A 177,911-nucleotide genomic window follows, 5' to 3' on the forward strand; every position below is an offset into this window, starting at 1 on the left:
TCAACACACAATAAAACAATATTTGAACTGATGATTTCAATGCTGTTCGCGTTCACTATGCGGTTACGAGACAACAACCTCTAACCAGCAAATACAAGATGAGTTACAAGACTTTGTAGCACCGGAAAACATTGACCAGGAAACGTTTTGGTTTGTGTGCTTCGTGATTGTTACGGCGGTCATAGCGTGGGGGAAACGCCCGGTCCCATACCGAACCCGGAAGCTAAGGCCCACTGCGCCGATGGTACTGCACTCGTGAGGGTGTGGGAGAGTAGGTCACCGCCGGACTTAACTTGAGTAGATGGTTTGAGGCCCTGGTACCGTTTGGTGCCGGGGCCTCACCTGTTTAACGGGAAGGGGAGGGGGAATTGGGCAGCTGGTGCAGCCTGGTTCCCCCTCCCCTCCTGCTCTAACCTCGATAGCTGCTAAGCGACTAAGGCAACCACAAACACTTGACTTAGGCATCATTGTTCAAGGGGCCACTCGAAATGGGCATAGTGTGGGATATGAGCGAGGCTGCGACTGACTCATCGACGGTGACTCGACTCGTCTTCCAATTGCGAAAGAGGGAAACCGAACGTGAGAACTTATGTCGTTACTGGCGCTGCTTCCGGTATTGGCGCGGCCACTGCAGGATTGCTTCGAGAACGTGGGCACAAGGTCATTGGAGTTGATCTACGCGATGCTGAGGTCACTGCTGACCTATCGACGCAGGCGGGCCGGCTAAGCGCCATCAGCCAGACCCTAGAGCATTCCGAAGGCAAGATTGACGCGGTCATCGCGGCCGCAGGCATCTCGGCTCCTAAGGCGATTACCGTCTCGGTAAACTACTTCGGCGTAACCAGGTATCTGGAAGGCCTGCTGCCTGCATTGGGACTCTCGCAGTCACCACGCGTGGCCGTGGTTTCCTCGATGGCCTCGATCCAGCAGAATTCCGCTGAACTCGTTGATGCATTGCTTGCAGGCGACGAGGAAGCAGCTCTGGCCATTGGTGCAGCCTTGGAAGCCGCTGGCCCGCAATCCGGTTACCTGAATTACCCGTCCTCCAAGCGTGCGCTGAGCCGCTGGGTTCGCCGCGAGTGCATCTCGGAGAAGTGGGCCGGCGCAGGGATCCCATTGAACGCTGTGGCTCCTGGCACCGTGATCACCAACATGACTCGGGACCTATTGGCGACAGAAGAAGGCAAATCGATGGTTGACCAGAATGTGCCGATGCCATTGAACTACCACTCTGAAGCCGTGGTAATTGCCAAGCTACTGCTGTGGCTAACGAGTGCAGAAAATACTCACGTCACCGGGCAAACGATTTACTGCGATGGCGGTGCCGAGGCTACGCTCCGCGGGGACGATATCTGGAGCTAGCCCAATTAGCCGGGTATGGCGAAGGACACTATTGGTAACGCGTTCTGAAGTGGCGCATCCACTGCGTGCTTGATATAGTTATGGAGTTGTCGCAATCGCGAATGACACCGTAGTTTTCCCATGGCTAGCCATGAGGTATAGAGTTACGGCGATCATAGCGTGGGGGAAACGCCCAGATCCATACCGAACCTGGAAGCTAAGACCCACAGCGCCGATGGTACTGCACTCGGGAGGGTGTGGGAGAGTAGGTCATCGCCGGGCATAATTTGCCGAAGGCCCCGAACTTATGTTCGGGGCCTTCGATGTTTAACCGGACTCTCGCGCAGCGGACTTAAAGCCAATGGCGGCTTGGAGTTCAATTTCCAAGCCGCCATTGGCGCTAGCCAGTATTAGGCGTTGTCCAAGCGCAGACCGCTTTCCGTATCAAACAGGTGCGCGTGCTGCAGATTTGGTGCAATATTGATGCGCTGTCCACGTGCGGGAGGCGTACGGCCGTCAACACGAACCACGACTATCTGAGTTTCGCCGCCTAGCTCTGCCGAACCGTAGATGTAGGCATCTGCGCCGAGCTCTTCAACAACGTCGACAACAATCTCCACGCCTTCGCCGGCACCGACAATCTCGATGTCCTCTGGACGGAAGCCCAATGTGACTCCACCCTGTGCTCCAGGCGCATCGATAACAGCTGAACCGAAAGCAACCTGTCCATTGGCAGACTGCAACTGCACCAGGTTCATGGCAGGGGACCCGATGAAGCCTGCGACGAAGATATTGCGTGGGCGATCGTAGAGCTCACGAGGAGTGCCTACCTGCTGCAACTCGCCGTCCTTGAGTACAGCAACGCGGTCACCCATAGTCAAGGCTTCCACCTGGTCGTGGGTCACGTACACGGTCGTGACACCGAGCCGGCGGGTCAGCGACGCAATCTGGGTACGGGTCTGCACGCGCAGCTTTGCATCGAGGTTGGACAGCGGTTCGTCCATCAAGAACACCTGGGGCGAACGAACGATGGCGCGACCCATGGCCACACGCTGACGTTGGCCGCCAGACAAGGCCTTGGGCTTGCGGTCCAAGTACTTCTCCAGATCGAGAAGCTTGGCTGCTTCCAGCACGCGCTTCTTGCGTTCCTCCTTGTCGACGCCGGCGATCTTCAAGGCAAAGCCCATATTCTCGGCAACGGTCATGTGGGGGTACAGCGCGTAGTTCTGGAAGACCATGGCGATGTCGCGGTCCTTAGGCGGAACGTTGGTCACATCCTTATCGCCAATGAGAATACGACCGGAGTTTACTTCTTCCAAACCAGCGAGCATGCGCAGGGTGGTGGACTTGCCGCAACCCGAGGGGCCGACCAGGACAAGGAATTCTCCATCTTGGATTTCCAAGTCGATAGCGTCGACGGAAGGCACAAGTGCGCCCGGGTAAATGCGGGTGGCCTTTTCAAAGGTCACAGTTGCCATGATGACAATCCTTTCACGGGCAGGTACGTGCCCGACGATCCGTAGTGAAAGTGAGTTGGGACACTTCAGTGTCGCATGGAAATCAGACTTTTCAAAAGGTGTGGTAATTCACTTGGCGAAAGGATATTATGCGCGGCCGCAGTTGGTCCAGGTCCCACCTTGATGCCCAGATCCGCTGCGCCAAGAACCTTGAATCCGTTCTCGTCGGTCACGTCATCACCGACAAAAAGGACCGCTTGGACGTCGAGTACTTCACGCAACCACTGCAGGCTCTGGCCCTTATCGCCATGATGCACGGTGGCCTCTAGCACCGCTTTGCCTTCAAGCAATTTGATGCCGTCCAAATCACCTAGCGCCTGCCGCGCCTGTGCCAGGGCCTTGGCGGCAACATCAGGTGCTGCCTGGCGGACGTGCAGGACCGTGGCCGACGGTTTGTACTCCACGCTGGCGTTCGCGTGCATCGCAGCAACGCGTTCCAGGCGCTGGGTAATTTGCCCGAGCAGCTCGGACTGCCTAGCGGTCAGCGGCTCATCGTGCCAGATCGCGCCCAGCTGTGGCGGAACCAAGCGCTCGGCACCGTGCGAACCAATGCGAATCTCTGGACGAGGCTCAGGATAGACCTCGCTCAAGGACTGCAGGTTACGCCCCGACACCACCGCGGTGTATACCCCGGGACTGGAAGCCAGCTGCTCGAAGGCAGCAGCAGACTCTTCCAGCGGCCGGGCCTCTCGCGGCCGGTCAACCAGCGGGGACATCGTTCCATCAAAGTCCAAAGCAACTAGTACCCGCTGATGGGCAGCAAATTCAGCCAGCGCGGCCTGCAGGGCAGGGTCAAGGTCAGGCAATGGTATTCCTCATCGGAGATCAGGATTCCTGTCGGAATCTTCTAGCGAACGATTTCGTGCACGGAGGTGGCCGCGTTGATCTCGGCCAGCTCGGCTAGGAAATCCTCGGACCACTTCGAGACGTCGTTGAGTGCCAAGTGGCGGTTCATGCGTTTCATCCGGCGTTCCTGCTCTGCCTCATTCATCTGAACCGCTTCAACGATCCTGGCCTTCATCCCGTCGATGTCGTGCGGGTTGACCAGGACAGCCTGGGTCAGCTGATCGGCAGCGCCGGTGTACTCCGAGAGCACCAGTACACCGCGACCATCCTGGTGCGCAGCGACGAACTCCTTGGCCACCAGATTCATCCCATCGCGCAGGGCCGTGACCAGCAGGACATCGGCTGCCAGATACATGGCGATCATTTCGCGCAGCGGATAGGACTGGTGCAGGTAGCGCAGGGTGGTGTGGCTCAGGGTGTCATGCTGGCCGGTGATCTGCCCGACCATGAGCTCCACCTGGTCACGCAGCTCGATGTAGCTGTCCACGTTTTCCCGGCTGGGGCTGGCTACCTGGATCAGGCAGACATCACCGGCGCGCAGAGTCTGGTCGGAGAGCAGCTCGCCATAGGCCTTCAGGCGGTGGCGAATGCCCTTGGTGTAGTCCAAGCGGTCCACGCCCAGCATGATGGTTTTCGGATTGCCCAGCTCATGGCGGATCTGGGCGGCACGGGCAATGATTTGCGGATCGCGTGCGAGCTTGGCGATTTGCTCGGTATCGATGGAAATCGGATGCGCATTGGCACGGCAGAGATTCTGCATGTCGTTACCGGCTGGGGGCGAAGCCACATCGCCCTTGGTGGAGTAGTCGGTGAAACGGCGCAAGCAGCGCAGGAAATTGCTCGCATCGGTTTCGCGCTGGAACCCGACCAAGTCCGCGCCGGCCAGTCCCTGCAAGATCTGGGTGCGCCAGGGCAGCTGCGAAAACAGGCTGGCCGCCGGGAACGGTATGTGCAGGAAGAAGCCGATTTTCAGATCGGGTCGCGCCAGCCGCAGCATCTGCGGAACCAGCTGCAGCTGGTAGTCGTGGACCCACACGGTAGCGTTCGGAGCAGCGATTTCCAGTACGGCATCGGCGAATCGCTGGTTGATCCTCTTGTAGCGGTCCCACCAGGTGCGGTGGTACTCCGGTGGCACGATGACGTCGTGGTAGAGCGGCCAAAGCGTCGAGTTGGAGAAGCCCTCGTAGTAGAGGGTCAGGTCATCCTCATCCAGGGGGACCGGAACCAGATGGATGTCATCCTTGTCGAAGCTCTCCAGCTTCTCGCCGATACCGCCATGCCAACCCACCCAGGCACCTTCGGACGCAGCCATGACCGGTTCCAAGGCGGTAACCAAACCACCGGGCGAACGCTGGAATCCTTGCGATCCGTCAGGATTGGTGATGCGATCCACCGGAAGGCGGTTGGCTACAACCACAAAATCGTAGGAATTTTCGGTCTTTGTACTCGGCGCTGGGTTACCCACTGCAAACCTCCTGGTTTGTTCAATCTGGTTCACCGGCGTGGTGCAGATTCGTCGGTTCTGAGTGAATGACTTCTCGTCAAATTTCCTCGCTCTTGCTATTTAGCCTAGTGAAAACTGACTGCTAAGGGAACGAAGGGACGGATTTCTCCGTCATATGGGCTACTTCTGCGCATGTGCCGCGTGGTCAGCTAAGGACCGGCAGCAAAGAAACGATATCCGCCGATGACTTGGTTTAACGCTCAACTTAAGGTTTTCGAAGCACTTTGGGTGCTGTATGCGAAAGATATGTGAGTCCTGTGAAGGTGGGGGAATCTTGAGTTTTCAAGGATATTGGCGCTCGGAGTTGGCTAAGCTTGACTCCAGATGATAGTTGTCCGCTGACCAAGGAACCGCCAAATTTATGTCTACAAATAACCCGCGCCCATCGAAGGCAGAGCGAACCGCGAGTGCCCGAGAGAAGGCGGCGCAGATGCGTGCCGCTCAAGATACCGCTCAGAAGCGCAAGTCGCTTTTCGTGAAGCTGGGCGTATTGGCCGCAGTCATTGTGGTCATCGCACTGGTAGTTACCTTGATCGTGCAGAACAACAACGCAAAGGTGGCAGACTCCGGCGCCGTGCCGCAGGGCGCTACCGCAGCCGGTGGCATCATGGTCACCTCGCCGGACACTGTCGCAGAGAAGTCCATCGAGAATGTGGATATCAAGACGCTCGAAGCACCTGCCGAGGCGCCATCGCCTGCTACCCCACGCGACCTGACGGTGGCTGAAAAGGGCGAACCGATCAACATCGCCATGTACGTTGACGCCAACTGCGTTCACTGTGCAGACTTCGAGGCTACCTACGGGGACCAGATCGAGGAATGGCTGGCCAACGGCGACGTCACCGTTGAATACCGCAACGTCGGCTACCTTGACCGTGGTTCAGCAACCAACTTCTCCTCGCGCGGCGCCAACGCATTGGCTTGCGTCGCCGACGAAAGCCCAGAAGCCTACATGGGCTTCGTCAAGGCACTGTGGGGCCACTACCCAGAGGGCGAGATGAAGAACGCCGAGCTGGCCGATCTGGCGATCCAGAATGGCGCTGCGCAGTCCGTTGAAAGCTGCATCGCAGATGACAAGTTCCGTCCATTCGTCCAGTACACCACTACTGCCGGCCAGTACGATGGCGTGGCTGGCACCCCATCGATCTTCGTCCAGGGCAAGGTAGTCGATCTGGCAAAGGAAGACTTCCCAACCGCAGTGAAGGAAGCAATCGCTGCCAACAAGTAAGTCGAACCGGTAGACTCTGGACAATTGTTCGGGATCCGGTAGTATCCTTATTGATCTCGCACCCCGACCGATGGGAAGGAAGCCAATGATGGCTTCCTTCCCATCGGCATTTAACTCGGAGCATCGCCAATTCGCAGTGCCGCAGGGTTTTCGGATATTCTTATTCGGTACGCCCCCTTAGCTCAGCTGGCCAGAGCGTCTGTCTTGTAAACTGAAGGTCACCGGTTCGAATCCGGTAGGGGGCTCTGACCTGGTCCTGGACCAGCAACGGGAACCGTGTCCATGAATCTTCGTGGCGCGGTTTCTTTTTTTAGCCCCAGGTCTTGCCCGAGCCAGCGTCGCGCCTATGGCAGGCTCAAAGATCCCGCCGGTAGAATTTTGCGCAGAACCTATATTTGAGGAGCCGACCATGGCCGGAGGCCTTGCAGCACTATTGGACGACGTGGCGGCGCTGGTGAAAGTCACCGCGGCATCGCTTGATGACATCGCGCTGGGCGCTGGCAAGGCCAGCACCAAATCGCTAGGCGTCGTCATCGACGATGCGGCAGTCACCCCGCAGTACGTGGCCGGACTCTCGCCCAAGCGCGAGCTTCCAATCATCTGGAAGATCGCCGTTGGGTCTATCCGGAACAAAATGCTGTTCATCCTTCCGGTGGCGCTGATCCTATCGCAGTTCGCTCCATGGGCGCTGACCCCGATCCTGATGATCGGTGGCGCCTATCTGGTTTTCGAAGGCGCCGAGAAGCTGCTTGAGGCGATGGGCGCGATCAAGCACCACACTCCGGGCGGCAAGGAGGGAGTGCGCGACGAGAAAGCGATCATCGGATCGGCAGTGCGCACAGACCTCGTGCTTTCCGCGGAGATCATGGTCATCTCGCTGAACGAGGTGTCCCACGAGCCATTCTTGAATCGCGCGCTGATCCTGATTGTGATCGCCATCCTGATGACCGTCGTGGTCTATGGCGCCGTGGGCTTGATCGTCAAAATGGACGACATCGGACTGCACATGGCCGCCAAGCCGCGCCAGCTCACGCAGAAGATCGGGCGCGGCCTGGTCAAGGCGATGCCCATCGTGATGTCCATCCTGAGCAAGGTCGGCGTGATCGCGATGCTCTGGGTCGGCGGGCACCTGCTGCTGGTCGGCATGGACGAACTGGGCTGGCACGCACCGTACGGCTTCGTGCACCACGTTGAACTGCTGGTCCACGACGCGACCGGTCAGGCCGGCGCCGTGCTGGGCTGGCTGGTGAACACCGCCTTCTCCTGCCTTGCCGGTTTTATCATGGGTACCGTGATTACCGTCATCATCCTGGGCATCCAGAAGCTGCGCCACAAGGGCAAAGCCGAAGCAGACCACTAGGAACAGGAATCAGCCAGATGCCCGCGCACGTAGAATAGAGAAGTTGCCGCCCGGACTCGGTCTACCGGTCCAGCCCAACTGTCTGGCCTACGTGGAAAGATCGATGCGTGTTGAGTAGAGAATTGACAGATCAGGCCACCGCCCGCCATGCGCGCGGAGCCTACTTCACCCCGGAACCCGTTGCCAGCTTCATGGCGCAGTGGGCGCTGGGGGAGCAAGGATCCAAGGTCCTGGAACCCTCCTGCGGTGAAGCGCAATTCCTTGCCGCTGCCCATCCGGTGCTTGCAGATGGCCGAGACCGGGTCGAGCTGGTGGGCCTGGAACTGCACGAACCATCGGTGCAGGCCGCCCGTGAGCGGATGAGCGCCGCCGGGATCGACGCGCGCATCAAGCACGCCAACTTCTTCGAGGTCACCGGCTACGCCGAGTACGACGCTGTCATCGGCAACCCTCCCTACGTGCGCTACCAGCTGCACCGCGGGGCTGACCGGCAGCTCTCGCGCGCCGCGGCCAAAGCCTCGGGCGTGGAACTGAATGAACTTGCCAGCATCTGGGCCGCTTTCGTCGTGCATGCCACCAGCTTCCTTGCCGTCGGCGGGCGCCTGGCCCTGGTGCTTCCGGCAGAGCTGATGTTCGTGAACTATGCCGGGCCTGTCCGCCAGATGCTGCTTGAACGCTTCGCCAGCGTGCACCTGGCCGTCTTCGAAGAGCGCTTGTTCGCCGACGCGCAGGAAGAAGTGGTGCTGCTGCTGGCCGAGGGCTACCGCGAAGGGGCTAGCGGTTCCTTCAACCTGCACCAATTCCGCAATGCGCTGGATCTGCAAGCCCTGGGCGAAGGCACCCGCCACACCCCGGTGCGCATGAACGAGCGCTGGACCGGTTCCCTGGTCGGCCTTGAAGCCCAGGGGATCTTGTCGGCGGCACTGGCCGCCGGCCGGATGGCGCCGCTGCAGTCCTGGGGCGAAACCTCGCTGGGCGCGGTCACCGGCAATAATAAGTGGTTCACCCTCTCGGCCCAGCAGATCCAGGACCTGGGGCTGGCCCGCGAGGACCTGATCCGGATCTCGCCTCCGGGCTCGCGCCACCTGCGCGGGCTGGAATTGAGCGAGGACGGCTGGGAAAAGCTCGCCGAGCACGGGGCAGCTGCCTACATGTTCCGCCCCGGCGCGGAACCCAGCGGTGCTGGTGCGCGCTTTGTGGCCAGCGGTGAACTGCAGAACGTCGACCAGGCCTACAAGTGCAAGGTGCGCTCGCCATGGTGGCGGGTGCCGGTGCTCTCGGTGCCGGACCTGTTCATGACCTACATGAACGCCGACACCCCGCGGTTGACCGCCAACGAGGCCGCGGTGCACCACATCAACTCGATCCATGGGGTGTACCTCGGCGCCGATGCGCGCGAGCTGGGCCGCGAGCTGCTCCCGGTGGCATCGCTCAATACCCTGACCATGCTCGGAGCCGAAATGGTGGGCCGCTCCTACGGCGGCGGCATCCTGAAGCTGGAACCGCGTGAAGCCGACCAGCTGCCGGTCCCGGCGATCGGCATGGTGCAGCGCTATGCCCGGCAATTGCGTGCCATCAAGCCGGCGGTGCGTGAACTGCTGGTGCAGGGGCGCAAGCAAGAGGCCACCGACCTGGTGGACCGCGTGGTGCTCGAGCAGCTGCTCGGCTTGGAGCCGGATGCGCTGGAGGCGGTCCGCACTGCGCGAATGAATATGCTCGAACGCCGCAAGGCCAGAAGCAAAGCCGTGAGGGGATGAACGTGGCCAATCCTGCGATCGAAAAGACCTTGGCCTTTGCCGAATTCGATACCACGTTGATGTCAGCGGCGAAGGATTCGCCCTGGCTGGGCAATGGCGCGGTAACCGAGGAATTCAACCCGTCCTTCCCGGTGCTCGAACGCCTGCTGAGCATCCCGGTCCGCAACAAGGCGGTCACCCGATCGGGCCGCTTTGCCCAGGGCGTGGACGCATGGCTGGCCCATGAATTGCGCCGTGCCGGATTCGATGCGGATCTGGTGTGGCCGCGTCCCGAGGCGCCCCGGGTCTTGTCCAGCGACATCCTGGAACTGCTGCGCAAGCTGCCGGAGCGGCTGGCCGACGAGGTGCACGAGTCCATCATGGCGGGCAAGGCGGGCAGCATCGACGCGCGCATCCTGGGCCGCGCCTACATGAAGCAAACCGACGTGGTGATGACCCATTGGTCCACCGGTCCCGAGCTGCTGCTCAGCACCAAGGCGATGACCTCATCCTTCGGCAAGAACCTGGCCAACCGCTATGAAGAGGCCTATGGGGATGCGGCTAACCTGCGGGCCCGCTACCCGCTGGCAGCCGTCGGGTTCTTCTTCGTGCAGCGTGCCACGATCCTGGAATCCGAGCCGGCCGCCTTCCGCCGCACCGTGGACATGATCCGCAAGCTGCGCGACTTCGGCGACGGCTTCGGGTACACCGCCACCGGCCTGCTGCTGGTGGATTGGGATGAGAGCGCAGAGGATCCCGAAGTGAAATGCGTCCACGCTCCGGTGCCCGCGGATATTGCCGCGCCGCAGTTCCTCAACGCCATGGTCGATGCGGTCCTGAAGGTCACCCCGATTGACCTGCACGAGGCCGCTCGCGCTCGCCGGGCCGGAGAAGTTGCCCCGCTGCCGGGCCACGGCTCCGTGGACGAACAGCAGGACGCCCTGTTCTAGGCGGTCACATCACCGGCACGGCGGAGGCCGGATCATCGGATCCGAACTGCGCGGCGAATCCCTGGACCGGGGCCGGGCCGGCCATGAGGCTCGGGGCTGGCATCGCACTTTCGGGAAGGTGGATGGCCACGTGGTCCTCGGAGGCCTGCGGCAATTGCGCGGCCCACTGCCATGCGGCCTCGGTGGCCCGGTAGATGAACTTCAGCTGCCCATCGTGCTCGAAGCTGCGCTCGCGCTGCCACAGTTCCGAGCGCTCGTAGAAGGCCCAGGATGCCGGGTTCTGCGAATCGATGACGCTGATCGGAGTTTTGCCCGAACGCAGCGCGTGGGCAAGGCGCAGCGACGTCGCATGCTGGCGGATGCCCAGGCGGCGGTAGTCCGGGCGCACGGCCATGCAACCGAGCTCCACGGCGTTCATCGAAGAAGTCGGGGCAATGATGGAATCATGCACGAGGCCTGCGGCAACCAAGGTGCCCTGGTCGCGCACGGTCACAAGCAGCGAGAGCCGGTCGAACTTCTGGTTCCAACGCTGGTCGACCAGGGGGTAAAGGGTCGCTAATTCGGCGCGCTGGGCCGGCTGAACGCATAGGGATGACAAGGAAAAGTTCAGGTTTTCAAACACTGGGTACGGTCCTAAATTCTAAGAACGAACGAAAGATGAGGCTTTTGCGCGGTGGAAAAATCCACTGCGCGGTTTCGTTGGCCTTGAGGGGACCGATGCCGGCGGCTTCCGGCAACTTCCTTGTAGGGTCCAGTTTGAGCTCGATGAGCTAGAAAAATTATGGAGTCTAAAGTCCCTTTTTGACAAGTGGAAATGGGTACTTTTAGGTGAATCGCAAATAAACTATTCGGCGCTGTTTTTCTGCTCTACTCATTGCCTGAACCGCGACTGTTCGAACCTGCGCTGGAAGCGGCATTTCGGCGTGTTCCGGGGACGGATTCCGGGCGCTGGAACCGGTGGCCGATTTGGAGTGAGGTCCACGGCCCGGTAGGATTGCTTATGCGCTTGGCTTGCAAGTCAGGGCGCAGATGGATCTTTAGCTCAGTTGGTTAGAGCGTTCGCCTCACACGCGAAAGGTCGCTGGTTCGAGTCCAGTAAGATCCACCAAGAACGAAAGCCACCGCAATGCGGTGGCTTTCGCTGTTTCCGGGACAGCCGGGATCCTAGGCGCCAAGCAGCTGGTGCACCATGGGCTTGACCTCTTCTCCGAGCAACTTGATGCTGTTCATCATCGCCTCGTGCGGCAAGGAACCGGCAGAGTACTTGATGTCAACGCGCGACAAGCCCAGCTGCTGGGCCACCTTGGCCATCTTCCGTGCCACAGTTTCCGGGCTGCCGGCCATCATGGCTCCCTCGGGCCCCATGGAAGCCTGCAAGCGCATCTTGCTGGCCGGCGGCCAGCCTCGTTCGGCGCCCAGCCGATTCATGGTGCGCTGGTAATGCGGCCAGAGGGTTTCCAGGGCCTCCTGGTCGGTGGAAGCCACCAAGCCATGGAAGTGCGCCGAGACCGGCAATTCTCCATGGCCGAACTCCTTCAGCGCACGGCGGTAGAGGGTTGCCAAGCCTTCGAAGGCCGAGGGCTGGCCGCCGATAATGGCCAAGCACAACGGCAAGCCATGCCGGGCCGCGCGGGTGACCGACTGCGGGCTGCCACCCACGCCCACCCAGGTGGTCAAGGGCTGGTCTTCCAGCAGCGGGTAGATCTGCTGGTTGCGCAAGGCGGCGCGGTGCTTTCCCTGCCAGGAAACCGGGGTGCCGTGGCGGAGCTTGGCCAGCAGATGCAGCTTCTCTTCGAACAGGTCCTCGTAGTCTTCAAGATCCAGGCCGAAGAGCGGGAAGGATTCGATGAAGGAGCCGCGGCCTGCGATGATCTCGACTCGCCCGTTGGAGATCGCGTCCAAGGTGGCAAAGCGTTCGTAGACGCGCACCGGGTCGTCGCTGGAGAGCACGGTCACCGCGGTGCCGAGCTTGATGCGCTGGGTAGTGCTGGCCAGGGCGGCCAGAACCATTTCGGGGGAGGAGATGGCATAGTCATCGCGGTGGTGCTCGCCGACACCGAAGAAATCAAGACCCGAGGCTTCGGCCTGCTGCCCCTCGGCGATGACATTGCGGATCACCTGGGCATGGCTCAGCGGGTTGCCCTGGGCATCCTCGGTGATGTCGCCGAAGGTCTCGGCTCCGATTTCTGGCAATGGGAACTGCGTATTCATTGGATCCTCCGGATTATATGCAAACACATCTAACTTCTGCATGGTGCAACCAACTGCCGAGCGCCGGTATTCCAGTGGCCGAAAATACCCTTAAATGTGTTCGGCGATACCTCCCGAATTCGCCACGTTCCCGACAACTTTTCATGCACGGGTTGTATGGTGAATCCCATGGGAAAAACTTTGGATGAGGGGGCATGATTCGTGGCGCATCGATCTAGCGAGGAACAGGCCGCCTCGTCGAATGCCGTAGGCGAGGATCCGGCTCCGCTAGCTGGCGTCTTGCCCCGCATTGCCACTAGTGAGATCAACATGGGCTTCCATCCGGCAGAGCCCGCCGAAGAGCCGGCAACGGCATCTGAACTACCGCTCAATACGGCGGTCAGCGCCAACGTGGCGGCTGCCGATGTCTCGGATATCGAGTGGCGCACCGGCCAGGTCCACACCACCGATGAGGGCATTACCCTCATGCCTACCCGCGCCAACCCGGTGGCCCGTCGGCTGCTGGCGAAAATGTGGATCTCGGATACCCCTCCCACCGAGGCGCTGAACATCGTTGAGCGCCTGCAGGGCACCCCCTACGCCAACCCCAAGGTCAATGTGGACCAGGACGCGTCCAACCGGCGCACCATGGAGTTCGCGCTGGATTTGGGCGAGACCTTGATCCGCTACGGCGCAGGCGCCTTGGAAGTGGAAACCAGCGTGATCGCGGTGACCGCGGCACTGGGCTTGAGCCACTTGGATGTGGACATCACCAACCAGTCCCTGCATTTGAACTACAGCCCGCCGGACGCCGAAAGCTACTCGGTGCTGCGTGTGGTCCGCTCCTACACCTCGAACTACGCCGGCATGGTGCTGGTGCACGAACTCGTCTCGGATATCATTGCCGGCGGCGTATCGCGATCCGTTTCAGCGAAGCGGCTGAAGGACATCACGCGGCAGCCCAAGCCGTTCCCGCGCTGGATCGTCGCCTGCGGCCGGGCCGTGTTCGCGGCCGCGTTCGTGCTCTTCATTGGCGGCTCGTGGGCTGGTGCGCTGGTGGCGATGCTGTCCTCGAGCCTCGTGACGCAGATCGGCCGATACGGCTCGCGCTGGAGAGTGCCCGAGTTCTTCACCATCGCGGCCTCGACATTGGTGGTCACCGGCATTGCCTTGCTGGGGCATCAATTCCACGCTCCGCTGGATCCGGCGCTGGTGGTCTCTGGCGGCATCTTGCTGCTGCTTCCGTCGGGCAGATTCGTTTCGGCATTGCAGGATGCCATCAACGGCTTCCCGGTGACAGCGGTAGGCCGGTTGTTCTCGGCCAGCCTGATCTACGGGGCGATCCTCTGCGGAATTGCTACGGCCCTGGTGATCTCGGATCTGCTCGGGGGAGAGAAGGTCGACGTTCACCAGATCGTCCAAACCGACTATCCGGCCTGGCTGCTGGTGGTCTTGGTGGGCGTGGCCATTGTCGCCGGTGCGGTCACCGAGCAGAGCGCGCTGCGCCTGCTGCTGCCTACCGCCGGCATTGCGGTCGGCGGCTACCTGGTGCAGCTGCTGGCCGAAAGCATTGGACTCGGAGACCGGGCTACCCCGGCGCTGGTCGCCACGGTGATCGGTTTCGCCGCGCGGCTGGCGGCGGACAAACTCCGCTCCCCGCAGCTGGTGCTAGCGGCTCCTGCGGTCATGTTCCTGCTTCCGGGCCTGATGATCTTCCGCGCAATGTACGGCATCGTCATCAACGTCAATGACACCGCCACGGGACTGGTGGAGATGTTCAACGCCATGGCGATCATGCTCTCCATCGCTGGCGGCGTCGTCTTCGGCGATACGCTGTGCCGTCCATTGACCTCCAGCGCCCGGCGTGAGCGCCGGCGGATCCGCCGACGCTAGGCTTTCGGCAACGACCAGTCAATCGGCTTCTGTCCGCTGTCGGACAGGAGCCGATTGATGCTTGAGAAGGGCTTGGAGCCGAAGAACCCGCGCGAGGCTGAGAGCGGCGAGGGGTGGGCGCTTTGCAGCTGCACGGCGTTGGACAGGGACTCGGAGAGTTTCTGCGCATGCTTGCCCCAGAGCAAAGCCGCCGGAGGCCGCGGACGGTCATTGAGCGCGGTGAGGATGGCATGCAGAATTGGCGCCCAACCCAGCTTCTGATGCGAGCCGGCATTGCCAGCGGCTACGGAGAGCACCTGGTTCAGCAGCAAGACGCCTTCGGAAAGCCATGGACTGAGGTCTGGATGCGCGACCGGCTCCAGTCCCAGATCGGAGTGCAATTCCTTGTAGATATTGGCCAAGGAGCGCGGCAGCGGACGCACCTGCTTGTTGGCCGCGAAGGCCAAACCGTTTGCGTGGCCGGGTGTCGGATATGGGTCTTGGCCAACAATTAGGACCTTGACTTCGGACAATGGCAGGCTCAGTGCGCGGAACATCACCTCCGGTGCCGGCAGGATCTGTTCACCGGCCGCCGAACGGGCCGCCAAATCGGTGGCCAGGGAACGCAGCAGCGAGTCCTGCTCGCAGAGTGCCGGTACCCAGTCTGCAGCGATAAACCCGTGGTCGGCCATGGATTGGGCACCATGGTAGAACGGGAAATCAGCCGCTTCGTACACTGGTGTCCGAGCTGGCTGGGGTGCATCGAAAAGTGCTGGCTGCAAATCGTCCATAGGGGTAATTGTGCCGTTTTTCTGGCGTGCCTGTGCTCGGCCACACGGTGTTAGGCAAGCAGATTGGTTAGAATATCGGTGGTATGTCTACCGATGGTGGATTACATGCATAGCCGAAACCCGAGAAAACTGGTCCAAGGACAGAGGTGAGAACGTATGGCTGAGAATGAATTGCTGGTGGATTTCGTCATGAACCCGGATTCGGAATTGGATGAGCGTTCGCAACAGATCCTCAACCTGGAAAAGTTGTGGTGGAAGTATGCCGGGGCCAAGGAACAAGCCATTACCAAGCAGTTTTCGATGTCGCCGACGAATTACTACCAGCTGCTGAACCAGCTGATTGAAACCGACGCGGCACTGGCCTACGACCCGATGTTGGTCAAGCGCCTGCGCAGAGCACGTTCCACAAAACGTCGCGTGGGCGGTAAGGTCGGCACGGGACGATAACCCTGCCTGCCGTGACCAATCAGACCTCGAGCAAGGACAAGAATGACCAACTACCCGCGTGACGAATTTGATCGCGTTCCGGAGTTCAGCACCCGTGTGGGTTCGCACCACGCCCACGGATGGGCGCAGTCCGCCGCGTCGAAGTCAACCGGTGGGAAATTGCGCTGGGTAGTGCTGACCGCTGTACTCGTGCTGGTGATCGGTGCCTTGTCCTTCATCTTCGGCCCTCAGCTCAAGGAGACCCTCGCGACTTCCACGGGAAGCGACACCTCGCAAACCCAGGAAGTCACCGCCGAGCCCTCCGTGGAACCCACACCTAGTGAATCCGCATCGCCAACGAGCACCATCGATGACGAAGACGTGCTCTACGGCCAGCTGATTGGCGTGTACAACGCGGCAAGTGTTGCCGGTCTGGCTAATGAAGGCGAAGACGCCATGGCCGAAGCCGGGTTCACCAGCATTGTGGCCGACAACTGGACCAGGCCCGCAGAAGTCTCCACGGTTTATTACATGTCCGAGTCCTACCGCACTACCGCTGAAAAAGCTGCAGAAATCCTGAATATCGACGAAGTTCTGCAGACCAGCAACATTCCGAACCGGGTCACCGTGGTTCTGGGCTCCGATGACACCCTGGGGCTAAACGAATAATTCGTTCATAATTCCATTCGCTCAGAGCCGATCGGCTTGCACTCGCCATGCGAGAGTGCCAATATTTGTATTAGCACTCATGCGTTGCGACTGCTAACGCCGGTCGGCTTTTGCGTTCTCCAAGAACTTCATGAAGCACCGGACAGCGGATGCAGGGCGTGGGAGTGGAAAATACCTCAGATAGCGAGAGCTGAAACGGTTGCTGGCCCGATGCCGCACCGGTCCACTCGTCCGTCGCGGGCGCTGTCTGTCGGTTGCATTTTCGCAAAATCGTCCCGAAAGGACCGTACGCCACAATGGCTAAGATGATTGCATTTGACGAGGAAGCACGCCGCGGACTTGAGCGCGGCCTGAACACCCTTGCTGACGCGGTGAAGGTCACCCTGGGCCCACGCGGCCGCAACGTTGTTCTGGAAAAGAAGTGGGGCGCTCCTACTATCACCAACGACGGCGTGTCCATCGCTAAGGAAATCGACCTCGAAGAGCCTTACGAGAAGATCGGCGCAGAGCTGGTCAAGGAAGTTGCAAAGAAGACCGACGACGTCGCTGGAGACGGTACCACCACCGCAACCGTGCTGGCACAGGCACTGGTCAAGGAAGGCCTGCGCAACGTTGCCGCAGGTGCTGACCCAATCGCACTGCGCCGCGGTATCGACAAGGCCGTAGAAGCTGTTACCGCTGAACTGTTCGCCGCTGCGAAGAAGGTCGAATCCAAGGAGCAGATCGCTGCTACCGCTTCGATCTCTGCTGGCGATCCGGAAATCGGCGCACTGATTGCTGAAGCTCTCGACAAGGTCGGCGAGCAGGGCGTTATCACCGTTGAAGAATCCAACACCTTCGGCCTGGAGCTGGAGCTGGCAGAGGGCATGCGCTTCGACAAGGGCTACATCTCCGCTTACTTCGTCACCGACGCTGAGCGCCAGGAAACCGTTCTCGAGGACCCTTACGTCCTCATCGTGAACTCGAAGATCTCCTCGGTCAAGGACATGGTGACCTTGCTGGAGAAGGTCATGCAGTCGAACAAGTCGCTGCTGATCATCGCCGAAGATGTCGAGGGCGAAGCCCTGGCTACCCTGATCCTGAACAAGATCCGCGGCCTGTTCAAGTCCGTTGCTGTCAAGGCTCCGGGCTTCGGCGACCGTCGCAAGGCCATGCTGACCGACATCGCTATCCTCACCGGCGGCCAGGTTGTTTCCGAGGAAATCGGCCTGTCCCTGGACAACGTAGGCCTGGAAGTCCTCGGTACCGCCCGCAAGGTCGTTATCACCAAGGACGAGACCACCATCGTTGAAGGTGGCGGCGAAGCCGACGCCATCGAGGGACGCAAGGCCCAGATCGCAGCCGAGATCAAGAACACCGACTCGGACTACGACCGCGAGAAGCTGCAGGAGCGCCACGCAAAGCTCTCCGGCGGTGTCGCTGTGCTGAAGGCCGGCGCTGCTACCGAGGTAGAGCTCAAGGAGCGCAAGCACCGCATCGAAGATGCCGTGCGCAACGCCAAGGCAGCTGTTGAAGAAGGCATCGTCGCCGGTGGTGGCGTTGCACTGATCCAGGCTGGCGCTGCAGCATTCGAGAAGCTGGTTCTGGAAGGCGACGAAGCTACCGGTGCGAACATCGTCCGCGTTGGCATCGAAGCCCCGCTGAAGCAGATTGCCCTGAACGCTGGCATGGAGCCAGGCGTTGTCGCTGACAAGGTCAAGGGCCTGCCAGCAGGCCACGGCCTGAACGCTGCAACCGGCGAATACGTCAACCTGCTTGAAGCTGGTGTCAACGACCCAGTGAAGGTGACCCGTTCGGCACTGCAGAACGCGGCATCGATCGCTGGCCTGTTCCTGACCACCGAAGCTGTTGTCGCAGATAAGCCAGCTCCTGCTGGCGCTGCCCCAGCCGGTGGCGATGACATGGGTGGCATGGGCGGAATGGGCGGCTTCTAAGCTTCCCGCACGCACTAAGCACGCAGTAATCGCGCCGATGGCCCGGATCCTTTCGAGGGATCCGGGCCATCGGCCGTTTAACGTGGGCCAAGCGTTGCACTATAGCCAGCTGTGCAGCAGCTCCAGCTCGGTGCCCAAATTGTTCCGCGCGCGCTGCTCCCAGCGCCGGGATCCGGCTTGGGTGCCGTAGATCATTTCTTTCTCCAACAGGCCGCTGAGGATCTTGCTGCGCCCGGAAGCAAGCACATGGCGGGGAAGATGCCCGTACTCCTTGTAGATCGCCTCGGCATAGCGCTGGTAGGCCGAAGCGGGGCGGGCCAGGACCTCCAGATCGGCATCGCAGAGGATATGGCCCAGGCGATCGGTTTCTGCCGGGGCATGCTTGGCGGTGAGCATGACCAGCCCGCTGACCTTCGAGACGGCGCCAGGGGAGAGGACTCCCCACAGCCGTTCACGGGCCAAGGTGGCCGATTTGAACTCGTCTTCGCTGGTTCCTGCGTAGACGGCGTCGTGGAACCACGCAGCGAGTTGGAGCAGCATGAGCTCTTCGGGATCGGCCTGGCCTTCAGCCAGCCAGTCGATGGCTTCGAGCACCGAGAGCAGATGCACCCGGTCGTGGTAGTGGCGATGGCTCTCGGACCAATAGCCCAACAGCTCGGTTCCGAGCTGAGGCTCGGTGGGCAAGGTGCGGGACCACCGCCGGGTGAGGACGGTTCCCAGCTTCTCCGGACGGTATTTGGCTGGTATCCGAATCCCGGACTTGACCAGTGCGCGGACCAGCTCGGATCCGGAGACTTCAAGGGCGCCAGCTGCCACGAGCCGATCGTAGCGTTCGCGAGGCACATCGTAGTGATCCCGGTCGAAAGCTCGGCGGGAGATTTCTTGCTGCCCGGCGAACTCATGGAGTTCAGCCAATGAAGTATCCGACACCAAGTGGGCAAAGAGCGTGCCGTGGGCAGGCCAGCGCGGCGGGTCGATCAGAATGCTCATAAGGCTAAGCCTACTGATCAACCGGCCGTCGCGTCTGCGGTTTTCAGTAACGGAACAGCGAGGTGTTGACCTGCTCGACCTCTTCGTACTGCATGGAGGCATGGTTCAAGGCCGTGGCAATGCTGCTCAGCGCCTCTTCGATCTGCACATGGGTTGAGCGCCATTCGGCCACGATCGACTGGAAGGAGGCCGCGGCGGAACCCTGCCAGGTGCTTTGCAACTGGTCCAGGTTCATTTGCATGGTCGAGACCTCATTGCGTAGCCGGTCAATGGTGTTCATGACGGCCTGGGATTTAACCTGCATCTCGCCGGTGTTGGTGGAGAACGTACTCACTGGAATCGTCCTTTCTGGAATGAGCGGTTTGATCACTGATGCACTCACCTTAGAAACACCACACCCCGTACCGGGCAAAACCGGCACGGGGTGTGGAGAAAGCCATCGGCGCTAGTCTTCCGTATCGTCGACTTCCGGTGCTTTCGGTTCGCGCAGCGGCACGTAGGGCATGGAGATGGACATCGTGGCGCCACCGCCAGGGGTATCTGCCAACGCCACCGAGCCTCCGTGCTGCTGGACGATGGCCGCAACAATGGCCAAGCCCAGGCCGGAACCGCCGGTCTCGCGTTGGCGCGAGCTATCGGAGCGGTAGAAGCGTTCAAAAATGCGCTTGGAATCCTCGGCCGGGATGCCCGGGCCGTGGTCGCGGATTTCAACGACCGCGTCCAGCGTTCCAGCCACCAATGAGCGCACGCCGACGGCAATTTCCAAGGGGGAACCTTCCGGGGTGTAACGCAGCGCGTTGGTGAGCAGGTTGGCGATGATCTGCCGGATGCGGGCATCATCACCGACGGTGCTCGCTGGGCTGGGGCGTTCGGACACGAGCCCCACAAGTTTGACGGTACGGTCCGGTGCACGGACCTTGGTGTCTTCCACCGCGTCCTGGCCCAGGACCAGCAAATCCACTGGCTGCTTTTCCATGGGGCGCTGCTCGTCCAGGCGGGCGAGCATCAAGAGGTCCTCAACCAGGCGGGCCATGCGCTTGGATTCGCTTTCGATGCGGCCCATCGCCGAGTCCATGGCCTCCGGATCCGCCAGCCCGCCGTAGCGGTAGAACTCCGAATAGCCCTGGATGGTGACCAGCGGGGTACGCAGCTCATGCGAGGCGTCCTGGATAAAGCGGCGCATCTTCTGCTCGGAAGCCTCGCGGTCGTTGAACGCCTTTTCAATTTGGGCCAGCATGGCGTTGAGCGAGCGCGAGAGCCTGCCCACTTCGGTCTCAGCGGGATAGTCCTTCACGCGCTGGGACAGATCGCCATCGGCGATCATCGACGCGGTGCGCTCCACATTGATCAGCGGCTTGAGCGAACGCCCGGTGAGCCCGTAGGCGATCATCGACATCAGCAGGGCCGCAAGCGTGCCGGTGGAGAGCACCAGCACCGCAGTTTGGCTGACGGTACGGTTCACATTATCCAGCGGCATGGACAAGAACAGGTTCAGCTCGCTGCTCTTCAACGGGATCATCACCGTACGCCAACCAGCGGAGGTGGGGAAGGCGCCGGGGACCGTGGCAGGGGAGTTCGGGTGGGCTGCCAGCTGCTGGATCTGTTCCATATTAAGCAGCGGCAGATCCGTGCCGTTGGAAGGACCGACCCGCGAACGCGGCATCACGTAGACGATCTCGCCGTCCTGGTCGCGAATGTCAGCGTAGGCGCTGCTGAGCCCGAGCAGCGTGGCATCGACATCCAAGGCGTCATGGCTGCCGTTGTCCTCGTTCAAGGAGTAGAGGTAGGCCTTGTTCAGCCCGTAGGCCATCGTCGACTTGGACACGTTCAGCTGCTTGTCGATCTGGCTGGTCATCGCGATCCTCAGCGTATGCGCTGAACCGATAGCGGTAGCGAAGATCGCGACGATCATCAGTCCAAACATGACCGCGACCAGTTTGGTCCGCAACGAGGTGCGACGCCACTGGGCTCGAAATGACTTCATATGCTGACTTTACAAGGCCTTCAATTATTGGCGCGGACCGTTACGTGTGCCGTTAGCGGCGGTCTGGGGTGCGCATCAGGTAGCCCACGCCACGCTTGGTCTGGATCAGTGCAGGCCACTCCGGGCGGTCGACCTTGCGACGCAGGTAGGAAATGTAGGATTCCACGATCGAGGCATCGCCGTTGAAGTCGTATTCCCAGACATGGTCCAAGATCTGCGACTTGGACAGTACGCGGTTCGGGTTCATCATCAGGTAGCGCAGCAGCTTGAACTCGGTGGGGGACAGGTCAATGATCTCCCCGGCACGGCGCACCTCGTGGGCGTCGTCATCCAGCTCAAGGTCGGCCACGATGATGGTCGCGTTCTCGTCCTCGCCATTGGCGGTACGGCGCAGGACGGCACGGATGCGGGCGACGACTTCATCCAGGCTGAATGGCTTGGTGACGTAGTCGTCGCCGCCGACGGTCAAGCCGGTGACCTTGTCGCTGGTGTCGTCGCGCGCGGTCAGGAACAGCACCGGGAAGTGGCGGCCAGCGGCGCGCAGTTTACGGGTGATGGTGAAACCGTCCATGTCCGGAAGCATGACGTCCAGAACGGCCAGGTCCGGTTCTTCGGCTTCAACGGCTGCGAGGGCTTCGCGTCCGTTGGCAGCAGCGACAACTTCGAAGCCTGCAAAGCGCAGGGAAGTGGAGAGCAGTTCGCGGATATTCGGCTCGTCATCGACAACGAGAAGTTTTGCCTCAGCAGTTTTTGGACTCATGAATTACAGTGTGCCGAAGAAGTCTGGGAGTCCGCTGAGTGAATGCTGAAGCGAGTGGCTAGCTTTTTCGGCGCCTGGCGACGTTTCCGAAGACCACGATGGCGGCCAGGATGAATGCCGTTGGCAAGCCCAAGCGCGCAAAGAGCATCAGCAGCGGCGGGATGGCGATCTCCTGGAAGTAGAAGACGAGGGTTCCGACCAGCGCCAAGGCGGAAAGGATGGCGATGATGATCGCCAATCGGGAAAGTGCAGTCATGGTTTTGGATGAATCGCTCACGCTACCAAGTTTAGCCCCGGAGCCATGGGCGACAGGCGGAATGCGAAGATTGCCGGGCAAAGATGAATTCACCGCACGAGAGATGACATAATCTTAGATAAAGGACTTGAAGCGATCCAGCAGATTGAGCACCCGGCAAGAAGCAGAGAAGAATTCCGGCAGTGGCTCCGCTGGATCGCACATATGAATATGCATGGCGCTGAGCAGGCCTCGGCCATGCAGCTTAGCTACAAGAACGAACGAGGTAAATGATCATGCCTAGCGGCAAGGTTAAGTGGTACGAAAAGGCCAAGGGCTTCGGCTTCATCACCGCCGAAGATGGCAAAGAGATCTACGTCAATGCCGCGGCATTGCCCGAAGGCGTGCATGACCTGCGCCCCGGAACCCGCCTGGAATTCGGCGTTGCCGAAGGCCGCCGCGGTCCACAGGCACTGAGCCTGCGCTTGCTCGAAGCCGCTCCATCGGTCGCACGTGCCAAGCGCAAGAAGCCCGAAGACGAGGCAGTGCTGATCGAAGATCTTATTAAGCTGCTCGACAACGTTTCCAATAGCTTGCGCAATGGGCGTTATCCTGAACAGGCATATGGCAAGAAGGTTGCTACCGTACTTCGTGCGGTAGCCGACGATCTGGACGCATAAATAATGGCCCGTAAACCCAAGTTGGACACCATCCTCGCCGAGGCAGTGGATACTGCTCGCGGCGCGCTCGCAGAAATTGCCGGTGCGTCAGAAATCGGCGAACACCTAGGCGTCACGGCGGAAGGTGAGCGACTTGTCACCCATCGTTTTGTCTCCCATAAGTCGGGATATCAAGGATGGACCTGGTTCGCCACTCTTGCGCGGGTCTCACGGGCAAAATCCAAGGACCTGACGGTTTGCGAAGTAGGCATTATTGCAGGGGAGCAGTCATTGCTCGCTCCGGCATGGGTGCCATGGGCCGACCGCCTGGCAAAGGAAGAGATTGAAGCGGCCAAGGCCGCCGAAGCCGCAGAGGACTTGGCCGGGACCGGCGGGGAAGCCGACGGTCCTGAAGCCACGGAGCCAGCGAAGGAGCCGGATCCATCGGATCCAGGCGCCGAGGCCCAGGATCCGCAGACCGAAGCCGAAGCGGACGGCGCCGAAAATGACGATGACGCTGTGCAGCAGCATAAGTCGCCGGCACGTCGCCAGGTACGCCGCCGTCGCACGGCGCAGCGCACCGCAGCCCGTCGCCGGGCAGCGCAGCGTAATCGCACGCGCAAGGAAAACTAGGCAATAGCGGCAAAGACCTTCGCACAACGATGATGAATCGTTGTGCGAAGGTCTTTGGCTTTAATCGAGGGTTCTTAGAGCTGCTCGATCACGTAGTCGATGCACTTGAGCAGTGCTTCGACGTCGCTTGGCTCGATCGCAACGAAGGTGGCGATCCGCAGCTGGTTGCGGCCCAGCTTGCGGTATGGTTCCACGTCGACAACGCCGTTAGCGCGCAGTGCCTTGGCAATTGCCGAGGCATCGACCGAGTCATCGAAGTCAATGGTGGAGATGACGTTCGAGCGGTGCGCTGGGTCGGCCACATAAGGGGAAGCGATTTCGGAAGCCTCGGCCCAAGCCCGGATCATCCCTGCGGACTGTGCCGTGCGCTCTGCCGCCCACTTCAGGCCGCCGTTGGCATTGATCCACTTGATCTGCGCATCCAGGCCCACAAGAGTGGTCAGCGATGGCGTGTTGTAGGTCTGGTTCTTCAAGGAGTTATCCAGCGCGGTCGCCAGGTTCAAGAAGTCGGGGATCCAGCGGTCGGTTGCTGCAATTTCCTCGATGCGGGCAATCGCGGCGGGAGAAACGAAGGCCAGCCACAGGCCGCCGTCGGAAGCGAAGTTCTTCTGCGGAGCGAAGTAGTACACGTCGGTCTCGGACAGATCCACGTCCAGGCCTCCGGCGGCGCTGGTGGCGTCAATGACTACCAGTGCATCGTCGTTGGCGCCAGCAACGCGCTTGATCGGCGCCGCGGCACCGGTTGAGGTCTCATTGTGCGGCCACGCGTAGAGGTCTACGCCGGCTTCGGCTACGGGTTCAGGTACGGTGCCCGGCTCGCCGACAATGATGGAGGAAGGTTCCAGGAATGGAGCCTTGTCGGTGGCTTTGGCGAACTTCGAGCCGAATTCGCCGAAGGACAGGTGCTGCGCCTTGGAACGGACCAGGCTGAATGCAGCGGCATCCCAGAACGCGGTGGATCCACCCACGCCGAGAAGAACTTCGTAACCCTCTGGTGCGCTGAACATTTCCTTCAGGCCGTCCTGAACCGAAGCTACGAGGTTCTTGACCGGAGCCTGGCGGTGGGAGGTGCCCAGCAGTTCGGCGCCGGCATCGACGATGGCCTGGATCTGTTCTGCGCGAACCTTGGAAGGTCCTGCACCGAATCGACCATCGGCGGGCAGAAGGTTTTCTGGAATGTTGATATCCGTGCTCATCGCGCTCCTCTTGTAGCGATAGATTGAAGTGCCATAACGGCCACCATTACCCATGGTTTGGAATATTGTCAGATAGCCTTGGCGTTTCAATAGATATCTTCGCAAATAGCGGGGTGTCGTGAGAAAAGCGCGTCGGTCGGTTACGCCGAGGGCTTGGCGGGTTACAGGGCTTTCTGCAGCTCCGACCAAGTAGAGTGGGATATCGACGCCACGTAAATTTCGAGCGAACTTAATTGTTGTGACTTCCAGGAGCGACTGCCGTGTCTGATCTTATCGATACAACCGAGATGTATCTGCGTACCATTCTTGAGCTTCAAGAAGAGGAAATCGTGGCATTGCGCGCCCGAATTGCAGAGCGTCTTGGCCACTCGGGCCCAACCGTGTCGCAGACGGTTGCTCGCATGGAACGAGACGGCCTGGTTATCGTATCGACCGATCGCCACCTTGCTTTGACCGAAAAAGGTCACGAGCTGGCTACGGGCGTGATGCGCAAGCACCGCTTGGCGGAGCGCCTGTTGTCGGACATCATCGGGTTGGACTGGGAGTACGTGCACGATGAAGCGTGCCGCTGGGAACACGTGATGAGCGAACGCGTCGAGCGTCGGCTCTTTGATCTTCTGGGCAAGCCAACAGTGTCGCCCTACGGCAACCCAATTCCGGGCCTGGAAGTCCTCGGTGGCCCCAATGTGGGCGAAATCTCACATGAAGTAGAGAACTTGGATGATGCTCTGCTGTCCGGAAACATCGGCCCGGTGGCAATTGAGCGCCTGGCCGAACCTATCCAAACGGACCCAATCCTGCTCGGACAACTGAACGAAGGTGGAATCCGCCCAGGTGCGATTGTCACCTTGGAGCGCGCCGACGACTACGTTGTAGTGCGCGTGGACGGCATCGAAGGCGCCCTGGAGCTGCCGGTCGAGGTCAGCGCACACGTATTTGTAAAGTCTCAGAAAAGATAACGAAATTGTAACTTTCGGCGTTGACAGGTAGCGTTAAGCCTTGGAGCTAGCGATCTAGTTAGCTCTATCCATTTTTGGTGCGACCGCCTAGTGTTGCCCTGCGCCAGAAACGGTCACCAAATCTTGAGGGCAATAACGGGGGACCCACTTTCCGGCGTGCAAACGCCTTGGGGTGAAGTTCTGCGACAAGCAGGCCGGCTGATTCTCAATAGCCGAACCCGACAGCTAACTTCGTAGGCGCAACAGTGAGAGGAATGTTTTGGTAGAAACCAAGACTGCGGGACGTCGCCGCGCTGCCGGCGTCGAAGTAGATGTGATTGCAGAAGTCACCGCTTCGACTGCTGAGCGTAACGGCGGGCGCCGAGCAGCACGTGCCGCTGCCACCGTCCCGATGATTGCACCGGTCAAGCCGGTACATGAAGATTTCGTTGGTCGACGATTCGACTCCATGCAGCGCTACGGTGTTGCTCCTAACCAGACCCTGCTGGCCGGCAAGGATACCGCGAGCAACGTCGTTGCATTGCCAGGAGCTGTTCAAGCCCCTGCCAGCAAGCCTGCCCCGATCGAAGCAGCAGGCAATGTCGAGTTCATTTCTAGCCTCAAGTCCAAGGTTCAGAAATCCACCCACCGTGGATTCGCCCACAAGGTGGCAGCCGTAGCCGCCGTTTCGGGTTTGGCGCTTGCCGCCGTAACTCCACAGCTCTCCGGCAGCGCGGAGGAGAACAAGGCCGTTGAGGTCGCAGCTCAGCGCACCGCCACTTCCGCAGTTGTAGATGTAACTGCACCTACCGGCAATGCGGAACTGTCCGTGGAGCGTGCAGCTTTGACCTCCGAGCTGAACACCGAAGTTGCCAAGGAAGAGAAGTTCGCCGAGATCATGACCGCTTCGGGCGGTAGCGTCACGGCCATCAAGGACACCTCGGGATTGCTCGGCGCACCGGTCACCACGAAGCGCATCACCTCCACGTTCGGGCACCGCAAGAATCCAACCGGTCCAGGTTTCATGATCCACAGCGGCACCGACTACGGTGTGCCAAGCGGTACCAAGGTCTACGCGGCAGCTGACGGTGTTGTGACTGTCTCGGGTTGGGCTGGGCACTCCGGCAACCGCATCACCCTTGACCACGGCAACGGCCTGGAGACCGGTTACAGCCACAACAGCCAGCTGGTTGTGAAGGTTGGCCAGAAAGTTAAGCGCGGTGACGTTGTTGCGTTGGCCGGCAGCACTGGCAACTCAACCGGTCCTCACGTGCACTTCGAAGTGATCGTTGACGGTCAGTTCAAAGACCCAGCAGGTTGGTTATAACGACGTTCGTCACCATTCCGTGATCAAAACGTGACATTTCAAAAAACTTCCTATAGTCTTGTATGCGTGCCATGGGGATCCCTGGGCATCATTGCGTGAGAACCGAGCACTGCCAACACGCAATGAGTAGTTATACACAACTCGTACGGCAGTGGCGGGGGAACCAATATCGGGTCGTTAGTTTTGGCTAACAACCCTAGGGGTGAAGTGGATAGAGAAGGCAACTTCGAATCCACCGAGGTAACTCCACTTCGAACCCGACAGCTTACCTCGTAGGTATCAAGGAGAGGCAATATTTTGACCAAGAGTCATGCACGCGGACGTCGCCGCGCCGACGTTCCACGCACCAACTCGCTACAGGCGATTTCGCAGGCCGTAGCATCCAACGCTGGCTCGGTAGGCCGCCAGGCCGCCGTTGTAGCTGCAGCATCCGGCTTGATCGTCACTCTGGGCGTGCCTGGCCAGGCAACTGCACCACGTGACGTTTCTGCATCGCCTGTTGACACCATCAATCCAGAGCGTGTTGCAGTCAAGGCAGTAAAGGTAGCTGCTGACAAGAAGGCTGATGTCGCAATCGAGCGCGCCAGCTTCACCGCTGAAGAGAAGCCAGAGCCTGTTGTCATTGCAGTTTCGAATGACATCACCCCAACTACCCGCAGCAGCAACTCGGGTAACTCTGATTCGATGGCCCCGATGACTCGTCAGAGCCGTTCGGGTGGACAGGAATCGGCTCCGCAGCAGAAGGCTCAGCCAAAGGCTGAAACTCCTGTTCAGACCTCCAACCTTTCCGGCATCGCAGGCACCGCTGCCAAGTACGTGGGCGTTCCATACGTATGGGGTGGCAACGGTCCAAGCGGCTGGGATTGCTCCGGCTTCGTCAAGTACGTCTACGCGCAGCACGGCATCAACATTGCTCGAGGCACCTCGGCCATCCTCGGATCCGGCCAGTTCGTCCGCACCAGCAACCCTAAGCCAGGCGACTTGGTATTCCAGAACGGTGGCGGCCACGTCGGCATCTACCTGGGCGGCGGCCAGATGATCGGCGCGCAGAACCCAACCGTGGACACCATGATCCACTCGGTTTCGCGCAACCCGCTGTACGGCTACTACACCCTAGCTGGCTAAGCTTCAAAGCTTTTCATAGGCCATCGGATGAGAAAGACATCCGATGGCCTATGTTCGTTTAACCAGTTGAACTCCGGGCAACAGAACGATGAAAAGAAGACAATTTCTTGGTTAGGTACCCACCAATAATCCGAAGCATCGCATAGGCTAGCGCTTAGAGACACTCCGAGCAGAACGCGAGCTCCATCAATGCCAGATGGTGGCCATCGGTTCATGAAGGTAGTACGAGCAATGCGAACTTTGGTATTAAACGCAGGATACGAACCACTAGCAGTTGTGACGTTCCGTCGAGCACTAATGCTAGTCATGACCGAAAAAGCGAGCATCGTTCTCCAAGATGATCTCGCCCCCATCCGCAGTTCTCATGGAGATCTACCTCGGCCAACTGTCATCGTTCTGAAACGCTATGTACGACGCCCCTACAGGGACATGCAACATGTCACTCGTAGGGGCGTTCTGCGTAGAGACGCTTTTACCTGCGCGTATTGCGGCAAAGCTGCCAATACGATTGACCACGTGATTCCCCGCAGCAGGGGAGGCCAGAACACCTGGGAGAACCTCGTGGCCGCTTGCCTGCTATGCAATAGCCGCAAAGCGGACAAGATGCTCTCGCAACTGGGCTGGCAACTGCGTATTACACCTCATCGTCCACGCGTTGCTGGCCATCTGGTTTCGGGACTGCAGCACGTTGATGCGGCATGGGACGAATACTTGCACGCAAGCTAGCCGCTGGCCTGATGCTGCTGGGAGGAACCCAGCGGCGCCTATTTCTTGCTGCGTTCAATGGCTAGCGGCAGGACGCGGTCGCGAAGCAACGGAGCTAGATCGTCGCGTTCCAGGGCCACCTGCGGGTCGATCCACAGCAGCTCCTCCAATTCCGCTAACGGGACGAGTTCGCCATCGAAGGCTGCGCTGTATAAAGAGGCGCGGATCATCGTCTCCGCCTCGTTGGCAGCCGGTCCGATCCATTCGCCGTCGTATTGCAGCTCGTCAGCGGTGAAGCTGAGGCCCAATTCTTCACGAATTTCTCGAATGATAGTTTGTAACGCTGTTTCCCCGGCTTCGGGTTTGCCGCCAGGTTGCATGAACTTCGTCGTTCCACGCTTGCGAACCAGGAGAATTTCTCCTTGGTTGTTGATTAAACACGCCGCTGAGATCGTCAAATTTTTCTTCACTAAAACACAATATCGCGTGTTTACAGGAGTTAGAGATGGTAACGTGCTTAATTGGATCTCCAACGGTTTTAGTTCTAGTTCACCATGGTTACTTTACTCGCAGTATCTAACCGAAGTATTGATGACTACCGAAAACGTTGGAATTGAAAGATCGATCCATCAACTTTACAGATCTATGGAGCAATAAATGCGACGGGGTACAAATCTAGGACGCTTGGGAGACTTCAACCAAGCCGTAATTCTTGAGTCAATTCGACGGGCACCAGAGGGAATTAGCCGCGTTGAACTGGCCGGTTCGACTGGTCTGTCGCCACAGACCATTTCCAACGTTGTCCGCCGTTTGCTGGACGACGGAATCGTCCGAGAAGACCGCACGATCGTCTCCGGACCAGGCAAGCCTCGCACCGTTCTGGAGCTCGAAGGCAACCGTCTTGTTTCCATTGGCATCCACCTAGACCCCAGCGTGCTGACCTTCGTCGCAATGAACCTGCGCGGCGAGGTCCTGCGCGAACGCCGCATCGAAGTTCCCAACCTCGAAGTAGCTACCGAAACTGTCCAGCTCATGGCAACTACCGTTAAGGAACTCATTGCCGAGATCCGCGTGCCGAAGAAGCACATCGTCGGTGTCGGCATTGCTGTTCCGGGTCCAGTAAACGTCGAAGAAGGAGTGGTGCTGAACCCGCCACTGCTCGATGGCTGGGCAGATGTTGAACTGGTGAACCCGCTGCGCAAGCTCTTGCGCCTGCAAGTCATCATCGAAAAGGACACCATCGCTTCAGCAGTTGGCGAACTGTGGCAGTCCAAGGAAGAGAAGAACAACGACTTCGTCTTCATTTACTGCGGTCACGGCTTCGGCGCTGGCCTGGTATTCAACGGCGATGTCCACCACGGTGCAAGCAACAACGCTGGCGAAATCGGCCACTACTCAACCGGTTACAAATCTGTGGCCTGCGAACAATGCGGTGCGGAGGATTGCCTCGCTTCCGGCACCTCCTACGAATTCATCGCTGCGCAGGCCAAGGAACGCGGGCTGGAACTGCCAAGCTACGAAATCGTTGGCCCGGAACAGCGGGCTGCCGGAATGAACCGCCTCTACGAGCTGGCTCACGAAGGAAACAAGGTCGCCAAGGAACTGGTCACCGAAGCCATGATCAAGGTTGGCGAAGTTGCCGGCCAGCTTGCCAACTCGCTGGACGTTCGCGAAGTCGTCTTCGGCGGTCCACAGTGGGAAAAGGTATCCGAACTGGTCGACGATCAAGTCCGCGACGCCATTGGCCGCCGCTTCGCTCTGCGCGGAGTGCATGAAATCGAAACCCGCACCTCCGAGCTCGGCTCCAACGTCGGCGCCATCGGTGGCGCTTGCGTGGTCATGGACGCTTCGCTGTCGCCAAAGGCGACCGCATTGCTGCTGCGTTAAGCGAGACTCATACTAAGCACTGCGGGTACGTTCCAGATGGAACGTACCCGCAGTGCTTAACGCCGTAGTAACGACAAGAGCCTTGTTTCCCGTCCGAGGACTGGAAACAAGGCTCTAGTTGTGCCCCTGGCCGGAATCGAACCGACGGCCTACCCTTTAGGAGAGGGTCGCTCTATCCTACTGAGCTACAGGGGCATGGGCGTGAAAACACCAACAACACTATCTTACTAGGATGTCCCGGGTGTAATTCCCACGCACTGGCTTAGGCAGTACCCTCGCGAATTGCGAGCATCTTTGCCTTGAGCGCACGATTGGCACGGATAGCGCCAAGACCCACAACAAGACCCGCAGTGATGATCAGCAGTGCCCAGCGGATGGTCGTGAGGATCGATGCCAAAACGACAGCTCCTTCACTGAGGTCTCCAGTGAACAGGGCATCAATTGCGAAGTTCTCCCAGATATCGATTGCTGCGAAGCCCAGCGGGGCAACCCAAGCCAGCCAACGCGTCTGGCGGTTAGGAATCCAGCGGATGAACAACAGCATGGAGAAGACCGCCGTAAACATCGGGAAGAGGAAACCAGCGGTCTTGTGCAAGTAGTTGAGCTGGCCAACAGCATCTTCATCCATGGCGCCACGCAATGCTTCTATGTCGCTTACGGTGTAGCCGAAAATACGCTGATCGGGCATCGCCAGGGAATCGCTGAGGTCCTGCATCTGCACCATCGTGAGCAGATGGTAGTACGCGAATAGCGCAGCGCATATGATCAAGCCCGCCGAGATCAGCAGCATCGGGTTCGAACTGTTCTCGTGGGAGGTGCTTTGCACCTTGCCTGGCCCCATGTTCATGCCGCGCGGCGCGTTCGGCGCCTGGGCGAACTGCTGGGGCTTGCGGTATTCCTTGGTTTTCCTGACCTTCTTTGCCATATCTCCTATTATGCCCGGCCAATAGCGTGGGCTTTCCCGCTCACACTGAAAGTGTCCGGCGCTCCACGTAGACTGGCTACATCATGGATTTCCTTTTTGACGATTTCGCCCCGGATACCGCACAGCAGGTCATGCCCACTGCTGAGGAGCTTTTGGTCGGCATGAACCCGCAGCAGGAAGAAGCAGTTCGTTATGCTGGGGGCCCGTTGCTGATCGTGGCCGGCGCTGGTTCAGGAAAGACCCGTGTGCTTACGCACCGCATTGCCTACCTCCTGGCGACCGGCCGTGCTCGGCCGCACGAAATCCTGGCGATCACCTTCACCAACAAGGCCGCTGCCGAAATGCGCGAACGAGCCGCTGAGCTTATTGGCGACGAGCAAGCGAAGAAGATGTGGATCTCTACTTTCCACTCCTCATGCGTGCGTATTTTGCGTCGCGAGGCGGCCACCATTGGAATGAAATCCAACTTCTCAATCTACGACTCCACGGATTCCTTGCGCCTGATCACCTTAGTCGCCAAATCTTTGGAGATCGACCCGAAGCGTTTCACGCCCAAGGCGATTGCCCACAAGATCTCCTCGTTGAAAAATGAGCTGATAGATGATGAAGACTACGCGGCGACGATCAATACCAATGATCCGTTCTCGCGAGCCGTTTCCGAGGTCTACCGCGGTTACACGCGCCGCCTGCGCGCTGCCAACGCCATGGACTTCGACGACCTGATTGGACAGGTCGTCTACATGTTCCGTGCGTTCCCGCGAGTGGCCGATAACTACCGCCGCCGGTTCCGCCATGTGCTCATTGACGAATACCAGGATACTAACCACGCCCAGTACTCGCTGGTGCGTGAACTCACCGGTGCCGAAGGTGATACCGTCCCAGGCGAACTGACCGTTGTCGGCGACTCCGACCAGTCGATTTACGCTTTCCGCGGTGCCGATATCCGCAACATCGTCGACTTCGAAAAGGACTATCCGAACGCGGCAACCATCAAGCTGGAACAGAACTATCGTTCCACCCAGACGATTCTGTCCGCGGCCAACGAGGTCATCAAGCGAAACCCCGACCGCAATGACAAGAAGCTGTGGACTGCCAGCGGCGACGGCGAGAAGATCACCGGTTATGTTGGGGAGTCAGAATCCGACGAAGCACGCTGGATTGCCGAAGAAATACTTCGCTTGAATGATGACGAGGATGTCCGCCCGGGCGACGTGGCGATCTTCTACCGCACTAACGCCCAATCGCGTGCACTGGAAGAACAGCTGATGCGCGTGGACCTGAAGTACCGCGTAGTCGGCGGCACCAGGTTCTACGACCGCAAGGAAATCAAGGACGCACTGGCCTACCTGCGCGCCTTGGTGAACCCGGATGATGACATCAACGTCCGCCGAATCCTCAACGAGCCCAAGCGCGGCATCGGCGACCGTGCCGAAGGCGCCGTGGCAGCGTTGGCTGAACGGGATCGCGTTTCCTTCATGGACGCATTGCGCCGTTCGGATGAAGCACCAGGCTTGGGAACCCGCGGAATCAAGATGACTGCTGCGTTTGTCTCCATGATGGATGACTTGAAGACCGTGGCGGAAGGCTCAGGGCCGGCAGAGGCCCTTGAAGCAGTGCTGGAGCAGACCGGATACCTGGAGACCCTTCGGCTCTCCTCGGATCCGCAGGATGAGTCGCGGGTGGAGAACCTCGCCGAATTGGTCGCCGTGGTCCGGGACTACGTGAACGAAGAACCGGAAGGCGGTCTCGAAGGGTTCCTGGAGCGCGTGGCGCTCGTAGCCGATGCCGACCAGATTCCAGAGGCTCCCAGCGATGATGAGGGAGCAGCAATGGCCGTGCAGGAAGGCGTGGTCACCTTGATGACCCTGCATACTGCCAAGGGCTTGGAATTCCCGGTGGTCTTCCTGACGGGCATGGAGCACGGTGTCTTCCCGCACCAGCGTTCCATGACCGACGAAAAGGAACTGGCCGAGGAACGCCGCCTGGCCTATGTCGGACTGACCCGTGCCCGTGAACGCCTGTACCTGACCCGTGCCGAACAGCGCAGCCTCTGGGGGCAGGCCCAGTACAACCCTGCGAGCCAGTTCCTGGAAGAGGTTCCGGGCGAGCTGATCGACTGGAAGAGCGAGGGCTCTGGCGGTGGAATGGGCTTCGGTTTCGGTAACGCAGCGGTGAATTTCGCCACGAGCAGATATGAACGTGGCAGCCACTGGGGTGCAGGTTCGGCATCGGCGCAACCGGTGCGAGGGCACAACGCCGCCCCTATTTCCAAGACGCGAGTTGTGCAGAATAAGGACATTACCATCCCTGAAGTCGGGCAGAATGTTAAGCATTCCTCGTTTGGCTTGGGCACTGTTATTGCTTTAGAAGGCGCAGGCGACAAGACGGTGGCCAAGGTGCAGTTCCCGGACTCTGAGAAGAGGCTATTGCTGCGCTATGCACCGCTAGAAATCGTGGACTAGCCAACCGGCCCTCCGTGTTTCCTGCGTCACATTCGGCTGCTTTGATGCAGGACCCGCGAGTTTCTCTACGTGTTGTAAAAGTGGGAAGTTTGCGAAAGTCGGGATAGTCTGAGAGGTGCGCACGGGCTACGGCGCCTAACGACGTCCCGGTAGTTGCGGTGCGCTCTCTTTGGCATGGCATGGATTTCGGTCTGTGGCCGTGCCGCGAGTCAGCATGAACTTCGAACGAAGGACACAAACCCGTGGACCTGTATGAGTACCAGGCGCGCGATCTATTCGAGGCACACGGCGTTCCCGTGCTTGCCGGTATCGTCGCTTACACCCCGGAAGAAGCAAAAGCCGCAGCTGAGAAGATCGGCGGCGTTGTTGTAGTAAAGGCACAGGTCAAGGTTGGTGGCCGTGGCAAGGCTGGCGGCGTCAAGGTCGCTAAGACCGCCGACGAAGCTTTTGAGCACGCTTCCAACATCCTCGGTATGGACATCAAGGGCCACACCGTAAACAAGGTCATGATCGCTCAGGGCGCCGACATTGCTGAGGAATTCTACTTCTCCGTACTGCTGGACCGTGCAAACCGCAACTACCTGGCCATGTGCTCGGTAGAAGGTGGCATGGAGATCGAGGTGCTCGCAGTTGAGCGCCCGGATGCTCTGGCGAAGGTTGCCGTTGACCCAATCGTCGGCATTGATGCCGCGAAGGCCGCTGAAATCGTTGAGGCAGCTAACTTCCCTGAAGAGCTGCGCGCAAAGGTTGCAGACACCATCCAGAAGCTCTGGGTTGTATTCAAGGAAGAAGACGCCACCCTCGTAGAGGTAAACCCACTGGTGAAGACCGGTGCCGGTGACATCGTTGCACTGGATGGCAAGGTTTCCCTGGACGACAACGCATCTGAGGTTCGCCACCCGGCTCACGAAGAGCTCGAGGACAAGGGCGCAGCCGATCCGCTGGAAGCCAAGGCAAAGGCCGCTGGCCTGAACTACGTCAAGCTGGACGGCGAAGTAGGCATCATCGGCAACGGTGCTGGCCTGGTCATGTCGACCCTGGACGTTGTTGCCTACGCTGGCGAGAACCACGGTTCGGTCAAGCCTGCTAACTTCCTTGACATTGGCGGTGGCGCATCGGCTGAGGTCATGGCTAACGGCCTTGACGTCATCCTGAATGACCCACAGGTCAAGTCCGTCTTCGTCAACGTCTTCGGTGGCATCACCGCATGTGACGCTGTCGCAAACGGCATCGTTGGTGCGCTGAACACCCTGGGTGACGCAGCGAACAAGCCACTGGTTGTCCGCCTGGACGGCAACAACGTTGAAGAGGGTCGCGCCATCTTGGCCGAGGCCAACCACCCGTTGGTCACCCTGGCAGCAACCATGGATGAGGGCGCCGACAAGGCTGCCGAGCTCGCCAACGCAGCGAAGTAAGAGGGATAAGCGAACAATGAGCATTTACCTGAACAAGGACTCCAAGGTCATCGTCCAGGGCATCACCGGCGGCGAAGGCACCAAGCACACCGCCCTGATGCTCAAGGCTGGCACCAACATTGTTGGCGGCGTTAACGCCCGCAAGGCCGGCACCACCGTGACCCACGGTGACCAGGACATCAAGGTGTACGGCACCGTGGCTGAGGCCAAGGCCGAGACCGGCGCAGACGTATCGATCGTCTTCGTCCCACCTAAGTTCACCAAGGACGCAGTCGTTGAGGCTATCGAGGCCGAAGTTGGCCTCGTTGTAGTCATCACCGAAGGTGTTCCAGTACAGGACTCCGCTGAGTTCTGGGCTCTGGCACAGTCGAAGGTTGACGCCGACGGCAACCAGATCACCCGCATCATCGGCCCTAACTGCCCAGGCATCATCACCCCAGGTGAAGCACTGGTTGGTATCACCCCGAACAACATCACCGGCAAGGGCCCAATCGGCTTGGTTTCCAAGTCAGGTACCCTGACCTACCAGATGATGTACGAACTGCGCGACTTGGGCTTCTCGACCGCAATCGGCATCGGCGGCGACCCAGTCATCGGCACCACCCACATCGATGCCCTGGCTGCTTTCGAAGCTGATCCAGAAACCAAAGCCATCGTCATGATCGGTGAAATCGGTGGCGACGCTGAAGAGCGCGCTGCTGATTACATCAAGGCCAACGTCACCAAGCCAGTTGTTGGCTACGTGGCTGGCTTCACCGCTCCTGAGGGCAAGACCATGGGCCACGCAGGCGCCATCGTTTCCGGTTCGGCTGGCACCGCCCAGGCGAAGAAGGAAGCACTGGAAGCTGCAGGCGTCAAGGTCGGCAAGACTCCTTCGGAGACTGCTGTGCTGCTGCGCGAAGTTTACGCAGCTCTCTAAGCTGACGCTGAACCAGGGCTGACGCCCTGGAGCATACGCCGGAAACGAACGGTCGCCGTTTCTCCTGAATCTTCAGGAAAAGCGGCGACCGTTTCGCATTTAATTGAAATCTTCTAGTCAAACCGCTGATGCACTCATAAGCTGATTAGAATATATGGTTCCAGGGTCAAATGAAAAAGGATTGCCGATGATGCGGAGAAGCTACTGGGCAACACTAGCGTGCTTATCCCTGGCATTGGCATCATGCACGAGCCCGGAGGTCGGCGAAAGTACGGGGCCGATGCCTTTGAGCCCCGAAACGGCAAGTTCCTGCGATCGACCGTACATTGCCAGTGGCGGTCAGTTGCGTGGCGCACCGCAGCTGATCCGGGTCGACCGGTTCCACGATCAGCAGATGCGCCAAACTCTGATCGACGCACCCACCGGCTCGACTATCAGCTTCAGCCCTCGTCCCAAGTGGGACAACGTCAATGAAGTGCTCATGGCAGCCAGCGCCGTCTCCGAAACCACTGTCGCCGAAGAGCCCTACGATGCCAGTGACGGGCTGGAATCGTTGATCAGAAGCTCCGACCAGTCTGCGGGGCTTCTGGGCTACTGGGCAGCGCGTCCCGTGACCTACACATATAGCGTTCAATGCCTCAACGAGCAGCAGAGCCGCTACACGCTGGTCTTCGATACCTGGTCCGACTCCGAATTCGGAATCCTTGACTGCAAGCTGAGGCTGGATGCGATGGCTCAATGGGCTGCGCAAGCAGCCTATGAATCCTACTGCCAATCCTCCTAGCCGTTGAGCCGGATACAACAATGGCGGGGCTGGTTCCGCTTGGAACCGGCTCCGCCATCGCTTAACCCTATTGCGAGGCTATCTAGCCTCGGACTGCTCCGCCTCGGCGTCTGCAATCTCCTGCTGGTAGTTCATTTCCAATTCAGGAACCTGCTCGAAGAGCGCTTCGACATCGAGGTCAGGGTTCTCGTCCTGGGTTTCAACTAGCTCAATGGCTTCCGCTTCCGACGCGACCGAAGGCAGCGAGCCGGGCAATGGCTTGCGAGCGGATTCGCGCAGGTAGCAGACCGCAATGAAACCCGCGACCGAGGTGCCCATAACCCAGAAGGCCGGAGCCAGGGAGGATTTGGTCAGGGTCACCAACGCCTGCATGATGAACGGCGCGAAGCCACCAAAGATGGCTACGGCGAAGTTGTACGAGATGCCCATGCCACCGTAACGCGAGGCGGTTGGGAACAGCGCTGGCAACGACGAAGCCAGATTGGCAACGTAGAAGACTACCGGGACAGCCAGCAGCGCAAGGCCAAGCAGGGTGGACCAGATCTGGCCATGCATCATGAACAGGAAGGCCGGGATAGCCAGGACGATGGCCGAAACCGAACCAATGAACAGGACCTTGCGACGGCCCACGCTATCGGAAAGCTTGCCCGCCAACGGGATGCACAAGGACATGCCCACCAGGATCGGCAGGGTCAGCAGATTGCCGTGCACCGGATCGTATTCCAGCGTCTCGGTGAGGTACGTAGGCATGTAGCTGGTCAGTGCGTAACCGGCGGTGTTGGCAGCCGATACCAGTACGAAGCCGGTGAGCAATTCGCGCCAGTAGGCCTTCACCAGGTCGATGACGCCCTTCGGGGCATCGGCAGCGCTCCGTGCGTCCTCGCTCGCGCGGTTAGCGGCTTCCTGGGCTTCCTTGAAGGCTGGAGTGTCTTCGATCTTGGCGCGGAACCACAGTGCGATAACACCCAGTGGAAGGGCCACCAGGAATGGAATGCGCCATGCGAAGCCTTCCATGACATCGTCGCTCAGGGTCAGCTGGAGGATGGAGACGAAGGCGGCACCCAGGGCGAAGCCCATGTAGGAACCTAGATCCAGCAGCGAGGCGAAGAATCCACGACGCTTGTCCGGGGCGTATTCGGTAATGAACGTAGTAGCACCGGCGTACTCGCCGCCAGTGGAGAAGCCCTGGGCAAGCTTCAACACGACCAGGAGAATTGGTGCTGCTACACCCCATACCGAGTAATCCGGGAGGATTCCGATGCCAAACGTGGCCGTTGCCATCATGAGCAGGGTGAAGACCAGAATCTTCTGGCGTCCTACTCGGTCACCCAGCTGGCCCAAAATCACGCCACCAAGCGGGCGCGCGACGAAGGTGACAGCGAATACGCCTAGGCTGAACAGGGTTTGGATTGCAGGCTCGACGGTGTCGGGCATGAAGAGCTTGCCGATAATTACTGCAAGATAGCCGTAGACACCTACGTCGTACCATTCCATCAAATTGCCAACGACGGTACCGCCGATGGCTTTCTTGAGCATCGAATTATCGACGACGTTGACGTCTTCTACCTTCAGGCGGCGTTTCCTCAGGAATCGTTGCTTCCGTGTGTTTTTTGCTTCCATAGTTTCACTCCTCATATCTTTCTTGATCTTGTCCCGGTGCCGGCGACCATATTCATCCACAAGAATGAGGAGCGAAATAGCTGCTCCTTGAGCTGGTTGCGGTCGCCGTGTGACTCGTCGAAATCGATAGATTTCTACTCAAAAATCCGGCGAAAAACCGGCATTGAGCGATGAAACGCTTAAGCGGACAATCATTAAGTTTACCAAAAATTGGATTAATTCCCTGATCGAGGGGCTCTCCAGGGGCGTATGCGTGCCCATGGGAGCAGTCGAATCCTGCGTGGACCTACCGCCGAATACCCACGGAAGCATGGGGCAAACGAGCCATTGGCCAAGTTGTGGATCGAGGTGCGCGAAAAGCCGAAATTGTGTCGAAGGACTCGGAGCGCCAGGGGTTGGAAATCAGCGAAACAACGCGAAAACGGTGCACTTGAAGGTCCTGAATCCGGTGGCAAATGGGGGCTTCCGACGGTAAAAAACGCACGCTGTTCAGCAGCGGTTGGCGCTCAGTCCACAGGGCACAAAAATGCCCCAAGATTGCTGGTGGGCAGCTTGGGGCATGTAGTCGAAGCAGGCTAGCCGCGGAGGCCGGCAGCAGCTTCAGTATCAACTCTCAGGAATGAAGAGCCGATGGCAGCGAACGCGCCCGGAATCAGGAGCATCCGGTGCTTCGGGTTATAGAAAATCTCTTCGAGCGGAGACGCCAGAACTCTGCGAATCTTTTCCAGGAGCCGGTCGTTTTCCAGGGACAGGCGTTCCTGTTCGGTTTCAATCACCACACGATCGTTGTTGATACTCACCGATGCACTCATCCAGTCATCATCGGGGGTACTGAGAGTCTCCGATTTAATCAGGGACACGGTTATTACCGCCTTTGTCGTTCGTATCGCCCGGACGAGGATCCGTCTGGGCGCTTGCCCGATGAACGCACTATGTGTGGCGTAGCGCACATCATCGGTCACTTCGAATATACAGGGTTTTACTGAGCGCCGCCTGCTAATACGGCGGATTTAATCAACCTGTTACTCAAGCAGTCCTCGGATATCTTGGGCGGTCAAGGCCTTGGAGAATCCATCGGCTTCATCCATCACTGTCGAGATCAGCTTGCGTTTGCTTTCCTGCAGCGCCACAACCTTCTCTTCGATGGTGCCCTGCGAAATCATTCGGTACACCATCACCTGTCGCGTCTGGCCGATGCGGTGCGTACGGTCGATAGCCTGGGCTTCCACGGCTGGGTTCCACCATGGATCCAGCAAGAAGCAGTAGTCCGCTTCGGTCAGGTTCAAGCCGAATCCGCCGGCTTTCAAGGAGATCAAGAACAGCGGAGCTTCGCCTTCCTTGAACTGCTCGATGACCTTGGCGCGGTTGCGGGTATTGCCGTCCAGGTAAACGAACTTCACGCCACGCTCGGTCAGCTTGTCGGCAAGCACCTTCAGATACGAGGTGAACTGGCTGAAGATCAGCGCACGGTGGCCTTCGCCCACCACATCATCGAGCTGGTCGAAGAGTGCTTCCAGCTTTGAACCAGGTACGTCCGACAGCGCTGGATCCACTAATGAAGGCTCCAGGGCCAGCATGCGCAGATGGGTCAGCGACTGGAAAATGGTGAAGCGGTTGCGATCCAGATCTTCAACCAGGTGCAAGATTTTCTGGCGTTCGCGGTTCAGATGGGTGTCGTAGACATGCTGGTGCTCTTCGGAAAGGCGCACCAGAAGCTGTTGCTCCTGCTTGGCCGGAAGATCCAGCACCACGGATTCCTTGGTGCGGCGCAGCATGAATGGCTTGATGCGACGCTGCAGCAATGCAAGGGTGTCCTTGTCGCCCAGCACTTCGATGGGGCGGGCGAATTGGCGATTAAAGCGTGTTGTGTTCAGGAACAATGCCGGAGCAACCAGCGACAGCAAAGCACCGAGCTCGGAAAGGTTGTTTTCCATCGGGGTGCCAGTGACGGCCAATTTGAAATTGGTCTGCAGGTTCACCGCGGTGCGGTGGGCCTTGGTGGATTTGTTCTTCACGAACTGCGCCTCATCGAGGATCAAGCCGGCAAAGCGCTGCGCCTCGTAAATCTCGTCGTTCAGACGCAACAGGGTATAGGTCGTGAGAATGACATCGTAATTCTCGGCCAGTTCCCTCAGCTGCCGTGGCGAAGGCAAGGTGCCCTCGACGCTGACTACCCGCAAGGATGGGGCGAACTTGTTGATTTCCATTTCCCAGTTGGAAACCACCGAGCTCGGGGCGACAACCAAGAACGGCAGACGGGTGCGCTGGGTTGCGGGCAGCTGAGCACATGCCTGCGGATCGGCCCAGAGCTTGTGGGCATGGAGAATCAGGGCAATCGTTTGCAAGGTCTTGCCCAAGCCCATGTCATCGGCGAGGATTCCGCCGAATCCGCCTTCGTACAGGCGAGAGAGCCAGTGGAACCCTTCAACCTGGTAAGGGCGCAATTGGGCGTTCAGCGTGTTCGGCACCTGCGCGTGGTGGGCTTCAGCGACCTTGAGCAGTGAACGCATGCGTGCGATAAACAAGTCCGCGCCGTCAATGCCTTCAGCCATCTCATCAAGTTCTTCGAACAATGAGATTTGGAAGACCGTAAGCTTCAGGTCTCCCTCCTTCGGCTTGTCATTCATTGCCTGCGCCTCGTCAACGAGCGCCTTGAGCTTGGCGAACATGGGGTGGTTCAACGAGAACCAAGTGTTATCCGGCAGGCGCAGCTTCATCTGGCCATTGCTCATGGCCTCGACGATCTGCGAGAAAGGAACCTCGTGGTTGCCCACGGTGATCAGCAAGCCAAGGTCCAGCCAGTCGGTCCGTTCATGATTCACGGCATTGATCTTCAGCTGAGGAAGTTCACGCAGCTGACGGAATTTCGGCCGGGTGCCCTTCTCAACCAGCTTGACTTCAGGAATGCGTTCCAGCGCGGGGAGGATCTCGGTGACGAAATCGATGGTGTCATCGCGGGCGTAGAACTTCGGCGACAAGTTGGGATTGCCGCTTTCTTCATGGACCAGGAAAACTTCATGCACTGCGGCCTGAAGCAGTTCCTCGGCCTCAAGGTCATACACTTCCTGGTCGCCAGGGATCCCCGGGTAGAGGATCTGGAAGTCCAGCGCGGCGGTGTCGTTCGGTTCGTTATTCTCGTTGAATTCGCGCTTGTAGACCACGGTCGCCTGCACATAGGGCGGTTTCAAAGCAGGCAATTCCAGCTCGTCGCTAACGCTACGCAGCTCGAAACGGCGGGCCAAACGCGGGTAGGAGGATTCAAAGAAATCGTTGATCTCCGGCCTAGGCACGGTGACCGGACGGCGGTCAACATACCAGCGGCGGTGCGCGTCAGGAATCGGCTCAACACTTGGCGCGAGCCAAATCTCATCAGGCTGAGCCAACTGGGCATAGAAACCATGCTCGGCGATGACACCGCTTGGTGCCTCCGGATCGAGAATGAGATCCTGGTTTGCAATGTGCAGGACACCGTCCAATTGCAGCCGTTGCTCATCCAGGGAGGCCTGCATGCTGAAGCTGGCTGGAGCAACGATGCGCACGCGCTGCTCGGATCGGGTCGTGATCAGCGGAATTCCCAGCTCATCAGCTTGGTCAAGCAGTGGCCAGAGCAGCTCGGAAGCGTACTCGTCCAGGAACAGCCAGTCTTCATCCACCTTGAACTGCAGCTGGCTGTCGCTGCGCGCCATGGAGGCAAAGCGGGTAAACCAGTGGTGCTGCGCCCGCAGCAGGTTCCAGCCGTAGGTCTTGAAGCCCAGGGTGGTCCAGCGAAGCTGGCCACGAACCCAACGGCCTTCGGTGTTGCGAACCATTGGGCGCACTCCCAAGCGGAAGCGCTTATTGCGGGTCGGGTGCGGGATGGTTCCGGTCGGCATCCATTGTTGCTGCTGGGTGGCGTCCTTCGAATCGAAGAGCAGGAACTGAAGCGCCATCGGCACTACCGGATCGTGCTGCGAACCAAGCAGGCCATCGGCCGGGCCCGGCTCGGACTCTTCAAACCATGAATCGATTTGCTGCGACCAAACTGTGTTCGGCTTCTCTTCCCGGGCAGGCACGGGGCGTGGCTGGGAAGCGATCTTGTTGGAGACAATAGCCAGTGCCGCGATGTGCGAGCAGATGCCCGGTGCGTCGCAGGTGCACTCGCACGATTCGATCTTCCACTCTCCACCGTCCATGAGGACCTGGATCATCGGGGAGTATTCTTCGCCAGAATCGGTGACGGTGCCTTCGATCTGGTGGGTGCTTTCGTCGAATTCCACGTCAACCACGGAATTTGCTTCTGCAGCCAGGTTCTTTCCATAGAAGAAAGGAACGTTGCCCAGAAAAGCCAATAAGTGGCGGGCATCAATGGTTGGTGGAACAGATTCAATCATCCTCTCATCGTTTCACGTTCCGGGCCTTCGCGAAAGTTGAAGGGCCTTTCTGTGAATAATCACTATCTATGACGTAGCGTTGACGCATGTCCCAAGTGTGGCCCTACCTTCCAGCACGCGCAGTGAACATAACGACGCTCGTTGAATTCGACCGTCTCGCAGCCGAAGCGCTGGCTTCCCACCGCGCACGCGGAAAAGGCTGGCGAGTGCACCGTGTTGATCTGCGCGAACGGGATACCGTGCTGGAATCCTTGGATCTTTCCGAAGCGCTATTCATCGATTGCCAGTATTCCGCGCAAGGAGCGCAGATCGTGCAAGCCACTGGCGGGCTGTGCATGAGCTCGGGGGAGGAGCTTCCCTTCGAGACGGTGGCTCGCGGCTTGTATTCGCCGCATGAGTTGTACTCGGGGATCCGGACGCAGACCTACGAGCAAGTGCCTGATGCGAAGATCTACGCGTACTCCCAGCAGCATGCAGCGGTGAATTCCGATAGCGATAGCAATGCGCTGGCAAGAACCCTGCATGATCACCACATTGGCCAGGCGCTGGTCTCGGCGGTGTACGAGGGCACGTTCAAGGAAACCCCGATTATCGGGGTGATGGGCGGGCATGCGATGAGCCGGGGCACTGCGCAGTATGCGCAAGCTTTGGAGCTTGGGCGCATGATTACCCGGGCCGGCTACGCGGTCGCCACCGGTGGAGGCCCCGGCGCAATGGAAGCCGCCAACGCCGGTGCGTGGCTGGCCGATTACGGGCAAGAAGATGTCGCTACGGCATTGCAGATGCTGGCCGAAGCGCCAGATGCGATCCATCAGCGCACCGGCTGGGCGAGAACTGCGCTGATGGTCAAGGAGCGTTTCCCGAGCCAGCGGCAGTCCCTGGGCGTGCCAACCTGGTTCTACGGCCACGAGCCGCCGAATCTGTTTGCCACCCAGATTGCCAAGTTCTTCACCAATTCCATTCGTGAAGCGATTTTGCTGGAGCAGTCCAACGGCGGGCTGGTAGTTCTGCCCGGGGCCGCCGGCACGGTGCAGGAAATCTTCCAGGATGCCTGCGAAAACTACTACGCTACCGGTGCTCGCGTGGTGCCGATGGTGCTGATCGGCAAGGACTATTGGACGAGGGATCTGCCTGCTTGGCCGCTGCTTCAGGCCCTGGCCAAGGACCGTGTCATGGAACAGAAGATTGCTCTGGTGGATACCGCCGAAGAAGCGATGGAGTTCATCCAGAGCATGCAAACCCTGCGCCGGCGTACCCGGCGGCCGGAGAACAGCTAGAGCACGGCATGGAAAATGCCGGTACAGCCAAAGCTGTACCGGCATTCGAATCGCAGCAGGCTGCTATCCGATGCTGACGTCGAAGATCAGGCCCAAGCAGTAGGTGATGGCCGCTGCGCCCCAGCCGATGGCTAGCTGGCGCAGGCCGCGCTTGAGCGGGGAGGCACCGGAAAGCAGTCCCACGATCCCTCCGGTGATCATCAGGGCCACGCCTACCAGGACTACCGAGACGAGGATCGCGGTCATGCCGGAGAGCCCAAGGATATAAGGCAGGATCGGCACGACCGCGCCGGAAGCGAAAAGGATGAACGAGGTGGCCGCCGCGCCGGTGGCCGACCCCAGTTCCTGGTGCTCCTTCTCGAGTTCTTCGCCGCGGCCTTCCGGGTTCAACGAGAAGTCGGGGTTGCAATCGCAGGTGAACAGGCCCATGCGTTCTGCGGCCCGGTGCGCTGCATCTTCATCGCTCATTCCGCGGGCCTTGTAGATCAGCACCAGCTCGTTGGCGTCCAGATCGAGGTTCGGGGCGGCGGTTAGCGTGACCTGGGTTGGTCGCGAGGCGGTCAGCAGCTCGCGCTGGGAACGCACCGAGACGTATTCGCCAGCTGCCATGGACAGTGCGCCGGCCAGCAAACCGGCAACACCGGAGAACAGCACGAAGGTCGCTGAAACACCGGTCGCACCGATACCCATGATCAACGCCAGGTTGGAAACCAGCCCGTCGTTGGCGCCGAAGACCGCAGCGCGGAAGTTGCCCGAAAGGCGCGCACGGCCTGCTGTAGCCAGCGCCCGGACGACCTCTTCGTGGACCTGTTCGTCGGCCGCCATCTGCGCGGTGGCGTCCTTGTCGTCGCGGTAGGGCGAACTGCTTTCGGAGCGCTGGGCCATGGCCAGCACGAAGACCGAACCGAAATGCAATGCCAGGAAACGCAGCATGGTGCGTCGCAGCGACGGGCGGACTTCCTTGAAATGCTCGCCGAGCAGGACGCGCCAGTGGGATTCGTGGCGGGCTTCCGCCTCTGCAAGGCCCAGCAGGATTTGCCGTTCTTGACCGGTTTTCTTTTCCGCGAGGGCCCTGTAGATGGAGCCTTCGGCGACTTCATCAGCGAGATACTTGCGCCATCGCTGGATCTGCGCTTTGGTAGGTTCGGTTTCTGGGTGCTGTGGCATCGCGACGATGACTCTCCTGGAACATGGATTTTCCAATGAAACCCGTGGATCGGATCAACCACCCAGTTTAGTCAGGGCTCCTGCACTTGGGAATTTGGCAAGGCTAAAAGCAATTCTCTTGCCCGCGGGATTTCCGGCTACCGGCAGCACCAGCTGCAATTCAGAAGTGGCCGGATCATAGGTCGGCCTGCGGGCGCAACGGGCAATGAGCCGTTCAAGCCTGAGCGGATCTGCAACGTAGCGGGTGCGCCAGCGCCCCTCGGCCTTGAACTGCACTTGGCCGGTCTGGCGGTCGATGACGGGCAGAATCGGATATGCCATGGAGGTCAACTCTCTTGCGAGCTCTTGCCCGTGCACCTGTTGGTGCGCGGACCGCTTCCTCATCCGAACCACCCATGAACTTGGGGTTGGTGCGCGGCCAGTCGGAGCTTGGCGCCGCGTCTCGTGAAGCAACATTTCCGATGGTACCGCCGGCGGCAGGGCGCGGTGAAGTCCGAATGCGTAATATGACTGCGGCTCAGCTGCCCGGGGCAAAGGCATTGGCCAGTTGCTGCAGCTTCTCGCGTTGTTCGGCCCATTGCCCCGCGGTGTAGTCGGGCAGCAGATCCAGTTGCGCGGTCCAGCCAGCGCGGCCATCGAGCTGCTCGCGGATAATATCCAGATGCCCTGCATGCCGGGAGGTTTCGGCGAGCGCATGGATGAGCAGGTGATCCAAGGTGGTTTTGCCAGCTGGCCCCCACCACGGTACCTCTACGGGACAGTCCAGGGGCAGATCGCTGATGGCTTCATCGGCGAAGGCGATGGCTTTCCGATACAGGCCGATCAGCTGTTGCGCATCCATATCTGCTGGCGGGAGGAAATCCGCGTCGGGATCATGCGGCGCAATGAATTCGCGAACGTAGCGGTCATCGGCCCTGCGCTTGAGGCAGGTGCCGAAATATTCGTATTCATTGATCGCCAAATGGTGCAGTACTCCCAGGATATGGGTGCCTGTAGGGGTGAGCGGAGTGCGTGCCAGGTGTTCGGCGAGGCCTTCTGCCTTGTAGATCGCATTCTCGCGCGCGTCGTTCAGGTACCCGCAGAGCTTGTCCTTGGTGCTGTCCATGGGCAGAGTCTAGTGAGCGCTGCAGTCTCGCGGTAGAGGGCGCGGTGTGTTTACCATTGGTAAACTTGCCCCGCAGGCCTTGAAGCCAAAGTGGTTGCGGTTGTTGCTGCAGAAAACGTCGAGGAGCCAAACGATGAAAACCTTGCCAGTTGAACCAACCGGTGCCGCGATCAATATCGGTGCGAGGCTGCGCGGGGTGCGCCAGACCCAGCGTATGACCATTGACCAGGTCGCCGAGCTATCCGGACTGACCAAGGGTTTCCTCTCGCGTGTGGAGCGCGACCTGACCAGCCCTTCGGTTTCCACTCTTTTGCGGTTGTGCGAAGTGCTGGGCATGGAGGTCGGTACCCTCTTCGAGGTTCCTGAAACGAAACTGGTCCGACTGGAGCAGGCACCCCGTGTTTCCCTGGGCGGTGACGGCATCACGGAGCAGCTGGTCACGCCGCGCAGCGAGAAGCGGGTGCAGATGATTCGCGCCGAGATTGCGCCCAAGGGCACCGGTGAAGCGGAGCTGTATTCGGTGGATTGCGAGCTGGAAGTGCTGCACGTGATCGCTGGAAAATTCATCCTGGTATTGCCTGATCAGCGCGTAGAACTCGAAGCAGGCGATACGATCACCTTCCCCGGGCGTGAACCGCATAGCTGGGAAAACGATTCTGATGAGGTTGCCGTGGTTACCTGGACGCTGATCCTCTCATGACGCCAATCCCTTGCGCTTGCTGCCATGGCACGGCATGCGCAGTGCGGCTGCGCGTTCGTCTGCGGGGAGATGAACCGCGTATTCTAGGAACGATGCGTTGTTCCGGGCGCTCGGGACAATCAGTGATGGGAGAGGCGTGAGGACAGGCGAACCAACCGCTGCGCAAGATCAACTGCGCAGTATCAGCTGGTGGGCTTCGATACTTTTCGGCGTTCTTATTGGCACCACCTTGACCTGGATCCGCACCCAACGCAATTTCTTCTTCATTGGCGCCGCGATTCTGGCCGTCGTCATTGTCACCATTGGCGTGCGGACGATTCGCCGACGGGCACGCTTCCCGGTGATGGCGCAGGCGCGCACCTCGTGGGCGTATGTGCTGTGGACAGGTGTCCTGCTGGTCCTGGCCGGACCGATCCAGCTGGTGTACGTAGCTGATGACCTTTCCGAACTGACTATCAAATCGCTGGTCATGTCCGCAGGCTTCTGCCTGGGCATTCACGAGGTCGACCGCGCGCTGGTGAAAACCAGCAAGAAGCGCTCCGGCGAGGCCTAGCCTCCCGATTTGGGCAAAATAGCCTGAAATGTAGTCAAAACATCCAATACCCTTAAGCGCGTTTTTGCATAGTGTGATCCTGACCAACTTTCCAGAAGGGGTTGCCATGTCAGGAAAAACCGCGAAGAACCACACCGCAGAACCAGGCCTCAAGCAGGTCCTCGGCCGCTGGGACGCCTTGGCCATAGGCGTGGGCGCGATGATCGGCTTTGGCTGGGTCGTGCTCACCGGCGACTGGATCACCACCGCCGGCCCGTTCGGAGCCACGCTGGCCATGCTGGTTGGCGGTGGCATCATGGCAGTAGTCGGCCTGACCTATGCCGAACTCGTTGCGGCCATGCCGAAAGCAGGCGGTGAGCACAACTACTTGCTGCGCGCCATGGGCGCCCGCTGGTCTTTTGCCGGTTCGTGGGCCATCGTCGGCGGCTACATCACGATCGTGGCCTTTGAAGCAGTGGCACTGCCCAAATCCGTGCTCTATCTCTTCCCGGAGCTTTCGCAGATCAGATTATGGGAGATCGCTGGCTCAGAGGTCTACCTGACTTGGGCGCTGGTCGGTGTCGCCGGTGCGATAGCGATCACCTGGATTAACATCCGGGGCATCAAGACCGCCGGTGTAGTGCAGACCTTCGTGGTGCTCTTCCTCTTCGTCATCGGCGCAATGCTGCTTGCTGGCGCATTCACCGGAGGCGAGAGCAGGAATATGGAACCATTCTTCGAAAACGGGGTGGCCGGCTTCTTCGGCGTGATGATCGTGGTGCCGTTCATGTTCGTCGGCTTCGACGTGATCCCGCAGTCCGCCGAGGAATGCGACATCGCCCCGCGAAAAATTGGCAAGTATGTGGTGATTTCGGTGCTGATCGCCACCGCCTGGTATGTGGGGATCATCCTGGCCACCGCCTCGGGAATGGGCGCTTCGGCACTCGCAGGATCCGAACTTGCCACTGCCGACGCGATGGGGGCACTGTTCAATTCCGAAATCATGTCAAAGGTACTGATCGCCGGCGGCATTGCCGGCATCCTCACCTCGTGGAATTCGTTGCTGATGGGTGCTTCGCGGCTGATGTACGCGATGGCCAGTTCCGGGATGCTGCCACGCTGGTTTGCCTACCTGCATCCGAAGTACCGCACACCGAGCCATGCACTGCTGTTCATTGGCGGTCTCTCCGTTCTGGCTCCATTCTTCGGCACCGCCATGCTCGGATGGTTGGTGGATTCCGGTTCGCCGTCGATCGTGATCGCCTACCTGCTGGTGGGCGTGGCGTTCTTGATTCTGCGCCAGCGCGAACCGCAGATGCAACGCCCGCTGCGCGTGGGCGGTGCGGGAAACGGCGGCAAGGTCATCGGCGTACTGTCGGTGGTCTTCTGCGCCGGCCTGATTTCGCTGTATCTTCCGGGAATGCCGGCGGCCATCGGGTGGCAGCCGTGGCTGCTCTTCGCCGCTTGGTGGATCCTGGGCATGGCCTTCTTGCTGCGGGTGCCACGCGGGATTGCGCCGGGCGAATTCGCGGAAGAGGAATTGCTGCAGAAGCTGAGCATCCGCCAGCAAGCCAAGCTCGGTGCCACCGGCCCGGACGCCGCAGCAACGCGACGCGCCAGTGCGCCGCACGATAGCCGGACTCGGCTCAAGGGCTGACGGCTGCACCTGGGGCACGCCGCGGGATCTGGCTATTGCAGAGACTGCGGCGTGCCTATTTCTGTGCCCGGCGAAGGGCCAGCCAGAGCGAGGCGGCGGCATCCGGATCATCGAGATTGGCGCCAAGCAATTCCTGGGCCACGGTGATGCGGTGGCGCAAGGAATTTCGGTGGATGCCCAATTCGCGGGAGGCTTCTTCCCAATGGCCGCGATGGCGCAGGTAGGAGGTGACCGCGGAGAGCAGATCGGCGCGCGCGTACGCTGCGAGGGCCTTGACCCAGGTCTCTGCGCTGGCATCGAAGCCCGGGGCGCCGCAGGCCATGGTCCCGAACGGGACAGCGTCCAGCGCTTGGCGCAGGGCAGGCAAATTGGCAGGGATCTCGGTCAAGTTCAATGGTTGGGAGAGCACGGCGTGGACTTCGGGTGCGGGGGAATCGAATCGCCCGCACGCCATCGGGCCCGTTGCGGTTGCAGCCTGCGGTGCCACTGCCTCGCCATTGCCGGAACTGTCTGCGGGTTCGGGAAGTATCAAATAATGTTCGGCGCCGTCCTCGTAGTGAAGCTGGCACTCGCGTACCGCTGCGGCGACATCGGGCAATGCGGCGGGGCGCGCCAGCGAGGGCAGCGCATGAAGTGCGGTTGCTGCATCGGTATCGGCACCTGCCCGGTACAGCAGGATTCGCACACGAACAGGTATTCTGCCCAATCCGGCTTCTTCCCCGACCAGGCGTGCCGCCTCGGGCTGGCCATGCAGCAACAATTTTGCGGTGGCCGAGCTGAGCGCGTTATTCGTGCTGGCAGCCAATTCCCGTTGCCTGGCGCGCAAGGAGAGCAACGTGCAGGCCGTCATGATGATCTGCCGGTCGGCCTTGGTCGGCCTGCGCCCGGCGGCAACTCCGAGATATCCGTGGATCGTGGTTCCGGACAGGATGGGATAGAGCGCAACTTCGTGGCCCTGGACCTCGAAGGTGGACGCCGAGGGCATGCCATTGCGCCGAAAGCGCATGGACTCGTGGCGGAGTTCGCCCAGGAACGCTTCGGCGGATGCCGGGTAGCAGGCCGCCGGCCGGGAATCGACGGAAAGATAGGCGGCCCAGCCGTTCACTGCCTCAGCCAAGCCCCGCACGACTGCATTGATGGCATCCGGGCGTACGGCGGCACGCGCCAAGGCAGTCTGCGTGCCCAAGGAACCCATCAGGTTCGAAGCCTGATCACGTGAGGCCAGGCGCCAGTATGCCCGTGAAATGTTCTGGAAGGGCACCTGGTCCGGGACGATCCCCAGCTCTATGCCGGCAGCGTCGCAGGCGGCGATGACGTGCTCGGGCACCGTGCGAAGCCATGGACCCAGCCCCAGCCCCAGGGCGCAGACCTTTTTGTCCTGCAGCCGGCGCATGTATGCGCGGGAAGCTTCCTCGCTCGCGGCGAATGGCATGCCGGTGGTCAGCAGCAGCTCGCCGCCGTCCAGATAGGTGGTGGGATCTTCCAACTCAGAGACATGCACCCCGCTGACCGGCTGGGCGCGGAAGGTTCCGGTGCTGGCAGGGAAGAACTCGGTGCCCAACTCCGTGCCCAGCTGCAAAAGCGTGATCATTGGGTAAATTATCCAAGAAAGATGCTGGACTTGGATGCAATGACCAATGACGCGTGTCACGGGGATTTCTAGGCTTGAGCCATGACTGAAACCCTTGCATCCACCGACGCCCCAACCTTGTCCCAAACCAGGCACCTTGCCACCAGCATCCCCGGCCCGCGCTCTGCGGCCCTCCATGAGCAGCGGGTGCAACAGGTCAGTAGCGGTTTTGGCGTCACCTTGCCGGTCTTTGTCAGCCGCGCCGATGGCGGGATTATCGAAGACGTCGACGGAAATCGCCTGATCGACTTCGCCTCGGGGATTGCCGTGACTTCACTGGGTGCCGCCAACCGCCGCGTGGCCGAACGCGTGGCCAAGCAGCTGGCGGACTTCACCCATACCTGCTTCATGGTCACCGAGTCCGAATCCTTCACCCAGGTGTGCAGCTGGTTGAACCAGCACACCCCCGGCGAGTTCGAGAAGCGCACAGCGCTGTTCTCCACCGGGGCCGAGGCCGTGGAGAACGCGGTCAAGATCGCCCGTGCTGCCACGGGACGCGCTAACGTGCTGGTCTTCGACGAGGCCTACCACGGCCGTTCGCTGCTGACCATGGGCATGACTGCCAAGATCAATCCGTACAAGATGAATTTCGGCCCGATGCCCGAGCATATCGTGCGCGCCGCCTCGGCCAACCCGTTGCGGCCCTCTGGGGGAGCGGCCACCGTCGAAGCGGTCCTGGCGTCCGTCGAGCAGACCTTGATGGACTACGTCCCCCAGACTTTCGCCGCGATGGTGATCGAGCCGATTCAGGGCGAAGGAGGTTTCGTTGTCCCGATGGCCGGGTTCATCCCGGGACTGCGCAAGTTGGCCGACAAGCACGGTATTGTGCTGGTCATCGACGAGATCCAGGCCGGCATGGGGCGCACCGGGAAGCTATTCGCTTCGGAGCACGAGGGCGTGGCAGGTGACCTGATCCTCACGGCCAAGGCCCTGGCCAACGGAGTTCCGCTGTCCGCGGTGACTGGGCGCGCCGAGCTGATGAATGCCCCTCACGCTGGCGGCCTGGGCGGCACCTATGCTGGCAACCCGCTGGCTTGCGAAGCGGCGCTGGCTGTATTCGAGCAGTTCGAGGATGGGACGCTTCTGGATAACGCCCAGCTCATCGAGCGGGTGTCCCGCGAGGTTCTTGAACCACTGATGCAGCAGAGCCCGGTGGTTGCCGAGGTCCGCGGCCGCGGAGCCATGCTGGCTATCGAGTTCGCCGACCGGGGCAGCTTGGCGCCGCGCGCCGATGCAGCCGCGGTGGTTTCCAAGGCCTGCCATCGAGCCGGGGTGCTGACCCTGACCTGCGGTACGCACGGCAATGTGCTGCGCCTGCTGCCGCCGCTGGTGATCGGCGAAGCACTGCTGCGCGATGGATTAGAGGTGCTTGCCCAGCAGATTCGCAGCGTCGCCAGCTGATCGCCCTGCTGCAGTTTCGGCCCATGCCGCAGCCCGTTCGCGGGTTGTGGCATGGGCTATTTCTGCCTGGATTCCCGGGCTGTGCGACAACTGAATCTTGACGTGACCCAGCAGACAAAATAGCATAATGGAAAACTGAAGTTTCATATTAGACAACTTGGACTTTCGTTCTTGGATGTCTGGGGAGGAAGTTGCGATGAAGGAAATCCGCATCGAGGAAAACGGGCATCTGGGACCCATTAATGCCGCGGTGATTCCACGCTATGCAGGTGGTGGCACCTATGCCCGGCTGCCGCGACTGGATCAGGTGGCGAAGGCCGACATCAAGATTGTTGGCGTGCCTTTCGACACCGGTGTCTCCTACCGGCCCGGCGCCCGCTTTGGCGCCAACCACGTGCGCGAATCCTCGCGCCTGATCCGCCCCTACAACCCCGCCACCGACACCTCGCCGTTTGCGCAGAGCCAGGTGGCCGACGCGGGGGACATGGCGGTCAACCCGTTCAACATCAACGAGGCTATCGAGACCATCGAGCACAACGCACTGGAGCTGACCAGTGACGGCTCCACTCTGGTCACCGTGGGCGGAGACCATACCATCGCGCTGCCATTGCTGCGTGCCGCCTCGCAACGAGCCGGTGCTCCGGTAGCGATGCTGCACTTCGACGCGCACCTGGACACCTGGGACACCTACTTCGGTGCCGAATACACCCACGGCACCCCGTTCCGCCGTGCGGTCGAGGAGGGAATCCTGGATACCGAGGCGATCTGCCACGTCGGCACCCGCGGTCCGCTCTATGGCAAGAAGGACCTGGAAGACGACCAGCGCTTCGGTTTCGGCATCGTCACCAGCTCGGATGTCTACTACCAGGGCGTCCGCGAAATCGTGCACAAGCTGCGCGACCGCATCGGCAACCGCCCGCTGTACATCTCGGTGGACATCGACGTGCTGGACCCAGCCCACGCCCCGGGTACCGGAACCCCGGAGGCCGGGGGTATCACCAGCCGTGAACTGCTTGAAATCCTGCGCGGTTTGCGCGGGTTGAACATCATCGGCGCGGATATTGTCGAAGTCGCGCCCGCCTACGACCATGCGGAGCTGACCGGCGTGGCCGCCTCGCATGTCACCTATGATTTGATCAGCCTGATCAGCGACTTCCGCGCCAGCAAGGGGATGAATAGCTAATGAACGAGCAACCGCAACGCAACGGCGGCGATCTGGTCATCGAGACCCTCACCGCGCTCGGTGCCAAGACCGTGTTCGGGATCCCCGGACAGCACGCCCTGGGACTCTTCGACGCGCTCTCGCGCTCAAGCTTGGAGTTCATCTCCTCACGCGTGGAGAACAACTCCGCCTTCGCCGCCGATGGCTACTCCCGCGCTACCGGGGAAGTGGGCGTGCTGTTCCTCTCCACCGGCCCGGGCGCGCTGACATCGCTAGCGGGTCTGCAGGAGGCCTACGCCACCGGCGTGCCCATGGTCGTGGTGGCCAGCCAGATTCCGCTGGACGGCCTGGGAGCCCGCCGCAAGGGCATGCTGCATCAGCTCGATGACCAGAAGGCCTCGGCCGCCAACGTCACCAAGTTCCAGCAGACCGTGCATCATGCATCGGGCATCCCCTCGGCGATCCAGGACGCGTGGGCCCGGGCCATTACCGTGCCGATGGGGCCGGTGTGGGTTGAGGTGCCGCAGGATGTCCTGCTCGCCCCGGTGATGGTGCCCCCGGTACAGGATGCCCTGGCCGAAGCCTACGAGCATCCCCCGCGCGAAGAGCTGATTCGCGAAGCCATGCGCTGGCTGGCCGAAGCCAAGCGCCCGGCCATCATCGCCGGCGGCGGTGTGCGCCGGGCCGGGGCGCAGGCTGAATTGCTGGCCGTAGCCGAAAAACTGCAGGCCCCGGTGCTGTGCAGCCCCGGCGGCAACGGAGCCTTTGGCTGGAACCATGAGCTGTCCTTGCAGTCGTGGGCGGAAGACCGCTATGTCTCGGACGTCATGGAAGATGCCGACGTGCTGGTGGTGATCGGTTCGGCCCTGGGCGAGGTCACCAGCAACTACTTCACGCTCGAACCCCGCGGCAAGATGATCCAGATTGATGCCGAGCCGCGCGTGCTCGAGTCCAACACCCCGGCCCTGGGTATCCGCGCCGATGCTCGTGAAGCCTTGAAATTCCTGGACGAAGAAATGCGCGAGACAGGCTTCAAGGCCCAGGCATCATGGCACGGAAGCACCCCGCAACAGGTGGTGGCCCAGACCCTGGCAAAGGTGCAGGCGCGCCTGGATGCCCAGGACCTTGGCAAGGAACGGAAGTTCATGGCGGATATCCGCGCCGCAGTCCCGGCAGGCATGCAGACCTTCTGGGATATGACCATCGCTGCCTACTGGGGCTGGAGCTGCTGGGACGCCAAGGAGGGCGAATTCCATTCCGCGCAGGGTGCAGGCGGCCTTGGCTTCGGCTTCCCCGCCGCGATCGGTGGCGCCATCGGCTCCAAGCAGCGCGTGCTGGCAGTCAGCGGCGACGGTTCATCGATGTACTCCATTGCCGAACTGGCCACCGCCAAGCAGCACCATGCACCGGTCACCTGGTTGATCGTTGACGACGGGGGATATGGCATCCTGCGCGAGTACATGGAGGGAGCCTTCGGAAAAGCCACCGCCACCGAACTGGCCCGGCCGGACTTCGTGGCCCTTGCGCATTCCTTTGGCATCCCCGCCCAAGCGGTCGATCCCGAAGGCATCGGTTCGGCGCTCGCCGACGCCTTGGAAGCAGATGGCCCAAATGTCATTGTGGTCCGCACCCTGCTGAAGATGTTTGCGCCTACCCACCTGTAAAGCACCCGAACGCACGGACGGCCTCGGACCTGTTGCTCCCACGAGCGATGGATCCGGGGCCGTTGCGATTAGTGGATGAGGAAAAGTGCGGATCAGTGGGTGAAATGGAACACCACACCGAAAAGCACTGCCGAGATGCCCAAGCTAATGCCGATGAGCAGTGGCTCCCAATCCAGGGATTGAGCTGCCAACATCACTGCGAAGGAAGCGAAAAGCAGAATTGCTCCGATTCCTCCCAGGATCACACCTCCGCCTCCATGGTGCCGCGCGGCGGAATGCGCGGTCCGTTGAAATCGTGGTTCCATGCCGCCATGGTACGTCCGAAAGCGGCCAAAGCCGAGGGGCAGGGCCAACTACTTCGATATTGTCAGATTTGTTGGCTCAGCGGCCCGTGCGCAGCTGATGGATCCGCTCGGCAGCGGTTGCCAAGGAAGGATAATCGGCGCCGGGCCCTTGCGCGATGAAACCGGGGCAGTAGTGGTCGGCGAGTCCTGCCTGTCCGTAGGACAAGCCGCGGAACGTGCCCTGGGCCATGCGCACCAGATGCGCTCCGGCAGCCACATCCCACACCTTGGTATCGAACCCGATGGTGGCGTCGCACCAGCCTGCGGCAACATGGGCCAGGGCCAGCGCCGCGCAGACCTTGCGGCGTACCGTGGCGAAGTCCTGGATCCACTGGCCAAAGAGTTCCAAGGACAGATCCCCGTCCTTGAGCATGGATTCTGCTCCCGGGTAATCCGTCATCAGGTTGGCGCGGGACTGCTCGGGACGGGCACCGGGCTCAAGGACCTGCACGTTGAGGAACGCGGCAGTCGAATTGGCGCTGAATTCATCACCAGAAATCGGATCGAGGATTGCGGCGGCGACCAGTTCTCCATCGATGGCTGCGGCAATCGAGATGCAGAAGAATGCCACGCCGTGGACGAAGTTGCTGGTGCCGTCAATTGGATCGACAATCCACTGCACCTTCCCGGCGGCCTGCTGTCCTTGATCGCCGGAGACCTGCTCTTCGCCGAGAACCCAGGAATCCGGGTGGGCCGATAGCAGTGAGGCAGTGATGAGCCGCTGGCTCTGCCGGTCGATGTCGGTGACCAGGTCATGGGTGTTGGTTTTATGCTCGGCTACCACGTTGCCGCGGAAGGAAGCGCGCAGCAGCTCGGCGGACTGGCGAGCTGCCTTCAGCGCGGAAAGTCGTAATTCTTCGGCGTATTGCGTGCTGGTTTGGACTCGCTGATCATTCACAAAACCAGCTTACCGCCGTGGCAACGGGCAAAAACGTTGACTGGAGCAACGAATCGAACTTACTGTGGTGGAAACACAATAGATAGGCAGCCGATAGATCGTGGACAAGTCTCCAGATAGCCCTTCGGATTCTGAACTCAAAATCCTGCTCGACGAGTTGGCCCGCAGTTCCAGGATCCTTCGCGTGTTCTCGCATATGGATCAGACTGACCCCGAGGTATCCAACGCCTCCCATCACGTGCTCAAGACGTTGAAAACCCGTGAACCCACGCATGCTGCCGACCTTGCGCAGTCCTTGGGTATCGGCACCGCGGCGATGAGCCGGCATTTGGCGGAACTGGAGCAAACGGGCCTGGTAGCCAAGCAGCCCAGCAAGATCGACGCCCGCCGCCACGTGCTCTGGGTGACCGAGGCGGGGTGCGAGCGGCTTGAATTCCGCGACCGCTTGCGCCTGGAGCGAATGCGGGATGTCCTTCCGGACTGGGATGCCGAGCGCTTGGCCAGCGTCGCGCACGCGCTGAGCGAATTGAACGCGACGATGATCCGCGGCATCCAAACCCAACGGACCGAGCAGTTCGGCAATGCGGAGAATTCCGACCTTGGATAAGAGCATGCCGGAAAAGGAACGTCCCACTGACCTTACCGAGGCAGCGGCAGACCAGCCGCAGATGAATCAACGCGAGGTGCTCAAATCCATCGCTGGCGTCCTGGCATCCTTCTTCGCTGCCATGCTGGCGGCGACCATTGTGTCTATTGCGCTGCCGACCATCATGGATGTCCTGGGCGGCTCGCAAACCGACTTCAACTGGGTTTTGAGCACCACGCTGCTGGCCAATGCCGCCACCACTCCCATCTGGGGGAAAATGGCGGATCTCTTCGACAAGAAGAAGCTGCTGCAAGCCGGAATTCTGGTGTTCGTGCTCGGCTCGTTGCTGGCCGGGCTCGCCTGGTCCATACCCGTTCTGCTGTTCGCCCGGGTCATCCAGGGCATCGGCATGGGCGGGCTGACCGCCATGGGCATGGCAGTCATCGGCACGGTCATCCCGCCACGGGAACGTGGACGCTATTCGGGATATTTCGGTGCCGTAATGGCTGTATCTACCGCAGCAGGACCGCTGCTCGGCGGATTCATCGTGGACTCGCCCCTGGGCTGGCGCTGGTGCTTCTTCTTCGGCATCCCGATCAGCCTGCTCTCCATGCTCTTGATCCACCGGACCCTGCACCTGAAGCACCTCAAGCGTCCGGTGCATATCGATTGGGTCGGCGCGGTCCTGTTGACCACCGCCGTCTCGATCCTGCTGATCTGGGTCTCCTATGTAGGCAAAGCCGACTATTTCGGCTGGAATTCGTGGCAGACCTACACGATGGTCTCGATGTTCCTATTGCTGGTTGCCGCGTTGCTGCTTGTTGAATCACGGGTTCGTGAACCGATCATTCCGCTGAAGATCATTTGCACCCGAACAACCTCGCTGGCGATTCTCGCCTCGATCTCGATTGGCGTGGGGATGTTCGGCACCGGCGCATTCATCGGCCAGTACTTCCAGATCGCCCGCGAAGCGACACCGACCATGGCCGGCCTCATGACCTTGCCAATGATCGCGGGCAACTACTTCGGGTCCGTCTTCTCCGGGCAGATGATTACCCGCTTCGGCCGTTGGAAGATCTACCTGCTCATCGGTTCGGTCCTGAACATCGCCGGACTCGGCCTGCTCGGGCTGATGCGCCAGGATACCGAATACTGGCTCTTGGCCTGCGGCATGTTCCTCAACGGCGTGGGCATGGGATTCATGCTGCAGAACTTGGTGCTCTCGGTGCAGAACACGGTGAAAGTTACCGATATCGGGGCGGCAAGTTCTTCGGTGGCGTTTTTCCGTTCTGTAGGCGGCTCAGCAGGTGTGGCGGTGCTCGGCGCGCTGCTTTCGCGCAATGTGGCAGATCTTATTGCCGAATCATTAGCGGCCAAGGGGCAGCTGTCCTCAGCCCCGGCCACCGGGGATTCCTTGAATCTTTCCGGGATGCCAGATGCGCTACGGCAGGTGGTGGAATCGGCGTATGGCGAGGCGACAGGGATCGTCTTCATCGTCTCGGCGGCCGTAGCCGTGGTTGCCTTCTTCTGCGTATTGCTCATCAAGGAAGTGCCGTTGCGCAAGACGATCTAGTACCTGGCCTTGCCGCCGGGTCGAATCAGGATAAGCTTCAGACCATGAGTAGCATGCAACCGATTAAGCCGAAGATATCTCTTACCGAGCAGGTGACCACGATGATCCGTGCCGCCATCGTTGCCGGTGAGATGGCTCCGGGGGAGCACTACTCGGCCATTGGCATCTCGGAAAAGCTCGGCGTCTCGCGAACTCCGGTGCGCGAGGCCTTGCAGCTGCTGGAAAAAGAGGGAATCGTTACCGTGGCGAAAAACCGCGGGGTGCGCGTCAACCAGATTTCATTGGAGGACATTGTCGAAGTCTTCCAGCTGCGTTTGGCTATCGAGCCTCCAGCTGCCGCACGTGGCGTGCGGAACGCGACCGAGGCTGATATCAACCAGCTGAAGTCGTTGCACCAGCGAATGCTCGCAATCGGCGAAACCGGTGATGGCCGGGCGACGCTGGAAGCGGACAAGGAATTCCACCTGTGCCTTCTGGGGCTGGCCGGAAATGCGAAACTCGACAGCGTGGTGGGGGAGCTGCGCAACCTTGTCCTGGCCCACGGGCAGACCACCGTGCCCTTCGCCCGCTCCAGCCAGGACCTGGCCGGGGACCGCGAGGAGATCATGGAGGCGATTCTGGCTAAAGACCCCGACGCCGCCGCGCTGGCCGTTCGGGGCCACGTCATGCGCACCGCGCAGATGCTGATCCGCTCGGTGTGTTCGCGGACCCCGGGACTGGACGCAGAACCGTTCCTGGAGCGGCTGGACGCCTTGATTTCCTAGGGCATTCCGCGCCCCCTGCAGACCCAAGAAGCGAAACATCCTGAAAATCCTTGCCAAGGGTGATCCGGGCAACATAGAGTTGCATGCAACATGTAACTAAGCAATTCTGTGCGGATTGAAGGTGTGGAAGCAAATGAGCCAACCGCTTGAAGGGGTCAAGGTCATCGACCTCTCGCGCATCTTGGCCGGGCCGCTGTGCTCCATGACTCTGGCCGACTTCGGAGCCGAAGTTCTCAAGGTGGAGAACGCTGCTGGCGATGAGACCCGCAGCTGGAAGCCTCCGGTCAATGCCCAAGGCATCAGCACCTACTACTGGTCGGTGAACCGCAACAAGCAGGCAGTAGTCGCCGACTTCGCGGACGCGACCCAGTTGCAGGCCCTGCGCGGATTGATCCGCGACGCTGACGTGCTGGTGGAGAATTTCCGCCCCGGCGTCCTGGCCAAATTCGGGCTGGACTACGAGAGCCTGCGCGAGCTGAACCCGGCACTGGTCTATTGCTCCATCTCGGGCTTCGGCGAAAAGCAGGGTGCAACCTTGCCCGGCTTCGACCTGCTGGTGCAGGCAGTGGGCGGACTGATGAGCATCACTGGAGAACCAGACGGGCCTCCGAGCAAGGCCGGCGTTGCCCTGGTGGACGTATTGGCGGCGCAGAATGCGGTTGCCGGCATCCTGCTGGCCATGCGCGAACGCGATGCCAGCGGTATCGGCCAGCGGGTGACCGTCAACTTGCTCGGCTCGCTGCTGGCCGGACTGACCAACCAGTCCAGCAGCACGCTGGCTACCGGAAAATCCCCGGCACGCATGGGCAACGCGCACCCGAGCATTGCCCCCTATGAAACCTTCGCGGCCAACGACGGCGTGGTGGCCATCGCCGTGGGCAATGACCGCCAGTTCGCTGCCTTGGCCAAGCATCTTGGCCAGCCGAACCTAGCCCAGGATCCGCGCTTCAGCAGCAATAGCGCACGGGTGGCCCACCGCGAAGAACTCAAGGCAATCATCGAAGCGGCCACCGCCTCAGCCACTGCCGCGCACTGGGCGAATGCGCTGATGTCCGCGGGAGTGCCCGCCGGAAAGGTCAACTCCATTGCCGAGGCCATCGACTTCGCCAAGGAACTTGGCCTGGATCCCGTCGCGCTGATCACCGATCCGGACACCGGGGAAGCGACCGAGCAGATCGCCAGCCCCATCGGGCTCTCGCGCACCGGCGCCCAATATCGCACCATCCCGCCGGCCCACGGGGAGCACCAAGCGCTTCTGGGCACCCTGGCAAATAGCTAATCGCAAGAACTTTCAAGGAGACTTAATATGAGCACCGCAGAACGCCTTCTGGATCCGGCCGACCTGATCAATTTCGATTCGCTGCTCTCGGCGGAGGAACTGGCCCTGCGCGATACCGTGCGCGGTTTCGTCAACGAGAACATCAAGCCGAATATCGCCAAGTGGTACAACGACGCAGTCTTCCCGCTGGAGATCGTTCCGGAGATGGCCAAGCTGGGCCTGCTGGGCATGCACCTGGAAGGCTACGGTTGCGCCGGCCGCTCGGCCGTGGAATACGGCATTGCCGGCGCCGAGCTGGAAGCCGGCGATTCGGGGCTGCGCACCTTCGTTTCGGTCCAGGGATCGTTGGCCATGAGCGCCATCTACAAGTACGGCTCCGAGGAGCAGAAGCAGCAATGGCTGCCCAAGATGGCCGCCGGCGAAGCCATTGGCTGCTTTGGCCTGACCGAACCAACGGCAGGTTCCGACCCGTCGAGCATGAAGACCTTCGCCCGCCGCGACGGCGATGACTGGGTGATCAACGGTTCCAAGCGCTGGATCGGGCTGGCCAATGTGGCGCAAGTGGCGGTGATCTGGGCACAGACCGATGAGGGCATCCGCGGCTTCGTCGTGCCGACCAGCACCCCGGGCTTCACCGCCACCCCGATCGAGCAGAAGCTGTCCATGCGCGCCTCCATCCAGTGCGAAATCGATCTGGTCGATGTGCGCCTGCCTGGTTCGGCGGTATTGCCGAATGCCAAGGGCCTGAAGGGGCCGTTCTCCTGCCTGAACGAAGCCCGCTACGGCATCTTGTGGGGTTCCATGGGGGCCGCCCGCGATTCATTCGAGGTGGCATTGGCCTACTCGCAGGAACGCCTGCAGTTCGACAAGCCGCTGGCCGGATACCAGATGACCCAGCAGAAGCTGGTGGACATGGCCCTGGAAATCAACAAGGGCTTCCTGCTGGCCCTGCACATCGGCCGGTTGAAGGATGCCGGGAATTTGGACCTGCACATGATCTCGGTGGGGAAGTTGAATAACTGCCGTGAAGCCATCGCGATCTGCCGCGAAGCACGCACCATCCTGGGAGGCAACGGCATCACGCTGGATTACTCGCCATTGCGCCACGCCAACAACCTGGAATCGGTGCGCACCTACGAGGGCACCGACGAGGTGCACACGCTGATCCTGGGCAACAAGCTCACCGGCGTGCCGGCCTTCCGCTAAGCCGCGAAGCCAAGGAAGACGGGAGAACCAAGCAAATGAACCTTTCCACAACACTTGCCACCCTGGAGCACTGCATCAATGGCGCATGGGTGCCTGGCGAAGGCCGCCGCATCGATTCGAAGGCGGCCGCCGACGACTCCATCGTGCTCGCGGAGGGCACCGCGGCCAGCGTGGACCAGGTGGACGCCGCTTTCGGCGCCGCCCACCGGGCCAAGAAATCCTGGGCGTCCACTCCGATGGCCGCCCGCGGGGCGATTCTGGCCAAGGCCGCCGGATACCTGAAGGAGCATGCGGAGGACTTCGGAGCGGAACTTGCCGCCGAAGAGGGCAAGACCAGAGCCGAGGGAATCGGCGAGGTGCTGCGGGCCGCACAGATCCTGGCCTACTATTCCGGCGAAGCGGAGCGCGCTGCCGGCACCGTCTTCCAATCCCCGCGCGCCGGGGAACAGATTCTGGTTACCCACAAGCCGCTGGGGGTGATCGGGGTGATCACCCCGTTCAACTTCCCGATCGGGATTCCGGCTTGGAAGATCGCCCCGGCGCTGGTTTTCGGCAATACCGTGGTGTTCAAGCCGGCCAGCCTGGTGCCGTTGCTGGCCATGCGCTTTGTGCAGGCCCTGGAGCACGGAGGGCTGCCCGCTGGTGTACTGAACCTGGTCATCGGCCCGGGCGCGCTGGGTGATGCCTTCATCGCCAATGAGCATTTGGATGGGCTGACTTTCACCGGTTCCACCGGAGTCGGGCGCAAACTCTGCGCGGCAGGTGCGGCCCAGGGGATTCCGGTGCAGGCGGAAATGGGCGGCAAGAATGCTTCGGTAGTGCTGGCCGACGCAGACCTGGACCTGGCCAGCGAGCAGGTGCTTTTCGGGGCCTTCCGCTCCACCGGCCAGAAGTGCACGGCCACCAGCCGGCTGATTCTCGATGAGTCCATTGCCGACGCATTCTTGGCCAAGCTCACCGAAAGGCTGGAGCAGTGGGTGACCGGGGACCCGCTGGACCCATCAGTGCATATGGGCCCGCTGGTGGATGCCAAAGCGGCGAACTCGGCGGCTCAGGGGATCGACCGGTCGCTGGCACAGGGCGCAACACTGCGCTATCGCGGGCTGGCCCCGGGAACCGGCAGCTTCCTGGCACCAACCATTCTGGAACTTCCGGAGGGGGAAGCCGGGCGAGCCAACTGCGCATGGCAGGAAGAATTCTTCGCGCCCATCGTGGCGGTCCGCCGAGTCAACGGGTGGAAGGAAGCTTTCGAGGCTGCAGAAGACTCGGAATATGGTTTGAGCCTGGCATTGTTCACCTCGAATCTTGCGCTGGCCCTGGAGGCGCAACAAACTCTCGACGTGGGTATTCTGCATGTAAATTCGGAGTCAGCCGGCGCTGACCCGCACGTGCCTTTTGGCGGTGCGAAAGCTTCGGGCTACGGACCGAAGGAACAGGGAGCAGCAGCTCGCGAGTTCTACACGCACACCACGACGACCTACCTGCGCGGCTAAAAGGCGCAGGCCAGGACTCCAGAGAAAGAATGGTCAATGAGGATTGAACGTATTTTGGTGATCGGTGCCGGCACCATGGGCCGCCAGATCGCGATGAGCTGCGCGCTGGGCGGCTACGCCACCGTGCTGCAGGATATCTCTGCCGACGCGTTGGGCGCAGCACGCACCGAGCTGGAGTCCTGGGCTGCCGGCCGTGTGGCCAAAGGCAAACTCGACCAGCCCGCGGCAGCTGCGGCGCTGGGGCGCTTGAGCCAGAACACCGACTTGAACCAGGCTGCTTCCACAGCCGACTTGGTGATCGAGGCTGCTGTGGAGCGCCTGGACATCAAGGAGCAGATCTTCGCCCAACTGGGCGAGCATGCACCGGCCCACGCCATCTTGGCGACGAATTCCTCGACGCTGCCCTCCTCGAAGCTGGCCCAGGCCAGCGGCCGTCCAGCGCAGGTGTGCAATATGCACTTCTTCAACCCTGCATTGGTCATGAAGTGCGTTGAAATAGTCCGCCATGGGCAGACCAGCGATGCCACGATTCAGGCTGTTACCGAGGTAGCCAACCAGCTGGGGAAGAACCCGGTGCTGGTGAACAAGGAGATTCCGGGTTTCATTGCCAACCGCATGATGGGTGCGATCAACGCCGAGGCGCTGAACCTGGCTCACCAGGGAATCGCCAGCATCGAGGATATCGATACCACCGCGAAGACCGCTTTGGGCCACCCCATGGGTCCGTTCGAGCTGATGGACATGGTGGGCCTTGATGTTATCGATTTCATCGCCCAGGCGACCTACGCCGAGACCGGTGACGAGGCCGACCAGCCGCACCCGATGATCACCGAAAAGGTGGCTGCGGGCAAGCTCGGACGCAAGAGCGGAGAAGGGTTCTACCCTTATTCCCAGGCATCGGCTTAAAGCTGGAAACGCCGCTGCCAGCCCGATGGCCATTGGGCGGGAGGCGGCGTTTGCCGTGTAGATCGGAGAGAACTATTCAGCGACCTCTGGTTGCTCGCCAAGCTCGAAGTGGCGCCCGGAGACCGAATCAATGTTGACCCGAATCCAGAAATCCTTCTGGGTGGGGATCCAGGGAGTGACGCCGCTTTCGCGGGCCTCCTTGATATCGGCCTCATGCTCCAATACTTCGGCGCTGCCGTGCACGACAACGGACCAAGCTTCATCGGAAAGGATGCCGTCGACCTCGAAAGCGATCTTTTCATTGATCGCCATGGCCGCAAGCTTATTACCGGGCGAGGTGCGCAAGAACAGCTTCCCGTTGTGCACCGCGTAGTTCACCGGAACAATATCGATCAACCCTGCAACCGAAGTTGCTACGCGTCCGTGGGAGCTGTGCGAGAGCAGCTGCCACGATTGGTCCTCATCCAATACCAGGACCGGACTATTGAGCTCGTGTTCGAATTTCATAGCACCAGTTTTCTACTCTTTGTAGAAAAAGGCAAGGGCTCAAGACACAAGTTGTCGTTTTCCCGTGCTTGGCGGTCGACATGAAAGACTGGGGCTATGAGTCATATTTCGGCTGATGGCGATGCCCGGCATGTAGCTTCGCGAATGGAAGACGGAGTGCATCGTTGGCGTGCACGGCGCGCCCTGGCCAACGGCCACCAAGCGGTAATCCTTCCCTATGTGGGATATGGCTCTACCGGACCGAGCGGCGGCTGGATTCGCGTCTTCGCCCGCGTTGTCCTGGCCAAGCCCGGCGCCTTTGAAGACGGGCAGCACCAAGCCCAGGTCATTGCCGATGGCATTCGCGGTTTCCGCAATTTCATTTCCCCGATCCTTCCCGGCGGCAAGGTCAGCATTGACGTTGGCGACCAGCGCTTCGAGGTCCAGGCTGACCGTGGCGGCGTGATTGATGTGAAGCTGGTAGTCGACCTGCCCGCGGGCTGGAATGAGATCCGGCTTCATGCCCACAACGGCGATGCCGCGCAGGCGAAGATTCTCGTTATCGACCAGGCGCAGAAGTTCGGGGTGATCAGCGACGTGGATGACACCGTCGTGGTCACCGCACTGCCGCGCCCCATGCTGGCGGCGTGGAACTCCTTTGTGCTCTCCGAGCATGCCCGCGTGGCGACCCCCGGGATGGCGGTAATGCTCCAGAAGGTGCTGCTCGAGCATCCAGGAGCTCCGACCATCTACCTTTCCACCGGCGCATGGAATGTCGCGCAGACCCTGCAGCGCTTCATCTCGCGCAACCTGTACCCGAAGGGGCCGTTGCTGCTCACCGACTGGGGGCCAACAGACCGTTCCTGGTTCCGCAGCGGAATGCAGCACAAGGTTGACCAGCTGCGCCGCCTGGCCGAAGAATTCCCGCACATTTCATGGGTGCTCATCGGCGATGACGGCCAGCATGATCCGGCCATTTATGCGGAGTTCGCGCGCCGCTACCCCGAATTGGTCAGGGCTATTGTGATCCGCCAGCTGACCCCTTCGGAAGCGGTGCTAGCCGGCGGACGTTCGCATGAGCTGCGCCGAACCACCCCCGGGGTGCGTTGGGTCTACGAGCCGGACGGAGCCCGGATCCTTCGGGAGCTGGCCAAGTTGGGGATCGTGGGCAATGACGGCGCAAACCTGCTGAAGGAAGATTAGCCATGGAAGAAAGCATTCTGCGGGTGCAGGTCCCTATGCGCTGGGGCGACATGGATGCTTACGGCCATGTCAATAATGTCAATCTGATCCGGTTAATGGAAGAAGCGCGAATCGCCGGCTTTGGCGTGCCCGGTGGCACCGGTGCGCCAGGCTCGCAGCCGCAGGCCGATATCTTCTCTGCAGTGCCTGCCGGAACCCAGATCCTCGTTGTCGAGCATCGGGTGCGGTATTCCCGCCCGTTGGAATACCGCAACGTGCCGGTCAATGTCGATCTCTGGGTTGCCAATGTCAAGCCTGCCAGTTTTGATATCTGCTACGAGTTCCGTGACCCGGTGGAGGACTATTTGTGCGTCAAGGCCTCCACTACGTTGGCTTATTTCGACCCGGTGTCCTCGCGGGTGCAGCGTTTGAGCCCCGGAGAACGCGCGGCGCTCAGTGCATATGAAGGTCCTCCGACCTTCTCGAAGTAACCACTTGCGCTCCCGTCAATTAGGATTGATCTATCTACCCTTATTAAGACAGGAAGTGATTTTGTGTCCCAGCCGGCTGGTGATCGCCCGCAAACTGGAGGCCGACCTGCGCGCCCCCAGGTCCTCCTGCAGGTCCTCAAGCGCGAGAATATCGCACCTCATCTGGTGCGGCTCACCCTTGGCGGTCCAGGCATCTGCGATTTCGCAGACAAGCCGGTGACCGACCGCTACGTGAAATTCCTGTTCGCGAAGCCGGAACTGGGCCTTGAATTGCCTTATGACATGGAAGCGCTGCGTGAGCGGCTGGCTCCCGAGGATCTGCCGGTTCGCCGTACCTATACCGTGCGCCGCAGCGATATGCAGGCGGGAACCATCGAGGTCGATTTCGTGGTCCATGGCGATGAGGGCCTAGCAGGTCCTTGGGCGCGTGACGCGCAGATCGGCTCATCGATCTGCTTCTCGGGCCCGGGCGGAATGTTTGTCCCCAAGGATGAATTCGATTTCCACTTCTTCGCCGGAGATGAAACTGCCATTCCCGCCATTGCGGCCTCCTTGGAGTCCATGGCCCCGCAGATGAGGGGCCTGGTGGTCATCGAGGTTGCCGACGAGGCTGACGAAATGCAATTGCAGGCGCCGGCCGGCGTGGAAATTCGCTGGATTCACCGCGGTGCCGAATTCTCCCCTGAAACCACGATCCTGGAGTCCGTGGTCCGGGGGATTCCATGGCCCGAGGGCCGGGTGCAGGTCTTTGCCCACGGTGAGCGCGAAGTCATGAAGAAGCTGCGCGCATACTTCTATGACGAGCATGGCGTGGACCGCCGCGACATGTCGCTCTCTGCCTACTGGGCCTTTGGCCGTGCAGAAGATGCATTCCAGGCCGAGAAGCGTACGGAAGTTGGCAAGATCTTCGCCGACTAGTCTTTTGGCGCGGACAGATTCAAGTAAGTTAGAGCGACCTAAGAAATAAATCGAAAAATTACGCAAACAGGGCTTGACGTTATTACTGGTTCTTAGGATATGCTTATTCCAGAGCTTCTCCCGTGTGTGGTCGGGAGAAGCGTCAAGCTTGACCGATATTTATCGGCTAGTTCGCTGCTTGCCGGGGCTGCTCACCTCGAAGCAGCGAGCGGCGTAGCCGGCTTGAATAAGGGGAATGGAGAATCGGCTGACTTGCTCAGTCGGCCGATTCGTCGAAAAGGGAGCTTATCAGGATTGCACACCTTGATAAGCTCCCTTTCTCGTTGCTACAGCTTGGCGGCGTCGAAGGACCACAGCAGCAACGTGGCCAGGTAGCCCGCACCCTTCGGTGGAGGCGCCACAGTGACGCCGCGATCATGAAGCTTGCTCATGGCTCGGCGAACTACTAGATCCGACTCCAGGAAGATCTCCGGATCCCGCAAACCCCGCAGGGCAAGGTAATTGCGCGTCCATGGCCCCACGCCGCGCAGCCCTTGGAGCTGCTCCAGGAATGCCGGCACGTCTCCGAGCAGGAACTTTCCACTGTGCTCGAACCATTCGGCTACCGCGTGCAGCGCCGTTGCCCGCGGCAACGGGCAGCGAATGATTGCGCGCAATTCCCCAGGCGTGCAGGCGGCCGTTGAGGCCGCTGTGGGGAAAGCCCGAAGGCCCGAGCCATGCTGCTGGCCCAATGCGCCGACGTAGCGCCCGCCGAGGGTCCGTGCCGCCGCCAAGGACACCTGCTGTCCAATGATCGTGGTGGCCAGGGCCTCGAAAATATCCGGGTAGCTGATCAGCCGCAAGGAGGGGTAAGCCATCGCGAGCGGCTGGTAGCAAGGAAGGGCCTGGAGCGCTTCATAAGCAGCTGTGGTGTCTTGCTGCAGTCCAAGCCAATGGTTGATGATCTCCGTGAGGCGCGCAATGGATTCAGTCGGGGCGTCGTGGGTGAGCGATACGCCTGCAGGATCCAGGCTCAATGAAACTTCAACCAGGTTCCCGTCCAGCTGCAGGACGCGGTGCAGCTGGGCCGCAGCGGCATCCAGCCGCTCCTGGGCAGGCAGCGAATGCAATTCCAGGACTGCCAGTGCGTGGCCGACGTCCAGAATTCCCGTTGCCGGTAGGCGCAGTTCCATGACCTCAGGCCCAAATGCCGGAAGTGCCGCGGCGGTGCGATCCGACCAGATGGGTATCGACCATGCCGATGGCTTCCATCAACGCGTACATGGTGGTCGGGCCCACGAAGTTGAAGCCCCGCTTCTTCAGCGCCTTGGCCAGTTCCTTGGACTCGGGGCTTTGCGTGGGTACTTCAGTGAAATTACGCGGAGCCGGGGTCTGTTCCGGCTTGAAGGACCACACGAAATCCGAGAGGCCGCCCTCTTCGCGCAGCATCAGGGTCGCTTCTGCGTTGGCGATCGTTGCGCGGATCTTGAGCCTATTGCGCACGATCCCGGCGTCTTCCATCAGGCGATTGAAATCGTCCTCGGTAAACAACGCGACCTTCTCGGGATTGAAGTGCTCGAAAGCGCGGCGGAACGACTCGCGCTTGGAAAGGATGATGGCCCAGGACAGGCCTGACTGGAAGCACTCAAGGCTCAGCCGCTCGAAAAGTCCCTCTTCGGAGGTGATCGGCATGCCCCATTCGGCGTCGTAGTACGTGCGGAGCATGTCATTCGAGGCGGCCCAGCGAGGGCGCGCCAATCCGTCTTCGCCAACGATGAGATCTTCAGTCATATTTTCATCTTGCCATCCATCGCGATGCGCAGTTGGCCATGCAACGTTCCGTTTCGCGGCAAAGTCACCTATCATCGTTATATGGCGATAATAGAGTCAGATATCGATGCATCGGAAATCCGCAGCGGCAAGCTCCAGTTCGCTGCGCTCTTCCACGCGCTCGCTGACCCGGCGCGGCTGCTGATTCTGGACCATCTGCGCACCGGGGAGCATAAGGTCAGGGAACTGACCGAGCATTTGGGCCTTGCCCAAAGCACGGTCAGCGCGCATCTGTCCTGCCTGAAGGACACCGGCCTGGTGCACGTCCGAAGCCAGGGCCGGGCCAGCATCTACTCGCTGGGCCAGGGTGAAGCACTTGACGCATTGACCGCTGCCGCCTCGGCGCTTCTGCCGCAAGAGGCATCCCATCACCATTGGGAAGAAGCGCACAGCATGGATCCGAAGAAAGGCTGAACTTGGGACACGATCACTCTCACGGGCACTCCCATGATCATTCCGGAGCAAACCGAACCCGCCTGGCCTGGGCCTTCGCCATCACCGCTACAATCCTCGTCGCCGAGGTTGTTGGCGCTATCGTCACCAACTCGCTGGCCTTGCTGGTCGACGCAGCGCATATGCTGACCGATACCCTGGGGCTATTGCTGGCTCTGACCGCTGCCAACCTGATCATGCGCAAGCCAACGACCAAGCGCACCTGGGGATTCCGCCGCGCAGAAGTCCTCTCCGCCACCTTCCAATCGGCATTGCTGCTGGCTGTGGGCATCTACGCGGCCATCGACGCCGTGCGGCGGCTCTTCACCCCTGCAGAGGTCCAACCGGAGGGACTGCTGGCCTTCGGCATCATCGGCCTATTGGGCAACGTCATCTCCATGTGGATCATTTCCGCGGGACGCAATAGCAACCTGAATATGCGTGCGGCTTTCCTGGAAGTAGTCAACGACGCGTTGGGCTCGGTTGCCGTTATCATCGCCGCGCTGGTTATCACCTACACCGGATGGATGCGCGCCGACTCCGTGGCAGCCCTGGTGATCAGCGCCCTGATCGTTCCCCGGGCCATGAAATTGCTGGGGGAAACCACCCACATCCTTCTCGAATCCACGCCTAGGGGCCTGGACCTGCTCGGGGTCAAAGCGCATTTGGAGGCATTGCCCGGGGTGATCGCGGTGCACGATCTGCACGCCAGCCAGATTGCCTCCAACCTTCCGGTGCTCACCGCCCATGTGGTGGTCGAGGACTCGATGTTCTCCGCTGGGGTAGCCGGTGGGCTGCTGCGGGATTTGCAGCAGTGCGTGGCAGATCATTTCACCGTGAGCGTTGAGCACTCGACCTTCCAGATTGAGCCGGCATCGCACCAGGAAACCGAACGCGAACATGGCTGCTAATCGGTAACCTGCGGGGGCAGAGCGTCCACGAATTTGCTCATACCTTGGTATGACGCACCCCCGGGAAACTAGGTCCTGATGGTGGATGCGGGTTTGGCTAGGCGCTTTGTAGTATTTCTAATATGACTTCTGAGACTCTGCCAAAAACCGAAAATGCGGTCGCTGCCCGCGGCTTGACCAAGACCTACGGGCATGACAGCACCCGGGTTGAGGCCCTTCGCGACGTAAACGTTTCCTTCGAACGATCCCGCTTCACCGCCATCATGGGCCCATCGGGCTCCGGAAAATCCACGCTGATGCACTGCCTGGCAGGACTTGATACCGCCGACTCCGGCGAAATCATCATCGGCGGCAAGAACCTGCTGGAGCTGAGCGATGACCAGCTGACCGAGATGCGCCGCGAGCAGATCGGCTTTGTCTTCCAGTCTTTCAACCTCGTGCCAACCATCACCGCCAAGGACAACATCCTGCTGCCATTGTCGCTGGCCGGCAAGAAGCACGATCGCGACTGGTTCAACACCGTCATCCAGGCGCTCGGCCTGGGCGACCGCCTGAACCACAAACCGCATGAACTTTCCGGCGGCCAGCAGCAACGTGTCGCGGTAGCCCGAGCACTGCTCACCCGGCCGGAAGTGGTCTTCGGCGATGAGCCAACCGGCAACCTCGATTCGCGTACCGGCGCCGAAGTGCTGTCCTTGATGCGCACGTCCACCCGTGAAATGGGCCAGACCATCATCATGGTCACCCACGACCCGGTGGCCGCGTCCTATGCAGACAATGTCTTGCTGATGAAGGACGGCACAATTGTCGGATCCATCCAGGAGCCAACCGTGGCTACCGTAACCGAGGCCCTGGCCTCCTTGGCGGAGTAAGCAATGCTGCACGTAGCACTTTCGAATATCAAGACCTATGCACGTCGATATATCGCCGTCATCCTGGCTGTGGCCATCGGCACCGCCTTTCTTGCCGCAACGCTTTCGGTGAACTCATCCACCCAGGCGACACTGAAGAACTCGCTCGGAGACGCCTACAAGAACGCCGATCTGGTGGCCTACCCCGATTGGGACCTGGTTCCCGGCGCCGAGGAGTTGACCGAGCTGAGCCTCAAGGACATCGCAGATGTCCGGAACCTGCCTGAAGTTTCCACCGCCTATGGCCTGGCCTACGCCGATGGCCTGCTGCGCACGGCGGACAACAGCTACGGCGTGTCCGCACAGCCAGTAGATCCCGACCAGGGGCTGGGCGGCATGGAATTGATTGAGGGCCGGGCGCCCCAAGGTTCCAACGAAATCATTATCGATGCTTCCCACGCCAAGGAAATGGGCGTGTCCATCGGGGACGTCGTGGCTCTGGAAAATGGCGCGATCTCGCCGGCGAACTACAACATCGTGGGCATCCAGCGCTCGACCACCAACCCGCGGACCTCGGCCTACGCCTTGGCCGGCATGAGCGAGAAAGCGTGGCAGCACTTTTCCGGCGGCCAAGCGCTGATCACCGAAATCGTGGTCAATGGCGACGGCTCCGACGAGTCATTGAAGGCAGAGCTGGAGAAGCTGTTTGCCGGCAAGAAGATGGCTGACATGGCGGTGGTGACCGCCGATGAGAAGGTCTTGAACGAAGTCGCCCAGTTCACCGGAGGCACCGACCAACTCAGCGTGATCCTGCTGGTCTTCGCACTGATTGCACTGGTGGTCACCGGTCTGGTTGTGGTCAATACCTTTGCCGTAGTCATTGCCCAGCGCACCCGCGAACTGGCACTGCTGCGCATCCTGGGCGCCAAGCGCAAGCAGATTCGTAGCTCGGTGCTCATCGAAGCACTGCTCATTGGCATTCTTGCCTCGATTCTCGGTGTCTTGCTCGCCGTCGCACTGATGGCGGGCCTGATCCAGCTGCTGCACGTGATGGTGCCGGAGATGTCCTATGCGGCGTTGGCCCTGACCCCGCAGGGATTGGCCATCCCAATTCTCGTCGGCGTGCTGATGACTGTGGTCGCAGCGAGCCTGCCGGCTCGACGGGCGATGAAACTCGCACCGCTGGCGGCCTTGCGCCCCTTCGACGCTGCCAGCGTGAAGAACCGTGCCGGCAAAGCCCGGATCATCTTCGGATCGCTGTTCGTGGTGGCCGGCGCCAGCTTGCTGGCCTACGGCGCGATCCAGGGGGATCTGGTAGTCGCCTTCCTGGGCGGCCTGGTTTCCTTCCCGGGGATCCTGATGCTGGCTTCGCTGTTCGTGCCGAGCAGCGTTTCTGGGATCGGCAAGGCCGTGGCTGGCAAATCGACGGCGGGAAAGCTCGCGGCCCTGAACGCCGTGCGCAACCCGGGCCGAACCACCGCGACGGCAACGGCACTGCTGATCGGCGTGACCTTGGTGTCCATGATCATGGTCGGCGGCCAGACCGCCAAGGCCAGCTTGAACAACGCTGTGGCCGCAGAATTCCCGGTCGACATGATGGTCTCCTTCTATGACCGCCAAGTTTCAGGCGCCGAGACCAAGAGCATGCTTGAGCAAATCAATGGCGTGGACGGGATTACCGCCAGCTCCAGCTTCACCTCCGGATATGCGGATGTGGACATGGGAACCGATGAAATGTTCAACGCCGAGGTCATGTCCGTTGATCCCAAGAGCTTCGCTGACGTTGCACTGGATCCGAATATCGTGCCGGCAGATGGCGAAATCGTCTATGTGCTGGGTAGTCCCGAAAACCCGACGGTGGAAGTTGGCGGGCAAACGCTGGCAGTGAAGAATTCCGAGGCCATGCTCTCAGGAAATATCGTCACCGAGCAGACTTTCAGCAAGCTGGAAATCGATGAAGCCAATCAGTACTCGGGGATCCTGATCAAGGTGGATTCCGACGTCAATGCAGCGGGCGTCAACGAACTGGTCACCAAGGTTTCTGCCATCACCGGCGTTGAATCATCAATGATCAATGGCGGTGTGGTGATGAAGTCGATGTTCTCCCAGATCATTGACGTGCTGCTGATGATTGTCTCTGCGTTGCTGGCAGTGGCGGTGCTGATCGCCCTGATCGGCGTAGCCAACACGCTCAGCCTCTCGATCCTGGAACGCACCCGGGAGAATTCCCTGCTTCGTGCCCTGGGCCTGAAGAAGAAGCAGCTGCGCGGCATGCTGGCGACCGAAGCGGTACTGATTGGCGGCGTCGCAGCCCTGCTCGGCTTGGTGCTGGGTGTGGCCTACGGCCTGCTTGGAGCCCGCTCGGCACTCGCGTCCATGGGAACGATGACCTACGAGATCCCATGGTGGCAGCTCGCACTGGTCCTGCTGATCAGCATCGTGGCAGCGCTCTTGGCATCGGTGACTCCGGGCCGCCGCGCCGCAAAGTTGTCGCCGGTTGAAGGATTGGCCGTCGAATAGCCGGTAGCCAGCCAAAGACAGTGGTCCTGAAAGCCAAGGCTTTCAGGACCACTGTCTTTTCCGCAGGTGCGGCTCAAGCCCATAGGCTGTAGACATGAAAATTGAACTCACTCGATTCCGAGTTCTGCCAGGCAAATCAGCGCTAGCTAATGAATGGCTGGAATTCCTGAACAGCAATATGCCCGCGGTGCTTGAAACCCTGGAAGGCGAAAAGATGTACGTGGAGACGATCTTCAGCGAAACCCTGGATGGTGTCGACTACCTCTACTGGTACAGCATCCAAGGCGAGGGCGGTGCCGCGGTGCAGGACTCTGCACATGAAATCGACAAGGTGCACCTCAGGTATTGGAAGCAGTGCATCGATCCAGGCTTCGCACCCCAAGAGCTGTCCCCGCGGGTGGTCATGATCCCTGATCGAGTGCAGCGCAGCATGGTCTAGAGGCGAAGCACCAAGGCACGAGGTCCAGAACTCGCTATGGCGAATTCTGGACCTCGTGCCTTGTTCTGGATGTTCAGCTGCGCAGGGTAATCGTCGTGGCCATGGCCGGGGAACGGCCGGTGGTCACGAAGCCTGAGATATTGGAGCCAGGGTGCTTGATGATATCCGTGATGGATCCCAGATGGCGGCTCAAATCGATCTTGTCCTCGGGGGCCGCGAGCACCAGATGGAAACCGAACTCCTGCAACGCGCGTATGCCTGCCGCTGCATATTCGGAGTTGGCTTGAATGAACGCCTCGTCGATCATCACCGTGCCGTAGGAAGTGAACCCGGCTGAAGCGAAGCCCAGCTGGTAGGCCAGGGCAGCACCCATGATGAAGGATGTGAAGCGCTGGCCTTCGCCGCCGGAGAGCGTCCCGGGTTCCAAGCCGGTCTCAATCTCCCCATTGGGCTTGTGCTCATTGCAGCTGATCATCACATGCTGGCGGACATCGAGCACGGTCGAACGCCATGAAGCCATCGCCGGGTCGCTGAGTGCGGTAACCAGTGCCTCCAGCGCTTGGTAGGAGCTGGCCAAGGTGGATTCGTCCTTGGTGGTGTAAGCCTCCTGCAATGCGTCCTTCAGGTCCTTGCGGAAGGTACCGGCCTCAACTGGAATCGCATTTACTGCTTCCAGGCGAAGGACCGACCCATGCTCGAAAGTCACCTCTGCCAGAATCTGGTTCAGCGGCTTGATGCGTTCGGAGATCATCCGGCGCTCTTCATCCAGCAACTGCAAGAGGTCGCTGAAGCGTTCATAGGAACGGTTCGCGAAGTATTCGCGGAACTGCGCCTCATGGTGCGGCAGGCCGTCGGCCACGATCTGGTCGTGCAGCTGCGCGTAGTGCTCAGCTGCTTCAGCGGTGGTGCCATGGGTTTGCGCGTGCGAGGTGCCGAATTCACGGGCAAAACGACGGAAGGTTTCGCTCAGCGCGCCACCGATTTCCTGGCGCTGCGACTGCAAGGAGTTGACCTGGCTGCCCAACTGGAGCTTGACCTCGGCAAAGGCTTCGCTGATTTGTTCACTGGCAGGGCAGTTCCCTGCAACCACTTGCTGGAGAACCGGGCCAAGCAGCTGATGCTGGCGCAGCGCGGACGGGATGCTCTGCTCCCATCCGGTCCCCAAGTCATCGCTGGTGGACAGGATCTGCTGTACACGCTGCACCTGCAAGCCAAGATCTGCAATGCGTGAACGAACCAGTGCGAGGTCCCCGACCAGGGTTTCTGCCTCGGCCTTCGCCGTTTCGATTTGCTGGCGAACCCGGGAGGAATCCCCGGACAATGCCAAGGCATCGCCGAGCTTCTGCTCGCTGCGGCGCAACGCTTCCAGTGCCTCGGACGCGTCGAACTGGCCAAAAGTCCGCTCATCGGCAATCAGGGCCTGCAAGAGCTGGGTTTTGGCCGCGATCTTGTTCTTCGCCGCACTGCGCTCATCGGCAGCCTGGTGGGCCTGGACGATTTTCTCATCCAGCCGTGCCGCCTTGGACTGCAACTCGGCAATCTTCGACTCGTTGGTGAAGCCCAGCAGGTACTCGGAAGCAGGCAACGTGCGGGTATCGCGCTCGAAGCTTCCGGTTCCGGACTTGATGGTGCCGGCCGGAGTTATCGCCTTGGGGTGCACATGCATGGCTGCATCGTTCTCAACACAGGCCAATGGGTAGTCGGCGGTGATCTTCGCCTTCAGCCAGGTTCCGGCTTCGCCGGGCGCGAAGTCCAGCTTGGCCACCAGGTCTGCCAGGCCAGCTTCAGCGGTGCGCGGCGGCTGTGAAATGTCGCTCCACCGCACGCGGCCCAAGCCGTCGAGTTGATCAATGGCGTGGGTGACTTGGGTGAGCAGCTCCCCGGGAACCAGCAGGGTGCGGGCCAAGGAGTGCAAGGCCTTTTCAGCGGCCAAACGCCAGGTACCGGCATCGGCCGAAACATCCATGAGCTCGCCAGCGAAGGGAAGCTGTTCTTCCTTGAGCGAGCAGGCCGAAGCGATGGCACGGCGGGCGGCTATCGAACGGTCATCGATATTGCTGGCCCGGCGCTGGTAGGAGCGGATCTGGTCAGCCAACGTTTCTGCGCGCTTGCGCAGGTTGACCAAGGTGGCCATGGCCTCGTACTCAACGGTCTGGGCATCATGCGTAATCGAGCTGAGCTGCTGCAAGGTACGTGCCGCGTTGGCCCGCAGCTCATCCAGGCCGGTGGCTGAGAATTCGAAGGCCAAGCCAGCATCCGAGGCCTGCTGCTGCAGGGTCCGGATGACGTTCTCCTTCTCGCTCAATGCCTTGCGAGCCACATCGGCCTCGCGCTCCAGCAGCATCAGGGAAGCAGAGCCCGCAGAGTCGTGGGCAGCCTCCAGCGACGCCAGCTGGTCATCGAGCTTTTCCTTGCGCTGCCGCAGCCCGGCTTCTTCGGCCTTGAGCTTGGCTAGCTCCGTTTCGTGGGAGTTCAGGTCATTGCGCAGCACCAGCTGGCGGACCTGGGTTTCCAGGGTGTGCACGTCGCTTTCCAGCAATTGCCGGGCGGTGGCGATCTGTCCAGCCAAGGAACGGTAGGCCTGATCCTGCTCCGGCACCTGCGCGAGCACGTCACGCTGGGCGCGGGCGGTATCCAGCTGGCGGTAGATGCCACGCAAATGGGCAAAGTCTTCCACTGCTGCGGACGCGGCCTTCAACGTGGCTGGTTCTTCCAGCACTTCGTGTCGGAAGAACTGGTTGACGCCCTTGGCCAGGCCCTTGCCATTTTGCAAGGTGCGCAACAGGGCAAAGGCCTTGTCGCTTTCGACGCCTAAACGGCGGCGCAATCGCTCAATGAACGCCTTGTGGGTATCGAACGCCTCGCTCGGTGCCAGGGCCTTGGATAGCGAGGACACGGTAAAGCGGCGCGGGCCGTGGTTTTCCAGCTCCGCAATATTGACCTTGCCTTCGCACAAAAGATAGTGCTTGGAGACTTGTCCTTCCAGGCCGGCATCGGGCAGATCGAAGACCGCGCCGGCTGTAACGGTGTTGCCCATGCCATCGTCGTAGCTGAGCACGATGGCGCTCCACGTCGCGCCGGGGCGCTGGTAGACAGTGCCGGCGCTGGTTTTGAACTTGCGCCCGCGCATGTAGGAGAACGTGGTGCGGCGGTCCTCGCGGGTGGCCGCGTCATTGGCCGATTCGTTCAGGCGGGGCGTTGCAAAGAAGACGTGGCCCATCGCATCGAACAAGGTGGATTTGCCCACGCCCGGATGGCCGGTGACCAAGGTGCCGGCGCGGTCCACGGCCAGATCATGCAAGCCGTGGAAGGTTCCCCAGTTAACTATTTGTACCCGGCTCAGACGATGCTGGCCTGGGTTGAGTGCCCCGCCCAGCGGGAGAGTCATTTCAATGCTCATCGGTTACTCCTGCACCAACTCGGGGGTCTGCTCTGCGAGGTCATCAGCTTCTTCGGCTCCCAGGCTGAAAGCTGGATCATTAGCGTCGATTGCCGCGATGTAGCGTGGTATGTCCTGGATATTGGTGATCGGCAGCGCCATCGCCAGGGCCGGGGAAATGCGGAACTCGTTCTCCAGCTCGGTGCCGGTGAGCAAGCGCAAAGCCTGCAGGCGGGTGACCGCAGCATCGCAGGATTCGGCAAAGCGCTTGTCATCGCGGTCTGAGGTCTGGCGGTGCTCGGCCAGGATCTCGTGCATGCCCGCACGCGAAATTACGGCATCGCTGCCGCTGCCTGAATGCTGTTCGAGCAACAGCCGCAGCCGCAGGGCGAGCAGGGTTTCATCACGCTTCAGCGGACGGCGCGGAGCGATAGGAGAGGTGTGGACCTGTTCAATCTGGACGGGGGCAAGCATGGCGATCTTGCGGTCCATGTCCAGCTGCAGTGCCAAGAAGATCTCGGAGAAGTAATCGCTGATGCTCTGCTGCTGGTCCAGCAGCAGCTGCCAAGCCGAGGCATCGATGGACCCATCAAGGTACGGGCCACGCAACAACCGGACCAGCAGCTGGCGCAGCGGCAGCGGGAACTTCCCGGTGTCGCCCTCGAACAATGGTTCGGTGATCGGTGCGGCGTATGAATCGCTCTTGGTCATAGCGGCTCCTTCGTAAAGCTTAACGCGGGCAGGATTGCGGTTCGCATCGAACCATCGAGTTGCTGGAAATGGATGCTGAGCAGATCGCTCTCGTTCAGCGATTCGCCATTGGTGCGCCCGATTTCCACGAGGGCACGAATGGAATTCAAGTGCCGTTGCTCGGCATCCAAGGATTCGAAGACTTCATCCAACCGGATCGAGCCGGAACTGGACTGGCCCAGATGCCGGGTGATCGATGCACGCAGCAATGGCATGTCCGCCTGGGGCGTCGAGGGATTACGCACAATGTCGGCTTCGCTGAATTCTGGCGCTTGAGCCAGCGGAGGCGGAGCCACATGCTCGGAGGGGTCGTAGATTCCAAGACCGGAAAGGGTGACGAACTGCGGAGCGAAGAGCTCCATCGGGGCCAAGCCGCTGCGGGGTTTCAGGCTCGTGGACTTGCTGATCGCCAGTTCAGCTTCGCGGACCGCTTGGCGCAATAGCTCGGCCTGCTTGTAGTCCTCGGACTGCACGAATGCGTGCAGGGATTCAGAGAGCTTGCCATAGGAGGCATGGACTTCAGCTGCCTGGCGGCGCAATTCACGCAATAGGTTAGTGAGGATCTGGCGTTCGGGCGTTTCCAGGTCATCTACGAAGTCGCGGTCCAGGACTTCGGCCAATGCGGCGCGGAAACGCTGCTGCGCTTCCGGGGAGTTCAGGAATTCAGTGAATCCGCTGAAGGTTTCGCCTTCGGCAGTGGAACGCAACTGACGGTCAGCTTCAAGAACCTGACCCACAGCTACGCCCTTGGCTGTGGAGGCATCCAGAATGCCTTCACGCAATGAATGGAGCATATCCTGGACGCCGTCGCGCATGCGTCGGAAATCTGCTGGCAAACTCGATGCCAGATCGAGTACGGAACGAGTTGCCGACAAGGCGGTCGTGCGAGAAAGCACCGCCGGGTCATCCCCGCTGCGCAGCTGGTCGATTTGGGCTTGGCGCAGCGCGATCTGGGATTCGAGGGCACGGATACGTGCTTCGGGATCCGGATCGGTTTCGTGGGCCAGCGATTCCAGGGAAGAGAGCAACGTGTTCAGGCGCGACGAGTTCAAATGCGAATCGTCGGTGGAAAAATCCGCCAGGTAGCGCAGGGTGCGCAGGGTCTGCGCACTGGGTTCATACACGAAGCGCCCATCAATCAGCGGACGAGCCAGAATTCCCTGTTTGACCCATGTTTCGGCGAAATCCTGAGCCGAATACGAGGCGGGAATCTGGTCATCGCTCTTTCGCGCTTGCTTCAGGAAGGAATCCAAGGAGGCATGGAAAAGTTCCAATGCGATCCGTGAACGGTCTGCGGTGAACTCTGCGCGGATGAAGGCCACAGCCCACGGCTGGGCGGTCAGAAGCCGATACGCTGCCGAGCTTTTGAACTGCTGGGACTGAAGCCACAAACTATTCGCGCGGTGCGAGGGCTGCATGTACTTCCTTGATCTTTGGGACGCCTAACCAATCAATTCTAAATCATTGGACTCCTTCCAAAATGTGAGCTCCCTAAAAGCTGAATGTTAGACATCGCTCAAGTTCGGTAATTCATCCTGAAAGGGTGTTGCCTCCAGCGCTACCTGTGTAGGGTCGAAATAACCAGATGACAACTCGTTTTCTTCCGGCCTGGCGGGCACGGTGGAGGTCACGGAGGTCGCAGCCATTGAAGAACCCACGATTGGTGATTTCGCTCGGGTTGGCGCTGGGCCTTGCCGGGTGCAGTGCTGCACAGGAGCCGCCAACGCCGGCCCCGGATCCTGCTGCCGTTGAAAAGGCTGAGCAGGAAGAAGCACGAGTGGACGGCGTGAGAGCCGAGATCAACCGGCTAGCTGACGGATACGACTATGACGCGGCGATTAAACTTGCCAAGAAAGACAGCGCCGAACAACTGAACCAGATGGCCAGCGGCCTAGAGGAAGAGAAAGGGCAGGTTTCAGCTTGGGAAGAGCCGAACAACATACCTCACCTGTTCTTCCACTCGCTGATTGTCGATCCCGGCAGGGCCTTTGACGAAGGCAGCAGTTCGCAGGGGTACGCCGACTACATGGTGACCCAGAAGGAATTTGCAGCCATCCTCGACGAGCTGTATGCGCGTGATTATGTCCTGGTCAACCCGGAAGATTTCGCCTCGCTCGACGGCCAGGGGCAGATGGAGTATCGGGATATCATGCTGCCCCAGGGCAAGAAGCCAGTGGTGCTGTCCATCGATGACCTGAGCTATTACGAATACATGGAAGGTGATGGCTTCGCCAGCAAGCTGGTGCTGGATAAGGACGGCAAGGTCCGCAACGAATACGTCGATGCGGAGGGAAAAACGCAGGTTGGCGCTTTTGACGTGACCACGATGGTCGATGACTTCGTAGCGGAACATCCCGATTTCACGTATCGGGACGCTCGCGGCCTCATCGCAATGACCGGATACAACGGCGCATTCGGCTACCGCACCTCTGCCAGCCAGTATCCCCAGAGCAAGACTCTGGAAGCTGACCAGAAGAAGGCTGCGGAGATCGCAGAAGCGATGAAGAACAGCGGTTGGGTTTTCGCGTCCCATTCGTGGGGGCACATTGCCACTGGGACGGTCAGCATGGATCGGCTCAAGCGGGACACCAAACTGTGGAAAGCCGAAGTGGAACCGATCGTGGGAAAAACCGGGCACTACATCTATCCTTTTGGATCGGATATTGCCCGGACCCAGCGTTACGCGGGGGACCGGTACCAGTTCTTCAAGGACCAGGGGTTCGGTTACTTCTACGGCGTTGACGGTACGACTCGCACATGGATGCAGCAGGGTGATGAGTACCAGCGGCAGATGCGCATCAATGTGGATGGGTTGCAGTTCGCCAAGGAACTGCGCGGTGACCGGCCAGTCCTGGGAAGTTTCTTCAAAGTCGAGGATGTGATTGACCCGGCGCGCGAATGACCGGGCCAATCCATCATCAAGCTACAAAGCCATGAAGGCACCGAGCTGCGAGAGCGCCGATGGGTTGGAAGGCAGATAATCGGTGAGCCTTTCGCTGCGCACGATGATGGCCTTCCATTGGCCGCGGGAAATCGCAACGTTGATGCGATTGCGGTTAAGCAGGAATTCGATGCCACGCGATGCATCGGTGGCGCTGGAACATGCCATGGTCATCAGCACAACTGGTGCTTCCTGTCCCTGGAACTTGTCAACCGTTCCCACCTTGACCGCCGATAGCCCTTCAGCTTCGAGGACATCGCGCACCAGATTTACCTGGGCATTGTAGGCAGCAACTACCAGGATGTCAGCGGCGCCCAATGGATGGGCAGGCATGCCTGCCCCCGGACTCCACATCATCCCCAGATGCTCGCGGACCAATCGGACAATAGCCCCGGCTTCTTCGGCGCTGCTGACCGTATTGCCTCGATGTTCAACGAACACCGTCTCGACCCCGGCCGGTGTGCCTTCGAGCTGCCGCAACCCGGCGGCGTCTGCCGAGAACAGCTGGTGGTCATAGCTCAATGCCGAAACCTTGGCGCAAAGCGCTGGATGCATTCGCCATGAAGCTGCCAGGAAGTACCCCAATTCGGCTGGCAGCACTGGTTCGCCGCCGGAAAGCCAGCCGAGCGCCGATTCGTCCACCGGCTGAGGATGAGTGCCCTGGGTGACCTGGGGCAACTGCTGGGGATCACCGAGCAGCAGCAAATTGCGGGCTGCTCGTGAAACCGCCAAGGTATTGGCCAGTGAGAACTGCCCGGCCTCATCGATCACCAGCAAATCCAGGCTATCCGCGGGGACTTTCGAACCGGTCAGCGTCCAGGCAGTACCTCCAATGAGCCCGCCGCCCGATGCGTGGAGAACTTCAGTCAAGGAATCCTTGGACGTGCCGGCCCAGGGGACCGGATCATCGTGCTTGACTTCCTTGGCTACTGCCTCGGGATCGACCCCGGCCTCCACCGCTTTCCGCAGGACGTTTTCAACTACTGCATGGGACTGGGCAACCACGCCAATCTTCCATCCGTAATCAACGAGTTCACGGATCACATGCGAAGCGACGAAGGTCTTGCCGGTCCCCGGAGGGCCTTGTACCGCAAGATAGGAATTATCAAGATCCTTCAACGTCTCGACCACGGCAGGATAGATCTGCGCCTGGCCATCAACCAGGGCTGGTTCCACCGGTGCCGCAAGGGTTTTCAGGCGTGGCGGAATCCGCCGCAGGATGTCGATGCCCGGCCGTTCCGGAAGCACCGGTACGGTGGAGCCCACCCGCTGGGCGATCTCCTTGAGCGCTGCATCGATGCTCATCGTCGCCAACGGCTTATCCGGAGCCAATGCGCATGGATGGGCACCGTAGGCAGGGATCTTGCCGCTGGTTTTCTCCGCAATGGTAATCCAGCCCGGGCCGAGCTCGACTACGGTGGCGTTGAATGCGCCGCCGCGCACGGAGTCGTCAACGGCCATGCCTTCAGGCAACGGAGCATCAAACATGGCGAACACTGATGAGCCGGGGGAGAGCAGGGATCCTTCCGCCAAGGTTCCCTGCAATCTCGTCACGCGCGTAGAGGTGCGCGCCCGAGGGGTGGCCTTATGCCAATCCTCGAGTACTTCCGCAGTGTCCACAATGAACACTCCCCGGGCGTCGCTCCAATCATCCATTGGCGCGGACAAGCGGTCGAAGTGTTCCCACCAGAACTGCTTCTTTTCACGCCGGTTGTAACCGGTCGCAGCGGCGACCATCGCGATCGCGCGGTCATCGTTGCTCAGCGCGTGGGCGTGGGGAAGCTGCGCAAGGTAGTTTTGCAGCCGAAGCTCTTCGGCGGTGGGCTCGTATTCGTCTGCGGCCGGGCCTGGCTCAGGCATATCCGGCAGGGTGCCAGGCGCCTCATCGCTGAGCGAAAGCAGCCAATCCCGCAAGCGCAAAGTGGAAAGGCAGTCGTACTCGTTGTAATCGGCAATCGACTCGAGGATCGCTTCAGCGGCCCCGTCGTTCTTCGAATCCCGCGCCAGCATGTACTGGGCATAGGCGACCACCGATGCTCCGGCATCGGTGACATCCCCGGAGCGAAGGTGCTCTCCCATGTACAACGGTTCAAGCTTCTTGATGGAGTATGAGCGGGTGGAAACCACCAGGGCGTTACGCACGGTCTCGTAGAGATCGATAAGCAGGTTCTCACGCAGCCACTGGTCGACTTCGTCCTCACCGGCAATATGCACCTGCGAGAGCTTGCGCAGGGCAGTTTTCTCATAGGGCGCATAGTGGTAGACCTTCATGCGCGGGAACCGCTGGCGGCGTTCTTCGACATAGGCAATGAAGTCCAGGAAGGCTTGGCGTTCTTCGGCGCGGCTATGCGCCCAGAAGGGTTTGAACACCGGCACCCCGGTGTCATATTCGATGACGCCGAAGAGGTATTCCAGGCCCCAGGAGCCGTCGGAAGGTTCCTGGTAGAGCGGGTCGCCCTCGAAATCGAAGAAGATGTCGCCTTGATCAGGCCGCGGCAGCGAAGAGATCGGGCCTTCGTTCTTCACCCGGTAGGAGACGCCGTGGACCATGCCATCGCTCTGGGCCAGCCCCAGCTGCATTCTGGCCTGCTCCGCGGCACGGTGCAGCGAGGTGCCTGGTCCATCCTCTAGCCCGGCGAGCTGGTCAATGGTGGAAATGCCGCGGGCGCGAAGTTTTTCTCGCTGCACCATGGACATGCCAGCGACCAATAGCAGGTCGCGGGTTTCCTGGGCCTGCTCTTCGCAATAATCGCAACGGCCGCATAAGCGCAGTTCATCGGAGTTCCACCGAACTGGCTGGTTGGCCGCACGGTGTTCCTGCACCATCTTCACGAATCGTTCACGCTGGGCCCGGAAGACTGGCAGCACTTCGTCAACCCGATGCACCGAATGCGTCCCGTCGCCGAGGACCAGCGTTGCCGAGGTGGACACGGGGAGCCCTTCTGCCAGCATCTGATCCGCGTAGGCTGCGATCTGGAGCAGGGCGCTGACCCTTGCATGGCGGGCGAGCTTGGTATCCCATACGGCCCAGGTGCCGTCCTCCTGGCGGACCAGGAAGTCGGCAAAGCCAATGAAAGCCCCATCGAAGAAGGTGGCCTGGAAAATGACATCGGCGCCGTTGCGAAGCACGTGCATGGTCGCCTCGTGGGCTGCCCGAAGACCGGCCGCAGACATCTGCGGGCGATCAGTGAATTGCTTGACGCCGGTTCCCGTCACCGGGTCGTATTCGCCATAGGCAGCTATCAGGTCTTTGAGGACGTTCTGCTCATGGGCGTCGCCGAGCACCGCTGTTCGTTCCAGCATCTCGTCTCGTGCCTTGTCAGGCTTGGGACGCAGGCCGAGTTTCACGTCCAGCAGGTACAGGGACTGGTAATTGCAGTCAACGGAGACTGACAGGTCACTCGCTGAGAAGATGAACGCATCATCTAGAAAGAACACGGGGCCTGGGCCTTTCGTTGACTTGTTTCCTACCTAGTCAACGTAGCACCAGACCCCGACAGATTCGCTGATGCCGCTTAGGACAGCTCGTCTTTGTTCTTCTTGGGGCCGCCAAGAACGAGCGAGAGAATGGCAACGCCGGCAGTCACCGAGTTCACCGCTGGCCACGCACCGATTTTCTTGGCCAGCGGATGCGAAGCGCCGAAGCCTCCGAGATAGGCGCTGATCAAGGCAATGGCTTTAGCGGTTCCAGCATCTTTCTTCCAAAGCAGGAAGGCGCCGGCACCTGCAGCACCGAGCACAACGGCAGCCAGCGGGCGCTTCTTGGTGGCACGACCGGTAGCGTAACCGCCCACTAAACCGGTGGTGGCCAAGGCGGTTGAAACGATGCGAGACATGAGACTCCTCCAGATATACGGCACAGTGTTCCGCTTTGCAGACTATGCCCGTCACCTGTGATGTTTCCCAGAAAGTCGGGAAATGCACTCGCCGGTCACTTTGTGGCCGATGGGGCTTGCAAGAATGAGTAATACCGAACGCCGATGAGGAGCAGGAATGAATCTAGATATTGCCCAGGCCTGGGAGCGGCTCTCGCAGCCGGTGAACGTGGCCCTGAACCAGTGGCAGTGGCTGATCGTTGCGTTCTTGATCCTGCTATTGGTGGTCCCTCGTCCGGTCTGGCGGATCACCGGCTTGTACTCCACGCTGATTCATGAGCTCGGCCATATCATCGCGGCCTTATTCACGGGCAGATACGTGGCTGGCTTGCGGCTGGGCTGGGATCATTCCGGAGAAGTGCGGAGCATTGGACGGGGCAAGATTTCTGTCATCATCTCCGGGATTTTCGGGTACCCCGCACCGATATGGGTTTCAGCTTTGATGCTGTGGGGCATATCCACGGGCTATTCCGGGCGGGCGCTCGGCATCTACGCGTTGCTGTTCCTGTTGGCGCTGATCTTTGTCCGAAATTGGCCGGCCTTTATTGTGTGCACTATTAGTGCACTCGTGGCATTGGCAGTGGTCTTCTTTGCGCCGGTCGAAGCGTACCTGTACCTGGCTTTGCTTATCGCCGGGTTCTTGCTGCTGGCTGGCCTAAAAGACTTCGTCAAGCTTCTTTCGGTACATGTTTGGAGACGCCACGATATCGCCCAGTCCGATGCGTACCTGATCGCCGAGGCTACCCGGACCTTCGCTTCATTGTGGGTTGTGGTGATTCTTGTTCTGGGTTCCGGCGGCCTGTGGTGGGCACTGCAGAGCTTGTCGGGACTATTCTGAGCCCCTGCGCAGATCGCGTTTGGTTTTCATGCGGCTAGCGGTCCAGGCCGCCACGGCAACCAGCCCCATGGGGAGCAACTTCGTCTTGCGCTTAAGCTTCGTGGATGGATCCCTCTCCATATCTTGCAGCGGGTCGCCACCGTGCTTGATACGGATTTCCTGGGCCTGGACGAGATCCTTGTATGTTGCCAATTCCTGCTTGGCTACCAAAGTGTCATCACGCAGTGGAAGAAGTACGTCATCTATGGCAGGCATGCCCGTGCGAAGCTGGCGGAGGCGGATGAATTCGATATCCACCAAGGCTCCGAGGAGCAAAGCGATGTTGCTGATCCAGCAAGCAAGAATCAAGATGATCACGCCGCCAATGGTTCCGTAGGTGGCGGAGTAGCTGGCGAACTGCGAAACATAAATACTGAAACCGAATACCGACAGTCCCAGGATCACCAGAGCTGTCAGTGTGCCGGGCGAGAACCAGCGGAATTTCGTTGGCTTGACGTTGGGGGTGAAGTAGTAAAGCAAGGCTAGAACCAGGAGCAGCATAATGAGCATCAATGGCGGCTTGGCGATATTCAGCACGAGCACAAAGCTGTCGCCCATGCCAATAATATTGCCGATTCCGCGGGCGACGGAGCCAGAAGCGAGCAGCAGCACCAGGGTCACGACGGCAACCAGCATGATCAGCACGGTAATCAGGAACATCTGAGGACGGCGTTTCCACTGGGGGCGGCCTTCCGGTGCCCCATACAGCCGGTTCAACGCGCGGCTGAATGCCGTGACATATCCAGATGTACTCCACAGCGCGCCGAGTGAACCGGCCAGGATTGCCCAGAACGTTCCGCTAGCTTGGGATGCCAAGCCAGCGAGCAACTGTTCGGCCGTGTCGAGCAATTGCTGGGAGTCGCTACTTGCAGATTGTCCGTTCGGGGCGAGGCTCTGCTCTAGCAGCTCCATAATCCATTTGGTGCCGCTTTCGCTGGCACCGGCCAAAGACAGGAGCGAGATCAATGCCAGTAATCCGGGGAACATGGCAAGAACCATGAAATAGGACAGGGAAGCTGCAACGTCTAGTCCATCGTTGCGAAAGAATTCCCGCAGGGCCCGGGGGTAGCAGGTCAAGGATTCCATGAATCGGTCTTTGCTTGTGCTGCCTCGTACTGGCATTGAGTTCCCCTGTCTGACTGATGAAATCAAACCTACAGCGCTGGCTTCTTGAAACAAATTACCTCAGGGCAATTCAGCTGTCCTGTCGCTTGAACGTCGCGGTGTGTCCATCGCCCGGGAGGCCTTGCAGGTGGTAGCGAGGAAAAGGCCGTCTGCCGGAGAAAAATTGCCCCTTCGGATTGCCCGACGCCTTGGGTTTAGGACGCAGCTATTCCAGCTTTGGCGAAGGCGGAATGCAACCTTGAAGGGAGCTGGGCACGGCCCAGAAATGTATTGCAAGCTATATCACAGCGAGCTGGATAATCTCCACTTTTGGAAAGTAACATTTTCGTTGCTTGATATGGGGATCATGGTGATTTTCCGACCCGATTCAAAATTTTTTTCTGGCCAATTGACCTGTATTTACGGGGTTTCTGACCGTTTCCTGAGTTGCGAGGGTGGTGGGTTGGTGCGTTATGGTCATTCATAACGTTTCGATAACACTCGCAGTGTTATGGGGAAACAGGTACTGCCGGGACTTCCAAACCACTCACCAGGGCAGTATTTAATCAAAGTCGAAATGCGACGCTGAGTGGTGCACGAGGATGGTCTAGGAAGACCTGAGCGCGGGAAGAGCAACTGGAGAATCATGATCCAGCAGAAGACCAAGAACTTGATCCGCCGCGGTGGAGCCTCGCTGGCCGCCGTTGCAGTTGCCGGCACCGCAATCGTTGCAGCTTCCGCACCAGCTAATGCCGCAGGCACCTGGGACAAGCTGGCTCAGTGCGAGTCCGGTGGCAACTGGTCCATCAACACCGGCAATGGCTACTACGGTGGCCTGCAGTTCTCGCTGTCCACTTGGAAGGCGTTTGGCGGTTCGGGCATGCCTCACCAGGCTTCGAAGGCCGAGCAGATTCGCGTTGCAACCAAGGTCCAGGCATCCCAGGGTTGGGGCGCATGGCCAGCATGTACCGCAAAGCTGGGCATTAGCGGTTCCCCTTCGGGTTCCGCGACTCCGCAGAAGCAGGCTCCTCAGCAGCAGGCAGCACCAAAGCAGCAGGCCGCTCCTAAGCAGCAGGCCGCTCCTAAGCAGCAGGCCGCTCCTAAGCAGCAGGCAGCTCCGGTCCAGAAGCAGGCTCCTAAGCAGCAGGCAGCTCCAAAGCACGCAGCTCCAGCTCCAAAGGCACCAGTGTTCAACATTGACGTGACCGATTCGGGCAAGGACTACACCGTCAAGTCCGGCGACACCTTGGCTAAGGTTGCCGACCAGCTTGGCGTCAAGGACTGGCGTGGCCTGTTCGTCTTGAATGACGACCAGCTGAGCAACCCAGACCTGATCATGGTCGGGCAGACCCTGAACGTTCCAGCCAACTAATTCCGCAGAGCTTCAGATAACCCGCGTCGTGTATTTTTACGCGACGCGGGTTTTCCGTTTACCGACTGCCTGGATCGAAGTGGTGATTTTCCGAGTATAGGCTGAGGTTCATGCTGCATTCCGAAGATGAGCGCGTGGCCGAGGGCCATATCCTGGGTTCGGGGTTTACCGCACACCGATTGCTCGAGACGGCAGGTGATTGCCCTGTTACTGGGCCCGCGGTTTGGTGGGCTGGTCCTTTGAACGCGGAGAAGCTCGCAGCTCGATCCGTTGGCTTGGTATGTTCCGCCCTTAATGATCTTGCCGCTGCCTCACCATGGCTCGCCACGGCGACGCCGGATATCGCAGCTGCCTTCGCGTCCTCTGCCCACTTGCGCATCGCGGGGCAGAAACCACAAGGTTTTGCTCGATATTCGGGATTCTACCGAACGGCCGACGGCTGGATCAGAACCCACGCGAATTACCCTCACCATGAACGCTCGCTCCACTCTGCATTGGGAACATCTTCGGGGATTGACATCGCCGACGCAGTGGCAAGCCTTTGTGCCCACGATGCCCAAGAACGCATTATTGCCGCTGGTGGAATAGCCGCGCAGGTGCGATCCCGTCAACAGTGGCTCAGCTCGGCAGAGGGCCAAGCGGCCGGCAGCGGGCACTGGGCTCAATTCCGCATGCGCCCAACAGGTTCGGCTCCGGTCTGGAAATTTGACCCGCGTGCAGCAATGCCCCTTCGAGGGTTGAAGGTTCTGGACCTCACACGGGTCATCGCTGGCCCCACCGCAACCAGGGCGTTGGCAGCACTTGGCGCCCAGGTCTTGCGCGTGGACGGACCGCTGCTCCCCGAATTGCCTTGGCAATATGTTGATACCGGATTCGGCAAGCGCAGCACGCTGCTGGATTTGAAAAACGCAGCAGGGCGGGCGCGGATCCACGAACTACTGCAGGATGCTGATGCCGTCCTCTTGGGCTATCGCCCCGGGGCTTTGGCCAAGGCAGGGCTTGGCGGGGATGAATTAGCCCAGCGGTACCCGCAGCTCGTTGTTGCTGAATTAGGTGCGTGGGGCTTCGAAGGACCCTGGGCCCAACGGCGCGGGTTCGACAGTATCGTGCAAGCTGCCACCGGCATCTCGGAGGCTTACCGTGGTAACGGGCAATCACCGGGCGCATTGCCGGTGCAGGCTTTGGACCACGCCACTGGCTACGGGCTCGCTGCTGCCATCATCGCTTTGGTTCGGGCGCGCAGTGTCCAAGGGCGTACCGGGTCGGTGCGATTCTCCTTGGCTCGGACCGCTCATGCGCTGTTCGCCTTCGACGCCCCGCAACGCCCCGCTCAATTCGACGGTGGCGTGCGGCTGAAGCGGGTGGAAAGTACTTTCGGCACCCTTGAGTATGTCCCGCCGCCCTTCAGCATGGCAGGCCAGGGGCTGGACTACCCTGGTCCGCCTGCTCCGTATGGAGAAGATGAACCAGTCTGGAACTAGGAAGCCAGAAGCGAGCGTGCGAAGAGCAAGGCCGATTCCTGGAATGCGGTGGACAGTGCCAAGAAACGTTCCCTGCTCTCATCGCCAGGCCAGTGGGCGGGCAGCATGAACTCCGGCAAGCCGGGGTCAAGGTAGGGCAGAGCACGCCATGAATCGACCATCGTGACATACCCCCGATAAGCACTGGGCGGAGCAATGTCGCTGGAATCCAGGGAAGCGGTGCTCTCCAGGAACGCTCGATGCAACGTGCCCAGGCGCTCAAGATCCCACCACTGCCCGGCAGCCTGCTGCGGTGTTCCGGGGAAGTATGGTTGCTGGGCGGTAAAAAGCGTCGCGTGTTCCCTGGCTCCCAGGGCATTGAGCACCGCCGATACTTCCTCTCGCAGGTACTCGGGGAAAATCCATAATCCGGAGCCGAGCGTGCCGCCGCCAAGCTGCACGAAATGCTTGCGTACCTGGTGGCGCAGGGAGCGCAAGGTCTCCGGCAGCGAGTAGGCCACCAGGCACCAGGGATCGCTGCCTGACATTTGGCGCGGGGTGAATATTCTTCTGGTGCCACGTTCGAACATCTGTTGCGCCGCGCTCGAAACGCGCAAGGTGGAAGATTGCGCTGCTTCCAGCACTTCCCGGTCAATCAGTCGGGAGATGGCGGTTTGCGCCGCAGGGACCGAAACTCCGGCAGCATGTGCCAGTTCCACTATTCTGGTGCGCGCCACCGGAGTTTTCTCATGCCGTATATAAAGGCCGGTAATCGTGCGGATAATCGAGGTGGCGCTTCCGCATCTCGCCTCGAAATCATCGAGGCTCAGAGCCGTGAGGGAGGTGCTACTTGCCAATTTCGGTACGCACCGCGAACAGCTCTGGGAAAAAGGTCAGGTCCAGGGCGCGTTTGAGGAAGTCAACGCCCGAGGAGCCACCGGTGCCGCGCTTGAATCCGATGGTGCGCTGGACAACGCGCATGTGGCGGAAGCGCCATGCCTGGAAGTTGTCCTCGACGTCTACCAGGTCCTCGCAGGCTTGGTAGAAGCCCCAGCGGGTGTCCTCGGACTCGTAGATATCCTTGAATATTGGCACCAGTGCCTCCTGGAATGCCCAAGGCTTGGTGACGTCCCGTGCAAGCACTTCTTCGGGAATGTCGTAACCGTGGCGGGACAAGGCCGCCAGGAACACATCGTAGAGACCTGGCTCGTGAAGCAGTTTGGACAGTAGCTCGTGGGCCTTTGGATCTGCCTCGTGGACCTTGAGCATGCCTTCATGCTTGTTGCCCAGAATGAACTCCACGGCGCGGTACTGGAAGGACTGGAAACCGGAGGAGGAGCCGAGGAAGTCGCGGAACTGTGCATATTCGCGCGGCGTCAAGGTCGCCAGGACCGACCACTGCTCGGTCAGGGTCTTCTGGATGTGCTTTACCCGGGCAAGGCATTTCAGGGCCTTGCCGAAGTCATCGAGGCCCAGCAGGCGGCGTGCTTCGAGGAGTTCATGGAGCATGAGCTTGAGCCACAGTTCGCTGGTCTGGTGCTGGATGATGAAGAGCATTTCATCGTGGTGCTCGGGAACGCTGACCGGATGCTGCGCTGACAGGATGCGTTCCAGATCAAGGTAGCCGCCGTAGGACATCGTGTTTTTGAAGTCAGTGCGGACGCCATCTTCAATCGCGCGCTGATTCTCGGTCTGTGGCTTCGGAGTGCTCATATGCAGATATTATCAATAAGATTGCGACCGTCACAATAGTGAAAAACCGAATTGAGCCGACGAGGCGAAAAGATCTGCCGATGCCGGGAATACGTCCGGCGCCCCCGCTGTTGATACATGCATACGCATATAAATAGTGAAAGGCAAGAACAGTGAGCAAGTCAGTAGTCGTCATCAGCGGTGGGCTGGGAACCCCATCGAGCTCCTCGCTGCTGGGCCAGCAAATCGGAGAGAATATTGCCGCGCAGCTAGCTGCCGCCGGCCTGCAAGCCGACGTGAGCAATATCGAACTGCGTGAGCATGCTGGTGAAATCACTAATAATATGCTGACCGGTTTCGCCGCCCCGGGCCTGCAAAAAGTTATCGACGCAGTGGTGAATGCCGACGTGCTCGTTGCCGTCACCCCGGTCTTCACGGCCTCGGTCTCAGGCCTCTTCAAGTCCTTCCTCGATATCCTGGACCCTAAATCGCTCAACGGAAAACCGGTCGTGCTCGCTGCCACCGCGGGAACCCAGCGGCACCAGCTCGCGGTTGACTACGCCATGCGTCCGATCTTCTCCTACCTCAGGGCGCAGATCATGCCGACAACGGTTTTCGCGGCTTCGGAAGACTTCGGGGGACAGGGGCTGACTGGCACGCTGGCAGATCGCGCTCGCCGGGTTGCGCGAGAAGTCGCCCTGGCGCTGTCCCTGAACGAAGGGGAATTCTCCGCTGATGCGGATTTGGGGGATACCCGTTCCGTCGCTCCCTCGGTCAGCGAATTCGCCGACCCCGATGATGAACTCTCCTCACTGCCCTTCGAAGCGTTGCTGGCAAACCTCAAATCCGGATCCTGAGTCGGCCGTTCCGCCAGGTTGGGCCCACGGCCATGCACCCGCACCGGGGCGCATGGCGGTGGGCCAAATCTTTTGCGAAAAGGAGCCCGAAGGACCACGAAAAGTCGAGCAGAATGTTAGTACGATGTGCCTTCAATCTCGAACCTCGGTACGATCAAGAACCGTGAGCTAAGTCATCTCTTCGAGATGGCGGCAGCCCCAAGAGGTTTGAACAGTAGTGAAAGGTGTAGCCGTCGATGCTATCCGAGGAAACAATCACGGCCATTGCCGATGAGCTGGTCCAGGCCGGCGAGACACGGACTCCCGTGCCGCGTCTGACCGCACGCTATCCAGAAATGACGGTAGAAGATTCCTACCGGGTCCAGAACCTGTGGCGCCAGCGCTCCGAAGCCGCTGGCCGCGTGCTGGTCGGCCGCAAGATCGGGCTGACCTCCCGCGCCATGCAGATGGCTACCGGAATCACCGAGCCTGACTACGGAATCATCTTCGATGACATGGTCTACGACTCCGGCGCGAAGCTGAAGTGGGAAGACTTCACCGGTGCCCGCGTGGAGATGGAGCTGGCCTTCAAGCTCAAGAAGGACATCGAAGGCCCGCGGGCGAACATTTTCGATGTGCTCGAAGCTACCGAATACGTCATCCCCGCTTTGGAAATCCTCGATGCCCGCGTGGAGATGGAAGGCCGCACCATTGTGGATACCATCAGCGACAACGCCGCCATGGGTGCCATGGTGATCGGCGGCAACCCGGTCAAGCCGGAGAACATCGATTTGCGTTGGGTCTCCGGGATCTTGTTCAAGAACCAGACCGTCGAAGAAACCGGCGTCGCAGCCGGTGTGCTGAACCACCCTGCCGCTGGCGTGTACTGGCTCGCCAACAAGATTGCCCCGCACGGCGACAAGCTCAAGGCCGGGGAAATCATCCTGGCCGGATCCTTCACCCGCCCGATGTGGGTCAATGCAGGGGATACCGTCTTTGCCGATTACGGACCGCTAGGAACTGTGACATGTCATTTCGAGTAGAAGCGGATCCGTCGCTGAAGGATGCGCTCAAGGACGCCGACCACTCGTTGGCAGGCATCTGGGTCTGTTCAGCTTCCCCGCTGATCGCTGAAATCTGCGCAGGTGCAGGGTTCGATTGGTTGTTCATCGATGGCGAGCATTCGCCCAACGACCTGCAGAACATTTTGGCCCAGCTGCAGGCCGTGCGCAGCTACCCGGTCGTTCCAGTGGTCCGCCCTGCGGTCAACGATCCGGTGGTGATCAAGCAGTTCCTGGACCTGGGCGTGCAGTCGCTGATCATCCCGATGGTCAATGATGCCCAGCAAGCCGCCGCTGCCGTCGCCTCCTGCCAGTACCCGCCCAAGGGCGTACGCGGTGTCGGTTCCGCCCTGGCCCGCTCGGCTCGCTGGAACCGCATCCCCGAGTACCTGACCCGCGCTGATGAGACCATCACCATCATGGTTCAAATCGAAGCGGATGAAGCGGTGCGGAACGTCGAGGAAATCGTTGCCACCGAAGGTGTTGACGGGATTTTCATCGGTCCATCGGACCTGGCCGCCTCCATGGGCGTCATCGGCCAGCAGAGCCACCCGGACGTGGTCGCTGCGGTGATCAAGTCCATCAATGCCGCCAAGGCCGCAGGCAAGTATGCCGGGGTCAACGCCTTCGACCAGAAGAGCGCCCGCGAATACATGGCCGCCGGCGCGGATTACGTCGGCGTGGGTGCCGACGTGGCACTGCTGGCGCGTGCCACCGAAGCACTGGCTGCAAGCTTCAATTCCGAGGCCCAAAGCGCTGCTCCGGACAGCTATTAGCCCAGTGTTCTAGGCAACCCTTCAGGTCATCATTGCGCGTCGATCGAGGCCGGTCGGCGCCAATGATGGCAACATTGAAGATGATGAGCCGCGAAAAGAAACCCATGAAGGCAGTGATGTTGCGCCTGCGCAACGGCTGGCCAATGCCCCTGGCGTTGCAGGGGGTCTTCGAGATACTGCAATCCGTGGTCTTTTGCCTTGCCCTGATCACCCTGCCGCTGGTCGCCGTCTATTTCAGCGGAGGCTTCCTCGAAGACTCGTTTGAGGCCATCTTGCAGTTCGGCGGCCTCATTTGGCTGCTTATCCACGGCGTGCCGGTGGAGATCCTGAATCTCGGCCCCGAAGCTGACCCCAGTTCAGTGACCGGATGGGTCACGCTGATCCCGTTGGGACTATCGCTGTTGCCGTTCTTGTTCTGCTTGCGTGCAGGACGGCGCATCGCTCGCGCTTCCTACACCGACCAGCTCTGGCAAGGGCTGCTCGGCGCCTTCGTGGCCTACGGGGCCATCGGTACCGGTATCGGGTTCCTCGCCAATAACGCGCATGCGCGGGTCAATATCATCGCGGCGACCTTCATTCCGCTGATCATCGCGCTCGTGGGCCTGATCATTGGCGCGCGGCGCGAAGCAGGCTCCTGGGCTCGCCTTTTCGGTGTCGATACGGCCGCCTATATCCAGCGGATCTCACCGCATCGCCGCTGGGCCGGATCCTACGTATGGCATGTGATCGTGGCCGGGTTCCTCGGCTATGTCGCTGCCGTGGGAATCTCCGGATTGCTGCTGGCCATCAACCTGGGCGTGCACTGGACCGACGTCGCCAACGTGTCGCAGGAGCTGCGCCCCGGCCCGATCGGCTCGGCCGCGCTGACCACGGTGCAGTTGTCCTTCATCCCGAACGCAGTGTTCTGGGTCTTGTCCTGGATCAGCGGCGGCGGTTTCAGCATCGGTACCGGCAGCACCCTGTCCACCTTGGAAACCACGGTGGGTCCGCTGCCGTCGATTCCGATGCTGGCTTCACTTCCTTCAGGCGAGATGGCCCATCAATGGCTGTTCCTGCTGATTCCCGTGGCCGCGGGCATCGTGGCCGGCTGGTACTTCTTGCGTGTGGGCGAGAACCACCTCGAAGACTGGTTTGCCCGTCGCATTCCGTTCAATGCCCTGTCGCTGGCGGCATCGACCGCGTCCTTGGCGGTCTTCACCGGCATTGTCTGCGGGCTGCTGAGCCTGATCGGTTCCTGGCTGTCATCCGGCTCCCTGGCCATTGGGCGACTGGTTGAGATCGGCCCGAACATGTGGGCGACCGCAGGTGCCTTGGCACTGCAAATCGGTGTGGGCACCGCGATCGGCTACCTGATTGCCCCGCTGTTCGAGACCGACCCGGTACTCGAAGGCTAGAGGCTTGCCGCTGTTGGCCTAGGTCAGGCTGGCCAGGACCAGCGGATTGCCATCGGGGCGGGTGATGGTGATCGTCCCCAGCGCACTGGCAGTCGACTCCTCCATCACCAGCAGCACCGAATCATTCTCGGCAACTACCTGGATATCCTCGGCTTCAAGTTCGGGATGCTCGGCGCGAAGCTCGGAGATGGAGTTCTCCACCGTCACGTCGCTGATGCCAGCCGGCATCAGGTAGGTGACGGTCTTGAAGCTGTTTTCACCGCCATCGACCTTGAGCGGAATACCGTTCTGGACCACATAATCCATCGTCGGGCAGGTGGTCCCGGCGATCTCGTAATCGCCATCTTCTTCCACGGGCTTGGGAACGGCGATCATGCACAGCTGGCCTTCGCTGCCTACTGCGACGTAGTGCCTGCCGAAGTCCGAGGTGGCCAGCAGGTGGCGGGTTTCCGCGTCGTAGGACTCGGTATCCTCAAAGCCTTCGGGAAGCTTGTCATCATCATCCTGCGTTTGCACCAGAAGCGGCATGTATTCTTCAGCCGATGGGACTGGAGCAGCGGATTCACCGGTCTCCGGAATCCCGGCAGAACACGCGGTCAAGGACAGCAGCCCGGTGAAAGCCAGTGCAGAAATTTTCCCGAAATATGCCTTGGGCATGACTGCCTGGCTCCTTATGTAGAACTGTTTTCGCGCGTACGCCAAGAAGTCTAGCCAAAGGGCAGTGCACCTGCCATTTGGCCCCTTCGTTTGTGTCGGGCGCGCCTAGCTGGTCTGCGGAGCCAGATCCCACAGATGATGCATGACGTCATGCCAGGCATACTGATTCAGCGTTTCAATGGTAAACGCGGCACCGTTCGAGCGCAGGCCGCGGCGGGAATACTGCGCCGGGTCGATGCTCGACAGCTTCGCGGCGTAGCGGGCGGCGCTTTCTCGCAACAGCTCGGCGACCTGCCCTGCAGGCAGCGAATTGTAGTTTCCCTCAACGGCGGCCCGGTCCTGGTCCCAGTTGGGGAACGTCGGGTCATCGTGCTCAAGCATCAGGTCCAGGCGCCCGGCCATCACCTGCAGCATTTCGGCGACGTGGGCCACGTACTCCTGGTCGCTCCAGCGGGCAGGGTTCGTGCGGGTCTGGGCATCGGGGCGCGCGAGCACCTCGATATAGCGGTCCACGCACACCGGAAGCTGGGTCATGGCATCGCCGGGCGAGATGCCGCGCACATCGACGGCGCACTGCGCGCACACCGCCTCCAGGACAACGGTCCAGTCCTTGCCGTCGGGAACTATCTGGCTCATCAGCATCTCCACTTCGAATGGAACTCTCAAGGCCAGTTTAGGGCCGGCGCGCGACAACGGTGCCGGGAAAAGGCTTGCGGATCGAAACGCCATGCAACATTGCGTCCGGGATGAAGCGCCGGCCCCGGCGAACCGTAGAATTGAATTCATGCGCATTGTGGTTTTGGTTTCAGGTACCGGTTCTAATCTCCAGGCAGTCATCGACGCAGTGGCCGACGGCCAGCTGGACAATGTCGAGATTGCGGCCGTGGGAGCGGATAAGCACGGCACCTACGGCGTGCAGCGTTCGGCTGAAGCCGGAATCGAAACGTTCGTCGTGAACTTCAAGGACTACGCGGATCGCGGCGAATGGAACCATGCGCTCACCGGAAAGTGCTTGTCCTACGCCCCGGACTATGTTGTCTCCTCCGGTTTCATGCGCATCGTCGGCGAGGAATTCATCAACGCCTTCGACGGCACCTACATCAACACCCACCCTGCGCTGTTGCCGTCCTTCCCGGGCGCCCACGGCGTGCGCGATGCGCTGGCCTACGGCGTGAAGGTCACCGGCTGCACCGTGCACATTGCCGATGCCGGTGTTGATACCGGTCCGATCCTGCGCCAGGAAGCCGTGCCGATTGAAGAGCACGACACCGAGGAATCGCTGCATGAGCGCATCAAGCTCGTCGAGCGCCGCCTGCTCATTGCCACGCTCGCCGATCTCGCCAAGGGAAAATAGGGCGCTGCCCACCGCGTAAAATTGGTGGGGAGATGACTGAACCTACGCCGCTGCCTTTGCAGGCACCAGAAACCGAACTGTTTACCGAAGCAGAACTATCCGCCGCTTTGAAGGTCCTGTCGGTGGTGCACCAGCTGGATCCCGAGGATGAACGGCACATTGCCGTGCGCAGGGCCACCAGCAATATGTTCAAGGCGGCCAAGCGCTACCGCAAGTCCCAAAAGCGTGCCGAGATCAGTGCCGCGGACAGGGCAGTGATCGAGCGCACCGCCACCGGCTCGCCGCAACGGCTGGATGACGATACCCTCGGCCTGGACCTGAGCAGTTCAACCGGAAGCGCAAGCGCCGGGGAATTCCGCAAGCCGCGTGGCTGCTACATCTGCAAGCAGCGCTACACCACCGTGGATGCCTTCCACCATTATCTTTGCCCTGACTGCGCCGCACAGGGACGCGAACGCAGAGACGCGCGCGCGGACCTGGGCGGCAAGCGCGCCTTGCTGACCGGCGGGCGAGCCAAAATCGGCATGCACATCGCGCTGCGGCTGCTGCGCGATGGAGCCCACACCACCATCACCACGCGTTTTCCCAAGGACGCCGCACGGCGCTTCGCGGCACTGGAGGACAGTGCCGAATGGATGCACCGGCTGCGCATTGCCGGCATCGACTTGCGCGACCCGGCACAGGTCATCTCCCTGGCCGACCGCGTCGCTGCCGAAGGACCGCTCGATATCCTGATCAACAACGCCGCCCAGACCGTGCGGCGCACGGCCAACTCCTACCAGCATCTGGTCGAATCCGAGCAGCAGCCCCTGACCGCGCAGTTGCTGCCTGGCAACGGGGGACCGGAGCTGTGGGGCGAAGCGAACCCGCCCTCCGAGCATCCCAAGGCCCTGGCCAGTGCCTTCCGCCTGGAAGAATCAGCCCTGCTGGCCCCGGCGGCATCGGAAAGCTACGATTCGCAGCAGCTGGCCGATCTGGCCATGAGGGCCGGCTCCGCATCGCTGGAACGAATCGCAGCGGGAACCGCAATCGATGCCGGGGGCTTGATCCCGGACGTGGTGACGGATAATTCCTGGACGCAGATCCTGGGTGATGTTGATGCCCTGGAAATGCTCGAAGTGCAGTTGTGCAATGTCACCGCCCCGTTCCTGCTCGCTTCGCGGCTGCGCCCGGCCTTGGCCGCCAGCGGGGCCCGGCGCAAGTACATCGTGAACGTCTCGGCGATGGAAGGCCAGTTCTCCCGCCGCTACAAGGGGGCCGGGCACCCGCACACCAATATGGCCAAGGCCTCGCTGAACATGCTCACCCGCACCAGCGCGGAAGAGATGCTGAAGACCGACCGGATCCTCATGAGCGCGGTGGACACCGGGTGGATCACCGATGAGCGCCCGCATGATGCGAAGGTCCGGAAAGTTGCCGACGGATGGCACGCCCCCTTGGACCTGATTGATGGCGCGGCCCGGGTGTACCAGCCGATCGTTGACGGGGAACGCGGCATTGACCTGTATGGCTGCTTCCTCAAGGACTATGAGCCATCGCCCTGGTAGGGGTCGGCGGAATCCTCCCCGGCTAGGACGCCAAGCCCGGTGATACCAACGGCCAGGGCGTAGGCGGGGTCTGGTATGCGGTTGCTCCGGACGGGAGACTGATCCAGTGATTCCAGCAAGCCAGGACCGTGGATTGCAGCGGGGCTGGACCTTCGCACGCCATGGCGTGCGAAGGTCCAGCCCCGGAACCCGCGGTTACCTGGCCAGGGCGAAGCGCAGGGTGCGCACTTCGAAAGCGCCCAGCTTCAGCGGCACAGCACCATCGGAAAGCTCGATGGCCTGCCCCGCCAGCTCATCTTCCAGCAGGCTCGCGGTGGCTGCAGACAAGGCCTGCGCGTTGACCAACAGGCTGCCGCTGGCACGGCGCCCCAGGGATTCATAGACCCGCACCACCAAATCGCCGGAGTGGTCCGCAGCCAGCTTCACGCTGGAAATCACCAGGCCTTCACCGGTGACCGATACCAGCGGGTCCACGCCGTGGGCGCCATGGACGACTCGCTCTGCGCTGTTGAGCAAGGCGCCGGCTTCTGTTGCCATGGCCACGTCCGCGCCGATGACCAAACCGTAGCGGTGGGCCCGCAGGCCTTGGTCGGTTTCAGGATCCGGGAAGCGCGGGGCTCGCAGCAATGACAGGCGCATGGTTGTCGTGACGGCCGCGTCCTTGGCATCGCGGGTGACATCGAATCCGTAGATGGAATCATTGACCAGTGCCGCGCCGAAGCCGGGTTCCTCGGCCAGCACGAAGCGGTGCATGGAAGTTTCGAACTTCGCCGCTTCCCAGCTGGTATTCACGTGGGTAGCGCGCTTGTGGTAGCCGAACTGGGTTTCGGCAATTGCATGCTCGGCACGGATATCCAGCGGGAAGGCGACCTTGAGGAATTTCTCTGCCTCATGCCAATCGGTACTCTGCGAGATCTGCACGGTCCGCGAGCCTGGCGCCAGCGATAGTTCCTGGACCAGCGTGGATTTGGAGAAGCTGCGGGCAATCGTGATGACCTGGCTGCCGTCCCCGCGCGATGACAGCTCCAGGCTATCGAGCTCGCGCAGGTCGGTGACCTGGTTGCGGTAGTACTTGTCCACGTCCCAGGCGTCCCACATGTTCGGGAAGTCCTGGTGCAATTGCAGCAGGTTCGCTTCCTGGCCCTCGGCGATAGTTTCACGGCCGGTAGCCAGATCCACCGCGGAGGCAATCAGGCCCTGGGCATTGACCGCCACCCGGATGACCGAGTTATCCAGGATGTAGCCGCCATCGGCTGCCGTTGCCCGGACCGCGGAAACAGGAACGGCTTCCACTTCCCTGGCCTGGCCGAAGGCCAGGTTATTGCGCGTGAACGCCGCACCGTTGAATGCAATAGGGGTGGATCCTTCGCCAGCCAGCTGCTGCTGGGCGGCGCGGATCAGCGCTTCGGCCTGCTCGATGACCTGGGCGTAGCGTGCCACCACTTCGCGGTGCACCCAGGCGATGGAGGTGCCGGGCAGGATGTCATGGAACTGGTGGAGCAGCACGGTTTCCCACAGTTCGTCGAGCTGCTCGTACGGGTATTCGGCCCCGGTGCGGATGGCTGCGGTGGCTGCCCACAGTTCGGCCTCGACCAGCAGCTGCTCGGTGCGGCGGTTGCCCGACTTGGTCTGGTGCTGGCTGGTCAGCGTGGCGCGGTGCAGCTCCAGGTAGAGCTCTCCCACCCATACCGGAGGGTTGGGCAGCTCGGCCTTGGCCCGGTCGAAGAAGTCGTTCGGGTGTTCCCACCGGACTTTGGCACTGCCTTCCAGGTTGGCCAGGCGCTTGGCTTTGCCGGTCATTTCCCGGGTGGTGCCGCCGCCGCCATCGCCCCAGCCGACCGGTGCGATGGAGTTGTTGGCAAGCCGGGCTTCGCGGAACTGGCGCGAGGCCTTGGCGACTTCCTCCCCGGAGAGCTGCGAGTTGTAGGTGTCCATCGACGGGAAGTGGCTGAACACGCGCGAGCCGTCGATGCCTTCCCAATCGAAGGTGTGGTGCGGGAATTTGTTCTGCTGGTTCCAGGAGATCTTCTGGGTGAAGAACCATTCGAAGCCGGCACGGCGCATCAGCTGGGGCAGGGCAGGGGAGTACCCGAAGGAATCGGGCAGCCAGACGCCCTTTGAAGCGATGCCGAATTCGTCGCGGAAGAATTTCTGGCCGTAGAGGAACTGGCGGACCAGCGATTCGCCCGAGGGCATCACGGTATCGGACTCGACCCACATGCCGCCCAGCGGCAGGAAGCGCCCGTCGGCAATGGCCTTCTTCACCCGATCCCAGACCTCGGGGCGATGGGTCTTGAGCCACTTGTACTGCTGGGCGCTGGACATGCCGTAGAGGAATTCTTCCTCGTCGCCCAGCAGCTCCACCATCGAGGAGCAGGTGCGGGAGACCTTGCGGATGGTTTCGCGCAGCGGCCACAGCCAGGCCGAGTCGATATGCGAGTGGCCAATCGCGGAAATCTGGTGAGCACTGTGCTCGGCTGGGGCGGCCAGGACCGCTGCCAGCTCCTTGCGGGCGGCCTGTGCGGTCTCGGTAATCCGCTGCAGGTCGAGCACGTCCAACGCGTTGTCCATGGCCTGCAGGATCTGCATCTTGCGCGGGCCGGCCGGCAGCTGCTCTTGCAGATCCAGCAGCACTTCCAGATCCAGCGACAACTCGTGTACTACGGATTCAAAGACCGCCAGGTCCATGCGGCGGGTGGTGTACAGCCGGCGCGAAGACGAGGTAAGGACATCGCCCTGCTCGGTGGGGAGGAACGGGTGGTAGTCCAGCAGCACCGGGTTGGATGCCGCTTCCAGGTACAAGTCGATGACCTCATCGCCTTCGGCCTGACCGGCAATGGGCACCCACTGGTTGCGCGGGTTGATCGCCTTGATGGTGATGCCGTCCGGCCGGTAAACCAGGCCCTCGCACTGGAAGCCGGTCATGTTGACGTCAAATCCCAGATCAATCACGGCTTCCACCCGGCGTCCGGCCCAATGCGCCGGAACCTGGCCCTGCAAATGGAACCATGTGGTGCCCCAGGCCGCGCCCCACGGTGTACCAACCTCTGTGGGCTGGTAGTCCAGTGCAAGGCCCTGCGCAGGAGCTATCGGCTCTCCTGGCAATTCGTGCCAGGAGAGGGCCAATGGCATGGTTTCCGAATATATCGCTGGAAGGATACGTTCGGTCAGAACGCGGCGGACGCGTCCGGTGGTCAGGGAAATGTCGTCGTGCATGAGGGCCTTCCGTTTGTGCGCTCAGCGGAAAATGAGCTCCCCTGCCAGACTACCGAAAAAATAGATGCTGAGTTGGTGCAACTCGCGATCCCCGGTGGAGCGGGGTACTCAGGGGATACCGTCCTCGCCACCCGTTACGTCCTCGGTGAGAACATCGCGAACGAAGTCGCCACCGAGCGGTTCTGGATTCCACCGTTCCAAGGCCCACGTTCCGCCGATGCCCAATTCCAGCAAGGAGCCACCGGTATTCTCGATATGCAGCTCTGCGGCATCGGCAGGCGCCATCTTCGTAGCCCATGCGCTGAAAACGCGAATGGCGGCACCATGGCTGAATACCGCGACCGTGCCGGAGTAGTCCTGTGCCCGGGCGATGGTTTCCAGGGCCTTGGAATATCTTTCAATGAAGTCGTAGCCGTTCGGCCCGCCGGGCATCTTCTGCTCCCAGTCGCCATGCATCCACGAATGCAGGCACATGCCGTAGGCATAGCGTGAGGCCTCGTCGGCCTGCATCTCCAAGGTCCCGGCTGAAATCTCCTCGAGGCCGTCAATGACCTGCAGCTTCTGTCCGGTGGATTCGCTCAATGGCCGGGCCGTCAGCTGCGTGCGGTTCAGCGTCGAGGCATAGATGGACTGCAGCTGCCCGCCACTGAATGCCTGCGGCAGGGCACGAGCCTGGCGATGCCCCAGCGGAGTGAGGCTGGCACCCGGGTAAGCGGTATCAAGCTGCCCGGCAACATTCGATGGGGTTTGTCCGTGCCTGATGAGCTGAAAACGCATATCCGAGGATTCCTTGGCCTTGAGGTTCTAGATCCTAGGGATAGCACGGTTTCTGGAAATGCGGAATGGCTGGGCGCGGGCGCGGGGAGCAAACTTTTCGTTCTGGAAAGTTGATTTCCGCTTCGTCAGAGCACTGCCTGTCCGCTATCGTGAAATCGTCAGGTGGCAAGTCGTGCGCCAGAATTTCCTTCAGATCGGATTCCACTCATGCGTTCAGATGCTCTTCGGCGACGTGAGAACATCCTTCGAGCAGCTCGTGAATTATTTGCAGAACACGGCGCCCAGATTGCGATGGAAACTATTGCAGAGGCCAGCGGAGTGGGCATCGGCACACTGTATCGAAACTTCGCTGACCGGAATGCGCTGGTTGAAGAAGTCACCCTCGGCACGCTTGGGGATATCCGAATCGCCTCCCAATCAGCGGTTCAGCGGCTTGGAGACGGTGACACGGACGCTTGGGAAGTTCTGCTTGGCACGCTGGTCCAGCAGAATCTCGGGGCACTGAGCGAAGCGCTCGGGCTGCAATTGCCACGGAAGATCAGCCCCCGCATTCTGGAGGTCCAGGCAGAGGCCGGCCAGTCCCTGCACTCCGCCTTGGACTTGGCCAAGAACGCGAATTTGGTCCGCAAAGACGTAACGGAGATAGAACTGATTGCCACCATCGGGGCCATGACCCGTCCACTGCCGCGGGCCTTCAGCAAGAGCCAGCCTGGTTTGGAGGACCGCATCGTGCAGATCATGCGCGATGGCTTGCGCCCGCAAACTACGCAGGACTAGCAAATGCCAGCACCAGAAGGTGCTGGCATTCGCCGCTGGCCGATGATCCTTAATCCAAACTCATGCCGCGGGTTTCTGGAGCGAATCGCGCCATGAAGACGACGGCTACCAGCACCAGCGCAGTCGCGCCGGCAAACAGCCAGCCCAGCCCGACCACTGGCCACAGCGCCGCGAAAAGCAGGGGACCGAAGCCGGCGGCAAAGCGGGACATGGTCGAGGCCCAGCCGAAACCGCTGGCGCGCAATTCGGTGGGGTACAGCTCGGAAACGTAGGCATACAGCACAGGAATAGCGACCTGGACCACCACGCCGAAGACCAGCACCCAGGCAATCGCGGTCGCTGGGATATGCAGGTTCTGGGCTACGATCACAAGCACGATGCCTGAGATTGGCGCGGAGATCGCCAGTAGCCATTTACGGCCAACCCGCTCCACCAGCAATGCTGCCAGAATAACGCCCACCAGCCCCATCAGGGCCATCACCGCGGTAGCGAAGAACGACGCTGACTGGGCCATTCCGGCCTCGGTCAGAATCGATGGCAACCAGGTCAATGCCAGGTAGTAGACCAGCAAAATGGTCATGAACAGCAGCCAGCTGGTGGCGGTGATCTTCCAGGAGTACCGCCACAGCGAGGCGACCTGCTCCCACCAGCGCGGAGCCTTTTCCAATTCCACAGGTGCAATTACGTACTCGCGCTCAGTGGCCCCGGTGCGTTCCACGAGCTGGTCGATGACCGCACGGGCCTCGGCGTCGCGGCCCTTGGCTGCCAAGAACAGCGGGGATTCGGGCATGGAGCGCCGTACCAGGTACACCATGAACGCGGGCAGGATCATGACCGCCAGGATCAGCCGCCAATTATCGGCGGTGGCCATCACCCACCCCGAAACGAAGAAGGACAGTGCCGCGCCCACCGGCCACCAGCCATCCATGGCGGTGAGCACGCGTCCGCGCAGCTTGGCAGGGGTGAACTCGCCGACGAGCGCATAGTCCACCGGGATGCAGCCTCCCAGGCCGACGCCGGCCAGGAAGCGGAAGGCGACGAAGAAGCCGAAATTCGGGGACAGCGCGCCGAGGATGGTGAATAGCGAGAACATCAGAAGCGTCAGGCTGAAGGCGTTCTTGCGTCCATAGCGGTCGGCGATCCCGCCCCAGAGGAAGGCGCCCACGGCCATGCCCACCAGATTGGAAGTGCCCAGCAAGGCCGCGGTGGGACGGTCAAGCCCCCACTCTTCGGCGACCAATGGAATCAACGCGCCGTTGAGGGTCACGTCCCAGGCATCGAACATGAAGCCGAGTCCGCCGATAATGAAAATGGTGCCCTGCACCTTCCATTTGAACGGCAGCTCTTGCACGATCGATGTGCCAGAAGGCAGGGGTGCGGAAGACACAGTGGTGCACCTTTCGGTGTGCGAGCAGAAATGGTTTGTACCGCGTGAAGCATAGCCGAAAACCAGGTTCCAGGTGTAGCTCTCTACGCTTCTTCTCCCGCCACGTCAAGGCCTGTTGTCTGCGCCGGCAAGGGGGTAATCTCTGGACATGGGAGTAGATTGGACCGCTCTCGAAGAGGCTATACGGGTGACTGCCCTTCGACACGCAGCGGAAGTGATAGCTGGACACCCCGACCAGGACTTCTATGCCATTGCCTTGCATGGAGTCAGCACCGAGGAAAGCGAAAGCATCGCCATGCCGTTGCTGGCCTTGAACTCGGTGCAGGCCCTGGAACGAGATCGCCTCACGGAGTCTCGCGAGCAATTGGTGGAACGCGGTGAAGACGCCGATGAGCCTGCCGATTACGAGGACCGTCCCGATGCCGAAGGCGATGGAAGCCTTGAACCTGAAACCGTCACATTGGAAGACGATTCGCTGCTGATCACGGATTCCGATGATGAAGACGAAGACCAGCCGGATGACGAGGATTCCGACGGGGAAGATCTCGACGACGTCTTGGCCTCCTTGGAAGCGGATCTGGAAGACAGCGACGAGGAGAGCTTCTACTCGGATAAGTGGGAACCCAGCGATTGGCACTGGTCATCCATTGATTTATGCGAAGATCCCGCGGCCACGCTATGGTCCGAGGCGATGACCGGACTGGCAGCGCGTGATGGCTGGGAACCTACTATCAAGCGCTACTATCACACGCTGGTTGCGGTAGCCCGGTCGTTGCGCGAAGAGTTGGGCGAACGGACCAAGGCAGATCTCGTGGCCTATGTCGCAGATGAAGAACATGCAGAGAAACTTCTGCAGCTTTGCCTGACTGACAAGCAGCTTTCTTCATATTTCCCGCACCTTTCCTCATTGCCGGAAGGGGCTTGACACGAACTGAAATTCCGGTGCCTTCCTTGGTTAGAATGAAGGCGGTGGCCTCTGCGCTGCCCGCCCCATTCATTCTCACCGCCGGGAGAAAAATTTCGTGAGTAAGACCGTGCTGGACAAAGTCGCTATCCGTCGCGCACTGATTTCCGTCTATGACAAGACCGGCTTGGAGGAGCTGGCCGCTGGATTGCACGCCGCAGGCGTGCAGCTGGTATCCACCGGCTCCACGGCCAAGAAGATCGCTGCCGCTGGAATTCCCGTGACCGAGGTCGAGCAGGTGACCGGTTCCCCTGAAATGCTCGATGGCCGCGTCAAGACCCTGCACCCGCGCATCCACGGCGGCATCCTTGCGGACCGCCGCGTCACCGAGCACATGGATACCCTGTCCTCGATGGATATCGAGCAGATCGACCTGGTAGTGGTGAACTTGTACCCCTTCGTGCAGACCGTCGCCTCGGGTGCCTCGCAGGATGAAGTTGTCGAGCAGATCGATATCGGGGGCCCAGCCATGGTCCGCTCGGCAGCGAAGAACCACGCCGCCGTTTCCATCGTGGTTGATCCAGTTTTCTACCCGCAGGTCATCTCCGCAGCAGCCGAGGGCGGCTTCGATCTGAAGACCCGCCAGCGCCTGGCCGCCAAGGCCTACGCTCACACCGCAGCCTATGACACCGCGGTAGCTTCGTGGACCGCAAGCCAGTTCCTGGATGAGGACGGCGACGGCGTCATCGACTGGCCAGCCTACGCAGGCGTGGCCCTGCAGCGTGCCGATGTGCTGCGCTACGGCGAAAACCCGCACCAGCAGGCAGCGCTCTACGTTGACGAAGCCGCTCCAGCCGGCATCGCCCAGGCTGATCAGCTGCACGGCAAGCCAATGAGCTACAACAACTACGTGGATGCAGATGCTGCACTGCGTGCCGCATACGACTTCGAGAAGCCGGCTGTGGCTGTGGTCAAGCACGCCAACCCTTGCGGTGTGGCCGTCGCTTCGGATGACGCGGCAGATCCAATCGCTGATGCGCACCGCAAGGCCCACGCTACCGACCCGGTGTCCGCATTCGGCGGCGTCATCGCCGCCAACCGCACGGTCACCAAGGAAATGGCAGAAACCGTCAAGGGCATCTTCACCGAGGTGGTCATTGCCCCGGACTTCGAGGCCGAAGCCGTGCAGATCCTCTCGGCCAAGAAGAACATCCGCCTGCTGGCCCTGCCAGATGGCTATGGCCGCAACAAGAACGAGTTCCGCCAGGTAAGCGGTGGCATGCTGGTCCAGGCCGGCGACAAGATCGATGCCGAGGGCGACAAGCCAGGGAACTGGACCCTTGCTGCCGGTGAAGCTGCTGACGCTGCTACCTTGGCAGATCTGGAATTCGCTTGGAGCGCCGTGCGCGCCGCGAAGTCCAACGCGATTCTGCTGGCCAAGGACGGCGCTGCAGTGGGCATTGGCATGGGCCAGGTCAACCGCATCGATTCCTGCAAGCTGGCCGTGGAGCGCGCCAACACCCTGGGCGTCAAGGTCGAATCCGGCGCAGATGCCGCCGGTGGTGCAGAGAACGCTGACGCGGCTGCTTCGGAACAGCGTGCCGTGGGCTCCGTGGCCGCTTCGGATGCTTTCTTCCCATTCGCCGACGGCCTGCAGATCCTCATCGATGCCGGCGTCAAGGCTGTTGTGCAGCCGGGCGGCTCGGTACGCGATGAGGAAGTCATCGCGGCAGCGAATGAAGCAGGCATCACGATGTACTTCACCGGTGCACGCCACTTCTTCCACTAGTCGAGCCGCGTCGTGAGGAAGGCTGCTGCCAAGACATCCAAATGTCTTAGCAGCAGCCTACTTCGCTTGCTGGCAAGCTGCCAGCAGATAGGCACCAAGCTTACTATGACGGCCGCCGTATGCGGGCTCTGCTCCCGTCCTCGGTACAAACCGGCAAATCGACTATTCCATCTGATTGCCTAGGGAGAATGCCAGTTTCTGAACAGCCTAATGGGTAGGGTTCTCTTCGGGGGTCGAGCAGGTGGAATGGAATTAATCGGGTCCGACGCAATATTATGTGAAGTTATGGATACTGATAAGTCACGTCCAAGAAGTTCAGCAGACAGGTCTGGAGAAGTTTCTTCGGCTTCTCCGGATATGCAAGAAAGTTCGGGGAAGAAGGCCAACAAGGTTAAGAACGCATTGCGCGGTGTCGCGAAGGAACCAGCATTTGGGATCCACCCAGGTTTGATTCCGGGGATCAGCGTTGAGGACACCGGAATCAAGTTTTCGACGCGCCGCAGCGTCTTCGTTGTGGCGTTGCTGGTTTCAACCGCGGTCTTGGTCTGGGCCATTTTCGCGCCGAGCAATCTGAACCTGGTGGGAACGACCATGCAGAGCTGGGTCGTGGAAAACTTCGGCTGGCTCTTCAATCTCACCGTGGTTGGAATCGTCATTTTCATGCTGGTGGTCGGCTATGGTCCGACGGGGAAGATCCGCCTCGGCGCCGATGACAGCGTTCCCGAGTTCTCGACAATTTCCTGGATTTCGATGCTCTTCGCTGCGGGGTTGGGCATTGGCTTGATCTTCTACGGCCCGCTTGAGCCGTTGAGCCACTTCATCACGCCGCCGCCTTCGACAACTGCCGAAGCGGAATCCGCGGCAGCGGTGCTTCCAGCCATGACCGACTCGATTTTGCATCAAGCCAGCTTCGCATGGTGCATCTATGCGTTGGTGGGCGGAGCCTTGGCGTATGCGTCCTACCGTCGCGGTCGCCTGCCTCTGATCTCCTCGCTCTTCGAACCGGTATTCCCCGGAGGAAATAACAAGGTCCTGGGCAAGATCATCGACATCTTCGCGGTGCTGGTGACCCTGTTCGGCACTGCAACCTCGCTGGGCATCGGCGCGCTGCAGATTCGTACCGGAACGAACATCATTACCGGTCTGGAGCTGGGCAACGGATATGTTGTCGTCGTGATCAGCATTCTGACCGCGGTCTTCACGCTGTCGGCCGTAGCCGGCATCAAGAAGGGCATTCGCCTGCTTTCTAATGCGAATATGACCCTCGTCGTAGCCATGGCCTTGTTCGTGCTGGTCACCGGACCCACGGTCTTCATCCTGGACTTGGTTCCTACCTCACTGATTGCCCTGATCGGCAACTTGCCTGAGATGCTTACCGTTGCCGCGAGTCAGGGCGAGGTGCAGAAGGAATACTTGACCGCCTACACGACTCTGTATTGGGCATGGTGGATCTCGTGGTCGCCATTCGTGGGCATGTTCATTGCAAAGATTTCCAAGGGCCGCTCCCTGCGCCAATTCGTGACCGTGGTGGTCTTTGTGCCGGCCGCGATTTCCATCATCTGGTTCGTCGTTTTCGGTGGCAGTGCCATCTGGATGCGGATGACCGGGCAAGACATGGAGGTGAAGAACTCAGGTGAGAATGTCATGTTCGATCTGCTCTCGAATCTTCCCTTCAGCCCGGTGATGTGGGTGGTCTGTTTGGTGGCAATTCTGGTGTTCTTCGTGACGGCAGCGGATTCCGCAGCCAATGTCATGGGCTCGATGTCCCAGTCCGGTCGACCCGAGCCCTCCAAGCCCGTGACCATTGTGTGGGCTGTCGCCCTCGGCCTGATTGCCATGTTCCTGCTGCTGGCCGGCGGACGCAACGCGCTGTCTGGCTTGCAGTCGATCATGGTAACCTGCGCCTTGCCGTTCACCGTGATCCTGATCGGCGTGATGATCTCCTGGGCCATGGACCTGAGCAATGATCCGCTGATGATCCGCCACCGCTATGCGGTCGAGGCGATCCGCGGCGGTGTCCGCCGGGGCATCGACGAGCATGGCGATGACTTCGTCTTCGGCGTGGCCGCAGTGCCCGAGGAGGAAGGTGCGGGCGCGGACTTCGAAAGCGATGACCCGGCGCTAACCGAGTGGTACACGGATACCGGAGTGCTGGATATCGTGGAAGTGAAAAAGGAACTGACCGATGAGTCCGCGACGCCTAAGGGAATCGAGGCCAAGCACGAGGAGCTTGGCGATTCGAAGCAGTCCTGAACGCTGCGCTTCCTGGGATGCAGCGGCAAGAAACCTTTGGGGCCGGGCAGGGCACCGAGTAATCGAAGGCCCGCGCGGCCCCATTTGCCTGATCGCCGCACGGAGCCCTGATCACCTTCATATTGGCGTTTTCAGCTGAACCGGCATGCGGGTGAGCTGCCACAGTAATTTAAAAGCGCAAAAATTCGAAAATTGTTGAACAACCCGTTGCAATAGTTGTTCAACAACCTGTATTGTCTTGTGCGTTACATTGATTCTGTGACAGCTGTCACCACTATCGCATTGGAACGTCATCATGGCACTTCCTGAGTCAACATCCCAAAGCAGCAAGGCGCGGCGCACGGCGCTCCTAGGCGCCATGTTCCTGATGGCCACCAGCGCCATCGGACCGGGCTTCATCACCCAGACCACAGAATTCACGGTCCAAATCGGCGCGGCCTTCGCCTTCGCCATTGTCGTCTCCATCCTTGTGGACATCGCGGTCCAACTGAACGTCTGGCGCGTGATCGGGGTATCCGGAATGCGTGCCCAGGAACTGGGCAACAAAGTCGTCCCTGGCATCGGTTGGGTACTGGCCGCACTGGTATTCATCGGCGGCATGGTCTTCAACATCGGCAATATCGCCGGCACTGGACTGGGCCTGAACGCCATGCTGGGTGTTGACGCCAAAATTGGCGGCGCCATCTCCGCGGCCATCGCCATCCTGGTCTTCCTTTCCAAGAAAGCCGGCATGGCATTGGACCGCATTGTGGTGATGCTGGGAGCCGTCATGATCCTGCTGATGTTGTACGTGGCAATTGTCGCCGCCCCACCGGTGGGCGATGCGATCCGCAACGTGGTACTCCCCGAGAAGATCGATTTCTTGATCATCACCACCCTGATCGGCGGCACCGTTGGCGGCTACATCACCTACGCCGGCGCCCACCGCATGATCGATTCGGGCACATCGGGCGTGGAGCATGTCAAGGCGATCTCCAGCACCTCGACGCTGGCAATCATCGTCACCGGTGTCATGCGCGTACTGCTCTTCCTGGCGATCCTCGGCGTTGTGGCTGGCGGCGTAGCGCTGACCAGCGACAACAAGGCTGCCGAAGCTTTCGGCCACGCCGCGGGCCCCATCGGCATCCGTGCCTTCGGCGTCATCCTCTGGGCCGCTGCGCTGACCAGTGTGATCGGTGCCGCCTACACTTCGGTTTCCTTCATCACCAAGCGCACCACCCCGGAGCGCACCCGCAACCTGATCACCGTGGCTTTCATCGTGGTCTGCGGGATCATCTACCTGTTCCTGGGCAAGGCGCCGGCAACCCTGCTGATCTTCGCCGGAGCCTTCAACGGTCTGATCCTTCCGGTGGGCTTCGCAATACTGCTCTGGGTCGCATGGCGCCGCCGCGACCTGATGAACGGATACAACTACCCCAAGGCCCTGCTGGTCATCGGCGCCTTGACCTGGCTGCTCAGCGTGTACCTCGGCTGGAACTCGATTTCGGGTCTGGCAGCCCTCTGGAACGGCTAGGAGCCAAGCAACCATGAAGGACTTGAAGAATCTCGGGCATTCCGAACGTGCGGCGATGGCCCCGAGCGAAGCTCGCGAATTGTTCCGTGCCGGGCAGGTGCTGCCTACCGCCGGGATCAGCGCTGGATATGCGCAGGCAAATCTGATCATCGTTCCACGGGAACTGGCCTTCGATGTGCTGCTCTTTGCCCAGCGCAACCCCAAGTCCTGCCCGATCCTCGGTGTCCTGGAGGCGGGGCAGACCAGCAACGAGTTGCTGGCAGGCGGGGACATCCGTACCGACGTGCCGAAGTACATGGTTTACGAAAACGGGGTCAAGGTGGATGAGCCCACCGACCTGTCCATGTACTGGCGTGATGATCTGGTGACCTTCATTGTCGGTTGCTCGTTCACCTTCGAGAGCGCACTGATGGAAAGCGGCATTTCCATCGCGCATATCGACCAGGGCGTGAACGTGCCAATGTACAAGACCAATATCCGCTCGCAGTCGGCCGGAGCGATGTCCGGTCCGATGGTGGTCTCCATGCGTCCGATTCCAGCCTCTCAGGTTGCCGACGCGGTACGCATTACCTCGCGCTATCCAGCTGTGCACGGGGCTCCGGTGCATATCGGGAACCCCCAAGAGCTGGGCATAGCAGATCTGGGGTCACCGGACTTCGGAGATGCAGTGCAGATCCCGGAAGGGACGATTCCGGTGTTCTGGGCCTGCGGCGTCACGCCGCAGGCAGCCGTGATGGAGTCCCGCCCGGCCTTGGCCATCGGCCACGCACCGGGGCACATGCTCATTACGGATATCAGGGATTCCCAATACCAGGTTCCCTAGCCCATAGACCGAACGAGGCGGCCTCACCCCAAGGGGGCCGCCAAGTTCCCACCAGGGCCTTTGGCACTGGATCGAACGCGGTGGCCTTCCCCCAAGAGGCCGCCGCGTTCCCATGTCTAAAGGCTTTGCCGCTGAACCCAGGCCTGGACTTCGGCAAGCCGTACCTGCTTGGATTCTTCATCCAGGAATGCGGATTCAAAGGAATTCCTTGCCAGCGTAGCCAACTGCCCGGTGCTGAAGTTGAAGCTTGCCATGAGCGAGGCAAAATTGGCATCCATGTATCCGCCGAAATAGGCAGGATCATCAGAATGCACCGAAACCTTCAAGCCCTTTTCGAGCATCTGCGGCAACGGATGATCGGCCATGGTGTCCACCGCACGCAAGCGGATGTTGGATAGCGGGCAGACAGTCAAAGGCATCTGCTCGTCGACCAAGCGCTGAACCAGCGTCGGGTCGTCCAGGCAACGGATGCCGTGGTCCACGCGCTCAACCTCCAGCAAGTCCAGTGCCTGCCAAATGTAGTCAGCAGGGCCTTCCTCGCCCGCATGGGCAACGACGTGCAGGCCGTGGGCGCGGGCATAGGCAAAGACTTCCTGGAACAGCTCGGGCGGGAAACCCACCTCCGAGGAATCCAGGCCGATGCCATCGATATCGTGCTTCTCGGCGACCAGCACCTTCATCAAGTCCATCGCTTCTTCCGCTGGGGCATGGCGCCAGAAGCACGCGATGAGCTTGTGGGAGATCCCCCAGCGTTCTGCGCCCTCGGCCAGGCCGGAACGGATGCCGGCGATGACCTCGCCCAGGCCCAGTCTGCGCTGGATGTGAGCCTGCGGATCGAAGAACAATTCCACATGGCGCACGCCGGAGTCATGGGCGCGCTGCAGGTAGGCCACGGTGATTTCGTGGAAGTCTCCAGCAGTGCGCAAGACCGCCATATTCGCATAGAACAGGTCGAGGAAGGATTGCAGATTGCTGAACTGGTACTTGGCACGCAGCTGGTCAACGGTGGCATAGGGCAGCTCAACACCGTTTTTTGCCGCCAGCGCCATGATCATTTCTGGCTCCAGCGTTCCCTCAAGGTGGATGTGCAATTCGGCTACAGGCAATTTCACGGGTGGTGCGACCTTCCAAGCAGGGGACGAGGGCCTAGGCCGTGATGAAACGGCGGTGGCGCGCAATGGTTTCGTTAAACCATACGTTGGCTATCTATGTGCTTGCTTGGTTTGTCCGTGCGTCGAGGAAACCCGCAGGGCGCTGGGCTTGCGGCTGTCCGCACCGGCAGGCAGGCGGCGGCGATAGCATCAAGGATCCGGAAAAACCGGTGATCGCAGTGAAAATTCCGCGGAGCAAACCCGGATTTGGCGTCGGGGGCATCCTTGGAAAACAAGGGTGCACAACGCGATGAGGCAAGCGCTGGAGGCTGGCATTTGCCGCAAAGCAGTGAGGAATGCACGGCGCGGATGAGATGGAAATCGCAAGTGGCATGGGCCAAGGCCCTGCTCCATGCCTACTCCGAGCGTTGGGCGATGTGGCTGAGCAATTCAGCTTCAGCGGTGTCGAGATAGCCGCGCAGGGTCTGGGCGGCTTCCAGGCGCTCTCCGGCGCGGAGCATGGCCAGCAGATTCGCATTGCGCTCTACGTAGTGCGAATGGAAATCCGGGGCGTCGCTCATGGCGTGGAAGACCAGGCGCATACGAGCCAGCACGCGGCTCATCAGCTCCTGGAGCAGTTCGCTGTCGGAGGAGGCCACCAGCTGCTTGTGGAAAGCCTGATTGGCATTGGCCATCCGCGGCACGTCGCCGGCAGCCAGACCTGTGCGAGCCTCCTCGATGATTTTGCCCAACCGGTCCAGATCAATGTCTTGGCCCCATGCCAGGCATGCAGGCTCGACCGTGCGGCGCACCGCATAGATTTCCCGCACATCATCAGCATCCGGAGAAGCCACGAAAACACCCCGGTTGGGGATCCGGGTGATGATCAGCTCGCTATTGAGCAAGGTGAAGCTCTCGCGCAAGGTATTGCGCGAGAGCCCCAACGATTCAGCCAGGGTCTGTTCGGAAAGCTTGTCACCGGGCAATAGCTCGCCTTCGGCAATGCGGCGGCGCAGCTCATTGGCAGCCCAGAGCCCGCTGTGCGCGTGAGGGGCCTTGGCTGGATGCGAGGTGCTGCTGGTGGCTTTCATGCTTCCAATTTATCCCAACTGGCTTGCGGGTACGGACTTCATGGCCTGGACGCTAGCCGATGGTGCCCAAGGTGTCGCCGCGGCGTACGGCTGACCCTGCGCTCAAGTCCGCTGCACGGAAGATGCCATCACGGTGCGCGGTGATGGTGGATTCCATCTTCATCGCCTCGACGATGGCAATGCTCTGCCCTTCGGCGACTGCACTGCCATCTTCTGCAGCGAAGCGGACGAGGTTCCCGTCCATGGTGCTGCGTACCGCGGCGGCATCGACCTCGCCGGCAGCATCATCCTGGGTGGCGGCGGCGGTGCCGGCTCCCGGGGTATTGCGCAACGCGCTGGTCAGTGCAGCGGGAAGACCCAGCTGGACGGCCTTGCCGTCGAGCTCTATGGTGATGGTTTCACGGCTGGTATCGCGCTGATCCAGATCCATCTCGTCGCTGGCCTCCACCTCGTTGAGGAACTCGTCCTCGATCCACGTGGTGTAGACGCCCAGGGATTCGCCGTTGAACGCTTCGTGCTCGATGACGGCGCGGTGGAATGGCAGGACCGTAGGTACACCGGCAATGCTGATTTCTTCCAGCGCCAGGCGGGCACGGCGCAACGCCTGGTTCCGGTCGGCCCCGCGCACAATCAGCTTGGCGATCATCGAGTCGTAGAACGGCGGAATGACCGAGCCGCTGCGCACGCCCGAGTCCACCCGCACGCCGGCGCCGGTTGGCGCTTCGAACCGCTCCACGGTGCCGGGCGCAGGCAGGAAGCCGCGAGCCGGGTCCTCGGCATTGATGCGGAATTCGATGGCATGGCCGGTGGGCTGCGGGTCCTCGGTAATGGACAACGGCAGGCCATCGGCAATGCGGAACTGCTCGGCCACCAGATCGACGCCGGAAGTCTCCTCGGTGATCGGGTGCTCCACCTGCAAACGGGTATTGACTTCCAAGAAGGAGATCAGACCGTCCTGGGCCACCAGGTATTCCACGGTGCCGGCCCCGACATATCCGGCTTCCTTGCAGATCGCCTTCGCGGACTCGTGGATCCGGGTCCGCTGCTCATCGGTCAAGAACGGGGCCGGCGCCTCTTCCACCAGCTTCTGGTGGCGGCGCTGCAAGGAGCAGTCGCGGGTGCCGACGACCACCACATTGCCGTGGGTATCGGCCAGCACCTGCGCTTCAACGTGGCGCGGCTTGGCCAGGAAACGTTCCACGAAACATTCGCCACGGCCAAAGGCCACGGTGGCTTCGCGGGTGGCGGACTCGAAAGCATCGGAGATCTCATCGAGCGAGTAGGCGATCTTGATGCCGCGGCCACCACCGCCGAAGGCCGCCTTGATGGCGACCGGCACGCCGTACTCTTCAGCGAAGGCCCGCACCTCGCCGGCGTCCGCTGCCGGGCCGTCGGTGCCTGGGGCCAGCGGTGCGCCTGCGCGCACCGCGATCTGGCGGGCGGTGACCTTGTTGCCCAGGGCTTCGATGGCCGCGGGGGACGGGCCGATCCAGCTCATGCCAGCTTCGATGACGGCGTTGGCGAGGTTCGCGTTCTCCGAGAGGAAACCGTAGCCGGGGTGCACCGCATCGGCGCCGCAGCGCTTGGCGATGTTGATGATCTTGTCGATATCCAGGTAGGTGTCTGCGCCGGTGGAACCGTGCAGCGGGTACGCTTCATCTGCGCGGCGCACGTGCAGGGCGTCGGCATCCGGGTCCGAGTAGATGGCCACCGAAGAAATATTTGCGTCGGTGGCCGCTCGTGCAATGCGGACCGCGATTTCGCCTCGGTTGGCGATGAGAACTTTTTTCATGGCAATTCCTTAGGCGTCTGATGCGGCGTGGCCGGCAGCGGGATGGAGTTCGAATCGAATTCTGCTTCCGGGCGGAAGCTGCGCGGCTGCGCCCAGGTCTTCGGCAATGACGGTGGCGATCACCGGATAGCCGCCGGTGACCGGATGATCTGCGAGGAACAGCACCGGCAGGCCGGAGGGCGGCACCTGCAAGGATCCGCGGGCTACGCCTTCACTGGCCAGTTCCCCGGAGCGGACGCGCTGCAGCGGCTGCTGCCCGGTATCCAGGCGTACACCCACGCGGTTGGATTCGCTGGTGACATCCCAAATCTGGGCGGCCAGCTGGTCCACGCCCGCCTGGCCAAACCAATCGGCACGCGGACCGGGCATGGCGCGCAGCGTGTACACGCCGTTATCGTCTGGGACCGGCAGGGTGCTCGGTTCGCTGTTGCCAACGATGTGGCCCAGATGCGGGCGGCTCACCGGCAGCAAGCCACCGGCTTGCAAAGGCTGGGGACCGACGCCGGAAAGGGTGTCGGTGGACAGCGAGCCGAGGACCGGTTCCTGCTCGATGGTGCCGCGCACAGCAAGGTAGCTGCGCAGCCCGCGGCCGGCGGGTTCAACCTCCAGGCGCTCGCCGTGCAGCAGCGCGAACGGTGCATTGGCCGCGGCCTGGCGCGGGGTGCGGACCTGGTCGTCTTCGGCCGGGGTGATCCAGAGTTCTGCTTCGGCGCCGGTGAGCGCCAGCACTTGGTCTTGCTCGGCTTCAACGGTGATGCGGCTGCCGAGGTTCTCGATCACGGCTTGGCCTGGTTGGTTGCCCACCAGGCGGTTGGCCTGGTGGAAGGCGGCCGGGTCTGCGGCTCCTGCGACGCCAACTCCGAGGTTGCCGTAGCCGATGCGTCCGGCATCCTGGAGCAGGGACTGCAGGCCGGCGTCGATGATTTTCAGGCCACCGGCAAGTGCCTGCACTGATGCTTCGTCTTGTGCGGCGGGTGCTTGGCTCACCGATATTTTCCGGGTGGCCCGGACGAACTGCACGGTATCCTGCGGCCGGATCAATGCAGGATTTTCGCGCTGCAAATCCCACATTTGCAGATCGGTATGCCCAATCAGCTGCCAGCCTCCGGGGGATTGGCGCGGATAGACGGCCGAGTACTCACCGGCGAGCGCCACCGCTCCGGCGGGCACCTTGGTGCGCGGGGAGTCTCTGCGCGGGACATTCAAGTCCTGGTTTTCGCCGAGCAGATAGGCGAAGCCGGGAGCGAATCCGCCAAATACTGCACGCCACCTCTGGCTGGTGTGCGCATTGATCACAGCTTCGGTGCTCAGACCGGTCAGCTCGGCCACGGCGGCGAGGTCTTCGCCATCGTAGTTCACTGGTACTTCAACCAGCTTGCCCGCAGCGTGGAGTGCAGAAGCTACTTCAAGTTCTGGCAGTGCTGCCATGGCCCGTTCGGCGCTCTGCGCGGAATCGAATTTCAGCAGTACCGTTTGCGCGGCGGCCAAGAGGTCGCGCTGTCCGGACAGGGGAGAGGTTTCCAAGGCGGCGTTGAGCGCCAAGACAGCATCGAGCGAGTCCAGGTCGATGAGCAGATCATGGGAACCTGCCCGGTGAATGGCGCGGATGCTCACGCGAAGCTCCGGATCTGCACGCCGGCATGTTCCAGTCCTGCGCGCACGGCGCTGGCCATGGCCACTGCACCGGCAGTATCGCCGTGCAGGCAGATGCTCTCGGCTTCCATCTTGATGGTGCTGCCGTCCACGGCAACAATGGTGCCTTCGGTGGCCAGGCGGACCATGTTCTCGGTGACCTGCGCGGGGTCGTGCAATACGGCGTTGGATTCGCGGCGGGAGACCAAGGTGCCCTCGGGGGTGTAGTTGCGGTCGGCGAAGGCTTCTGCGACGCCGCGCAGGCCAGCGGCTTCGGCCTTTTTCAGGGCGACAGCACCTGGCAGCAGCAGGACCGGCAGGTCGGTGCCGAAGGCCTTGATGGCATCGATGACGGCCTGGGCATGCGCCTGGTGGTGCACGATGGTGTTGTACAGCGCGCCGTGCGGCTTGACGTACTTGATTTCGCTGCCTGCGGCGCGTGCCAGGGCTTGCAGGGCTCCAAGCTGGTAGAGGACGTCATCGGCCAATTCGGTGGCCGAGCAGTCCAGGAAGCGGCGGCCGAAACCGGCCAGGTCGCGGTAGCCCACATGGGCTCCGATGGTGACGTTGGCGCTGACCGCATCGCGGCAGGTCTGGGCGATGGTGCTGGGGTCTCCAGCGTGGAACCCGCAAGCTACATTGGCCGAAGACACGGAGGTGAAGATGGCGGCGTCGTCGCCCATCGTCCAGTTGCCGAACGACTCGCCTACGTCTGAATTCAGGTCTATGTATGGCATTGTGATCCCCGTCTCGTGAAAACCTCTTGGTAAAAGAATGCCCCACTTTCGGTAATTGTTCAACAATCTTGGCAGGGTTTTTGAGTATCGTTTCCCGGAATTCTGCTGGAGCGGTGCTCCCACCTCTCTTCTGATCAGGCGTTTTGCACGTGGAATAGCAAAGCCCGAGGCCAGGAATCCTTGCGGAATCCTGGCCTCGGGCAGGTCTTGTGACTGGCGGTGCGGCTACTGGCCTTCTTCGCCGTCGGAATCTTCATGCCCGAACGGAATGGGCGCGTTCTGGGCCGCATCCGGATCAGGGACAGTAGTGTTCTTGTCCTCTGGGTCCGGAGTCTGAGCTGGACCTGTGGTTTCGTCGTGGTTTTCGGTTCCCATGGTTATTTCCCTTCATCCGTGCCTTGCTTGATTGCCAGCTATCGGGTGCTGGTTCACATAGCCTAGCTGTGAATCGTGGCGAAAAGCGGTGCGATCAGGGAATTACCATGTTCGCCCGCCGTGGAATCCCGGCACGCCGGCGATCCCCGCGGTCTTGCCCGGCCGCTAGGACAGTCCGATGGCGTTGCCGTGCTCGTCGACATCCATGTGCAGGGCCGCTGGCACCCGCGGAAGTCCCGGCATCGTGGTGAGCGCCCCGGTGATGGCCACGATGAATCCGGCACCGGTCTTGGGGATCAGCTCGCGGACCTGCACGGTGAAGCCGCTGGCGGCGCCTAGCAGCTGCGGGTCATCGGAGAAGGAGTACTGGGTTTTGGCGATGCAGACCGGCAGGTGCGACCAGCCGTTGTCGTGGATCTGCTGGAGCATCCGCCGGGCCTTGGGGGAGTACTCGACGCCTTCGCCCCCGTAGACGCCGCGCACCAGGGCCAGGATCTTGTCCTCGACCGGCTGCTGCAGCTCGTACAGCGGGGCAAAATTGCCCGGTTCCCCGATGGTCCGCAGCACCATGGCGGCCAGCTCGCCTGCTCCGGAGCCGCCCTGGCCCCAGACATCGGCGATGGCGCAGGCAATGCCCTGCTGTTTTGCCCAGCCGGTGACCGCTTCCAGCTCGGCATCGGTATCCGTGGTGAAGCGGTTGATGCCGATCACTGGCTGGATGCCGAACTTCGAGACGATCGAGGCGTGGCGTTCCAGGTTCGGCAGCCCGGCCCGCACGGCCTCGACGTTTTCTTCCCCCAGCTCCTCCTTGGGCACCGAACCATGCATCTTCAGTGCGCGGACGGTGGCGACAATGACCACCGTGTCCGGCGGGCACCCGGCGTAGCGGGCCTTGATGTCCATGAATTTCTCGGCGCCCAGATCGGTGCCGAAGCCGGCTTCGGTCACCACCACGTCGGCCAGTGCGCGGGCGGTGTTGGTGGCGATGGCCGAGTTGCAGCCGTGGGCGATGTTGGCAAAGGGCCCGCCGTGGATGAGCGCGGGAGTGCCCCCGATGCTCTGCACCAGGTTGGGCTTGATGGCTTCCTTGAGCAGCAGCGCCATCGCACCCGCCGCGCCCAGGTCATCGGCGGTGACCGGGACCTTGGCGTAGGTGTATCCGACGGTGATCCTGCCCAACCGGGCGCGCAGGTCCGCCAGCCCGGTGGCCAGGCAGAAAACAGCCATGACCTCGGAGGCGGCGGTGATTTCGAAGCCAGTTTCGCGCGGCACCCCGTTGGCGGTACCGCCCAGGCCGATCACCACGTGGCGCAATGCGCGGTCGTTCATGTCCAGCACCCGCTTGAAGGTGATGGATCGCGGGTCGATGCCCAGCTCGTTGCCCTGCTGCAGGTGGTTGTCGAGCATGGCCATGAGAAGGTTGTTCGCACTGGTGATGGCGTGGAAATCCCCGGTGAAATGCAGGTTGATCTCGTCCATGGGCAGCACCTGGGATTGGCCTCCGCCGGTGGCTCCGCCCTTCATCCCGAAGCTCGGGCCGACTGAGGGCTCGCGCAGCGCGATGATGGTCTTGGTCCCGGTGGCAGCCAGAGCGTCGCCCAGGCCCACCACCATGGTGGATTTGCCTTCCCCCGCCGGCGTCGGGGACATGCCGCTGACCAGGACGACTTTTCCGGGCCGGCTTCCGTTGGCCGGCAGCAGGGCAGGATCAATTTTGGCCTTGTACTTGCCGTAGGGCTCCAGCGCGTCCTGCGGGATTCCGGCCGCCTCGGCAATCCGGGAGATCGGCCTGAGCACTGCCCGCGAGGCAATGGCCAGATCGCTCATATCGGTTTCCGGCAATGCTGCCATATTGTGTCCCCTGTCTGGCTGCCCGGTGACCCGGGGGTGAGGAAGACCAAGGCTTCTGGTTTTCCCTGATTGGCCTTCAAGCTATCACCTTGCAGGCAAGGCGAGAAGGCCGTGATGGGCAGAACGTGGGTCGGTTCTCGGCACGGTCCGAGGGCCGGACAAGGGGTAATGGCACCCTAAAACCAACTTCTCAAGAATTTAGTTGCGCCCAAGCCGCGGTCGCTGCTTGAAGATCGCGGACCAGGCGGTTTCGTGGCCAGCCTCGCGTTTGGGGAACTTATGAGGTCGCCATAGCCATGCAACTGCCCAGAACCCAACGGACAAGGAAGCGGCCGACAGCCCGGGGTGCCCCAAAGGACAAATGAAGCCCGAGCGGAGGAATTCCACCAGGAATTCCTCCGCTCGGGCTGAACACTATATTTATCCGGGATGCCTGCTGCTTTCCCGGAGGTCAGCGTCTGGGCATCCAGGCCTTGAGGGCCAGCAACGCCGAAGTGGCGCCTCAGTGATTCGCGTGCGGCTTCTCGCCCTTGATGATGAAGGCGAAGACGATCCCGATCGTGGCCAGCACGGCGCCGACGATGAACGAGATATGCGCGCCAGAGAACAAGGCCTCGGCCAGCTCGGACCCGGCGTCCAGCTGGACCTTTGACAGCAGCGACATCACGGTCACGAAGACCGTGGTGCCGATGGCACCGCCCAGCTGCTGCGCGGTATTGAAGATTGCCGAACCGTGGCCGAACAGGCGCGGATCCACCGAAGCCATCGCCGAGGACATCAGACCGGTCATCAGCAGCGCCAAGCCGATGGAGAAGATGATGTGGCAGAGCATGAACATCCACAATTCGGTCTGCGCGGTCACAGTCGCGTACATCCACTGCCCGGCGGCCAGGAACACGGCGCCGGGGATCAGGACCGGGCGCGGACCGCGCTTGTCGTAGATCCGCCCGAAAATCGGCGAGGCGATGGCCTGTGCCAGTCCGCCGGGAAGCAGCATGATGCCGATCTGCAGCGAGTCGACGCCCTGCCCGGATTCCAGCAGGATCGGCACGATCATCAGCGAACCGAGCAGGGTGCCGAAGGCAATCATGATCATCGCGATCGCGAAGCTGAAGCTGCGCGAGGCAAACGGGGTCAGGTTCAGCAGTTCGCGGCCGCTGGCGGCCAGCTTGACCTGGCGGATGATGAACAGTGCCAGGGCCACCAGGCCGATGGCGAAGCTGGCGATCATCATCGTGGCGTTATCCGCGGCATGCTCGATGCTGGAAATGCCGTACACCAGGAACCCGAAGGCCAAGGCGGAAAGGAGCACCGAAGCGGAATCCACCTTGATCTTGCGTGCACTGGAAGGGATCTTGAAGAAGACGGCGCCCAGTACCAGGACCGCCACGGCGATTGGCAGCATCAGGATGAAGATGTAGTGCCAGCCCAAGGCGTGCACGATGGCCCCCGAAGCGGTAGGCCCGATAGCCGGGCCGACGCCGATGACGATCGAGTTCAGGCCCATGATGGTGCCGCGCTGGTGGACGGGCACCAGCGTCAAGGTGGTGGTCATCAGCAAGGGCAGGACGATGGCCGTGCCAACGGCCTGGATAACGCGTGCCAGCAGCAAGAAGCCGAAGCTCGGCGCCAGCACCGCGATGACGGTGCCGAGGATGAAGCTGATGATGGCGAAGAAGAACAGCGACCGGTGCGCGAAGCGCTGCAGCAGGAAGCCGGTGGTGGGGATGACGACCGACAGGGTCAGCAGGAATCCGGTGGTGAGCCACTGGCCGGTGGACGCCGAAATGCCCATGTCCTGCATGATGCCGGGCAGCGCCACCGTGAGCACGGTTTCGTTCAGGATCATCATGAAAGCGGCCAGGGCCAGCGAGGCGATGATGCCTGTCAGAGTTTTGGCGGAGAGTTGCCCGGCGGGCGCCGCGCTTGGCTTGGCGCTGGTTCTAGGGGGATTTGTAGTCACGAAGTCTTCTTCCTGTGGAGTGTCAACCGCTAAATACTGTCACACTCTGCCACTTTTTCGTAAGCGAATCTGTCAGACTGTGACAGGAAACAATTTTGGTGGACGAGGCCTGCGCAGCACAGGCAGTCCGGAGCATCGGAGAGCGCCATGGGGATTCGCGAGGAACGCAAAGAGGCAACGATCCAGTCCATCCGGGCAGCAACCCTGGATCTGGTGGAACTCCATGGCCTGGAATCGGTGACGGTGGGGCAGATCGCTGCCCGGGCCGGCATTTCCGAGCGGACTTTCTTCCGCTACTGCGAATCCAGGGAAGCGGCCATGGTGCCGGCGCAGCATGAGTTGATCCAGGCCGTGACCGAATGCCCCATTGCTGACGGATCCACGAGCGCGCAGATTTTCCGGCTGCTGGCCAACGAATGCCGCCGGATCCTTGTTGCCGAGATCCGTGGCAATGAATACCGGCGCATTTCCCGGTTGATTGCCACGGAGCCGAAGCTGCTATTGGCCATCACCCGGCAAGATCAAGCCTTCTGCGCTGCCACGGCGCAGGAGCTGCGCCGCCGCGGGCTGGTGCCGGCCATGCCCGCCTTGATGATTGGCGAAGCCTTGGCCGCCCTCTGGCGCGTGGCCTGGCAGAGCTTCGGCCAGGCGGAACGCGCCGGGGAGCCTGCAGATCCAGTTGAGCTCTTCGATGAGGCCATGGCGAATCTCGAAGCACTGGCCGGCGGAAGAGCCGAATAGCGAATAACTCTGTTGAGTTATCGCTGATTAACTTAAATGTGACGAACTGCTTGCAGGCTGTCCAGCCCGGCATTTCGGTGAATAAACGGCGTTGCCGCGCGTATTTCCCGCTGCCGCAAAGTGTGGTGTAGAGCAAAATCAGGTAGATTTGGAACGTTGAGTTCAGGGCGGTAACACCGCTTCCGCACGACGTTCAGGGAGACGCCACACCTATGGCAAAGATTATTTACACCCACACCGACGAAGCGCCTATGCTGGCGACCCACTCGTTCCTGCCAATCGTGGAGGCCTTCGCCTCGACCGCCGGTGTGGAACTTGAGACCCGCGACATCTCGCTGGCTGGTCGCATCATCGCTACCTTCCCGGATTATGTCACCGAAGAGCAGCGCATCGGTGATGCTCTGGCAGAACTTGGCGACCTGGCCAAGACCCCGGATGCAAACATCATCAAGCTGCCGAACATCTCGGCTTCGATCCCGCAGCTGAAGGCTGCCATCGCCGAGCTGCAGGCTGCCGGCTACGCACTGCCTGACTACCCGGATAACCCGACCTCGGATGAAGAGACCGACGTCCGCGCACGCTACGACAAGATCAAGGGTTCGGCTGTGAACCCGGTCCTGCGCGAGGGCAACTCGGACCGCCGTGCACCACTGAGCGTGAAGAACTACGCTCGCAAGTACCCGCACTCCATGGGCGAGTGGGCCGCTGATTCGAAGACCAACGTGGCCACCATGGGCGTTGACGACTTTGCTGCCAACGAGAAGTCCGTAGTCATCGACGCGGACAAGAAGATCTCGATCCGCTTCGTCGGCGAAGACGGCGAAGTCAAGGTCCTGAAGAAGCCTTTCGACGTGCTGGCCGGCGAAGTCATCGACGGCACCGTCATGCACGCCGCGGCCCTGTCCGAGTTCCTGAAGAACTCCGTGGCCCGCGCCAAGAAAGAGGGCGTGCTGTTCTCGGCTCACCTGAAGGCCACCATGATGAAGGTCTCCGACCCGATCATCTTCGGCCACGTGGTGAAGGCCTACTTCTCCGAGCTGTTCGAAACCTACGGCGACGAGCTGGCAGCAGCCGGCCTGAACCCGAACAACGGCCTGGCAGCCATCCTCGGCGGCCTGGACGAGCTGTCCGACGAGGTGCGCGCCGGCGTGGAGAAGCTGATCGCCAAGGGCCTGGAAGAGGGCCCGGCAGTTGCCATGGTCGATTCCGACAAGGGCATCACCAACCTGCACGTTCCATCGGACGTGATTGTCGACGCTTCGATGCCGGCCATGATCCGCCTGGGCGGCAAGATGTGGGATGCCAAGGGCAACACCGCAGACACCCTGGCTGTGCTCCCGGATTCTTCCTACGCAGGCATCTACCAGGTCGCCATCGACGACTGCCGTGCCAACGGCGCGTTCGACCCGACCACCATGGGCACCGTGCCGAACGTCGGCCTGATGGCGCAGAAGGCCGAGGAATACGGCTCGCACGACAAGACCTTCGAAATCGCTGGCAACGGCCACGTGCAGATCGTCGACGAGAACGATGCAGTGCTCATCGAGCACCAGGTCTTCGCTGGCGACATCTGGCGCGCCTGCCAGACCAAGGATGTAGCCATCCGCGACTGGGTGAAGCTGGCAGTGAACCGCGCCCGCGCCTCCCAGACCCCGGCTGTCTTCTGGCTCGATGAGAACCGCGCGCATGACGCAGTGCTGATCGCCAAGGTCAACGAGTACCTCAAGGAGCACGACACCGAGGGCCTGACCATCGAGATCCTCTCCCCGGTCGAGGCGACCCAGTACTCGATCGACCGCATCCGCAAGGGCGAGGACACCATCTCGGTGACCGGCAACGTGCTGCGCGACTACCTGACCGACCTGTTCCCGATCCTGGAACTGGGCACTTCGGCCAAGATGCTCTCGATCGTTCCGCTGCTGGCTGGCGGCGGCCTGTTCGAGACCGGTGCCGGCGGCTCGGCTCCGAAGCACGTGCAGCAGCTGGTGAACGAGAACCACCTGCGCTGGGATTCGCTGGGCGAGTTCATGGCCCTGGGTGCTTCCTTCGAGCACCTGGCAGTGACTACCAACAACGCCCGCGCCCAGGTGCTGGCCGATACCCTCGACGCTGCAACCGGCACCTTCCTGTTGAAAGACAAGTCGCCTAAGCGCAAGGTGGGCGAGCTGGATAACCGCGGCAGCCACTTCTACCTGGCCAAGTTCTGGGCTGAAGAGCTGTCAAAGCAGGACAAGGACGCCCAGCTGGCCGAGGCGTTCTCCGCAGTTGCCAAGGCACTGGACGAGAACGAGGAAACCATCGTTTCCGAACTCGCCGAGGTCCAGGGCAAGCCCGTGGATATCGCTGGCTACTACCGTCCAGACGAAGCCAAGACCTCGGCTGTGATGCGCCCAAGCGCAACGCTGAACAAGGCTCTGGAACTGCTGACCAAGTAGTTCTCCCGAGTTGAACAGGCAGGCGCCGCCCGAAAGGGTGGCGCCTGTTTTTTCTAACGGGCGGGGCAAAGATGGACTGCGCATGTGCTCCGACGTCCTCTGGTGAGATTGCGTTGATCGCCCTATCTTGAGTGAAAGCAGAGGTGGTGGTGCTCCATGTCATCCATCATCGATCGCGGTCTCGACGAGGCAGTGAAGCAGCAACTCGCCACCCGGGCGAAGGAACACGGCCGGTCCATGGAAGCCGAAGTCCGCGACATCCTCAACAAGGCAGCCCGACGGACGAAAATCGGCGAGTCCTTTCTGGCTGCGGCTCAAGAGGCCGACGGTGTCCAAGAACTTCCAGTTCCAGCGCGTGATGACATCGCAAGATCGGTGGACTTAGGGTGATTGTCCTCGACACGAATGTCCTCTCAGAGATTTTCCGGCCCTCGCCGAAGGTGCGCGTGCTCGGCTGGCTAGAGTCGCTAATTGGGGGGGCCATTCGGTGCTACCCTTCGATGAAGTGGCGGGGGAGTACTACGCGGACGACCTGGTGGCCCGCGAAGCTGCCGGTACGCCGGTCACCGCCGATGCACAGATTGCTGCCATCTGTCTGGCGCAGGACGCGAAGTACGCTAAGTGGAATACCAAGGCCTTGCGCACACCGGCATTGACCTGACTAATCAGTGGCGCGAATTGCACGGTGACGTGCTCCGTGCGTGAGGTCAACGTCTACGACGATGTCACCTAGGTGAACTGTTCAAGCTCCGACGGCGCATTAACATCGCACAGATGCAGGGCGTATTCCATGATCTACTCCGGGTTTACGCCAATCTTCGCGGTTCGATGGTCGTTGCTCTCTTCGGGAACCGCGAGCGGCACCAGAGCCTGTATTCGGCGGTGCGCAATGCGGATTTCTCGCCGTCGCCTAGCCCGCTCGTTAGCCAATATCGCATAGCGGAGAACATGTGCGGGGTAGCAAAACCTAACGTAGGCTGATCTGAGCTTCGGCGACCGGGGATAGCGAGTCAATGCCAGGGGCAGCACCAGCAGGCAGCTGCAGAGCGACGAGGCGGCAAGGATCGCGATGACCATTGCCGTCGTCTTTTCGGTCCCCGCGTATTCACCACTGCCCAGCATCACGACAGTGAGAATCACCAAGAACGTAATGCTTGCACCCAGCGGAACGAGCATCACTACTGCGGCCAGCAGTGAACGATTCTGCGGCAACAACCACGGGACGACGACGATGCATGCAAGCAGCACCAGCATCAAGAGCATGATCCAGAAAAGAACTATGATCTCGACATAGCTGGCTTGGTCTGCACCTAACACATTTCGGGGTATGGTAAACATCGCCATTGCAAACCCGATCAGCAACAGGGCCGCGGCCACCAGCGATAGCACCAGGCGCGGCACTTGAACTGAATCACGTGGAGTGAAGTACCAGTGGCGAAATGATTCGTTCGTCGCGCGAAGATGCTTGGACAGCAGTTCCGGCAGCCGGTTTTGGATCGCCGAAAGTTGCTCGCTTGCTGACAAGCGGAATGTCGACGCGACGTAGGCCAGGGCCTGCGAAAGGCACACAATGATCAAAGCGTCGGTCGCGTCTTCAGGGACTGAAGAGCTCATGGCCAGAAACCCAGTAAGGTAGAGCAATCCGAACATGACTGACAGGCTCCCGCAGATCCAGGTGGAGAGGCGCAGATGTTCACGTCTGCGAGTCTCTTCCCGCGCATCATGCGTGGAGACTGCCAATGAGCGCGTGCTCAGCGCCAACGCAACTATCAATGTTGCCAAGATCGCCAACGCGGCAAGAACTGTGTCTTTTCGGACCTGCACAGCGTCGAAAATAATTGCCGTTGTGATCTCGACCGGTTTCAGACGAACCAGAGTCCCCAAAAAGAACGAAAGGATCACGAACGCCACGCATAAGAAGCCGCCCAGGATCTGGATGCTGGTCCATTCGCGCAGCTGATTGGGCAGTGACTTCTCGGGTTTTTGATCCCAATTGTCCGGCGCTCGTCGCTTTCTTGCCGAACTGCGATATCCATGAATTTGAACTTTGCCATTCACGGGCCTCATATTGCCACCCGCAACGGACAGTATGGGCAGCAGCCTGGGATACCCCGGCCCACCACGCCCAGGTTGTCGACGGTGCCGGTCAGCAAGGCGTTGAGAAGATTCCGCGTTCGCCGCCGTCGCCCCAAGGTGGCGGAGGAAAACGAGCAGGCCAATGAGGCTGGGCTCGCCGAGGTCCAGGGCAAGGCCGTGGACATTGCTGGCTACTACCGTCCAGACGAAGCCAAGACCTCGGCTGTGATGCGCCCAAGCGCAACCCTGAACAAGGCTCTGGAACTGCTGACCAGATAGTTCTTACAGCTAAGGCACTGGCCCCAATTCTCGACGAGGATTGGGGCCAGTGGCTTTTAACCTGGAATGTCTACCGGGGCGAATTCTGAGGTATTTCGTAATTGGAAACCACCGCAGGACTCACGTTCTTCGATGCGCGATCCAGGAGATCCGCAACAATCTGTTGATCTTTTTCCGGGTCCCTTATGATTTTTCCTTTGCGATGTGCAAAGTCGCGGTAGTCGATGATGACCAAATCATAACCGTTCTCGGGGATTTGCTGGGCCTTGCGAGCATCATAGAGTTTTCTTTGCTCTCCACGCGGCATGCCCGTCGCCGTGATCTTTGAATCGAAAAAGGGCACGGATTCCGAATGCTGCTTTTCGTGATACTCGACGACCAGGTCATGGTCAGCCCAGAAGCCATCTACTGGCAGCAGTTTCCGTTTTCCCGACTCCTTTGATGGATCCCCTAGCAACCACGAGAAAGTTTTCTGGTTCTCGCATTCAGCGCCCAGATGCCGGGCGCAAAGCTCCAGAACATAGTATTCGTCACGCCTGGCTGCGGAGGACGACTCTTCGATCACTGGAACGTGGACCGGCGGATGGGGGATTCGCCTTCCAGTTCCCCAGCCGATTTCCCAGCCTCCTGAGTCATCAAAGTAATCTGCGTAGGCTACCGGCAAATCAGTCAGGGCGTGTACTTGTGAAGCCAGCTGTGCATACCATCGAACATATTCTTCGTTTCCCGTCTGGCTCAGGGGCGTCCTCTGAAGTGAAGGCATGCCGTCAAGTATTGCTTCAGCGACACGTACATGGCTGACATCTTCCGGGAACTGGATATCTCCGTTGAATACGTTGTCACCCGCTGTTGAATAGCGGCACGACTCGTTGGCTTCAAAAGGTGATCCATATTTGCCCTCAAAGTCCCATTCGGTGACGTTGAAGATGATGATCCTCCACGCAGTACCAGACGCGTTGATTCCTGGAAGAATTCTCAGGCCGCCGTATCCTAGCCGGTGGAGGAGCCGGACAGCTTCAATGATTCTGATAGCTAATTGTGAATCCATTTTTCAGATTTAGCTCCTCGGCCAAGATCTTGCATTTACTAGTTGAATATTCTCATGAACAGATGACAAATTAGCTCACGGATCCATCGATGTAACTGGAATTTTTCGGATGAGGATAGGAGAGCATTGGAAAGCGGAACTAAACCGGAGTTTGGATGCATGAGCGAGGTGCAGGTTCGCATGAAACGGTGGGTGTCGCTGGATCGGCATGAATTGCCACCTATTCATGAGCTTTCTTGTAATTGCGAAATGCGCAAAAGGTAACTATTTGATAAAGCAATCCATTATTTAACGCCGGAGAAACCAAAATTCCGGGACCCGTCAGTAATATCATTCTCAAGTATTTCAGGTGCGCTTGGAGGAATGATGCCTGCCCAGTTCCCGGGATCGCAGATCTCAGTTGTTGTCGAAACGGACGGTGTCCGGCGATTCGCTTCGGCAGAGCGCCAAGTCCAGCCAATGCGAATTCTCGCAGTAGTGGATCGTTCGCCCTATACCCTCGATCTTGCAGGTGCCAAGCACGCGTATATACCGTTTTCTGCGAAAGTAGTTCTTGATGGGCATCTAGCCCAGCGCAGCGAACAGGGACTGCATTTTGATTTCGCGGTGACTCTTTGCGATGCCAGATCTAATCCTGCAATCACGCTCTCCGGAACATGCAGAAGCAGCGAGCTGGCGACTGCGATTCTGGAATCAATTGCCGAATTCACCGGAACAAGTCTGATCACCACCCCTGCCTCCATCGATCTTCTGCTTTCGAACCGTGATGGACTGGGTTTGGCAGACGTGTCGAGCAATCCAGTATTCTGCATGAATCCACCGTGGCTGTTCGGCGTTGACCTGGAACTGGCGAGGCAGGCAAATCAGAAAGCGCTGGCGCCTCGAATCGAAGCGTATGCTCCACGTTCCAGCGTTATTGCCTACACGGATGGATCTCTGCCCCATCATGGCAAAGATCGCGGAGCGGGGGCCATGCTTACCATCCAAGGTCATTGGGCGTCGCAGATTTCACCGAAGAATTTCTCGCGCAGCCCACTTATGGCCGAGACGACGGGTGCATTATTGGCCCTGAGGCATACCCCTGCAGATTCGGACCTCACTATCTTCAGCGACAACCGGGCACTGGTGAAGTCCGTCAATGACATTGCGGGTGGGCGGCTCCAAACAAGACAACCGCATCATGTTGCCCTCGAAGTTGCGATAGCACGGCGCAGCGGAAGCACCCGGGCACTTTGGGTGCGTGGGCACAACGGAAACTGTTACAACGAGGCTGCCGATCGCATGGCTGTCCTTATGGCACGCCACTTCAACGCCGGAATTGATCCAGCGCAGACGCATTCACTGATGCAAATGATCATTGCGGAAGAACTTGCCGGGCTCACCCTGGCGGTTTGACAAGAATTTCTTCGCATTGGTCCAAGGTCCCTAGAGACCGCGACCTGCTTCCCAGAGGTTGTCGGCAGTGCCGGTCAGCAAGGCGTTGAGCGAGACGGCCTGGGCATCGGTGAACGAGGCGATGTAGTCCACGATGGCCCGTGACTGGCCCAAGCGCTGCACCTCGTCTGGTCCGGCTTGGCGGAATAGTTCGGGGGACAGCTCGCGCAGGTTCCGGTACTCCTGCGTGGCCGCTTCGACCGAATCGAGCAGCCGGCGCGGGGCGCGTCCGGCATCATCGGGATCATTGAGCCAGTTGTGGAACCCTTCGGCCAGTGAGCGGATGATCCGGGTCTGTCCGCGCTGGTACACGGCCAAGTCCGGGCGCTCGAGCACGAAGCGCGAGTGGACGAATTTCAGCACGATCACGTCGTGCCAGGCTTCATCGCCCAACCGGACGTGGCCGCTGCGCACGGTGGGGGTCTGCTCCACAGTCACCGAGGTCTGGAGTCGTTCGATCCATCGTCGGGTGAACGCGGTGACCGCGCGATCCGCTTCCAGTCCGCCGTCGTAGGGGACACCCAGCAGCCCGTCGACCAGGTCATGGCCCACCCGTTCCACGGATTCCCGGAATGCCTGCGCGTCGGCGATCCATGGATCCTTGGCCAGCGCCCGCCGCCAGGTCTGCTCCAAGGCGTGGCCAGGCCGGCGGGCATCGAGTTCGGCCTGCTTCAGCTGTCCCAGGCTCTCCGAATGCTCCAGCCAGGCACGCAATTCCGCCGATACGCTGGTGTATTGCAGCACTCCGGCCCGGTAGAAGTCGTCCAGGTCGTGCACGGCGTAGGCAATGTCATCGGCGATGTCCATGACGGAGCTCTCGAGGGTCTGCTGGTGCTGGCCGATGTTGGGGAACACCGAGAGTACGTCGGCCATCTCGTGGGCATCCACATCATAGGCCGAATATTTCAACGCGCCGGCCGCCGGGTCGGTCCCCACGCCGCGCGGCAGCATCTCGGGGGCCAACGGGGCGAGGGCACGCCATTCGTTGCGGGTCCACGGGTACTTCAGCACGGCGGCGCGCACCGCGCGGGTCAGATTCATGCCGCGGGCGGTGGCATCGCAGCTGTCCAGCGCGGTGAGGATGCGGAAGGTCTGGGCATTGCCCTCGAAGCCGTCGGGCAAGTTCAGAGTTCCCCGGGCCACGCGGTCCAGTTCCAGCTCGCCGAGGTGGCCGAAAGGAGGATGCCCCAGGTCGTGGGCCGCCGCGGCGGCCTGCACGACTACCGGGTCGCAGCCACCCAAATGGTCGACGAGTCTTCTAGTTGATTCATCAGCTTTACGCAGCCGGATCGCAATGGAGCGGGCCACCGCCGAGACCTTTAGCGAATGGGTCAGCCGGTTGTGCACCAGGGTGCCGGAGCCTGCCTGTGGAATCACCTGGGTGACCGAGGACAGCCGGGAGAAGTAGGGGGAGAAGCGGATGCGCTCGATATCGATGCGGAACTCGTCCTCATCGTTCAGGCTCGGCTCGGCAATGGCGCGATCCCGACCGCCGCTTTGGTGTGTCTTGGCCCTGTATTCCATGGTAGAAACCAGCCTAGGCGATCTACGGCTCAACGCCGCGTCAATTGATGATTTGGTTGGCGAGTTCTCCACCATGCGCAAAGGCGATAACCTGGTTGACTGCCATTTCGGAGACCAGCGAGATGAACTGTCCAGTGTCTCCAGCCATGTGCGGGGTGATGATGCAATTCGGTGCGTTCCACAGCGCGTGGTTTGCCGGCAGCGGCTCGGGATCGGTGACATCCAAAGCCGCATGCAGCCTGCCGGTTTGCAGCACCGGCAACAGGGCTTCGGTGTCGACGATGGGCCCGCGTCCCACATTGACCAGCAGTGTTCCGTCCTTCATTGCCGAGAGGAATTCGGCGTCGATAAGCTGCTCGGTTTCGGGGGTATGCGGCAGGGCAACAATCACCACATCGGCAGTGGGAAGAAAATCCCAGAGCCTATCGAGAGAATGGATGGTGTGGCCCTGCTCATGGACCCGTTCAGTGCGGGCAAATGACGTTAGCTCGGCAGGCTTGAAGGGCAGAAGCCGCGAACGGATCTCGCTGCCGACTCCTCCGGCCCCGAGAAGCACTACCTTTGACCCGTGTAGCGAGCCGGTCCACGTCCTGGTCCACTGCCGCTCGCACTGCTGCTGGCCAACTTGCGGCAGTTGGCGCAGGGAAGCGAGGACCAGAGCGAGGCAGTGTTCTGCGGTGGCATCTTCCACGGCGCCCGTGGAATTGGTCAATGACACTTGCTCAGGAAGATGCTCCAGAACCCACTCGTAGCCGATGGAGAGCAGGTGGACATGCGTCAGCCCCTTGATGCGGGAGACCCTTGAACGCAGCTGAGGGTTGCTCGGGCGTTCGGTAACCAGCACGTCGGCCGGAGGGGCGTCCTTGGGGTCATCATCGATGTGCCAGAGGATCGGTTCGATTCCCGGAAGCTGCAGCCGGTCGACGAGATCCTGCCAGGGGAGCAATACACGTAACGCCATAAGAAGAATGTCCTTTCGGGTACTATGACTATTGTGTCCGTTGGCTGGTAGCGATGAAAAATCTGGTGACCGGCCCATTGCTCAACATTAGTTATTCCAGATTGCAGATCAAATAACTAGTAGGCTGAACCCATGGCTCAAAAAGGGATTGTCGGAACCACCACGCTGATGGTGCTTGGCTGGACCGTGTTCGTCCTTGGCCTCGTCGGGCTATTCGTCGACCCGCTGGTCGGCGCGCTGTTGGCGATCGCCGGCGCGGTACTGCTCAGCGGTGGCATGATCACCGAGGCGCTGAATAGGAAGCGGGAGGCGTCCGCCGTACTGCAAAACAGCAGTGAGAAAGATATCACGGCCTCCGAACTTTAGCTGCTCCGATCTCTGCCGGCACGAACTAATGATGCTGACAGAAGCAAAACACTTATCCGTCGAAGACATTTGCACTTCTTTCAACCATGGTTGAACCCAATAGGAGCAGCTGTATGGTGCTTCGGTCGCATCAATGAACGGCAACTCGGTGCGCGACGTACCTTCGATGAGTCCTTCAAACTCCTAATCTGCCTCAACGACCCCCTCGCCTCGTCCTGAGGACGACGTCATACGGTGGCTATCGCCCAGCGGCATCGGAACCCCGAAGAACGCGGACCCAGGTATTGGCGACACGCCCCTGGAACCCCTACCTCCGACAGGCAAACGAACCAGCTTGGGCCGCAACCAAACGTCCCACACACACCGACAGCGCTCGACGAGTCTGCCCTTCTGATGGCGAGCCGATTCTACCATAAGACCTAACTGACCTGGCGATGCCTGATGATTGAGATATAAACCAATCGTTTAACCGCATTTATGAAATCGTTGAAAGGACATGTAGATGGATCAGCCTCAACTAGGAGTTCCGCCGCAGCCGTTTGTCTGCGATGGGCGGGTCGACCGAGAGAAACTCCTGGAGTTACTGGGTGCTCAGGCCGAGTTTTCTTCGCTTGATTTTAAGCGCAGCATCGACTTGAACGATAAGAGCAAGAAGTTGGAATTCATTAAGGACTGTGCGGCTATGGGGAACCAGCCAGAGGGCGGTTACCTCGTTATCGGAGCCCAGGATGATGGTCGCCCCGCAGAAGGCATAGATTTCAGCGGGCAGAACCTCGATTCAGCAGCCCTTAAAGATGCTGTCGAAGGTTACGTGGATGGCCATATCGACATCCGTTCGCAGATTCACACCATCACTTATGAGGGGCGCTCATATCAGTTAGCAGTCATCTACATTGCGCCCCCGCGCGATGGCTTACCTCTGGTAACCAAAAAGCTAGGATCAGTGCCTAACGGAAAACCGATCTTCCAACGAGGCACGGTCTTTACCCGGGAGGGGTCTCAGAACATCCTTGCCTCCCATAAAACATGGGAGCAGATTCTGCACAACTTGCAGCAGCAGGTGCGTGCAGCAGCCCGAGCGGATGTTGATGAACTGATCCACCGGGTCGTTGCGCAACTGGGCGCTGCAGGTCCTGCACAGCCGGTAGCGCCTGACTTCGACATGGGCTTACCGAGTTTCACTGCGGCAGTACGAAGAGTCCTCGAAATTGATCAATCGCCAATGCTCAAACGCGTTATTCTTAACGGCACGGCCGCCTACGAGCAAGCCATCGAAGACGATGACCGTCGGGTTGAGATTCTCGATAAACTCACTGTTCTTGCCTGCGAAGCCTGTTTGACTGACGACGCTGCCACCCTAATCAAAGTCACCGATGCACTCTACAAGATCTATAAACGCAATTACGAGAACTCGAAAATCTTCAAATACAACGCCATACGCTACGGGCTCGAAATCATCTCCAGAGTCATGGTCGTCGGATCTTTGGTGATGAGGACCGAACACTACGAAATCCTGCGGTCAATTGTGCTGCACCCCATCGGCACTTCCCCGTATGGATACAAATCATGGATCCGCCACGGGCTCACCGAAGCTTCTCATGCCAACCTCTTTGAAAACGACAAAGCTGGTGTCGGCATGATCTCTGCCGCTCGACAGATCATTGCCAATACCCCACATCTGAGTCCGGACTACACGTTCAAGGAAGCAACAGAAGAAACTCAACCCACATCGATCCCTGACGTATTACTTGAATCTCTGTTGCAGTTCGATTTCCTCTGGTGCTGCATAGCTCTTAACGAAAACCCCGGTAACGGACACTATGAGTTTTATCCGAGCTGCGCTGCCTATCATCAGAATCGTATCCAGCCGATTATCGAGAAGCTTGATGATAATGAGGGCACTTTCCGATCCCAGATTTTCGGCAGTTCCTCCGATGAACAAATCGCAGGGGTCATTAGTGAAGTCTATGATTTTGCCCGAAAGCAGTCCTTCGATTACGGAAGGTATTGGCCTAGTAGCGACCGATTGCCTAGCTCTGGTTTTATTCGGAGCCATGCAAAGCAGAAACCATCCTCCTGGTAAACAACTAACGGTGAAGCGCAGGCAGCCTCCTGTGCTGCCGGCCGGTGGGGGACATATCGCCATGCAGACCAGGAAGCGAAATTAGCACGAAACTCAGCCGCTGACCGTACGTCCTCGCGCATTCATGCCTCGTGCGCTCGCCGATTGTTTGCTAGTCGTTGAGGAGGATCTCTCGTTCGAGCTCGTCGGCGGTGGGGCTGGCGTGGTATCCAAATTGTGCGTTGAGGTCTTCGAGAAGCTCAGCCGGTGACTCAAGCAGTTGCTGCCTGCCGTATTGGGTAATAATGGTGGAATCAATGGGCTGATGATTGAGGACGCGGTGTTCCTCTTCGAAAGGTTGGTAATGCCCGCCAAAGAGAGGGTCTGGGCGTAGGAAGGCTTGAGTTGTCGGCTCAACAATGACTCTGACGCGGTAGTCGCTGAGCACAGTGTGGGATAGTTGGGATTGGATTCTTCGACAGGGGCAGCAATTGGCAGATGGAGCATTCCCGACGGCCGTGTATGCGGACGGCATCTCGATGGAGAAGTCGGTCGAAGAACTGCTCAATCCTTGATAAGGCGAATAGGCTGGCCGTAAACATCAAACTTGTTAGAATATTTAGAGTGATTCTTGCGTTGAAAAACCATGAATTCTATAACTATTTCGAGGAGTCGATTTTGCATGCATTTATCTCAAATTCAAATTAGAAACTTTCGACAGTTCGACTCCGAAGGGATTGTGGTCGAATTTCAGCCGGGAGTTGTTGCTTTGGCTGGTCCGAACGACAGTGGCAAGACAGCGATCATCGATGCCATCCGATACGTTCTGACCACCAAAGACCAGGAATTCATATCTGTCCAGCCGGAAGATTTTCACGTATCTAGGAGTAGTGGAGCATCCAGCGATATTACGTTGACTTGTTGTTTTTCTGGTCTCTCCACAGCCGACCAATCTACCTTCCTGGAGTATCTGACTCCAACTGAAAATGGCGAGCTAGTTTTCTACCTTCAGTGGAAGTGCGTCAAGAAAACCTCGTCTACTTCTCGCCGCTGGAACGACATCACGCTGAAGTCTGGACGCGATGGTCAAGGACCGTCCATTGATTCGGCGACCAAAAACCTCTTGGCTTGCGCTTACCTACGCCCGCTTCGCGACGCTGAACGCGAAATGTCTTCCGGCAGGAATTCGCGACTATCTCAGGTTCTCAACAAGTTTCCCGACATTTCAAGCGGTGACACCCTCGACCCGGATAGCCTACCCGGAGACATTGCTGGGGTTGAATCCCTTAGCTTGGCCGGCCTCTCTGACTACATCCGGTATCTAGTAAATCGTCACGACGGCGTGAATGCTGCAACGACCAGCATCAATAATGACTACCTTTCAAAATTGAGCCTGGTGGGCGATAATCTGACCGCTGAGATCAACTTTGTGAGCGGACCGGATGACACCACACGATTAAAGCAAATCTTGGAACGACTTGAGTTGAACCTACTAGATAGTTCATCGCAGTCCAACGATGGACGATATGGCTTGGGCTCGAACAACTTAATGTATATGGCGTGCGAGCTACTTCTAATAGCCAAAGAGCGCGAAGGGTTGCCTCTGCTACTTATTGAAGAACCCGAAGCTCATCTTCATCCGCAGCGACAATTGCAGCTGATGAGTTTTCTGGAAAGTAGAGCAACTCGTCAAGACGGTCAACCACCAGTTCAGGTCATTATTTCGACCCACAGCCCTATTCTCGCGTCCAAGGTCAAGGTCGAGAATATCGTGCTGGTCAATGGAAGCCAAGCCTTTTCACTTGAGCAAGACCGAACGATGCTATCCAAGTCTGATTATGGATTCCTGGCGAGGTTCCTCGACGCAACTAAGTCGAATCTATTCTTCGCACAGGGTGTCATCGTCGTAGAAGGTGACGCTGAGAAACTACTACTCCCAACTATTGCACGACTCATCGAGCGTGATCTTACGAAGTTTGGCGTATCTATAGTCAACGTCGGTTCGACAGGGTTGCGCCGTTACACTCGCATTTTCCAGCGGAAGCGTATCGCATCTCCTGGGGGCACCGCGGAGCAAACAACGATCAAGATTCCCGTTGCATCCATGGGTGATCGAGACATCATGCCAAATAACGCTCCACAGATTCTGAAATACGTAAAAAATAGCGATGACGAAAAATGGAGTAGTAGCCACAGAAAGTGGCGCATCAAAGAAGATCCTAAATTCCTCAGCGACCCAAACTTTCCGAACGAAGTAGAATATGAAGCCGGCCGGGCTGCGATTGTCAATAAATTAACCGCTGACGATGGCCAGCAGGTTAGAACGTTTTACGCCGACCACTGGACTTTTGAATACGACCTAGCGCATGCGGGATTGGCTAGCCAGGTGTTTACGGCAGCTAAACTCGCTCAGGCGGATGAACGTATTCACGAAGCGGACGATTCTTCGGTCGCGTTCGAGTGCGTGAAGACTGACGCGATTGCAGAATTTCAAAAGCTCCAAGCAGCACATACGAGCATTGAGACGTTATCAACACACGTCTACAAGGAGTTCGTCGTAGGAAAAGCGTCGAAATCGATTGCCGCTCAATACTTGGCCCAACTTCTAGAGGATGAATTCAGCGGGCAAGCGGAAAAGTTGAACGAAGTTCTGCCAAATTACCTAAAAGCGGCGCTTACGTATGTCACGGAGCGTAATAATGGCTGAACGCCCGCAGTGGATCTCAGAAGTGCTCTATCATCCGACGATCGAGACTGATGAAATCGACGGCGTGGTTTCATCGATGAAAATTAAGGAGCTTGACACCGAACGCCGCAGATTCATATCGGACTTATCGTCATTCGACGTCAGCGCATGCCCTGGAAGCGGTAAAACGACGCTGGTAGTCGCTAAGGTATTACTCCTATCTCGCAAATGGGATTCAAAGACTCGGGGGATGCTCCTTCTCTCACACACGAACGTTGCCAAGGATGAAATATCAAAACGATTCCAGATTCTTGGCGAAGAGCTTCCATCTGGCGGGCGCCCACACTATGTCGGAACTATTCATGCGTTCGTGAACAAGTTCCTGACCATTCCGTACCTTCTATCGATTGGGATTGAGCAAAAGGCTGTCGATGACGATATCGCCATCAAGGTACGAGACCAGCTACTGGGTCAAAAAATATTCGGATTGCGAAATTTTCTAGCCCGAAAGCATACCTCACTGGAAGCGATCAAGATCACTGACTCTGACCTGAATAACCCCTTTGGTGAAAGTCTTCTTGGTATTGCATCGGTAGGTACGGACTCTTACTCCTCGGCCGCGGGTGCCGTTCGCAGCTCGGTTGAGCTTGGATACCTCCGACATGACGAAATATTCGTCTTTGCTAATCGATATCTTGAGTTGCATCCGGAAGTCGCTGCTGCGCTCAGACGTCGGTTCCCCTTCATTATGATTGATGAGATGCAAGACACGACAACTGAGCAAGCAAAGCTACTGGATCGGATATTCCCACACGAACAGCAGGATATAAGCATTCAGCGAATAGGCGATCAAAATCAAGCCATCTTTGGGACGGATCACAAAAACGGATACCCACAAGGCAATCAGTTTTCGATCGCCGATAGCTTTCGGTTTGATTCATCGATCGCCAAGCTGGCTTCACCATTGGCGGTCTATCCTGTTGAACCCTCGGGACTTCGAGGCGTTGATCTGGGGCACAACTCATCGGCAAAGAAGAACGTCTTCATCGTTTTCCACCCTGACAAAATCGACAGGGTTCTTCCATCCTTCGCTCAGATCGTGGCGGACTTAGTGCCCGAGGAAGTCTTGCTCAGCAAAAAAGTCTCGGCACTAGGGGCCAGGCACATCCTGCCAGACGACGACATAGACAACCCTGACCACTTTCCAAAAACCGTAAAACACTATCTGCCCACGTACCTACCAAGATCGTCTACCGCAACCAAGACGCACCGTACCTTCATCGCATACGTGATCCACGCCCGAGGGAACGTTGCAGAAACTGGTCAGTTATCGGAAGGCCTAGAGCATATAGCTGGGGGGCTTATTCGGTTCATTAACAGCGGACTAGACTACGGTGACCGGATCACTATTAAGCAGCGAAAATATAGACAGCTCGTAGACCTGGTGAATTCGGTGAATGCTAAAATATCCGAGTTTCAAGAAACGCTCTGCTTGATCCTGGCGGCTACAGTTGAGCCGACATTCGGTGAGCTGGAGGTGCTAAGACAGAAGGCGCTAACACTACTAACCAGCACAACAGTTGGGCTTGGATCGACACCAAACGCGGCAGTTTTCTTCGAACCTGTCAAGAGCGAACTACTTGCGACCCGTCCCAAAACCGTAGCGGGCAAACCAACGAATGTATACGTGCTTAGTCGTGAGGATCTAGCGGATATTTCCGTAGAAGTCAGTTCTATCCATGCAGCCAAAGGCGAGACTCACGGAGCAACGCTTGTACTCGATACGTTCAACAGGACACACTTCGTAGGAAAACTGATCCCCTGGCTATCGGGGAAGAAAACAAACACCACAGCCAAGACTTCATCCAGTGACAAGAAACGACTACACGAATGTTATGTCGCAATGACACGCCCCACTGAGTTAATTGCCATAGCAGCGGTAGAAAAATCACTTGGCAAAACCTCCAAAGAGATTGAAAAATCAATACAAAATCTTGAAGTTCACGGATGGAAGGTTTTGCGTATCACTGCGTAGAAGTATTCACTTTTAGTTGCGAAGGCAGTCAAAGTTCGAGCGCAAGATAACGCTGAGCCGCACTGTACTTTGATCCAATTTGCCGCGCTACTTCATTTAGGGTGTGCCCCGACTGGCGTAAACGAGAGGCCTGTAACTTCTGTTTGTCTGTCAGCCCAAGCTTTCGGATTGTCATGCCGTGTTCGTTCAGGATGCTGATCAGAGTGGTCTTAGAGATCCCGAACGTCCTGTCTACCGTCGCGCTTGCTTCCCCTGCCTCGTACCGGGGTGCCCGCGGAAGATCGCTTTGAGGTCATCCGCGGGCAACGATGGTGTCGCCGATTCTATCACTTCAGACGCGGGCACCAACAAGCTCCTCGCGCAGGATGCCAGCCCCTGCGCTGAGCGCACTGAGCTTGGCCAGGGCCACATCGCGGCGGAAGGGGGCCATGCCGCAGTTGGTGCTGGCAATCAGCTTGTCCGCATCGACAAATTCGAGAGCATTGCGCAGGGTCTGCGCCACTTCCTCGGCAGTCTCCACGGCGTCATTGGCCACGTCGATAGCTCCAAGCATCACTCGCTTGCCGCGCACCAATTCGACGACCTCCAGCGGGACATTCGAGTGGTGGGATTCCAGCGAAACGGTGTCGATTGAGGAAGCCTGAAGCAGCGGGAAGGACTTCTCGTAGTGGCGCCACTGGGCACCGAGAGTCGCTTTCCAGTCATTATTCGCCTTGATGCCGTAGCCAAAGCAGATGTGGACTACGGTTTCGGCTTTGAGTCCCTCGCAGGCGCGCTCCAGTGCGGCGATGCCCCAGTCGGCCACCTCATCAAAAAAGACGTTGAAGGCAGGCTCGTCGAACTGGATGACATCCACCCCGGCTGCCTCAAGCTCGCGGGCTTCCTGGTTCAAGATGGTCGCGAATTCCCAGGCCAGTTTCTCGCGGCTGCGGTAGTGCGCATCGTACAAAGTATCAACCATGGTCATCGGGCCAGGCAGGGTCCACTTGATCTGCTTGTCGGTACAGGAGCGCAGGAACTTTGCGTCCTGAACGAAGACCGGCTTTTCGCGCTCTACGGCACCGATGGCGGTGGGAACACTGGCGTCGTAGCGGTTGCGGATGCGCACGGTCTCGCGCTTCTCGAAATCGACACCGCTCAGGTGCTCGATGAAGGTGGTAACGAAGTGCTGGCGGGACTGCTCGCCGTCGGAAATGATGTCGATGCCGCGCTGGGTCTGCTCGAGCACCGCTGCGCGCATGGCGTCTTGCTGCCCTTCGCGCAATTGCTCGCCTTCAAGCTTCCAAGGGGACCAGAGCTTTTCAGGCTCGGCAAGCCATGACGGCTTGGGCAGGCTGCCTACAATCGACGTGGGGATAAGCGGGGAAGTCATAAGGGAATCTTTCTGGATCTTAGGCGACGGGTGTCGGGCAGGAAGCGGACCACAGATCGAGCAGTTGGCGATTTGGGATGATGAAATGCTCTTCGGTGAACTTGCCTTGGATCTTGCCCAGTTGGGTTCGCTCTTCGCGGTCATAGAAGACGCGGGTGGGGGAAAAATCCTCGGCGCCAAGGCTCGGGTGGTACACAGCCGGAGCCGCCGAATTGGCGTTGTAGATCTCCGGGCGGTAGATCTTCTGGAACGTCTCCATGGTGCTGATCAGGCTGATCAGCTGCAGGTTCGTGTAGTCGTTGAGCAGGTCGCCACGGAAGTAGAAAGCCAGCGGTGCGACAGCACCCTGCGGCATGAAGTAGCGCACGCTCAAGCCCATTTTTCCGAAGTACGCGTCGGTCAATGAATTTTCATCCTGCTGGTATTCCAAACCGAGCACTGGATGGCTGTTGCCGGCGCGGAAATAGGTTTTGGAAGTCGAGACGCTGATGCAGACCACCGGCAACTGGGCAAAACGCTCACGGTACGCCTGTGAGTTCAAGAAATGCTGGAAGAGCTGCCCATGGAGATCGCCAAAATCTTCCGGAAGCACCGGGGCTCCGCTGTCATTGCACGAAGCTGGAAGCACCACGCTGAAGTCGTAATCGCGGACATAAGAAGAAAAATTATTGCCGACCATGCCCTGGGACCGAGTACCCGTGAGTTTATCCACGATCGTGGTTTCAAGCACTTCTAAAAGTGGAAATTCCTGATCGGTATTATTGGCAGAAAAATGCACATTTGCGGAAATGATTTCCAATTCAAGACAATAGCGGTCGCCTTGGGGATTGTCCCAGTGAGCGAGGGAATTGAAACGGCGGTTGATCATTGTCAGGGCATTGCGAAGGTTCTCTTCGCGGCGCTCTCCACGCGCCAAGTTGGCGAAGTTTGTCGTGGTTCGAGAATTCGCAGAAGGGGAATAATTCTCGTCGAATCTTGTGGTGCTAATGCTGAAATTTAATGCGTCTGCCATGATGGCCAATCTGTATTTGGGAGGCCTGGGCAGGCCGAGGGGAAGTCGTTGCGTCAATCATGCAGGGTGATTCTTGATATCAGGTAACTCGATATAACTATGGATTCATATAGACTCTGGCTATGGTTCAGGGAACAAATGGCTTGACACTTCAGCAGCTGCGCTATTTCGTGGCGGTGGCCTCCGAGGGGTCCATCTCCGCCGCCGCCGACCTGATCTACGTCGCGCAGCCCAGCATGTCGGCGGCGATGAAGGAGCTTGAATCACGGGTGGGGCGCACCTTGCTGGTGCGCTCGGCCAGGGGAGTGACGCTCACCGCCGAGGGCGCAGAATTCCTTGGCTACGCCCGGCAGGTCCTGGAGCAAGTGGAGCTGCTGGAGCATCGCTACCTCGGCCGCCCCTCCGCCAGGCGGCTGCTGGGCGTCTCCACCCAGCACTACTCATTTTCTGTGGACGCGTTTGTCCGGATGGTCCAGGCCAGCGGCGCCGAGGAATACCAGTTTTCGCTCCGCGAGACGCGCACCGAAGAAATCATCGAGGACGTGCGCACGCTGCGCAGCGACATCGGGATCCTCTACCTCAACGACTTCAACCGGAAGGTCATTGACAAGCTGCTGCGCGAATCCCGGCTGGTCTTCCACCCGCTGTTCCTGGCCGATCCGCACATCTTCATCTCGCGCAGCAACCCGCTGGCCACCCGAAGCCAGGTCACGCTCGAAGACCTCGAAGACCTGCCGCGGCTGACCTTCGACCAGGGCGCGAATAATTCCTTCTACTTCGCCGAGGAGGTGCTCTCCACCCGCTCCAGCCAACGCGAAATCCAGGTCTCCGACCGCGCTACCATCTTCAACCTCATGATCGGCCTGGGCGGGTACACGATCTCCACCGGCATCATCAGCGACGAGCTGGATCCCTCCATCGTCGCCATCCCGCTGGCGATCGAGGAGCGCATCGAGATCGGCTGGATCGGCCACGCCGCCATTCCGCTCACCGACCAGGCCCAGCGCTATCTGCAAGAAGTCCGCACCGTGGTCGCCAGCTTCGGGGTCGAGGTGCTCGGCTGAGCCGCCCCAGGCGTAACTCTCGGTCATCGATCGCCGGCCCATCGTCACAAACTTCCGGCAGAACCCCTGCATCACGCTGATTCCGCTCAAAAGCTCGCGTCATAAAGTGGCACCGGCCACCGCGTCATCATGACAAGTTCACGACATATGAAGCTTGGCGGCCTTGTATGAAGCCGGCCGCCCGATAGCGCTTGCACCCCTCGCAGCCCATGGCCAACCATGGAAGAACAACAAACCATCAAGAGCGACTAAGAGATCTGGCTCGTTGACGTCGCAGCAACCATCGGGAAACCGAAAGGTGCTAATGCCAGGAACGATGGAGCAGTTCCGAACGCGTTTTCGCGCTGTGCTTCGTGCCTTTGCACGATGCCTAATCGGTGCACTCCCTCGCAGAAAAACGAGGAGGAGCCATGAGCCAGGAAACCGACGCGGTGCACGCAGGGTACCGCCCGAGCGGAGACTTCCGCCCGATGCTGCCGCCACTGCACAATTCCGCAGCCTACCAATTCGCATCGCATGCCGAAGCGGTCGAGAAGTTCGCGCTGCGCCAGGCCGGTTTCACCTACTCGCGCACCGGCAACCCCACCGTCTCGATCCTCGAGCAGCGAGTGGCCGCGCTGGAAGGCGGCGCCCAGGCGGTAGCCACCGCCACCGGCCAGTCCGCGGTCGCCCTGTCCCTGCTGGCCCTGACCCAGGGTCCCAAGCACATCGTGGCCTCCTCCTCGCTCTACGGCGGCACCGTGGATCTGCTCACCGACACCTTCGCGGACTTCGGCATCCGCATCAGCTTTGTCGACCAGGCCGATCCGTCCGCCTGGGCCGCTGCCATTGAGTCGGACACCCGGGCGTTCTTCCTGGAGTCCGTCTCCAACCCGCTGTGCACCGTGGCCGACCTGCCCGCCATCGCGGCGATCGCCCACGAGCACAACATCCCGGTGGTGGTCGACAACACCCTGGCCACCCCGCTGAATGTGCGGCCACTGGAAATCGGTGCCGACATCGTGGTGCACTCGGCCACCAAGGGCCTGGCCGGGCACGGCTCGGTGCTCGGCGGGGTGGTGGTGGACTCGGGCAAATTCGACTTCTCCGATGCCGCCCGCTGGCCGCAGATCGCCGCCCCGCGGGTGCGCCTGAACAACACCTCGCTGCTTGAGCGCCACGGACCGGCCGCCTACGCGATGCTGGTGCGCTCCAAGTTCCTGCACGACCTGGGCCCGACCCTCGCTCCGGCCAGCGCCCAGGGAATCCTGGCCGGAATCGAGACCCTGCCGGTGCGTGCCGGGCACGTGCAGCGCAGTGTCACCACGCTGATCGAAAAGCTCTCCGCTCATCCGGGCATCGCGGCCATCCACCACCCATCGCTGCCCACCCACCCGAGCCACGAGCTGGCCGCGAAGATCACCCCGAAGGGCACCGGCTGCGTGCTGGCCATCGAGCTGGCCCACCCGTCGCTGGTTTCCCCGGTGATCGACGGGCTGGCGCTGATTTCCCTGGCCGCGAATGTGGGGGACACCCGCACCATGGTCTCCCACCCGGCCACCATGACGCACTGCCGGCTCTCGGAGCAGCAGCTGGCCGCCGCGGGCCTGAACACCTCCACCCTGCGCCTGTCGGTGGGATTGGAAGACCCCGCCGACCTGCTCGCAGATATCACCCAATCGCTGGATCACGCACTGGCCGCAACCCAGGCCACCGCCGGCACCAAGGAAGCGAGTTTCGCATGAGCGGCTTCAACACCCTCGCCGTGCACGCCGGCCAGCACAAGGACCCGCACACCGGTGCGGTGATCCCGCCGATCTACCAGACCAGCACCTTCATCCAGGACGGCATCAACGTGCTGCGCGCCGGGCACGAGTACTCGCGCGGCTCCAACCCGACCCGCAACGGGTTCGAATCCCAGCTCACCGCGCTGGAAGGCGGCACCGCCGGCTTCTCCTTCGCTTCGGGAATCGCGGCCGAAGACGCGCTGCTGCGCGCAATACTGGCGCCAGGCGATCACATCGTGCTGGGTGCCGACGGCTACGGCGGCACCAACCGGCTGATCTCCAAGCTGCACGGCAAATGGGGGATCACCTCTTCGGCGGTGGACATCACCAACCTGGCTGCGGTGCGCGCCGCGATGCGCCCGAACACCGCGCTGCTCTGGGTGGAAACCCCGTCCAACCCGCTGCTGGGCATCGCCGACCTGGCCGGCTGGGCTGCCATCGCCCGCGAACACGGCGCCCTGCTGGTGGTGGACAATACCTTCGCTACCCCGTATCTGCAGCGCCCGCTGGATTTCGGCGCCCACGCGGTGGTCCATTCCACCACCAAGTACATCGGCGGGCACTCCGATGTGCTCGGCGGGGCCGTCATCGTGGCCGATCACCTGCACCGCGGGCAGAGCCTGGCCGAAGCCGTGGGCTACCAGCAGTTTGCCGGGGGCGCGGTCTCCGGTCCGCAGGATTCCTACCTGGCCGCCCGCGGGCTGAAGACCCTGGGCCTGCGCATGGAACGCCACGGGGCTACCGCCTCCACCCTGGCCCGCTGGCTCGATGACCAGCCCGAAGTCACCCGCGTCTACTACCCGGGGCTGGAACGCCACCCGGGCCACGAGCTGGCCAAGTCCCAGTCCGCGGCCGGCCGCGGCTTTGGCGGGATCCTCTCATTGCAGCTCTCGGATGAAGCCGCCGCCCGCGCCTTCGCCCAATCCATGGAGTACTTCCAGCTCTCGGTCTCCCTGGGCGGGGTGGAATCCCTGGTCTGCTATCCGCGCGAAATGACCCATGCTTCGCTGATCGGCACCCCGCTGGAAATCCCGGCCAATCTGGTCCGCCTCTCGGTGGGCATCGAGGAAGCCGACGACCTGATTGCCGATCTGGAACGCGGCCTGGCCGCGGCCCGCGCGGCGTCCAAACCGGTCGTCGCCCGGGTATGTGAAAAGACTCTGGAAAACGCCTGATCGCATCGAACCGCGATTATCGGGCGGCGTGCCCCTACCCTGAAGAATAGTAGTTGGGGAAGGGTGGAATCATGATCGGAATTCTCAATCGGCTCATCGAGCATATCGAGGCTCAGCTACGCGCCGAGATCAACCTCGCTGACTTGGTGCACGCCGAAGGTACGACCGAATACCATGTGCGACGGATGTTCTCCTCGCTGTCCGGCATGCCGGTCTCCGAGTACATCCGCCGGCGCCGCATGACCCAGGCCGCCGCGGATCTGCTTGCCGGTCAGGACCTGCTGAGCATCGCGATCCGTTACGGCTATGGTTCGGCCGAAGCATTCGGCCGGGCCTTCCGAGCGGTGCATGGCGCGTCCGTGGCCGATGTCCGCGAGAATGGTGGCCCCCTTCGAAGCCAACCAATCATCAGGTTCAGCCTGACCGTCGAAGGGAATCGTCCCATGGATGCACGAATAGTTGATCGAGAAGAATTCCAGCTCATTGGATACGCCACGCAGGTACCGCTGATTCACAACGGTGCCAACCCGCACATCCAAGCCCACATCGCCTCCATCCCGATAGCCGAGCACGCTCGGCTCAAGGAGCTGTCTTCCGCGCAACCTGCCGGTTTGCTGCAGGTCAGCGACCAGGTAGACCCTGACTACCGCGAAGGAAGCGAGCTGACCTACCTGCACGGCGTAGCCATACCCGGTGGCAGCGAGGTGCCCAAGGAACTGGACGCGATCCAGATTCCTGCTGGCCAGTGGGCGGTCTTCAGCGCTTCGGGACCCTACCCGTCGGCGTTGCAGGACCTCTACGCCGCCACCGCTACCGCGTGGTTCCCGTCCAATCCGTGGCGTTTGCGCGTGGGGCCGTCCATTGTCGCCGTGCTCGATCGGGCCCCGGACTTCAGCACCGCGACCTGCGAGCTCTGGCTGCCGGTTGAAGCCGGCAACTAGACTTGTCCACAGCCCGTACACGCATGCCCTGCAGATCCATTTCTGCGGGGCATGGTGTACCCATGAGCAGAGAAATCGCGCAAGCGCTGAAGGACCTGGCCGACGCCAACGCGTTGGCCGCTTCAGCGACCCATGTCCTGGCCCAAGGCGGCCTCACCGCCGGCCAGGCCGCCTATTTTTCGATGCTCGCTGAAGACACGTCCCAATCTCTCGCCCGGACCCAGGTCCACGCGGCAGCTGCCCTGCGGCGTACCGGCGCCCACAAGCTCGACCAGGAATCCTTCCAGGCCATCTCCGATCTCGGGGCCCACCCCACCGTCGAGCAAATCGAAGCCGCGAAGGGGCGCACCACGACAGCGCGCACGCATTTCAAGGATGCCAAAGGACTGATGACCGGCTGGCTGGATATCCCGCGCAGCACCGCCGCCGCCCGCCTGGTGCAGGCCGACTGCCTGCTTGGCGGCACGGACGAGGCAGGACAACCGACTGATCCGTGGCTGCCGGAGCTTGCTACGCAGTTCGACGACCCGAGCATTGATCCGCGGCTGGTGGCCTCGGCGGCAATGAAGCTGCATTCGCTCCGCAAGGATCTGGGCGAAGGCAAAGCCGCAGAGTCGAAGAAGCAGCAGCTCCAGGCAGAATCCGCAGCCTTCCTGCGTTCAGAGCCCAAGTCAGCGCGCAAGCACATCAACGACATGGTCTCGCAGATCAAAGCGGGCCAGCGCCCGCTCAAGGCTCTGCTCGACGGAATCGGGATCTTCAAGCGCGGTATGCGCAAAGGGCTGGTTGAATACATCATTCGTGTTCTCCCATCGCATGCCGCATACATCGAGGCCTACTTCGCCAATCTGGATAATCCGTCCACCGTAGCCGGCAACCGCGAGGGCTTGAAAGACGTTGATGCCCAGTTCACCGGTGAGGAAACCAGCGGCTGGGACGATGATGAAAGCAAACCCGACTGGGCAAAAGACGGACCGGGTGGCGACGCTACGGAGGACATTGGAGATCTCGACTCGGAAGACGAGAATCTCCACTGCGGAAATGATGAGCTCCAGCCAGAAGTTGCTTCCGCCGAAGCGAAGCCGGCCAACGCTGAATGGGAAGACCTGAAACCCGAGCGAAGACGACTCGTTGGTTTCATGGCCTTGCTGATGAGCGAACGGAAACCCAGCGGAGGCCCGCCGGAACAGCAATCAGGACTTGCCAGCGCGCAGGTGAGCGTCATCTTGGATTGGGATAAATTGCAGCAGCGAACCGAGGATTTCGCTGTGACCTCCTCGGGGATTCTGCTATCCCCGGGAGAAACCAGGACCGCACTGTGCAATGCCGGGATTCTCCCGGTGGTTTTGAACGGCAAGAGCCTGCCCTTGGATCTCGGACGAACGCAGCGGCTATTCACCAAGGCCCAAGTCCGAGCCCTGCGGGCAGCCTATCGAGGCTGTTCCTATCCCGGGTGCAGCATGCCTGCGCAGCGGTGCGAGGCGGATCATCTGGATCCGTGGGAGAAGGGCGGGCGCACTGATATCAAGTCTGCGGTGTTGAATTGCTTGATTCACCATACGGCCAGGCATTGCGGGTTGTTCCAGGCGGTGAAGATCCCTGGGAGCCGGCCGATGGTGCTGTTGCCGCCGGAGTTGGATCCGGAGCAGAATTTGCGGATCAACACCTATTTCATGACTCCGGCCGAAGGGTTGGAGGCCGAAGCATTGGCGGAGGAGACCACGGTGAAGTGGCGTGCTGGGTTGCTGGACGTCGAAATCGCCGAGCCATGAGCAGCACGCACAATGCTTAAAGCGAAAGGTCCTGGAAGCAGTGCGCTTCCAGAACCTCGCAAACTCTAGGCGTTGGCTTCCAGATGCTTGGCTGCCAGCACGAGATAGTGATCAGCGTTGGTCTTCAACCCGGCGACTTCTTCATCGCTCAGTTCGCGGCGGACCTTGGCCGGAACACCTGCAACGAGGGAACGCGGCGGAACCTGGGTGCCTTCCAACACCAGTGCACCTGCAGCAACCAGCGACTGCTCGCCGATCACCGCGCCATTCATGATGGTCGCGCTCATGCCCACAAGGCAGCCGTCACCTACGGTGGCGCCGTGCACCACGGCCGAGTGGCCCACCGAGATGCCCGCACCCAGGGTGCAAGGAAAACCCTCATCGGCGTGAAGCACGACGTTGTCCTGCAAGTTGGTGCCTTCACCCACACGAATCGGCGCCGAATCGCCGCGCACGGAGACGCCATAGAAGGCGCTGGAGCGATCCGCGAGGGCGACATCCCCGCTCAACACTGCGGTGGGTGCGACAAAAACGTTCTCGCCGACCTGTGGAGTCGACCCGTCAATAGTAATCATGTGGCTCATGCCACCTACTCTAATTGGCTCAGGCGCACGGGGCGAGTCACGAGAAGACGATGGTGCGCTGGCCGTCGAGCATCACGCGATGCTCAGCATGCCACTGCACGGCGCGGGTCAGCGTCCGGCCCTCCACGCTGCGGCCCAGCTCAACGAGCTGCTCGGCGGTGCGGGTGTGCGAGACGTGGGTGACTTCCTGGTCGATGATCGGACCTTCATCGAGGTCCGCGGTGACGTAGTGCGCGGTGGCACCGATCAGCTTCACGCCGCGTGCATAGGCCTGGTGGTACGGCTTGGCGCCCTTGAATGAGGGCAGGAAGGAGTGGTGGATGTTGATGACCCGGCCTTCCATGCGCTCGCAGAGCGAATCCGAAAGGATCTGCATGTAGCGGGCAAGCACCACCAGTTCGATGCCGTAGTCCTCGGCGAGCTTGAGCAGCTCAGCCTCGGCCTGGGACTTGTTCTCCTTGGTCACCGGCAGGTGCACGAAGTCCACCCCGTAGAAATCGGCCATCGGCTTCAGATCCAGGTGGTTGGAGACGATCACCGGCACATCGATGGGCAAGGTGCCAGCACGCTGGGCGAACAGCAGGTCGTTGAGCGCATGCCCGGCCTTGGAACACATGATCATGGTGCGGGTGCGCTTTGCGCCATCGTCCACACGGAGGGACATGTGGAAATCGTCGCGGATGGGCGCGAGTCCTGCGCGGATCTGTTCCAGGGACTGCTCGGTGGCTACCTCGATGCGCATGAAGAAGGTGCCGGTTTCGGGCGAGAGGAACTGCTGGGACTCGGTGATATTGCAACCGGCACCCAGTAGACCCCCGGAAATGGCATGGACGATGCCGGGACGGTCGATGCAAGATAGGGTGACGATGAAATTGTTCATGCATTGAGATTAACCGGCTGGCGCGCTGCATGCACATTCGTCTCGGTGGAGTTACACAGTTAGGCGTCGAAGCTACTGGATCATCAGCAGGTTTCCGCACTCAGCCGAGGTGCTTTATGCGTCTTCAAAAAACACCGTTCGAACTAATGATCAATACCTGGCCGCACTGTGACATGATGTCTATAAATTTGGCATTTTCACGCTTGGGGAAACACATGAGGCTGCTGCATCGTTTTACTTCGGTTATAGGCGCCACCGCCTTGGTATTCGCCGGGCTCGTGCCCCCAGCCCACGGTGCTATCAGCCCTGCAGACTGCTTCGAGTACATGGATGAGACCGCTAGTGTCGTCGTGGGTTTGTCCTGCAAGAACGTGGCATCGTTGCAGGAACTGCCGATGACGCGCGATATCCAGTGGATCGGCGTCGACACCCAGAAGGAGCAGGCGCTCGGTGGGCTGGAAGTCTTGGCCGCCAACCCCCAGTTGCAATCGGTGCGGATCAATAAGGCTCCACAGGAAATCATCGCGGAACTAGCCAAGCTGCCAGTGCTGGAGTCACTGTCATTGACATTCCCCAAGGGGCAGCAGGTGCAGCTGGCTGGGCTGGGACAGTTGTCTGACCTGAAGGAACTTGAAGTGCTCGCCACGAGTTCGACGGATTATCGCTGGGCCAAGGATCTGTCTGATCTCGAAGTACTGGATCTGGCCAGCTACACCAAGCCGCTCATCGAACTGAAGATCGGTGCCAGCACGGAAATTGAACCGGTGATCACGGTGGATGGCAGTGTGCTCAAGCCGTGGGAATACACCCGCGAACGAATCCTGGGCCAGATCAGCCCCACCGGATTCACCGCGAACAAAGCTGGATTCGCGGGTGTGGCGGCTGAACTCACCGACTTCGAGGCGGTGATCCCGGGACAGGAGAATCTGAAGTCTGTCAGCTACGCAGCCAGCTGGCACATTGGCGTGCGCGATACTGCCCAGCTCGGCCGAATTTCACTGAACAGGAACCCGTCGCTGGCGGGCCATGACGCGGCGGTCGTGGGAGATGCCCTGCTGGCACCGACAACCAATTACCCATACACGGCCCTGCAGTGGACCCGCAACGGGGCACCGATTCCCGGTGCCGTGGGAGAGAGCTACCAGCTGGTGCGCGAAGACTCCAAGAAAGTCATCGCGCTGAACTACGAGACGAAAGCAGTTCGTCAAAACGGCGAAGTATGGGTCCCCTCGGCGCAGGGGACGATGAAGTACGGAGCGCCGATTGCCGCGACAGTCGCCTCGATCGCCAAGCCGACGATCAGCGGCAGCAAGATCGTGGGACAGAAGCTCACCGCTTCCCTCGACGCCGCATACTTCCCGGAGTTCACACGCCATTATCAGTGGCTAGTCGACGGTTTCGAGATTCCGCGGGCTACCGCGAAAACCTATACCCCACCTCAGTCCTATGCCAACCGCAAGATCGCCGTGCGGGCAACTCTGCACGCGGCGGACGGAGAATCGGTATGGCTGCCGGCCAGCTCGGCAGTCAAGGTCGTCAAGGGTACGATCACGGTTGCCAAGCCAAAGGTCTCTGGAACCTCAAAAGTCGGTTCCAAACTCACCGCCAAGGCCGCCACACCGGCTCCCTCCGCCCAGTCCACTAAGTACCAGTGGCTGCGCAGCGGCCAGAAGATCAAAGGTGCCACGGCAAAGACCTACGCGCTCAAACCCGCAGATCTGAACCAACGGATCTCAGTCTCGGTGACCTATGCCAAGGCCAACTACACTACCAAGACCGTGACCAGCACTGCGACCGGGAAGATCGCAGCCGCCAAGCTCAAGGTCCTGAAGAAGCCGGTGATCACCGGCAAGAAATCCACCGGCAAGACCTTGAAAGCCACGGCAGGCAGCTACAACACTAAAAACGTGAAGATCTCCTACCAATGGACGCGCTCCGGAAAGATCATCCCCAAGGCCACCAAGCCGAATTACAAGGTCGTCAAAGCCGATGCCCGGAAGACCTTGGGCGTGTGGGTGACGGCCTCGAAACCCGGCTACACCACCGTGCTAACCAAGGTGAGCAAGAAGTAACTGGGCACGCTATACCGCAACCGCGGACAGGAACTTGCTGGCTGCCAGCGCCGCCTTCCTCCCTGCCCGGGTAGCGCCCAAAGTCGAGGCCGACGCGCCATAGCCGACGAAGAACAGCCCCGGCACCGCCACGGCAGCCACCCCGTCCTCCATCAGGATGCCGCCTTGAGCCGTGTGCAGTTTCAGATCGCGCAAATGCCGGTGGGCATGCCGGAAGCCGGTCGCCCACAGGATCGCATCGATCTTTTCGCGTGACCCGTCGGAGAAGACGACGGCGTCGGATTCCAGCCGGTCGATCTTCCCCCGCGAAACCAGCGCCCCGGAGGCGATCCCGGCACGCATCTTCTCGGTGAGCAGCAACCCGGTGGTGCCCACCACCGACTTCGGCGGCAGCCCTGCACTGGTGCGCTCGTTGACCTGGCGCTCCACTTCCTGGCCCCATTCGGCACCGGTAGGAACGTCGCGCCAGTCCGGTGCGCTGCGCGTGGACCACAGGGTATCCACGCCGGCAGCGCGCAACTGCACGATGAACTGGGTGGCACTGGCGCCGGCCCCGACCACCAAAACGCGCTGCCCGGCGAATTGCTGCGGGGAGACGAAGCCATTTGTGTGCACCTGCGGACCGTCGAAGTGCCCGGGGTAGACCGGCCAGAACGGATTGCTCCAGGTCCCGGTGGCGTTGATGATGGTGCGCGCCCGGTAATCCGCATCGGCGTGCACCACGAAGTTTTCTCCGTCGTTTTCGACCGAGGTCACCGGTGCGCCGTGGCATACCGGCAACGCGAAGCGCTGTTCGTATTCCGCATAGTATTCGGACACCACTTGCGAGGCCGGCCGGGTGGAATCCTGCACCTCGAGCGGGAAATCGGGCAAGGGGTGGATATGATGCGCGTCGCCCAGCGTGAGGGTATCCCAGCGGTGCTGCCAGGCCCCGCCGGGTGCAGGGTTTGCGTCGAGCACCAGGAAGTCGATGCCGCGCTTGGCCAGATGGTAGGCGGCGGCAAGCCCGGCTTGCCCTGCGCCGATCACGATTGTCGAGTACACGCTTAAGGTAACCCTGCGCACTTCAAAGTCATTCCCGAAGCCATTTTCGCTACACTGGAACGCGTGACTGGCGTTAGGTGGGTAACCACCAGGGAGCTAATCGTGCGAGCCGCGCGCCTGGGTTTGCACACCACCCGCCTTGGGAACAGGGCACCTACGGAAGGAACAGCGTGAGCGCACGCATTCTCGACGGCAAGGCCACCGCGGCCGCCATCAAGCAGGAACTGGCCGAACGCGTTGCCAAGCTCAAGGCTGCCGGGCACACCACCGGACTGGGCACCATCCTGGTCGGCAACGACCCGGGCTCGGCCTGGTATGTCGGTGGCAAGCACAAGGACTGCGCCGAAGTGGGCATCGAGTCGATCCGCGTGGATTTGCCCGAGGAAACCACCCAGGACGAGCTGCTGGCCAAGGTGCGCGAGCTGAACGAGAACCCGGACTGCACCGGCTACATCGTGCAGCTGCCGCTGCCCAAGCACATCGATACGGACGTGATCCTCGAAGCCATGGATCCGGCCAAGGATGCCGACGGCCTGCACCCGATGAACCTGGGCCGCCTGGTCGCCAACGTCAACCGCCCGATGGCCTCCCCGCTGCCATGCACCCCGCTGGGCTGCGTGGAACTGCTGGCCCGCCACGATATCGACCTGAACGGCAAGCACGTGCTGGTCCTGGGCCGCGGCGTGACCATCGGCCGCCCGGTCGGCCTGCTGCTGACCCGCCGCGACGTGAACGCGACCGTCACCCTTGCCCACACCGGCACCACCAATCTTCCTGAACTACTCGCCCAGGCCGATGTCATCATCGCCGCCGCTGGCGTGCCGCACATCATCAAGGCCGACGCCATCAAGCCCGGCGCGATCGTGCTCGACGTGGGCGTCTCCCGCGTGGATGGCAAGGTCACCGGCGACGTGGATCCGGCTGCTGCCGAGGTCGCGTCGTGGATCTCGCCTAACCCGGGCGGCGTGGGTCCGATGACCCGCGCGATGCTGCTGAACAACGTGGTCGAGGCCGCAGAGCGCAACGCCGCCAACTAGACGCGAATGAACTCAAACACCAACGGCCTGCCATGATGGCAGGCCGTTGGTCTTTTACGTCCAGCAGCGGTATTTACTAGGAGACGTAATTCCTCTGGACGCAAATTGGTTTTAAGGCCGTTCCGAAAGCATTTAGATTTGCGTTTCCCTGATTAATGTTAGTGGTTCATCAGATTTAATAGGTGACGTCCTTTTCTGTAAGTGTGTCGTTGGCTTTTCGTTTGGCTAATAAACGAATGATGGTTGGGTATCGTAATATCGGTCTCATGACTCAAATTGGCGAGGTGCCCACACCTTTGGCTCAGTGGAATATTCCAGTGTTTACGGGTGGTTTCTGCAGCGTGCAGGTGAGTGCGGGAGAGGTGTTGACGATCCTAGGGGCGAATGGCTCGGGTAAATCTGCTCTGGCTTCGTGGATGCCGAGAAATTCGCAGGCAACGGCTATCCGGAGAGTGTTAGCGCAACGAAAACTGTGGTTTACTCAGTCGGGACCTTCCATTACTCCGGCAGACCGAAAAACGCGATTTGCCCAAATCACGCATTGGGATCAGGAATTTAGTTCGCGCTATCTTGATCACAGTGATTCACAGCGCTCGGGGATTGCCTTGTTCGATATGCTAGCCAAGATCAACCAGGAGAACAGGGCACGCGTAGATCTGTATGAGGCGGGGTCGAGCACTGAAGATGTTACCCGGAGGATGGGTCCACGTGTTCTCGACACGTTCAATACAGTGCTTCAAACTTCGGGCCTGGAAATTGAAATAGGCGTGGATTCTACAGAGAATTTTTTTGCGAAGCATCTCAATTCTGACGTGACATATCCGATTCATTTGATGTCCGATGGTGAGAAGAGCGCGCTATTGCTCGCCGCTGAAATTATTACTGCCCCGTCCGGGGTGACGTTTATTATCGATGAGCCGGAGAGACATCTGCATCGAGCAATTTCCGATGAACTCATAAAAACCATTATTGCTACACGTAATGATTGTGCTTTTGTCGTGTTGACCCATGACCTGGACCTCGCCGCGAGCCTTTCTGAACAAAGAGGGAAAGTGCTAACCGTGTTTGGTGTGCGGTGGGAAGGCGAACAAGCCATGCAGTGGGATCTGCATGAGATTGCACAGGACGACTCCTTGCCTGAAATCGCCCGACAGGCCATTCTTGGTGGGCGGAAGGAGATTCTCTTCATTGAAGGAGAAACGACGAGCCATGATCTGAGCCTTTACAAGGTGCTCTTCCCAGATTGGCTACTGGTGCCTAGCGGAGGATGCGATACGCTCATCCGGTCAGTGTCTGGCCTGCGGAATAGTGCGAGTTTCCATTGGGTCAGAGCACGCGGTTTGGTTGATGGGGACTGGCGATCTGAGCAGGAAATTGAATCCTTATTTAGTCTTGGTATTCATGTTCTGCCGGTGAGCGAAATTGAGAACCTCTACTACACTTCGGAAGTGCTGCAGGCAGTAGCAGAGCAACAAGCTTCGACGTTTGGCTACGATCCTCAGGTCAAAGTTGAGGAGGCCAAGAGCGCGGCCATGAAGGCGCTAGGAAAGGACGGGACGTTAGAAAGACTGACCGGACAGCTTTCGAAATCTGTGGTCGCGAGGAAACTAGTCGAGTACATGCCAGATGTGGTTGATGAGAACGCAATCGAGATCAACTTTGACTCGCCATTTCCACAAATTCTCAGGCAGATGAAGGATCATGTTACTGCTTGTGCGTATGACGAGCTGATCAAAGCGCTCCCGATTCGTAACACCAGCATGAGAATTGAGATTGCTAGGCACCTCGGTTTTCAGAGTATCCAGGACTATGAAACTGCGGCCCTTCATCGCATCCGCAATTCTCCGCCGTTGCAAATCGATTTGCACATCCCCATCGAGAAGCAATGAGGTCGAGAGCCCACTGGATAAACGTTACAGAGAAATCCAGCGAGGTCCGGTCCTAAGGAAATCTTGGTGCGGTGCGGTGGGATGAGAACCCGATTACCCGATTGTGGTGTCCATTAAAGCCGCAGAGCGCAACGCCGCGAAGTAGACGCGAAAAACCGGCAGTCCGCCAATGGTGGGCTGCCGGTTTTTTGATCCCTGCAGATCCTACAGCGCGTCCTGGGGCACGGGCTGCCCCGCGGTCCGCTTGTCGAAGACCAGCGCGCCGACTTCCTGCTCGGCCTGGTTGCCGATACCCAAGTCGATGCCGCTGCGATCACGCACCATGCTGACCGCCGCCAGCGATATTGCGGTAAGCGCGAACAGGTACCAGCCGACCGCCGTGGTCCCGCCGGTGGCCTGCACCAGCGCGGTGGCGATCATCGGGGCGAACGCCCCGCCCAGGATCGCGCCGAAAGCGTAGGAAATGGAAACCCCGGAGAAGCGCACCGAGGCGGGGAACAGCTCGGAGTACAACGCGGCCTGCGGACCGTAGGAGAAGCCCAGACCGATGGCGAACAACGCGAACGCCACGTAGAGCAGCGGCAGGCTAGCGGCGTTGACCAGCCAGAATAGCGGGAAGATGCACAGCAGCTGGCTGATGAAGCCGATCTGGTAGGTGCGCTTGCGCCCGATCCTGTCGGCCACGACCCCGGAGAGCAGGGTGAAGGCGAACCACATGACTGCACCGAAGGAGACGGCCAGCAGCACCTGCGTGCGGGTGAAGCCCACAGGCCCCTCAGGGTCCGTCATATAGGCCTGCAGGAATCCGCCGGTGGTCATGTAGCCGGCGGCATTGTTGCCAGCGAAAATCAGCGCGGCAACCAGCACCAGCAGCCAGTGCTTCTTGAACAGCACCACGATCGGAACGCGGGTCTGTGCCTTCTTCTGCGCGATCTCCTCGAAGACCGGGGACTCGTCCACCGAGCGGCGGATGAAGTAGCCCACCACGATCAGCACGAAGCTGAGCAGGAACGGCACGCGCCAACCCCAGGCCATGAACTGCTCGCCGGGGGAGATCACGCCGGTCATCAGCGCCATCATTCCCGAGGCCAGCAGCATGCCCAGCGGCACGCCGAGCTGCGGGTAGGCGCCGGCCCGGGCGCGACGGTCCTTCGGGGCGTGCTCAACGGCCATCAGCACCGCGCCGCCCCATTCGCCACCGGCGGAGATGCCCTGGATGATGCGCAAGAGCAGCAGCAGGATCGGGGCCAGCACGCCCGCGGTCTCATAGGTGGGCAGCACGCCGATCAGCGTGGTGGAGGCGCCCATGAGGGCCAGGGTGAGCACCAGCATGGCGCGCCGGCCGATTTTGTCCCCGTAGTGCCCGGCTAAGAACGCGCCCAGCGGGCGGAAGAGGAAGGAAATGCCGACGCTGGCGAAGGAGAGCAGCAGGCCGATCTGCGCGCCGGCTGGTTCGAAGAACAGGTGGGCGAAGATCAGCCCCGCTGCGGTGGCGTAGATGAAGAAGTCGTACCACTCGATGGTGGTGCCGATGACGGTGGCGAAGGCGACGCGCCGCTGGCTGGTGCCGGGGTGCCGCTGGGTGGGTGTGCTCATGAGCTGACCTCATTGGGATAGTAGTGGGGGTGCTAGGCCGCGACCGGTGCGGCGTTGGCCAGGTCCTTCAGGGATGCTCCAGCGAGCATCGCTTCGGTGATGCGCTCGCCGCGGGCCAGCAGCTTGCGTGCGGCAGCGTGGTCGGCGGGACGGTTAATGGATTCCACCGCGACCAATTGCCCGTCGCGCAGCCGTGCGATGGAGAATTTTTCGCTGCCCGGGTCGCCCAGCAGCACGCTGCTGTCGGTGGGCTCGGCCAGCCCGGCGATTTGCAGCCGGTGGCGGCCCTGGATGCTCCAGAACCAGGCAATCTCCGAGTACGCCGTGGGCTCGCCGCACAGGGTGCGGGCCAGGCTGCGCGCCTGGTCCGCGGCGTTCTGCACCGACTCCAACCGCACCCGCGTGCCGTCGCGCCCGACATTGGCGCAGTCGCCCACCGCGTAGACGCGCTCATCGCTGGTGCGCAGCGCGGCATCCACCAGGATGCCGTTCTCGCACTCCAATCCCGATGCTTCGGCCAACTCAATGTTGGGGAGCACGCCGATGCCGTAGACCACCAGATCCGCCCGGCAGCTTTCCCCGGCGGAGGATTGCACTAGCAAATCCTCCTGCACGTCAATGGACTGCACGCCTTCGCCCAGGCGCAGCTCGATGCCGTCGCCGCGATGGGCCTGGGTGAACCAGTTGGAGAGCTGGGCGGAAACCGAACGGTTCAGCACCCGGGGAGCGGAGTGCAGCACCGTGACATCGATCCCGCGGGCCCGGGCCGAGGCCGCGAACTCCAGACCGATGAAGCCGGCACCGGCCACGACGACCCGCTGGGCGCCGTCCAGCTGCCGGCGCAGGATTTCCGCGTCCTGCAGCGTGCGCAGCCCGATGACCCGCGGGTCCTCGGCGCCGGGGCAGGACAGCACCCGGTTGCGTGCGCCGGTGGCGAAGACCAGCCGGTCATAGCCGCGTTGCTGCCCGTCGGACAGGGTCACGGTGCGTGCGGCGCGGTCAACGGCGGTGGCGCGCGCACCGGTCAGCAGTTCGATGCGCTGCTGGGCGTAGAAGTCCTCCGAGCGCAGCGGCAGCACCTCGGGTTCCTGGGCGGAAGCCACGAAGTCCTTGGACAGCGGAGGGCGCTGGTAGGGCTGTTGTGCGCCCTGGTCGACCAAGGTGATGGCGCCGGCATGGCCGTGCTCGCGCAGCGTTTCGGCCAGCTGCACGCCGGCGTGGCCGGCGCCGATGATCAGGATGCTTTCGTGCATTTCAGACCTGTTCGGAGGGTACGGCCACGCGGATGGACTGCAATGCGCCGCCCAGGGAAACCTGGCAGCCCAGCCGGCTGTTCGCGGTGCGCTCTGCGGTGGTGCAGTCGAGCATTTCGTCTTCGTCTTCCGAGAGTTCTGGAAGACCAGCTGCATCCTCGGGGTTAACGTAGACGTGGCAGGTGGCGCACATGGCCTGGCCGCCGCATTCGCCGACGATCCCGGCGATGCCGTTGGTGACGGCAGCGCGCATGATGTTGCCGCCTTCGGCGACCTCGACGTCGGTCGCGGTGCCGTTTGGCTGTTCAAAGGTGATGGTAGGCATGGAAGGCTCCTTGTATTAGGCGTCCCAGAGGACGCGCATTTTGGTCATGCCGCGGAAGACCCAGCCGGCATCGATGCTGGCGGTGGCCGGATCCAACCGCAGATTGGGCAGCTTCTCGAAGACCGCCGGCAGGGCGACCTGGGCCACCTGGGCCCGGGCGATCCAGGTGCCGGCGCAGAAGTGCACACCGCCGCCGAAGGCCAGGTGCGGCTTCTTCTCGCGGAAGATGTTGAACGTTTCGGGATCCTCGAAGACCAACGGGTCGCGGTTGGCCGCGCCTAGCACCACTCCGAGGCGCGCACCGGCTGGCAGGCTGATGCCTTCGAGCACCAGCTCCTGGGTGGTTTCACGCGGGTACATGCCGATCGGGGCGACCCAGCGCACCGATTCCTCGAAGGCCTTGGGGAGCAAAGCCGGGTCCTGGCGTACCGCCTGCAATTGCTCGGGGTTCTCCAGCAGCGCCCAAACGGTGGTGGCCAGCACGTCGCGCGGCTCGTTCAGCCCGCCGCCGATGGTCATCTTCAGGTTGGCGCGGATGGCTTCCAGCGGGATCGGCATGGTGGCCAGGTTGGAGAGCAGCGAGTGGTCCGGGTTCTTCGCCAGATAGGGGAGCATCTCGTCGATGGCCGCGTCGACCTCTGCCGAGGAAGCCTCTGCCTTGGCCCAGACCTCTGGGTCATCGGCGTAGTTGCCGGTGCCGTCGATCATGGTCTGGCTCCAGCGCTGCATGTCCTGCTGGGTGGCATTGTGGAAGCCGCAGATCAGCCGCAGGTTCTCCGCGGTGTACGGTGCGGCGTAGTCCCAGACGAAGTCCGAACCCGGCCCCTTGGCGAGCAGCTGGCCCAGGTACTTCTCGTTGTTCTGCGCGAAGATCCCGTTCCAGTGCTTCTTGATGGTGCCCGGGCGCAGGGTCGCTCCGTAGGAGTCGCGGTCCACCTGGTGCTCCGGGTTGTCCTTGCGCAGCATCGAGTGGCCCATGGACCGCTTCATCAGCGAGTTGCGCTCGTTGGCGGAGAAGCGGGCTTCGTCCTGCTCGATCTCGTGGCAGGCGGCGTAGGAGGTCACCATGTAGCGGTTCACCGCCGGGACCCAGTGCAGCGGGGCCTCGGCGCGCAGGCGCTGGTAGATCGGGAACGGATCGCGGTACAGGTCCTCGATTTTTACCCAATCGGCGACCGGGGCCTCGCGGACTGCGGATTCGGTGCTGGCGTGCGGCACTGGTGCGGTGCCGGGGGTGGCCTGGGCGCCGGTGAACGGGCAGGTCGCTGGGGCGGTGCTCATGCTGTCTCCTTAGTGGTTCCTTGTTCAATCACTAGTGTGAGGCAGGCCATAACCACGGGTAAAATGGTTATATTCGAGGAATATCCACTGAATAAGCGAGGAATAGTGCCGAAATTTACGCTGCGTCAGCTCGAATGCCTGGCCGCCGTAGGGCAGCTGGGCTCCATCACCGCCGCCGCGCAGTCACTGAATTTGTCAGCCTCCGCGGTGACCGGCGGGCTCAACGAGCTTGAACGCGTGCTGAACACGCAGCTGACCATCCGGCGCAAGGCCCATGGCGTGAGCCTGACCCCGGCCGGGCGCTACGTGCTGGACGAGGCACAGGGAATCCTGCAGGCCTCCAGGGACCTGGAGCAAATGGCCAGCAGTGCCGGGGAAGTGCTGGCCGGAAAGGTTCGGGTGGGCTGCTACTCGTCGCTGGCGCCCACGGTGCTTCCGGAGCTGCTCGCCGAATACGGGCAGCGCTACGCGCAGGTGGAAGTCGATTTCTTCGCCGGCACGCAGCAGGAGATCTTCCAGATGCTGGCCGCCGGGACGCTGGATCTGGCCTTCGTCTACGACTTCGGCCTGCCCGAAGGCATCGAGCGCACCCAACTGTTCCGCACCGAACCCTATGTGCTGCTGCCCGCGGGGCATCCGCTGGCCGAAGAGCCGAAGGTGCCGCTGGTGCGGCTGGCCAGCGAGCCGATGATCCTGCTGGATGTCCCGCCGAGCCGCGAGCACACGCAGAACCTGTTCGAATCCGCCGGGGTCGAACCGTGGATCCGCTACCGCACCGCCGACTTCGAGGTGACCCGTTCCATGGTGGCCCGCGGGCTCGGCTACGCGGTGCTGGTCCAGCGCCCGGCGGTGGATGTTTCCTACGAGGGTCTGGACCTGGTGGTGCGCCCTATCCACCCGGTGGCCCGAACGGTGCGCGTCGCACTGGCCCGCCCCCGCGCCGTCGCCCCGTCCAAGGCGGCCACCGCCATGCATGACCTGGCACTAGAACTGCATTCGACGAACCCCGCTCACTGACCGGGCTACTGTCTGGCGGAGCAGGCACCCGCATCCGCGGGCCAAGGCCGCAAGGCCAACGCCCGGAGTATCCTCGGTGCCGCTGGTGGGCTTGGGGCGCAGCCGCTGGGAGGACTGCATTAAGACAGCGGCCGAACGCCAACGCCACGAGCGCGTCGAGGAGGGGAACGGCTGGTGCTTGCCCGCGGCATTCATGGGCACGGCCCGGGCTGGTAGCCCCGACCTTCTGGATCCTGACTGATCGGTGCAATCATCTTCGCAGCCCGCCGACGGCATGTGGCCCGCGCTGCGGCCGGCGCCGAATCGGTGCGGCGCGAACGCAATGCCCGCGGCGAGATCGAATAGACCGAGTTCCGCAAACGACTGGATGTGCTGCGCACCAAGCTGAAATAGAAAAGCCCGATGGCCCGTTCGGAAACGGGCCATCGGGCTTATGCTTGCAGCGCCTAGGCGTCCTGGGTAGCCTTCACGGCTTCAGCGCGGCGCTTGTCGAAGACCAGCGCGCCCACTTCCTGCTCCGCCTGGTTGCGGAAGGACAGGTCGATTCCTGCCCGGTCGCGGATCAGCGAGACCGCGGTGAACGAGATTGCAACGACGATCAGCAGGTAGATGGCCACCGCGGTGGTGCCGCCGGTCGCCTGCACCAGCGCCTGGGCGATGGTCGGTGCGAACGCGCCGCCGACGATCGCGCCGATCGCGTAGGAGATCGAGACGCCGGAGAAGCGTACCGAGGCCGGGAACAGCTCCGAGTAGAGCGCCGCCTGCGGGCCGTAGGTCAGCCCCAGTCCGATGGAGAACAGGCCGAAGGCCAGGTAGAGCAGGCCCAGCGAGCCGGAGTTGACCAGTGCGAAGACCGGGAAGAGCGAAGCTGCCAGAATAATGAAGCCGATCTGGTAGGTGCGCTTGCGCCCGATCTTGTCGGCCAGCAGGCCAGCGACCAGGGTCATGACCAGCCATACGGCGGCGCCGAAGGCCACGGCGACCAGCACGTCGGTGCGCTCCAGCCCGACCGGGCCATCAGGGTTGGTGGTGTAGGCCTGGAAGAAGCCGCCGGTGGTCATGTAGCCTGCGGCGTTGTTGCCGGCGAAGACCAGCGCGGCAATGAGCACCAGTGGCCAGTGCTTCTTGAACAGCACCAGGATCGGCACAGCGGTCTGAGCCTTGTTCTCGCTGATTTCCTCGAAGACCGGGGACTCGTCCACCGAGCGGCGCACGAAGTAGCCGACGGCGATCAGGATAATCGACACCAGGAACGGAACGCGCCAGCCCCATTCGAGGAACGCATCGCCGGGGGAGATCACCCCGGTCATCAGCGCCATGGTGCCCGAGGCCAGCAGCATGCCCAGTGGCACGCCCACCTGCGGGTAGGAGCCTGCGCGGCCGCGGTGGCCGTCGGAGGCGTGCTCGACGGCCATCAGCACCGCGCCGCCCCATTCGCCGCCAGCGGAGATGCCCTGCAGGATGCGCAGCAGCAGCAGCATGATCGGCGCCCAGATGCCTGCGGTCTCGTAGGTCGGCAGCACGCCGATCAGCGTGGTGGCTGCACCCATCAGCGCCAGGGTCAGGACCAGCATCGCACGGCGGCCGATCTTGTCGCCGAAGTGCCCGGCCAGGAATGCGCCCAGCGGGCGGAAGAGGAAGGACAGGCCGACCGAGGCGAAGGAGATCAGCAGTGCGATCTCCTGGCCTGCTGGTTCGAAGAACAGCTGGCTGAAGACCAGGCCTGCTGCGGTGGCGTAGATGAAGAAGTCGTACCACTCCACGGTGGTTCCGATGACCGTCGCGAAAGCTACGCGGCGCTGGTTGGCCTTGGCGGCCTTGGGTTGTGTCATAGTGCTTCCCTTGCGAGTGGTACCGAGGCGTCAATCACTGGCACCTGAGTTTTGGGTCACTCCAGTGTGGCACCAAGCACAAGTAAGGTAAACTTCAAATATCTGCAAAACTTCTGAAGGTTGGCTTATGTATTCGATGCGCCATCTGGAAATCATGGCTGAACTTCCCGCACACAGCACGCTCGGTTCGGCGGCCAGTGAATTGAGAATCTCGGAATCGGCCTTGTCGCAGGCAATTACCGCCATCGAGAAGCATGCCGGGGAGACCTTGTGCCTGCGCCGCAAGGCCCACGGGATCCGGCTCACCGCTTCGGGTCAGCACTTCGCCGCCATGGCCCGGAAGATCCTCTCCGATGTCGGCGAATTGCGTGCAACATTCCCGCAAACCGAAGGAGCGCTGCGCGGGCCGGTGCGCTTCGGCTGCTTCGCTTCGCTCTCTCCGCACCTGATTCCGGCCACGCTGGAAGGGTTCGACCACCCCGAGGTGCAGCTCGATGTGCGCGTAGGCACCCACGAGGACTTGCTGCCGGCCCTGCGAGAGGGCGAGATCGATGTCGCTTTCGTCTACGACCTGCAGCTGCCCGCGGACATGGACAAGCAGAGGATCTACCAGACCGAGATGCAGGTCGTGCTGCATCCCGAGCACCGGCTGGCCAACCTCGCCCGGCCGCTGGAATTGGCCGACCTGGTCGACGAATCGCTGATCATCTACGAGTCCGACCCGAGCACCGAGCACCAGCAGCAGCTCTTCGCCTCCCAGGGCCTGCAGCCCAGGATCGCCGCCTCGGTCCCGCAGATGATCCTGGTCTCCGCGATGGTGGGCCGCGGCCTGGGCTACGGGCTGCTCATGCGCCGCCCGAACAATGCCGAGGTCTCCATCGAGGGCCGCCCGCTGGCCTTCCGCGAGCTCAAGGCCCCCAACTACCCGAACGCGGTCGTGGCGATCACGCCCAAGGGGGTCCAGATCCCGGCCCGCGTCCAGGCGCTGATCGACCACTGCACCTGCGCGATGGCTGAGTCCTGGTAGACGCGAACACCTGGTGCGCGCATAATGGCCACATGATTGGCACGTGGCAGGCCATGGTCATCGACTGCGAGGACCCCGATGCACTGGCCGGATTCTATGAACAGCTCCTCGGGATGGTGCGCATCGACAACGAGCCCGACTGGGTTTCCATTGGCGATGCCCCGGATCACCCTGCGCTCGCCTTCCAAGCGGTCAGCCCGTACGTGGCCCCGCAATGGCCCGGGCATGTGCACCCGCAACAGTCGCATATCGACGTGAAAGTCGCCGACCTGGACCTGGCCGAAGAACAGGTGCTGCACCTCGGTGCGCGCTGGACCGGCGAAGGGTCCAAGACCTTCAGGGTCTATTTGGACCCGCAGGACCACCCGTTCTGCCTGGTGAGCTGGTAGCCGCGTAGGCGATCTTCGCCGCCTGCAGCCGGGTCGAGACCCCGAGCTTGGCCAGCACCTGGGAGACATGCGTCTTCACGGTGCTCTGCCCGATGCCCAGCCGCTGCGCCAATTGCGGGTTGCTCAGCCCTTCGGCCAACCCGTCGAGCACCTCGCGTTCCCTGCCGGTCAAGCCATCGGGCAGCTTCGCGGTGCCGGGTTCCGGCGCCAGCGCCCGGGCCAGGATCCGCGAGGTCACCTGCGGATCCAGCACCGATTCGCCGCGGGCCGCGGCCCGCACGCCCATGATGATCGCCTGCGGTTCGGCGCTCTTGAGCAGGAACCCGTGCGCCCCGGCCTGCAGTGCGCCAAAAAGGTACTGGTCGTCATCGAAGGTCGTGAGCACCACGACGCGGCAGCTGCCATGCAGTGCCTTGGTGGCCTCGATGCCATCGAGCACCGGCATGCGCAGGTCCATCAGGATGACGTCGGGGGACAGGGCACGGGCCATGGAAATGGCCGATCGCCCGTCGGCCGCTTCGCCCACGACTTCCAGGTCTTCCGCGGCCTGCAGCACCAGCCGGATCCCCATGCGCACGGTCGCATGGTCATCGACGATCAGGACTTTCACGGCTTCTCCATTGCTTCAATTGGTCCGGGGAATTCCACGCGCACCTCGAAATCCGGGCCGGTGCGTACCCCGAACCGGCCATCGAGCGCGGCGACGCGGGTGCGGATATTCTCCAGCCCGGTGCCCGCCCCCGGGCCGCGGCTGGCATCGTGCCGCAGGCCGTTGCTCGCCGTGATCGCCAGGCCCTGGTCCTGGATCACGCTCATTTCCAGGGTAGTGCCCGGCGCATGCTTGGCGTGGTTGACCAGCAGCTCGCAGACCGTGCGGTGCGCGGCGGTATGCACCGCAGGACTGAAGCGCTGCGGATGCGCGACCCGGTACTCCCAGCGCACCGGGCTGCCGAATCCGGCCACCAGCTCAGGCAGATCCTCGATCCGCGCCTGCAGCGCAGGGCCCCCGGCATGCAGCATCCGCACCATCGCGGCCATGTCTTCCAAGCCGGACACCGACTCATCGCGGATGCTCTGCAACGGAGCCCGCACCTCCTGGGGTGCGGCCGGAAGCAGGGCGCCGGAGAGCAGCGCGATTGACGAGAACCTGGCCGAGAGCACGTCATGCATCTCGCGGGCCAGCGCAGTGCGCTCCTGGACGCGGGAAAAGTCGTGCTCGGCGACCAGCTGGTCCTCGCGGGCATCGGCCGCCGACTGCACAGCCTCTGCCCGCTGGGCTTCGGCCTTGGCCAGCTCCTTGGCGGTGCGCATATTCTCCGCCCAGAGCATCGGGGTGAAGAGGATGAAGCCGGCCATGAGCAGGGCCAGCACCACCTCCTGCGGATTCCCGGTGACCAGCCAGGCGGCGATGGCCAGCGAGATGGCCGCCAGGCACAGCAGCGCCAGCGCCACCGTCCGCGTGCGCACCGAACCGAGCAGGAACAACCCGAAGACGCATTCGAAGACCAAGAAGTACCCGCCCAGGCTTCCCACGGCCAGCAAGCCGGCCCCGGCGAGCAGCATGGCCACGGAGCTGGCTACGAGAAAACGGCGACGGACCAGCACAGCGGCCAAGCCGATGAGCAGCAAGACGATCCATTCGTACCCGCGGATCGCGAACCATGGGGGATTGGCCAGTCCCGAAAGATGCAAGATGGCGGTGAGCACCAGATAGGTGCCGACGACCTCGGGTTCCTTGTCGCCGCTGCCCATCCGCCGAATGAAGTCCATGCTTCCAGCATCCCCGAACTGGCTGCCCGCCGGTATCCCCCTTAAGGAGGAGAAGGCGCAGCCCACTGGCCGATACCGCGATCCGGCAGGCCGCGGAACAGTGGAACCCATGGACATCATGACAAGCAATCCCGAACTATCCCTTCTCATCCTGGCGCTGATCGATTCGACTAGCATCGGCACCCTGGTCATTCCGCTGTGGCTGCTGCTGCGGGGACGCCGCGCGGCCATTGCCAAGGTCCTGGCCTATCTGCTGGTGATCGCCGGCTTCTACTGGGTCATCGGCGTGCTGCTGCGCAGCGGGTTGCTGCTCATCGACCCGGCCATCTTCGAGCACCGGTTCTTCCGGCTGGCAGGAATGGCCGCCGGGGCGCTGATGATCATCTGGGCGCTCACCTACCGCACCGATGCGCAGAAGGAAGCCAGCGCACGGAAGAAAGCCATCGCGCATAGCGGCGCGGCACCGGCAGCGCCGGAACCGGCGGATGCAACCGAACAGGTGCCGCTGCGCCTGCGCAGCCGCTTGGGCACTGCGCTGGATACCCGCACCGGGTTGATTGCCCTGGCCCTGTTCGCCGGCCTGCTGGAACTTCCCACGATGCTTCCCTACCTCGCAGCCGTTGGCGTCATGCAGGGCGCCGGCTGGGGCACCGGCCTGCAGCTGCTCGCGCTGATCGGCTACTGCCTGGTGATGATCGTCCCGGCATTGGTGCTGGTTGGCGCGCTTGCGCTCGCCGGGCCGCGCATCGAGGCCTGGTTGCAGAAAATGGGGGCCAAGGCCTCGGCATACGCCCAGGAAACCCTTGGCTGGGTGGTGGGCATCGGCGGATACCTGCTGATTCGCGCGAGCCTTTCCGGGCAGGACCTGCACAGCCTGTTCGGCTAGCCACGCTGTGGGCGAAAGGGCACGGTTCCAATTGGCTTGAAGCGGGGTAATGATGCGAGAATTGACGGCATGGAACCTCTAGGCAGCAGCGCGAAGCAGGGCAGGAAAGTCACCCTGAACGCATCAACTTTGGCAATGTCCGTCATGGTCATCGTCCTTCTGGTGGCAGTGGTATTCGCTGCCAACTCCAACCAGATCGTCGGCTGGTTTGTAGTCGTCATCTCCGCCGGTTGGCTGCTGCTGGCCGCATTCATGATGTTCGGCCTCAAGCGGGGCGCCGAGAAGATCAACAACTCGCTGCGCGAAGCCACCGCGGCGGCCACCCCGCGCGCCCAGCCCGGCACTGTGGTGGTTGACGAAGCCACCAGCCAGCGCGACATGAAGCTGGATCACTCGTTCAAGATCGTCCAGGTCCAGGCACGCGTGATCGCCGAACAGCGCCAGAGCCGGGGCGAGGATCACGAGGCCATGATCGACCGGGCGCTGGAGACGATCCAAATGACCGCGACGAATGCGCGGGACATGATCAAGCCGGCCAAGCCGATGGATGGCGAAATCATCGACTAATTGTCCAGGGCAACGCGCAAGCGTTGCCCTTTTTCGTTGCCCGTGTTCCGGCGCAGGCCAGATCAGCGCGTAATCGATCGCATAATTTTGTAAGCTGGAATAGTGATACCTACCAGTGTGGAAATTCTCAACAAGGACGCCGGCGCGCTGCGCGTCGCGTCGGTCAACGTCAACGGCATTCGCGCGGCCTACAAGCGCAATATGGCGGACTGGATCGCCGCCCGTGACGTGGACATCCTGTGCCTGCAGGAAGTACGCGCACCGGACAAGATCCTGCGCGACCTGATTGGCGAGGGTTGGCATATCCTGCATGCCGAGGCCAAGGACAAGGGCCGCGCAGGCGTTGCCGTCCTCTCGCGCACCGAGCCGGTAGCCGTGCGCGAGCACATCGGCGAGGACTACTTCGCAGAATCCGGCCGCTGGGTCGAGGCGGACTTCGATATCAACGGCGAGAGCTTCACCGTCGTCTCGGCCTACGTCCATTCCGGCGAGCTGGGCACCCAGAAGCAGGAAGACAAGTACCGTTTCCTGCAGCGCATGAACGTGCGCCTGGTGGAATTGAAGAACGAGAAGGACCACGTCCTGGTGGTAGGCGATTTGAACGTCGTGCACACCGAAAAGGACATCAAGAACTGGAAGCCGAACCACAACAAGCGCGCCGGCGTGATGGACGAGGAGATCGCCTACTTCGACGGGTTCTTCGGTGAGATCGGCTACAAGGATGTGGCGCGCGAGCTGGCCGGCGACGTGCAGGGACCGTACACCTGGTGGTCCTTCCGCGGACAGGCCTTCGACAACGACGCAGGTTGGCGCATCGACTACCACATGGCCACTCCGGCGCTAGCCGCCAAGGCCATCAAGTCCCACGTAGACCGTGCCTCGGCCTACGATTTGCGCTTCTCCGACCATGCGCCGCTGGTCGTCGACTACCAGTTCTAAGGAAAACCATGGAAACAACCCGTCCCCGCGTCCTGTCCGGAATGCAGCCATCGGGCGATTCGCTGCACCTGGGCAACTACCTGGGCGCGCTGGTCAATTGGGTCAAGACCCAGGATGACCACGACGCATTCTTCTTCATCCCGGATATGCACGCGATCACCGTCTCGCAGGATCCGGCGGAGCTGCGCGCGCGTACCCGAAAGACCGCTGCGCAGTTCATCGCCGGCGGCATCGACCTGGACAAGTCCACCTTGTTCGTCCAGTCGCAGGTCCCCGAGCATGCGCAGCTGGCCTGGGTGCTGAACTGCATCACCGGTTTCGGCGAAGCCAGCCGCATGACCCAGTTCAAGGACAAGTCCTCCAAGGGCGGCGCGGATGCCGCCAGCGTCGGGCTGTTCACCTACCCGGTCCTGATGGCCGCGGACATCCTGCTCTACCAGCCCGAAGGGGTCCCGGTGGGCGATGACCAGCGCCAGCATGTGGAGCTGGCCCGCGATCTGGCCAAGCGCTTCAACCACCGTTTCGGGCAGACCTTCACCGTGCCGGAAGCGTTCATCCCCAAGGAGGGCGCACGCATCTACGACCTGCAGAACCCGACCTCGAAGATGTCCAAGTCCGCCGAATCCCCTGCCGGCTTGATCAACGTCCTGGATGAGCCGAAGCTGATCGCCAAGCGCATCAAGTCCGCGGTGACGGACGCCGGGTCCGTCGTGGCCTACGACAAGGCCGAGAAGCCGGGCGTTTCGAACCTGCTCGATATCCTGGCTGCCGTGACCGGCAAGAATGTGCCAGAACTGGTCAACGAGTTCGAAGGCAAGATGTACGGGCATCTGAAGGTGGCTGTGGCAGAAGCCGTGGTGGAGCAGCTGGCTCCCATCCGCACCCGTACCCTGGAGCTGCTCGATGATCCGGCGGAGCTGGATCGCCTGCTGCTTGCCGGTGCGGCCAAGGCGCGCGTCGTCGCGTCGAAGACCGTTGCCGATGTCTACCAGAAGGTCGGCTTCCTGCCGCCGCTGGGAGTCTAAGAGCCAATGGTTTTCGAGTACACCCTGGGCGTGGTGATCCCGGTGCCGCAGCCGCACCGCGAGACTCTGCGCGCGTGGCGCCAGGAATACGGGGGAGAGGCCACCGCGCCGATTGCCCCGCATATCACCTTGGTGTCCGGGTCGTACCTGAATTCCTGGGAGAAGGCGGCTGCCCAGGTGCGCCGGGTAGCCGCCACGGCGGAGCCCTTCACCATCCATCTGGGTCCGGCCCGGACCTTCCGGCCGGCCAGCGAAGTAGTCTTCCTGCCGCTGGAAACCGGAGCGGACGAATGCTGGAAGCTGCACCGCGCGCTGCTGGGCGACGCGCTGAGGCACGAATCGGCTTTCGCCTACCATCCGCACTTGACCATCGCGCAGAACGTGGCTGCACGGCAATTGGACGCCGCGCAGGCAGCGTTGGGTCAGGCGCATCTGTCCTTCGCGGCGGATCGTATCCATTTGTTCGATACCCGTGGCGGGGATTGGAACTTCAGCGAGCAGATTCCGCTGGGTTCCTCGCTTGCCTAGTTCACCCTGCAGAAAACGCCAGCCTCGCGGCTGGCGTTTTCCGTGTCGGCTGGCGAGTCACTTCTGGCGGACGTTGGCCTCGATCTTCGCTCCGGTATCGGCGTCGATGTTCTTCCAGTATTGGATCGCGTTGGACAGCACCGGCTCGATGACCCCATCCAGCGCCCCGGTGACGGTATCCACCAGTTCGGCGCGCTGGGCATCATCCATCACCTCGCGGACCAGGATGCCGGGCTGGACGAAGTCCCCGTCGTCCTTGCGCAGCGTGTAGGCCTCGCGGACCAGTTCGCCGTCGGACTCGAAGGAATTCTCCGCCGGTCCGGTTTCATCGCTCCATGAATCCCCGAAGGAGTTCGGCGCGTAGACGCTGCGATCCCCGGTGTGATCGTAGGTCATGCTCCCCTCGAAGTTGTACGAGTGGACCGGGCACTTGGGCTTGTTCACCGGCAGCTGCTGGAAGTTGGTGCCGATGCGGTAGCGCTGCGCATCCGCGTACGCGAAATTGCGTCCCAGCAGCATCTTGTCAGGACTCATCCCCATGCCCGGGACCATGTTCCCGGGGGAGAATGCGGCCTGCTCGATTTGCGCGAAGAAGTTCTCCGGGTTCCGGTTCAGCGTCATGGTGCCGACCTTGATGCGCGGATAGTCCTTCTTGGACCAGACCTTGGTCAGGTCGAAGGGGTTGAACCGGTAGGTCTTGGCTTCCTCGTAGGGCATGATCTGCACGTACAGGTCCCACTGGGGAAAATTCCCGGCCTTGATGGCATCGAACAGGTCGCGACGGTGGAAGTCGGCGTCGGATCCGGCCAGTGCCTCGGCCTGCGCCCCGCGCATGGTCTCGAACTTCTCGGACTGCTTGTTCAGGAAATGGTACTTGACCCAGAATTTCTCTCCGGCAGCATTGACCCACATGTAGGTGTGCGAGCCGTAGCCGTTCATTTCGCGCCAGGTCTTGGGCAGGCCGCGCTGGCCCATGATGTAGGTGACCTGGTGGGCGGATTCCGGATTCTGCGTCCAGAAGTCCCACTGCATGGTTCCATCGCGCAGCCCCGAATCGGGCAGCCGCTTCTGGGAGCGGATGAAGTGCGGGAACTTCATCGGGTCGCGCACGAAGAACACCGGCGTGTTGTTCCCGACCAGATCGAAATTGCCTTCGGAAGTGTAGAACTTCATCGAGAAGCCGCGCACATCGCGCCAGGTGTCGGGAGAGCCGAGCTCGCCGGCAACGGTGGAGAAACGCATCAGCGTTTCGGTTTTCACGCCAGGCTGGAACAGGGCCGCCTTGGTGTACCGGGATACGTCCTCGGTGGTTTCGAATTCGCCGAAGGCTCCGGAACCCTTGGCATGCGGGCGGCGCTCGGGAACGTTCATCCGGTTGAAATGCTGCAGGGTCTCGACCAGATGATGATCGTGCAGCACGATGGGGCCGTTGGCGCCCACCGTCAGCGAGTTGCGGTCGCTGGCTGCCGGGATTCCTGCTTGGGTTGTCGAGGTGGTTTCTTCACTGGCCATGTTTGCTCCTCAGCTATGTGGTGCATTGGGAAAAGGGCGAGTACTGCCCATCATGCCACGCGAGGCGGGGGCGTTGAAGGGATGCAAAAAGGGCCCGAACCGTTGAACGGTTCGGGCCCTCAGCGCGTCCTTAGACGGTGCGCGCCAGAATTGCCTGCTTGACCTCGGCGATAGCCTTGGTCACCTGGATGCCGCGTGGGCATGCTTCGGTGCAGTTGAAGGTGGTGCGGCAGCGCCACACGCCTTCCTTGTCGTTCAGGATCTCCAGGCGCATGTCGCCTGCATCATCGCGCGAGTCGAAGATGAAGCGGTGGGCGTTGACGATCGCGGCCGGGCCGAAGTACTGGCCATCGGTCCAGAACACCGGGCAGGAGCTGGTGCAAGCAGCGCACAGGATGCACTTGGTGGTGTCGTCGAAGATCTCGCGATCCTCGGCGGACTGGTAGCGTTCCTTGGTTGGCTCGTGGCCCTTGGAGATCAGGAATGGCATGATCTCGCGGTAGGACTGGAAGAACGGTTCCATGTCGACGATGAGGTCCTTTTCAAGAGGCAGGCCCTTGATGGCTTCAACGGTGATCGGCTTGGAGGTGTCCAGGTCCTTGAGCAGGGTCTTGCAGGCCAGGCGGTTGCGGCCGTTGATGCGCATGGCATCGGAACCGCACACGCCGTGGGCGCAGGAGCGGCGGAACGACAGCGAGCCGTCCTGCTCCCACTTGACCTTGTGCAGGGCGTCCAGCACGCGGTCGGTGCCGTACATGGTCAGCTTGAAATCTTCCCAGTATGCGTCCGCAGTAGCCTCTGGCAGGTAGCGGCGAACGCGCAGGGTGATGTCGAAGCTCGGGATCTCTCCGCCGCCGCCAACGCCTGGCTTCAGGTCGATCTTTGACGGTGGTTCTGGCAGTTCGGTGCTCATTAGTACTTACGCTCCATTGGCTGGTAACGGGTAAAGACCACTGGCTTGGTCTCCATGCGGATGCCCTTGATGTCCTCGGTGACGGCTTCTGCGTCACGGTAGGACATCGAGTGCTTCATGAAGTTCTCATCGTCGCGGTCTGGGAAGTCCTCGCGGTAGTGGCCGCCGCGGGATTCCTTGCGGTGCAATGCAGCAACGGTGATGACCTCGGCCAAGTCGAGCAGGAAGCCCAGCTCGATGGCTTCGAGCAGATCCAGGTTGAAGCGCTTGCCCTTGTCCTGGATGCTGATGTTCTTGTAGCGCAGGCGCAGATCCTCGATCACGTCGCGCGCTTCCTTCAGCGAACGCTCGTCGCGGAATACCTGGACGTTGGCGTCCATGGTTTCCTGCAGGATCGAGCGCAGGTCCGAGACGCGCTCGGTGCCGTTGCCGCTCAGCACGCCTTCGATCTGCGCGGTGACGAATGCTTCCGGGTTCTCCGGCAGCTCGACGAAGTCGGCGGTCTTGGAGTACTCGGCAGCGGCAACGCCGGCGCGCTTGCCGAACACGTTGATGTCCAGCAGCGAGTTGGTGCCCAGGCGGTTCGAGCCGTGGACCGATACGCAAGCAACCTCGCCGGCGGCGAACAGGCCAGGAATGACGGTGTCATTGTCCTGCAGCACTTCGGTGTTGATGTTGGTTGGAACGCCACCCATTGCGTAGTGCGCAGTGGGGTACACAGGCACCGGATCGGTGAATGGCTCGACACCCAGGTAGGTGCGGGCGAACTCGGTGATGTCCGGCAGCTTGGATTCGATGTGCTCTGGTTCCAAGTGGGTCAGATCCAGCAGCACGTAGTCCTTGTTCGGGCCGCAACCGCGGCCTTCGCGGACTTCGTTGGCCATCGCGCGGGCCACGATGTCACGTGGTGCGAGGTCCTTGATGGTCGGCGCATAGCGTTCCATGAAGCGCTCGCCATCCGAGTTGCGAAGGATCGCGCCTTCGCCACGTGCACCCTCGGTGAGCAGGATGCCCAGTCCGGCAAGGCCCGTTGGGTGGAACTGGAAGAACTCCATGTCCTCCAGCGGCAGGCCCGAGCGGAAGGCGATGCCCATGCCGTCACCGGTCAGGGTGTGCGCGTTGGAGGTGGTCTTGAAGACCTTGCCGGCGCCGCCCGAAGCGAAGATGACCGACTTGGCCTGGAAGACGTGCAGTTCGCCGGTAGCCAGGTCGTAGGAGACGACGCCGGCAACGCGCTTCTGCTTGTAGGCGGTGCCGTCCTCGCGGTAGGCATCTTCTTCGACCATCAGCAGGTCGAGCACGTAGTACTCGTTGTAGAACTCGACGTTGTGCTTGACGCAGTTTTGGTACAGGGTCTGCAGGATCATGTGGCCCGTGCGGTCAGCTGCGTAGCATGCGCGTCGCACGGCGGCTTTGCCGTGGTCGCGGGTGTGGCCGCCGAAGCGGCGCTGGTCGATCTTGCCCTCTGGGGTTCGGTTGAATGGGAGGCCCATCTTTTCCAGATCCAGCACGGCGTCGATGGCTTCCTTGGCCATGACCTCGGCTGCGTCCTGGTCAACCAGGTAGTCGCCACCCTTGATGGTGTCGAACGTGTGCCACTCCCAGTTGTCTTCCTCGACGTTGGCAAGTGCTGCGCACATGCCGCCCTGGGCCGCACCGGTGTGCGAGCGGGTTGGGTAAAGCTTGGTTAGCACTGCGGTGCGTGCGCGCTGACCGGATTCGATCGCTGCACGCATGCCTGCACCACCGGCACCGACGATAACAACGTCGTACTTATGTACCTGCATTCTTGATGCTCTCTTTTCTAAAAATCTGTGTGGCTATTGGCTGGAACTAGGGGAGTTCCAATTAGCACTGCGGCAGCTGGCTGCCGGCGACGCATGGATCGAAGGTGAAGATCACCAGGGAACCAAGCACGATGATGAAGATCGTGGCGACGTACAGGATGCCCTTGAGCCATGCACGGGTAGCGTGCTTCTCTGCGTAGTCGTTGATGATGGTGCGCACGCCGTTGGTGCCGTGCAGCATGGCCAGCCACAGCATGGCCAGATCCCAGAACTGCCACAGCGGCGAGGCCCACTTGCCGGCCACGAAGCCGAAGCTGATGCCGGAGATGCCTTCGCCGACCATCAGGTTGGAGATCAGGTGGCCGAAGATCAGGACGATCAGCACGACGCCGGAGAGGCGCATGAACAGCCATGCCAGCATTTCGAAGCTTCCGCGGGACTTTGGTCCGCGCTTGTACTTTGGATCAATGCGCTGGCTGCGAGGAGCAGGAATAGAAACGCTCATGGCTTAGTGGCTCCCAAATGCGATCGACAGGTGACGGATGGCGAAGCCCGCAAAGACGATGACCCAGAGGATCAATACGCCCCAGAGCAACTGGCGCTGGTACTTGGTACCCTGCTTCCAGAAGTCGACCAGGATCAAGCGCAGACCGTTGAATGCGTGGAAGAGGATTGCTGCAACCAGACCGGTTTCACCAAGTGCCATCCACGGGGTCTGGTAGGTGCTAATGATTGCGTCGTAGGCGCCGGCATCGACACGGACCATGGCCGTATCGAGCACGTGCACCAGCAGATAAAGAAAAATAACGACACCGGTGACTCGGTGTCCCACCCAGGACCACATGCCTTCATGGCCGCGGTATAGGGTGCCTGACGAAGTCTTCGACACTGAACTAAACCTCCAAGGCTCGCAACGGCGCATGTGTATATTGCACACAATGAGATTTGACGCACTTGTGCGAGCGTTCCTTGTGCGAGTCTAAACCACTTGGCTAGCTCCAATCTATTTCGTGTCTCGTTCCTGTGAGCATGTTCACCGAAAAGGGGTAATTATGCGCTAAAAGGCCGAAATCCCGCCCGTAATACCTCATGCGATGTTTTCGTATTTAATCTGTTGCACAGGTTTCAATGGACAGGATTATCCACCGAATGAATTAGTCTGGAAGGCGTGAATGCAGACCTATTAGCCCGATTCCACGGCGTGATCCCCGCCGGCGGCGTCGGCACCCGATTGTGGCCCCTCTCCAGGGCTTCCGCTCCGAAGTTTTTGCACGATCTGACC

154 protein-coding genes, 3 tRNA genes, 2 rRNA genes, 1 pseudogene and 4 riboswitches are annotated in these 177,911 nt (G+C 60.8%); of the genes and pseudogenes, 90 read left to right on the top strand and 70 right to left on the bottom strand.

Annotated features, from left to right (window positions below; all coding sequences use genetic code 11):
* The first annotated feature begins 171 nt into the window (after window positions 1–171).
* The 3 genes from rrf (ACIOJF_RS16230) (at window position 172) to rrf (ACIOJF_RS16240) (ending at window position 1,623) form a co-directional block, all read left to right on the top strand.
* Window positions 172–288: ribosomal RNA gene (gene rrf, locus ACIOJF_RS16230) — 5S ribosomal RNA — on the top strand.
* A gap of 291 nt (window positions 289–579) precedes the next feature.
* The gene (locus ACIOJF_RS16235) at window positions 580–1,362 is read left to right on the top strand and encodes an SDR family oxidoreductase (protein WP_105659108.1); all 783 of its coding nucleotides are present in this window, start codon (window positions 580–582) and stop codon (window positions 1,360–1,362) included.
* Between the two features lie 144 nt (window positions 1,363–1,506).
* Window positions 1,507–1,623, top strand: a 5S ribosomal RNA gene (rrf, locus tag ACIOJF_RS16240).
* A gap of 128 nt (window positions 1,624–1,751) precedes the next feature.
* On the opposite strand, the gene ACIOJF_RS16245 is transcribed toward rrf (ACIOJF_RS16240), so the two are convergent.
* The 3 genes from ACIOJF_RS16245 to ACIOJF_RS16255 form a co-directional block, all read right to left on the bottom strand.
* Window positions 1,752–2,819 (bottom strand): ABC transporter ATP-binding protein, encoded by a 1,068-nt coding sequence (locus tag ACIOJF_RS16245; RefSeq protein ID WP_402741892.1) that lies wholly within the window; start codon window positions 2,817–2,819, stop codon window positions 1,752–1,754.
* A 65-nt stretch (window positions 2,820–2,884) separates the two neighbouring features.
* Entirely contained in the window at window positions 2,885–3,664 is a 780-nt protein-coding gene (gene otsB, locus ACIOJF_RS16250) for a trehalose-phosphatase (protein ID WP_105659110.1), read from the bottom strand.
* 41 nt (window positions 3,665–3,705) lie between these two features.
* Window positions 3,706–5,169 carry a trehalose-6-phosphate synthase gene (locus ACIOJF_RS16255; RefSeq protein ID WP_402741893.1) on the bottom strand — a complete coding sequence of 488 codons (1,464 nt, stop codon included), beginning with the start codon at window positions 5,167–5,169 and terminating at the stop codon, window positions 3,706–3,708.
* A 400-nt stretch (window positions 5,170–5,569) separates the two neighbouring features.
* Here ACIOJF_RS16255 and ACIOJF_RS16260 point away from each other — a divergent pair, with 400 nt between their 5' ends.
* The 5 genes from ACIOJF_RS16260 to ACIOJF_RS16280 all read left to right on the top strand — a co-directional run bounded on the left by ACIOJF_RS16260 (window position 5,570) and on the right by ACIOJF_RS16280 (window position 10,482).
* Window positions 5,570–6,436 carry a DsbA family protein gene (locus tag ACIOJF_RS16260; RefSeq protein WP_402741894.1) on the top strand — a complete coding sequence of 289 codons (867 nt, stop codon included), beginning with the start codon at window positions 5,570–5,572 and terminating at the stop codon, window positions 6,434–6,436.
* Between the two features lie 171 nt (window positions 6,437–6,607).
* Window positions 6,608–6,681 (top strand) — tRNA-Thr (locus tag ACIOJF_RS16265).
* Between the two features lie 164 nt (window positions 6,682–6,845).
* Window positions 6,846–7,796 (top strand): DUF808 domain-containing protein, encoded by a 951-nt coding sequence (locus ACIOJF_RS16270; RefSeq protein WP_105659113.1) that lies wholly within the window; start codon window positions 6,846–6,848, stop codon window positions 7,794–7,796.
* Window positions 7,797–7,918: 122 nt separating this feature from the next.
* Entirely contained in the window at window positions 7,919–9,553 is a 1,635-nt protein-coding gene (locus ACIOJF_RS16275) for a class I SAM-dependent DNA methyltransferase (protein WP_402741895.1), read from the top strand.
* Window positions 9,550–10,482: a hypothetical protein gene (locus tag ACIOJF_RS16280; protein WP_105659115.1), complete on the top strand. Its 933-nt coding sequence runs from the start codon at window positions 9,550–9,552 to the stop codon at window positions 10,480–10,482. Before ACIOJF_RS16275 ends, ACIOJF_RS16280 begins: the two co-directional genes overlap by 4 nt.
* Before the next feature lie 4 nt (window positions 10,483–10,486).
* On the opposite strand, the gene ACIOJF_RS16285 is transcribed toward ACIOJF_RS16280, so the two are convergent.
* Window positions 10,487–11,104, bottom strand: a complete 618-nt coding sequence (locus ACIOJF_RS16285; protein WP_105659116.1) for a GNAT family N-acetyltransferase — start codon at window positions 11,102–11,104, stop codon at window positions 10,487–10,489.
* A 409-nt stretch (window positions 11,105–11,513) separates the two neighbouring features.
* Here ACIOJF_RS16285 and ACIOJF_RS16290 point away from each other — a divergent pair.
* Window positions 11,514–11,590, top strand: a tRNA-Val gene (locus tag ACIOJF_RS16290).
* A 56-nt stretch (window positions 11,591–11,646) separates the two neighbouring features.
* Here the strand turns inward: ACIOJF_RS16290 and ACIOJF_RS16295 are convergent.
* Window positions 11,647–12,693 carry an LLM class flavin-dependent oxidoreductase gene (locus ACIOJF_RS16295; protein ID WP_105661591.1) on the bottom strand — a complete coding sequence of 349 codons (1,047 nt, stop codon included), beginning with the start codon at window positions 12,691–12,693 and terminating at the stop codon, window positions 11,647–11,649.
* 201 nt (window positions 12,694–12,894) lie between these two features.
* Between ACIOJF_RS16295 and ACIOJF_RS16300 the strand changes: the two genes are divergently transcribed.
* Window positions 12,895–14,565 carry a threonine/serine exporter ThrE family protein gene (locus ACIOJF_RS16300; RefSeq protein WP_105659118.1) on the top strand — a complete coding sequence of 557 codons (1,671 nt, stop codon included), beginning with the start codon at window positions 12,895–12,897 and terminating at the stop codon, window positions 14,563–14,565.
* Here the strand turns inward: ACIOJF_RS16300 and ACIOJF_RS16305 are convergent.
* Complete coding sequence (locus tag ACIOJF_RS16305; protein ID WP_105659119.1) at window positions 14,562–15,335, bottom strand: uracil-DNA glycosylase; 774 nt, start codon at window positions 15,333–15,335, stop codon at window positions 14,562–14,564. The two genes, ACIOJF_RS16300 and ACIOJF_RS16305, sit on opposite strands and share 4 nt — an antisense overlap.
* A gap of 156 nt (window positions 15,336–15,491) precedes the next feature.
* On the opposite strand from ACIOJF_RS16305, the gene ACIOJF_RS16310 reads away from it, so the two are divergent.
* From ACIOJF_RS16310 to groL, 3 genes are all read left to right on the top strand, one after another.
* The gene (locus tag ACIOJF_RS16310) at window positions 15,492–15,782 is read left to right on the top strand and encodes a DUF3263 domain-containing protein (RefSeq protein ID WP_105659120.1); all 291 of its coding nucleotides are present in this window, start codon (window positions 15,492–15,494) and stop codon (window positions 15,780–15,782) included.
* 42 nt (window positions 15,783–15,824) lie between these two features.
* Window positions 15,825–16,430, top strand: coding sequence for a LytR C-terminal domain-containing protein (locus ACIOJF_RS16315; RefSeq protein ID WP_105659121.1), 606 nt, complete (start codon window positions 15,825–15,827; stop codon window positions 16,428–16,430).
* Between the two features lie 296 nt (window positions 16,431–16,726).
* Window positions 16,727–18,364, top strand: a complete 1,638-nt coding sequence (gene groL, locus ACIOJF_RS16320) for a chaperonin GroEL (RefSeq protein ID WP_105659122.1) — start codon at window positions 16,727–16,729, stop codon at window positions 18,362–18,364.
* Window positions 18,365–18,463: 99 nt separating this feature from the next.
* Here groL and ACIOJF_RS16325 read toward each other — a convergent pair whose 3' ends face one another.
* The 5 genes from ACIOJF_RS16325 to ACIOJF_RS16345 all read right to left on the bottom strand — a co-directional run bounded on the left by ACIOJF_RS16325 (window position 18,464) and on the right by ACIOJF_RS16345 (window position 22,375).
* Entirely contained in the window at window positions 18,464–19,354 is an 891-nt protein-coding gene (locus tag ACIOJF_RS16325; RefSeq protein WP_402741896.1) for a DUF4031 domain-containing protein, read from the bottom strand.
* 43 nt (window positions 19,355–19,397) lie between these two features.
* Window positions 19,398–19,688 carry a WXG100 family type VII secretion target gene (locus ACIOJF_RS16330; RefSeq protein ID WP_038990044.1) on the bottom strand — a complete coding sequence of 97 codons (291 nt, stop codon included), beginning with the start codon at window positions 19,686–19,688 and terminating at the stop codon, window positions 19,398–19,400.
* A gap of 111 nt (window positions 19,689–19,799) precedes the next feature.
* Window positions 19,800–21,338 carry a HAMP domain-containing sensor histidine kinase gene (locus tag ACIOJF_RS16335; protein ID WP_105659124.1) on the bottom strand — a complete coding sequence of 513 codons (1,539 nt, stop codon included), beginning with the start codon at window positions 21,336–21,338 and terminating at the stop codon, window positions 19,800–19,802.
* A gap of 52 nt (window positions 21,339–21,390) precedes the next feature.
* Window positions 21,391–22,098 carry a response regulator transcription factor gene (locus ACIOJF_RS16340; RefSeq protein ID WP_105659125.1) on the bottom strand — a complete coding sequence of 236 codons (708 nt, stop codon included), beginning with the start codon at window positions 22,096–22,098 and terminating at the stop codon, window positions 21,391–21,393.
* A 58-nt stretch (window positions 22,099–22,156) separates the two neighbouring features.
* A complete protein-coding gene (locus tag ACIOJF_RS16345; protein WP_105659126.1) occupies window positions 22,157–22,375 on the bottom strand; it encodes a hypothetical protein in 219 nt (72 codons plus the stop codon).
* Window positions 22,376–22,629: 254 nt separating this feature from the next.
* On the opposite strand from ACIOJF_RS16345, the gene ACIOJF_RS16350 reads away from it, so the two are divergent.
* Both ACIOJF_RS16350 and ACIOJF_RS16355 read left to right on the top strand, forming a co-directional pair.
* On the top strand, window positions 22,630–23,013 hold the full coding sequence (locus tag ACIOJF_RS16350; protein WP_038990235.1) for a cold-shock protein: 384 nt from the start codon (window positions 22,630–22,632) through the stop codon (window positions 23,011–23,013).
* Between the two features lie 3 nt (window positions 23,014–23,016).
* Window positions 23,017–23,625, top strand: coding sequence for a DUF3027 domain-containing protein (locus ACIOJF_RS16355; protein ID WP_332487716.1), 609 nt, complete (start codon window positions 23,017–23,019; stop codon window positions 23,623–23,625).
* Between the two features lie 74 nt (window positions 23,626–23,699).
* On the opposite strand, the gene serC is transcribed toward ACIOJF_RS16355, so the two are convergent.
* Complete coding sequence (gene serC, locus ACIOJF_RS16360; protein WP_402735726.1) at window positions 23,700–24,821, bottom strand: phosphoserine transaminase; 1,122 nt, start codon at window positions 24,819–24,821, stop codon at window positions 23,700–23,702.
* 260 nt (window positions 24,822–25,081) lie between these two features.
* Between serC and ACIOJF_RS16365 the strand changes: the two genes are divergently transcribed.
* From ACIOJF_RS16365 to ACIOJF_RS16380, 4 genes are all read left to right on the top strand, one after another.
* Window positions 25,082–25,780 (top strand): metal-dependent transcriptional regulator, encoded by a 699-nt coding sequence (locus ACIOJF_RS16365; protein WP_105659129.1) that lies wholly within the window; start codon window positions 25,082–25,084, stop codon window positions 25,778–25,780.
* A gap of 104 nt (window positions 25,781–25,884) precedes the next feature.
* Window positions 25,885–26,035, top strand: a riboswitch (cyclic di-AMP (ydaO/yuaA leader).
* Window positions 26,036–26,039: 4 nt separating this feature from the next.
* Window positions 26,040–27,086, top strand: a complete 1,047-nt coding sequence (locus tag ACIOJF_RS16370) for a M23 family metallopeptidase (protein ID WP_105661597.1) — start codon at window positions 26,040–26,042, stop codon at window positions 27,084–27,086.
* Between the two features lie 123 nt (window positions 27,087–27,209).
* Window positions 27,210–27,380: riboswitch (cyclic di-AMP (ydaO/yuaA leader) on the top strand.
* 3 nt (window positions 27,381–27,383) lie between these two features.
* Window positions 27,384–28,211: a C40 family peptidase gene (locus ACIOJF_RS16375; protein ID WP_105661598.1), complete on the top strand. Its 828-nt coding sequence runs from the start codon at window positions 27,384–27,386 to the stop codon at window positions 28,209–28,211.
* A 429-nt stretch (window positions 28,212–28,640) separates the two neighbouring features.
* Window positions 28,641–28,937: an HNH endonuclease gene (locus ACIOJF_RS16380; RefSeq protein WP_388025145.1), complete on the top strand. Its 297-nt coding sequence runs from the start codon at window positions 28,641–28,643 to the stop codon at window positions 28,935–28,937.
* A 38-nt stretch (window positions 28,938–28,975) separates the two neighbouring features.
* On the opposite strand, the gene ACIOJF_RS16385 is transcribed toward ACIOJF_RS16380, so the two are convergent.
* Window positions 28,976–29,386, bottom strand: a complete 411-nt coding sequence (locus ACIOJF_RS16385; protein ID WP_105659133.1) for an NUDIX domain-containing protein — start codon at window positions 29,384–29,386, stop codon at window positions 28,976–28,978.
* A gap of 187 nt (window positions 29,387–29,573) precedes the next feature.
* On the opposite strand from ACIOJF_RS16385, the gene ACIOJF_RS16390 reads away from it, so the two are divergent.
* The gene (locus ACIOJF_RS16390; RefSeq protein ID WP_105661599.1) at window positions 29,574–30,803 is read left to right on the top strand and encodes an ROK family transcriptional regulator; all 1,230 of its coding nucleotides are present in this window, start codon (window positions 29,574–29,576) and stop codon (window positions 30,801–30,803) included.
* A gap of 121 nt (window positions 30,804–30,924) precedes the next feature.
* Here the strand turns inward: ACIOJF_RS16390 and ACIOJF_RS16395 are convergent.
* Window positions 30,925–30,998, bottom strand: a tRNA-Arg gene (locus ACIOJF_RS16395).
* Between the two features lie 67 nt (window positions 30,999–31,065).
* Window positions 31,066–31,728 carry a hypothetical protein gene (locus ACIOJF_RS16400; protein ID WP_402735724.1) on the bottom strand — a complete coding sequence of 221 codons (663 nt, stop codon included), beginning with the start codon at window positions 31,726–31,728 and terminating at the stop codon, window positions 31,066–31,068.
* An 83-nt stretch (window positions 31,729–31,811) separates the two neighbouring features.
* Between ACIOJF_RS16400 and pcrA the strand changes: the two genes are divergently transcribed.
* The 4 genes from pcrA (at window position 31,812) to ACIOJF_RS16420 (ending at window position 37,308) form a co-directional block, all read left to right on the top strand.
* Entirely contained in the window at window positions 31,812–34,190 is a 2,379-nt protein-coding gene (gene pcrA / locus ACIOJF_RS16405; protein ID WP_105661600.1) for a DNA helicase PcrA, read from the top strand.
* A 242-nt stretch (window positions 34,191–34,432) separates the two neighbouring features.
* Window positions 34,433–35,605 (top strand): ADP-forming succinate--CoA ligase subunit beta, encoded by a 1,173-nt coding sequence (sucC, locus tag ACIOJF_RS16410; protein ID WP_105659137.1) that lies wholly within the window; start codon window positions 34,433–34,435, stop codon window positions 35,603–35,605.
* 16 nt (window positions 35,606–35,621) lie between these two features.
* Window positions 35,622–36,524 carry a succinate--CoA ligase subunit alpha gene (sucD, locus tag ACIOJF_RS16415; RefSeq protein ID WP_105659138.1) on the top strand — a complete coding sequence of 301 codons (903 nt, stop codon included), beginning with the start codon at window positions 35,622–35,624 and terminating at the stop codon, window positions 36,522–36,524.
* Between the two features lie 394 nt (window positions 36,525–36,918).
* Window positions 36,919–37,308: a hypothetical protein gene (locus tag ACIOJF_RS16420; protein ID WP_146112345.1), complete on the top strand. Its 390-nt coding sequence runs from the start codon at window positions 36,919–36,921 to the stop codon at window positions 37,306–37,308.
* A gap of 78 nt (window positions 37,309–37,386) precedes the next feature.
* Here ACIOJF_RS16420 and ACIOJF_RS16425 read toward each other — a convergent pair whose 3' ends face one another.
* From ACIOJF_RS16425 to ACIOJF_RS16435, 3 genes are all read right to left on the bottom strand, one after another.
* A complete protein-coding gene (locus tag ACIOJF_RS16425) occupies window positions 37,387–38,928 on the bottom strand; it encodes an MFS transporter (RefSeq protein ID WP_402735722.1) in 1,542 nt (513 codons plus the stop codon).
* A gap of 575 nt (window positions 38,929–39,503) precedes the next feature.
* Window positions 39,504–39,788, bottom strand: coding sequence for a hypothetical protein (locus tag ACIOJF_RS16430; protein ID WP_146112257.1), 285 nt, complete (start codon window positions 39,786–39,788; stop codon window positions 39,504–39,506).
* Window positions 39,789–39,950: 162 nt separating this feature from the next.
* The gene (locus ACIOJF_RS16435) at window positions 39,951–43,298 is read right to left on the bottom strand and encodes a DEAD/DEAH box helicase (RefSeq protein WP_105657314.1); all 3,348 of its coding nucleotides are present in this window, start codon (window positions 43,296–43,298) and stop codon (window positions 39,951–39,953) included.
* Between the two features lie 86 nt (window positions 43,299–43,384).
* On the opposite strand from ACIOJF_RS16435, the gene ACIOJF_RS16440 reads away from it, so the two are divergent.
* Window positions 43,385–44,575 (top strand): LOG family protein, encoded by a 1,191-nt coding sequence (locus ACIOJF_RS16440; protein WP_402741897.1) that lies wholly within the window; start codon window positions 43,385–43,387, stop codon window positions 44,573–44,575.
* Between the two features lie 63 nt (window positions 44,576–44,638).
* On the opposite strand, the gene ACIOJF_RS16445 is transcribed toward ACIOJF_RS16440, so the two are convergent.
* The 3 genes from ACIOJF_RS16445 to ACIOJF_RS16455 all read right to left on the bottom strand — a co-directional run bounded on the left by ACIOJF_RS16445 (window position 44,639) and on the right by ACIOJF_RS16455 (window position 46,847).
* On the bottom strand, window positions 44,639–45,742 hold the full coding sequence (locus ACIOJF_RS16445) for a VIT1/CCC1 transporter family protein (protein WP_105657316.1): 1,104 nt from the start codon (window positions 45,740–45,742) through the stop codon (window positions 44,639–44,641).
* Between the two features lie 54 nt (window positions 45,743–45,796).
* Entirely contained in the window at window positions 45,797–46,063 is a 267-nt protein-coding gene (locus tag ACIOJF_RS16450; protein ID WP_105657317.1) for a hypothetical protein, read from the bottom strand.
* 15 nt (window positions 46,064–46,078) lie between these two features.
* Window positions 46,079–46,192: riboswitch (SAM riboswitch) on the bottom strand.
* 67 nt (window positions 46,193–46,259) lie between these two features.
* Window positions 46,260–46,847 (bottom strand): DinB family protein, encoded by a 588-nt coding sequence (locus ACIOJF_RS16455; RefSeq protein ID WP_402735720.1) that lies wholly within the window; start codon window positions 46,845–46,847, stop codon window positions 46,260–46,262.
* A gap of 133 nt (window positions 46,848–46,980) precedes the next feature.
* Here ACIOJF_RS16455 and ACIOJF_RS16460 point away from each other — a divergent pair, with 133 nt between their 5' ends.
* The 3 genes from ACIOJF_RS16460 to ACIOJF_RS16470 all read left to right on the top strand — a co-directional run bounded on the left by ACIOJF_RS16460 (window position 46,981) and on the right by ACIOJF_RS16470 (window position 49,736).
* The gene (locus tag ACIOJF_RS16460) at window positions 46,981–47,547 is read left to right on the top strand and encodes a helix-turn-helix domain-containing protein (RefSeq protein WP_105661607.1); all 567 of its coding nucleotides are present in this window, start codon (window positions 46,981–46,983) and stop codon (window positions 47,545–47,547) included.
* 136 nt (window positions 47,548–47,683) lie between these two features.
* Window positions 47,684–48,100, top strand: a complete 417-nt coding sequence (locus ACIOJF_RS16465) for a hypothetical protein (RefSeq protein ID WP_402741898.1) — start codon at window positions 47,684–47,686, stop codon at window positions 48,098–48,100.
* A gap of 106 nt (window positions 48,101–48,206) precedes the next feature.
* The gene (locus tag ACIOJF_RS16470) at window positions 48,207–49,736 is read left to right on the top strand and encodes an APC family permease (protein WP_402696634.1); all 1,530 of its coding nucleotides are present in this window, start codon (window positions 48,207–48,209) and stop codon (window positions 49,734–49,736) included.
* A gap of 55 nt (window positions 49,737–49,791) precedes the next feature.
* Here ACIOJF_RS16470 and ACIOJF_RS16475 read toward each other — a convergent pair whose 3' ends face one another.
* Window positions 49,792–51,327 (bottom strand): PucR family transcriptional regulator, encoded by a 1,536-nt coding sequence (locus tag ACIOJF_RS16475; RefSeq protein ID WP_402741899.1) that lies wholly within the window; start codon window positions 51,325–51,327, stop codon window positions 49,792–49,794.
* An 81-nt stretch (window positions 51,328–51,408) separates the two neighbouring features.
* On the opposite strand from ACIOJF_RS16475, the gene ACIOJF_RS16480 reads away from it, so the two are divergent.
* The 3 genes from ACIOJF_RS16480 (at window position 51,409) to ACIOJF_RS16490 (ending at window position 55,593) form a co-directional block, all read left to right on the top strand.
* Window positions 51,409–52,767 carry an aminotransferase class III-fold pyridoxal phosphate-dependent enzyme gene (locus ACIOJF_RS16480; RefSeq protein ID WP_402741900.1) on the top strand — a complete coding sequence of 453 codons (1,359 nt, stop codon included), beginning with the start codon at window positions 51,409–51,411 and terminating at the stop codon, window positions 52,765–52,767.
* A 196-nt stretch (window positions 52,768–52,963) separates the two neighbouring features.
* Window positions 52,964–53,950, top strand: coding sequence for an agmatinase (speB, locus tag ACIOJF_RS16485; protein WP_105657323.1), 987 nt, complete (start codon window positions 52,964–52,966; stop codon window positions 53,948–53,950).
* The gene (locus ACIOJF_RS16490) at window positions 53,950–55,593 is read left to right on the top strand and encodes a thiamine pyrophosphate-binding protein (RefSeq protein ID WP_105657324.1); all 1,644 of its coding nucleotides are present in this window, start codon (window positions 53,950–53,952) and stop codon (window positions 55,591–55,593) included. Before speB ends, ACIOJF_RS16490 begins: the two co-directional genes overlap by 1 nt.
* A 92-nt stretch (window positions 55,594–55,685) precedes the next feature.
* Here the strand turns inward: ACIOJF_RS16490 and ACIOJF_RS16495 are convergent, their stop codons facing one another.
* Together ACIOJF_RS16495 and ACIOJF_RS16500 are read right to left on the bottom strand one after the other, a co-directional pair.
* Window positions 55,686–55,898, bottom strand: coding sequence for a hypothetical protein (locus ACIOJF_RS16495; RefSeq protein ID WP_402696631.1), 213 nt, complete (start codon window positions 55,896–55,898; stop codon window positions 55,686–55,688).
* Between the two features lie 76 nt (window positions 55,899–55,974).
* On the bottom strand, window positions 55,975–56,835 hold the full coding sequence (locus ACIOJF_RS16500; RefSeq protein WP_402741901.1) for an inositol monophosphatase family protein: 861 nt from the start codon (window positions 56,833–56,835) through the stop codon (window positions 55,975–55,977).
* A 100-nt stretch (window positions 56,836–56,935) separates the two neighbouring features.
* Between ACIOJF_RS16500 and ACIOJF_RS16505 the strand changes: the two genes are divergently transcribed.
* The 7 genes from ACIOJF_RS16505 to ACIOJF_RS16535 all read left to right on the top strand — a co-directional run bounded on the left by ACIOJF_RS16505 (window position 56,936) and on the right by ACIOJF_RS16535 (window position 64,642).
* Window positions 56,936–57,442 carry a MarR family winged helix-turn-helix transcriptional regulator gene (locus tag ACIOJF_RS16505; protein WP_402741902.1) on the top strand — a complete coding sequence of 169 codons (507 nt, stop codon included), beginning with the start codon at window positions 56,936–56,938 and terminating at the stop codon, window positions 57,440–57,442.
* A 4-nt stretch (window positions 57,443–57,446) separates the two neighbouring features.
* On the top strand, window positions 57,447–58,994 hold the full coding sequence (locus tag ACIOJF_RS16510) for an MFS transporter (protein WP_402741903.1): 1,548 nt from the start codon (window positions 57,447–57,449) through the stop codon (window positions 58,992–58,994).
* Between the two features lie 44 nt (window positions 58,995–59,038).
* The gene (locus ACIOJF_RS16515; RefSeq protein ID WP_402741904.1) at window positions 59,039–59,758 is read left to right on the top strand and encodes a GntR family transcriptional regulator; all 720 of its coding nucleotides are present in this window, start codon (window positions 59,039–59,041) and stop codon (window positions 59,756–59,758) included.
* A 133-nt stretch (window positions 59,759–59,891) separates the two neighbouring features.
* Window positions 59,892–61,037, top strand: coding sequence for a CaiB/BaiF CoA transferase family protein (locus ACIOJF_RS16520; protein WP_402741905.1), 1,146 nt, complete (start codon window positions 59,892–59,894; stop codon window positions 61,035–61,037).
* Between the two features lie 27 nt (window positions 61,038–61,064).
* Entirely contained in the window at window positions 61,065–62,243 is a 1,179-nt protein-coding gene (locus ACIOJF_RS16525) for an acyl-CoA dehydrogenase family protein (protein WP_402735711.1), read from the top strand.
* A gap of 35 nt (window positions 62,244–62,278) precedes the next feature.
* Complete coding sequence (locus ACIOJF_RS16530; protein WP_402741906.1) at window positions 62,279–63,736, top strand: aldehyde dehydrogenase family protein; 1,458 nt, start codon at window positions 62,279–62,281, stop codon at window positions 63,734–63,736.
* 36 nt (window positions 63,737–63,772) lie between these two features.
* Window positions 63,773–64,642: a 3-hydroxyacyl-CoA dehydrogenase family protein gene (locus ACIOJF_RS16535; RefSeq protein ID WP_105657332.1), complete on the top strand. Its 870-nt coding sequence runs from the start codon at window positions 63,773–63,775 to the stop codon at window positions 64,640–64,642.
* Between the two features lie 72 nt (window positions 64,643–64,714).
* Here ACIOJF_RS16535 and ACIOJF_RS16540 read toward each other — a convergent pair whose 3' ends face one another.
* On the bottom strand, window positions 64,715–65,149 hold the full coding sequence (locus ACIOJF_RS16540; RefSeq protein WP_105657333.1) for a pyridoxamine 5'-phosphate oxidase family protein: 435 nt from the start codon (window positions 65,147–65,149) through the stop codon (window positions 64,715–64,717).
* 96 nt (window positions 65,150–65,245) lie between these two features.
* On the opposite strand from ACIOJF_RS16540, the gene ACIOJF_RS16545 reads away from it, so the two are divergent.
* The 3 genes from ACIOJF_RS16545 (at window position 65,246) to ACIOJF_RS16555 (ending at window position 67,719) form a co-directional block, all read left to right on the top strand.
* Window positions 65,246–66,331: an App1 family protein gene (locus ACIOJF_RS16545; RefSeq protein WP_105661617.1), complete on the top strand. Its 1,086-nt coding sequence runs from the start codon at window positions 65,246–65,248 to the stop codon at window positions 66,329–66,331.
* Window positions 66,332–66,333: 2 nt separating this feature from the next.
* Window positions 66,334–66,801, top strand: coding sequence for a thioesterase family protein (locus tag ACIOJF_RS16550; protein WP_105657335.1), 468 nt, complete (start codon window positions 66,334–66,336; stop codon window positions 66,799–66,801).
* Between the two features lie 63 nt (window positions 66,802–66,864).
* Window positions 66,865–67,719, top strand: coding sequence for a siderophore-interacting protein (locus tag ACIOJF_RS16555; protein WP_105657336.1), 855 nt, complete (start codon window positions 66,865–66,867; stop codon window positions 67,717–67,719).
* A 326-nt stretch (window positions 67,720–68,045) separates the two neighbouring features.
* Here the strand turns inward: ACIOJF_RS16555 and ACIOJF_RS16560 are convergent, their stop codons facing one another.
* Together ACIOJF_RS16560 and ACIOJF_RS16565 are read right to left on the bottom strand one after the other, a co-directional pair.
* Window positions 68,046–68,891: a DNA-3-methyladenine glycosylase family protein gene (locus ACIOJF_RS16560; protein ID WP_402741907.1), complete on the bottom strand. Its 846-nt coding sequence runs from the start codon at window positions 68,889–68,891 to the stop codon at window positions 68,046–68,048.
* Window positions 68,892–68,895: 4 nt separating this feature from the next.
* Complete coding sequence (locus ACIOJF_RS16565) at window positions 68,896–69,489, bottom strand: DNA-3-methyladenine glycosylase I (protein ID WP_402741908.1); 594 nt, start codon at window positions 69,487–69,489, stop codon at window positions 68,896–68,898.
* A gap of 81 nt (window positions 69,490–69,570) precedes the next feature.
* Between ACIOJF_RS16565 and ACIOJF_RS16570 the strand changes: the two genes are divergently transcribed.
* The 5 genes from ACIOJF_RS16570 to ACIOJF_RS16590 all read left to right on the top strand — a co-directional run bounded on the left by ACIOJF_RS16570 (window position 69,571) and on the right by ACIOJF_RS16590 (window position 74,681).
* A complete protein-coding gene (locus ACIOJF_RS16570) occupies window positions 69,571–69,942 on the top strand; it encodes a helix-turn-helix transcriptional regulator (protein ID WP_105657339.1) in 372 nt (123 codons plus the stop codon).
* A gap of 2 nt (window positions 69,943–69,944) precedes the next feature.
* Window positions 69,945–70,871, top strand: coding sequence for a cation diffusion facilitator family transporter (locus tag ACIOJF_RS16575; RefSeq protein WP_105661620.1), 927 nt, complete (start codon window positions 69,945–69,947; stop codon window positions 70,869–70,871).
* A 122-nt stretch (window positions 70,872–70,993) separates the two neighbouring features.
* Window positions 70,994–71,743: an ABC transporter ATP-binding protein gene (locus ACIOJF_RS16580; protein WP_105657341.1), complete on the top strand. Its 750-nt coding sequence runs from the start codon at window positions 70,994–70,996 to the stop codon at window positions 71,741–71,743.
* 3 nt (window positions 71,744–71,746) lie between these two features.
* Window positions 71,747–74,242: an ABC transporter permease gene (locus ACIOJF_RS16585; RefSeq protein WP_402741909.1), complete on the top strand. Its 2,496-nt coding sequence runs from the start codon at window positions 71,747–71,749 to the stop codon at window positions 74,240–74,242.
* Between the two features lie 94 nt (window positions 74,243–74,336).
* The gene (locus ACIOJF_RS16590; RefSeq protein ID WP_332487655.1) at window positions 74,337–74,681 is read left to right on the top strand and encodes a DUF6176 family protein; all 345 of its coding nucleotides are present in this window, start codon (window positions 74,337–74,339) and stop codon (window positions 74,679–74,681) included.
* Window positions 74,682–74,754: 73 nt separating this feature from the next.
* Here the strand turns inward: ACIOJF_RS16590 and ACIOJF_RS16595 are convergent, their stop codons facing one another.
* Genes ACIOJF_RS16595 through ACIOJF_RS16605 form a run of 3 tightly spaced genes read right to left on the bottom strand, consistent with a single transcriptional unit; the run spans window position 74,755 to window position 80,228 of the window.
* Entirely contained in the window at window positions 74,755–78,081 is a 3,327-nt protein-coding gene (locus ACIOJF_RS16595) for an ATP-binding protein (RefSeq protein ID WP_402741910.1), read from the bottom strand.
* 3 nt (window positions 78,082–78,084) lie between these two features.
* Complete coding sequence (locus tag ACIOJF_RS16600) at window positions 78,085–78,771, bottom strand: DUF4194 domain-containing protein (RefSeq protein WP_105661625.1); 687 nt, start codon at window positions 78,769–78,771, stop codon at window positions 78,085–78,087.
* Window positions 78,768–80,228: a DUF3375 domain-containing protein gene (locus ACIOJF_RS16605; protein ID WP_105661626.1), complete on the bottom strand. Its 1,461-nt coding sequence runs from the start codon at window positions 80,226–80,228 to the stop codon at window positions 78,768–78,770. The genes ACIOJF_RS16600 and ACIOJF_RS16605 overlap by 4 nt, the downstream gene beginning before the upstream one ends.
* A gap of 227 nt (window positions 80,229–80,455) precedes the next feature.
* Between ACIOJF_RS16605 and ACIOJF_RS16610 the strand changes: the two genes are divergently transcribed.
* Entirely contained in the window at window positions 80,456–81,712 is a 1,257-nt protein-coding gene (locus ACIOJF_RS16610) for a polysaccharide deacetylase family protein (RefSeq protein ID WP_402741911.1), read from the top strand.
* 21 nt (window positions 81,713–81,733) lie between these two features.
* Here ACIOJF_RS16610 and ACIOJF_RS16615 read toward each other — a convergent pair whose 3' ends face one another.
* Both ACIOJF_RS16615 and ACIOJF_RS16620 read right to left on the bottom strand, forming a co-directional pair.
* Entirely contained in the window at window positions 81,734–85,189 is a 3,456-nt protein-coding gene (locus ACIOJF_RS16615) for a TM0106 family RecB-like putative nuclease (RefSeq protein WP_402741912.1), read from the bottom strand.
* Between the two features lie 77 nt (window positions 85,190–85,266).
* Window positions 85,267–85,587, bottom strand: a complete 321-nt coding sequence (locus tag ACIOJF_RS16620) for a hypothetical protein (protein ID WP_105661629.1) — start codon at window positions 85,585–85,587, stop codon at window positions 85,267–85,269.
* 157 nt (window positions 85,588–85,744) lie between these two features.
* Here ACIOJF_RS16620 and ACIOJF_RS16625 point away from each other — a divergent pair, with 157 nt between their 5' ends.
* A complete protein-coding gene (locus ACIOJF_RS16625; protein WP_105657350.1) occupies window positions 85,745–86,464 on the top strand; it encodes a M50 family metallopeptidase in 720 nt (239 codons plus the stop codon).
* On the opposite strand, the gene ACIOJF_RS16630 is transcribed toward ACIOJF_RS16625, so the two are convergent.
* Window positions 86,456–87,682 (bottom strand): YihY/virulence factor BrkB family protein, encoded by a 1,227-nt coding sequence (locus ACIOJF_RS16630; protein ID WP_402741913.1) that lies wholly within the window; start codon window positions 87,680–87,682, stop codon window positions 86,456–86,458. The two genes, ACIOJF_RS16625 and ACIOJF_RS16630, sit on opposite strands and share 9 nt — an antisense overlap.
* Window positions 87,683–88,253: 571 nt before the next feature.
* Between ACIOJF_RS16630 and ACIOJF_RS16635 the strand changes: the two genes are divergently transcribed.
* Together ACIOJF_RS16635 and ACIOJF_RS16640 are read left to right on the top strand one after the other, a co-directional pair.
* Entirely contained in the window at window positions 88,254–88,979 is a 726-nt protein-coding gene (locus ACIOJF_RS16635) for a transglycosylase family protein (protein WP_105657352.1), read from the top strand.
* A 596-nt stretch (window positions 88,980–89,575) separates the two neighbouring features.
* Complete coding sequence (locus tag ACIOJF_RS16640; protein ID WP_402741914.1) at window positions 89,576–90,460, top strand: CoA transferase; 885 nt, start codon at window positions 89,576–89,578, stop codon at window positions 90,458–90,460.
* On the opposite strand, the gene ACIOJF_RS16645 is transcribed toward ACIOJF_RS16640, so the two are convergent.
* Together ACIOJF_RS16645 and kynA are read right to left on the bottom strand one after the other, a co-directional pair.
* Window positions 90,457–91,176 (bottom strand): PaaX family transcriptional regulator C-terminal domain-containing protein, encoded by a 720-nt coding sequence (locus tag ACIOJF_RS16645; protein WP_400343605.1) that lies wholly within the window; start codon window positions 91,174–91,176, stop codon window positions 90,457–90,459. The two genes, ACIOJF_RS16640 and ACIOJF_RS16645, sit on opposite strands and share 4 nt — an antisense overlap.
* 109 nt (window positions 91,177–91,285) lie before the next feature.
* A complete protein-coding gene (gene kynA / locus ACIOJF_RS16650) occupies window positions 91,286–92,152 on the bottom strand; it encodes a tryptophan 2,3-dioxygenase (protein ID WP_400343604.1) in 867 nt (288 codons plus the stop codon).
* 152 nt (window positions 92,153–92,304) lie between these two features.
* Between kynA and ACIOJF_RS16655 the strand changes: the two genes are divergently transcribed.
* The 4 genes from ACIOJF_RS16655 (at window position 92,305) to ACIOJF_RS16670 (ending at window position 96,198) form a co-directional block, all read left to right on the top strand.
* Entirely contained in the window at window positions 92,305–92,988 is a 684-nt protein-coding gene (locus tag ACIOJF_RS16655; RefSeq protein ID WP_402741915.1) for a CE1759 family FMN reductase, read from the top strand.
* A gap of 236 nt (window positions 92,989–93,224) precedes the next feature.
* Window positions 93,225–94,010, top strand: a complete 786-nt coding sequence (gene hpaH, locus ACIOJF_RS16660) for a 2-oxo-hept-4-ene-1,7-dioate hydratase (RefSeq protein WP_105657357.1) — start codon at window positions 93,225–93,227, stop codon at window positions 94,008–94,010.
* Window positions 93,995–94,804 carry an aldolase/citrate lyase family protein gene (locus ACIOJF_RS16665; RefSeq protein ID WP_105657358.1) on the top strand — a complete coding sequence of 270 codons (810 nt, stop codon included), beginning with the start codon at window positions 93,995–93,997 and terminating at the stop codon, window positions 94,802–94,804. The genes hpaH and ACIOJF_RS16665 overlap by 16 nt, the downstream gene beginning before the upstream one ends.
* 62 nt (window positions 94,805–94,866) lie before the next feature.
* The gene (locus tag ACIOJF_RS16670) at window positions 94,867–96,198 is read left to right on the top strand and encodes a DUF6350 family protein (protein ID WP_286172070.1); all 1,332 of its coding nucleotides are present in this window, start codon (window positions 94,867–94,869) and stop codon (window positions 96,196–96,198) included.
* 18 nt (window positions 96,199–96,216) lie between these two features.
* Here ACIOJF_RS16670 and ACIOJF_RS16675 read toward each other — a convergent pair whose 3' ends face one another.
* On the bottom strand, window positions 96,217–96,855 hold the full coding sequence (locus ACIOJF_RS16675) for a hypothetical protein (RefSeq protein WP_402741916.1): 639 nt from the start codon (window positions 96,853–96,855) through the stop codon (window positions 96,217–96,219).
* 105 nt (window positions 96,856–96,960) lie between these two features.
* On the bottom strand, window positions 96,961–97,491 hold the full coding sequence (locus tag ACIOJF_RS16680) for a DinB family protein (RefSeq protein ID WP_402741917.1): 531 nt from the start codon (window positions 97,489–97,491) through the stop codon (window positions 96,961–96,963).
* Window positions 97,492–97,639: 148 nt separating this feature from the next.
* Between ACIOJF_RS16680 and purN the strand changes: the two genes are divergently transcribed.
* The 3 genes and pseudogenes from purN to ACIOJF_RS16695 form a co-directional block, all read left to right on the top strand.
* Window positions 97,640–98,209: a phosphoribosylglycinamide formyltransferase gene (gene purN, locus ACIOJF_RS16685; protein WP_133833195.1), complete on the top strand. Its 570-nt coding sequence runs from the start codon at window positions 97,640–97,642 to the stop codon at window positions 98,207–98,209.
* A gap of 32 nt (window positions 98,210–98,241) precedes the next feature.
* Window positions 98,242–99,756, top strand: coding sequence for an SDR family NAD(P)-dependent oxidoreductase (locus ACIOJF_RS16690; protein WP_402741918.1), 1,515 nt, complete (start codon window positions 98,242–98,244; stop codon window positions 99,754–99,756).
* A 29-nt stretch (window positions 99,757–99,785) separates the two neighbouring features.
* Window positions 99,786–99,866: pseudogene (locus ACIOJF_RS16695) on the top strand (hypothetical protein); the annotation flags it as partial.
* Between the two features lie 85 nt (window positions 99,867–99,951).
* Here the strand turns inward: ACIOJF_RS16695 and ACIOJF_RS16700 are convergent.
* The gene (locus tag ACIOJF_RS16700) at window positions 99,952–102,972 is read right to left on the bottom strand and encodes an alpha-mannosidase (protein ID WP_402741919.1); all 3,021 of its coding nucleotides are present in this window, start codon (window positions 102,970–102,972) and stop codon (window positions 99,952–99,954) included.
* A 108-nt stretch (window positions 102,973–103,080) separates the two neighbouring features.
* Window positions 103,081–103,749 carry a histidine phosphatase family protein gene (locus ACIOJF_RS16705; protein WP_402741920.1) on the bottom strand — a complete coding sequence of 223 codons (669 nt, stop codon included), beginning with the start codon at window positions 103,747–103,749 and terminating at the stop codon, window positions 103,081–103,083.
* 207 nt (window positions 103,750–103,956) lie between these two features.
* On the opposite strand from ACIOJF_RS16705, the gene ACIOJF_RS16710 reads away from it, so the two are divergent.
* Complete coding sequence (locus ACIOJF_RS16710) at window positions 103,957–104,526, top strand: TetR/AcrR family transcriptional regulator (RefSeq protein WP_402741921.1); 570 nt, start codon at window positions 103,957–103,959, stop codon at window positions 104,524–104,526.
* Between the two features lie 49 nt (window positions 104,527–104,575).
* Here ACIOJF_RS16710 and ACIOJF_RS16715 read toward each other — a convergent pair whose 3' ends face one another.
* Window positions 104,576–105,913 carry an MFS transporter gene (locus ACIOJF_RS16715; protein WP_402741922.1) on the bottom strand — a complete coding sequence of 446 codons (1,338 nt, stop codon included), beginning with the start codon at window positions 105,911–105,913 and terminating at the stop codon, window positions 104,576–104,578.
* Window positions 105,914–106,100: 187 nt separating this feature from the next.
* On the opposite strand from ACIOJF_RS16715, the gene ACIOJF_RS16720 reads away from it, so the two are divergent.
* The 5 genes from ACIOJF_RS16720 to ACIOJF_RS16740 all read left to right on the top strand — a co-directional run bounded on the left by ACIOJF_RS16720 (window position 106,101) and on the right by ACIOJF_RS16740 (window position 113,195).
* On the top strand, window positions 106,101–106,838 hold the full coding sequence (locus ACIOJF_RS16720) for a hypothetical protein (protein ID WP_146112913.1): 738 nt from the start codon (window positions 106,101–106,103) through the stop codon (window positions 106,836–106,838).
* Between the two features lie 97 nt (window positions 106,839–106,935).
* A complete protein-coding gene (gene purH, locus ACIOJF_RS16725; RefSeq protein ID WP_133833188.1) occupies window positions 106,936–108,606 on the top strand; it encodes a bifunctional phosphoribosylaminoimidazolecarboxamide formyltransferase/IMP cyclohydrolase in 1,671 nt (556 codons plus the stop codon).
* Window positions 108,607–108,963: 357 nt separating this feature from the next.
* Window positions 108,964–110,859 (top strand): BCCT family transporter, encoded by a 1,896-nt coding sequence (locus tag ACIOJF_RS16730; protein ID WP_181148832.1) that lies wholly within the window; start codon window positions 108,964–108,966, stop codon window positions 110,857–110,859.
* Between the two features lie 295 nt (window positions 110,860–111,154).
* Window positions 111,155–112,372, top strand: a complete 1,218-nt coding sequence (locus tag ACIOJF_RS16735; RefSeq protein ID WP_105657371.1) for an NRAMP family divalent metal transporter — start codon at window positions 111,155–111,157, stop codon at window positions 112,370–112,372.
* Window positions 112,373–112,385: 13 nt separating this feature from the next.
* Entirely contained in the window at window positions 112,386–113,195 is an 810-nt protein-coding gene (locus tag ACIOJF_RS16740) for a putative hydro-lyase (RefSeq protein ID WP_402741923.1), read from the top strand.
* 116 nt (window positions 113,196–113,311) lie between these two features.
* Here the strand turns inward: ACIOJF_RS16740 and ACIOJF_RS16745 are convergent, their stop codons facing one another.
* The 8 genes from ACIOJF_RS16745 to ACIOJF_RS16780 all read right to left on the bottom strand — a co-directional run bounded on the left by ACIOJF_RS16745 (window position 113,312) and on the right by ACIOJF_RS16780 (window position 123,727).
* Window positions 113,312–114,307: an adenosine deaminase gene (locus ACIOJF_RS16745; RefSeq protein ID WP_402741924.1), complete on the bottom strand. Its 996-nt coding sequence runs from the start codon at window positions 114,305–114,307 to the stop codon at window positions 113,312–113,314.
* Window positions 114,308–114,702: 395 nt separating this feature from the next.
* Window positions 114,703–115,377 (bottom strand): GntR family transcriptional regulator, encoded by a 675-nt coding sequence (locus ACIOJF_RS16750; RefSeq protein ID WP_402696595.1) that lies wholly within the window; start codon window positions 115,375–115,377, stop codon window positions 114,703–114,705.
* 52 nt (window positions 115,378–115,429) lie between these two features.
* Entirely contained in the window at window positions 115,430–117,169 is a 1,740-nt protein-coding gene (locus ACIOJF_RS16755; RefSeq protein WP_402696593.1) for an acetyl/propionyl/methylcrotonyl-CoA carboxylase subunit alpha, read from the bottom strand.
* Between the two features lie 9 nt (window positions 117,170–117,178).
* A complete protein-coding gene (locus tag ACIOJF_RS16760; protein ID WP_402741925.1) occupies window positions 117,179–118,783 on the bottom strand; it encodes a carboxyltransferase domain-containing protein in 1,605 nt (534 codons plus the stop codon).
* On the bottom strand, window positions 118,780–119,538 hold the full coding sequence (locus ACIOJF_RS16765; protein ID WP_402741926.1) for a LamB/YcsF family protein: 759 nt from the start codon (window positions 119,536–119,538) through the stop codon (window positions 118,780–118,782). The genes ACIOJF_RS16760 and ACIOJF_RS16765 overlap by 4 nt, the downstream gene beginning before the upstream one ends.
* Window positions 119,539–119,763: 225 nt before the next feature.
* Complete coding sequence (locus ACIOJF_RS16770; protein WP_181148833.1) at window positions 119,764–119,913, bottom strand: hypothetical protein; 150 nt, start codon at window positions 119,911–119,913, stop codon at window positions 119,764–119,766.
* A 165-nt stretch (window positions 119,914–120,078) separates the two neighbouring features.
* Window positions 120,079–121,764: a formate--tetrahydrofolate ligase gene (locus ACIOJF_RS16775; protein ID WP_105657378.1), complete on the bottom strand. Its 1,686-nt coding sequence runs from the start codon at window positions 121,762–121,764 to the stop codon at window positions 120,079–120,081.
* A 502-nt stretch (window positions 121,765–122,266) separates the two neighbouring features.
* Window positions 122,267–123,727 carry an MDR family MFS transporter gene (locus tag ACIOJF_RS16780; protein WP_402741927.1) on the bottom strand — a complete coding sequence of 487 codons (1,461 nt, stop codon included), beginning with the start codon at window positions 123,725–123,727 and terminating at the stop codon, window positions 122,267–122,269.
* 147 nt (window positions 123,728–123,874) lie between these two features.
* On the opposite strand from ACIOJF_RS16780, the gene ACIOJF_RS16785 reads away from it, so the two are divergent.
* The 4 genes from ACIOJF_RS16785 (at window position 123,875) to ACIOJF_RS16800 (ending at window position 127,564) form a co-directional block, all read left to right on the top strand.
* Window positions 123,875–124,468, top strand: coding sequence for a TetR/AcrR family transcriptional regulator (locus ACIOJF_RS16785; protein WP_402741928.1), 594 nt, complete (start codon window positions 123,875–123,877; stop codon window positions 124,466–124,468).
* A 212-nt stretch (window positions 124,469–124,680) separates the two neighbouring features.
* Window positions 124,681–126,903 (top strand): NADP-dependent isocitrate dehydrogenase, encoded by a 2,223-nt coding sequence (locus ACIOJF_RS16790; RefSeq protein ID WP_402741929.1) that lies wholly within the window; start codon window positions 124,681–124,683, stop codon window positions 126,901–126,903.
* Window positions 126,904–127,059: 156 nt separating this feature from the next.
* A complete protein-coding gene (locus ACIOJF_RS16795; protein WP_402741930.1) occupies window positions 127,060–127,293 on the top strand; it encodes a FitA-like ribbon-helix-helix domain-containing protein in 234 nt (77 codons plus the stop codon).
* A gap of 97 nt (window positions 127,294–127,390) precedes the next feature.
* Window positions 127,391–127,564 (top strand): hypothetical protein, encoded by a 174-nt coding sequence (locus ACIOJF_RS16800; protein ID WP_402741931.1) that lies wholly within the window; start codon window positions 127,391–127,393, stop codon window positions 127,562–127,564.
* A 134-nt stretch (window positions 127,565–127,698) separates the two neighbouring features.
* On the opposite strand, the gene ACIOJF_RS16805 is transcribed toward ACIOJF_RS16800, so the two are convergent.
* Window positions 127,699–128,961, bottom strand: a complete 1,263-nt coding sequence (locus ACIOJF_RS16805) for a hypothetical protein (RefSeq protein WP_402741932.1) — start codon at window positions 128,959–128,961, stop codon at window positions 127,699–127,701.
* A gap of 81 nt (window positions 128,962–129,042) precedes the next feature.
* Here ACIOJF_RS16805 and ACIOJF_RS16810 point away from each other — a divergent pair, with 81 nt between their 5' ends.
* Window positions 129,043–129,258 carry an NADP-dependent isocitrate dehydrogenase gene (locus ACIOJF_RS16810; protein WP_402741933.1) on the top strand — a complete coding sequence of 72 codons (216 nt, stop codon included), beginning with the start codon at window positions 129,043–129,045 and terminating at the stop codon, window positions 129,256–129,258.
* 70 nt (window positions 129,259–129,328) lie between these two features.
* On the opposite strand, the gene ACIOJF_RS16815 is transcribed toward ACIOJF_RS16810, so the two are convergent.
* Window positions 129,329–130,306: a hypothetical protein gene (locus ACIOJF_RS16815; RefSeq protein ID WP_402741934.1), complete on the bottom strand. Its 978-nt coding sequence runs from the start codon at window positions 130,304–130,306 to the stop codon at window positions 129,329–129,331.
* 363 nt (window positions 130,307–130,669) lie between these two features.
* Here ACIOJF_RS16815 and ACIOJF_RS16820 point away from each other — a divergent pair, with 363 nt between their 5' ends.
* Window positions 130,670–131,701 (top strand): RNase H family protein, encoded by a 1,032-nt coding sequence (locus ACIOJF_RS16820; RefSeq protein ID WP_402741935.1) that lies wholly within the window; start codon window positions 130,670–130,672, stop codon window positions 131,699–131,701.
* 30 nt (window positions 131,702–131,731) lie between these two features.
* Here the strand turns inward: ACIOJF_RS16820 and ACIOJF_RS16825 are convergent, their stop codons facing one another.
* Window positions 131,732–133,264 (bottom strand): deoxyguanosinetriphosphate triphosphohydrolase family protein, encoded by a 1,533-nt coding sequence (locus tag ACIOJF_RS16825; RefSeq protein ID WP_402741936.1) that lies wholly within the window; start codon window positions 133,262–133,264, stop codon window positions 131,732–131,734.
* Window positions 133,265–133,304: 40 nt separating this feature from the next.
* Entirely contained in the window at window positions 133,305–134,225 is a 921-nt protein-coding gene (locus ACIOJF_RS16830) for a 2-hydroxyacid dehydrogenase (RefSeq protein ID WP_402741937.1), read from the bottom strand.
* A 132-nt stretch (window positions 134,226–134,357) separates the two neighbouring features.
* Between ACIOJF_RS16830 and ACIOJF_RS16835 the strand changes: the two genes are divergently transcribed.
* Together ACIOJF_RS16835 and ACIOJF_RS16840 are read left to right on the top strand one after the other, a co-directional pair.
* The gene (locus ACIOJF_RS16835) at window positions 134,358–134,591 is read left to right on the top strand and encodes a hypothetical protein (protein WP_402741938.1); all 234 of its coding nucleotides are present in this window, start codon (window positions 134,358–134,360) and stop codon (window positions 134,589–134,591) included.
* A gap of 502 nt (window positions 134,592–135,093) precedes the next feature.
* A complete protein-coding gene (locus ACIOJF_RS16840; RefSeq protein WP_402741939.1) occupies window positions 135,094–136,674 on the top strand; it encodes a helix-turn-helix domain-containing protein in 1,581 nt (526 codons plus the stop codon).
* Between the two features lie 151 nt (window positions 136,675–136,825).
* Here ACIOJF_RS16840 and ACIOJF_RS16845 read toward each other — a convergent pair whose 3' ends face one another.
* Window positions 136,826–137,101, bottom strand: coding sequence for a hypothetical protein (locus ACIOJF_RS16845; protein ID WP_402741940.1), 276 nt, complete (start codon window positions 137,099–137,101; stop codon window positions 136,826–136,828).
* Between the two features lie 234 nt (window positions 137,102–137,335).
* Here ACIOJF_RS16845 and ACIOJF_RS16850 point away from each other — a divergent pair, with 234 nt between their 5' ends.
* Both ACIOJF_RS16850 and ACIOJF_RS16855 read left to right on the top strand, forming a co-directional pair.
* A complete protein-coding gene (locus ACIOJF_RS16850; protein ID WP_402741941.1) occupies window positions 137,336–139,360 on the top strand; it encodes an ATP-dependent nuclease in 2,025 nt (674 codons plus the stop codon).
* Window positions 139,353–141,374: a UvrD-helicase domain-containing protein gene (locus ACIOJF_RS16855; protein WP_402741942.1), complete on the top strand. Its 2,022-nt coding sequence runs from the start codon at window positions 139,353–139,355 to the stop codon at window positions 141,372–141,374. Before ACIOJF_RS16850 ends, ACIOJF_RS16855 begins: the two co-directional genes overlap by 8 nt.
* A gap of 331 nt (window positions 141,375–141,705) precedes the next feature.
* Here ACIOJF_RS16855 and ACIOJF_RS16860 read toward each other — a convergent pair whose 3' ends face one another.
* Both ACIOJF_RS16860 and ACIOJF_RS16865 read right to left on the bottom strand, forming a co-directional pair.
* Window positions 141,706–142,746 carry a methionine synthase gene (locus ACIOJF_RS16860; protein ID WP_402741943.1) on the bottom strand — a complete coding sequence of 347 codons (1,041 nt, stop codon included), beginning with the start codon at window positions 142,744–142,746 and terminating at the stop codon, window positions 141,706–141,708.
* A 19-nt stretch (window positions 142,747–142,765) separates the two neighbouring features.
* The gene (locus tag ACIOJF_RS16865; protein ID WP_402741957.1) at window positions 142,766–143,758 is read right to left on the bottom strand and encodes a DUF1852 domain-containing protein; all 993 of its coding nucleotides are present in this window, start codon (window positions 143,756–143,758) and stop codon (window positions 142,766–142,768) included.
* Between the two features lie 122 nt (window positions 143,759–143,880).
* On the opposite strand from ACIOJF_RS16865, the gene ACIOJF_RS16870 reads away from it, so the two are divergent.
* From ACIOJF_RS16870 to ACIOJF_RS16890, 5 genes are all read left to right on the top strand, one after another.
* The gene (locus tag ACIOJF_RS16870; RefSeq protein WP_402741944.1) at window positions 143,881–144,822 is read left to right on the top strand and encodes a LysR family transcriptional regulator; all 942 of its coding nucleotides are present in this window, start codon (window positions 143,881–143,883) and stop codon (window positions 144,820–144,822) included.
* Between the two features lie 232 nt (window positions 144,823–145,054).
* Window positions 145,055–145,145: riboswitch (SAM riboswitch) on the top strand.
* An 87-nt stretch (window positions 145,146–145,232) separates the two neighbouring features.
* Window positions 145,233–146,546 (top strand): O-acetylhomoserine aminocarboxypropyltransferase/cysteine synthase family protein, encoded by a 1,314-nt coding sequence (locus ACIOJF_RS16875; RefSeq protein WP_402741945.1) that lies wholly within the window; start codon window positions 145,233–145,235, stop codon window positions 146,544–146,546.
* Window positions 146,543–147,763, top strand: a complete 1,221-nt coding sequence (locus ACIOJF_RS16880; protein WP_402741946.1) for a cystathionine gamma-synthase — start codon at window positions 146,543–146,545, stop codon at window positions 147,761–147,763. The genes ACIOJF_RS16875 and ACIOJF_RS16880 overlap by 4 nt, the downstream gene beginning before the upstream one ends.
* Window positions 147,764–147,834: 71 nt before the next feature.
* Window positions 147,835–148,704, top strand: a complete 870-nt coding sequence (locus tag ACIOJF_RS16885; RefSeq protein ID WP_402741947.1) for a GyrI-like domain-containing protein — start codon at window positions 147,835–147,837, stop codon at window positions 148,702–148,704.
* A gap of 62 nt (window positions 148,705–148,766) precedes the next feature.
* Window positions 148,767–150,476: a DUF222 domain-containing protein gene (locus ACIOJF_RS16890; RefSeq protein WP_402741948.1), complete on the top strand. Its 1,710-nt coding sequence runs from the start codon at window positions 148,767–148,769 to the stop codon at window positions 150,474–150,476.
* A 65-nt stretch (window positions 150,477–150,541) separates the two neighbouring features.
* Here ACIOJF_RS16890 and ACIOJF_RS16895 read toward each other — a convergent pair whose 3' ends face one another.
* Window positions 150,542–151,060 carry a gamma carbonic anhydrase family protein gene (locus ACIOJF_RS16895; RefSeq protein WP_400291308.1) on the bottom strand — a complete coding sequence of 173 codons (519 nt, stop codon included), beginning with the start codon at window positions 151,058–151,060 and terminating at the stop codon, window positions 150,542–150,544.
* Window positions 151,061–151,097: 37 nt separating this feature from the next.
* On the bottom strand, window positions 151,098–151,940 hold the full coding sequence (gene purU / locus ACIOJF_RS16900) for a formyltetrahydrofolate deformylase (RefSeq protein ID WP_105661680.1): 843 nt from the start codon (window positions 151,938–151,940) through the stop codon (window positions 151,098–151,100).
* 326 nt (window positions 151,941–152,266) lie between these two features.
* On the opposite strand from purU, the gene ACIOJF_RS16905 reads away from it, so the two are divergent.
* Window positions 152,267–154,012, top strand: coding sequence for a hypothetical protein (locus ACIOJF_RS16905; protein ID WP_146112264.1), 1,746 nt, complete (start codon window positions 152,267–152,269; stop codon window positions 154,010–154,012).
* Between the two features lie 9 nt (window positions 154,013–154,021).
* Here ACIOJF_RS16905 and ACIOJF_RS16910 read toward each other — a convergent pair whose 3' ends face one another.
* Window positions 154,022–155,056 carry a flavin-containing monooxygenase gene (locus ACIOJF_RS16910; RefSeq protein WP_402741949.1) on the bottom strand — a complete coding sequence of 345 codons (1,035 nt, stop codon included), beginning with the start codon at window positions 155,054–155,056 and terminating at the stop codon, window positions 154,022–154,024.
* A gap of 170 nt (window positions 155,057–155,226) precedes the next feature.
* Between ACIOJF_RS16910 and ACIOJF_RS16915 the strand changes: the two genes are divergently transcribed.
* Both ACIOJF_RS16915 and ACIOJF_RS16920 read left to right on the top strand, forming a co-directional pair.
* Window positions 155,227–156,093 carry a bifunctional methylenetetrahydrofolate dehydrogenase/methenyltetrahydrofolate cyclohydrolase gene (locus ACIOJF_RS16915; protein WP_105661683.1) on the top strand — a complete coding sequence of 289 codons (867 nt, stop codon included), beginning with the start codon at window positions 155,227–155,229 and terminating at the stop codon, window positions 156,091–156,093.
* Between the two features lie 266 nt (window positions 156,094–156,359).
* Complete coding sequence (locus tag ACIOJF_RS16920) at window positions 156,360–157,982, top strand: AAA family ATPase (RefSeq protein WP_402741950.1); 1,623 nt, start codon at window positions 156,360–156,362, stop codon at window positions 157,980–157,982.
* A gap of 204 nt (window positions 157,983–158,186) precedes the next feature.
* Here ACIOJF_RS16920 and ACIOJF_RS16925 read toward each other — a convergent pair whose 3' ends face one another.
* From ACIOJF_RS16925 to ACIOJF_RS16940, 4 genes are read right to left on the bottom strand one after another with little or no spacing between them, the layout of a single operon-like run.
* The gene (locus tag ACIOJF_RS16925) at window positions 158,187–159,578 is read right to left on the bottom strand and encodes an MFS transporter (protein WP_105657406.1); all 1,392 of its coding nucleotides are present in this window, start codon (window positions 159,576–159,578) and stop codon (window positions 158,187–158,189) included.
* Between the two features lie 32 nt (window positions 159,579–159,610).
* Entirely contained in the window at window positions 159,611–160,831 is a 1,221-nt protein-coding gene (locus ACIOJF_RS16930) for an NAD(P)/FAD-dependent oxidoreductase (protein ID WP_402741951.1), read from the bottom strand.
* A 1-nt stretch (window position 160,832) separates the two neighbouring features.
* On the bottom strand, window positions 160,833–161,156 hold the full coding sequence (locus ACIOJF_RS16935) for a 2Fe-2S iron-sulfur cluster-binding protein (RefSeq protein ID WP_105657408.1): 324 nt from the start codon (window positions 161,154–161,156) through the stop codon (window positions 160,833–160,835).
* Window positions 161,157–161,171: 15 nt separating this feature from the next.
* Window positions 161,172–162,437 (bottom strand): cytochrome P450, encoded by a 1,266-nt coding sequence (locus ACIOJF_RS16940; protein WP_105657409.1) that lies wholly within the window; start codon window positions 162,435–162,437, stop codon window positions 161,172–161,174.
* Between the two features lie 105 nt (window positions 162,438–162,542).
* On the opposite strand from ACIOJF_RS16940, the gene ACIOJF_RS16945 reads away from it, so the two are divergent.
* The gene (locus tag ACIOJF_RS16945) at window positions 162,543–163,454 is read left to right on the top strand and encodes a LysR substrate-binding domain-containing protein (protein WP_402741952.1); all 912 of its coding nucleotides are present in this window, start codon (window positions 162,543–162,545) and stop codon (window positions 163,452–163,454) included.
* A 446-nt stretch (window positions 163,455–163,900) separates the two neighbouring features.
* Here the strand turns inward: ACIOJF_RS16945 and ACIOJF_RS16950 are convergent, their stop codons facing one another.
* Window positions 163,901–165,286: an MFS transporter gene (locus tag ACIOJF_RS16950; protein WP_402741953.1), complete on the bottom strand. Its 1,386-nt coding sequence runs from the start codon at window positions 165,284–165,286 to the stop codon at window positions 163,901–163,903.
* A 127-nt stretch (window positions 165,287–165,413) separates the two neighbouring features.
* Here ACIOJF_RS16950 and ACIOJF_RS16955 point away from each other — a divergent pair, with 127 nt between their 5' ends.
* Window positions 165,414–166,313, top strand: a complete 900-nt coding sequence (locus tag ACIOJF_RS16955; protein WP_105657412.1) for a LysR family transcriptional regulator — start codon at window positions 165,414–165,416, stop codon at window positions 166,311–166,313.
* Between the two features lie 32 nt (window positions 166,314–166,345).
* Window positions 166,346–166,702: a VOC family protein gene (locus ACIOJF_RS16960; protein ID WP_402741954.1), complete on the top strand. Its 357-nt coding sequence runs from the start codon at window positions 166,346–166,348 to the stop codon at window positions 166,700–166,702.
* Here the strand turns inward: ACIOJF_RS16960 and ACIOJF_RS16965 are convergent.
* On the bottom strand, window positions 166,650–167,312 hold the full coding sequence (locus ACIOJF_RS16965; protein WP_332489294.1) for a response regulator transcription factor: 663 nt from the start codon (window positions 167,310–167,312) through the stop codon (window positions 166,650–166,652). The genes ACIOJF_RS16960 and ACIOJF_RS16965 overlap by 53 nt on opposite strands.
* A complete protein-coding gene (locus tag ACIOJF_RS16970) occupies window positions 167,309–168,472 on the bottom strand; it encodes a sensor histidine kinase (protein WP_402741955.1) in 1,164 nt (387 codons plus the stop codon). The genes ACIOJF_RS16965 and ACIOJF_RS16970 overlap by 4 nt, the downstream gene beginning before the upstream one ends.
* A gap of 109 nt (window positions 168,473–168,581) precedes the next feature.
* Here ACIOJF_RS16970 and ACIOJF_RS16975 point away from each other — a divergent pair, with 109 nt between their 5' ends.
* The 5 genes from ACIOJF_RS16975 to ACIOJF_RS16995 all read left to right on the top strand — a co-directional run bounded on the left by ACIOJF_RS16975 (window position 168,582) and on the right by ACIOJF_RS16995 (window position 172,417).
* Window positions 168,582–169,358 carry a GAP family protein gene (locus tag ACIOJF_RS16975; RefSeq protein WP_166650664.1) on the top strand — a complete coding sequence of 259 codons (777 nt, stop codon included), beginning with the start codon at window positions 168,582–168,584 and terminating at the stop codon, window positions 169,356–169,358.
* A 69-nt stretch (window positions 169,359–169,427) separates the two neighbouring features.
* Window positions 169,428–169,925 carry a hypothetical protein gene (locus ACIOJF_RS16980; RefSeq protein ID WP_402735659.1) on the top strand — a complete coding sequence of 166 codons (498 nt, stop codon included), beginning with the start codon at window positions 169,428–169,430 and terminating at the stop codon, window positions 169,923–169,925.
* Window positions 169,926–170,027: 102 nt separating this feature from the next.
* Window positions 170,028–170,864, top strand: a complete 837-nt coding sequence (locus tag ACIOJF_RS16985; protein ID WP_133833097.1) for an exodeoxyribonuclease III — start codon at window positions 170,028–170,030, stop codon at window positions 170,862–170,864.
* A gap of 8 nt (window positions 170,865–170,872) precedes the next feature.
* The gene (gene trpS / locus ACIOJF_RS16990) at window positions 170,873–171,889 is read left to right on the top strand and encodes a tryptophan--tRNA ligase (RefSeq protein ID WP_402735658.1); all 1,017 of its coding nucleotides are present in this window, start codon (window positions 170,873–170,875) and stop codon (window positions 171,887–171,889) included.
* A 6-nt stretch (window positions 171,890–171,895) separates the two neighbouring features.
* Complete coding sequence (locus ACIOJF_RS16995; RefSeq protein ID WP_402741956.1) at window positions 171,896–172,417, top strand: 2'-5' RNA ligase family protein; 522 nt, start codon at window positions 171,896–171,898, stop codon at window positions 172,415–172,417.
* Window positions 172,418–172,474: 57 nt separating this feature from the next.
* Here the strand turns inward: ACIOJF_RS16995 and ACIOJF_RS17000 are convergent, their stop codons facing one another.
* From ACIOJF_RS17000 to sdhC, 5 genes are all read right to left on the bottom strand, one after another.
* On the bottom strand, window positions 172,475–173,929 hold the full coding sequence (locus ACIOJF_RS17000) for a catalase (protein WP_332489296.1): 1,455 nt from the start codon (window positions 173,927–173,929) through the stop codon (window positions 172,475–172,477).
* Between the two features lie 130 nt (window positions 173,930–174,059).
* Window positions 174,060–174,842, bottom strand: coding sequence for a succinate dehydrogenase iron-sulfur subunit (locus ACIOJF_RS17005; protein WP_105661693.1), 783 nt, complete (start codon window positions 174,840–174,842; stop codon window positions 174,060–174,062).
* Window positions 174,842–176,629 carry a succinate dehydrogenase flavoprotein subunit gene (sdhA, locus tag ACIOJF_RS17010; protein ID WP_105657423.1) on the bottom strand — a complete coding sequence of 596 codons (1,788 nt, stop codon included), beginning with the start codon at window positions 176,627–176,629 and terminating at the stop codon, window positions 174,842–174,844. The genes ACIOJF_RS17005 and sdhA overlap by 1 nt, the downstream gene beginning before the upstream one ends.
* Before the next feature lie 61 nt (window positions 176,630–176,690).
* Window positions 176,691–177,134: a succinate dehydrogenase hydrophobic membrane anchor subunit gene (locus ACIOJF_RS17015; RefSeq protein WP_105661695.1), complete on the bottom strand. Its 444-nt coding sequence runs from the start codon at window positions 177,132–177,134 to the stop codon at window positions 176,691–176,693.
* A 3-nt stretch (window positions 177,135–177,137) separates the two neighbouring features.
* On the bottom strand, window positions 177,138–177,551 hold the full coding sequence (gene sdhC, locus ACIOJF_RS17020) for a succinate dehydrogenase, cytochrome b556 subunit (RefSeq protein ID WP_388025151.1): 414 nt from the start codon (window positions 177,549–177,551) through the stop codon (window positions 177,138–177,140).
* A 246-nt stretch (window positions 177,552–177,797) separates the two neighbouring features.
* Here sdhC and ACIOJF_RS17025 point away from each other — a divergent pair.
* Window positions 177,798–177,911 (top strand): sugar phosphate nucleotidyltransferase (locus tag ACIOJF_RS17025; RefSeq protein WP_400291517.1); only part of this gene is annotated, 114 nt, incomplete at its 3' end.

The sequence above is a fragment of the Glutamicibacter sp. NPDC087831 genome, assembly GCF_044742845.1.
Taxonomy (GTDB): Bacteria; Actinomycetota; Actinomycetes; order Actinomycetales; family Micrococcaceae; genus Glutamicibacter.

Coding starts and splice junctions, on each gene's coding strand:
- ACIOJF_RS16245 (WP_402741892.1), bottom strand. CDS start 2,819: ATGGCAACTGTGACCTTTGAAAAGGCCACCCGCATTTACCCGGGCGCA.
- ACIOJF_RS16260 (WP_402741894.1), top strand. CDS start 5,570: ATGTCTACAAATAACCCGCGCCCATCGAAGGCAGAGCGAACCGCGAGT.
- ACIOJF_RS16270 (WP_105659113.1), top strand. CDS start 6,846: ATGGCCGGAGGCCTTGCAGCACTATTGGACGACGTGGCGGCGCTGGTG.
- ACIOJF_RS16280 (WP_105659115.1), top strand. CDS start 9,550: ATGAACGTGGCCAATCCTGCGATCGAAAAGACCTTGGCCTTTGCCGAA.
- ACIOJF_RS16295 (WP_105661591.1), bottom strand. CDS start 12,693: ATGAATACGCAGTTCCCATTGCCAGAAATCGGAGCCGAGACCTTCGGC.
- ACIOJF_RS16305 (WP_105659119.1), bottom strand. CDS start 15,335: ATGGACGATTTGCAGCCAGCACTTTTCGATGCACCCCAGCCAGCTCGG.
- ACIOJF_RS16310 (WP_105659120.1), top strand. CDS start 15,492: ATGGCTGAGAATGAATTGCTGGTGGATTTCGTCATGAACCCGGATTCG.
- ACIOJF_RS16315 (WP_105659121.1), top strand. CDS start 15,825: ATGACCAACTACCCGCGTGACGAATTTGATCGCGTTCCGGAGTTCAGC.
- groL (WP_105659122.1), top strand. CDS start 16,727: ATGGCTAAGATGATTGCATTTGACGAGGAAGCACGCCGCGGACTTGAG.
- ACIOJF_RS16325 (WP_402741896.1), bottom strand. CDS start 19,354: ATGAGCATTCTGATCGACCCGCCGCGCTGGCCTGCCCACGGCACGCTC.
- ACIOJF_RS16335 (WP_105659124.1), bottom strand. CDS start 21,338: ATGAAGTCATTTCGAGCCCAGTGGCGTCGCACCTCGTTGCGGACCAAA.
- ACIOJF_RS16340 (WP_105659125.1), bottom strand. CDS start 22,098: ATGAGTCCAAAAACTGCTGAGGCAAAACTTCTCGTTGTCGATGACGAG.
- ACIOJF_RS16350 (WP_038990235.1), top strand. CDS start 22,630: ATGCCTAGCGGCAAGGTTAAGTGGTACGAAAAGGCCAAGGGCTTCGGC.
- ACIOJF_RS16355 (WP_332487716.1), top strand. CDS start 23,017: ATGGCCCGTAAACCCAAGTTGGACACCATCCTCGCCGAGGCAGTGGAT.
- serC (WP_402735726.1), bottom strand. CDS start 24,821: ATGAGCACGGATATCAACATTCCAGAAAACCTTCTGCCCGCCGATGGT.
- ACIOJF_RS16380 (WP_388025145.1), top strand. CDS start 28,641: ATGCAACATGTCACTCGTAGGGGCGTTCTGCGTAGAGACGCTTTTACC.
- ACIOJF_RS16390 (WP_105661599.1), top strand. CDS start 29,574: ATGCGACGGGGTACAAATCTAGGACGCTTGGGAGACTTCAACCAAGCC.
- ACIOJF_RS16400 (WP_402735724.1), bottom strand. CDS start 31,728: ATGGCAAAGAAGGTCAGGAAAACCAAGGAATACCGCAAGCCCCAGCAG.
- pcrA (WP_105661600.1), top strand. CDS start 31,812: ATGGATTTCCTTTTTGACGATTTCGCCCCGGATACCGCACAGCAGGTC.
- sucD (WP_105659138.1), top strand. CDS start 35,622: ATGAGCATTTACCTGAACAAGGACTCCAAGGTCATCGTCCAGGGCATC.
- ACIOJF_RS16420 (WP_146112345.1), top strand. CDS start 36,919: ATGCGCCAAACTCTGATCGACGCACCCACCGGCTCGACTATCAGCTTC.
- ACIOJF_RS16425 (WP_402735722.1), bottom strand. CDS start 38,928: ATGGAAGCAAAAAACACACGGAAGCAACGATTCCTGAGGAAACGCCGC.
- ACIOJF_RS16435 (WP_105657314.1), bottom strand. CDS start 43,298: ATGATTGAATCTGTTCCACCAACCATTGATGCCCGCCACTTATTGGCT.
- ACIOJF_RS16440 (WP_402741897.1), top strand. CDS start 43,385: ATGTCCCAAGTGTGGCCCTACCTTCCAGCACGCGCAGTGAACATAACG.
- ACIOJF_RS16445 (WP_105657316.1), bottom strand. CDS start 45,742: ATGCCACAGCACCCAGAAACCGAACCTACCAAAGCGCAGATCCAGCGA.
- ACIOJF_RS16450 (WP_105657317.1), bottom strand. CDS start 46,063: ATGGCATATCCGATTCTGCCCGTCATCGACCGCCAGACCGGCCAAGTG.
- ACIOJF_RS16455 (WP_402735720.1), bottom strand. CDS start 46,847: ATGGACAGCACCAAGGACAAGCTCTGCGGGTACCTGAACGACGCGCGC.
- ACIOJF_RS16460 (WP_105661607.1), top strand. CDS start 46,981: ATGAAAACCTTGCCAGTTGAACCAACCGGTGCCGCGATCAATATCGGT.
- ACIOJF_RS16470 (WP_402696634.1), top strand. CDS start 48,207: ATGTCAGGAAAAACCGCGAAGAACCACACCGCAGAACCAGGCCTCAAG.
- ACIOJF_RS16475 (WP_402741899.1), bottom strand. CDS start 51,327: ATGATCACGCTTTTGCAGCTGGGCACGGAGTTGGGCACCGAGTTCTTC.
- ACIOJF_RS16480 (WP_402741900.1), top strand. CDS start 51,409: ATGACTGAAACCCTTGCATCCACCGACGCCCCAACCTTGTCCCAAACC.
- speB (WP_105657323.1), top strand. CDS start 52,964: ATGAAGGAAATCCGCATCGAGGAAAACGGGCATCTGGGACCCATTAAT.
- ACIOJF_RS16490 (WP_105657324.1), top strand. CDS start 53,950: ATGAACGAGCAACCGCAACGCAACGGCGGCGATCTGGTCATCGAGACC.
- ACIOJF_RS16495 (WP_402696631.1), bottom strand. CDS start 55,898: ATGGAACCACGATTTCAACGGACCGCGCATTCCGCCGCGCGGCACCAT.
- ACIOJF_RS16510 (WP_402741903.1), top strand. CDS start 57,447: ATGCCGGAAAAGGAACGTCCCACTGACCTTACCGAGGCAGCGGCAGAC.
- ACIOJF_RS16515 (WP_402741904.1), top strand. CDS start 59,039: ATGAGTAGCATGCAACCGATTAAGCCGAAGATATCTCTTACCGAGCAG.
- ACIOJF_RS16520 (WP_402741905.1), top strand. CDS start 59,892: ATGAGCCAACCGCTTGAAGGGGTCAAGGTCATCGACCTCTCGCGCATC.
- ACIOJF_RS16525 (WP_402735711.1), top strand. CDS start 61,065: ATGAGCACCGCAGAACGCCTTCTGGATCCGGCCGACCTGATCAATTTC.
- ACIOJF_RS16530 (WP_402741906.1), top strand. CDS start 62,279: ATGAACCTTTCCACAACACTTGCCACCCTGGAGCACTGCATCAATGGC.
- ACIOJF_RS16535 (WP_105657332.1), top strand. CDS start 63,773: ATGAGGATTGAACGTATTTTGGTGATCGGTGCCGGCACCATGGGCCGC.
- ACIOJF_RS16540 (WP_105657333.1), bottom strand. CDS start 65,149: ATGAAATTCGAACACGAGCTCAATAGTCCGGTCCTGGTATTGGATGAG.
- ACIOJF_RS16545 (WP_105661617.1), top strand. CDS start 65,246: ATGAGTCATATTTCGGCTGATGGCGATGCCCGGCATGTAGCTTCGCGA.
- ACIOJF_RS16550 (WP_105657335.1), top strand. CDS start 66,334: ATGGAAGAAAGCATTCTGCGGGTGCAGGTCCCTATGCGCTGGGGCGAC.
- ACIOJF_RS16560 (WP_402741907.1), bottom strand. CDS start 68,891: ATGGAACTGCGCCTACCGGCAACGGGAATTCTGGACGTCGGCCACGCA.
- ACIOJF_RS16565 (WP_402741908.1), bottom strand. CDS start 69,489: ATGACTGAAGATCTCATCGTTGGCGAAGACGGATTGGCGCGCCCTCGC.
- ACIOJF_RS16570 (WP_105657339.1), top strand. CDS start 69,571: ATGGCGATAATAGAGTCAGATATCGATGCATCGGAAATCCGCAGCGGC.
- ACIOJF_RS16580 (WP_105657341.1), top strand. CDS start 70,994: ATGACTTCTGAGACTCTGCCAAAAACCGAAAATGCGGTCGCTGCCCGC.
- ACIOJF_RS16585 (WP_402741909.1), top strand. CDS start 71,747: ATGCTGCACGTAGCACTTTCGAATATCAAGACCTATGCACGTCGATAT.
- ACIOJF_RS16590 (WP_332487655.1), top strand. CDS start 74,337: ATGAAAATTGAACTCACTCGATTCCGAGTTCTGCCAGGCAAATCAGCG.
- ACIOJF_RS16595 (WP_402741910.1), bottom strand. CDS start 78,081: ATGAGCATTGAAATGACTCTCCCGCTGGGCGGGGCACTCAACCCAGGC.
- ACIOJF_RS16600 (WP_105661625.1), bottom strand. CDS start 78,771: ATGACCAAGAGCGATTCATACGCCGCACCGATCACCGAACCATTGTTC.
- ACIOJF_RS16605 (WP_105661626.1), bottom strand. CDS start 80,228: ATGCAGCCCTCGCACCGCGCGAATAGTTTGTGGCTTCAGTCCCAGCAG.
- ACIOJF_RS16620 (WP_105661629.1), bottom strand. CDS start 85,587: ATGTCTCGCATCGTTTCAACCGCCTTGGCCACCACCGGTTTAGTGGGC.
- ACIOJF_RS16625 (WP_105657350.1), top strand. CDS start 85,745: ATGAATCTAGATATTGCCCAGGCCTGGGAGCGGCTCTCGCAGCCGGTG.
- ACIOJF_RS16635 (WP_105657352.1), top strand. CDS start 88,254: ATGATCCAGCAGAAGACCAAGAACTTGATCCGCCGCGGTGGAGCCTCG.
- kynA (WP_400343604.1), bottom strand. CDS start 92,152: ATGAGCACTCCGAAGCCACAGACCGAGAATCAGCGCGCGATTGAAGAT.
- hpaH (WP_105657357.1), top strand. CDS start 93,225: ATGCTATCCGAGGAAACAATCACGGCCATTGCCGATGAGCTGGTCCAG.
- ACIOJF_RS16665 (WP_105657358.1), top strand. CDS start 93,995: ATGTCATTTCGAGTAGAAGCGGATCCGTCGCTGAAGGATGCGCTCAAG.
- ACIOJF_RS16670 (WP_286172070.1), top strand. CDS start 94,867: ATGATGGCAACATTGAAGATGATGAGCCGCGAAAAGAAACCCATGAAG.
- ACIOJF_RS16675 (WP_402741916.1), bottom strand. CDS start 96,855: ATGCCCAAGGCATATTTCGGGAAAATTTCTGCACTGGCTTTCACCGGG.
- ACIOJF_RS16680 (WP_402741917.1), bottom strand. CDS start 97,491: ATGAGCCAGATAGTTCCCGACGGCAAGGACTGGACCGTTGTCCTGGAG.
- purN (WP_133833195.1), top strand. CDS start 97,640: ATGCGCATTGTGGTTTTGGTTTCAGGTACCGGTTCTAATCTCCAGGCA.
- ACIOJF_RS16690 (WP_402741918.1), top strand. CDS start 98,242: ATGACTGAACCTACGCCGCTGCCTTTGCAGGCACCAGAAACCGAACTG.
- ACIOJF_RS16700 (WP_402741919.1), bottom strand. CDS start 102,972: ATGCACGACGACATTTCCCTGACCACCGGACGCGTCCGCCGCGTTCTG.
- ACIOJF_RS16705 (WP_402741920.1), bottom strand. CDS start 103,749: ATGCGTTTTCAGCTCATCAGGCACGGACAAACCCCATCGAATGTTGCC.
- ACIOJF_RS16710 (WP_402741921.1), top strand. CDS start 103,957: ATGCGTTCAGATGCTCTTCGGCGACGTGAGAACATCCTTCGAGCAGCT.
- ACIOJF_RS16730 (WP_181148832.1), top strand. CDS start 108,964: ATGCAAGAAAGTTCGGGGAAGAAGGCCAACAAGGTTAAGAACGCATTG.
- ACIOJF_RS16735 (WP_105657371.1), top strand. CDS start 111,155: ATGGCACTTCCTGAGTCAACATCCCAAAGCAGCAAGGCGCGGCGCACG.
- ACIOJF_RS16740 (WP_402741923.1), top strand. CDS start 112,386: ATGAAGGACTTGAAGAATCTCGGGCATTCCGAACGTGCGGCGATGGCC.
- ACIOJF_RS16750 (WP_402696595.1), bottom strand. CDS start 115,377: ATGAAAGCCACCAGCAGCACCTCGCATCCAGCCAAGGCCCCTCACGCG.
- ACIOJF_RS16755 (WP_402696593.1), bottom strand. CDS start 117,169: ATGAAAAAAGTTCTCATCGCCAACCGAGGCGAAATCGCGGTCCGCATT.
- ACIOJF_RS16765 (WP_402741926.1), bottom strand. CDS start 119,538: ATGCCATACATAGACCTGAATTCAGACGTAGGCGAGTCGTTCGGCAAC.
- ACIOJF_RS16770 (WP_181148833.1), bottom strand. CDS start 119,913: ATGGGAACCGAAAACCACGACGAAACCACAGGTCCAGCTCAGACTCCG.
- ACIOJF_RS16775 (WP_105657378.1), bottom strand. CDS start 121,764: ATGGCAGCATTGCCGGAAACCGATATGAGCGATCTGGCCATTGCCTCG.
- ACIOJF_RS16785 (WP_402741928.1), top strand. CDS start 123,875: ATGGGGATTCGCGAGGAACGCAAAGAGGCAACGATCCAGTCCATCCGG.
- ACIOJF_RS16790 (WP_402741929.1), top strand. CDS start 124,681: ATGGCAAAGATTATTTACACCCACACCGACGAAGCGCCTATGCTGGCG.
- ACIOJF_RS16795 (WP_402741930.1), top strand. CDS start 127,060: ATGTCATCCATCATCGATCGCGGTCTCGACGAGGCAGTGAAGCAGCAA.
- ACIOJF_RS16815 (WP_402741934.1), bottom strand. CDS start 130,306: ATGGATTCACAATTAGCTATCAGAATCATTGAAGCTGTCCGGCTCCTC.
- ACIOJF_RS16820 (WP_402741935.1), top strand. CDS start 130,670: ATGATGCCTGCCCAGTTCCCGGGATCGCAGATCTCAGTTGTTGTCGAA.
- ACIOJF_RS16825 (WP_402741936.1), bottom strand. CDS start 133,264: ATGGAATACAGGGCCAAGACACACCAAAGCGGCGGTCGGGATCGCGCC.
- ACIOJF_RS16830 (WP_402741937.1), bottom strand. CDS start 134,225: ATGGCGTTACGTGTATTGCTCCCCTGGCAGGATCTCGTCGACCGGCTG.
- ACIOJF_RS16835 (WP_402741938.1), top strand. CDS start 134,358: ATGGCTCAAAAAGGGATTGTCGGAACCACCACGCTGATGGTGCTTGGC.
- ACIOJF_RS16840 (WP_402741939.1), top strand. CDS start 135,094: ATGGATCAGCCTCAACTAGGAGTTCCGCCGCAGCCGTTTGTCTGCGAT.
- ACIOJF_RS16850 (WP_402741941.1), top strand. CDS start 137,336: ATGCATTTATCTCAAATTCAAATTAGAAACTTTCGACAGTTCGACTCC.
- ACIOJF_RS16855 (WP_402741942.1), top strand. CDS start 139,353: ATGGCTGAACGCCCGCAGTGGATCTCAGAAGTGCTCTATCATCCGACG.
- ACIOJF_RS16860 (WP_402741943.1), bottom strand. CDS start 142,746: ATGACTTCCCCGCTTATCCCCACGTCGATTGTAGGCAGCCTGCCCAAG.
- ACIOJF_RS16865 (WP_402741957.1), bottom strand. CDS start 143,758: ATGGCAGACGCATTAAATTTCAGCATTAGCACCACAAGATTCGACGAG.
- ACIOJF_RS16870 (WP_402741944.1), top strand. CDS start 143,881: ATGGTTCAGGGAACAAATGGCTTGACACTTCAGCAGCTGCGCTATTTC.
- ACIOJF_RS16875 (WP_402741945.1), top strand. CDS start 145,233: ATGAGCCAGGAAACCGACGCGGTGCACGCAGGGTACCGCCCGAGCGGA.
- ACIOJF_RS16880 (WP_402741946.1), top strand. CDS start 146,543: ATGAGCGGCTTCAACACCCTCGCCGTGCACGCCGGCCAGCACAAGGAC.
- ACIOJF_RS16885 (WP_402741947.1), top strand. CDS start 147,835: ATGATCGGAATTCTCAATCGGCTCATCGAGCATATCGAGGCTCAGCTA.
- ACIOJF_RS16890 (WP_402741948.1), top strand. CDS start 148,767: ATGAGCAGAGAAATCGCGCAAGCGCTGAAGGACCTGGCCGACGCCAAC.
- ACIOJF_RS16895 (WP_400291308.1), bottom strand. CDS start 151,060: ATGAGCCACATGATTACTATTGACGGGTCGACTCCACAGGTCGGCGAG.
- purU (WP_105661680.1), bottom strand. CDS start 151,940: ATGAACAATTTCATCGTCACCCTATCTTGCATCGACCGTCCCGGCATC.
- ACIOJF_RS16905 (WP_146112264.1), top strand. CDS start 152,267: ATGGATGAGACCGCTAGTGTCGTCGTGGGTTTGTCCTGCAAGAACGTG.
- ACIOJF_RS16920 (WP_402741950.1), top strand. CDS start 156,360: ATGACTCAAATTGGCGAGGTGCCCACACCTTTGGCTCAGTGGAATATT.
- ACIOJF_RS16925 (WP_105657406.1), bottom strand. CDS start 159,578: ATGAGCACACCCACCCAGCGGCACCCCGGCACCAGCCAGCGGCGCGTC.
- ACIOJF_RS16930 (WP_402741951.1), bottom strand. CDS start 160,831: ATGCACGAAAGCATCCTGATCATCGGCGCCGGCCACGCCGGCGTGCAG.
- ACIOJF_RS16935 (WP_105657408.1), bottom strand. CDS start 161,156: ATGCCTACCATCACCTTTGAACAGCCAAACGGCACCGCGACCGACGTC.
- ACIOJF_RS16940 (WP_105657409.1), bottom strand. CDS start 162,437: ATGAGCACCGCCCCAGCGACCTGCCCGTTCACCGGCGCCCAGGCCACC.
- ACIOJF_RS16950 (WP_402741953.1), bottom strand. CDS start 165,286: ATGACACAACCCAAGGCCGCCAAGGCCAACCAGCGCCGCGTAGCTTTC.
- ACIOJF_RS16955 (WP_105657412.1), top strand. CDS start 165,414: ATGTATTCGATGCGCCATCTGGAAATCATGGCTGAACTTCCCGCACAC.
- ACIOJF_RS16960 (WP_402741954.1), top strand. CDS start 166,346: ATGATTGGCACGTGGCAGGCCATGGTCATCGACTGCGAGGACCCCGAT.
- ACIOJF_RS16970 (WP_402741955.1), bottom strand. CDS start 168,472: ATGGACTTCATTCGGCGGATGGGCAGCGGCGACAAGGAACCCGAGGTC.
- ACIOJF_RS16975 (WP_166650664.1), top strand. CDS start 168,582: ATGGACATCATGACAAGCAATCCCGAACTATCCCTTCTCATCCTGGCG.
- ACIOJF_RS16980 (WP_402735659.1), top strand. CDS start 169,428: ATGGAACCTCTAGGCAGCAGCGCGAAGCAGGGCAGGAAAGTCACCCTG.
- trpS (WP_402735658.1), top strand. CDS start 170,873: ATGGAAACAACCCGTCCCCGCGTCCTGTCCGGAATGCAGCCATCGGGC.
- ACIOJF_RS16995 (WP_402741956.1), top strand. CDS start 171,896: ATGGTTTTCGAGTACACCCTGGGCGTGGTGATCCCGGTGCCGCAGCCG.
- ACIOJF_RS17000 (WP_332489296.1), bottom strand. CDS start 173,929: ATGGCCAGTGAAGAAACCACCTCGACAACCCAAGCAGGAATCCCGGCA.
- ACIOJF_RS17005 (WP_105661693.1), bottom strand. CDS start 174,842: ATGAGCACCGAACTGCCAGAACCACCGTCAAAGATCGACCTGAAGCCA.
- sdhA (WP_105657423.1), bottom strand. CDS start 176,629: ATGCAGGTACATAAGTACGACGTTGTTATCGTCGGTGCCGGTGGTGCA.
- ACIOJF_RS17015 (WP_105661695.1), bottom strand. CDS start 177,134: ATGAGCGTTTCTATTCCTGCTCCTCGCAGCCAGCGCATTGATCCAAAG.
- sdhC (WP_388025151.1), bottom strand. CDS start 177,551: ATGCGCCGTTGCGAGCCTTGGAGGTTTAGTTCAGTGTCGAAGACTTCG.